Annotated in this window: 225 protein-coding genes, 2 tRNA genes and 1 pseudogene (2 of these 228 only partly in view); 124 read left to right on the top strand and 104 right to left on the bottom strand. The window is 66.3% G+C overall.

Annotated elements, in window-relative coordinates; translation table 11 throughout:
- A protein-coding gene (locus K5L94_RS05595; protein ID WP_008266401.1) for a GntR family transcriptional regulator crosses the window boundary here: on the top strand, window positions 1-176 show its 3' portion. The gene continues 544 nt to the left of window position 1, outside the view; only the last 176 of its 720 coding nucleotides appear in the window; its start codon lies off the left edge, out of view; its stop codon occupies window positions 174-176.
- 110 nt (window positions 177-286) lie between these two features.
- On the opposite strand, the gene K5L94_RS05590 is transcribed toward K5L94_RS05595, so the two are convergent.
- Window positions 287-613 carry a hypothetical protein gene (locus tag K5L94_RS05590; RefSeq protein WP_053449084.1) on the bottom strand — a complete coding sequence of 109 codons (327 nt, stop codon included), beginning with the start codon at window positions 611-613 and terminating at the stop codon, window positions 287-289.
- 151 nt (window positions 614-764) lie between these two features.
- Here K5L94_RS05590 and K5L94_RS05585 point away from each other — a divergent pair, with 151 nt between their 5' ends.
- Window positions 765-1,712 carry a nucleoside hydrolase gene (locus K5L94_RS05585; RefSeq protein ID WP_040009827.1) on the top strand — a complete coding sequence of 316 codons (948 nt, stop codon included), beginning with the start codon at window positions 765-767 and terminating at the stop codon, window positions 1,710-1,712.
- A gap of 4 nt (window positions 1,713-1,716) precedes the next feature.
- Here K5L94_RS05585 and K5L94_RS05580 read toward each other — a convergent pair whose 3' ends face one another.
- From K5L94_RS05580 to K5L94_RS05530, 11 genes are all read right to left on the bottom strand, one after another.
- Complete coding sequence (locus K5L94_RS05580; RefSeq protein ID WP_053449083.1) at window positions 1,717-2,976, bottom strand: MFS transporter; 1,260 nt, start codon at window positions 2,974-2,976, stop codon at window positions 1,717-1,719.
- 55 nt (window positions 2,977-3,031) lie between these two features.
- Window positions 3,032-3,805: a LytR/AlgR family response regulator transcription factor gene (locus tag K5L94_RS05575; protein ID WP_053449082.1), complete on the bottom strand. Its 774-nt coding sequence runs from the start codon at window positions 3,803-3,805 to the stop codon at window positions 3,032-3,034.
- On the bottom strand, window positions 3,802-4,863 hold the full coding sequence (locus tag K5L94_RS05570; RefSeq protein WP_238581858.1) for a sensor histidine kinase: 1,062 nt from the start codon (window positions 4,861-4,863) through the stop codon (window positions 3,802-3,804). The genes K5L94_RS05575 and K5L94_RS05570 overlap by 4 nt, the downstream gene beginning before the upstream one ends.
- A gap of 34 nt (window positions 4,864-4,897) precedes the next feature.
- Window positions 4,898-5,758, bottom strand: a complete 861-nt coding sequence (locus K5L94_RS05565) for a DUF2306 domain-containing protein (protein ID WP_274512161.1) — start codon at window positions 5,756-5,758, stop codon at window positions 4,898-4,900.
- Between the two features lie 134 nt (window positions 5,759-5,892).
- Window positions 5,893-6,915 carry a hypothetical protein gene (locus K5L94_RS05560; RefSeq protein WP_274512160.1) on the bottom strand — a complete coding sequence of 341 codons (1,023 nt, stop codon included), beginning with the start codon at window positions 6,913-6,915 and terminating at the stop codon, window positions 5,893-5,895.
- A gap of 97 nt (window positions 6,916-7,012) precedes the next feature.
- Entirely contained in the window at window positions 7,013-7,423 is a 411-nt protein-coding gene (locus K5L94_RS05555; protein ID WP_274512158.1) for a hypothetical protein, read from the bottom strand.
- Window positions 7,424-7,454: 31 nt separating this feature from the next.
- Window positions 7,455-8,591, bottom strand: coding sequence for a metallophosphoesterase (locus K5L94_RS05550; protein WP_274512157.1), 1,137 nt, complete (start codon window positions 8,589-8,591; stop codon window positions 7,455-7,457).
- 61 nt (window positions 8,592-8,652) lie between these two features.
- Entirely contained in the window at window positions 8,653-10,191 is a 1,539-nt protein-coding gene (locus K5L94_RS05545; protein WP_164085655.1) for a TerC family protein, read from the bottom strand.
- A gap of 43 nt (window positions 10,192-10,234) precedes the next feature.
- A complete protein-coding gene (locus K5L94_RS05540) occupies window positions 10,235-10,459 on the bottom strand; it encodes a helix-turn-helix domain-containing protein (protein ID WP_005408494.1) in 225 nt (74 codons plus the stop codon).
- Window positions 10,460-10,472: 13 nt separating this feature from the next.
- Window positions 10,473-10,940, bottom strand: coding sequence for a DUF2975 domain-containing protein (locus K5L94_RS05535; protein ID WP_053451258.1), 468 nt, complete (start codon window positions 10,938-10,940; stop codon window positions 10,473-10,475).
- A gap of 250 nt (window positions 10,941-11,190) precedes the next feature.
- The gene (locus tag K5L94_RS05530; protein ID WP_164085654.1) at window positions 11,191-12,114 is read right to left on the bottom strand and encodes an alpha/beta hydrolase; all 924 of its coding nucleotides are present in this window, start codon (window positions 12,112-12,114) and stop codon (window positions 11,191-11,193) included.
- Window positions 12,115-12,265: 151 nt separating this feature from the next.
- Between K5L94_RS05530 and K5L94_RS05525 the strand changes: the two genes are divergently transcribed.
- On the top strand, window positions 12,266-13,240 hold the full coding sequence (locus K5L94_RS05525; protein WP_274512156.1) for a LysR family transcriptional regulator: 975 nt from the start codon (window positions 12,266-12,268) through the stop codon (window positions 13,238-13,240).
- A gap of 3 nt (window positions 13,241-13,243) precedes the next feature.
- Here K5L94_RS05525 and K5L94_RS05520 read toward each other — a convergent pair whose 3' ends face one another.
- The 6 genes from K5L94_RS05520 to K5L94_RS05495 form a co-directional block, all read right to left on the bottom strand.
- Window positions 13,244-13,744: a GNAT family N-acetyltransferase gene (locus tag K5L94_RS05520; RefSeq protein WP_274512155.1), complete on the bottom strand. Its 501-nt coding sequence runs from the start codon at window positions 13,742-13,744 to the stop codon at window positions 13,244-13,246.
- Between the two features lie 13 nt (window positions 13,745-13,757).
- Window positions 13,758-14,195 carry a hypothetical protein gene (locus tag K5L94_RS05515; protein WP_049458897.1) on the bottom strand — a complete coding sequence of 146 codons (438 nt, stop codon included), beginning with the start codon at window positions 14,193-14,195 and terminating at the stop codon, window positions 13,758-13,760.
- A 70-nt stretch (window positions 14,196-14,265) separates the two neighbouring features.
- Window positions 14,266-16,008, bottom strand: a complete 1,743-nt coding sequence (locus tag K5L94_RS05510; RefSeq protein ID WP_274512153.1) for a GGDEF domain-containing protein — start codon at window positions 16,006-16,008, stop codon at window positions 14,266-14,268.
- A 160-nt stretch (window positions 16,009-16,168) separates the two neighbouring features.
- Window positions 16,169-17,194, bottom strand: coding sequence for an AI-2E family transporter (locus K5L94_RS05505; RefSeq protein WP_053508333.1), 1,026 nt, complete (start codon window positions 17,192-17,194; stop codon window positions 16,169-16,171).
- An 81-nt stretch (window positions 17,195-17,275) separates the two neighbouring features.
- A complete protein-coding gene (locus K5L94_RS05500; protein WP_274512152.1) occupies window positions 17,276-18,343 on the bottom strand; it encodes a sensor domain-containing diguanylate cyclase in 1,068 nt (355 codons plus the stop codon).
- A gap of 116 nt (window positions 18,344-18,459) precedes the next feature.
- Entirely contained in the window at window positions 18,460-19,494 is a 1,035-nt protein-coding gene (locus tag K5L94_RS05495; RefSeq protein ID WP_053449069.1) for a LacI family DNA-binding transcriptional regulator, read from the bottom strand.
- Window positions 19,495-19,589: 95 nt separating this feature from the next.
- Between K5L94_RS05495 and K5L94_RS05490 the strand changes: the two genes are divergently transcribed.
- Genes K5L94_RS05490 through K5L94_RS05470 form a run of 5 tightly spaced genes read left to right on the top strand, consistent with a single transcriptional unit; the run spans window position 19,590 to window position 24,225 of the window.
- Window positions 19,590-20,642 carry a sugar phosphate isomerase/epimerase family protein gene (locus K5L94_RS05490; RefSeq protein WP_274512151.1) on the top strand — a complete coding sequence of 351 codons (1,053 nt, stop codon included), beginning with the start codon at window positions 19,590-19,592 and terminating at the stop codon, window positions 20,640-20,642.
- A gap of 27 nt (window positions 20,643-20,669) precedes the next feature.
- Window positions 20,670-21,887 (top strand): nucleoside permease, encoded by a 1,218-nt coding sequence (locus K5L94_RS05485; RefSeq protein WP_008265176.1) that lies wholly within the window; start codon window positions 20,670-20,672, stop codon window positions 21,885-21,887.
- Between the two features lie 12 nt (window positions 21,888-21,899).
- Window positions 21,900-23,024: a Gfo/Idh/MocA family protein gene (locus K5L94_RS05480; RefSeq protein ID WP_274512149.1), complete on the top strand. Its 1,125-nt coding sequence runs from the start codon at window positions 21,900-21,902 to the stop codon at window positions 23,022-23,024.
- A gap of 19 nt (window positions 23,025-23,043) precedes the next feature.
- Window positions 23,044-23,910, top strand: a complete 867-nt coding sequence (locus tag K5L94_RS05475; protein WP_274512147.1) for a sugar phosphate isomerase/epimerase family protein — start codon at window positions 23,044-23,046, stop codon at window positions 23,908-23,910.
- 18 nt (window positions 23,911-23,928) lie between these two features.
- Window positions 23,929-24,225: a c-type cytochrome gene (locus K5L94_RS05470; RefSeq protein WP_040008546.1), complete on the top strand. Its 297-nt coding sequence runs from the start codon at window positions 23,929-23,931 to the stop codon at window positions 24,223-24,225.
- Between the two features lie 30 nt (window positions 24,226-24,255).
- Here the strand turns inward: K5L94_RS05470 and K5L94_RS05465 are convergent, their stop codons facing one another.
- From K5L94_RS05465 to K5L94_RS05440, 6 genes are all read right to left on the bottom strand, one after another.
- Window positions 24,256-24,999, bottom strand: coding sequence for a 3-keto-disaccharide hydrolase (locus K5L94_RS05465; RefSeq protein WP_425507583.1), 744 nt, complete (start codon window positions 24,997-24,999; stop codon window positions 24,256-24,258).
- 14 nt (window positions 25,000-25,013) lie between these two features.
- Window positions 25,014-25,589, bottom strand: a complete 576-nt coding sequence (locus tag K5L94_RS05460) for a gluconate 2-dehydrogenase subunit 3 family protein (RefSeq protein WP_053449063.1) — start codon at window positions 25,587-25,589, stop codon at window positions 25,014-25,016.
- Window positions 25,589-27,274: a GMC oxidoreductase gene (locus K5L94_RS05455; RefSeq protein ID WP_274512143.1), complete on the bottom strand. Its 1,686-nt coding sequence runs from the start codon at window positions 27,272-27,274 to the stop codon at window positions 25,589-25,591. Before K5L94_RS05455 ends, K5L94_RS05460 begins: the two co-directional genes overlap by 1 nt.
- Before the next feature lie 27 nt (window positions 27,275-27,301).
- On the bottom strand, window positions 27,302-28,198 hold the full coding sequence (locus K5L94_RS05450; RefSeq protein ID WP_180880546.1) for a hydroxypyruvate isomerase family protein: 897 nt from the start codon (window positions 28,196-28,198) through the stop codon (window positions 27,302-27,304).
- A 200-nt stretch (window positions 28,199-28,398) separates the two neighbouring features.
- The gene (locus K5L94_RS05445; RefSeq protein WP_133934055.1) at window positions 28,399-28,980 is read right to left on the bottom strand and encodes a single-stranded DNA-binding protein; all 582 of its coding nucleotides are present in this window, start codon (window positions 28,978-28,980) and stop codon (window positions 28,399-28,401) included.
- A 170-nt stretch (window positions 28,981-29,150) separates the two neighbouring features.
- Window positions 29,151-29,546, bottom strand: coding sequence for a hypothetical protein (locus tag K5L94_RS05440; protein ID WP_274512141.1), 396 nt, complete (start codon window positions 29,544-29,546; stop codon window positions 29,151-29,153).
- Window positions 29,547-29,685: 139 nt separating this feature from the next.
- Here K5L94_RS05440 and K5L94_RS05435 point away from each other — a divergent pair, with 139 nt between their 5' ends.
- The 3 genes from K5L94_RS05435 (at window position 29,686) to K5L94_RS05425 (ending at window position 35,346) form a co-directional block, all read left to right on the top strand.
- A complete protein-coding gene (locus K5L94_RS05435; RefSeq protein WP_274512140.1) occupies window positions 29,686-30,717 on the top strand; it encodes a LacI family DNA-binding transcriptional regulator in 1,032 nt (343 codons plus the stop codon).
- Window positions 30,718-30,846: 129 nt separating this feature from the next.
- The gene (locus tag K5L94_RS05430; protein ID WP_049458910.1) at window positions 30,847-31,749 is read left to right on the top strand and encodes an ABC transporter ATP-binding protein; all 903 of its coding nucleotides are present in this window, start codon (window positions 30,847-30,849) and stop codon (window positions 31,747-31,749) included.
- A gap of 12 nt (window positions 31,750-31,761) precedes the next feature.
- Complete coding sequence (locus K5L94_RS05425) at window positions 31,762-35,346, top strand: ABC transporter permease/M1 family aminopeptidase (RefSeq protein WP_274512138.1); 3,585 nt, start codon at window positions 31,762-31,764, stop codon at window positions 35,344-35,346.
- Between the two features lie 84 nt (window positions 35,347-35,430).
- Here the strand turns inward: K5L94_RS05425 and K5L94_RS05420 are convergent, their stop codons facing one another.
- From K5L94_RS05420 to K5L94_RS05395, 6 genes are all read right to left on the bottom strand, one after another.
- The gene (locus K5L94_RS05420; protein WP_053449058.1) at window positions 35,431-35,724 is read right to left on the bottom strand and encodes a hypothetical protein; all 294 of its coding nucleotides are present in this window, start codon (window positions 35,722-35,724) and stop codon (window positions 35,431-35,433) included.
- Window positions 35,721-36,185 (bottom strand): GNAT family N-acetyltransferase, encoded by a 465-nt coding sequence (locus K5L94_RS05415; protein WP_053449057.1) that lies wholly within the window; start codon window positions 36,183-36,185, stop codon window positions 35,721-35,723. The genes K5L94_RS05420 and K5L94_RS05415 overlap by 4 nt, the downstream gene beginning before the upstream one ends.
- A gap of 113 nt (window positions 36,186-36,298) precedes the next feature.
- Window positions 36,299-36,685 carry an SseB family protein gene (locus tag K5L94_RS05410; RefSeq protein WP_049458914.1) on the bottom strand — a complete coding sequence of 129 codons (387 nt, stop codon included), beginning with the start codon at window positions 36,683-36,685 and terminating at the stop codon, window positions 36,299-36,301.
- A 139-nt stretch (window positions 36,686-36,824) separates the two neighbouring features.
- A complete protein-coding gene (locus K5L94_RS05405) occupies window positions 36,825-38,540 on the bottom strand; it encodes an alpha-amylase family glycosyl hydrolase (protein ID WP_274512134.1) in 1,716 nt (571 codons plus the stop codon).
- Window positions 38,540-40,027, bottom strand: a complete 1,488-nt coding sequence (locus K5L94_RS05400; protein ID WP_053449055.1) for an MFS transporter — start codon at window positions 40,025-40,027, stop codon at window positions 38,540-38,542. Before K5L94_RS05400 ends, K5L94_RS05405 begins: the two co-directional genes overlap by 1 nt.
- A complete protein-coding gene (locus tag K5L94_RS05395; RefSeq protein ID WP_053449054.1) occupies window positions 40,024-42,216 on the bottom strand; it encodes a glucosidase family protein in 2,193 nt (730 codons plus the stop codon). Before K5L94_RS05395 ends, K5L94_RS05400 begins: the two co-directional genes overlap by 4 nt.
- Before the next feature lie 237 nt (window positions 42,217-42,453).
- Between K5L94_RS05395 and K5L94_RS05390 the strand changes: the two genes are divergently transcribed.
- Both K5L94_RS05390 and K5L94_RS05385 read left to right on the top strand, forming a co-directional pair.
- Complete coding sequence (locus tag K5L94_RS05390; protein WP_274512131.1) at window positions 42,454-44,505, top strand: glycoside hydrolase family 97 protein; 2,052 nt, start codon at window positions 42,454-42,456, stop codon at window positions 44,503-44,505.
- Window positions 44,506-44,756: 251 nt separating this feature from the next.
- Entirely contained in the window at window positions 44,757-47,513 is a 2,757-nt protein-coding gene (locus K5L94_RS05385) for a TonB-dependent receptor (RefSeq protein ID WP_274512130.1), read from the top strand.
- Window positions 47,514-47,778: 265 nt separating this feature from the next.
- Here the strand turns inward: K5L94_RS05385 and K5L94_RS05380 are convergent, their stop codons facing one another.
- Window positions 47,779-49,392, bottom strand: coding sequence for an alpha-glucosidase (locus tag K5L94_RS05380; RefSeq protein ID WP_274512128.1), 1,614 nt, complete (start codon window positions 49,390-49,392; stop codon window positions 47,779-47,781).
- 214 nt (window positions 49,393-49,606) lie between these two features.
- Between K5L94_RS05380 and K5L94_RS05375 the strand changes: the two genes are divergently transcribed.
- Window positions 49,607-50,605, top strand: coding sequence for a polyprenyl synthetase family protein (locus K5L94_RS05375; RefSeq protein WP_274512127.1), 999 nt, complete (start codon window positions 49,607-49,609; stop codon window positions 50,603-50,605).
- A 76-nt stretch (window positions 50,606-50,681) separates the two neighbouring features.
- On the opposite strand, the gene K5L94_RS05370 is transcribed toward K5L94_RS05375, so the two are convergent.
- Window positions 50,682-51,467 carry a dienelactone hydrolase family protein gene (locus tag K5L94_RS05370; protein WP_164085632.1) on the bottom strand — a complete coding sequence of 262 codons (786 nt, stop codon included), beginning with the start codon at window positions 51,465-51,467 and terminating at the stop codon, window positions 50,682-50,684.
- 131 nt (window positions 51,468-51,598) lie between these two features.
- On the opposite strand from K5L94_RS05370, the gene K5L94_RS05365 reads away from it, so the two are divergent.
- A complete protein-coding gene (locus tag K5L94_RS05365; protein WP_274512124.1) occupies window positions 51,599-52,192 on the top strand; it encodes an SMI1/KNR4 family protein in 594 nt (197 codons plus the stop codon).
- Between the two features lie 60 nt (window positions 52,193-52,252).
- On the opposite strand, the gene murD is transcribed toward K5L94_RS05365, so the two are convergent.
- From murD to K5L94_RS05350, 3 genes are all read right to left on the bottom strand, one after another.
- Window positions 52,253-53,662 (bottom strand): UDP-N-acetylmuramoyl-L-alanine--D-glutamate ligase, encoded by a 1,410-nt coding sequence (gene murD, locus K5L94_RS05360; protein WP_274512122.1) that lies wholly within the window; start codon window positions 53,660-53,662, stop codon window positions 52,253-52,255.
- On the bottom strand, window positions 53,643-54,995 hold the full coding sequence (gene murL, locus K5L94_RS05355; RefSeq protein ID WP_274512121.1) for a UDP-N-acetyl-alpha-D-muramoyl-L-alanyl-L-glutamate epimerase: 1,353 nt from the start codon (window positions 54,993-54,995) through the stop codon (window positions 53,643-53,645). The genes murD and murL overlap by 20 nt, the downstream gene beginning before the upstream one ends.
- A gap of 76 nt (window positions 54,996-55,071) precedes the next feature.
- Window positions 55,072-57,666, bottom strand: a complete 2,595-nt coding sequence (locus K5L94_RS05350) for a bifunctional aspartate kinase/diaminopimelate decarboxylase (protein ID WP_274512120.1) — start codon at window positions 57,664-57,666, stop codon at window positions 55,072-55,074.
- Window positions 57,667-57,741: 75 nt separating this feature from the next.
- On the opposite strand from K5L94_RS05350, the gene K5L94_RS05345 reads away from it, so the two are divergent.
- Window positions 57,742-58,617 carry a PhzF family phenazine biosynthesis protein gene (locus K5L94_RS05345; protein WP_053449046.1) on the top strand — a complete coding sequence of 292 codons (876 nt, stop codon included), beginning with the start codon at window positions 57,742-57,744 and terminating at the stop codon, window positions 58,615-58,617.
- A 120-nt stretch (window positions 58,618-58,737) separates the two neighbouring features.
- Window positions 58,738-59,616, top strand: a complete 879-nt coding sequence (locus tag K5L94_RS05340) for a PhzF family phenazine biosynthesis protein (protein ID WP_197607532.1) — start codon at window positions 58,738-58,740, stop codon at window positions 59,614-59,616.
- Between the two features lie 94 nt (window positions 59,617-59,710).
- Here the strand turns inward: K5L94_RS05340 and K5L94_RS05335 are convergent, their stop codons facing one another.
- Window positions 59,711-60,142, bottom strand: coding sequence for an OsmC family protein (locus K5L94_RS05335; protein WP_006423346.1), 432 nt, complete (start codon window positions 60,140-60,142; stop codon window positions 59,711-59,713).
- A 371-nt stretch (window positions 60,143-60,513) separates the two neighbouring features.
- On the opposite strand from K5L94_RS05335, the gene K5L94_RS05330 reads away from it, so the two are divergent.
- The 4 genes from K5L94_RS05330 (at window position 60,514) to K5L94_RS05315 (ending at window position 62,758) form a co-directional block, all read left to right on the top strand.
- Window positions 60,514-60,912 (top strand): HU family DNA-binding protein, encoded by a 399-nt coding sequence (locus tag K5L94_RS05330; protein ID WP_008264591.1) that lies wholly within the window; start codon window positions 60,514-60,516, stop codon window positions 60,910-60,912.
- Between the two features lie 253 nt (window positions 60,913-61,165).
- The gene (locus K5L94_RS05325; protein WP_053449044.1) at window positions 61,166-61,474 is read left to right on the top strand and encodes a DUF3861 family protein; all 309 of its coding nucleotides are present in this window, start codon (window positions 61,166-61,168) and stop codon (window positions 61,472-61,474) included.
- 56 nt (window positions 61,475-61,530) lie between these two features.
- Window positions 61,531-62,079, top strand: coding sequence for a hypothetical protein (locus K5L94_RS05320; RefSeq protein ID WP_274512118.1), 549 nt, complete (start codon window positions 61,531-61,533; stop codon window positions 62,077-62,079).
- 82 nt (window positions 62,080-62,161) lie between these two features.
- On the top strand, window positions 62,162-62,758 hold the full coding sequence (locus K5L94_RS05315) for a YceB family lipoprotein (protein ID WP_274512116.1): 597 nt from the start codon (window positions 62,162-62,164) through the stop codon (window positions 62,756-62,758).
- A gap of 38 nt (window positions 62,759-62,796) precedes the next feature.
- On the opposite strand, the gene K5L94_RS05310 is transcribed toward K5L94_RS05315, so the two are convergent.
- Window positions 62,797-63,339 carry a type 1 glutamine amidotransferase domain-containing protein gene (locus K5L94_RS05310; RefSeq protein ID WP_053449042.1) on the bottom strand — a complete coding sequence of 181 codons (543 nt, stop codon included), beginning with the start codon at window positions 63,337-63,339 and terminating at the stop codon, window positions 62,797-62,799.
- Between the two features lie 175 nt (window positions 63,340-63,514).
- On the bottom strand, window positions 63,515-63,982 hold the full coding sequence (locus tag K5L94_RS05305) for an SET domain-containing protein (protein WP_012479369.1): 468 nt from the start codon (window positions 63,980-63,982) through the stop codon (window positions 63,515-63,517).
- Window positions 63,983-64,192: 210 nt separating this feature from the next.
- On the opposite strand from K5L94_RS05305, the gene K5L94_RS05300 reads away from it, so the two are divergent.
- The 5 genes from K5L94_RS05300 to K5L94_RS05280 all read left to right on the top strand — a co-directional run bounded on the left by K5L94_RS05300 (window position 64,193) and on the right by K5L94_RS05280 (window position 69,493).
- Window positions 64,193-64,648, top strand: a complete 456-nt coding sequence (locus K5L94_RS05300) for an SUF system Fe-S cluster assembly regulator (RefSeq protein WP_008264567.1) — start codon at window positions 64,193-64,195, stop codon at window positions 64,646-64,648.
- Between the two features lie 17 nt (window positions 64,649-64,665).
- Entirely contained in the window at window positions 64,666-66,141 is a 1,476-nt protein-coding gene (gene sufB, locus K5L94_RS05295) for a Fe-S cluster assembly protein SufB (protein ID WP_006423171.1), read from the top strand.
- A 72-nt stretch (window positions 66,142-66,213) separates the two neighbouring features.
- Window positions 66,214-66,978: a Fe-S cluster assembly ATPase SufC gene (sufC, locus tag K5L94_RS05290; protein WP_053449041.1), complete on the top strand. Its 765-nt coding sequence runs from the start codon at window positions 66,214-66,216 to the stop codon at window positions 66,976-66,978.
- The gene (sufD, locus tag K5L94_RS05285; RefSeq protein ID WP_053449040.1) at window positions 66,978-68,240 is read left to right on the top strand and encodes a Fe-S cluster assembly protein SufD; all 1,263 of its coding nucleotides are present in this window, start codon (window positions 66,978-66,980) and stop codon (window positions 68,238-68,240) included. The genes sufC and sufD overlap by 1 nt, the downstream gene beginning before the upstream one ends.
- Window positions 68,237-69,493, top strand: coding sequence for a cysteine desulfurase (locus K5L94_RS05280; RefSeq protein WP_008265245.1), 1,257 nt, complete (start codon window positions 68,237-68,239; stop codon window positions 69,491-69,493). The genes sufD and K5L94_RS05280 overlap by 4 nt, the downstream gene beginning before the upstream one ends.
- A gap of 318 nt (window positions 69,494-69,811) precedes the next feature.
- Here K5L94_RS05280 and K5L94_RS05275 read toward each other — a convergent pair whose 3' ends face one another.
- From K5L94_RS05275 to K5L94_RS05240, 8 genes are all read right to left on the bottom strand, one after another.
- Window positions 69,812-70,087, bottom strand: coding sequence for a hypothetical protein (locus tag K5L94_RS05275; RefSeq protein WP_148564938.1), 276 nt, complete (start codon window positions 70,085-70,087; stop codon window positions 69,812-69,814).
- A gap of 481 nt (window positions 70,088-70,568) precedes the next feature.
- Window positions 70,569-70,808 (bottom strand): hypothetical protein, encoded by a 240-nt coding sequence (locus K5L94_RS05270; protein ID WP_274512112.1) that lies wholly within the window; start codon window positions 70,806-70,808, stop codon window positions 70,569-70,571.
- 100 nt (window positions 70,809-70,908) lie between these two features.
- Window positions 70,909-71,283 carry a hypothetical protein gene (locus K5L94_RS05265; RefSeq protein ID WP_274512111.1) on the bottom strand — a complete coding sequence of 125 codons (375 nt, stop codon included), beginning with the start codon at window positions 71,281-71,283 and terminating at the stop codon, window positions 70,909-70,911.
- A gap of 92 nt (window positions 71,284-71,375) precedes the next feature.
- On the bottom strand, window positions 71,376-71,882 hold the full coding sequence (locus K5L94_RS05260; protein ID WP_274512110.1) for a hypothetical protein: 507 nt from the start codon (window positions 71,880-71,882) through the stop codon (window positions 71,376-71,378).
- A 135-nt stretch (window positions 71,883-72,017) separates the two neighbouring features.
- Window positions 72,018-72,482 carry a hypothetical protein gene (locus K5L94_RS05255; RefSeq protein WP_197605533.1) on the bottom strand — a complete coding sequence of 155 codons (465 nt, stop codon included), beginning with the start codon at window positions 72,480-72,482 and terminating at the stop codon, window positions 72,018-72,020.
- Between the two features lie 66 nt (window positions 72,483-72,548).
- Complete coding sequence (locus tag K5L94_RS05250; RefSeq protein ID WP_274512109.1) at window positions 72,549-73,034, bottom strand: hypothetical protein; 486 nt, start codon at window positions 73,032-73,034, stop codon at window positions 72,549-72,551.
- Window positions 73,000-73,935 (bottom strand): RHS repeat domain-containing protein, encoded by a 936-nt coding sequence (locus K5L94_RS05245; protein ID WP_274512108.1) that lies wholly within the window; start codon window positions 73,933-73,935, stop codon window positions 73,000-73,002. Before K5L94_RS05245 ends, K5L94_RS05250 begins: the two co-directional genes overlap by 35 nt.
- A gap of 3 nt (window positions 73,936-73,938) precedes the next feature.
- Window positions 73,939-79,269, bottom strand: a complete 5,331-nt coding sequence (locus K5L94_RS05240; protein WP_274512107.1) for an RHS repeat domain-containing protein — start codon at window positions 79,267-79,269, stop codon at window positions 73,939-73,941.
- 223 nt (window positions 79,270-79,492) lie between these two features.
- Between K5L94_RS05240 and K5L94_RS05235 the strand changes: the two genes are divergently transcribed.
- The 11 genes from K5L94_RS05235 to K5L94_RS05185 all read left to right on the top strand — a co-directional run bounded on the left by K5L94_RS05235 (window position 79,493) and on the right by K5L94_RS05185 (window position 92,092).
- Window positions 79,493-80,032: a GNAT family N-acetyltransferase gene (locus K5L94_RS05235; protein ID WP_006423155.1), complete on the top strand. Its 540-nt coding sequence runs from the start codon at window positions 79,493-79,495 to the stop codon at window positions 80,030-80,032.
- Entirely contained in the window at window positions 80,029-80,361 is a 333-nt protein-coding gene (locus K5L94_RS05230; RefSeq protein ID WP_053449036.1) for a non-heme iron oxygenase ferredoxin subunit, read from the top strand. Before K5L94_RS05235 ends, K5L94_RS05230 begins: the two co-directional genes overlap by 4 nt.
- Before the next feature lie 679 nt (window positions 80,362-81,040).
- On the top strand, window positions 81,041-83,365 hold the full coding sequence (locus K5L94_RS05225) for a catecholate siderophore receptor Fiu (protein ID WP_053449035.1): 2,325 nt from the start codon (window positions 81,041-81,043) through the stop codon (window positions 83,363-83,365).
- Between the two features lie 51 nt (window positions 83,366-83,416).
- Entirely contained in the window at window positions 83,417-84,094 is a 678-nt protein-coding gene (locus tag K5L94_RS05220; RefSeq protein ID WP_053449034.1) for a Fe2+-dependent dioxygenase, read from the top strand.
- Window positions 84,095-84,259: 165 nt separating this feature from the next.
- The gene (locus K5L94_RS05215; protein ID WP_053449033.1) at window positions 84,260-84,661 is read left to right on the top strand and encodes a hypothetical protein; all 402 of its coding nucleotides are present in this window, start codon (window positions 84,260-84,262) and stop codon (window positions 84,659-84,661) included.
- Window positions 84,662-84,821: 160 nt separating this feature from the next.
- The gene (locus tag K5L94_RS05210) at window positions 84,822-87,242 is read left to right on the top strand and encodes a TonB-dependent receptor domain-containing protein (RefSeq protein WP_053449032.1); all 2,421 of its coding nucleotides are present in this window, start codon (window positions 84,822-84,824) and stop codon (window positions 87,240-87,242) included.
- Window positions 87,243-87,403: 161 nt separating this feature from the next.
- Window positions 87,404-88,042 (top strand): PepSY-associated TM helix domain-containing protein, encoded by a 639-nt coding sequence (locus K5L94_RS05205; protein WP_164085616.1) that lies wholly within the window; start codon window positions 87,404-87,406, stop codon window positions 88,040-88,042.
- A gap of 27 nt (window positions 88,043-88,069) precedes the next feature.
- Window positions 88,070-88,588, top strand: a complete 519-nt coding sequence (locus tag K5L94_RS05200; RefSeq protein WP_006423068.1) for a DUF2271 domain-containing protein — start codon at window positions 88,070-88,072, stop codon at window positions 88,586-88,588.
- A gap of 75 nt (window positions 88,589-88,663) precedes the next feature.
- A complete protein-coding gene (locus K5L94_RS05195; RefSeq protein WP_274512104.1) occupies window positions 88,664-89,467 on the top strand; it encodes a DUF4198 domain-containing protein in 804 nt (267 codons plus the stop codon).
- A 52-nt stretch (window positions 89,468-89,519) separates the two neighbouring features.
- Window positions 89,520-90,491, top strand: coding sequence for an FAD:protein FMN transferase (locus K5L94_RS05190; RefSeq protein WP_274512102.1), 972 nt, complete (start codon window positions 89,520-89,522; stop codon window positions 90,489-90,491).
- Complete coding sequence (locus K5L94_RS05185; protein WP_274512101.1) at window positions 90,488-92,092, top strand: sulfite reductase subunit alpha; 1,605 nt, start codon at window positions 90,488-90,490, stop codon at window positions 92,090-92,092. The genes K5L94_RS05190 and K5L94_RS05185 overlap by 4 nt, the downstream gene beginning before the upstream one ends.
- Before the next feature lie 131 nt (window positions 92,093-92,223).
- Here the strand turns inward: K5L94_RS05185 and K5L94_RS05180 are convergent, their stop codons facing one another.
- The 4 genes from K5L94_RS05180 to K5L94_RS05165 form a co-directional block, all read right to left on the bottom strand.
- Entirely contained in the window at window positions 92,224-92,835 is a 612-nt protein-coding gene (locus K5L94_RS05180) for a HutD/Ves family protein (protein ID WP_274512100.1), read from the bottom strand.
- Between the two features lie 34 nt (window positions 92,836-92,869).
- A complete protein-coding gene (locus tag K5L94_RS05175; RefSeq protein WP_049457007.1) occupies window positions 92,870-93,595 on the bottom strand; it encodes a murein L,D-transpeptidase catalytic domain family protein in 726 nt (241 codons plus the stop codon).
- Window positions 93,596-93,612: 17 nt separating this feature from the next.
- Window positions 93,613-94,698: a L,D-transpeptidase gene (locus tag K5L94_RS05170; protein WP_274512099.1), complete on the bottom strand. Its 1,086-nt coding sequence runs from the start codon at window positions 94,696-94,698 to the stop codon at window positions 93,613-93,615.
- A gap of 351 nt (window positions 94,699-95,049) precedes the next feature.
- On the bottom strand, window positions 95,050-95,376 hold the full coding sequence (locus K5L94_RS05165) for a ComEA family DNA-binding protein (RefSeq protein WP_274512098.1): 327 nt from the start codon (window positions 95,374-95,376) through the stop codon (window positions 95,050-95,052).
- Between the two features lie 199 nt (window positions 95,377-95,575).
- On the opposite strand from K5L94_RS05165, the gene K5L94_RS05160 reads away from it, so the two are divergent.
- From K5L94_RS05160 to murU, 4 genes are all read left to right on the top strand, one after another.
- On the top strand, window positions 95,576-97,069 hold the full coding sequence (locus K5L94_RS05160) for a M20 family metallopeptidase (protein ID WP_274512097.1): 1,494 nt from the start codon (window positions 95,576-95,578) through the stop codon (window positions 97,067-97,069).
- Between the two features lie 68 nt (window positions 97,070-97,137).
- Window positions 97,138-97,407 carry a GlsB/YeaQ/YmgE family stress response membrane protein gene (locus K5L94_RS05155; RefSeq protein ID WP_053449023.1) on the top strand — a complete coding sequence of 90 codons (270 nt, stop codon included), beginning with the start codon at window positions 97,138-97,140 and terminating at the stop codon, window positions 97,405-97,407.
- Between the two features lie 64 nt (window positions 97,408-97,471).
- Window positions 97,472-98,497 (top strand): aminoglycoside phosphotransferase family protein, encoded by a 1,026-nt coding sequence (locus tag K5L94_RS05150; protein WP_053449022.1) that lies wholly within the window; start codon window positions 97,472-97,474, stop codon window positions 98,495-98,497.
- Window positions 98,494-99,204: an N-acetylmuramate alpha-1-phosphate uridylyltransferase MurU gene (gene murU / locus K5L94_RS05145; RefSeq protein ID WP_053449021.1), complete on the top strand. Its 711-nt coding sequence runs from the start codon at window positions 98,494-98,496 to the stop codon at window positions 99,202-99,204. Before K5L94_RS05150 ends, murU begins: the two co-directional genes overlap by 4 nt.
- Window positions 99,205-99,726: 522 nt before the next feature.
- Here murU and hda read toward each other — a convergent pair.
- Genes hda through K5L94_RS05130 form a run of 3 tightly spaced genes read right to left on the bottom strand, consistent with a single transcriptional unit; the run spans window position 99,727 to window position 102,739 of the window.
- Window positions 99,727-100,434 carry a DnaA regulatory inactivator Hda gene (gene hda, locus K5L94_RS05140; protein ID WP_053449020.1) on the bottom strand — a complete coding sequence of 236 codons (708 nt, stop codon included), beginning with the start codon at window positions 100,432-100,434 and terminating at the stop codon, window positions 99,727-99,729.
- Window positions 100,434-101,603 (bottom strand): AI-2E family transporter, encoded by a 1,170-nt coding sequence (locus K5L94_RS05135; protein WP_006423004.1) that lies wholly within the window; start codon window positions 101,601-101,603, stop codon window positions 100,434-100,436. Before K5L94_RS05135 ends, hda begins: the two co-directional genes overlap by 1 nt.
- On the bottom strand, window positions 101,600-102,739 hold the full coding sequence (locus tag K5L94_RS05130) for a DUF2066 domain-containing protein (protein WP_053449019.1): 1,140 nt from the start codon (window positions 102,737-102,739) through the stop codon (window positions 101,600-101,602). Before K5L94_RS05130 ends, K5L94_RS05135 begins: the two co-directional genes overlap by 4 nt.
- Before the next feature lie 99 nt (window positions 102,740-102,838).
- Between K5L94_RS05130 and purM the strand changes: the two genes are divergently transcribed.
- The 6 genes from purM (at window position 102,839) to K5L94_RS05100 (ending at window position 107,085) form a co-directional block, all read left to right on the top strand.
- Window positions 102,839-103,897: a phosphoribosylformylglycinamidine cyclo-ligase gene (gene purM / locus K5L94_RS05125; RefSeq protein ID WP_053449018.1), complete on the top strand. Its 1,059-nt coding sequence runs from the start codon at window positions 102,839-102,841 to the stop codon at window positions 103,895-103,897.
- A 20-nt stretch (window positions 103,898-103,917) separates the two neighbouring features.
- On the top strand, window positions 103,918-104,409 hold the full coding sequence (locus K5L94_RS05120) for a hypothetical protein (protein WP_274512095.1): 492 nt from the start codon (window positions 103,918-103,920) through the stop codon (window positions 104,407-104,409).
- 7 nt (window positions 104,410-104,416) lie between these two features.
- Window positions 104,417-104,854 carry a hypothetical protein gene (locus K5L94_RS05115; protein WP_154582922.1) on the top strand — a complete coding sequence of 146 codons (438 nt, stop codon included), beginning with the start codon at window positions 104,417-104,419 and terminating at the stop codon, window positions 104,852-104,854.
- Window positions 104,851-105,504 (top strand): phosphoribosylglycinamide formyltransferase, encoded by a 654-nt coding sequence (gene purN / locus K5L94_RS05110; RefSeq protein WP_164242737.1) that lies wholly within the window; start codon window positions 104,851-104,853, stop codon window positions 105,502-105,504. The genes K5L94_RS05115 and purN overlap by 4 nt, the downstream gene beginning before the upstream one ends.
- A gap of 67 nt (window positions 105,505-105,571) precedes the next feature.
- Entirely contained in the window at window positions 105,572-106,399 is an 828-nt protein-coding gene (locus K5L94_RS05105) for a DUF3108 domain-containing protein (protein ID WP_053511541.1), read from the top strand.
- A 2-nt stretch (window positions 106,400-106,401) separates the two neighbouring features.
- The gene (locus K5L94_RS05100) at window positions 106,402-107,085 is read left to right on the top strand and encodes a DUF3108 domain-containing protein (protein ID WP_053449013.1); all 684 of its coding nucleotides are present in this window, start codon (window positions 106,402-106,404) and stop codon (window positions 107,083-107,085) included.
- Between the two features lie 122 nt (window positions 107,086-107,207).
- On the opposite strand, the gene K5L94_RS05095 is transcribed toward K5L94_RS05100, so the two are convergent.
- The 3 genes from K5L94_RS05095 to K5L94_RS05085 are packed head-to-tail and all read right to left on the bottom strand — an operon-like array spanning window position 107,208 to window position 109,054.
- The gene (locus tag K5L94_RS05095; RefSeq protein ID WP_164242736.1) at window positions 107,208-107,534 is read right to left on the bottom strand and encodes an EF-hand domain-containing protein; all 327 of its coding nucleotides are present in this window, start codon (window positions 107,532-107,534) and stop codon (window positions 107,208-107,210) included.
- Complete coding sequence (gene murA / locus K5L94_RS05090; protein WP_274512092.1) at window positions 107,531-108,802, bottom strand: UDP-N-acetylglucosamine 1-carboxyvinyltransferase; 1,272 nt, start codon at window positions 108,800-108,802, stop codon at window positions 107,531-107,533. Before murA ends, K5L94_RS05095 begins: the two co-directional genes overlap by 4 nt.
- A 21-nt stretch (window positions 108,803-108,823) precedes the next feature.
- Window positions 108,824-109,054 (bottom strand): BolA family protein, encoded by a 231-nt coding sequence (locus K5L94_RS05085; protein WP_021202589.1) that lies wholly within the window; start codon window positions 109,052-109,054, stop codon window positions 108,824-108,826.
- A 54-nt stretch (window positions 109,055-109,108) separates the two neighbouring features.
- Here K5L94_RS05085 and K5L94_RS05080 point away from each other — a divergent pair, with 54 nt between their 5' ends.
- From K5L94_RS05080 to K5L94_RS05000, 17 genes are all read left to right on the top strand, one after another.
- Window positions 109,109-110,110 (top strand): KpsF/GutQ family sugar-phosphate isomerase, encoded by a 1,002-nt coding sequence (locus K5L94_RS05080; protein ID WP_274512090.1) that lies wholly within the window; start codon window positions 109,109-109,111, stop codon window positions 110,108-110,110.
- A 65-nt stretch (window positions 110,111-110,175) separates the two neighbouring features.
- Window positions 110,176-110,724, top strand: a complete 549-nt coding sequence (locus tag K5L94_RS05075) for a KdsC family phosphatase (protein ID WP_053449009.1) — start codon at window positions 110,176-110,178, stop codon at window positions 110,722-110,724.
- Entirely contained in the window at window positions 110,721-111,296 is a 576-nt protein-coding gene (gene lptC / locus K5L94_RS05070; RefSeq protein WP_274512088.1) for an LPS export ABC transporter periplasmic protein LptC, read from the top strand. The genes K5L94_RS05075 and lptC overlap by 4 nt, the downstream gene beginning before the upstream one ends.
- Window positions 111,297-111,395: 99 nt before the next feature.
- Window positions 111,396-111,923, top strand: coding sequence for a lipopolysaccharide transport periplasmic protein LptA (lptA, locus tag K5L94_RS05065; protein ID WP_008267488.1), 528 nt, complete (start codon window positions 111,396-111,398; stop codon window positions 111,921-111,923).
- The gene (gene lptB, locus K5L94_RS05060; protein ID WP_053449007.1) at window positions 111,923-112,642 is read left to right on the top strand and encodes an LPS export ABC transporter ATP-binding protein; all 720 of its coding nucleotides are present in this window, start codon (window positions 111,923-111,925) and stop codon (window positions 112,640-112,642) included. Before lptA ends, lptB begins: the two co-directional genes overlap by 1 nt.
- A gap of 40 nt (window positions 112,643-112,682) precedes the next feature.
- Window positions 112,683-114,104 (top strand): RNA polymerase factor sigma-54, encoded by a 1,422-nt coding sequence (locus K5L94_RS05055; RefSeq protein ID WP_274512087.1) that lies wholly within the window; start codon window positions 112,683-112,685, stop codon window positions 114,102-114,104.
- A gap of 58 nt (window positions 114,105-114,162) precedes the next feature.
- Window positions 114,163-114,480: a ribosome hibernation-promoting factor, HPF/YfiA family gene (gene hpf / locus K5L94_RS05050; RefSeq protein WP_005415556.1), complete on the top strand. Its 318-nt coding sequence runs from the start codon at window positions 114,163-114,165 to the stop codon at window positions 114,478-114,480.
- Window positions 114,481-114,501: 21 nt separating this feature from the next.
- Window positions 114,502-114,954 (top strand): PTS sugar transporter subunit IIA, encoded by a 453-nt coding sequence (locus K5L94_RS05045; RefSeq protein ID WP_053449005.1) that lies wholly within the window; start codon window positions 114,502-114,504, stop codon window positions 114,952-114,954.
- A complete protein-coding gene (hprK, locus tag K5L94_RS05040) occupies window positions 114,951-115,901 on the top strand; it encodes an HPr(Ser) kinase/phosphatase (protein WP_004147299.1) in 951 nt (316 codons plus the stop codon). Before K5L94_RS05045 ends, hprK begins: the two co-directional genes overlap by 4 nt.
- Before the next feature lie 25 nt (window positions 115,902-115,926).
- Window positions 115,927-116,811 carry an RNase adapter RapZ gene (gene rapZ / locus K5L94_RS05035; RefSeq protein ID WP_053449004.1) on the top strand — a complete coding sequence of 295 codons (885 nt, stop codon included), beginning with the start codon at window positions 115,927-115,929 and terminating at the stop codon, window positions 116,809-116,811.
- Between the two features lie 320 nt (window positions 116,812-117,131).
- The gene (locus K5L94_RS05030) at window positions 117,132-117,524 is read left to right on the top strand and encodes a PTS sugar transporter subunit IIA (protein WP_006422749.1); all 393 of its coding nucleotides are present in this window, start codon (window positions 117,132-117,134) and stop codon (window positions 117,522-117,524) included.
- A complete protein-coding gene (locus K5L94_RS05025; RefSeq protein ID WP_005408385.1) occupies window positions 117,517-117,786 on the top strand; it encodes an HPr family phosphocarrier protein in 270 nt (89 codons plus the stop codon). The genes K5L94_RS05030 and K5L94_RS05025 overlap by 8 nt, the downstream gene beginning before the upstream one ends.
- A 2-nt stretch (window positions 117,787-117,788) precedes the next feature.
- Complete coding sequence (gene ptsP, locus K5L94_RS05020) at window positions 117,789-119,558, top strand: phosphoenolpyruvate--protein phosphotransferase (RefSeq protein ID WP_274512078.1); 1,770 nt, start codon at window positions 117,789-117,791, stop codon at window positions 119,556-119,558.
- A gap of 195 nt (window positions 119,559-119,753) precedes the next feature.
- Complete coding sequence (gene mgtE / locus K5L94_RS05015) at window positions 119,754-121,115, top strand: magnesium transporter (RefSeq protein WP_008266103.1); 1,362 nt, start codon at window positions 119,754-119,756, stop codon at window positions 121,113-121,115.
- Between the two features lie 60 nt (window positions 121,116-121,175).
- Window positions 121,176-121,442, top strand: a complete 267-nt coding sequence (locus K5L94_RS05010; RefSeq protein ID WP_053449002.1) for a hypothetical protein — start codon at window positions 121,176-121,178, stop codon at window positions 121,440-121,442.
- A 69-nt stretch (window positions 121,443-121,511) separates the two neighbouring features.
- Window positions 121,512-122,309 carry a carboxylesterase family protein gene (locus tag K5L94_RS05005; protein WP_274512077.1) on the top strand — a complete coding sequence of 266 codons (798 nt, stop codon included), beginning with the start codon at window positions 121,512-121,514 and terminating at the stop codon, window positions 122,307-122,309.
- Window positions 122,310-122,446: 137 nt separating this feature from the next.
- Window positions 122,447-122,956: an REP-associated tyrosine transposase gene (locus K5L94_RS05000; protein ID WP_180879635.1), complete on the top strand. Its 510-nt coding sequence runs from the start codon at window positions 122,447-122,449 to the stop codon at window positions 122,954-122,956.
- A gap of 33 nt (window positions 122,957-122,989) precedes the next feature.
- On the opposite strand, the gene K5L94_RS04995 is transcribed toward K5L94_RS05000, so the two are convergent.
- The 3 genes from K5L94_RS04995 to K5L94_RS04985 are packed head-to-tail and all read right to left on the bottom strand — an operon-like array spanning window position 122,990 to window position 125,010.
- Window positions 122,990-123,940 (bottom strand): aspartate carbamoyltransferase catalytic subunit, encoded by a 951-nt coding sequence (locus K5L94_RS04995; RefSeq protein ID WP_274512076.1) that lies wholly within the window; start codon window positions 123,938-123,940, stop codon window positions 122,990-122,992.
- Between the two features lie 16 nt (window positions 123,941-123,956).
- Window positions 123,957-124,424, bottom strand: a complete 468-nt coding sequence (gene ruvX, locus K5L94_RS04990) for a Holliday junction resolvase RuvX (protein WP_180879650.1) — start codon at window positions 124,422-124,424, stop codon at window positions 123,957-123,959.
- Window positions 124,425-124,443: 19 nt separating this feature from the next.
- Complete coding sequence (locus K5L94_RS04985; protein ID WP_006422622.1) at window positions 124,444-125,010, bottom strand: YqgE/AlgH family protein; 567 nt, start codon at window positions 125,008-125,010, stop codon at window positions 124,444-124,446.
- 89 nt (window positions 125,011-125,099) lie between these two features.
- Here K5L94_RS04985 and K5L94_RS04980 point away from each other — a divergent pair, with 89 nt between their 5' ends.
- Complete coding sequence (locus tag K5L94_RS04980) at window positions 125,100-125,642, top strand: DNA-3-methyladenine glycosylase I (RefSeq protein ID WP_053449000.1); 543 nt, start codon at window positions 125,100-125,102, stop codon at window positions 125,640-125,642.
- Between the two features lie 73 nt (window positions 125,643-125,715).
- Here K5L94_RS04980 and K5L94_RS04975 read toward each other — a convergent pair whose 3' ends face one another.
- Window positions 125,716-126,423, bottom strand: coding sequence for a YitT family protein (locus tag K5L94_RS04975; protein ID WP_049456208.1), 708 nt, complete (start codon window positions 126,421-126,423; stop codon window positions 125,716-125,718).
- Between the two features lie 111 nt (window positions 126,424-126,534).
- Window positions 126,535-126,747 carry a DUF4287 domain-containing protein gene (locus tag K5L94_RS04970; RefSeq protein WP_053448999.1) on the bottom strand — a complete coding sequence of 71 codons (213 nt, stop codon included), beginning with the start codon at window positions 126,745-126,747 and terminating at the stop codon, window positions 126,535-126,537.
- 325 nt (window positions 126,748-127,072) lie between these two features.
- Between K5L94_RS04970 and K5L94_RS04965 the strand changes: the two genes are divergently transcribed.
- Entirely contained in the window at window positions 127,073-127,972 is a 900-nt protein-coding gene (locus tag K5L94_RS04965) for a LysR family transcriptional regulator (RefSeq protein WP_180879644.1), read from the top strand.
- Between the two features lie 95 nt (window positions 127,973-128,067).
- On the opposite strand, the gene K5L94_RS04960 is transcribed toward K5L94_RS04965, so the two are convergent.
- The 3 genes from K5L94_RS04960 to K5L94_RS04950 form a co-directional block, all read right to left on the bottom strand.
- Window positions 128,068-129,051, bottom strand: a complete 984-nt coding sequence (locus K5L94_RS04960; protein ID WP_274512075.1) for an aldo/keto reductase — start codon at window positions 129,049-129,051, stop codon at window positions 128,068-128,070.
- A gap of 201 nt (window positions 129,052-129,252) precedes the next feature.
- A complete protein-coding gene (locus K5L94_RS04955; RefSeq protein ID WP_049434422.1) occupies window positions 129,253-130,416 on the bottom strand; it encodes a PilT/PilU family type 4a pilus ATPase in 1,164 nt (387 codons plus the stop codon).
- A 78-nt stretch (window positions 130,417-130,494) separates the two neighbouring features.
- On the bottom strand, window positions 130,495-131,532 hold the full coding sequence (locus K5L94_RS04950; RefSeq protein ID WP_006422551.1) for a type IV pilus twitching motility protein PilT: 1,038 nt from the start codon (window positions 131,530-131,532) through the stop codon (window positions 130,495-130,497).
- Between the two features lie 87 nt (window positions 131,533-131,619).
- Between K5L94_RS04950 and K5L94_RS04945 the strand changes: the two genes are divergently transcribed.
- Both K5L94_RS04945 and proC read left to right on the top strand, forming a co-directional pair.
- A complete protein-coding gene (locus tag K5L94_RS04945; protein ID WP_274512074.1) occupies window positions 131,620-132,297 on the top strand; it encodes a YggS family pyridoxal phosphate-dependent enzyme in 678 nt (225 codons plus the stop codon).
- An 18-nt stretch (window positions 132,298-132,315) separates the two neighbouring features.
- Window positions 132,316-133,137: a pyrroline-5-carboxylate reductase gene (gene proC, locus K5L94_RS04940; protein ID WP_274512073.1), complete on the top strand. Its 822-nt coding sequence runs from the start codon at window positions 132,316-132,318 to the stop codon at window positions 133,135-133,137.
- Between the two features lie 39 nt (window positions 133,138-133,176).
- On the opposite strand, the gene K5L94_RS04935 is transcribed toward proC, so the two are convergent.
- Window positions 133,177-134,052: a LysR family transcriptional regulator gene (locus tag K5L94_RS04935; RefSeq protein ID WP_053508572.1), complete on the bottom strand. Its 876-nt coding sequence runs from the start codon at window positions 134,050-134,052 to the stop codon at window positions 133,177-133,179.
- Between the two features lie 100 nt (window positions 134,053-134,152).
- Here K5L94_RS04935 and K5L94_RS04930 point away from each other — a divergent pair, with 100 nt between their 5' ends.
- Window positions 134,153-134,755 carry a short chain dehydrogenase gene (locus K5L94_RS04930; protein ID WP_274512072.1) on the top strand — a complete coding sequence of 201 codons (603 nt, stop codon included), beginning with the start codon at window positions 134,153-134,155 and terminating at the stop codon, window positions 134,753-134,755.
- An 82-nt stretch (window positions 134,756-134,837) separates the two neighbouring features.
- On the opposite strand, the gene soxR is transcribed toward K5L94_RS04930, so the two are convergent.
- Window positions 134,838-135,272 (bottom strand): redox-sensitive transcriptional activator SoxR, encoded by a 435-nt coding sequence (gene soxR / locus K5L94_RS04925; protein WP_008267329.1) that lies wholly within the window; start codon window positions 135,270-135,272, stop codon window positions 134,838-134,840.
- Between the two features lie 29 nt (window positions 135,273-135,301).
- Between soxR and K5L94_RS04920 the strand changes: the two genes are divergently transcribed.
- On the top strand, window positions 135,302-136,723 hold the full coding sequence (locus tag K5L94_RS04920) for an MFS transporter (RefSeq protein WP_274512071.1): 1,422 nt from the start codon (window positions 135,302-135,304) through the stop codon (window positions 136,721-136,723).
- Window positions 136,724-136,810: 87 nt separating this feature from the next.
- Here the strand turns inward: K5L94_RS04920 and K5L94_RS04915 are convergent, their stop codons facing one another.
- Together K5L94_RS04915 and K5L94_RS04910 are read right to left on the bottom strand one after the other, a co-directional pair.
- The gene (locus K5L94_RS04915) at window positions 136,811-138,832 is read right to left on the bottom strand and encodes an esterase/lipase family protein (protein ID WP_274512070.1); all 2,022 of its coding nucleotides are present in this window, start codon (window positions 138,830-138,832) and stop codon (window positions 136,811-136,813) included.
- Complete coding sequence (locus K5L94_RS04910; protein WP_080374872.1) at window positions 138,832-139,806, bottom strand: Lnb N-terminal periplasmic domain-containing protein; 975 nt, start codon at window positions 139,804-139,806, stop codon at window positions 138,832-138,834. The genes K5L94_RS04915 and K5L94_RS04910 overlap by 1 nt, the downstream gene beginning before the upstream one ends.
- Window positions 139,807-139,977: 171 nt before the next feature.
- Here K5L94_RS04910 and K5L94_RS04905 point away from each other — a divergent pair, with 171 nt between their 5' ends.
- Window positions 139,978-140,382, top strand: a complete 405-nt coding sequence (locus K5L94_RS04905) for a GFA family protein (protein WP_053448989.1) — start codon at window positions 139,978-139,980, stop codon at window positions 140,380-140,382.
- A gap of 331 nt (window positions 140,383-140,713) precedes the next feature.
- Window positions 140,714-142,801: a TonB-dependent siderophore receptor gene (locus K5L94_RS04900; RefSeq protein WP_274512069.1), complete on the top strand. Its 2,088-nt coding sequence runs from the start codon at window positions 140,714-140,716 to the stop codon at window positions 142,799-142,801.
- Here K5L94_RS04900 and K5L94_RS04895 read toward each other — a convergent pair.
- A complete protein-coding gene (locus K5L94_RS04895) occupies window positions 142,785-144,302 on the bottom strand; it encodes an MFS transporter (protein ID WP_274512068.1) in 1,518 nt (505 codons plus the stop codon). The genes K5L94_RS04900 and K5L94_RS04895 overlap by 17 nt on opposite strands.
- Before the next feature lie 106 nt (window positions 144,303-144,408).
- Here K5L94_RS04895 and K5L94_RS04890 point away from each other — a divergent pair, with 106 nt between their 5' ends.
- Window positions 144,409-145,308, top strand: a complete 900-nt coding sequence (locus K5L94_RS04890) for a LysR family transcriptional regulator (RefSeq protein WP_053451253.1) — start codon at window positions 144,409-144,411, stop codon at window positions 145,306-145,308.
- A gap of 13 nt (window positions 145,309-145,321) precedes the next feature.
- Here K5L94_RS04890 and K5L94_RS04885 read toward each other — a convergent pair whose 3' ends face one another.
- The 3 genes from K5L94_RS04885 to K5L94_RS04875 form a co-directional block, all read right to left on the bottom strand.
- Window positions 145,322-146,200 carry a LysR family transcriptional regulator gene (locus K5L94_RS04885; protein WP_271260607.1) on the bottom strand — a complete coding sequence of 293 codons (879 nt, stop codon included), beginning with the start codon at window positions 146,198-146,200 and terminating at the stop codon, window positions 145,322-145,324.
- A gap of 38 nt (window positions 146,201-146,238) precedes the next feature.
- Window positions 146,239-147,084: an SDR family NAD(P)-dependent oxidoreductase gene (locus K5L94_RS04880; protein ID WP_274512067.1), complete on the bottom strand. Its 846-nt coding sequence runs from the start codon at window positions 147,082-147,084 to the stop codon at window positions 146,239-146,241.
- Between the two features lie 192 nt (window positions 147,085-147,276).
- A complete protein-coding gene (locus K5L94_RS04875) occupies window positions 147,277-148,140 on the bottom strand; it encodes a DMT family transporter (RefSeq protein WP_053451252.1) in 864 nt (287 codons plus the stop codon).
- A gap of 132 nt (window positions 148,141-148,272) precedes the next feature.
- Here K5L94_RS04875 and K5L94_RS04870 point away from each other — a divergent pair, with 132 nt between their 5' ends.
- Window positions 148,273-149,652 (top strand): aminotransferase-like domain-containing protein, encoded by a 1,380-nt coding sequence (locus K5L94_RS04870; RefSeq protein ID WP_180879662.1) that lies wholly within the window; start codon window positions 148,273-148,275, stop codon window positions 149,650-149,652.
- A 78-nt stretch (window positions 149,653-149,730) separates the two neighbouring features.
- Complete coding sequence (locus K5L94_RS04865; protein ID WP_180879664.1) at window positions 149,731-150,405, top strand: class I SAM-dependent methyltransferase; 675 nt, start codon at window positions 149,731-149,733, stop codon at window positions 150,403-150,405.
- Window positions 150,406-150,420: 15 nt separating this feature from the next.
- Here K5L94_RS04865 and smqnr read toward each other — a convergent pair whose 3' ends face one another.
- Window positions 150,421-151,068 carry a SmQnr family pentapeptide repeat protein gene (gene smqnr, locus K5L94_RS04860; protein ID WP_164086093.1) on the bottom strand — a complete coding sequence of 216 codons (648 nt, stop codon included), beginning with the start codon at window positions 151,066-151,068 and terminating at the stop codon, window positions 150,421-150,423.
- Between the two features lie 126 nt (window positions 151,069-151,194).
- Between smqnr and K5L94_RS04855 the strand changes: the two genes are divergently transcribed.
- Together K5L94_RS04855 and K5L94_RS04850 are read left to right on the top strand one after the other, a co-directional pair.
- Complete coding sequence (locus K5L94_RS04855; protein ID WP_274512066.1) at window positions 151,195-151,971, top strand: DeoR/GlpR family DNA-binding transcription regulator; 777 nt, start codon at window positions 151,195-151,197, stop codon at window positions 151,969-151,971.
- A gap of 11 nt (window positions 151,972-151,982) precedes the next feature.
- Complete coding sequence (locus K5L94_RS04850; protein WP_274512065.1) at window positions 151,983-153,116, top strand: MFS transporter; 1,134 nt, start codon at window positions 151,983-151,985, stop codon at window positions 153,114-153,116.
- Window positions 153,117-153,126: 10 nt separating this feature from the next.
- Here the strand turns inward: K5L94_RS04850 and K5L94_RS04845 are convergent, their stop codons facing one another.
- The 5 genes from K5L94_RS04845 to K5L94_RS04825 form a co-directional block, all read right to left on the bottom strand.
- The gene (locus tag K5L94_RS04845; RefSeq protein ID WP_274512064.1) at window positions 153,127-154,632 is read right to left on the bottom strand and encodes a PepSY domain-containing protein; all 1,506 of its coding nucleotides are present in this window, start codon (window positions 154,630-154,632) and stop codon (window positions 153,127-153,129) included.
- Between the two features lie 11 nt (window positions 154,633-154,643).
- A complete protein-coding gene (locus K5L94_RS04840; RefSeq protein ID WP_274512063.1) occupies window positions 154,644-156,782 on the bottom strand; it encodes a TonB-dependent receptor in 2,139 nt (712 codons plus the stop codon).
- A 128-nt stretch (window positions 156,783-156,910) separates the two neighbouring features.
- Window positions 156,911-157,297, bottom strand: a complete 387-nt coding sequence (locus K5L94_RS04835) for a DUF2946 family protein (RefSeq protein WP_053448977.1) — start codon at window positions 157,295-157,297, stop codon at window positions 156,911-156,913.
- A gap of 212 nt (window positions 157,298-157,509) precedes the next feature.
- Entirely contained in the window at window positions 157,510-157,764 is a 255-nt protein-coding gene (locus K5L94_RS04830) for a hypothetical protein (protein WP_053448976.1), read from the bottom strand.
- Between the two features lie 11 nt (window positions 157,765-157,775).
- A complete protein-coding gene (locus tag K5L94_RS04825; RefSeq protein WP_080374871.1) occupies window positions 157,776-158,000 on the bottom strand; it encodes a hypothetical protein in 225 nt (74 codons plus the stop codon).
- Window positions 158,001-158,480: 480 nt separating this feature from the next.
- Here K5L94_RS04825 and K5L94_RS04820 point away from each other — a divergent pair, with 480 nt between their 5' ends.
- From K5L94_RS04820 to K5L94_RS04710, 23 genes are all read left to right on the top strand, one after another.
- Window positions 158,481-160,817: a VapE domain-containing protein gene (locus K5L94_RS04820; RefSeq protein ID WP_274512062.1), complete on the top strand. Its 2,337-nt coding sequence runs from the start codon at window positions 158,481-158,483 to the stop codon at window positions 160,815-160,817.
- 156 nt (window positions 160,818-160,973) lie between these two features.
- Entirely contained in the window at window positions 160,974-161,201 is a 228-nt protein-coding gene (locus tag K5L94_RS04815; RefSeq protein WP_053448974.1) for a hypothetical protein, read from the top strand.
- A gap of 41 nt (window positions 161,202-161,242) precedes the next feature.
- Window positions 161,243-161,794, top strand: a complete 552-nt coding sequence (locus tag K5L94_RS04810) for a nucleoside/nucleotide kinase family protein (protein ID WP_274512061.1) — start codon at window positions 161,243-161,245, stop codon at window positions 161,792-161,794.
- 151 nt (window positions 161,795-161,945) lie between these two features.
- Window positions 161,946-162,329 carry a hypothetical protein gene (locus K5L94_RS04805; RefSeq protein ID WP_053448972.1) on the top strand — a complete coding sequence of 128 codons (384 nt, stop codon included), beginning with the start codon at window positions 161,946-161,948 and terminating at the stop codon, window positions 162,327-162,329.
- Between the two features lie 353 nt (window positions 162,330-162,682).
- The gene (locus tag K5L94_RS04800; RefSeq protein WP_238581855.1) at window positions 162,683-163,111 is read left to right on the top strand and encodes a Mor transcription activator family protein; all 429 of its coding nucleotides are present in this window, start codon (window positions 162,683-162,685) and stop codon (window positions 163,109-163,111) included.
- Window positions 163,108-163,458 carry a hypothetical protein gene (locus K5L94_RS04795; RefSeq protein WP_164086085.1) on the top strand — a complete coding sequence of 117 codons (351 nt, stop codon included), beginning with the start codon at window positions 163,108-163,110 and terminating at the stop codon, window positions 163,456-163,458. The genes K5L94_RS04800 and K5L94_RS04795 overlap by 4 nt, the downstream gene beginning before the upstream one ends.
- Entirely contained in the window at window positions 163,455-163,940 is a 486-nt protein-coding gene (locus tag K5L94_RS04790) for a glycoside hydrolase family 24 protein (protein ID WP_274512060.1), read from the top strand. The genes K5L94_RS04795 and K5L94_RS04790 overlap by 4 nt, the downstream gene beginning before the upstream one ends.
- Entirely contained in the window at window positions 163,937-164,314 is a 378-nt protein-coding gene (locus tag K5L94_RS04785) for a hypothetical protein (RefSeq protein WP_274512059.1), read from the top strand. Before K5L94_RS04790 ends, K5L94_RS04785 begins: the two co-directional genes overlap by 4 nt.
- Entirely contained in the window at window positions 164,298-164,558 is a 261-nt protein-coding gene (locus tag K5L94_RS04780) for a hypothetical protein (protein WP_053448967.1), read from the top strand. The genes K5L94_RS04785 and K5L94_RS04780 overlap by 17 nt, the downstream gene beginning before the upstream one ends.
- A gap of 117 nt (window positions 164,559-164,675) precedes the next feature.
- Window positions 164,676-165,227 carry a hypothetical protein gene (locus tag K5L94_RS04775; protein ID WP_053448966.1) on the top strand — a complete coding sequence of 184 codons (552 nt, stop codon included), beginning with the start codon at window positions 164,676-164,678 and terminating at the stop codon, window positions 165,225-165,227.
- Window positions 165,224-165,814 (top strand): phage baseplate assembly protein V, encoded by a 591-nt coding sequence (locus K5L94_RS04770; RefSeq protein WP_164086083.1) that lies wholly within the window; start codon window positions 165,224-165,226, stop codon window positions 165,812-165,814. The genes K5L94_RS04775 and K5L94_RS04770 overlap by 4 nt, the downstream gene beginning before the upstream one ends.
- Before the next feature lie 52 nt (window positions 165,815-165,866).
- Window positions 165,867-166,205: a GPW/gp25 family protein gene (locus tag K5L94_RS04765; RefSeq protein ID WP_049444104.1), complete on the top strand. Its 339-nt coding sequence runs from the start codon at window positions 165,867-165,869 to the stop codon at window positions 166,203-166,205.
- A gap of 2 nt (window positions 166,206-166,207) precedes the next feature.
- Complete coding sequence (locus K5L94_RS04760; RefSeq protein WP_164086082.1) at window positions 166,208-167,104, top strand: baseplate assembly protein; 897 nt, start codon at window positions 166,208-166,210, stop codon at window positions 167,102-167,104.
- Window positions 167,097-168,398, top strand: coding sequence for a phage tail protein I (locus K5L94_RS21930; protein WP_337999989.1), 1,302 nt, complete (start codon window positions 167,097-167,099; stop codon window positions 168,396-168,398). The genes K5L94_RS04760 and K5L94_RS21930 overlap by 8 nt, the downstream gene beginning before the upstream one ends.
- Window positions 168,399-168,405: 7 nt before the next feature.
- Window positions 168,406-169,923, top strand: a complete 1,518-nt coding sequence (locus K5L94_RS04750; protein ID WP_274512058.1) for a tail fiber protein — start codon at window positions 168,406-168,408, stop codon at window positions 169,921-169,923.
- 4 nt (window positions 169,924-169,927) lie between these two features.
- Entirely contained in the window at window positions 169,928-170,509 is a 582-nt protein-coding gene (locus K5L94_RS04745; protein WP_164086081.1) for a hypothetical protein, read from the top strand.
- Between the two features lie 107 nt (window positions 170,510-170,616).
- Window positions 170,617-171,816, top strand: coding sequence for a phage tail sheath C-terminal domain-containing protein (locus tag K5L94_RS04740; protein WP_053448961.1), 1,200 nt, complete (start codon window positions 170,617-170,619; stop codon window positions 171,814-171,816).
- Between the two features lie 2 nt (window positions 171,817-171,818).
- Complete coding sequence (locus K5L94_RS04735; RefSeq protein ID WP_004154666.1) at window positions 171,819-172,322, top strand: phage major tail tube protein; 504 nt, start codon at window positions 171,819-171,821, stop codon at window positions 172,320-172,322.
- An 81-nt stretch (window positions 172,323-172,403) separates the two neighbouring features.
- Window positions 172,404-172,694 carry a phage tail assembly protein gene (locus K5L94_RS04730; protein WP_004154663.1) on the top strand — a complete coding sequence of 97 codons (291 nt, stop codon included), beginning with the start codon at window positions 172,404-172,406 and terminating at the stop codon, window positions 172,692-172,694.
- A gap of 120 nt (window positions 172,695-172,814) precedes the next feature.
- Window positions 172,815-175,277 carry a phage tail tape measure protein gene (locus K5L94_RS04725; protein ID WP_180879682.1) on the top strand — a complete coding sequence of 821 codons (2,463 nt, stop codon included), beginning with the start codon at window positions 172,815-172,817 and terminating at the stop codon, window positions 175,275-175,277.
- 2 nt (window positions 175,278-175,279) lie between these two features.
- Window positions 175,280-175,747 carry a phage tail protein gene (locus K5L94_RS04720; RefSeq protein ID WP_164086080.1) on the top strand — a complete coding sequence of 156 codons (468 nt, stop codon included), beginning with the start codon at window positions 175,280-175,282 and terminating at the stop codon, window positions 175,745-175,747.
- A complete protein-coding gene (locus tag K5L94_RS04715; RefSeq protein ID WP_274512057.1) occupies window positions 175,731-175,946 on the top strand; it encodes a tail protein X in 216 nt (71 codons plus the stop codon). Before K5L94_RS04720 ends, K5L94_RS04715 begins: the two co-directional genes overlap by 17 nt.
- The gene (locus K5L94_RS04710; RefSeq protein ID WP_053448958.1) at window positions 175,937-177,010 is read left to right on the top strand and encodes a phage late control D family protein; all 1,074 of its coding nucleotides are present in this window, start codon (window positions 175,937-175,939) and stop codon (window positions 177,008-177,010) included. The genes K5L94_RS04715 and K5L94_RS04710 overlap by 10 nt, the downstream gene beginning before the upstream one ends.
- A gap of 31 nt (window positions 177,011-177,041) precedes the next feature.
- On the opposite strand, the gene K5L94_RS04705 is transcribed toward K5L94_RS04710, so the two are convergent.
- Window positions 177,042-177,422 carry a tautomerase family protein gene (locus K5L94_RS04705; protein ID WP_197605100.1) on the bottom strand — a complete coding sequence of 127 codons (381 nt, stop codon included), beginning with the start codon at window positions 177,420-177,422 and terminating at the stop codon, window positions 177,042-177,044.
- A 274-nt stretch (window positions 177,423-177,696) separates the two neighbouring features.
- Between K5L94_RS04705 and K5L94_RS04700 the strand changes: the two genes are divergently transcribed.
- From K5L94_RS04700 to K5L94_RS04685, 4 genes are all read left to right on the top strand, one after another.
- Window positions 177,697-178,767, top strand: a complete 1,071-nt coding sequence (locus K5L94_RS04700; RefSeq protein WP_274512056.1) for a NucA/NucB deoxyribonuclease domain-containing protein — start codon at window positions 177,697-177,699, stop codon at window positions 178,765-178,767.
- Window positions 178,764-179,399, top strand: a complete 636-nt coding sequence (locus K5L94_RS04695) for an SMI1/KNR4 family protein (protein ID WP_274512055.1) — start codon at window positions 178,764-178,766, stop codon at window positions 179,397-179,399. Before K5L94_RS04700 ends, K5L94_RS04695 begins: the two co-directional genes overlap by 4 nt.
- 465 nt (window positions 179,400-179,864) lie before the next feature.
- Window positions 179,865-180,272, top strand: a complete 408-nt coding sequence (locus tag K5L94_RS04690) for a hypothetical protein (protein WP_164086076.1) — start codon at window positions 179,865-179,867, stop codon at window positions 180,270-180,272.
- Window positions 180,273-180,324: 52 nt separating this feature from the next.
- Window positions 180,325-180,888, top strand: a complete 564-nt coding sequence (locus tag K5L94_RS04685; RefSeq protein WP_274512054.1) for a hypothetical protein — start codon at window positions 180,325-180,327, stop codon at window positions 180,886-180,888.
- Window positions 180,889-180,972: 84 nt separating this feature from the next.
- Here K5L94_RS04685 and K5L94_RS04680 read toward each other — a convergent pair.
- The 14 genes from K5L94_RS04680 to K5L94_RS04615 all read right to left on the bottom strand — a co-directional run bounded on the left by K5L94_RS04680 (window position 180,973) and on the right by K5L94_RS04615 (window position 192,369).
- Window positions 180,973-181,047: transfer RNA gene (locus tag K5L94_RS04680), tRNA-Val, on the bottom strand.
- A 132-nt stretch (window positions 181,048-181,179) separates the two neighbouring features.
- Window positions 181,180-181,533, bottom strand: a complete 354-nt coding sequence (locus K5L94_RS04675) for a PilZ domain-containing protein (protein ID WP_004154652.1) — start codon at window positions 181,531-181,533, stop codon at window positions 181,180-181,182.
- A complete protein-coding gene (locus K5L94_RS04670; RefSeq protein ID WP_274512053.1) occupies window positions 181,530-182,486 on the bottom strand; it encodes a DNA polymerase III subunit delta' in 957 nt (318 codons plus the stop codon). Before K5L94_RS04670 ends, K5L94_RS04675 begins: the two co-directional genes overlap by 4 nt.
- Window positions 182,483-183,148: a dTMP kinase gene (gene tmk, locus K5L94_RS04665; protein ID WP_274512052.1), complete on the bottom strand. Its 666-nt coding sequence runs from the start codon at window positions 183,146-183,148 to the stop codon at window positions 182,483-182,485. The genes K5L94_RS04670 and tmk overlap by 4 nt, the downstream gene beginning before the upstream one ends.
- Entirely contained in the window at window positions 183,145-184,206 is a 1,062-nt protein-coding gene (mltG, locus tag K5L94_RS04660) for an endolytic transglycosylase MltG (protein WP_004154649.1), read from the bottom strand. Before mltG ends, tmk begins: the two co-directional genes overlap by 4 nt.
- Before the next feature lie 165 nt (window positions 184,207-184,371).
- Window positions 184,372-185,736: an aminodeoxychorismate synthase component I gene (locus tag K5L94_RS04655; RefSeq protein WP_274512051.1), complete on the bottom strand. Its 1,365-nt coding sequence runs from the start codon at window positions 185,734-185,736 to the stop codon at window positions 184,372-184,374.
- Between the two features lie 186 nt (window positions 185,737-185,922).
- Window positions 185,923-187,185, bottom strand: coding sequence for a beta-ketoacyl-ACP synthase II (gene fabF, locus K5L94_RS04650; RefSeq protein WP_049457622.1), 1,263 nt, complete (start codon window positions 187,183-187,185; stop codon window positions 185,923-185,925).
- A 143-nt stretch (window positions 187,186-187,328) separates the two neighbouring features.
- Entirely contained in the window at window positions 187,329-187,568 is a 240-nt protein-coding gene (gene acpP / locus K5L94_RS04645; RefSeq protein WP_005408313.1) for an acyl carrier protein, read from the bottom strand.
- A 152-nt stretch (window positions 187,569-187,720) separates the two neighbouring features.
- Window positions 187,721-188,464, bottom strand: a complete 744-nt coding sequence (fabG, locus tag K5L94_RS04640; RefSeq protein ID WP_004146899.1) for a 3-oxoacyl-ACP reductase FabG — start codon at window positions 188,462-188,464, stop codon at window positions 187,721-187,723.
- Between the two features lie 82 nt (window positions 188,465-188,546).
- Complete coding sequence (gene fabD / locus K5L94_RS04635) at window positions 188,547-189,491, bottom strand: ACP S-malonyltransferase (protein WP_008268782.1); 945 nt, start codon at window positions 189,489-189,491, stop codon at window positions 188,547-188,549.
- Window positions 189,492-189,627: 136 nt separating this feature from the next.
- Window positions 189,628-190,410 (bottom strand): BUD32 family EKC/KEOPS complex subunit, encoded by a 783-nt coding sequence (locus K5L94_RS04630; RefSeq protein WP_053448939.1) that lies wholly within the window; start codon window positions 190,408-190,410, stop codon window positions 189,628-189,630.
- A 78-nt stretch (window positions 190,411-190,488) separates the two neighbouring features.
- Window positions 190,489-191,466 carry a beta-ketoacyl-ACP synthase III gene (locus tag K5L94_RS04625; protein WP_053448938.1) on the bottom strand — a complete coding sequence of 326 codons (978 nt, stop codon included), beginning with the start codon at window positions 191,464-191,466 and terminating at the stop codon, window positions 190,489-190,491.
- Between the two features lie 91 nt (window positions 191,467-191,557).
- A complete protein-coding gene (gene rpmF / locus K5L94_RS04620) occupies window positions 191,558-191,752 on the bottom strand; it encodes a 50S ribosomal protein L32 (RefSeq protein ID WP_004154640.1) in 195 nt (64 codons plus the stop codon).
- Between the two features lie 107 nt (window positions 191,753-191,859).
- On the bottom strand, window positions 191,860-192,369 hold the full coding sequence (locus K5L94_RS04615) for a YceD family protein (protein ID WP_049457624.1): 510 nt from the start codon (window positions 192,367-192,369) through the stop codon (window positions 191,860-191,862).
- Window positions 192,370-192,481: 112 nt separating this feature from the next.
- On the opposite strand from K5L94_RS04615, the gene K5L94_RS04610 reads away from it, so the two are divergent.
- The gene (locus tag K5L94_RS04610; RefSeq protein ID WP_053448937.1) at window positions 192,482-193,051 is read left to right on the top strand and encodes a Maf family protein; all 570 of its coding nucleotides are present in this window, start codon (window positions 192,482-192,484) and stop codon (window positions 193,049-193,051) included.
- A 95-nt stretch (window positions 193,052-193,146) separates the two neighbouring features.
- On the opposite strand, the gene K5L94_RS04605 is transcribed toward K5L94_RS04610, so the two are convergent.
- A complete protein-coding gene (locus K5L94_RS04605) occupies window positions 193,147-194,982 on the bottom strand; it encodes a glycosyltransferase family 39 protein (RefSeq protein WP_053448936.1) in 1,836 nt (611 codons plus the stop codon).
- Between the two features lie 42 nt (window positions 194,983-195,024).
- On the opposite strand from K5L94_RS04605, the gene K5L94_RS04600 reads away from it, so the two are divergent.
- From K5L94_RS04600 to K5L94_RS04585, 4 genes are read left to right on the top strand one after another with little or no spacing between them, the layout of a single operon-like run.
- Window positions 195,025-195,978, top strand: a complete 954-nt coding sequence (locus K5L94_RS04600) for an AAA family ATPase (protein ID WP_053448935.1) — start codon at window positions 195,025-195,027, stop codon at window positions 195,976-195,978.
- A 2-nt stretch (window positions 195,979-195,980) separates the two neighbouring features.
- Window positions 195,981-196,925, top strand: coding sequence for a DUF58 domain-containing protein (locus K5L94_RS04595; protein WP_180880860.1), 945 nt, complete (start codon window positions 195,981-195,983; stop codon window positions 196,923-196,925).
- Entirely contained in the window at window positions 196,918-198,867 is a 1,950-nt protein-coding gene (locus K5L94_RS04590) for a transglutaminase TgpA family protein (RefSeq protein ID WP_274512050.1), read from the top strand. Before K5L94_RS04595 ends, K5L94_RS04590 begins: the two co-directional genes overlap by 8 nt.
- Complete coding sequence (locus tag K5L94_RS04585) at window positions 198,864-199,391, top strand: Slp family lipoprotein (protein ID WP_004154632.1); 528 nt, start codon at window positions 198,864-198,866, stop codon at window positions 199,389-199,391. Before K5L94_RS04590 ends, K5L94_RS04585 begins: the two co-directional genes overlap by 4 nt.
- 78 nt (window positions 199,392-199,469) lie before the next feature.
- Here K5L94_RS04585 and K5L94_RS04580 read toward each other — a convergent pair whose 3' ends face one another.
- The 4 genes from K5L94_RS04580 to dnaX form a co-directional block, all read right to left on the bottom strand.
- Window positions 199,470-199,829, bottom strand: coding sequence for a histidine triad nucleotide-binding protein (locus K5L94_RS04580; protein WP_053448932.1), 360 nt, complete (start codon window positions 199,827-199,829; stop codon window positions 199,470-199,472).
- Between the two features lie 67 nt (window positions 199,830-199,896).
- Entirely contained in the window at window positions 199,897-200,496 is a 600-nt protein-coding gene (gene recR, locus K5L94_RS04575; RefSeq protein WP_008267969.1) for a recombination mediator RecR, read from the bottom strand.
- 140 nt (window positions 200,497-200,636) lie between these two features.
- A complete protein-coding gene (locus tag K5L94_RS04570; protein WP_004154630.1) occupies window positions 200,637-200,957 on the bottom strand; it encodes a YbaB/EbfC family nucleoid-associated protein in 321 nt (106 codons plus the stop codon).
- Between the two features lie 6 nt (window positions 200,958-200,963).
- Window positions 200,964-203,015 (bottom strand): DNA polymerase III subunit gamma/tau, encoded by a 2,052-nt coding sequence (gene dnaX, locus K5L94_RS04565; protein WP_274512049.1) that lies wholly within the window; start codon window positions 203,013-203,015, stop codon window positions 200,964-200,966.
- A 144-nt stretch (window positions 203,016-203,159) separates the two neighbouring features.
- Between dnaX and K5L94_RS04560 the strand changes: the two genes are divergently transcribed.
- From K5L94_RS04560 to K5L94_RS04545, 4 genes are all read left to right on the top strand, one after another.
- Window positions 203,160-203,252 (top strand) — tRNA-Ser (locus K5L94_RS04560).
- An 84-nt stretch (window positions 203,253-203,336) separates the two neighbouring features.
- Window positions 203,337-204,812: a DUF6538 domain-containing protein gene (locus tag K5L94_RS04555; protein WP_274512048.1), complete on the top strand. Its 1,476-nt coding sequence runs from the start codon at window positions 203,337-203,339 to the stop codon at window positions 204,810-204,812.
- Window positions 204,813-204,900: 88 nt separating this feature from the next.
- Entirely contained in the window at window positions 204,901-205,188 is a 288-nt protein-coding gene (locus K5L94_RS04550) for an ECs_2282 family putative zinc-binding protein (RefSeq protein ID WP_241896224.1), read from the top strand.
- Complete coding sequence (locus K5L94_RS04545) at window positions 205,188-205,661, top strand: hypothetical protein (protein WP_049462955.1); 474 nt, start codon at window positions 205,188-205,190, stop codon at window positions 205,659-205,661. The genes K5L94_RS04550 and K5L94_RS04545 overlap by 1 nt, the downstream gene beginning before the upstream one ends.
- A 534-nt stretch (window positions 205,662-206,195) precedes the next feature.
- Here the strand turns inward: K5L94_RS04545 and K5L94_RS04540 are convergent.
- Window positions 206,196-207,725 (bottom strand): MobA/MobL family protein, encoded by a 1,530-nt coding sequence (locus K5L94_RS04540; RefSeq protein WP_274512047.1) that lies wholly within the window; start codon window positions 207,723-207,725, stop codon window positions 206,196-206,198.
- Between the two features lie 178 nt (window positions 207,726-207,903).
- Between K5L94_RS04540 and K5L94_RS04535 the strand changes: the two genes are divergently transcribed.
- Window positions 207,904-208,320 (top strand): hypothetical protein, encoded by a 417-nt coding sequence (locus tag K5L94_RS04535; RefSeq protein WP_152236268.1) that lies wholly within the window; start codon window positions 207,904-207,906, stop codon window positions 208,318-208,320.
- Between the two features lie 82 nt (window positions 208,321-208,402).
- On the opposite strand, the gene K5L94_RS04530 is transcribed toward K5L94_RS04535, so the two are convergent.
- Window positions 208,403-208,765, bottom strand: a complete 363-nt coding sequence (locus K5L94_RS04530; protein ID WP_152236269.1) for a type II toxin-antitoxin system RnlB family antitoxin — start codon at window positions 208,763-208,765, stop codon at window positions 208,403-208,405.
- Window positions 208,744-209,826, bottom strand: coding sequence for an RNase LS family HEPN domain-containing protein (locus tag K5L94_RS04525; RefSeq protein ID WP_274512046.1), 1,083 nt, complete (start codon window positions 209,824-209,826; stop codon window positions 208,744-208,746). The genes K5L94_RS04530 and K5L94_RS04525 overlap by 22 nt, the downstream gene beginning before the upstream one ends.
- A 402-nt stretch (window positions 209,827-210,228) precedes the next feature.
- Here K5L94_RS04525 and K5L94_RS04520 point away from each other — a divergent pair, with 402 nt between their 5' ends.
- From K5L94_RS04520 to K5L94_RS04505, 4 genes are all read left to right on the top strand, one after another.
- Window positions 210,229-211,620, top strand: a complete 1,392-nt coding sequence (locus tag K5L94_RS04520; RefSeq protein ID WP_274512045.1) for a site-specific integrase — start codon at window positions 210,229-210,231, stop codon at window positions 211,618-211,620.
- Window positions 211,621-212,057: 437 nt separating this feature from the next.
- Entirely contained in the window at window positions 212,058-213,014 is a 957-nt protein-coding gene (locus K5L94_RS04515) for a hypothetical protein (RefSeq protein WP_274512044.1), read from the top strand.
- A gap of 61 nt (window positions 213,015-213,075) precedes the next feature.
- On the top strand, window positions 213,076-214,860 hold the full coding sequence (locus tag K5L94_RS04510) for an ATP-dependent nuclease (protein WP_274512043.1): 1,785 nt from the start codon (window positions 213,076-213,078) through the stop codon (window positions 214,858-214,860).
- Window positions 214,857-216,122 (top strand): ATP-dependent helicase, encoded by a 1,266-nt coding sequence (locus K5L94_RS04505; RefSeq protein ID WP_274512042.1) that lies wholly within the window; start codon window positions 214,857-214,859, stop codon window positions 216,120-216,122. Before K5L94_RS04510 ends, K5L94_RS04505 begins: the two co-directional genes overlap by 4 nt.
- A 27-nt stretch (window positions 216,123-216,149) precedes the next feature.
- On the opposite strand, the gene K5L94_RS04500 is transcribed toward K5L94_RS04505, so the two are convergent.
- Entirely contained in the window at window positions 216,150-216,413 is a 264-nt protein-coding gene (locus tag K5L94_RS04500; RefSeq protein WP_274512041.1) for a helix-turn-helix domain-containing protein, read from the bottom strand.
- A 187-nt stretch (window positions 216,414-216,600) separates the two neighbouring features.
- Here K5L94_RS04500 and K5L94_RS04495 point away from each other — a divergent pair, with 187 nt between their 5' ends.
- From K5L94_RS04495 to K5L94_RS04480, 4 genes are all read left to right on the top strand, one after another.
- Complete coding sequence (locus K5L94_RS04495) at window positions 216,601-217,371, top strand: hypothetical protein (RefSeq protein ID WP_274512040.1); 771 nt, start codon at window positions 216,601-216,603, stop codon at window positions 217,369-217,371.
- 71 nt (window positions 217,372-217,442) lie between these two features.
- Window positions 217,443-217,757 (top strand): hypothetical protein, encoded by a 315-nt coding sequence (locus tag K5L94_RS04490; RefSeq protein WP_274512039.1) that lies wholly within the window; start codon window positions 217,443-217,445, stop codon window positions 217,755-217,757.
- Window positions 217,754-218,092 (top strand): hypothetical protein, encoded by a 339-nt coding sequence (locus tag K5L94_RS04485; RefSeq protein ID WP_274512038.1) that lies wholly within the window; start codon window positions 217,754-217,756, stop codon window positions 218,090-218,092. Before K5L94_RS04490 ends, K5L94_RS04485 begins: the two co-directional genes overlap by 4 nt.
- 225 nt (window positions 218,093-218,317) lie before the next feature.
- On the top strand, window positions 218,318-218,572 hold the full coding sequence (locus tag K5L94_RS04480; RefSeq protein WP_274512037.1) for a hypothetical protein: 255 nt from the start codon (window positions 218,318-218,320) through the stop codon (window positions 218,570-218,572).
- On the opposite strand, the gene K5L94_RS04475 is transcribed toward K5L94_RS04480, so the two are convergent.
- The gene (locus tag K5L94_RS04475; RefSeq protein ID WP_274512036.1) at window positions 218,569-219,003 is read right to left on the bottom strand and encodes a hypothetical protein; all 435 of its coding nucleotides are present in this window, start codon (window positions 219,001-219,003) and stop codon (window positions 218,569-218,571) included. The genes K5L94_RS04480 and K5L94_RS04475 overlap by 4 nt on opposite strands.
- A gap of 638 nt (window positions 219,004-219,641) precedes the next feature.
- On the opposite strand from K5L94_RS04475, the gene K5L94_RS04470 reads away from it, so the two are divergent.
- Window positions 219,642-220,760 (top strand): DUF3667 domain-containing protein, encoded by a 1,119-nt coding sequence (locus K5L94_RS04470; RefSeq protein WP_274512034.1) that lies wholly within the window; start codon window positions 219,642-219,644, stop codon window positions 220,758-220,760.
- Window positions 220,761-220,842: 82 nt separating this feature from the next.
- On the top strand, window positions 220,843-221,286 hold the full coding sequence (locus K5L94_RS04465; RefSeq protein ID WP_053451250.1) for a GNAT family N-acetyltransferase: 444 nt from the start codon (window positions 220,843-220,845) through the stop codon (window positions 221,284-221,286).
- A gap of 57 nt (window positions 221,287-221,343) precedes the next feature.
- Here K5L94_RS04465 and K5L94_RS04460 read toward each other — a convergent pair.
- Window positions 221,344-224,589: pseudogene (locus tag K5L94_RS04460) on the bottom strand (autotransporter-associated beta strand repeat-containing protein); it runs 7,664 nt beyond the window's last position.

Below are 224,589 nucleotides of genomic sequence, written 5' to 3'. Positions count from 1 at the left end.
AGTCGCTGGCCGAACACCGCGAACTGATGGAGTGCTTCCGCCGCCGCGACGCGCAGGCCGCTGAACGCACCATGGAGCGCCATCTGCTGAGCCAGGGCCAGGCATTGGCTGCCTATGTGGCAGCGGGCGGGCTGCTGAACGTGCCGGCGCCGTTGCCGACCGCAGGCGGCGGCTGAGCGGGCTGTCGTCGCCTTTGTAGAGTCGAGCCATGCTCGACTGCTTTTCGATCAGGCATCGCGGCGTTGGAACGAAGGGCAGTCGAGCATGGCTCGACTCTACAGAGGCCTCAATCGCCGCAGCTGCCGCCGTCACTGCCACCACCATCACCGCTGCAGTCGGAGCTGCTGTGGCCGTGATGGCTGTGGTTGTCACTGGAATGGCCTCCCGAGTAGTCGTAGGCGCCGCCGAGGCCGTTATCGCCCCGGCTGCCGGAGCCATCGGCGGTGGCCACCGCCATGCACAGGATCGCGCCGACCAGCGGCAGCAGCCAGACCAGCAACAGCTGCACCGTACGGCCGCCTGCCGACAGGCCGTCGCGCCGGACAATGAGCACCGTGGCGACCAGATTCAGGCCCAGCACCAGCAGGACCAGCAGAAGGGCGAGGATCAGCATGCGGCGGTTCCGTGCCTGGACTGGCCGCATTATGCCGCCCCGCCCCGGCATTGGCCCTGCCTGTCATGAAGATGGGACAATGTAGGGCGCGCCGGCCTGCCCCGTGGCCGCCGGCGCCCCCCGCACCACACGGAAGAAGAAGAACAACAACATGCTGAAAGTCATTTTCGATACCGACCCGGGCGTCGACGACGCCCTGGCCCTGCTGTACCTGCACAAGCACCCGCAGATCGACCTGATCGGCGTCACCACCACCTTCGGCAACGCCTCGGTTGAATCGACCACGCACAATGCGCTGTACCTGAAGCAGACCTGGGGCTTTGCCGCCCCGGTCGCGCGCGGCGCGGCAGGCCCGCTGCAGCCGGAAGCCACTCCGGAAGCGTGGCCGGTGCACATCCACGGCCACAACGGCCTGGGCAACCACCCGGTGCCGGCGCAACTGGACGTAGCCGCCGACGCGCGCCCGGCCGCGCAGCTGATCATCGACCTGGTCCGCGCCCACCCGGGCGAAGTGACCCTAGTTGCCGTGGGCCGCATGACCAACCTGGCGCTGGCCCTGCAGCAGGCCCCGGACATCGCCGGCCTGGTGCGTGGAGTGGTCCTCATGGGCGGTGCCTTCCACGTCAACGGCAACATCACCCCGGCCGCCGAGGCGAACATCTGGGGCGATGCCGAAGCGGCCGACGTGGTGTTCACCACCGATTGGCCGGTTACCGCGATCGGGCTGGACGTGACCACCCGCGTGGAAATGGACCGTGACGGCCTGGACACGCTGGCCGGGATCGGCGGTGCCGATGCCGAGCTGGTGCGCGCGCTGTCGCAGGACTACGTGGACTTCTACCTGCAGGCCGGGCACAAGGGCATGGTCGTGCACGACTGCTGCGCCTGCATCGCGCTGACCCGCCCGGAACTGTTCCAGTTCGAGCGCGCCAGCGTGCGCGTGGCCACCGACGGCGTCGCCCGCGGCATGACCATTCCCAAGCCGGAAGGCATGGGCTTCGGCCCCAGCGTATGGGATGGCCACGTGCTGCAGTCTGTCGCCATCGGCGTGGATGCGGCCGCCGTACTGGCCGACATCGAGCAGACCCTGAAGGTCTGATCGGCTAACGCCTGGCCCTGCCCGGGACCGTCTCGGGCAGGGTCCACAGCACCGGGAGCACCAGCACCGCCACCAACGCGATCATCGCGCCCGGCGCTGCCGCCCAGCCGCTGCGTTGCACCCACCATTGCGCCAACCACGGTGTCGCACCGCCGAACACGGCCGTAGCCATGGTCACCCCCAGCGCCAGCCCGCTGACCCGGCCTTCGCCGGGGAACTGCTCGGCCGTGGCCGGGGCCGCCACCGCGCTGACGCCACCGGCCACGCAGGCCAGCAGGACCGCCGCCAGCGCGATGCCCCATGCCGTTGCCTCCGCCATCCACGCGAACAGCGACAGCGGCAGCAGCGCCGCCAGCACAGTCAGGCCCAACAGCATCGGCCGTCGCCCGACACGGTCGGACAGTGCGCCGCACAGCGGCGTGATCGCGATCACCGCCACTGCCGCAATCGTCGACAACCACAGCGCGTCGCCTTCATCGTGGCCCTGTGCATGCAGGAAGGCCGGCACATAGGTGATGCCCACGTAGTAGGTGATCGAGCCCAGTGCGGAGATCGCGAAGGTACGCGCCACCGCCCGCGGATGATGGCGCAGCACGTGCCGCAACGGCGTGGCCGGAATACTGCCCTCGCGGCGCTGGCGCTCGAACTCGGGCGACTCGTGCATGCCCGAGCGCGCGACGAGGATCACCAGCGCCAGCGCCGCGCCGACGAAGAACGGAATGCGCCAACCCCAGCTGTCCAGCTGCGCAGGTGCCAGCAGCGCCACCGTCGCTGCCGAGATCGCCACCGCCAGCAGCGCACCCACTTCACTGGCGGCAGAGGCCAGCGAGGTCACCAGGCCGCGTCGCCGTTCCGGCGCGCTTTCCAGCAGATACGCGACCACACCGGTGTATTCACCGCCCACCGAGAACGCCATCACGCAGCGCAGCACCAGCAGCAGCACGCCGGCGGTGGTGCCCGCCGTTGCGGCGGTCGGCAGCAGGGCGGTGGCCAGCATCGCTGCCGCCATCAGCGCCATCGAGGCCAGCAGCATCCAGCGCCGGCCCAGCCGGTCACCCAGGTGGCCAAAGCACAGCGCGCCGAGCGGACGCATCAGGTAGGACACCGCGAAGCCGGCCAGGGTGACCAGCATCGCCTGCTCGCCACCGCCAAAGAACACCCGCGACAGCACCGTGGCGAAGTACAGGTACAGGGTGAAGTCGTACCACTCCACCACCGTGGACAGGCCGGCCACCCACATCGAGCGCTGCCGCGCCACGGTCATTTCATTCATGGGCGGAGGGTGTCATGCGCCGGGTGAAACGCGGGTCAGGACCGGCCTACATGGCGCGGAACGCACCCAGATAGCGGCGGCTGACCGGCAGTACGTCATCACGACCGCGCAGGTACAGCTGGGCGGTCTCGTTGTCACCGCGCACCAGCAGCTTCACCGCGTGCCGGTTGACCACCGCCGAGCGGTGCACCTGCACGAAGCTGTCCGGATCCAGCTGTTGCACCAGCTCCTTCAACGGCAGCGTGATCACCGCCTCGCCGGGACGACCGTCGTCGTCGCGCCAGCCGACCTGGGTGTACTTGCTGTCGGCGCGCAGGAAATCCACCGCGCTGCAGGGAATCACCCGCAGCACGTTGCCAACCTGCGCGTGCAGCCAGCGCAGCGGCGTCGGCGCCGGCAGCGACAGGCGTTCGGCCAGCTGCTGCAGCTGCTTCTGCAGGTCCTGCAGGGGCGGAGGTTGCTGCAGGCGCTGCTGCAGCCGTTGCACCGTATCGTGCAGGCGCTGTGCATCCACCGGCTTCACCAGGTAATCCAGCGCGCCCTGCGCGAATGCCTGCACCGCATACGCGTCGTAGGCGGTGACGAACACCACCTGCGCGCGCCGCGCGATGCGTGCGGCGACGTCGATGCCGGACAGGCCGGGCATGTGGATGTCGAGGAAGCAGACCTGTGGCTGCAGGGTTTCGAAGGCCTGCAGCGCCTCGCGCCCATTACGCGCCTGCGCCACCACCTGCAGCTGCGGCCAAGCCTGCGCCAGCTGTGCGGCCAGCGCCTGCCGCAGCAACGGTTCGTCGTCGGCAATCAGTGCGTTGGCGATCACGCGGGCAGCTCCCGCGCCGGCAACCGCAGGCGCGCGATCGCGCCGCGCTCTGGGCCCGCCTGCAACTGCAGGGACGCGGCATCGCCATACAGCAGCTGCAGCCGCTGGCGCAGTGTCTGCAGGCCGGTGCCCAGGCCCGGCGCCACAGCTGACAGGCCTCGGCCGTCGTCAACCACGCAGACCTCGCAACACGCCCCGTCGCGCCGCACCTGCACCACCACCTCGCCACCGTCTTCGCAGGGGTCGATGCCATGGCGGATCGCGTTCTCCACCAGGGTCAGCACGGACAGGCCCGGGCAACCCAGCGCGCGCACCTGCTCGGCAACATCCAGGCGGAACCGCAGCCGATCCGGCATCCGCATATGCATCAGTTCCAGATAGGCGCTTACCAATGCGATCTCGTCCTCCATCCGTACCACCGGCTGCTGCAGGCGTGGCACGCTGCCGCGCAGGTAGGCCACCAGATGGCGCATCACCACCGATGCCTGCGGTGAACCGCTGTCCACCAGCGCCTGCAGGTTGGCCAGGGTGTTGAACAGGAAATGCGGCGCAACCTGCCGTTGCAGCAGCTGCACGCGAGCTTCCAGCGCCTGCCGCTCCAGCTCGCTGCGTTCCAGCGCGAAGGCCAGGGCCTGGTGCCTTGCCAGTGCGTCCTTGTGCCTCACCAGTGCCGCCAGCGCCACCCACGGTGCAACCAGCAGGCCAACCACGTTGAGGGTCAGGAACCCGGTCCAGCGATCTGCGTCCTGCCAGAATGGCGGTGCGCCCGCGTCGGTGCCCGCAAGATAGATCATCAGGGTTCCCAGCGGAATCACCGCCGCCACCGCGAGGATCTGCACGACCCAGCGTGACAGCCACCGCGGCAGCGATCCGGGCCAGCGCTCCAGCACGGTGAACACCAGCATCGCCGCCAGGCCCAATGCCAGCGCGCGCGGCAGCACCGTCCACCACGGATGCCAGTCGATGACCAGCAGCGCGCCGAGCGCGAGCGAGATGCCTGCGCACCACAGCGTTCGGCGCAGCAGCGAAACCGGCGGTGGCGACAGCACATCGGACATGGCCGGCAGCATAGCGCCTTGCCGTGCACCCACGTCAGCCGGCCGCAAGCGGTGGCCACCACATCAGTGCCGCCGCGGCGAGGCTGCCGGCCAGGGTGGCCACAGCCGCAACCAGCAGGACCACGCCGACCCGCCAGGCATGCGCCGCCCCTGCAGGGCGTTGGGCACGCAGATACAGTTCCAGCACTGCCAGGGGCAGAAGGGTCTGTGCAAACGCCAGCACGGTCAACGCGGGGCCGGTGAAGGTTTCCGGATCGAAACCCGCCGGCCCCTGGTTGAGCAGCAGCCACAGCATCAGGCCGATGCGGAAGAACCACACGCCCCCCACCGCCAGGAACAGGCGCAGCGCCCATGCGCGGTGCTCACCCAGACGTTGCTGGCGTGCGCGCCACCACGTGGCCACCGCGAACCACAGGATCAGCAGGGCATTGAGCGAGGTGCCCAGATGCTGCGAAACATCACCGGCAGCGCCGCCACGGACCCACACCATCGCCAGGCCACCCAGTGCCAGCACTACCGCGGCCAACACGTAGAGCCGGCCGTTCCAGCGGTGCACGGCCGGTGCCCAGCGCCGCAGCGCTGGCCACAGCTGCAACCATCCCCCCAGCACGATGCCCGCTGCCAGCAGCAGGTGCAGCGCCAGCACGGCGTTGAAGGTGGTCGCCCCGGCGACGTAACCGTGCGGCATCACCTCGTTCCAGCGCAGCGGCTGGCCGGCCAGCGTGCTGCGTCCGTAGAAGCCTACGATGTAGGCGGCGAACAGCAGTTGGCCGAGTGCGGCACTGCCCAGCCAGGCCAGGGCACCGATACGCAGCAGGCGCTGGCGGCGCGATGCGGGCACCTGCTCGCTGCGCAGCGCGCGGCGCGTGGTGATGGCAACAGCAGGCAAGGACATGGCAGCGCTTCCTTCAGGGAGTGCGCCATTGTTGGCCGTTGCCACGGGCATGGAGGCAGTGACCGCGATCAGTGACGGCCAGCGCCGACCAGTGACGCCAGGCGGCGATCGCTGGTTTGGCAACCCTGTTCCGGTCAGGGAGATGCGGCTGCCTGCATGTACTGGGTTTCATGCCCGGTGAAGCGTTCACCGTCAAAGCCGAAGCAGAAGCGGCCTTCCTCCAACACGCGATAGACCAGCAACGCGCCATCGAGGCAGAACTGCGGCTGGTCCACGCCCGTCTCCAGAGTCCCGTAGCCGGTAGCCTCTCCGCCCTTCCCCGCTGCTCCGGTGAAGGCGTCGATCGGCAGCGGTGTTGCCTCGCCGGTGCGGGTATCGACCAGCACCACCGTGCGCTGGAAGTACTCAGGGCGATCATCGATCTGCACCAGCAGATAGTGCTGGTTGAAATTGGGCTTCTGGTTCTGCAGCGCATCCTCGATGCGCGCGCGATGCCGCGCATCGCAGAAGTCGACCGGGCTGTAGCGGTAGCTGCAACCTTCGTGGTCGTAGGGCAGGTTCATGCCGGCATAGCGGAGGCCCCCCTCTCTGTCCACGTCGTGCCCCAGTTCCGGGGTGCTGCACAGCAGCCACGAACGCTGCGCATCCTCGGGGTCGGCCATCAGCTTCGGCTCGCGGCCCTCCTCGTAGGCGGCACCGCCTGGAAAATCCTGCCCGAAGCGCTGGCGGACGATCGGGCGCGCCTTCTCCAGCGGCAGGCCGATCTTCGCCCCACGGAACGAAACGAACGTCATCGTCGGCAGGATCACTTCGTCCACCGGCAGCCCCTTCCATTGGCCCTGTACGCAGAACGTGGCGATCTCGTTCTCCGCGTCCTGCCGGCAGGGCGTTGGCGCATTCGCGGCCAACCAGGGGTGGGCCGGGCGATCAGTCTGTTGATCGATGTACCAGCCCTCCAGCGCACACGTCGGCAGGGCATCGAGCAGCGGGGAGAGGTCGGTGCTGGCCACTGGCGCGGCAACCGGCGTGTCTGCCGCGGGTGCCGCGGGTGCCGCGCCGGGCAGCTCCGGCGTGCGCTGGCAACCGGCCAGCAGCAGTGCACCAACCAGCAGTGCGACGTAGCGTGGCCACCCGCGTGAGTGATGTGCTTCCTGCATGGTGCCTTTCCCTGTTTGAGAATCCCGTGCAGATGATCTCTGATCCGGGGCCAGTATGAATGCTGGATGCAAGGCGATCTTGCTGGATGACCTGGAGCTAACGGGAGTGCAGGCGTCCCACCCGGTAAGCGCCATAGGCATCGAGGATTCTCTGCATCCGCGCCTGCTGCTTCACGCCCATCGGCACCCGCTGCACGCGCTTCAACAATGTCTTCCACATGTAGCCGGACCGGAAGAAGTAGGGCCGCACTTCGAGGAAAGTAAGCACTACATCCAGCGTGCCCGGGTCATGCTCGGCCAGCAGTTTCAACGCCTGGTCATAGCCGCCCGGAAAGGCAAGCTGATCGTAGCGCAGTTGATACTCGGCGCAGGCCGCAGCGTGCAGCGCCCGCTGCTCCGGCCCACGCCAACGCGTACCTGCGGTATCGCGGATCACCTGGCGAAGCCGGTTTATCTCATCGGCATTGGCGCGGATCAGGCGTTCCATCGGAGCGCGGGGATGCGCCATGGCTCCTTCCTCCATGAAGGCGTGCGCAGCATCACGGCGCGCGGCGCAAGGTCAGCAGGGTGATTTCGGACGGCACGCCGATGCGCGCAGGGAACCCGGCCCACAGGCCGGCCCCGTTGCTCACGTACAGGGTCATGCCGTCCACCTCGTAGCGGCCGGAGACATAGCCGCCGTTGGCGCGCTTCACCAGCTGGTCCATACCGATGATCTGGCCGCCGTGGGTATGTCCGGACAGCTGCAGCGTGACGCCGCGCGCGGCGGCCTCGCGCGCATTGCGCGGGCGATGGTCGAGCAGGATCACCGGCGCGGACGGATCGGCACCGGCCAGCGCCGCGTCCAGATCGGGCAACGGCAGTCCATAGCGTGCCGCCACCGGGTCGGTGACACCGGCGATGGTCAACGCCGCCTCACCACGACGCACCTGCAGATGGCTGTTCTCCAGCACCTGCATGTGCAGTGCGCGGAACGCCTGCATCCAGTCCTGGTACTGCGCGTAATACTCGTGGTTGCCGGTGATCGCAATGACGCCGTCCGGCGCACGCAGGTCGGCCAGCGGGCGCGCGTCGTCGCGACGGGCCTCGACGCTGCCATCGATCAGGTCGCCGGTGATCACGATCAGGTCCGGCTTCAGCGCATTGCTCTGCTCCACCACCTTGCGCACCCAGTCGCCAGTCAGCAGGCGGCTGGCATGGATGTCGGTCAGCTGCAGTACGCGATAGCCGTCGAAGGCGGCCGGCAGATCCTTGATCGCCACGTCGATCTGCCGCGGCTTGGGCACCGCCATGCCCTGGCTGACGCCATAGCCGCTGACCAGCAGGGCCAGCACAGCGGCCACAGGACGCAGCCTGGGGGCGCGCAATGCCGATACCGCGCGCGGCCGGCGGAGCAGGCGCGACAGCAGCAGTCCTGCGTCCAGCACCAGCATCACCAGCGCAAGCAGCAGCACCGCCGTCGAGCCGGTGGCCAGCGTGGCGATCGCCAGCTTCGGTATCTCCGGCGAGGCCATCGTGCCCCAGAAGGTGGCGACGATGCGCAGCTGCACGGCCACAGCCACCAGCAGCAGCGACAGCACGACCTTCAATGCGGTGGGCAGGCGCAGCGGCCAGAACAGGCGCCAGGCCACGTACAGGCCCATCAACAAACCGATCGTACTCAGCACTGCAACCATCCAGGAAGAAAAGCGGGCCCGCCATGGTGACGGGCCCGCGTGTCATTGGGTAGAGGCAGCATCACGCCCCGGGCAGGCGCTCCACCCGCAGGCGGGCGATGCGGCGCTTCTCCATCGCCAGTACGGTGATGCGCACGTCGGCGATCTCCACCGCGTCGCCGATGTCCGGCAGGCGGCCCAACCGCTCCAGCACCAGCCCGGAGATGGTCATGTAGTCGGCACTGCGCGGCAGCGAGACGCCCGCCAGGCGCTGCAGGTCATCCAGGGTCAGCGCACCGTCGGCCTCCCACTGGCCTTCGCCCTGCGCGACCACACCATAGCGCTCGTCCTGGGTATCCACCAGGTCACCGGCAATCGCGGCCAGCAGGTCGTTGGCCGTCACCAGGCCTTCCACGCTGCCGTACTCGTCCACCGCCACCGCCAGCGGCACCGGGTGCTGGCGGATCAGCTCCAGCGCCTGCAGCGCACTGGCACTGGACAGCACGTACTGCGGCTCGCGCAGGTTGCCTTCCAGCTGCAGCGGCCTGCCCTGCAGCAGGTCGGCCAGCAGGTCGCGGCTCTGCACCACGCCACGCAGGCTGTCCAGATCGCCGTCGCCGACCAGCAGGCGGGTATGCGGCGAGGCCACCAGGCGCGCCACCACATCGTCCTGCCCGCGTGCCACGTCGATCCACTGCACGTCGGCACGCACAGTCATCACGCTCGACACCGGTCGATCGGCCAGCCCCAGCACGCTGCGGATCATCTCGTGCTCGGCCGGCTGCAGCCGCTCTTCGGCATCGGCGTGTGCGTCCTCGCTTTCGTCGTCGTGTCCGTTGGCCGGACGCGCCCCCAGCATCCGCAGCACGGCGTCGGCGGTGCGCTGGCGGAACGGCTGGCGCCGCTCGTTGCGCTCGCGGTTGAAACGCACCCACTGGTTGAACGCTTCGACCAGGATCGAGAAGGCAATGGCCGCGTACAGGTAGCCCTTCGGGATCTTGTAGCCCAGGCCCTCGGCCACCAGGCTGAAGCCGATCATCAGCAGGAAGCCCAGGCACAGCACCACCACCGTGGGATGCTTGTTGACGAAACGGGTCAGCGGCTTGCTGGCCACCAGCATCAGCGCCATCGCGATGGTCACCGCGGCATACATCACGCCGAGGTTGTCGACCATGCCGACCGCGGTGATCACCGAGTCCAGCGAGAACACTGCGTCGAGCACCACGATCTGCGCCACCACCATCGCGAAGCTGGCATAGACCTTCTTTCCATCCTCGTGGTGCTCGCGGCCTTCCAGCCGTTCGTGCAGTTCCATCGTGCCCTTGAACAGCAGGAACAGGCCACCGCCCAGCAGGATCAGGTCACGCCCGGAGAAGCTGTGATCGAACAGCGTAAGCAGCGGCTCGGTCAGCTTCATGATCCAGGCCAGCGCCGCCAGCAGCACCAGCCGCATCAACAGGGCCAGGGTGAGGCCGATCACCCGTGCGCGGTCGCGCTGGTGCGGCGGCAGCTTGTCAGCCAGGATCGCGATGAACACCAGGTTGTCGATGCCGAGAACGATCTCCAGCACGACCAGGGTTGCAAGGCCCATCCATATCGAGGGGTCAGCCAACCATTCCATTTCAGGTCCGTTTCGTCAGTAGGTAAGGGAGAAAAGCAGTCATTCAATCGGCATCCTGCGCCTGCGCCGGGTCATGACCGAGCAGGTCGCCGGGCGTGCACTGCAGCTCGCGGCAGATCGCATCGAGGGTGGAAAAGCGGATGGCGCGTGCCTTGCCGGTCTTCAGGATCGACAGGTTCGCCAGGGTGATGTCGATGCGCCCGGCCAGCTCGGACAGGGTCATGCCCCGTTCCTGCAGCATGCGGTCGAGGGTGATGACGATCGCCATCAGCGCGTGCCCATCAGACCAGACCGTCCAGGTCATCGCGCATCGCCGCGCCTACGGCAAACACGCGTGCCAGCACGAACAGCATCAGCACCGCGACCAGGCCGGTGATCGACATGCCACCGCCGACTTCCATCCAGGTGAAGTCCGGGCCCATCCAGGCCGCGTAGGCACCGATCAGGATCGACAGCAGCTCCATCGCCAGCATCAACCACGCCATGCGCTGCAGGCGCTGTGCATTGGTGTGGGTGAACGGCTGCTCGCGCGCCGCCGAGTCCAGCAGCCGCAGCAGATGACGCAGGAACACCAGGCACAGCACCAGCAGCACGACGATGGCGCCCAGCCCCAGGCAGAAATGCAGGAACAGATCGTTGCCGTGCGCGGCCGCGGCAGCGGCATCATGCACGTTGTCGAGCAGCCAGCGGCGGTCGTGGGCGACGAGGGGAACGGCCAGCAGTGCGGCCAGGATGCCCAGCCAGCACATCGCGCGCACGGCCTGCACGGCGGCCTGGGCCAGGGTGAACAAGCCTCGCGCGGGTCTGGCGCGGGCGGGTCGAGCGGTCAAGCGGCCTCCGGCATTGGGGTGGCATGCCGCCCCGGGATGGATTTATCGATAAACGATATACCACATCCTGCGCGAAAGGCTGAATCGCGGGCGTGGCGCGAACCGCTACCCGGGCGCATAGGGCGTGCAGGTGCCGGCCCGCCGCCGGCACCACCCCAGTGCCATCAGCTCACAGATGCTGGCTGAAGAACGGAATCACCGCCGCCAGTGCCTGCCGGACCGGCTCCGGCTGGTCATACAGGTCGTAGTGCGACCCACCCTCCACCACCTTCAGCTGCTTGTGCTTCGAAGCCGCACGGCCATGGATCTCCAGGCCATCGCGGTAGGCACCAAACGCCCCCGGCTTGTCACCAATCACCACCAGCAGCGGCTGGGTCAGCAGCACTTCGGCCAGATGGAAGGCATCCCAGCCCACCGCTGCACCACGATGCGAGAACAGCGCGCTGACCACGCCGTTGGGCTGCGGCCCGCGCGTGCGGTAGTAGTCCGTGGCCTCCAGCACGTCGATATCGGTGATGCCGGCAGCGCGCCCCTGCTCCACCGACGGTGGCAGGAACAGGTCCACGCGTGCCTCGCCGCCACGCATCTCGGCGGTGCGCTGTGCGGCGATGGCCTCCAGCGAACCAATCGGATCGAAGCCGCCAAAGCCCTCGCGGCTGAGCCGGCCGAAGTTGACGCCGGTGATGCTGGTGACCGCCTTGATGCGGCGCTCGGTCATGGTGGCGTTGATCGCATAGCCACCACCACCACAGATGCCGAGCACACCGATGCGTGCGGCGTCCACGTACGGCAGGGTGACCAGATAGTCGACCACGCGGCGTACATCCTCCACGCGCTGGGTCGGGTCTTCGATCCGTCGCGGTTCACCCCCGCTGGCGCCCTGGAAGCTGGCGTCGTAGGCGATCACCACGTAACCCTCGCGGGCCAGCGCCTCACCGTAGACGTTGCCGGACGTCTGCTCCTTGCAGCTGCCGATCGGGTGCATGCTGATGATCGTGGGGTAGGCCCGGTTGCGGTCGAAGTCCGGCGGAAAGTGCAGGTCGGCAGCGATATGCCAGGCCATGTCCGGGTTCTGGATCTTGACGGTTTCCATGCGGTGGCTCCTCGTTTGCGGCAGGGCGACCGGTGTCGCCGTTGCAAGCACGATAGACCTGGGATTGGGAGCAGAAAAGACGCCAATCTCAACCACAGTAGTAAGCTGTGATTACCAGAATGCGACGGGCGTGGCGCCCGACCGAGCCCCCATGAGTGCCCCCACCGCGATCAACCCGGCCCTGCTGCCGCAGCTGGCCTGGTTTGCCCACATTGCCCACCATCGCAGCTTCACCAAGGCGGCCGAAGAGATGGGGGTCTCGCGCCCCGCGCTGTCGCAGAGCCTGAAGACGCTGGAGAAGCAACTGGGCGTGCGCCTTCTGCACCGGACCACCCGCGAGATGTCGCTGACCGAGGAAGGCCAGCGCCTGTTCGACGCAGTGCAGCCATCGCTGAGCACCATCGACAGCGCAGTACGCGACCTGCGCGCCAGCCATGACGCCCCCTCCGGCCTGCTGCGCATCAACACCGCACGCCTGACCGCCAAGACGCTGATCGAACCACACCTGCCTGAATTCTTCGCGCGCTACCCCGAGCTGCGCGTGGAGCTGGTGATGGACGATGGCCTGTCCAGCATCGTCGCCGAAGGCTGCGACGCCGGCATCCGGCTGGGGGAACGGCTGGCCGAAGGCATGATCGCCGTGCCGGTGACGCCGATGCTGGAAATGGTGGTGGTCGCCTCGCCGGCCTACGTGGCCCGGCATGGCACGCCCAGCACGCCCGCCGAACTGGCCGGGCATGAATGCCTGGGCTACCGCCAGACCGGCAGCGGCACGGTCTATGCCTGGGAGTTCAGCACGCCCGGCCAGCATGGACACGACTTTGAAGTGGAACCGTGCGGACGCTATGTCACCAATGATGACGATGCCATGATCCGCGCCGCGCTGCAGGGACTGGGCGTGATGCAGCACATCGACCTGTCACTGCAGCCGATGCTGGCAGATGGGCGCCTGCTGCGGTTGATGCCGGAATGGTCCGCGCCGTTCCCCGGCTTCTACCTGTACGTGCCATCGCGTGAGCAGATGCCACCCCGCGTGCGCGCGCTGATGGAATTCCTGGTCGAGAAGCGCGAGGGCGTCGCCAAAGCGCTCGGCCGCCCCGTGCAGGCACCGGCCACCGGCGGCTAGGCGTCAGCGCAGGTAACGATAGACCAGGTCATCGGCATCACTGCGCACGGCCTGGGCGTCGAGCACGCCGCCCAGCCGCTGCGCAACGGCCTGCGATGCCAGGTTGTCGGGCGCCATGTAGCTGACCAGCGTCGGCAGCTGTGCCACCACGAAGGCCCAGTCGCGCAGTGCCTCGGCCGCTTCAGTGGCGAAGCCCTGCCCTTCGTGGCCGTCATACAGTAGCCAACCCAGTTCCTTCTCCGGAAACAGCGGGCCATGATTGATGCCGACCTGGCCGATGCAGGCGTGGGTGTCGGTCCGTTCGATCATCAACGCACCGTGGCCGAACAGATGCCAGCTCGCCAGGTCATGGCAGAACTGGCCCCACGCGGCAACCTCATCGAATGGGCCGCCCATGCCACGCGCGCGAGGCGACGCCAGGAACGCCGCATAGATGCCGAAGTCATCCAGCTGTTGCGGACGCAGCCGCAGGCGCGCGGTGTGCAGGGTGGGAATATCGAGCATGCTGCCGGTCGGCTCAGTACACCGCGAGGTGGCCGCAACCGCGTCGCTGCGGTTGCCCTTCCATCGTTACCTGCACGCTGGCCAGGGTGTCGACACCTTCGGCATTGCGGCACGACTCGCGCTTGATCTCGACAACGGCGGGCTGCCTGCCCAGCTCACCATTGAGCACGATCAGCGAACTGGGCGCATCGGCCGGCTGCCCGAGATAGCGCAACGTACCCTTTTGGGTACGGCCATCGGCGCTGAGGCTGGCATCGTGGTTGCCGTTGCCGGTGGACGCGATCTCGATGCTCCACCCTGCCCCGCCACCGGTGAACGCAGGCACCGGGCTCATGCCGGCCGCGATCGAGGGAGGGCGCGGCTCATCGGCCGTGGTCTTCGATGCGGGGCTGGCGCAGCCGGCCAGCAGGCCCGCAAGCAGTGCGGCGAAGGCAAGGGGATGCACGGTCATGGTGGGCTCCTGCAGCGATCGGGCCGCCAGTGTAGGGCGCGCCACGTGCGCCGGCGATGAACATGACCGGTCAACGTGAGGTGCGTCCCCCACCGGCAACCCGCACGCGGTCGCGGCCCTGTGCCTTGGCCTGGTACATCGCCGCATCGGCCGCGCGCAGCAGGGTGCGCCAGCCCAGTGCGTCGGTACCGCCCTCGGCCACGCCGAAGCTGGCGGTCACGCGCAGCGTGCTATCGCCGCCCACCACGATATCCAGCTGCTGCAGCGCCAACCGCAGCGATTCGGCCAGCCGGCGACCGGCATCCAGATCGCCATCGGCCAGCAGCACCAGGAACTCTTCGCCACCGTAGCGGGCGATGCTGTCGCTGCGGCGCAGGTGGCGCTGCAGCAGCTGCGCGACCTGCACCAGCACCTCGTCGCCGGCATCATGCCCATGGCCGTCATTGATCGACTTGAAGCGGTCCACGTCCAGCAGGATCACCACCGCCGCCGCAGCGCCCTCGGCATGGCGCTGCTGCACCCGCTGGTCCAGCGCGCGGCGGTTCAACAGCCCGGTCAGTTCATCGGTACCCGCAAGCTGCCGCAGCTCACTGGTCAGCGCCGAGCGTTCGCGCGAGGTTTCGCGCAGGACCTCGATCGCATCGAACAGGCGCTGCATTTCCGCCAGCGGATGGGTGACGTGCTGCTCCGGCCCCGGCGCGTCGGAGGCGATCTGGATCACCTGCCGCTGCGCCTGCAGCAGGGGCCGCAGGATCTGCACATGGGCAATGCGCAGGGCCACGCCCAGCACCACCAGCGTACCCACGACCGTCGCCACCAGTACCGCCAGGCGCATGGCGGCGCGGTTGCGGGTATGTTCGAAGCGGGCAATGGACACACTCAGGTAGCCATCGCGCAGCGCCTCCAGCGACTTCAACGTCGGCACATAGCGCCGGGTGAACTCGGCGGCGGTCCACGGCGGAGGTACACCGCGACGACCGCCTTCGATCAGCTGCTCGACCATCGGCAGCGATTCACCGAAAAACTGCCGTCGCGCCATGTCCCAGTGCCAGGACAACGCCGGGTCACTGCGGAACACCGCCTCGTGGCTGCCGGCCAGCCGCCACAGCTCCAGCAGGCGGCCCTCGGTCTGCAGCGCCGCGCGCACCTGCTCGTTGCGCCACGCACCCGGCACCGCCACCGGCGCCATCACGTTGGACGCCAAACGCCCGCCGTGCTCGCGCAGGTCGATCAGCACCTGGCCCTGCATCGCCGGAATCGCAGCCTCGCGGTCGGCGCGGACCAGCACGTTGATCTGTGCGGACGTCAGCAGGTGCAGGCGGTCGACCACCGCGAACATGCTGCTGATCGCGCGCTCCACGTCTTCGACCCGGCGTGCGTCCTGCGGCTGCGCCGCCACCCGGTCCACGCTGGCACGTGCCGACTTCAGGCGGCGTTGCGCATCGGCCAGCATCGCATGCGCATCAACCTCGCCCGGATCGGCCTTGAACGCGGTGTCCAGCTGCAGCATGGCGGCGTCGACCCGCCGCCGCACCACGGCCAGCTGCATGGCCAGCCGCGCCTGCTCGGCGCCTTCGTCCGCGCGCGCGCCCAGCAGGCTGTTGGCCGGGCCGCGTTCGGAGGAGACCAGGTTGGCCAGATCAAACGTCTGCCGCAGCTGGCGCAGGCTGACCAGATTGTCCTCGGCGGCGGCATAGCGCATCGTGCCCTGGACCAGGGCGATGACCATCAGCGGCAGGGTGCAGACCACGAACAGTCCCGCCAGGATCCAGACCCAGGTCCGCAACCCGATGGGCGATACCTTGCCGGCCATTCAACTTTCCCCTGACGTGCGGATCACTGTACTGAGCGGCCCCGGCAGTGCCAAGCCAGCACTACGCGGCCCCTGCCCCTGCGTATACCCCAGTCATCGCGAACGTGCCGCCAAGAGGCGGCACCCGGCTCACCGAAACAGATCCGTCACGTCAGCGGGGTCAGATCCAGCGTTGATCCACCAGTTCCCGCTTCACATAGGCGTAGAACACCGGCGCGGCCACCAGCCCCGGCAGGCCGAACGCCGCCTCCATCACCAGCATGGCCAGCAGCAGTTCCCAGGCGCGCGCCTGGATCTCGCCGCCGACGATGCGCGCGTTGAGGAAATATTCCAGCTTGTGGATGACGATCAGGTACAGCAGCGCCGCCACCGCCACGTAGAACGACACCGACAACGCGACGATGGTGATGATGGTGTTGGAGATGATGTTGCCCACCACCGGCAGCAGCCCGGCGACGAAGGTGATCAGCACCAGCGTCTTCGACAACGGCAGGTGCACCCCGAACAAGGGCAGCACACCCAGCAGGAAAATCGCGGTGAACACGGTGTTGAGCAGCGAGATCTTCACCTGCGCGAACACCACCTGGCGGAACGCAGTGGCCAGGCGGCTGGTGCGGCCGATCAGTTCCTGCGCCAGCGGCCCCATTTTCGGCAGCGGCAGTTCGTCATACAGCGCGATCATCGCGCCCAGCACCATGCCGATCAGCACGCGCACGCCCACCTGCACCACCGATGTACCGGCCACGCCCAGCTGGCGCTGGTGCTCGGCGGCCCAGTCGTTCAGCGCTGCGCGCAGCGCCGGCATGTCTTCGGGAATGTAGGGCTGCAACAGCGCCGGCACCTGGTGCCGCGACGAATTGAGGATCTCCATCAGCCGTGCCAGCAGCGCGTCTGGCCCGCCGGTCTCGTTGCGGAAGAACGAGGCCACGCCGATCCCGGCCAGTACCAGCGCGCTGATGATGACCGCCGACAGCACGATCACCGCGATCGCCCGTGCCCGCCCCGGTGGCAACCGGCCTTCCACGGTGGAGGCCAGCAGGTGGGTCAGCTGGAACACCAGCAGGCCCGACAGCAGCGTCACCACCAGCCCCAGCTTCAGCGCCAGCCACATGCCCAGCAGCATCATCAGCCAGGCCGCGATCCTCGGAACGGGGGGCTTGGGCTGCACAACGAGGGCGTCTTGCATGGGGGCACGTCCGGGCGGGGTGGCCCATGGTAGAGGATTGGCCGTGCGATTCCGTGTGCAGGATGAACGGCCGTTACGCCGTCATTGGGCGGCGCCGTGTTCGCCATAGCTGGCGTTGTTCTTGCCCTGCCGCTTGGCGTGGTACAGCGCCCGGTCGGCCTGCGCCAGCCAGTCCTCCACGCTACCGCCGCGCGGCGTGGCGGCAATGCCGATGCTGACGCTGAACTCCACGCCCGGGGTGGCCAGGCGGGCGGCCTCGAGCAGGTGCAGGCGCACCCGCTCGGCCACATGCATCGCATCCACCGGCGCGCAGTCGTGCAGCAGCACGACGAACTCATCGCCACCGAGGCGGGCCGGGGTATCGCCGGGCCGGGCAAACGCGCGCAGGGTCGAAGCGATGTGCCGCAGGACTTCATCACCGGCACGATGGCCATGCGAGTCATTGATGCGCTTGAAATCATCCACGTCCAGCATCAGCAGGCAGGCAAAACCGCCCTGCCGCTGCGCCTTGTCCAGCGCCTGTTGCGCGCGCAGGATCAGGAAGCCGCGGTTGGCCAGCTCGACCAGCGGGTCCATCCGACTCAAGCGCTGCAGCTGCCGGTTCTGCGATTTCACCCGACGCGCCAGCTGCCAGCTGAGGATGCTCAGACCGATGCCGTAGACGAACAGGAACGGCACGCTGAGCACGATCGTGCGTTGCGAGGTTACCGGCTGATAGGGAAACCCGAGGGCCCACCAGGTGATCGCAAAACCCAGCACCAGTGCCAGCGTGGCGCGCATCGCCAGGCGCACGCCGCCGGCAGCGATCTTGTCGGCGACCAGCAGCGCCGCGAACAGTGCACTGGGCACCGCGCTCAACCCCATGAAGGCGATCCAGCCACCGCCGAACAACGAATCGGCCACCATGCAGCGGAACTGGACCACGGCAGGCTGCCGGGACCGGTGGGTCAGCAGCAGCGCGAGCGCTGGCCAGGCCAGTGCATTGAGCAGCAGCAGAACCCAGGCCAGCGCACCGTCATGGCGTTCCAGGATGATCGAGGCGATCGGGATCGCGCCCAGGCCATTGCCCACGAAGCGCATCCAGCCGATGCGCCGCGCCGCGCCGATGCCCTCGACCGCGACCTCGGTCGAGTCAGTCAAGAACGGCATTGCCGACCCCCTTGCGCGATCGCACGTTCCATCTCAGAACTCCACCTCAGCACTCCAGCCTGGCACTCCACCTCGACGCGTGCCGGGCTGCCTGGCGTGAGTCTGACAGCTTCGCGTCAATTCGGGATCAAGGGATCAAGGTCGCGACCTGGCCTGGGCGCCGCCGTCGAGCCGCGCAGCATCAGGCTGAAATCCAGCGTCTGCTGAAGCGGCACATCGGCATGCTCGATGATCGCCAGCAGCAGCTTGACCGCGCGCTCGCCGATCTCGCGCATCGGCTGCCGGATGGTCGTCAACGGCGGCGTGAGGTAACGGGAGGACGCCAGGTCGTCGAACCCCACGATGGACAGGTCATCCGGCACGCGGATACCCCGCTCACGGCAGGCCGCCAGGGCGCCCAGCGCCATCTGGTCGCTGAAGCAGAAGATCGCGGTCGGTGCCGGTGCCACGTCCAGCAACGCCATTGCCGCCGCGTGGCCGGATTCCACGGAAAAGTCGCCTGGCACGATGCGCTGCTGGCGCAGCCGTCCGCGCGCCTTGCCCGCGGCCCGGACGCCCTGCAGCCGCTGCTGGTGCAGGGGGTTGTCGGGCGGCCCACCGACCACGGCGATCTGCTCGTGACCCAGTCCGTAGAGGTGTTCCATCACCGCGCGTGCAGCTGCCGCGTTGTCGATGTGGACGCTGGGAATGCCCAGCGCAGGATCGAACTCGCATCCATTGACCACCGGTGCGGCGGCGCCGCGCTGCTGCACGATCTCGCGCGCCGTCGGCGGCAATCGATGCCCCAGCACGATCATGCCGTCGGCCTCGTTGCGCCGGAGCATCTGCGCATAGCGCTCCTCGCGGTCGGGCTGGTGCTGGGTATCGCCCAGCAGCACCGCGTAGCCAACCGCCTGTGCCGCCTCTTCTGCGCCTTGCAGGATCTGGGCGAAAAATGGATTGGCGATATCCGGCACGGTGACCAGGATCTTGCCGCTGCGCTGGGTCTTGAGTGTCCTGGCCACCGTGTTGGGCACGTAGCCGAGCGCGGCAGCCGCCTGCTCGATGCGCGCGCGCGTGGCGGGCAGCACCTTGTCCGGCCGGGAAAGTGCCCGCGACACCGTACCGGCAGAGACGCCCACGTGCTTGGCGATGTCGTAGATGGTTGCCATGGTTTCAGCTCTTGTTTCCGCTGTGCACTGCACAACGGGTCTGCGGGAGGCCCATGCTAGGGTAATGCAATCGATTGCATCGAGGGCGAATCATCTTGAAGACGCTCAAGGGTCCAGCGCTGTTCCTGGCGCAGTTCATCGGCGACAAAGCTCCTTTTGATCGGCTGGACACGTTGGCCGGATGGGCCGCGGGGCTGGGCTATTCTGGCGTACAAGTACCCACCACGGCGCCCCACCTGTTCGATCTGGCCCAAGCAGCACACAGCCAGGCCTACTGCGATGATGTTGCCGGCATGCTGGCCGAACACGGTGTGCAGATCACCGAACTGTCGACCCATCTGCAGGGACAGCTGGTCGCCGTCCACCCCGCCTATGACAGCCTCTTTGACGGCTTCGCACCGCCTGCGGTGCACGGCAACCCCGCCGCCCGCCAGGCCTGGGCGGTCGATCAGCTGATGCTGGCGGCCAAAGCCAGCCAGCATCTGGGACTGACCGCGCACGCGACCTTTTCCGGTGCGCTGGCCTGGCCGTACTTCTATCCCTGGCCGCAGCGCCCGCCCGGCCTGGTGGACGAAGCCTTCGCCGAACTCGGCCGCCGCTGGCGCCCGATCCTGGATGCGTTCGACGCCTGCGGCGTGGACCTGTGCTTCGAGATCCACCCCGGCGAAGACCTGCACGACGGCGCCACCTTCGAGCGCTTCCTCGACGTGGTGGATCATCACCCGCGGGCGAAGATCCTGTATGACCCCAGCCACCTGCTGCTGCAGCAGATGGACTACCTGGGCTTCATCGACCGCTATCACGACCGCATCGGCATCTTCCACGTCAAGGACGCCGAGTACCGTGCGAGCGCCCGCAGCGGCGTGTATGGCGGCTACCAGGACTGGATCGATCGTCCGGGCCGGTTCCGCTCGCTCGGCGATGGCCAGATCGACTTCAAGGCGATCTTTTCGAAGATGGCGCAGTACGACTTTCCGGGCTGGGCGGTGCTGGAGTGGGAGTGCTGCCTGAAACACCCCGAGGACGGCGCGCGCGAAGGCGCTGCCTTCATCCGCGACCACATCATCCGCGTGACTGAACGCGCCTTCGATGATTTCGCCGACAGCGGCACCCACGCCGCTTCACTGCATCGCATGCTGGGAATCTGAGTCATTACCGCCCCGGGAGGGCAAGCCATGACGCACGCCATGTCGCGCTTGGGCGCGATGATGTTTCTGCAGTTCTTCATCTGGGGAGCGTGGTTCGTCACCCTGGGCACGTACCTGGTGCAGGGCCCGTTGCAGGCCAGCGCGAGCCAGGTCGCGACCGCCTTCCTCAGCCAGTCGATCGGGGCCATCGTCGCGCCCTTCCTGGTCGGGCTGATCGCCGATCGCTACTTCGCGGCGCAGCGCATCCTCGCGGTCCTGCACCTGGCCGGTGCGGTGCTGCTGTGGCTGGCGTCCACCGCGACAGACTTCACCACATTCTCCGCCTGCGTCATGGGCTACATGCTGCTGTTCATGCCGACGCTGGCACTGGCCAACAGCGTGGCGATGCGGCACATGCAATCGCCTGAAAAGCAGTTCCCGCTGGTGCGCGTAGCCGGCAGTATCGGCTGGATCATCGCCGGCGTGCTGATCGGCTGGATGGGCTGGGAGCAGGCACACCGGCTCGAGCTGACCTTCCAGATGGCCGCGCTGGCGTCGCTTCTGCTTGGCCTGTATGCCTTCACCCTGCCACACACGCCGCCGCTGGCCCGGCAGCGCGACGCCGGGCTGGGTCAGATCCTCGGGCTGGATTCACTGCGGCTGCTGAAGTCGCGCTCCTATCTGGTGTTCTTCCTGGCCTCCATCGCCATCTGCATCCCGCTCTCGTTCTACTACAACTTCACCAACCCCTATCTCAACGATCTGGGCGTGCGCGGCGCCGCGGGCCTGCAGTCGCTGGGCCAGGTTTCGGAAGTGCTGCTGATGCTGGCCATGCCGTTCCTGTTCGTGCGGCTGGGGGTCAAGACGATGCTGGCGGTGGGCATGGCAGCGTGGGTCGTGCGCTACGGCATGTTCGCCTTTGGCGATGCCGGCAGTGGCTTCTCGCTGCTGGTGATCGGCATCGTGCTGCATGGCATCTGCTACGACTTCTTCTTCGTCACCGGCCAGATCTACACCGATGCCCATGCCGGCCCCGACGCACGCAGTAGTGCGCAGGGCTTCATCACCCTGGCCACCTATGGCGTGGGCATGCTGATCGGCACCTTCCTGTCCGGCGCGGTGGTGGAGCACTACACCACCGCCGCAGGGCCCGACTGGCAGCAGATCTGGCTGTTCCCGGCCGGCGTCGCACTCATCGTGCTGATCGCCTTCCTGCTGCTGTTCCGCGACCGGCCGGTGGTTGCGGCCGCAGCGTCCACGCCCTGAGGACTGCAGCCGATGCCCAAGCCTGGAATCGCCATCATCGGTACCGGCATGATCGCGGCCGTGCATCGTCGCGCCGCCTTGCTGGCCGGTGCCGACATCCGTGGCGTGGCCGCCTCTTCCGCGCAGCGCGCCGCCGAGGTAGCGCAGGCGTGGGGTGTCCCGCGCGGCTATCGCGATATCGAGGAGGTGGTGGCCGACCCGCAGGTGCAGGTCGTGCACGTCTGCACGCCCAACCACCTGCACCGGCCCATGGCCGAAGCTGCACTGCGGGCCGGCAAGCACGTGGTCTGCGAGAAGCCACTGGCGACCACGCTGGAAGACGCGCAGGCGCTGGCCGCACTGGCCAGCTCGAGCGGCCTGGTCGCCACGGTTCCCTTCGTCTACCGCTACCACCCGGTGGTGCGGGAAGCACGCGCGCGCATCGCCGCAGGCGACATCGGCCCCCTGCACCTCATCCATGGCAGTTACCTGCAGGACTGGCTGCTGGACCCGGCCAGCAACAACTGGCGCGTCGATCCGGCGCTGGGCGGCGCTTCGCGTGTGTTCGCCGACATCGGTTCGCACTGGTGTGACCTGGTGGAATGGGTCAGCGGTGAACGCTTCGCCGAGGTCAGCGCGGCGTTCGACACGGTGATCGCCGAGCGCAGCGCCTCCGGCGCGCAGAGTTTCAGCACCCCGGCAGCCGGCGGTGCGATGCAGGCGGTCGCCAGCGAGGACGTGGCGGCGTCGATGTTCCGCACCGGCAACGGCACGCTGGCATCACTGACCGTCAGCCAGGTCTCTGCCGGACGCCGCAATCGTCTCTGGTTCGAGATCGATGGCGCCCGGGCCAGCGTGGCGTTCAACCAGGAAGATGCCGAGCGGCTGTGGATCGGGTGGCCCGACCAGCGCGAAGAAACCTTCGTGCGTGGGCCGGGAGCCGGCAGTGCCGAACAGCGCCGGTTGTCGGTGTTGCCGGCCGGGCACGCACAGGGTTACGCCCAGTGCTTCGAGGCCTTTGTCGCCGACACCTATCGCGCCATCGACGGCGAGCAGCCCGAGGGGCTGCCTACCTTCGACGATGGCCTGCGCTCGGCGCTGATCGTCGACCGTGTCATCACATCGGCCAGGACACGCGCCTGGACCACCATCGCTTGAAACCCGGGAGGATCTCTTGATGAAAGCCCCTGTCCGTAGAACCGCAGGCCTCGTCCTGCTGCTGCTCGCTGCCCTGCCCGCCTTCGCGGGCGAAGTGGCAGGCACGCAGAAGCCGATCGCGGTGCAGATGTACACCCTGCGCAACGCCGGCTCGCTCGAGCAGCAGTTGAAGATCGTCCACGACGCGGGCGTGCATGCGGTGGAAACGGTCGGCACGCAGAACACCAGCGCGGCGGACCTCAAGCAGCTGCTGGACCGCTATTCGATCAGGGCCATTTCGTCGCACGTGCCATTGGCCGAGCTGCGCAACAACCTGGACGGCGTAGTGACCTTCAACCGCGCGATCGGCAACAGCACGCTGGTGGTGCCCTACCTGGACCAGAAGGACCGGCCGGCCGATGCCGCAGGCTGGACCGCACTGGGCCAGGAACTGGGCCGCATCGCCAAACAGGTGCGGGCCAAGGGCATGTACCTGGCCTACCACAACCACGACTTCGAGCTGGTCGACTTCAACGGCAGGACGGGACTGGAACTGCTGTTCGCCGCCGCCGGTCCCGACCTGCAGACCGAGCTGGACCTGGCCTGGGTCGCGCGTGCAGGCCTGGACCCTGCGGTGATGCTGGGCAGGTTCCGCGGGCATGTCTTCGCGGTTCACGCCAAGGACAATGCCCCCAAGGGCCAGGCCGAAGACGAGGGCGGATTCGCCGCGGTCGGCCAGGGCGTGCTGGACTGGAACGCGATCCTGCCGGCCGCAGCGGCCGCTGGCGTGCACTGGTACATCGTCGAACATGACCAACCGCGCGATCCGGCCAAGGTCATCCAGACCGGCGCGGACTATCTGCGTGAACACCTGACCGTCAATGCGCCCGCCCGTGCGCAGCCCTGACGCATGAAGGAGCCCCACATGAAAATGATCCTGGCAATGGCCGTGGCCCTGGGCGGCCTGGGCTCCGCAACGGCCGCCTGGTGCAAGGACGACCCGGCTGCAGGTGCAAAGCTCTACACCGCGAACTGCGTGGCCTGCCACGGCGCCGATCGTGCGGGCATGCCGGGCGCTTTCCCGGCGCTCACCGACATCGGCAAGCGCATGGCACCGGCGCAGATCAAGGAAAAGATCAGCAAGGGCGGTGGGCTGATGCCGCCCTTCTCCCAGCTCTCGCAGCAGGAAATCAACGACATCGCCAGCTACCTGGCGAAGTAAGCGGCCGGCGACCACGCCGGCCGTGTGCCACTACAGCTCGCGCACCCAGATGTTGCGGTAGCTGACCTTCGAATCGTGCTCCTGCAGGTAGAGCGGTGCGCACGTGTGTGGCGCATAGGAAGGTGCGCCGATGTACTCGGTCTTTCCCGCCAGCACGGTGTCGTCCTGCACCAGCACGCCGTTGTGCAGCACCGTGATGCGCGCGGGCGACACCAGCCCACCGCCCGCCGAGAAGCGCGGTGCCTTCCAGAGGATGTCGTAGGCCTGCCACTGGCCCGGCACGCGCGAGGCGTTCACCAGCGGCATGGCCTGCTTGTAGATCGAGCCCGCCTGGCCGTTGGCATAGGTCGGGTTGTTGTAGCTGTCCAGCACCTGCAGCTCATACAGCTCCTGCAGGAAGATGCCGCTGTTGCCGCGGTTCTGTCCATCGAAGCCCTTCGTGTCGATGGGGGTGCGCCACTCGACATGCAGCTGCACGTCGCAGAAGCGTTGCTTTGTGCGAATGCCCTTGCTGCCGGGCACGACAGTCATGGCGCCATCGGCAACTTTCCAGGGCACTTGCCCACCCTGCTCCGATTCCCAGGCCGAGACATCCTTGCCATCGAACAATACGATGGCATCAGACGGTGCCTTGCCTGGCAGTGTGGTCACGGTTGCAGGCACCGGCGTCCACACCTCGGTCTTCTTCGGATCGCGCGCAGGGTCGGCGCCCTCCTGTGCGAACGCGGAACCGGCGGCCAGTACACCGGCCGCGATCAGCAGCGGCTTGATCATCATGCAGCGCTCCATCAGCTGGTCCCCCATGCAGGCGTGCCGGCAACATAGGCCAGGTCGCCATCGTAGCGACCCGGTACCGCAACGTAGTGCAGCACTTCAGTCGCGCCCACCTTCGAAGTGAAGAAGCCGAAGATGGCCAGCTGCTTGAGCATCGTGAAGTAATGCGGCATCGCCTCGCCCTCTTCCGGAGTGCCCGTCTCGGTCACCTCGGCCGTGCGTGCCTTTGCTTCTGCATCCAGCGTGCGCAGCAGCGTGTTACGGGCGTCTGGCGTGAGCGATGCGAAGCGGCCACCGGAGCGCGCGTCGATGTCGGAGAGGCCGGCGCGGAACGTCGCCTGCTGCCGGGCGGTGTAGCAGTCGGCAACGAAGGTCGCCATGAACGGACCCGCACCGGCATCCTTCGCTCCCGGTGTTTTCGTCCGTGGCAGGATCGTCTCGGCGATCTCGTCCAGCAAGGCGATATCGGCGTCGGAGAAGGCAGGCATCGCCCCGGCAGCCGGTGCCTTGCCCTGTACCAGCGCCGGCAGACCGACCATGGCCGCACCCGTGGCAGCAACGATCATCTTCAACAGTTCGCGACGATCCATCAGAGGTTCCCCGCTTTCAGTTCACGCACGGCATGGTCGGCGGCGCGGGCGGTCAGCGCCATGTAGGTCAGCGACGGATTCACGCAGGCGCTGGAGGTCATGCAGGCACCGTCGGTGACATAGACGTTGGGTGCATCCCACACCTGGTTGTGCTGGTTCAATACCGAGCTCTTCCGATCACGGCCCATGCGCGCGGTTCCCATTTCATGGATGCCCTTGCCCGGCGCGTAGTCGTTGTCGTGCATCTTCACGTCCTTGACCCCGGCCGCCTCCAGCATCTCGGCGGCATCGGCGGCCATGTCCTTGCGCATCGCCAGTTCATTGGCGCGCATGGCAACGTCCATCGCCAGCACCGGCAGTCCCCACTTGTCCTTGCGCTCGCGGTCCAGGCGGATCGTATTGTCGTGGTGCGGCAGCATTTCACCGAACCCGGTCATGCCGATGCGCCAGTCACCGGGCACGGTCAGCGCGTCCTTCAGGTCGGCACCGATGTTCAGCTCGGCGATCTCGCGCGACCAGCCTGTGCGGCTGGCACCGCCCTGGTAGCCGAACCCGCGCAGGTAACCGCGCTTGTCGGCGGCGACGTTACGGAACCGCGGAATATAGAAACCGCAGGGTCGACGGCCGAAGTAGTACTTGTCTTCGTAGCCCTCGACGCGGCCGGAAGCACCCGCTCCGAAATGATGGTCCATCACGTTATGCCCCAGCTCGCCGGACGAGGAACCCAGGCCGCCCTCCCAGACATCGGTGGCCGAGTTCATCAGCAGCCAGGTCGAATTGAAGGAGGAGGCGTTGAGGAAGATCAGCTTGGCGGTGTACTGGTAGGTCTGGCCGGTCTCGGCATCGATGACCTCCACGCCGCGCGCACGCTTGCGATCCTTGTCATAGAGCACTTCCTTGACGATCGAGAACGGCCGCAGCGTCAGGTTGCCGGTCTTCATCGCCGCCGGCAGCGTCGCCGCCTGGGTCGAGAAATAGGCGCCGAACGGACAACCCAGGATGCACTTGTTGCGGTACTGGCAGTTGACGCGACCCTGCTCGGGCATCGGCTGGGTGATGTTGGCGGTGCGCGAGTGGATCATGTGGCGGGTGCCGCCGAAGGCTTTCTTGATCCGTGCGGCCACGTCCTTCTCGACGATGTTCAACGGGATCGGCGGCAGGAATTCGCCGTCCGGCAACACGTCCAGGCCTTCGCGCGTGCCGGCGATGCCGGCGAACTTCTCCACATGGTCGTACCACGGCGCGATGTCGGCGTAGCGGATCGGCCAGTCGGTGGCGATGCCGTCCTTCAGGTTCGCCTCGAAATCCAGATCGGAGAAGCGATAGCTCTGCCGCCCCCACAGCAATGAACGGCCACCGACGTGATAGCCACGAAACCAGTCGAAGCGCTGGGTCTCGATGTAGGGCGAGTCCTGTTCGTTGGCCCACATCCCTTCCAGGTTTTCGGCCAGGCCGTAGTCGCGCATCAGCACAGGAAAGTCGGCCTTCATCGCCTGGGTGGGCCGGTTGCGATGCGGGAAGTCCCACGCTTCCTTCATCGCGTTCACATAGTCCTTGACGTGCTCGATGTTGCGGCCACGTTCCAGCATCAGGACCTTCAGTCCCTTCTCGGTCAGCTCCTTCGCCGCCCAACCGCCACTGATTCCCGAGCCAACAACGATGGCGTCGTAGTGATTATCTGCCATGGGTTTCTCACCTGGGTGGATATCGTTTCAGACGTCGCAGAGGCGGATCGCCTCGCGCAGAGAGTTGATGGGGTCTGGCGCCGCAGGCATGAATTCCTGCGCCAGATAGCCCTCAAAACCGGTATCGCGGATCGCGCGACAGATGGCCGGATACTGGAGTTCCTGCTGGTCTCCGATCTCATTCCGGCCGGGCACGCCTGCGGTGTGGTAATGCTTGAACCAGGCGTGATGCCTGCCGATGGTGGCGATGATGTCGCCCTCCATGATCTGCATGTGGTAGATGTCGTACAGCAGGCCGAAGTTGTCCGAGCCCAGCCGCTGGCACAGCTCTACGCCCCAGGCGGAGTGGTCGCACAGGTAGTCGTGATGATCGACCCTGGAATTCAGCAGCTCCATCACCAGCACCACGCCGCGCTTCTCGGCATGGCCGAGGATGCGCTTGAGGCCGGCCTCGGCATTGGCCATGCCGTCCTGCGGGTCCATGCCGTTGCGATTTCCGGAGAAGCAGATGAGATTGCGATAGCCCGCATCGGCGACCAGATCGATGTGCCGCGTGTAGCGCTCCACCAGTTGATCGTGGAACTGGCGGCCGGCAAAGCCCTGGGTCAGGCCCAGCTCTGCGCCGTTGCACATCGAGCTGTACACGTCATGGGCCTTCAGCGTCGGCCAGTCCTCCGGGCCGACCAGGTCGATGGCGGCGAAGCCGATGTCCTTCACCGTGCTGCAGAGCTGGGCCACCGACAACTGCGGGAAGGTCCAGCGCGCGACGGAGTGCTTCAGCTGGCCCTTGAGCGGTGCATCGGCGGCGAACGCAGGGAGCACGCCTGCCGCTCCCAGGCCGATGCCGCCGGCAACCGCAAGGCGCAACGCATCGCGCCGCGTGAGCCCCGTCGCCGGGGCCGGTCTGATCGAATGGATGGACATCCACCTTCCGGCCTCCCAACCGGTATCAAACGCAACGATTCACAGCAATGCAATCGATTGCACCATAGGGGAGGGAATTGCCGGTTTGCAAGTTGCGCTGCAAGAAATTCAATGCTGCGGGAGCACGACCGCAAGTACAGGTGAAAAAAGAAAAGCCCCGCATGGCGGGGCTTTCTTTTCTGCAACAGGCGAGCGCCCGATCAGAACGGAATATCGTCGTCAGCGAAGTCGTCCATCGGCGGCGCCTGCTGCGGCTGCGGGCGCTGGTTGCCACCCTGGTTGCCGTAGCCGCCGCCCTGGTTGCCGCCCTGGTTGCCATAGCCACCGCCCTGGCCGCCACGCTGGCCACCGCCACCGCCGCCGCCGTACTCCTGGCGCGGCGCCTGCTGGCGCTGCGGGCGATCACCGCCGTAGTTGCCACCGCCACCGCCGCCACCGCCGCCTTCACCACGGCCGCCCAGCATCTGCATTTCATCGGCGATGATATCGGTGGAGTACTTCTCCACGCCGTCCTGGCCGGTGTACTTGTCGTAGCGCAGGCTGCCTTCGACGTAGACCGAGCTGCCCTTGCGCAGGTACTCGCCGGCGATCTCGCCGAGCTTGCCGAAGAACACCACGCGGTGCCATTCGGTGCGCTCCTGCTGGTTGCCATCCTTGTCCTTGCGGACGCTGGTGGTGGCCAGGCTGATGCGGGTGATCGCCATGCCGCCCTGGGTGTACTTCACGTCCGGGTCGTTGCCGAGATTGCCGACCAGGATGACTTTGTTGATGCCGCGCGCCATAGATGGATTCTTCCGTTGTCCGGGGCTGGACCAGTGATAGCACACTCGACGGGGTGCCGATACGCTGGACCTCCCACGGTTGCGAATGGGGGATATCGGAACGAGGCATCTTACCATTCCCTTCGCCCCCGGCCCGTCGGGAATCCGGCCGATACGGGTCGGAACCGGCCTCAACGAAGCAGGGGGCGATCCAGCAGCAGGCCGGTGACCCGCGTAACCTCCCCCACCGCCACCACCTTGGGCCCTTCATGGCAGTGGAAGCGCACGCCCGGCCCGATACGCTCCCGGTGCAGCCCCACCCTCAGCACCTCATTGACCACGGTCAGGCCGGCCAACAGGGACTCTCCCACCGGCAGCGGCAGCTCGGTCGCCCAGCTGTCGCCCTCAGCGTGCCGGAAGTCGGGCCAGATCATGAACAGCTCGGGTGTCCCGACGTCATCGGCGTAGGCGAAGTCCCAGCGGATACCGTTCCGGGCCGGGCTGCGACGCCCACCCTCCTCTGGCGCAAGGATGCGGATCCGCGCCTCGAAATCGTCGGGGACACCCGGGTACAGGCGAAAGGTCACCGCTTGGCTCCATCAGGCTATGGTGTTGACCGTCGCACGACCGCGACCGCGGCCACAAGCAGTGACGGCCAGGACGGCCAGCAGCCACCGCATGGCATCATGCCCAGGCACCTTCCACCCTGCCCCCTCCCGCGTGCCCATGACCATCAAAGGCAAAGCCACCTCCCTGGACATCGCCCACCTGGCCGGGGTCTCCCAGCCCACCGTGTCGCGGGCCCTGCGTGGCAGCCCGATGGTCAACGCCGAGACCCGCGAGCGCATCCTGCGCATCGCCCGCGAGCTGAACTACAAGGTCGACAAGAACGCCTCCAGCCTGCGCCTGCGCAATGCCGGCACCCTGGCCCTGCTGTTCTTCGAGGACCCGACCAACGACGATTCGCTGATCAACCCGTTCTTCCACTCGATGCTGGGCTCGATCACCCGCGCCTGCGCCCTGCACGGGCAGGACCTGCTGGTCTCGTTCCAGCAGCTCTCCACCGACTGGCAGGCCGATTACGAAGACAGCAACAAGGCCGACGGCATCATCCTGCTGGGCTACGGCGACTACCACGAATCGCGCGACCGCCTGCAGCGGCTGGTCGAACAGGGTACGCACTTCGTGCGCTGGGGCGCCGCCCTGCCCGGCCAGCCCGGCGTGTCGATCGGCAGCGACAACTTCCAGGGCGGGCACGACATCACCACCCACCTGCTGCAGCAGGGCTGCCGCCGGATCGCCTTCCTCGGCCATGCCTCCAGCCATTACCCCGAATTCCAGGAGCGCTACCGCGGCCATGTGGCGGCGCTGCAGGAGCGCGGCCTGAGCGCCGAGCCAGCGCTGCAGCACGATGCCATCACCACCGAGGCTTCCGGCCAGCACGCCTGCCAGGCGCTGCTGGCGCGCGGCGAACCGATCGATGCGATCTGCGCGGCCAGCGACCTGATCGCCATTGGTGCGATGCGGGCCCTGCGCGAGGCCGGGCTGCGTGTGCCGCAGGACGTGGCGGTCACCGGCTTCGACGACATTCCGCTGGCGGCTTCGGTGTCGCCGGCGCTGACCACCGTGCAGCAGGACACCAAGCAAGCCGGCCAGCTGCTGGTGGAGCGCCTGCTGGCGCTGATCGGCCGGCAGCCGGTGGACAGCCAGAGCATCCCGGTGAAGCTGGTGGTGCGCGATTCGTCACAGCGCGGGTAGGCAGCGAAGGGCCACTGGCCCTGCTAACGCGCGACAGCCATATTCTCCCCCCATGACCAACGGCGGATGCGCACGGACGCGGATGCGCGGATAACGCGCAGACATCGCCCAGGGAAAGGTGTACGTCGCATGCTGAAGATCGATTCGCTGTCCAAGACGTACGCCAACGGCGTGCACGCACTCAACAACGTCAGCCTGGACATCCCGCGCGGCATGTTCGGCCTGCTCGGCCCGAACGGCGCGGGCAAGTCCTCGCTGATGCGCACACTGTCCACCCTGCAGGAGGCCGACAGTGGCACGGCCACGCTCAGCATCCCCGGCGAAGCGCCAATCGACGTGCTGCGCGACAAGGACGCCGTGCGCCGCCGGCTGGGCTACCTGCCGCAGGATTTTGGCGTGTATCCAAAGGTCAGCGCGCTGGACCTGCTGGAGCATTTCGCCGTACTCAAGGGGCTGACCCAGCGTGCGCAGCGCCGCGAAGTGGTCGATGGGCTGCTGCAGCAGGTGAACCTGTGGGATGCGCGCAAGCGCAAGCTCGGCACGTTCTCCGGCGGCATGCGCCAGCGCTTCGGCATTGCCCAGGCGCTGCTGGGCGACCCACGGCTGGTGATCGTCGATGAACCCACCGCCGGCCTCGACCCGGAGGAGCGCAACCGATTCCTCAACCTGCTGGCGGCGATCGGCGAGAACGTGGCGGTGATCCTGTCCACCCACATCGTCGAGGACGTGACTGACCTGTGCCCGACGATGGCGATCATGAACAAGGGCCAGGTGCTGTTGACCGGGCGCCCGGCCGAAGCGATCGACGCGCTGCAGCACCAGGTCTGGCGCAAGCAGGTCGATCCTTCGGAACTGGCCGACCATGAGGCGCGCTACGTGGTGCTGTCCACGCGACTGGTGGGTGGCCGCCCGGTGATCCACGTGCACAGCGCCAACGACCCCGGCGACGGCTTCGCGGCGGTGGCGCCCGACCTCGAGGACGTGTACTTCCAGCGCCTGCGCCTGCAGGCCCGTGCCCGCGCGGCGGCCTGAGCGGAGCGCGCCATGATCCTCAACTTCTTCCGGTTCGAGCTGCGCGAGCAGCTGCGTTCTCCGCTGCTGTGGCTGCTGGCCGGGCTGTTCGCCCTGCTCGCCTTCGCCGCCGCCTCCAGCGATGCCGTACAGATAGGGGGTGGCACCGGCAACGTGCACAGCAATGCGCCGACGGTGATCGCGCAGATGCTGGGCATCTTCACCCTGCTCGGCATGCTGGTCACCGCCCTGTTCGTCAGCAACGCGCTGCTGCGTGACTTCGAACTCGGCACCGCCGAACTGATCTTCGCCAGCCCGGTGAAGCGTCGCGACTACCTGGCCGGCCGCATCGCGGCAGCCCTGGCTGCGGGGTTGCTGGTCTACGTCGTGATCGCGTTCGGCCTGTGGCTGGCACCGTTCATGCCCTGGGTCGACCCCGAGCGCATGGGGCCGATCAGCTGGCGGGGCTATGCCTGGACCTTCGCGGTCATCGTCATTCCCAACCTGCTGTTCACCACCGCACTGCTGTCACTGCTGGCGGCGCTGACCCGCTCGATCCTGTGGGTGTACATCGGCCTGGTCGCCTACCTGGTGCTGTACGGCGCCAGCGCGGCCCTGCTGCGAGACATCGACAATACGTGGATCGCGGTGCTGAGCGAGCCGTTGGGCATGCGCGCGCTGGGCCGCACCATCCGCTACTGGTCCACCGCTGAACGCAACAGCGGCATTCCGGAACTGGCTGGCTACCTGCTGGCCAACCGCGCGCTGTGGCTGGGCGTGGCCGCGCTGCTGTTTGCCGCCACGTTTGCCCTGTTCCGCACCGAGCGTAGCGGCAGCGGCCGCCGTCGATGGGGCCGCAAGCCCATCCTGCCCGCTGCGGATGCCGTTGCGGTCCGTCCCGCCCGCGCGGACCTGCCACGCGTGGTTCCGGCGTTCACCGCAACCACGGCCTGGCAGCAGTTCCTGCGCCAGGTGCGTTTCGACACGGGCGGCGTGCTGCGCAGCGTGCCGTTCATCGTGCTGCTGGTGCTGGGCCTGGCCAACTTCCTGCCCAGCGCGCTGTTCCGGCAGACCCTGTACGGCACCTCGATCTGGCCGGTCACCTCGCAGATGATCATGGGCCTGCAGGGTGCCTTCAGCTGGCTGCTGGTGATCATCGTGCTGTTCTTCGCCGGCGAACTTGTCTGGAAGGAACGCAGTACGCGCATCAACGAAGTGACCGATGCCATGCCGGTGCCGAACTGGGTACCGCTGCTGGCCAAGTTCACTGCGCTGCTGGCGGTGATCATCTGCTTCCAGGCAGCCGGCGCACTGGCCGCGATGGGCGTGCAGCTGGCCAAGGGCTACACCCATCTGGAGCCACTGCTGTACCTGCGCAGCCTGGCGCTGGATTCGGTGGTCTACATCCTGATGGGAGGCCTGGCGCTGGTGCTCCAGGTACTGACCAACAACAAGTTCGTCGGCTACGCGCTGCTGATCGTGGTGATGATCGGCCAGGGCGTGCTGGGCATGCTCGACTACACGCAGAACATCTACAACTTCGGCAGCTGGCCGATCGCCCCCTATTCGGACATGAATGGCTACGGCCACTTCCTGACCGGCCAGCTGGCGTTCCAGGGCTACTGGGCACTGTTCCTGCTGACCCTGATGTGCCTGGCCTCTGCGTTCTGGGTGCGCGGCGTCAGCCAGGGCCTGCGCCAGCGCCTGGCCCTGGCTGGTCGTCGCCTGCGCGGGCCCACCGGCGCCCTTGCCGGGCTGGCGGCGCTGGCCTTCATCGGCGTGGGCGGCTGGCTGTACTGGAGCACCAACATCCGCAACGAATTCATATCGCCCGACCAGCAGCTGGATCTGCAGGCGCGCTATGAGCGTGAACTGTCGAAGTACCGGAACCTGCCGCAGCCGCGCATCGTGGCGGTGGATAACCGCGTGGACCTGTTCCCGGAATCGCAGTCGATGGTGATCGATGCGAACTGGACGGTGCGCAACACGCATGCCGTGCCGATCCAGGACGTGCATGTCTCGATGGGCGATGACAAGCAGCTGGTCGCGGTTGACCTGGGTGGGCAGACCTTGTCGATGCACGACGCCGATCTTGGCTACCGCATCTACCGTCTGGCCACGCCACTGCAACCGGGTGAAAGCCGCAACGTCCACTTCCGGGTGGTGCAGAAACCCAACGGCATCACTGCCGGCCAGGCGCCGAGCAACATCGTCGACAACGGAACTTTCTTCAACAGCCGCGTACTGCCCTCGTTCGGTTACAACGAAGGGGCCGAGATCAGCGATCGCAACGAGCGCCGCAAGCGCGACCTCGGCGAACCGCGGCGCATGCCCAGGCTGGAAGACCAAGCCGCACGTGCCAATACCTATATCTCCAATGATGCCGACTGGCTCGACTTCCGCACCACGGTCTGCACCGCGCCGGACCAGATCGCGCTGGCGCCGGGCTACCTGAAGCATGAGACCACGGTGAACGGCCGGCGCTGCTTCAGCTATGCCATGGACCGGCCGATGCTGAACTTCTACGCCTACCTGTCGGCACGCTGGGAGGTGCGCAAGGCAACGTACAAGGACATCCCGGTGGAGGTCTACTTCGACCCGGCGCACGGCTACAACGTGGACCGGATGATCGAAGCGGTGCAGAAATCGCTGGCCTACTACGAGGCCAACTTCACGCCCTACCAGCACCGCCAGGTGCGCATCATCGAGTTCCCGGGCTATGCCCGCTTCGCGCAGTCGTTCGCCAACACCATTCCCTACTCCGAGGCCATCGGCTTCATCGCCGACCTGCGTGATCCGGACAAGGTGGACTACGTGTTCTACGTCACCGCGCACGAGATCGCCCACCAGTGGTGGGCGCACCAGGTGATCGGTGCCAACGTGCAGGGCGCAACGGTCCTTTCCGAATCGCTGTCGCAGTACTCGGCGCTGATGGTGATGGAGCAGGAGTACGGCCGCCAGCACATGCGCCAGTTCCTCAAGCGCGAACTGGATGGCTACCTGTCCGGGCGCGGTGGCGAAGCCATCGAAGAGCAGCCGCTGGAGCGCGTGGAGAACCAGCAGTACATCCACTACCAGAAGGGTTCGCTGGTGTTCTACCGGCTGCGCGAGGAAATCGGCGAGCAGGCCCTGAACCGCGCGTTGAAGCGTTTCCTGCAGGACAAGGGGTTCCAGCAGCCGCCCTACACCACCTCGCGCGAACTGCTGGGCTACATCCGTGCCGAGACCCCGGCCGACCGCCAGCAGCTGGTCACCGACCTGTTCGAGAAAATCAGTTTCTACGACAACCGGGTGATGGCCGCCAGTGCGCGCAAGCGCGATGACGGTCGCTACGACGTGACCCTGGACCTGCACGCGGCCAAGCAGTACGCCGACGGCAGGGGCAAGGAAAGCGACGGCACGATGGATGACTGGGTCGAGATCGGCGTGTTCGCCAACGGGCCTTCGGGCAAGGAACGCGACCAGAAAGTGCTGTACCTGCAGCGCCACCACATCACCGGCGCCGCGCCGAAAATCACCGTGACCGTGGACGGGAAGCCGGATGAGGCGGGCTTCGACCCGTACAACAAGCTGATCGACCGGGTGAGCAGTGACAACCGGCGCAAGGTGACGATGTGAGGTGATCGAGCGCCGGCCCCCGTGCCGGCGCTCCGCGTGGAACCTTTAGTGCCGAGGCATGCTGTCGACGAGAGCCGCGAAGGTTCAGCGCACCGGGGGCTTCGGCCCCAACACCGCCAGCAGCACGAAGACCACGATCGAGGCAACGGTGCCGAGCGCCGCCGGCAAGCCGAACGCCCAGGCCGAGCGCCCCTGCTGGCGCGCCCATTGCGCCAGATGCCAGGCCGCGCCCAGGTTGATCAGCCAGGCAATGACGAACACCGGCCATAGCACCATGCCCACCGCGCGCAGCACGGGCATGGACACCAGCGCAGCGACGATGGCCGTGACCAGGAAGATCAGCGCAGAGCGGGAATGGCCCGGTGCGAGCGTGTTCATGCGGAAATCCTGCGCACCATCACCAGTACGCGATGGCTGCGGTTGTCGGCTTCCTGCAGCGGCTTCCAGCCCAGCCGGGCGTAAAGGCCGCCATCCAGCGCTTCGGTCTGCAGGTACAGGTCGGTAACCCCCATCCGCGCCGCCCGCGCCGCCGCCTGTTCCACCAGCGCGCCAGCCAGCCCACGCCCGCGATGACTATCGGCCACGAACACGCTGCCCAGCCAGTGCTCGTACTGCGGGAAGGCCTGCATCTCGCGGCGTTTGAGCTGCACTGCGCCGACCAACTGGCCGCCATCGAAGGCGGCTATCAGATGCGGGAAGCCGTCGGCATCCTGCACTGGGTTGAGCCGTTGCAGTTCCTGTTCCAGAGACAGGCCGGCGTCGCGGCCCCATTGCGCGTGATACCACTGCGCCAACTGCTGCCGTTCCGGTGCCCCGGCGGGTAATACCCTGAATTCCATGGCCATGCCTTGATGGGGAAGCGTTCTGTAGTGTCGAGCCATGCTCGACTCATCCGGCATTTTGCGAAAGGCAGTCAAGCATGGCTCGACTCTACAGAATGCGCGGCGGCGGTTCAGCCCTGCGCGAAATCCTTCAGGATCTCGCCGACGCCGCTGGGCGAAATTTCGAAGCCCAGCGGGGTGCCCGGGTTGATCACCACGCCGTAGCCACCCGGCACGCGGCGCAGCACGTCCAGCATGAGCCAGCGGATCTGGTGCGGGGCCTGTTGGCTGTAGATGCCGACCCGCGACGGATCGGTGAACACGGCGACGTGCAGGGTGCCCTGCTTGTCGAACAGCAGCGGGTCGAAGCCGCTGCCGTCGGGGGTGACCAGGCTGCCGGTCAACAGCACCACCTCGGAGGCGACGAAGGCCTCCATGAAAGCGCGGATCGGCACCGCCCCGTCCATCGCCGCCTTCAGCAGGGTTTCGATCGGGGTCTGCGGGGCGAGGTCGGTCATGGCGGTACGGCAGGCTGCGGGAGGGGGCTATTGTAGAGTCGAGCTTGCTCGACTGCTCGAGAAGCGTGCCAACCAAGGTTGGCACCCACCAGAGCGGTAGGCAGGCGCCAGGAATCCGGGGGGCGGCCAGCGGCCGGCACTACCGCCCCAGCCGCTGGTCCCGTGCCCGCTGGTCGGCCATCGCCTTGTCCAGCTCGACCTGCAGCGCCGGCTGCTGTACGGCAGCCTCCAGCACATAGACCTTCACCCCGTGCGCCGGCACTTCCGCCGTCAGCGCCTCCTTCACCTTCAGCTCGCCGCCGTCCAGCGCATCGCGCCAGCGACCGGCCTGAACGAAGCGCGCCACGCTGAAGGCCTTGGCCCGGTCGCCCTTGTTCAGCAGCACCAGCGCAGTCTGTGCCACATCGCCGTGCTGCAGCACCCGGAAGAACACCGCCTCGTCGCCTTGCAGGCGCTCGTTGACCTGCAGGCCGCGCTGCAGCGCCGGGGTGGCCTCACGCAGCCGGGCGATGCGCTGCAGCGGCGCGAAGATCGGGCTCTGCGGCGCAGCGTCCACACGCGGCTGGCCGAAGTAGGCACGGTTGCCGGCATGCTCGGCGCGGCCGCGCATGAATCCGGTTTCCGAACCGTAATAGACCACGGGGATGCCGCGCGCGGTGAACAGCCAGTTGTGCGCATCGATGAAGCCGGTGTCGCTGGCCTGCAGGCGTGGCATGTCATGGTTGTCGTAGAAGCTCATCAGCTCGTACGGGTTGGCGTACGGCCCACCGCTCAGGTGCAGCGGCTCGGCCAGGGTCTCAAAGCCCTTTCCTGCGGTGCCGAAGGTCTGTTCCAGGGCACCGCGCAGCGGGAAGTCCAGCACGCTCACATTGGCGTTGGCCGGCCAGGTGTGCTCGGCAATGCGCGCGGCATCGTAATCGAACGCTTCGCCGAACATGAACATGCCAGGATGCTCGGCGCGGATGCGCTTGACGAAGGCATGCCACCACGGATGCGGCAGCCAGCCGATGGTGTCGATGCGCAGCGCGTCCACGCCCTGCGCGGTCCACTGCAGGTAGGCGCCGACCAGGTAGTCCATCACCGCCGGGTTGTCCTGGTTGAAGTCGGACAGCTCGGCGAGATTGCCATCGAAGATCGAACCGTCCTTGCTGTCGACCGGGCCGATGCTGTTGTAGAACGCATGCAGCGGATTGTGCTTCGGGTCCAGCTTCTGCGGCGGCAGGTTCTGGTGGTCGGCGATCAGCTTTCCGTCCTTGTCGAAGATCTGGCCGAACTGCGGCTGCCGCGTCGGCATGGTCCAGGCCGGCGAGCCATGGTTGCCGACGATGTCCAGCACCACCTTCAGGCCGGCGCCGTGCAGGCCCTTGGTCAGCCCGGCGAAATCCAGGTCCTTGCTGGGGAGGTGCTCATCAAGTTTGTAGAAGTTGATGCCCCAGTAGCCGTGGTAGCCGGTCTTGCCACGGTCGGTCAGCGTGCTGGTGCAGCTGATCGGCTTGCTGCCGGTGAAGGCTTCATCGGGGTTGTCGACGATCGGCGTGATCCACACCGCGCCGAAGCCAAGATTGCGGATGTACTGCGCATTGTCGAGCACGCCGCGGAAATCACCGCCGAGATAGCCGATGTTGCCGTCCACCTTGTCCGGGCACGGCACCGGGATATCGAAGGTACGATGCTTGCCGCCCTGGTCGCGATGATCGTTGGACGGGTCGCCGTTGACGAAACGGTCGGTGACCACGAAGTACACCGCATCGCTGGCGAACGGCTCGGTGGTACCCACGTAATCCGGGCGCGGCGCAGCCGCCGCATGGCCGGCCAGCAGCACCAGGGAAACAGCAACAGACAGCGCACCACGCATCACACCACCTCCGGACGGGACGGGACCCGCAGCACGCACAGGCCGGCGACGAACAGGCTGCAGCCACCCAGCACCAGCACATGCATTGGCTGGCCACCCAGCCAGGTACGCAGGGCAAAGCCGAGCGCACTGGCCGCGACCAGCTGCGGGATCACGATGAAGAAATTGAAGATGCCCATGTACACGCCCATCTTCGACGCGGGCACACTGTCGGACAGCAACGCATAGGGCAGCGACAGGATCGATGCCCAGGCGAAGCCGACGCCGACCATCGACAGCAGCAGCCAGTGTGGATCGCGGATGAACATCAGCGAGACCAGCCCGGCACCGCCCAGCCACAGATTGACCAGGTGGCTCCAGCGCAGGCCGATCATCCGCACCATCGGCGGGATCAGTACCGCAGCCAGCGCGGCGAAACCGTTGTAGGCACCAAACAGCACGCCCACCCAGTTGGCGCCTTCGTTGTAGGCCACCGACTGCGGATCGGTCGAACCGAAGTGGGTACCGGCCACCGCGGCGGTGGTGTAGATCCACATCGCAAACAACGCGAACCACGAGAAGAACTGCACCCACGCCAGCCGACGCATGGTCACCGGCATCGCGCGCAGGTCGCCGACGATGGCCGCCAGCATGTGCGTGCCCGGCAACGCGCGCACCAGTGCCAGCAGCAGCCCGTAGCCGGCACACAGGCCGGCCAGCACGTACAGCATCTTGTCGCCCTGGCGCCAGGCGATCAGCAGCGCCAGCAGCACGCCTGTTCCCAGCCACAAGGCCATCTGGCCCCACGGTGCGGGCCCGGTGACTGCAGTGCTGGCATGGTGCGCCGGTGGCTCGGCATCCTCGAAGCCGGTCAGTTCCGCCGGCGAATACTCGCGGGTGCTGACCACCGTCCAGGTGATCGCCGCCAGCAGCACCACTGCGCCGAAGTAGAACGCATAGCGCACCGTATCCGGCACTTCACCAGCGACGGCCGTATTGGCCACGCCGAAGTGGGCCAGGATGAACGGCAGGAAGCTGGCGACAATGGCTCCGACGCCGATGAAGAAACTCTGCATCGCGTAACCCGCCGGCCGCTGCCGCGGTGCCAGCTGGTCACCGACGAAGGCGCGGAACGGCTCCATCGATACGTTGATCGAAGCATCCAGCACCCACAGTGTGCCGGCGGCGATCCACAGCGTGGGCGAGTTCGGCATCACCAGCAGGGCCAGCGTGGTCAGCACCGCACCGATCATGAAGAACGGACGGCGGCGGCCCCAGCGCGTCCAGGTGCGGTCGGACAGGTAGCCAACCACCGGCTGCACCAGCAGGCCGGTCAGCGGCGCTGCGATCCACAGCCCGGGTACCGCGTCCATGTCCGCGCCCAGGGTCTCGAAGATGCGGCTGGCATTGGCGTTCTGCAGGGCGAACCCGAACTGGATGCCGAGGAAGCCGAAACACATGTTCCAGATCTGCCAGAACGACAACTGTGGCTTGGCAGGACGGTTCATTGTGCGTCCTCTTCCGTTGCCACCTGGGCGACCTTCAGCGCCTGCACCTGGGCCTGGTTGAGCACGCCCTCGCGGCCGCCCTTGCCCCCGGTGTAGTGCGCGAAGTGCTGCAGCGCGCTCATGTTGAAGCCCTCTTCAAGCGTGACCATGCACTGCCCCCTGGGTACCGTGAACGTAGCCGAGGTCGAATCCTGTACGGCCACGCTGTGCGGCATCGTGACCGTCTGTTTCTGCATAGGCTGGCCCGGGCAGTGCAGCACCAGCTGCTTCACCGCCGCGGTGACGCCGGTGTTGATCGGCCCGTTCAGATTGCTGTACTGCAGGCGCAGGCGCACCCGCCCGGCGTTGGCCGAAGTGAACTGCCAGCGCTGCTCGCCCTGCAACAGCTGCTGCGGACCGACGCAGACCGTCGGGCCGTGCAGTGATTCCAACGCACCCTCGCGCCGGGTCAGGCTGAGGCAATGTTGCAGGCCATCGTCGCTGACGCGCACCTGGCCATTGCTGGCGGCGACCTGCTTGCCGTCCATCCACAGCCGCTGATCGGCCGCCACCGGCACGATCCAGCCGGCGCCGGCGCGCGTGGCCTGCGGTGCAGGCGGCGTGGCCGGCGCACGGGCATTGGCGTCGGCGGTCATGCCGCGGCCTCCCGCCGCGGCCGGTGCGGCCACCAGCTGCACCGTGGTCGTGTTGCCGTGGGTCTGCGTGCTGCTGGCTACCAGCAGGCCATCGCCCAGCGACGCCGGGCGCTCCAGCACGTAGCGCTTGGCGCCGGCTTCCAGGCTGATGCGACGCTGTGCGCCGAACAACTCCGGCACCAGTACCGCCGGCAGCTTGGGTTGCATGCGGCCATCGTCCTGCACGCCGAACACGCCCTCGATCACCATCGACAGATACCCGGCCACCGACCACAGCTGGCGCTCGGAGTTGACCACCGGGCCACTGAGCTTGCCTTCATCGACATGCACGGCCTGGCTGACCAGCTCGTAGTTCTCCATGTTGGAACCGGCCAGCGCCGCGCCCTGCATCAGCGATCGGATCTCGGCGGCAATGCGCGGTGCATCGTCCAGCTGGCGCGCGGCACGCAGCGAGTAGGCGCTGACGAATGGCCAGATCGCGCGGTTGTGATAGATCGGCTGCTGCGCTTCCTGCGGCCAGACCACCGGGCTGCCGGCCGGCCCCATCGGGTACGTCGCCAGCGCGCGCCGCGCGCGCTCGGCCGGCAACACCTCGGCGAGGATGCCGAGCGACAGGCCCAGCAGATCGACCTTGGCGTACGGCACCGGGTGCGCGGCTTCGCCGATGTAGCTCATGTACTGGCCGATATCCTCGCGCCAGAAGCGCGCATCGATCTGCTTCGCCAACGCATCGGCCCACCCCTTGTAGTCCGCCGCGCGGGCATCGCCGTGCTGGCCAGCCAGGCGCTCGGCCAGGCGCAGCGCCTGGTAGTGCAGCACGTTGGTGGACAGTGCATACGAATCACCGATGAAGCGCACGTCCTCGCGCGTCCACTCCGGATAGGTCTGCTCGCGCCAATCGAGGAACGAGGTCTCGCCACGGTACAGGCCCATCTGCGCGTCGAACACCATCGCGCGGTCCTGCGCCAGCGTGCCCTGCAGCGCCTGCCAGACCTGGTCGGCAAACGCGGGATCGTCCAGCAGATGACGTGCAGCCAGGAACCACACCACGCGGTCGCTGCTGATCGGCCAGCTGCCGCCGGACCCGGTGTCCTGCGCGACGAACAGGCCGGGCGTATGCCCATCGCGCGCGGCCGACAGCTTGAATTGCAGTGATTGCCGGGTGCGCTTCGGGTCCAGCCGTGCCAGTGCCAGGTCGGCGGCGAAGCTGACATCGCGCGTCCACACATAGGGCCAGCGCGCGCCGGTCTGGAAGCATTCGCACGGTACCGGTCGGCCCTCGTCGAATGCGGGATCGCGGATCGCATCCACGCGATCCTGGTCCATCTCCTGTTGGGCCAGCGCGAACAGCGCATCGAACATCACGCTGCCGGTCTGGCTACGCATCGGCATCGGCGCGATATGCACTTCACCCTTCGGCGCATGCAGCACGAAGCTGCCGCCGGCAGCGGCTTCGGCGCGCGCCCGGCGGCCGTCCAATTGCAGGTCGGCCGCCTGCGCGGTCGAACCCAGCGCTGCCCCCAGGGCAGCGGTCAGGCAAATGATCTTCAGCATCGAAGCGGCGGACCGGCTTGCGCCCGTCGGCCTCCCTCCCTCTCTGCACGCGTTGTAGGTCCGCACCATCGTTGCCGACGGGCGGGCACGGCTCCTCCCTCAAGGTGCCTTGGCCCCATGGTAGACGCGGGGCTGTCGGCTGCGTCCGGCTGCATACGTATTCATGGCGTCGTGCGGTAGCGCACCTGTCGCACTGGCTTATGGTCCGGGTCTGCCAACGGCGCCTTGGGAGGGGAAATGCCGATGTCACCCACTGCTGTACGGCCCGTGCTCGCGCTCGTGTTCGGCCTGGCGTTGCTGGCAATGGCCGCGTTGGCGCAGGCCGCGCCGCAGGCCGTCAGTGTCGAATCGCCGGGCAAGGTGCTCAAGGCCAGCCTGGTACTGGACGGCGGCACCGCCCGCTACCGCGTCGAGCGTTTCGGCGAGACCGTGGTGGAGGATTCGAAGCTCGGCTTCGCCCTGCGCGACGGCCGCCTGGACCGTGATTTCACCGTACTCGGCCAGCAGCGGCGCAGCGTCGATGACAGCTGGGAACAACCCTGGGGCGAACGCCGGGTCACCCGCAACCACTTCAACGAGCTGACCGTGCAGCTGGCCGAGACCAGCGGCAGCAAGCGCCGGCTGGATGTGGTGTTCCGCGTCTACGACGATGGCCTGGGCTTCCGCTACGTGTTCCCCGAGCAGCCGAGCCTGCGCGAGGCGATCATCGATGACGAGCTGACCGAGTTCGCCATTGCGCCGGAATCGACCGCCTGGTGGATTCCGGCCGGCGAACCGATCCACTACGAATACCTGTACCAGCGCACGCCGCTGAATCAGGTGCCGCTGGTGCATACGCCGATGACCCTGCGCAGCCGCGACGGCCTGCACGTGGCGATCCATGAGGCGGCGCTGGTCGACTACGCCGGTATGTGGCTGCGCCGCACCGAGGGCCAGCGCCTGCGCGCGCAGCTTTCGCCCTCGGCCGAGGGTTGGAAGGTGCGCCGCGCCCTGCCCTTTGCCACGCCGTGGCGCACGCTGCAGATCGCCGACCGTGCCGGTGGGCTGGTCGAATCGGACCTGATCCTCAACCTCAATGAACCCAATGCGCTGGGCGACGTCAGCTGGGTGAAACCGGCCAAGTACCTGGGCGTGTGGTGGTCGATGCACCTGGACAACGAGAGCTGGGCGAGCGGCCCGAAGCACGCGGCCACCACCGCGAAAACGAAGAAGGTGATCGACTTCGCCGCCGCGCACGGTTTCCGTGGGGTGCTGGTGGAAGGCTGGAATCCCGGCTGGGATGGCATGTGGGTGGGCAACGGCTACGACTTCGACTTCACCCGTGCCACGCCGGACTTCGATATCGAGGCGCTCTCGGCCTATGGCCTGAAGAAGGGGGTGCACCTGATCGGGCACCACGAAACCGGCTGTGCCATCGAACACTACGAAGACCAGCTGGATGCCGCATTGGACCTGTACGCACGGCTGGGCGTGGACCAGTTCAAGACCGGCTATGTCTGCGATGACGGCCAGGTTGACCGTCGCAATCCGAGCGGCGGCCCGCTGTGGCGCGAGTGGCACGACGGGCAGTTCATGGCCCGCCACCACCTGAAGGTGGTGCAGGAGGCCGCGCGCCGGCGCCTGTCGGTGAACCCGCATGAGCCGATCAAGGACACCGGCCTGCGCCGCACCTACCCGAACTGGATCTCGCGCGAAGGCGCACGCGGCATGGAGTACAACGCCTGGGGCCAACCTCCGAATCCACCCGAGCATGAGGTCAACCTGGTGTTCACCCGCATGCTGGCCGGGCCGATGGACTACACCCCCGGCATCCTCAGCCTGAAGGGCCGCCACGGCCAGGCCATTCCCAGCACGCTGGCGCGGCAGCTGGCGCTGTACGTGGTGCTGTACAGCCCGATCCAGATGGCCGCCGACCTGCCCGAGCACTACCTGCAGCACCGCGAGGCGTTCCGCTTCATCGAAGACGTGGCGGTGGACTGGGAGCAGAGCCGCGTGCTTGATGGCGAAGTGGGCGACTACGTGACGATCGTGCGCCGCGACCGCAACAGCCGCGACTGGTTCCTCGGCAGCATCACCGACGAGCACGGCCGCGTGCTGCCGGTGTCGCTGGGATTCCTTGAGCCGGGCGTACGCTACCGCGCCGAGATCTACCGCGATGGCGAGGGCGCCGACTTCCGCGCCAATCCGTTCGCGTTCGTGCGCGAATCCCGCGAGGTGACCAGCGCCGATGCCCTGACGCTGGTGCTGGCACCGGGGGGTGGGCAGGCCATCCGCTTCACTCCGCTTTGAATGCCCCGGTAGTGCCGGCCGCTGGCCGGCAACCCGGTGATCGTGATTGCCGGCCAGCGGCCGGCACTGCCGCAAGTGCTGCCTGAAAGCGATTACACCCCTGCAAACGCCATTGAATACGTATGCAGGGTGATTCCCGCGAAGAACGCGCTGCCTACCATAGCGGCGACGACAGCGGCCACCGCGTCGCACGTCCACGGTCACTCCGGGACGTTCACGAATCGATCTGCAACATTGCCTGGGAGGGGAAAATGTTGAACCACAAGCGCAGTGCGCTGAGTCTCGCGCTGGCCGTTGTGCTGGCGCCGACGCTGGCGTCGGCACAGTCCACGCAGAGCACCACCACGCCGGTCGGCACCGCCGCCACCAACCTGGATACGGTGCAGGTCACCGGCATCCGCCGCGGCATCGAGAGCGCGATCGCGGTCAAGCAGGACGCCACCTCGGTGGTCGAAGCGATCTCCGCCGAAGACATCGGCAAGCTGCCCGACGTCAGCATCGCCGAATCCATTTCGCGCCTGCCCGGCCTGGCCGCCCAGCGCGTGGCCGGCCGTGCGCAGGTGATCAGCGTGCGCGGCCTGTCACCGGACTTCGCCACCACCCTGCTCAACGGCCGTGAAGTGGTCAGCACCGGCGACAACCGCGGCGTCGAGTTCGACCAGTACCCGTCCGAACTGGTCAACGGCGTGACCGTGTACAAGACCCCGGATGCCGCGCTGGTCGGCCAGGGCCTGTCGGGCACCATCGACATGCAGACCGCACGCCCGCTCAGCTTCGGCGAACGCGTGATCGCAGTCAGTGGCCGCTACCAGAAGAGTTCGCTGGGCCGCGCCGCCAACGTCGACCCGTATGGCAACCGCTTCAGCGCCAGCTACATCGACCAGTTCCTGGACAAGACCCTGGGCATCGCCATCGGCTACGCGCACAGCGACATGCCGATCCAGGAAAACCAGGTCGGCCTGTACGAGCCGTGGACCACCCAATTCACCAATGATGGCAAGCGCCCCGGCGTTACCGCAGGCACCTACTTCTCCGATGGCATCAAGGCGCTGCGCCGCACCGGCAACAACAAGCGTGACGGCGTGATGGCCACGATCCAGTTCCGGCCGAACAACAGCTGGACCAGCACCTTCGATGCGTTCCACACCGAAGCCGAGCAGATTGACACCGCCAACCAGTTCGAGCTCAACCTGAGCAACTACAACGGCAACTACCTGCCTGGCCTGCTGATCAGCAACCCGCAGATCAACGCGAATGGCTCGTTCACCGGCGGCACCGCCAGCGGCGTGTACCCACTGGTACGTGGCATGTACAACAAGCGCAAGGACAAGATCGATGCGTTCGGCTGGAACAACGAGTTCAACTTCAGCGGCGTCAAGCTGGTCGCCGACCTGAACTACTCCAAGGCCACGCGCGATGAGCTGAACCTGGAAAACAACCTGCAGCTGACCCCGATGCCGCAGCTGGATACGGTTGGTGTATCGATCCGCCAGAACGGTTTCTCGCAGATCAGCCCGGGCCTGAACTACTCCAACCCGGATGCGTTGTTCCTGACCAACACCATCTACGGTTCCGGCTACGGCAAGGTTCCGAAGGTAGAAGACCGCCTGAAGGGAGGCAAGCTGGCCGCGACGATTGCGCTGCCCGATGCCATCGCCTCATGGGCCCCGGATATCGACATCGGCGTGAACTACGCCGACCGCCGCAAGGTGAAGACGCAGTCCGAAGGCAACATCCTGCTCGGTGCACAGGGCGATGCCAACATCGCCTCGGACCTGCAGTATCGCCCGGTCAATCTCGGCTTCGCCGGCATCGGCTACATCCCATCATGGAATGTGCCGGCTGCGGTGGGGCGCTACATGACCTTCAATCCGGTCGACAATCTGGACTACCTGATTCCCAAGTCGTGGACGGTACAGGAAAAGATCACCACCGCCTGGGCGCGCCTGAACATCAACACCGACATCGGCGAAGTGGGCGTGCGCGGCAACATCGGCGTGCAGATGCAGCACACCGACCAGAGCTCGGACTCGCGCTACTGGGACAACTCGCAGCCGGCGGGCAGCAACATCCAGCCCTACTCCGCAGGCCGCAAGTACAACGACTGGCTGCCGAGCTTGAACCTGGCCTTCATGTTCCCGCACCAGCAGACACTGCGCTTCGCCGCCGCCAAGCAGGTCGCGCGCCCGCGCGTGGACCAGATGCGTGCCGGCCTGGAATTCGGTGTGGATACCAGCAACGGCCGCCCCGGTGGCAGCGGCGGTAATCCGCTGCTGGACCCGTGGCGTGCCACCGCACTGGACCTGTCCTACGAGAAGTACTTCGGCGAGAAGGCCTACGTGGCTGCGGCCATTTTCTACAAGGACCTGAAGAGCTACGTCTACACCCAGTCGGTGGACAACTACGACTTCAGTGGGCTGCTTGGCAACTACGTACCACCGCCGGGCATGATCGCGCCGGTACAGACCGTCGGCACGTTCTCGACCCCGCAGAATGGCAAGGGCGGCACGTTGAAGGGCCTCGAACTGACCGCGTCGTTCCCGCTGGACATGCTGACCGACAACCTGCGCGGCTTCGGCGTGCAGGCCAGCGCGACCTTCAACAAGAGCGACATCACCATTCTGGATCCGGAGAGCGCATCCAGCGTGGGTTCCGATCCGATCAGCCTGCCGGGCCTGTCCAAGCGTGTCTACAACTTCACCGCCTACTACGAGCGCAGTGGCTTTGAAGCACGCGTGAGCCAGCGCCGCCGTTCGGACTTCATCGGTGAAATCGGCAACTTCAACGGCAACCGCACCCTGCGCTACGTGGTGGGCGAGAACGTGACCGATGCGCAGGTGAGCTATACCTTCAGCGACAGCAGCGCCCTGCGTGGCCTGACCCTGCTGCTGCAGGGCAGCAACCTGACCAACGAGCCGTACCGCACCTATGCCGGCAGCAAGGACCGCCCGCTGGAGTACATCGAGTGGGGCCGCACCTACATGCTCGGCGTGAACTACAAGTTCTGACCTGGCCAAGGTAGTGCCGGCCGCTGGCCGGCAACACAAGGGGAGCAGGACCGCAAACCCGCTGTGCAGGCAGCGGGTTTTCTTTTATATGAGTGCCGGCAGTTGGTCGGCAAGGCCTATCCACGCATGGCGTGGATCTACCCAGCGACGCCCCCATCGGTAGCTCCACGCCATGCGTGGATGCCCTTCACCGCAATCCCACCCACAAAAAAGGGACGGGGCGCTTCGGCCCCGTCCCCGCAAGTACCGCCACCGGAGAAAACGGTCAGCTGCGTCGGGCGCAATACACCGCACGCGGCGGCAGCTGGAGTTCATTGCCCTGCACCGTGCCCGCATCCGGACCCGGCACCGCCACCTGCTGCCAGTTGCCCGGCGGCAGCGGATGGCTCACCGCCTCGGCCGACAGGTTGAAGGCCAGCAGGAGGGTTTCATCTGCAAGCATACGCTCGAACAGCAGCACTGGCTCGGCACTTTCGATGAATCGGATGCTGCCGTGCAGGAGCGCCGGCTGGCCACGCCGCCAGGCCAGGAAGGCCCGGAACGCGGCCAGCACCGAGTGCGGGTCGCGCTCCTGCACCGCCACCGACGCGGCGCGGTGCTCGGCCGGGATCGGCAGCCAGGGCTGGCCCGAGGTGAAACCGGCCAGCGGCGCGTCGGTCCAGGGCAACGGGGTGCGGCAGCCATCACGCCCCTTGAAGTTGGGCCAGAAGGTGATGCCGTAGGGGTCCTGCAGGGCCTCGAACGGCACCTCGGCCTCGGCCAGGCCCAGCTCCTCGCCCTGGTACAGGCAGACCGAGCCACGCAGCGAGCACAGCATCGCCACCAGCATCCGCGCCAGGCGCGGGTCGGCCGGATGGCCGCCCCAGCGGCTGACCGCCCGTTCCACGTCGTGATTCGAAACCGCCCAGCACGGCCAGCCTTCGGTCATCGCCGCTTCCAGGCGCGAGACCGTGTCGCGGATGTAGGCCGCGCTGTAGTCGTCCACCAGCAGCTCGAAGCTGTAACCCATGTGCAGGCGGCCGTCGCGGGTGTACTCGGCGGTGGTCGCCAGCGAGTCCTCCGAAGAGATCTCGCCCAGGCTGACCGCGCCCGGGTACGCGTCCAGCAGCGCGCGCAGGCGCTCCAGCAACGGCAGGTTCTCCGGCTGGGTGTTGTTGAAGTAGTGGTACTGATAGGCGTACGGGTTGTCCGGGCTGAAGCCGCGGCCCACCCGCTTGTCGGCAGGCTTGGGCGGGTTGTCGCGCAGCTGCGCGTCGTGGAAGCAGAAGTTGATGGCGTCCAGGCGGAAGCCGTCCACGCCGCGGTCGAGCCAGAACCGCACGTTGTCCAGGGTGGCCTGCTGCACGTCCGGGTTGTGGAAGTTCAGGTCCGGCTGGTCGACCAGGAAGTTGTGCAGGTAGTACTGCTCGCGGCGCGGCTCCCACTGCCAGGCGCCGCCACCGAACAGCGACAGCCAGTTGTTGGGCGGGGTGCCGTCCTCGCGCGGGTCGGCCCACACGTACCAGTCGGCCTTGGGATTGGTGCGGTCCTGGCGGCTCTCGCGGAACCAGGCATGCTCGAGCGAGGTGTGGCTGAGCACCTGGTCGATCATCACCTTCAAGCCCAGGCCATGGGCCTTGGCCAGCAGGCGATCGAAGTCGTCCAGGCGGCCGAACAGCGGATCGACGTCGCGGTAGTCGGCGATGTCATAGCCGAAATCGGCCATCGGCGACTTGAAGAACGGCGAGATCCAGATCGCGTCCACGCCCAGCGTGGCGATGTGGTCCAGGCGCTCGATGATGCCTGGCAGGTCGCCGACCCCATCGCCGTTGGCATCGAGGTAGCTGCGCGGGTAGATCTGGTAGATGACGGCTCCGCGCCACCATGGATAGTGCGACATCGACAGCCCCCCTCCGGGCATGCGTGACCCGCCGGAAGCGGGCCGAAATCCTGTTCCGGCAAGCTTAGCGGTGGCCTCCACGGCATGGCGCAACCTGCATACGTATTCACGCAGGCAGCCGGCCGGGCCGGCCCAGGCCTGCCGTCCGCCCCGGTTTGCGCCCGAATTCACAGCCAGCGCCTATAATCGGCGGTGAGCCTGAAAGCCTGATCGCATGACCATCACCGAAGACACCCGTCCCGCCCTGGGCCTGCCCCAGATCCAGTCGCTTGCCGCGGCCGACATGGCCGCCGTCGACGCCCTGATCCGGCGCCGCCTGTCCTCGGACGTCGTGCTGATCAACCAGATCGCCGACCACATCATTTCCGCCGGTGGCAAACGCCTGCGCCCGATGCTGGTGATGCTGGCCGGCCACGCTGTCGGCCACGCTGGCCCGGACCACCACCAGCTGGCGGCGATCATCGAGTTCATCCACACCTCCACCCTGCTGCATGACGACGTGGTGGACGAATCCAACCTGCGCCGTGGCCGCAGCACCGCCAACGCACTGTGGGGCAACGCGCCGAGCGTGCTGGTCGGCGACTTCCTGTACTCGCGCAGCTTCCAGCTGATGGTTGAACTGGAGCGCATGCCGGTGATGCAGATCCTGGCCGATGCCACCAACCGCATTGCCGAGGGTGAAGTGCTGCAGCTGCTGCACGTGCACAACCCAGATACCGACGAAGCCGCCTACCTGCGCGTGATCGAGCGCAAGACCGCGGTGCTGTTCGCTGCCGGCACCCGCCTGGGTGCGCTGGCCAGCGGTGTGGACGAAGCGACCCAGCAGGCCCTGTTCGACTATGGCATGCACCTGGGCTACGCCTTCCAGATCGCCGACGACGTGCTGGACTACTCGGCCAACGCCGACGAACTGGGCAAGAACCTCGGTGATGACCTGGCCGAAGGCAAGGCGACGCTGCCGCTGATCCACGCCATGGCCCACTCCGATGACGCCACCCGCGAGCGCCTGCGCGCGATCGTGCAGGACGGCGATGCCTCGGCGATGCCGGAAGTGCTGGCCGCGATCCGTGCTACCGGTGGCCTTGAGTACAGCCGCCGCCGTGCCGAGGAATACGCCGAAGCCGCCGAGCGCGCGCTCGATGGCCTGGCCGACAACGATGCGGTTGCCGCGCTGCGTGGCCTCGCACGCTACGCGGTGCAGCGCTCGCATTGATGCAGGCGTGCCGACCAACGGTCGGCACCTAGCGCCGCTGTGGGTGGGTGCCGACCGTTGGTCGGCACGCCTTTCTTTACAGGAAACGTTCCTCGAAGAACTCATCCAGCGCCTTCCACGCCCGCTTTGCCGCCCGTTCGTTGTATTGGCAGCCCGGCGGGCTGTTGGCATCGCGCTCGGCGAAGCAGTGCACCGCGCCGCTGTAGTTGGTGAATTCCCAGTCGACCTTGGCGGCGTTCATTTCCTTCTGGAAACCGGCGATGTCCTCGGCGGTCACGCTGGTGTCGTCGGCGCCGTTGAGCACCAGCACCGACGGGTGGCTGCCACCGGCCTGTGCCGGCAGTGGCGAACCCAATCCGCCGTGCAGGCTGACCACGCCGGCCAGCGGCGCACCGGCACGGGCCAGCTCCAGCACCGTGGTGCCCCCGAAGCAGAAGCCCACCGCACCGATCCGGCTGGCATCCAGCGGCACCTTGCCGGCCTGTGCCTTGAGCACGTTCACCGCCTCCAACGCGCGTGCGCGCAGCAGGGGCCGGTCGTTGCGCAGCTTGGTCGCCACCGGGCCGGCCTCGGCATCGGTCTTCGGCCGCACGCCCTTGCCGTAGACATCGGCCACCAGCACCACATAGTCATCGCCGGCCAGCTGCTTGGCCTTCTCGACCGCCGATTCGTTCACGCCTTTCCAGTTCGGCACCATCACCAGGCCCGGGCGCTTGTCGTGCTCGCCATCGTCATAGACCAGCACACCACTGAAGGTCGTACCCTGGTGCTTCCATTCCACCGGCTGCGTCTTCATCGCCGCCCACGCCGGCATCGCCGCCAGCCCCAGCATCACCGCCACACCGCATCGCCAACGATTCATGCGCCTGCTCCGCAAAAAAGGGGACGGAGGGGATTAAGCCGTATTCACCCCTCCCACGTCGCATTCTGCATTGGCGACGTGACGCAGGTGTGGTTGGATACGACTTAATCCCCTCCGTCCCTTTTTTCTGCATGAACCTTGCTGATCGCTTTCTGTCCGGACTGATCCCACGCCTGGCTGCCGATGACGCCCCCCAGTGGGCCCATGTCCGGGGCGCCAGCGCCGACGACCTGCAGCGCCTGCGCGCGCAATGGCCACAGGTGCCGGACAGCCTGGTGGTACTGCTGTCGCGCGTGGATGGCACCCACTTCCGCGACTACCCCGGTGGCGAGGTCTGTGTACTGATGCTCGGCTCGGACGTGGAAGACGGCGGCTATCCGTACTACCTGCGCTCAGTCGCACAGATCTTCGAAGACCAGCAGCAGTGGGACGACAGCATCCGCTCGATCTACGAGGAATGGCTGGATGACGAGCCGGAAATCCTCGGCGATGGCATCGATGCCGACCTGCCGATGAGTCGCCGCCTGTGCTTCTCGCACTGCATGAACAACGGCGGCACCTCGATGCTGTACCTGGATTTCGATCCCGCGCCGGGTGGCTGCGTGGGCCAGGTGGTGCGCTACCTGCACGACCCGGACAGCTACGCGGTGATCGCGCCCAGCTTCGATGCGTACCTGCAACAGCTGATCGACGGCGACTACGCGTTCATCGAAGACGAACAGTAGATCCACGCCATGCGTGGATGAATTTCTGCGGAGGTTGCCGGCCAGCGGCCGGCACTACCTTCAAGCGATGCCCAGGCCCGGAATCGCGCTGATGGTGTCCGGATCGAAGCCGGCCAGTTCGGCGAAATGGCGGCCACGCGCCACATAATCGCGGTAGGCGCCGAAGCTCGGTGCGCCCGGCGACAGCAACACCACGCCGCCCTGCTCGCCCAGCGCCGTGCGTGCCAGCGCCATCGCCTCCGGCAGATCAGCGGCCGCGTGCAGGCCGAAGCGACCGGTATGGGCCAGCGGTTGCAGCATCGCGTGGATGCGCGGGCCGTTGCTGCCCATGGTCACGATTTCCACCGGCGGCACGTCATGCGCCATGTGCTGCATGAAATCGGTCCAGTCCAGGCCACGGTCGTGTCCGCCCACCAGCAGCGCGATGCGCTGGCCGGCAAAGCATTCCAGCGCCGCCAGGCTGGCATGCGGCGTGGTGCTGATCGAATCGTTGACGTAGGTCAGGCCATCGGCCGCACCGATGCGCTGCAGGCGGTTCGGCAGCGGGCGGAAATCCTGCACCGCCGGTGCCAGCGCCACGGCGTCGAGACCCAGCGCTTCCAGCGCGGCCAGCACCGCGCACAGGTTGCCGCGGTTGTGGCGGCCCGGCAGTGGCGTGTTGCGGGTATCAAACACGGCCTGCTCGCCCCGGTGCACGACATCGCCGCGCATGTGCCAGCCCTGCGGCTGGTTGAACCAGACCACCTCGCTGTCGGGCAGCGACAGCGCGGCCAGGTGCGGATCGGCGGCATTGAGCACGGCGATGCGCGGCGCGGCTTCGGTGACCAGCCGCAGCTTGTCTTCGATGTAACGCTGCTCGCTGCCGTGCCAGTCCAGATGCTCCGGGAACAGATTCAGCACCACCGCCACCTGCGGATGGGCGCCACTGCGCGCCACTTCGCCGGTCTGGTAGCTGGACAGCTCGACGGCCCAGTACTCGGGCGCCGGCTGCGGGTCCAGCACTTCCAGCAGCGGCAGGCCGATGTTGCCGACCAGGCCGGTGCGATGCCCCGCCGCGCGCAGCAGGTGCGCGACCAGCGCGGTGGTGGTGCTCTTGCCCTTGGTGCCGGTCACGCACACGGTGTCGTGCACGATGCCGTCGTCGGCCGCGTGTTCGGCAAACCACAGCGCGGTGCCGCCGATGAAAGACGTGCCCTGCTCCGCCGCCGCCAGCGCAATCGGCTGGTAAGGGCTGATGCCGGGCGACTTGATCACCACATCGAACGCCGCCAGCGCTTCGGCCGAAGGCTCACCACGCACGTCCAGCGCGCCCTGCGTTTCCGTCCGCGCGGCCTCGGCTTCAGCAGCCGGACAGAACAGGCTCAGCGGCAGCGACGGCAGCCGCTCGCGCAGCACCGCGAAAGCCGCACGGCCCTCACGGCCCCAGCCCCACAGCGCAACGCGCTTTCCCTCAAGCTTCGAAATCTTCACGCACCCGTTCCCACAGCGCAGCCGGGACACGATGCTCGCCCTGCAGCTGCAGCAGCGGCGCCAGTGCCAGTTCGGCGGCGTCCAGCTGCGGCTGGATCTCGTTGCAGAAGCGCTTCACCAGCACGTCTTCCTTCCATTCCGGGCGCTGCGCCAGCGTCGCCATCGCCGCACGCGATTCGCGGCCTTCGCCCACGCACTCGAACGGCTTGTGGTCCTGGAATTCCAGCAGCGCGTCGAAGCCACCGGCCTGCTCGGCATCATCCAGCAGGTTGCGGCCGAAGATGCGCACCAGGCGTGTCTTGGGCATGAAGGGGGCCAGCGCCAGGAACACGAAGTGGCACTTCGGGCAGACGCCGCACCAGCGGTTCACCGGGCGCTCGCCGAGGATGTGGAAGTTGCGGTTGCAGCTGGAGAAGTGCGCGTCGTAGAAATCGGTCTTGGCGAACTGGCGGGCCACCGCCAGCTCCGACATCGGCCGCAGCAGCGAGTAGTAGTGCAGGTCCGCAGCGACGTGCTTCTGCACGTGGCTGCCGAACGCCTGCTCGAACGCCCAGCCCTTGGACCACTGGTGGTTCACTTCGCCGGTGCCCGGAATCTGGCTGCCGTAGCTGGCCGAACGCTCGTTGGAGAACACCACCTGGTCCACGCCCTGCAGCAGCGCGGCCAGCACCATGATCGCCGAGTTCACCGCGGTGACCGGGATATGGCCGTTCCAGGCGCCCTGGCGGTTGAGTTCGAACAGTTCCGGCGCCAGCGCGCGGCCCAGATTGAGGGTCGGCAGGCCGGTGCGCTCGGCGCAGGCGCGGATCAGCTGCGAACCACCGATCCAGGTCACCGTCTCGTCCACGCCGGCACGGCGCAGCGCTTCGATGCTCACCAGCGAATCCTTGCCGCCGCCGATGGCCACCAGCGCATGCGGCTGCAGGCCCAGCACCGGCGCCTGCACCGCTTCGCCCTGCACCGGCAGGCGGAAGCGCCCGCGCAGGTTCAGGCCGTTGCGGTAGGCGAACTCGCCCAGGCCGTTGAGGTAGACCGTCTCCACCAGCGCTGCGGTATCGGCATCGATGGCATAGCTGTCGATGCTGACCGTTTCCGGCACGCCCGCCTTGTAGTAGCTGACACCGGCAATCAGGTGCAGCAGCTGCAGTGCGCGCTGCACCGCGGCGGCACGCGCGTCGTCCAGTACGAACGGGGCGCCGGGCACGGTAATGGTTTCCACCATCTCCGGGCCGTCATCGAAGGCGTAAACCAGCTTGGCCACGCCGGTATCCGCGGCGAATTCGCAGCGGACGAAGCGGAAGCGGGAAACCTGGTGTTTGTCGAAAGCAGTCATGGTGTTTCCGGTCAGGCACGGACCCGCGCGCGGGCGCGGGGCGTGTCGGTGGGCGGGTGCAGGGCGCGGGTGGTGATCACTCGATCACGTCTTCGCGCGGCATCGCCCGCTGGTTGTAGGTGTTGGACATCACATAGCCATAGGCACCGGCGTCGGCGATCAGCATCACATCGTCCGGCGCAGTGGACACCGGCAGCTTGCGGCGCTTGCCGAACACATCGCTGGATTCGCAGATCGGGCCGACCACATCGAACGCCGCCTCGGCATAGCCGCCCTGGCGGCTGAGGTTCTCGATGTCATGCCAGGCGTCATACAGCGCCGGGCGCATCAGGGTGTTCATGCCGGCATCCAGGCCGACGCGGCGCACGCCGTCCTTTTCCACCACCTGGGTGGCATGGGTCAGCAGTACGCCCGATTCGGCCACCAGGTAGCGGCCCGGCTCGATCGCCAGGCGGAACGCCGGGTGCAGCGCCTTCACTTCGGCCAGGCCCTCGGCCCAGGCATCCAGGTCGAACGGCTCGTCTTCGTCGCTGTACGGAATCGGCAGGCCGCCACCGATGTCGATGGTCTGCACGCTGCCGATGCGGCGGGCGAAACCGGCCAGCTCATCGCACATCAGGCGCCAGTGCTGCGCGGTTTCCACGCCGCTGCCCAGGTGCGCGTGCAGGCCGACCACGCGGGTACCCAGGTCGGTGGCGGTGCGCACGAACTCATCCACGCGCGCCATCGGCAGGCCGAACTTGGAATCCTTGCCGCCGGTACGGACCTTGGCATGGTGGCCTTCACCACGGCCGAGATCGACGCGCAGCCACAGCTCGCGGTTGCGGAACAGGTCCGGCCAGCGCTGCAGTGCTTCAACGTTGTCGACGGTGACGGTCACGCCCAGCGCAAACGCCGCTTCGTACTCGCTGCGCGGGCAGAAGCTGGGGGTGAACAGCACGCGCTTGGGCGACAGCTCCGGCAGGTGCTGGAACACATGCTTCAACTCGCCGTGCGAGACACATTCCAGGCCGAAGCCTTCCGCCTCCAGCAGCTGCAGGATGGTCGGGTGGCTGTTGGCCTTGATCGCGTAGTAGCGCTGGTCGATCGGCTTGATCGCGGCCAGCGCGCGGGCGCGGGCGCGCACCGTCGGCAGGTGGTAGACGTAGCGCGGCGTACCGGCATCGGCCAGCTGCAGCAGGTGCGCACGCTGGCCGCGCCACCACGGCGTGCCACGCGGGCGCACGGTGCCGGCGATCTCGCGCCAGCGCGGGCCGAACACTTCGGTCTCTTCCACCGGCATCGCGCCGCTGTCGATCAGCTCGGCATGCAGGATCGGCAGCAGGCCATCGGCATCGGCTTCGTCGATGACGAAGGTCAGGTTCAGGTCGTTGGACGACTGCGAGATCATGTGAACGCGCTCGCGGCCGAACGTGGCCCACACGTCCGACAGCTTGTGCAGCAGCGAACGCATGCCACGGCCGACCAGGGTGATGGCCGCGCACGGCACGATCACCTTCACCTTGCAGATCTGCGACAGGTCGGCCGACAGCGCGGCCAGCACATCGGTGTTGACCAGGTTCTCGGACGGGTCCAGCGATACGGTGACGTTGGTCTCGGCCGAACCGATCAGGTCCACCGACAGGCCATGCTTCTTGAACAGGCCGAACACATCGGCCAGGAAGCCGACCTGCTGCCACATGCCGATGCCTTCCATCGACACCAGCACGATGCCGTTGCGGCGGCTGATCGCCTTCACGCCCGGCACCGGAGCCGCACTGCCATCGATGCTGGTACCCGGCAGCTGCGGGCGCTCGGTATCGAGGATGGCCATCGGCACGCCGGCGTCACGGCACGGCTTGATCGAGCGCGGGTGCAGCACCTTGGCGCCGGTGGTGGCGATTTCCTGTGCTTCGTAATAGTCCAGGCGGGTCAGCAGGCGCGCGTCCGGCACATCCTTGGGGTTGGCGCTGAACATGCCCGGCACGTCGGTCCAGATTTCCACGCGGCTGGCGCCGAGCAACGCGCCGAAGTACGCCGCCGAGGTGTCCGAGCCACCGCGACCGAGAATGGCGGTACCGCCGTCGGCATGCCGCGAGATGAAGCCCTGGGTGATCAGCAGGCGGGTCGGCTGCGCGCGGAAGCGCTGCATCCAGTCTGCGTCCGCGCGCCACTGGCAGTTCACCGACAGCCGCTGCGACCAGTCGCTCTGGTTCGGCTGCGGCGGCATCGCGTCCAGCCACTGGCGGGCATCCATCCAGCCCATGTCCAGGCCCGAGGCGTGCAGATAGGCCGCGCCCAGCGTGGAGGACAGCAGCTCGCCCTGGCCCAGCACGTCGGCCTGCCAGTCCAGCGGGCGGGTGGCCGCACGCGGATCATCCAGCAGGCCCTGCAGCGCGGCCAGGCGCTCGGCCAGCACCTCGCGGCCCAGGCCCAGCTCGACCAGGAAGCCCTCGTGGCGCTCGACCAGTGCCGCCACGCGGTCGCGGCTGTCCGGCGCACCGTCGGCGATCGCGGTCAGTTCGTTGGTGACCCCGGACAGCGCCGAGACCACCACCAGCACGCGCGAACCGGTTTCTTCCGCACGTTTTTTCGCCAGCTTCCCGATCGTGTCCCAGCGGTGGCGACGCGACACCGAGGTGCCGCCGAACTTCAGTACGATCCAACGATCGACAAGGGGGGAAGCTGACATGGATAGGCTATGTGTAATGTGGGGGAGCCGCCCGAGGGGGCGGAACCTTCGATTCTAAGCCCAATGGACCCGCCGATGGCCGCCTTCCGCTACCTGCAGCTCGATGTCTTCGCCCCCCACCCCGGCAGCGGCAATCCGCTGGGCGTGGTGCTGGGCGCCGATGGGCTCTCCAGCGCCCGCATGCAGGCCCTTGCCGCCTGGCTGAACCTGTCCGAGACGGTGTTCTTCCTGCCGCCCAGCGCCCCCGGCGCCGACTACCACATCCGCATCTTCACCCCGAACAGCGAACTGCCATTCGCCGGCCACCCCAGCGTGGGCGCGGCCTGGGCTGCAGTCACCTGCGGCCTGGCAACGCCGCGCGACGGCGGCGCGCTGGTCCAGCAATGCGCGGCCGGCCTGCTGCCGGTGCGGGTGAGTGGCGCGGCCGCGGCGCCGACCATCGAACTGGCCAGCCCGCCGGCACAGCGCCTGCCGACCGACCCGGGCCAGGTGCCCGGGCCGCTGTTGGCGCTGGCAGCCGCCGGGCATGCGCCCGAACTGTGGGACAACGGCCCGCGCTGGTGGCTGCTGCCGCTGCGCGACGCCGCCGCCGTGCGCGGACTGGCCCCGGACATGGCCGCCCTGCGCGACTGGACCAATGCCACTGGCGCAACCGGCGTCGCGGTATTCGCCGACGAAGCCGCAACGGACCATGCCCGCGTCGTGCGCGCGTTCTGCCCCGGCGATGCGGTGAACGTGCCCGAGGACCCGGTCACCGGCAGCGCCAATGCGCTGATCGGTGCTTGGTTGCGCGAGCGCGTCGTGCTGCCCGGCGGCAGCGGCGCCTATGTCGCCAGCCAGGGCCGCGAAGTCGGCCGCGACGGCCGCGTCCATGTCCGCGTGGATGCCGACAGCACGGTGTGGATCGGCGGCCAGGTGCAGCCGGTGATCGACGGCCAGATCAGCTGGTAACGCCGAAAGAGGGGACGGAGGGAATCAAGTCGTTTGTGGCACAAGCGACTTGATTCCCTCCGTCCCCTTTTTCGTGTGCCGCGCTACCCTATGCCGCCTGTTTACTGGAGTTCCTGCCTGATGTCCGCACGACGTTTCCTGCAGCTGGATGTGTTCTCCCCGCGTGCCGGCGCCGGCAATCCGTTGGCCGTGGTGCTCGATGCCGAAGGCCTCGACGATGCCAGCATGCAGGCCATCGCACGCTGGACTCGCCTGCCCGAGACCACCTTCGTGTTTCCGGCGCAGGCGGCAGGCACCAGCTACCGGCTGCGCATGTTCAGCCCGCAGAAGGAAGTGCCGTTCGCCGGCCATCCCAGCGTCGGTACCGCGCATGCGGTGCTGCAGGCAGGCCTGGCAGCGCCGGTCGACGGCGTGCTGGTGCAGGACGGCATCGCGGGCGCCCTGCCCCTGCGCGTCAGCGGCGAAGGCGCGCAGCAGCGCATCGCCATCCGTACCCCGCGGGCACAGCTGGCCGAGACCACCGTGGCCAGCGATCCCCGCCTGCAGGCCGCGCTGAAGGGCTGGCCGCTGGGCACGCTGCCGCCGGCCCGCATGCAGGGCGGGCGCAGCTGGTGGGTGGTGCAGGTGGCCGATGAAGCCGCGTTGCGCGCCCTGCATCCGGAGTGGGATGCGGTGGCCGCGCTGGCCGAATCCACCGACAGCATGGGCGTGTTCGCTTATGCGTTCAGCGATGGCAACGAGGGATTCGATCTGGCCGTGCGCGCCTTCGTCGGCAACGGCCGTCGCTTCGAGGACGCGGCCTCGGGTGCCGCCAACGCGGTGCTGGCGGCATGGCTGGACCTGCGCGATGCACTTCCGCATGGCCGCGCACCGTTCGAAGTCAGCCAGGGCCGCGAAGTCGGCCACGATGCGCGCCTGACCCTGCGGGTCGATGAAGACGGCGAGGTCTGGTCGGGGGGCCAGGTGCAGACGGTGATTGCCGGCACCATTGATTGGTAGAGCCGGCCGCTGGCCGGCTGTTACCTGGACCTTGACATCATGCGGTTGCCGGCCAGCGGCCGGCACTACCGCAACCCTCCCGGCCCGCGAATTCTCAGCCCAGCTCGGCTTCCAGGCTGATCGGCACTGCGCTCAGCGCCTTGGACACCGGGCAGTTCTGCTTGGCGTCATCGGCGATGGCACGGAACTGTGCGGCGTCGATGCCCGGCACCACTGCCTTCACCTTCAGCCGGATCTGCGACAGCTGCGGGCCGCCTTCCAGCGACAGGTCGACCTTGGCTTCGGTGTCCAGCGAGGTCGGGGTGAAGCCCGCTTCGCCCAGCTTGGCCGACAGCGCCATGGTGAAACAGCCGGCATGCGCGGCGGCGATCAGTTCTTCCGGATTGGTCCCTTTCTCGTCGCCAAAACGGCTGTTGAAGCCGTAGCGGGTCTTGTCCAGCAGCCCACTCTGCGGCGTGCTCAACAGTCCCTTGCCCGACTTCAGATCGCCTTCCCAGTGCGCGGTGGCGTGTCGCGAGATTCCCATATGCTGCTCCTGCGTGGCGGTGATGAACGGCCACCCTCGCATGGACCGCGTTATCCCTGCGTCGCTCCGCCGCATGCCAATCGTCCGCCGGAAACCGGGCAACTGGACACTTCCTCACCAGCCCGACCTGCATTTTCCCCTTGTTTTCAGTGGTTTCGCACACCCCCCCGGTGATCGGGAAGCGCCCACCCGGCACGCCAGGACGGCCCCATTCCCCGCCACCGGCCATGTACTGAATCGGCCTGGATATGAAAAAACATGCACTTTCCGCGCTTCGGGCTATTGGCGGCGCCCGAGAGTTGCCCTACATTGCGCTTGCCGACGGGGTTCGGCGCCGACCAAACAACCAACCGTTCACGGAACAGGAAACCATGGCAAAGACCGCTAAGAAGGCTGCCCCGAAGAAGGCAGTGAAGAAAGTCGCTACGAAGGCAGCCGCCAAGCCGGCCGCTCCGAAGCCGATCAAGGAAGTGCTGACCAAGTCCGGCCTGGTTGCACACATCGCTGAAGCCTCCGGCGTCGTCGCCAAGGACGTCCGCGCTGTGCTGGCCTCGCTGGAAAGCGCCGTCGCCTCCTCGGTGCACAAGAAGGGCGCAGGCTCCTTCACCCTGCCGGGCCTGCTGAAGATCACCACCGTCAACGTGGCAGCCAAGCCGAAGCGCAAGGGCATCAACCCGTTCACCAAGGAAGAGCAGTGGTTCGCTGCCAAGCCGGCCACCACCAAGCTGAAGGTGCGTCCTCTGAAGAAGCTGAAGGACGCCGCGCTGTAAGCGCGCGCCCCAACGCGGACTCCGACGGGACGGCTCTGGCCGTCCCGTTTTTTTTGCCCGCGCCCGCGCCCGCAACACAGCGTTGCCGGATCCCGGGAAATACGCGTCCAGGCCCGCCACCATTGACCGGGCGCGGTCGGGTCCAGGCCCGGAACGTACCGGGTGGAACACTGCGTGCAGCGCCGGCCGTCGCCGTCGGCCGCGGGCTTGCCTATCGTGGGCCCATCCTCCACTGCTACGGCGAGCACCCCTCATGGCCAGCCCCTCCACCCGCTACCGGATCTCGGTGACCCCCATCGAAAAGGACGGGTTGCAGTGCACCGGGCGCTGCACCATCGAACTGGAACACCGCGCCAGCCGCGACCTGATGCGCCTGCTGGAAGCTGCACCGCGTACGGCCGGCATCAGCGGCGACGAGCGCGCCACCCTGGTGATCGCCAGCCAGCTGCTGCGCGACATCGTGCAGCGTCACGCCGCGACCGACGGCCACGCGCTGGCAGCCATCGCCGCACAGGTGCTGCCGGCACTGGACGCGCTGGACCAGCTGCCTTCCTCACGCTGACCGCCGCGCACTCGATACACTGGCGCTCTCACGGTTGCCTCGGGGAGGAGGCAGGCATGCGCTGTATCCTGTTGTTGATTGCGCCCCTGGCGCTGCTGGGCTGTTCGCGGCCGGCAGCCGCACCGGATGCGGCACCTGCCGCGATACCGGCCAGCACCGATCAGCCGTCGAACGCGTCGCCAACCGCAGTGCCCGGCGGCGACCCACCGGCTGCGCAATCGCCTTCGGTCGACCCGCTGTTCGCTGCGGTGGCCCCCGATGCCGAGCCGCCCTCGGTGATGCTCAACCGCTACGTGCGCGCACTTCTCAATCGCGATCGCCGCGCCAGTGATGCGGCATGGACCTTCCCACCCGGCGATGCCCGGCATGCCGACGACGCCGCGCTGCGCCAGCTGCAGGATGTACGCACGCTTCACCTGCGCAGCAGCACGCCGATTGCCCGCAGCCCGGCACAGCCCGCTCAGCTGCTGGAGGTGCCGGTGCAGGTGCGTGCGGTCACCGCCAACGGCACCTTCCATTTCAGCGGCTGGTACCGCGTGCAGCCCAGCAGCGACGGTCGCGCCTGGCAGATCCAGTCGGCGCACCTGCAGCCAACGCTGGACTGAACCGTTGCAGCCGCATGCACGCACGATTCAGCCGGCGCGGCTACTCTTTCTCCCATCCATTCCAGAGCCACCGGTCACTGCCATGCGCCTGCGTTCCCTGATGACCCGCCTCGCCGCCTCCACCGTGCTGATCGCTGCCGCGATCGGTGCGCAGGCCGCCCCCTCCATTTCTGGCCGCGAACTGTCGGTGGGTGCCAACGACGTGCAGCAGTACCTCGACGGCAGCTTCCCGCGCACCCAGGACGCGCTGGGCGGCCTGATCGCCCTGACCATGAGCCACCCGCAACTGAGCCTGCCGGCCGGCGAACGCTTGAACCTGGGCATGGACGTGGCACTGGCCACCGCCGGCGGCAACCCGGCCAAGCTGGGCACGGTGAAGCTCAGCAGCGGCCTGCGCTATGACGCACAGACCCAGGGCTTCCACCTGCAGCAGCCGAGCGTGGATGACTTCACCCCGGCCAACCAGGGTGGCCGTCTCGATTCGCGCACCCGTGGTCTGCTCAATGCCTGGCTGAGCGACTACGCCCAGCGCGAGCCCATCTACAAGCTGGACCCGGCCATGGCCGGCGTGCTGGGCGCGCTGCAGGTGCAGTCGGCACAGGTGAAGAACGGCAAGCTGGTGGTCACCTTCAACCAGAACCTGGGCAACCTGGTGCCGGCCGGCATCCTCGGCAAATAAGGGTAGTGCCGGCCGCTGGCCGGCACCCTCGTCAATCATCACGCCACCAGCGCTTTCACTACCGCCTCGCTGAAAGCCGGAATGTCATCCGGCTTGCGGCTGGTGATCACATTGCCATCCACCACGACCTCGGCGTTGCGCCACTTGGCGCCGGCATTGGCGAGGTCCTGCTGCAGGGATGGCCACGACGTCAGCTCGCGTCCATCGGCCAGGCCGCTGTTGATCAACAGCCACGGACCATGGCAGATGGCGGCAACGGGCTTGCCGGCCTCGGCGACGCTGCGGATGAAACCCAGCGCCGCCTCGTCGGTGCGCAGCGTGTCCGGATTGATGACGCCACCGGGCAGCACCACGGCATCAAAGCGGCCGGCATCGGCCTCGTCCAGCGGCAGGTCTACCGCCACCACGCCACCCCAGTCCTTGTCTTTCCAGCCCTTGATGGTCGCCTCCTTCGCAGGCGATACCACGCTGACGCGTGCGCCTTCCGCCTCCAGGAGGCGCTTGGGTTCGGTCAGTTCGGACTGTTCGAAGCCGTGCGTGGCAAGGATGGCAATCTGCTTGCCGCTGAGACGCTGAGCCATGTCGGATGCTCCATCGAAAGGAGCGGACAGCGTGCGTGAGGAGCCATTGAACGGCGGTGACCCGACCGTGCACGGCAGGTGGAGAGGCCCCCTGTAGAGTCGAGCCACGCTCGACTCCACCGGGCCGCGGGCAACGGCAGAAGCAGTCGAGCATGGCTCGACTCTACAGACCCGGTCAGCGCTTGGGCTGCAGCATGGTGCCGGTGCACTTGGGCGAACCGCAGCGGCACTCCCAGATCTTCTTCAGCTTCGCGGTGTGGCGCTCGGCCAGGGTGATCCCGTAGTTGTAGGTCAGCTCTTCGCCGGCCTTGATATCGCGCAGGGCCTCGATGAATACCTTGTCGCCACGGCTGTCGCCGTCCTCGTCCTCCTCGATCACCGCCTCGCAGTTCGGGTCGCAGCTGTGGTTGATCCAGCGTGCGTCGTTGCCCTTGTAGTTGGCATCGATCACCCAGTCATCGTTGAGGGTGAACAGGAAGGTATGGCCGCTTTCGACGTCGCCGCTGTCATCGGCATCAACGTCGCCGTGGCTGCGCAGCAGGCCCTTGTACTGGATCACGCGCTCGCCCTGCTTGATCGGGGCCACGGCGAACACGCCGTTGCCATGGATGGCGGACTTGCGGGCTTGGATCTTCTTCGGCATCGGCACGGGCTGTTTGCAGCGAATGGAACGGGGATTCTCGCCCATTCCGGGTGATTGCGAAAATCACCCCATTGGCGCAGCATTGCGCCCTGGCAACGGCCCCGGTGTCTCCCTCCCGGCCTGGCCCCAGCGCCGGCTGAATGCCCGGCTTGGATGGCGGCGAATAAAAGCGTACAATTTCAGTCCGCTTTAAGAACCACTCGCATCCCCATGTTGCGCGTCACCAAACTCACCGATTACGCCACCGTCGTGCTGACCGTGCTTGCCGCCCGTCCGGGCGAGGTGCTCAGTGCCACCGAGCTGGCCGAATTCACCGGTCTGGAGCCGCCCACCGTCAGCAAGGTGCTCAAGCCGCTGGCCCAGGCCGGCCTGGTCGAGGGCCTGCGCGGTGTCCGCGGTGGCTACCGCCTGACCCGCCCGGCCCTCGAGATCTCGCTGTTCGAAGTGGTGGAGGCAATGGAAGGGCCGCTGGCCCTGACCGAATGCAGCCACGACCACCACCAGTGCGGCATGGCGCCCAAATGCGGTGCACGCAGCAGCTGGCGGCTGATCAACGACGTGGTCTCCGAGGCCCTGCGCGACGTCACCCTTGCGCAGATCCTGCCCCCCCTCCCCCTTGCCGATGACGAACAGCGCCGCACCATCGCTGTCGACGTCGTCTCCTGATCCGTAGGCAGCCCCCCATGGCCACCGAAACCATCGAAAACGTCGCCCACGACGACACCCCCAACCGCGAGATCCACGAGCAGCTCGGCCGCAAGTATTCGGCCGGATTCATCACCGAGATCGAGTCGGACTCCCTGCCGCCGGGCCTGGACGAGGACACCATCCGTGCCCTGTCGGCCAAGAAGGAAGAGCCGGAGTGGATGACGCAGTGGCGCCTGGACGCCTACCGCCACTTCCTGACCATGCCGATGCCGGACTGGGCCAAGCTGGAGATCGCGCCGATCGACCTGCAGGCGCTCAGCTACTACTCCGCGCCGAAGGGCCCGAAGTACGCCTCGCTGGATGACGTGCCCAAGGAACTGCTCGACACCTACGACAAGCTGGGCGTGCCGCTGCACGAGCGCGCCAAGCTGGCCGGCGTGGCGGTGGACGCGGTGTTCGACTCGGTGTCCGTCGGGACCACCTTCCGCAAGGAACTGGCCGAGAAGGGCATCATCTTCTGCTCGATGTCCGAGGCCATCAAGGAGCACCCGGAACTGGTGCGCCAGTACCTGGGCACCGTGGTGCCGGTGGGCGACAACTACTTCGCCGCGCTCAACTCGGCGGTGTTCTCCGATGGCAGCTTCGTGTTCATTCCCAAGGGCGTGCGCTGCCCGATGGAACTGAGCACCTACTTCCGCATCAACGCCGGCCACACCGGCCAGTTCGAGCGCACCTTGATCGTGTGCGAAGACAAGGCCTACGTGTCCTACCTGGAAGGCTGCACCGCGCCGATGCGCGATGAGAACCAGCTGCACGCCGCCGTGGTCGAGCTGGTGGCGCTGGAAGACGCGGAGATCAAGTACTCCACCGTGCAGAACTGGTACCCGGGCGACGAGAACGGCGTCGGCGGCATCTACAACTTCGTCACCAAGCGTGCCGAATGCCGTGGCGCGCGCAGCAAGGTCACCTGGACCCAGGTCGAGACCGGCTCGGCGATCACCTGGAAGTACCCGTCCTGCGTGCTGCTGGGCGACGACTCGGTGGGCGAGTTCCACTCGGTGGCCCTGACCCACCACCGCCAGCAGGCCGACACCGGCACCAAGATGATCCACGTCGGCAAGCGCACCAAGAGCAAGATCGTCAGCAAGGGCATCAGCGCCGGCCGCGGCCAGAACACCTACCGCGGCCTGGTCAAGGTCGACCGCAACGCCGATGGCGCGCGCAACTACACCCAGTGCGATTCGCTGCTGATCGGCAAGCAGTGCGGCGCCCATACCTTCCCCTACATCGAGGTGAAGAACCCGGGCGCCACCGTCGAGCACGAGGCCACCACCTCCAAGATCTCCGACGACCAGCTGTTCTACTGCCGCGCCCGTGGCATCAGCCAGGAAGACGCGGTGTCGATGATCGTCGACGGCTTCTGCAAGCAGGTGTTCCGCGAGCTGCCGATGGAATTCGCAGTGGAAGCCAAGAAGCTGCTGGAAGTCTCGCTGGAAGGCTCGGTGGGCTGACCGCCCGCCCCGCTCCTCGCAAACGCATTCTCTTTACCGGCGGGCTGCGGCCCGCCCCACGGAAACCCCACCATGCTGAAGATCGAAAACCTCCACGCCCGCATCGGCGACAAGGAAATCCTCAAGGGCCTCTCGCTGGAAGTGAAGCCCGGCCAGGTGCACGCCATCATGGGCCCCAATGGCGCCGGCAAGTCCACCCTGGGCAATGTCCTGGCCGGCCGCGACGGCTACGAAGTGACCGAAGGCAGCGTGCAGTTTGAAGGCACCGACCTGCTGGATCAGGATCCGGAAGCGCGCGCCGCTGCCGGCCTGTTCCTGGCGTTCCAGTACCCGGTGGAAATCCCGGGCGTGAACAACACCTACTTCCTGCGCGCCGCGCTGAACGCCCAGCGCAAGGCGCGCGGCGAAGAGGAACTCGATTCGATGCAGTTCCTCAAGCTGGTGCGGCAGAAGCTGGCCGTGCTGCACCTGAAGGACGAACTGCTGCACCGTGGCGTCAACGAAGGCTTCTCCGGTGGCGAGAAGAAGCGCAACGAGATCTTCCAGCTGGCCGTGCTGGAGCCGAAGCTGGCGATCCTCGACGAAACCGATTCGGGCCTGGACATCGACGCGCTGAAGAGCGTGGCCGACGGCGTCAACGCGCTGCGCGCCGCCGACCGCTCGTTCCTGGTCATCACCCACTACCAGCGCCTGCTGGACTACATCAAGCCGGACGTGGTGCACGTGCTGGCCGATGGCCGCATCGTCAAGAGCGGTGGCCCGGAACTGGCCCTGGAACTGGAAGCGCACGGCTACGATTTCCTCAAGGATCGCGTGGTGCGCGAGGCGGCGGTCTGATGAGCGCGCTGCTCGACTCGATGGCCCAGGCCTTCTGCGGCAGCGATGCGCGCCGCGAAGTGCTGGACGCGGCCCTGCGCGACGGCCTGCCGGCCGCCCGCAACGAAGCCTGGAAGTACACCTCGCTGCGCCAGCTGGAACGCCGTGCGTTCGCTGCGGCGCCGCTGCAGGGCCCGGCGCTGGACGCCTCGCTGTTGGAGGACATCCCGGCGCCGCGCCTGGTGTTCGTCAACGGTCGCCTCGATGCCGCGCTGAGCGACGTGCAGGCGCTGCCGGCCGGCGTGCAGCTGCAGCCGCTGTCGGCCGCGCTGGCCGACGGCGAGGATGCGGTGCGTTTCCTCGGCCGCCGCTACGAGCGCAGCGAAGAGATCTTCGCCCGCCTCAACGCCGCCCTGGCCGATGAAGGCGTGGTGCTGCGTGTGGACGAAGGCGTGCAGGTGGACGTGCCGCTGCAGCTGGTGTTCGCCAGCGTGGCCGGCGATACCGACCTGGCCTGGCACCACCGCCACCTGATCGAACTGCGCACCGGCGCCAGCCTGGGCGTGGTCGAGCATCGCTTCAGCGTGGGTGATTCGGCCCACCTCGACAACACCGTGCTGCACGCCCACGTCGCCCGCGATGCCGTGCTCAAGCACGCCCGCGTGCAGGCCGGCAGCGCGCGCCAGACCAGCTTCCTGCGCACCGACGCGGTGCTGGCCCGCGATGCGCAGTACCACCGCGTCGATCTGGAACTGGGTGCCGCGCTCAGCCGCCATGAACTGAACGTGCGCCTGGAAGGCGACAACGCCCAGCTGACCGCCAACGGCGTGCTGCTCGGCAACGGCCGCCGCCACGTCGAGACCCGCCTGGGCATCGACCACATCGCGCGCGATACTGCCTGCGAACTGCTGTGGCGCGGCGTTGCCGCCAACCGCAGCCGCGTGGTGTTCCACGGTGGCATCCAGATCCGCGAAGGCGCCGACGGCACCGACGCGAACCTGTCCAACAAGAACCTGCTGCTGTCGGCCGACGCCGAGATCGACACCCAGCCGACGCTGGTGATCGACGCCGATGAAGTGAAGGCCGCGCATGGCGCGACCGTCGGCCAGCTCGATGCCAACGCGCTGTTCTACCTGCGCTCGCGCGGGCTGCCGCAGGCCCAGGCGCAGGCGCTGCTGAGCGCCGCGTTCTGCCATGAACCGCTGAAGATCCTGCCGGAAGCACTGCGCGAGCAGCTGGCACGCCGCCTGGACAAGGCGCTGGTCGAGGCGGGTGTGGCATGAACCTGTCCACGCCGCGCCCGATCGAAGAACGCACCGGCGCCCCCGACTGGGACCGCGTCCGCCTCGACTTCCCGCTGTTGATGCGCGAAGTGCATGGCAAGCCGCTGGTCTATTTCGACAACGCCAACACCGGACAGAAGCCGGTGCAGGTGATCGGCGCGGTGGACGAGTTCTACCGCCGCTACAACGCCAACGTCAGCCGCGCGGTGCATGCACTGGGCAGCGAAGCCACCGACGCCTACGAAGGTGCGCGCAACAAGCTGGCGCGCTTCCTCAACGTGCGCCCCAGCGATCTGGTGCTGTGCAGCGGCACCACCTTCGCCATCAACCTGGTGGCCTACTCGTGGGCGCTGCCGCGGCTGAAGGCCGGTGACGTGATCCTGGTGTCGCGCATGGAGCACCACGCCAACATCGTGCCGTGGCAGCTGGTCGCCCAGCGTACCGGCGCGACCATCCGCGTGGCCGAGATCACCCCCGACGGCGCACTGGACCTGGATGCGCTGCGCGCAGCGATGACCCCCGAGGTCAAGCTGCTGGCGGTCACCCACGTCTCCAACGTGCTGGGCACGGTCAATCCGGTGCGCGAGATCTGCCGCGAAGCGCGCAAGCGCGGCATCATCACCGTGGTCGATGGCTCGCAGGCCGTGCCGCACCGCAAGGTGGACGTGGCCGCGATCGGTTGTGACTTCTACGCCATCACCGGCCACAAGATGTGTGGCCCGACCGGCACCGGCGCACTGTGGGCGCGCCGCGAGCACCTGGACGCGATGCCGCCGTTCCTCGGTGGCGGCGAAATGATCAAGGAAGTCAGCTTCGACGGCACCGTGTTCAACGATGCCCCGCACAAGTTCGAAGCCGGCACTCCGAACATCGCCGGCTTCATCGGCCTGGGCGTGGCCGCCGACTACCTGCAGCAGCTGGGCCAGGAGAACGTGGAAGCACGCGAAGCCGAACTGCTGGCGCACTTCACCGAAGAGCTGCGCCGCGTCGACGGCCTGCGCATCATCGGCGAAGCGCCGGAGAAGGCCGCCGTGGTTTCGTTCCTGATCGACGGCGCGCATGCCCACGATCTGGCCACCCTGCTGGATCTGGAAGGCGTGGCCGTGCGCTCCGGCCAACACTGCGCGCACCCGCTGCTGCAGTACTTCGGCGTTGCCGCTACCTGCCGGGCCTCGCTGGCGTTCTACAACACGCACGCCGAGATCGAGCGGTTCATGACTGCGCTGACCAAGGTGCGGAAGTTGCTGGGCTGAGATTCCTGGCGAAGCTCGGGATAGATGCAAACGCCGCAGGAAACTGCGGCGTTTTTTGTTGCGCCTTGGACGCAGGCAAGCAGAGGCGTGACTGAGAAACGCTGAAGTGATGCCAGGAACTGGCAATTTCCCGGCAATGCCGATCCATCCATCATCAATGGCCTTGAGGCACCGCCTTCTACACGCCAGAAAGCCTGGGTACCCCGCAGGCAATCAAGAACAAGTACATCATCACGACGCCCCTCAGCCTCACCGTTCATCCCACTGGAGCGCCCACGCCTTGAAGCTACAAAAAAATGAAGACATCAACTAATTATCTCAACTCACGCCCCCACCCCACTCCTCCACAATCTTTTCGACTGCCAATATCTGATCTTGCGCATAGGATCCATCCCGGAAACGGATATCAGCATCATCAAGATAATGCCATATCAAATGCGGGACATCTATTCCACAAACGCTTGACTGAAGGGTTCGCTTAAGCGCCTCGGCCCTCGTATACCAAGCAGAGACTTGTTCCGCAGAAGCAGGTTCGGATTCCAGCAACATCCGCAGGCAGGCAGCAGCGGACTTCACTTCATCAGCAGCACTCACCGGGGCACCTGTTTCCTTATCCACCGAGGATCAAACAATACAAGATCAGCAGCCTCACCGCGGCCTGCAGATTCAAGATTATTGTGCAGAATCGGAGTTCTCCCATTATTGACACCATGAAGGTGAAGTCGCTCCACCCATCTGCCATTCCGCGAGCGATCGGACGCGAGGCGGCCGCCAGCTTGAGCGTGCTGGCATTGACGACGATTGCTGCGCCATAAATCGTCCCGGCCTCCGGTACGCTCCCAGTTGAGCCCGTTGCGAGAACTTCTGTCCCGCAATGTTTCCAGTGGGTACCAGGCGGCCACATCACGGGATAAATGCAAACGCCACAGGGAATTGCGGCGTCTTTCTGTTGGTGGAGCTATGCGAACACTCAGCCTGCGAAAGCCCTGCTAACAGCCACGGACCCACGCATCGAGCACAGGGTTCCTCGCATGCGCGCACCCGACATCATCGACACCCCTGGCGATATTTCCCATCACCCAACAAGCATCGAGATGCCGCAGGCCACCAAGAACACGTAGGTCGCGACAACACCCCTCAGCACCCACCGCTCACCCCGCGTGATCATCAGACCTTTGCCGGAAAGCGCAAGCACTCCAATCCCGCGCAGGCACCGAAACCACCAGTCAACCCTGATGATGCCGACCGCCTCAAGCACTTCCGGCCGCTTCCGCTCCATCTTCAGCAGCATCCGGTGCGCCGCAAATCCATTCATCCACATGCCTCCCAGAATGACGGAAGAGCAGACAGGATAGCTCTCAATAATTCCCGTCACCTAGTCCCTCCCAGAAGGAAAATTTGAACTTCATTCAACCTCAATTACCGCCCCATACCGAATCGCAAAGCCCCACGGCGAGCAGGATCATGAAAGAAATCATGCCCAGATGCAGGAACCGACTCGCAAGCCGGTGCGAATCGCAGACATCCTTGCTCAAGAGCACTCCATCCAAGCGCCCTTCCCTTACCGCACGCAGTTGCCTGTATGTCGTGTCGAATGATGCCAGACTTCTTCCGGACAACTCAGGGTGATCGCGCCGCAAACGCATCTTGAATTCAGTGCAGAAATAGAAGTGTGCCGGATAGAAGATCAGAATCCCAACGATTGAAAACAAGAAGAGCCAGTTTATAACCCTATGGTTGCCCATGCTGCGCCGCTGCACGACGACCGCAAAAGTCACCTGCAGAGGCATGTAATGACCTATCGGCACCCGCCTCGGACACCAGCAGAATCAATACTGTCTTCACAAACTGCTTCATCGGAGGCGAGCTTGATACCTGGAACTCACTTCAGATCTTCGAGATCAACATACACTTCTCCGAAAGTAGCTTTTGGAATCGGACCAGGGACCCTCAAAGATTGAACATCAAGTGGGGGATGCATTTCGCCGAGAAGAAGATCATCCGTCGACCCGTCCGTCTTCCTAAGCCTGAACGCCCCAGTCACTGATACCCACGAGTAGGCATAGCGATCAAACACGTCACTCTGGAGATCTATTGGCCCCCTGATACGAACTTCGGTCTCATCAGTCACTCCAGCCTCGAACAGCTCCTTGCTGGAGCTCAATACAAAGTGCCCCCGACTAACTCCGAGATAGCCCTCCATGCGTATCGATTTCCCATCGAATAGCCGAGGAGTGGCAGCCAGCGCCCGGAAGCTGACTCGACAAACTGGATTCTGGCCGATCCCACAGCCCTTTGCGGGCGCTGTCTGCCCTCCTTCCTGAAGACCGCAACCGACCGCGGAAATCGTCAAGAAGAAAGCCACACAAAGCTGATAATTCAGTTTCATTTTCCTCCAGCACGAAGCTCTCGCTGTTGGCGGATGGCAACGCGGCATCCGCAGTTGCCGCCACTGCGCGCCGCAGTAGCGTAGGGGCCGACATTGCAGTCGAACCGCGTTACCCATCCGCCACCACTGCTGCTTTCAATCAGGAAAACCCACCCCGCAGGGCGGAATTCCGATCCGCTCATGGCGCAATCTCTGAAGATCCATCTCCATCAATGCGCGCGTGGACTCCGGGGGATCAAGACGCAAGCCCTGCTCAAGGATCTGCATCGCACGTTTGCAATCTCCCCCTCCCTGTTCCATAGACAGAAACAGTGCCAATCGCTGCATTGCACTGACATCCATTCTCGCGGCGCCCTCCTCAAGCCAGTAGCGATACCGCTCCATATCGCCACGTGTCGAATAGTGCCATTCGAGCTTTAGGCGGGCCTCTACTCCCCCTTTTTCAGCCATCGACATCTGACGTTTCAAATCTTCTTCGGAAAGGACCAAGCTTCGCGCGTCTTCATGCTTCTCATTTCGGGAGAACCGCTCACCCGGAGGCTCCCCGTTACCGCAGCCAACAAGCAGCAAAGACAAAGCAAAAATTCTCGCCTCACTCATTGCCATGCTCCGCCGGCAATTCTAAATGCAGCATCCATCCACTCAGGAGATTCAGCTACGGACGCATCACTTGGAAAGGTTAACCGCAGCAACATCGTAAACCTTGGCGTTAGCAATGACGGCCGAGCAACTCTTGCGAGACGCGTCCAGCATAACTTTTCCAGAAACGGTCGCAAAATAGACGCCATGCCTCCTTTTAACTAGCCCCCAGTCTATGGTTTCCTTCTCAGTCCACACGATGATGCAACTATACATATCGGTGCGATTTGGAAGATCGGGCCCAGGATAGAAAACAACACCTCTATCGTTCTCATAAAGCATAAACCCGCTGGTCTCTACCTCCACCGAATCCAACTTCTCGGGGTCAACAATGATCCTGGCAATAGGTACGCCGCATAGCTTCTTGAGCTCTCTGGAAACGATCTCGTTGCAGTGATTCTTTACAATTGAATCCCCTGAAGCCGAAGCCCCTCCACTTGACAAAGACCAACCCACCAGCACTAGAAAGGCAGCCGACCTAAAGTATCTTCTCAAAATGTCCTGCATAGACACGCTCCGCTCCTGAGGCTTCACCTGCGGCTCGCCAGGCCTTTTGATTAAACCAAACAATCCGCCCATCCGGCCTGGCAACATAGCTATCCACTCTTTTTCCAAAGGATCTCGCGATGTCGTGGTCATCCGTCATCCCAACATAATTGAATTTTCCTGAAGCGGCATATGCACCATTTCCGCTGTGTAGATTGTTCTCCGGATGAGTGTGCAGCATTGCCCTCAACTTGTAGGCACCGCTGTAAGGAACTATGGACGCGGAGCCACTTGAAGAGCCAGCACCCCAGTCCATGACCCTGAAATCTCGCGGATTCCTCTCCTCCATGTTCGCGAAGACCTCCCTGCCAGAAGCCTCCTGAAGCGGTATGGCTTTGTCCGAAAAATATCTTGCCGCACCTTCCGGACTTGAATGTGGCAATGCCTTTGATACCTTCTCCAGACTTGTCAACTCTGCTTTGAGGCGAGTGTCGTTCATGCATATCTTCGTTCCCAGCTTGGCGGCACAGCGACCATCTGGATCGACAAATCTATAAGGATTGCTTCTTGCATACCCATAGCGAGCACCACCGCCGTCAAGCGAACTGACAGGATCGACTGACAGAAATGATCCACCCTCCGGATCATAGTACCGCTGCTGCATATAACTCAGACCCGTCTCCGAGTCCGTCACATGCCCGGTATACCCCGGCCCATCCGCCAACGACCGGTTGACCACCGCTCCATACGGCTCGTACACCGTGCGCTCGATCACCTGGCCATTGGCATCGGTGATCGCCACCGGTGATCCCAGTGCATCGGTGTGGATGTACTCGACAACCTCCTGGGCGGCCGCCGGCGCCACACAAGCCGCCAGCACCACCAGCGCGAGTACCGCTCGATTCAACAGCAAAGAGAGTCCGTTCATGGCTTAGTCCCAGCTCAGTACACCGCGGGTGACCGGCCGTTCGGCCGACCACGGGGAACACCCACCTGCATTGCAGGCACGCACGCGATACTCATGCGCGCAGTACGTCCCGCCGCTGTCATTCACGTAGGTTGAGGGGCCCGTGTACAGACGCTGGCCACCACCGCCGCTCTCAAGCTGATACTCCGTTGCGTCTGCCACCGGACTCCATCCTGCGGAGCACTGCACCTGATAGGGCGGCCTGCGTGTCGTCAGCCACTCCGCCAGGTAAAGGCTCGTCGCCCCCGGCGGCAGCACCACCGCCACCGTCACGACTCCCGAATACGGGCTGCACCCGACGAAATTGCAGGCCCTCACCCGATACGCATAGCTTCCCTTGCCACGGCTGGCGCCAAAGCTGTTCGCAGCGCCGTTGTGCACCACCGTCCAGCCACCACCGTTGGCACTCTCTTCCAGCACGAAGCTCTCGCTGTTGGCGGGCACCGACCAGCTCAGGCTGTACTGCGGCACGTTGACCAGGCCCGGCGCACTGATCACCGGCTCGATGGCCGGCGGCCCGATCACCGCCACCGATGCCGTGCCCGACCACGGACCGCAGCCGGCGCCATTGCAGGCGGCAACGCGGTAGCCGTAGTTGCCGACACCGCGTGCCGCAGTGGCGTAGGAGCCGGCATCACCGTCGAACAGCGTCACCCATCCGCCACCATTGCTGCTTTCCTGCAGCGTGTAGCGTGTGGCGCCGGCCACGCCGTTCCAACCAACGCCGATGCTGCCCGGTGCGGAACGTGCCGGTGCCGAAATTCCCGGCGCGCCCGCGGGCGGATACACCACGGTCACCGTCGCACTGGCGCTGTAGGCGGTGCATCCCACCGGATTGCAGGCGCGGACACGATAGCCGTAGCTGCCCGCGCCCTTGCCGCTGAAGTCCCTGGATTGACCCGCGGCATTGTGCACCTGGGTCCAGGCGCCACCATTGGCGCTCTCCTCCAGCTCATAACGCTCGGCACCGGACGCCACGGACCAGCTCACGCCGTAACTTCCATTGAAGGCCGTCGCCGGCACGTTCAGGGCCGGCACCGTGGACGGCGCCAGCGCTACCGCAACCGAAGCGACGTTGCTCCACTCACCGCACACCGCGCGGCAACCGCGCACGCGGAACTGGTAGGCACCTGTCGCCAGGCCGGTGCTGGTGAACGATTGCGCCGCGCCGTCGAAGACGGTGCTCCAGGCACCGGCCAGCGCACGCTGCAGTTCATAGCGGTTTGCCCCGCCGGCCGGGCTCCAGGTCAGGTTCACGCTGCCTTCGGTGATGTAGCCGGGCGCGCTCAGCGCAGGCGCCGCGGGGGCTGCTGCGCCGTGCACCTGGGCCACCAGGCTGCCGGACAGGTACAGGTAGTCGGTCTGCTTTCCGGTGCGCTCATTGCGCTGGAAACGCAGCACGCCGCCGTTGTCGTAGAACGAGTAGATCGCCCCCTTCCCACTGGCGCTGGCCTTCACCCGGCGACCATGGGCGTCGTACTCGTAGCTCTCCGCCGCGCCCGCATCCCGCAGGCGATTGCCATAGTCGAACGAGAATGCCTGACCGTTGCGGACCGACAGGTTGCCCTGCACGTCGTAACCCAGGCCCGTCACGGTCGCCCCCGTCCCGGTTTCGATCACGTTGACCAGGCGATTGCTCGGATCGAAGTAGTGCGTACGGTCGCGACTGCCGACCCTGGCACGGCGCAGGTTGTCGAGTGCGTCGTACTCGTACAGTGCATTGCCAAAGCCCGGCGCGGTCACCGTACGCAACCGGTCCAGGCCGTCATAGGTCATGTCACGGTTGCCGGGTGCGCCCGGCAGGCCGTCGGAGATGGCCATCACATTGCCACCGGCATCGTAATCGTAGCTGTCATCGAGCACCGCGGCCGCAGCGGTCGCGTCGCGGCTGCGCTCCGGCAGGCCACGGGCATTCTGGGTCAGGGTATGCGCGATGCCGTTGCCGTAAACGAATCGCGCCAGCGCACCATTGGCAAAATAGCTGGCGCTGTTTGCGTAGCCGCCGACAGCTGTAGCCCGCCCCAGCGCATCCGGGGCATAGCTGACGACGCGCCCGCCCGGGTAAGTGTTGCTGGCCAGCGTGCCGTTGGCATCGTAGCCGTACGCCAGACTCAGGTTGCCCAGATCCGGATGCTGCAGCGTCTCGCTGCTGAGCAGGCGCCGGCGATTGTATTGATAGCGGTTGACGACCATCGGCCGGGCCGGGTCGTTCTGCGTACTGATTTCCGCGGGCAAGGCATCCGGCGTGTAGGACCAGCGCTGATTTCCGCGCCCATCCGGGAACGTCAGGGTCGACAGTCGATTGGCAGCATCGTAGCTGCGCGCTACTACACGGCCGCTGGCAAAGGCCTCACTGCGATTGCAGTCGGCGGCGCTGTTCAGGCCGGTCCCGGCTGCGGACCACAGCACGTTGCCGGCCGCATCATAGTCCTGCACCGTCGCGCCGGTTTCCGGTTCGATGGTCTTGCACAGCTGCTGGTAACCGTCATAGACGTAGCGGCGGGTCAACGCCTGGCTGCCATCGGCCGTGCGCCGGGTGATCGCCAACGGCTTGCCCAGCGTGTCACGCTGGATCTCGGTCACCACGCCTTCTGGATGCTGCAATGTCAGTGGCATCTCGTAGCTGGGCTGATCGTAGGCGAGATGCCGCGTGGTGGTGGCCTGCCCGCGCGGGTTGGTCACCTTCACCGACACGTTGCCCACATACTCGGTGCGCGTTACCAGATCGCCCAGTTCCGACGATTGGCTGACCACCACCGGCCGGCCCAACGCGTCGTACTGCGTCGTGGTGCCCGTCATTGCTGCATTGATGTCGGTGAGCTGTCGCGTGGGGTACGACGCAAACACCGTCTTGCCACTGCTGTCGTAGCGGGTCACCACCGCGCTGTCGAGCGCGTTATTGGCATTCTCGGTAACCAGTACCGGACGGAACATGGCGTCCAGATAGGTGTCGGTACGGCGTCCGCCCTGGGTACGGGAGTGCTTCCACGCACCGGCCGGCACACCCAGCTGGGCACCGCCCAGCCGCTGCAGGTCCATGGTCACACCGTTCCAGTTCACTTCATCGCCACCCGGGAACTGCTGGCTGCGCAGCCGCCCCATGCTGTCGTAGCTGAAGCTGGTGGTTGCTCCGACTTCATCGGTCAGTGAAGCGATCCAACCATTGTCATCGACGGCAACGGTACGCACTGCGCCATTGGGCGCCTCGGGTGTGGCTGGCATGCGCAGCTGCTGCGGGATGCCGCGCTTCCATCCAGACAGGTGACTGGTATTGCCACGGCCGTCGGCCACCGATGCCACCGTACCGTCAGCGGCATAGGTCACCTGCTGCGCCAGGCGGCCGAATGCATAGGCGCGCAGCGGCAGCGCATTGGCCGGGTCGAACTCGGTGCGCGACTCCTCGATGCCGTTGAGCAGGCTGCGTGCCACCTGGCCATTCACCCACAAGGCGGCATTGTCGTAATAGCCGGTCGTCCGGGTTCGGCTCTGGCCGGCAGAATTTCCTTCGTCCACCGTGACCTCGCGGACGAAGGCATCAAAGGCCTGTACGGTGCGGATGAACTGCACGCCATCCTGGTTCACGACCGTACTCTGCACCGGCCGATTCAGATGTTCACCAAGTTCGGTCGCCCCGTACTTGAGATTCCGCCCCGCCGCACGCGGAAACGGTGCATTGGCAAGCTGCGCGTCCGGGTAATAGTTGTTGCGCTCCGTACGGACCACAGTGCCGCCAGCGCTGGTACTGGTCGACAGCAGCAGACCGTCGTTGTAGCCGACTTCCTTGCCGAATTCGTATGTCCGGATGACCCCATCGGGCAGGGTTTCAATCGTTATCTTCGGTTCCGCCTGCCCGACCGGGATCGCTGGCCAGCCGGCCTGGTCAACCCGCCTGTCGTACGCCCACCCCAGGTTGGTGTACTGATAGCTCCATTGCGCCGTGGGCATCCCCGGACCGCTTATCCGCTTTGCCACCAGCGACATCGCGTCGCGGTAGATGGGCGTGAGGTTCCACCCATCGGCCAGCAGCTGGTCGTCGCCGGACGTCTGGCAATTGAATGGCACGTTCTTGCGCCCATGCCGGAAGGGTCGGAACACGAAGGTTCCGACGGCCCCAGAGGGATGGGTGATGGACGCCGCCACTTCGGTCTGCACGATCTTGTTCGTCTTCGCGCACAACGCCGGGACTTCCATGTAGGCCCAGACGTCCTGCCCGGTGTACTCCTGGTACTTCTTCGTCACATTGACCGGAGGCAGGTCATAGCTCCAGGCAGTGCCATCGGGCAGCGTGACCGATTGCAGCGTTCCCGCCGGCGTATAGCCGTAAGTCCAGGTACGGCCCGCCGCCAGGGCCGTTGCGATGCGCCCCTGCGAGTCATAGGTCAGGCTGATGCTGCGCCCGTCGCTGGCGATGATGCGATCCAGGCGCCCGCCGCTCCACTCATAGCGGACCCAGTTGCCGAATCGGTCGACGACCTGCGACGGATAGAGGAAGACCTTCTTCCGCTGCAGCGTCGAATGGGTGATGGTGTCGTAGGGCTGCATGACAGCCGGGTCGTTGTGGCGCGCCACCATCCAGTCGAAGTAGTACTTGGTTCCGTCCGGCGCATGCCCCAGGAAGCCTTCGCCCGGCTGGCCGCTCTTGAGGGAACTGAGGCAGGAGAAGAACCATCCGCCCTTGGTATTCCACGGGGCGGGCATGCCGAGTTGTGGGATGGGCTGGCGCGCATCTCCGCTGCCGGCAAGAACCGTTTCACCGCCGCCGCCAGGCAGTGACAACCGCACTCCTTCCCAATAGGTATGGGGTGCGAACACGGTCGTCTGGGTATGCTTGTAGTTCCATACATCCAGTGCCGGAGGTGCGGAGACGGTCGAGCAACGCGCGCTCGGTGTCCAATGACCTCCCACCGCCGTTTCCGGCTGATCTCCGTAGGTGCCCGAAAGCGACGGAATGTCCAGCGTCCAGTTTCCGTACTCGTTGTCGTTTGCGCTGCCGCCGATATCTCCATAGCTGCGGCCCAGCGACACCGCCAGGCCACCGTTGCCGGGAATGGAGATATCGGTGGCACTGAAACTGACAGAGCCGTCATAGAGGTTGACCTTCTCGCCGAAGATGTCTCCCTTCAGCGGCTCGACCAGATCGCCGTATTTCAGCCGCTTGTCGTATTCCTGGCGCCAGGTGGGAACGATCTGGGCAGAGGCCAGTGCCGGCGCCAGCGACAGGGCCGTCACCATCAGCAGCAGCGAAGACCTGATCGGGCCGGCATGGCGCGAGCGGAGCGTGATGCGGAACCGCATGGGGATCCTCCTTGGATCGTCCGTCCTTGAAAGCGCGCACAGACAGCAGGACCTGTCCCCTGGCCAGCGCGATCTACACCCATTTATGAATCAAACATGAAGATCGCGTCAAGACGACATTCACGACAGGATCGGCAAACAGCCTGGGGACTGTCCCCGCTCCGGTTCGCGCCCGGCCCCAGGGCGTGCACCGCTGCTGCCGTGCCCCATCTAGAATGCCCGCATGACCACCCTGACCTACCGTGCCGCCACGCCGGCCGACATCCCCGCCCTGATCGCCCTCGTCACTTCGGCCTACCGGGGTGACGCCAGCCGTGCCGGCTGGACCACCGAAGCCGACCTGCTGGACGGCGCCCGCATCGACGCCGAAGGCATCCAGGCCGACCTCGACCGCCCCCGCTCGACCATCCTGCTGGCCGAACGCGAGGGCCGGCTGGTGGCCTGCGCCCACGTCGCCGATGTCGACGGCAAGGGCTACTTCGGCATGTTCTCGGTCGACCCGGCCCAGCAGGGCGGCGGCGTCGGCAAGCAGCTGATGGATGCGGCCGAAGCGCACGCCGCGCGCGAATGGAACGTGCCGGTGATGCAGATGACCGTGATCGACGTGCGCGACGAGCTGATCGCCTTCTACGAGCGCCGCGGCTACCAGCGCACCGGCATCAAGAAGCCGTTCCCGTATGGCGACGAACGCTTCGGCATCCCCAAGCGCGACGACCTGCGCTTCGAGATCCTGGAGAAGCCGCTGGCCGGAGCCACCGCGTGAGCGAGGCCTGGACCTTCGTCTGTGCCGGCGCCGAACTGCTGCCGGGTGAAATGAAGAGCGTGTTCGACGAAGTGACCGGCACCCCGATCGTGGTGTTCAACCTCGACGGCGAGCTGTATGCATTGGAAGACCAGTGCACGCATGAAGAGTTCGAGCTGTCCTCGGGCGAGTTCAACACCACCGAGGGCAGCGTGGAGTGCGTGCTGCACGGCGCGCGCTTCGACGTGCGTGATGGCCGCGCCCTGTGCGCCCCGGCCTACACCCCGGTGCCCAAGTTCCCGGTGAAGCGCGAACACGACGCCATCTGGACCCGCGACGACCGCGACTGAGTCCGCCACACCCCGGGGCAGCCAACCCACGGGGCGGGGCTACCGGAAGCGGCTGAGCGCCCGTTCAGGGCCTTGCAGGGCCATCCTGACAGCCCGCCTCAGCGCGCACATGCGAATCATTATCGTTGATGTTATTCTACGTAACATCTTCGTAACGACTCCGCCTCCGCGCCATGGCTTCGCCCGCGCCCGCCGCCGCGCTGTGCCAGCTCGCCCGCCAAGGGTGGCCGCTGCTCGTGGCCGCGCTGCTGACGCTGGTGCTGGGTTGGTCGGCACTGCACGAAGGGCGTGGTACGTCAACCGCCGCCATGCCCACGGTACACGCCCAGGGTGCCGCGCCCGCGTCTCCGCCACATGCACTGCCGCACGAACAGGCGATGCACCGCGCTGAGTCCGAACCTGATGGCAGTCGCAGCGACAAGCCAGCGGTGCTGCGACGGCTCTGCCTGCAATACCCACGGCGCGCCCCTGCGGACGCTCCGGCGACGGTGACACCGGCTCCTGCGGTGCACGCGCCGGACCGACGCCAGCCCCCCTCACAGGCACCGCCCCTGCTGCTGGCCTGACGCTCTGCTGCGCGCTGCGCAGTCGTTTCCGCACGTTCCCCCTTTCGCTCCATGCCCTGCTGCCGCGCCGCCTGCGTCGGCCGCCCCTTCCTGTTCCCTCTCTGCAGACGCCCATGAAACCGATCAAGAGCCGCAAGCACGCTTCTCCGCTTCGTACCCTGCCGTTGGCCACCGCCAGTCTTGCCGCCGGCCTCGGCCTGGCGGCCCTTCCCGCGCTGGCCCACGCCGAGGCCGGCGACAACGCGCGCACCCTGGACAAGATCGATGTGCACGCCACCCGCGGCTACAAGGCCGACAAGGTGGCCTCGCCGAAGTTCACCCAGCGTCTGCAGGACACCCCGCAGACCATCCAGGTGATCACCAGCGACCTGTTCAACCAGCAGGGCGCCACCACGCTGACCGAAGCGCTGCGCAACAGCCCCGGCGTGGGCACCTTCTATGCTGGTGAGAACGGCAACACCACCACCGGCGACGCGCTGTTCATGCGTGGCTTTGACACCTCCAACAGTCTGTATGTGGACGGTGTGCGCGACCTGGGCTCGATCTCGCGCGATGTGTTCAACATCGAACAGGTGGAGGTGACCAAGGGCCCGGCAGGTACCGACAACGGCCGCTCGGCACCGACCGGTGCCATCAACCTAGTCAGCAAGCAGGCCAACCTGCAGGACGCTACCTCGGCCAGCGTTTCGCTGGGCAGCGACCAGCAACGCCGTACCACCGCCGACTGGAACCAGTCGCTGGGTGCGACCAGCGCGCTGCGCATCAACGGCATGTGGCAGGACAGCGGCCAGCCCGGTCGCGACCACGTGCAGAACAAGCGCTGGGGCATCGCGCCGTCGCTGGCCTTCGGCCTGGGCACCGCCACCCGCTACTACCTCAACCTGCTCTATGTGAAGCAGGACAACGTGCCCGACGGCGGCGTGCCGACCCTGGGCCTGCCTGGCTGGACCCCGCAGCCGACGCTGGAAGCGCTGGCCGGCCGTCCGGTAGACCCGGAAAACTTCTACGGCACCCATGCCGACCACGATGATGTGACCGCGCAGATGGCCACGTTCCGCTTCGAGCACGACTTCAACGACAGCGTGCGCCTGACCAATACCGCACGCTGGGGCCGCACCGAACAGGACTATCTGCTCACCGCCTTCATGGGCACCGGTGTGCGTGGTGCGAATGGGCGTCCGACCGGCAACATCACTTACATCAACCCGGCAGACCTTGCAACCTACACCATTGCGCGCAGCCTGCCGACCTTCAAGGATCAGCGCAACACCATCCTCACCGATCAGTTGAACCTTCGCGCGGACTTCTCCACCGGCGCGGTAGGCCATGCACTGAGTGCCGGCCTGGAATTCACCCGCGAAGAACTGGACAGCTACGGCCAGGCCGCCACCGGTGGCAGCAGCTGGCCGGCTGCCAACCTGTACGACCCCAACTGGAACGTCACTGGCCTGAACTGGGCGCACAACGGCGCCGATGCCCACGGCAAGACCACCACCTCGGCGATCTACCTGTTCGACACGCTGTCCTTCGGCGAGAGCTTCCTGCTGACCGCAGGCGTGCGTGCCGATCATTACAAGACCGAGTACGCCAGCGCCTCGGTCTGTGGCGGCCGCGGCGGCCCAGTGTGTGGCAGCAACCCCACCGGCACCGTGCTGCGCAACCCGACGCTGGACGCGTCCGATACCCTGCTGAACTGGAAGCTGGGCGCGCTGTACAAGGTGGGTGAAACGGTCAGCGTGTACGCCAACTACGCGCTTTCCCAGCAACCGCCAGGCGGTGCCAACTTCCAGCTGAGCAGCTCGGCCAGCAGCGCCGACAACCCCAAGCTGGACCCGCAGAAGGCCAAGACCTTCGAGGTGGGCAGCAAGTGGGCCTTCATGGAGGATGCGCTGGCGGTGAACCTGGCGCTGTTCCAGACCGATGTGGAAAACGAAATCAATACCACCGTGCTGGACGACGCCGGCAACCCCACCCAGACCGGCAGCAAACGGGTGAAGGGTGTTGAGCTGTCTGCCGTGGGCCGCGTGTCCGAGAACTGGTCGATCAGCGCAGGCTACAGCCACTTGAACACCGATGTGAAGGATGGTGCCAAGGTGGCCGCCGATGGCACCAACAACCTGGTCTATACCCCGGACGATACCTTCACCGGCTGGACCAGCTACGTGCTGCCGCATGGCATTACCCTGGGCGGCGGCGTGCGCTATGCCGCCGGCATGCACCGCGGTACCGACGGCGCCGTCGGCACGCCGGCATTCACCAAGTCCTACACGGTGTACGACGCCATGGTCTCGTGGGCGGTGAACGATCACGTGTCGCTGCGCTTGAACGGCTACAACCTGTTCGACAAGCAGTACGTGGCCAGCATCAACAAGAGCGGCTACCGTTACACCCCGGGCGCACCGCGCACTTTCCTGCTCAGCGCGGACATCCGCTTCTGATGGCAAGACGCGGGGGAGCCCGTCTCCCCCGCGCATCACAGAGGAACCACCATGCTGCTGCACATACCCAACGTGCTCGCCCCGGAAGAGGTGGCACAGATGCGCCAGCGGCTGGATCCGGCCGATTGGGCCGACGGTCGCGAGACCGTCGGCGCGCAGGGTGCGCAGGTCAAGCACAACCAGCAACTGCCCGATGCCTCGCCGCTGAAGGCAGAACTCGGGCAGCGCATACTCGCCGCACTGGGTCGCAGCCCGTTGTTCTTCGCTGCCGCTCTGCCGCTGAAGGTCCTGCCACCCCGCTTCAACCGCTACAGCGGCGGTGGCACCTATGGCTTCCACGTCGATGGCGCGGTGATGAACCTGGCCAACGGCGAGCAGCTGCGTTCGGACATCTCCTGCACCTTGTTCCTGTCCGCGCCCGAAGAGTACGAGGGCGGCGAGCTGGTCATCAGCGATACCTACGGCGAGCACGAGGTGAAGCTGCCGGCCGGCGACCTGATCGTGTACCCGTCCAGCAGCCTGCACAAGGTCAATCCGGTCACCCGTGGCGCGCGCGTGGCCTCGTTCTTCTGGGTGCAGAGCATGGTCCGCGACGACGTGCAGCGCCGCCTGCTGTGGGAAATGGACGGCTCGATCGAACGCCTGCGGCAGACCGGCGGCGACGCCGAGGCGGTGCTGCAGCTGACCGGCGTGTACCACAACCTGCTGCGCCGCTGGAGCGAAGTCTGAGGCGGACACGGCCGGGCCTGCGACATCTTGGCAATCATTCTCATTTGCAACCGCTAACCGCTCTCATTACAATCTCGCCCCGTTGATGCCGGCCCCTGCCGGCAGACGTCCGGGGATTCCTGCTTGCTGCGCCCGCTTCGCCCTCGCCCACTCATCCATCGCAAGATGGGCACCGCCATGCGCGGCCAGCGTCCTGCGCTGGCCAGCCTGTTGGCGTGGGTGGCGATGCTGGCGTTGCTGCTGGGCACGCTGCCGCTGCTGCCGCATTCGCCGGCGCCGATGACCGTGCAGGTGCCGCTGGAAGAGCGCGGCGGCGAAGGCCCGCTGCAGGAAGAAGCACCCGCCAAGCTGCGCCGCTGTGCCGCTGCCCCGGTAAAAGCGGCCGAGAAGTCACCTCCGCCGTTGCTGCTGGCCAGCCAGTGGCTGCGCACTGAACTCGAACTCGTTCCCGCCACGCCGGCCATGCCCGGCGTGCGCCCGGACTGGCCACTGGCCGCTCCGGATACGCCCTGGGCCGATGCGCCCGGGCGCCGCCAGCAACGCGGCCAGGCGCCGCCGCTCGCCTGATCCACGGCCTGGGGTGACCGCGTGCGCGGTCACCTGCGCGCGCCGCTGCCTGCTTCATTCCCGTCTGCTCCATCCCTGCTGCCCCTGACCGGGCCTTCCGTGCCTGCCGCGCCCTTCGCGCATGGCAATGCACCACCCTGCATCCTTCGAGGTAACTGCCATGGCCCAGCGCCATCGTGTCCGTTCGTCCCTGTCCCGCCCCCTGCTGACCAGCGCCGTGCTGGTGGCCCTTTCCGCCCCCGCCTTCGCCCACGGTGACGCCGCCGGTGCACCGCAGACGCTGGACAAGGTGGTGGTCACCGCGTCCGGCTTCGAACAGAAAGTGATCGATGCACCGGCCAGCATCAGCGTGGTCAGCCGCGAGGAACTGAGCAAGCGTCCCTACACCAACCTGGTCGATGCATTGCGCGACGTCGAAGGCATCGACGTCGGCCTGGAAGCGACCGACAAGAACGGCCGCGCCACCATCTCGATGCGCGGCCTGCCCTCCGAGTACACCCTGGTGCTGATCGATGGCCGCCGCCAGAGCAACGTCGGCCAGCTGTACCCGAACAACTTCGGCGGTGGCCAGTTCGCCTACCTGCCGCCGCTGGATGCCATCGAGCGCATCGAAGTGGTACGCGGCCCGATGTCCACGCTGTACGGCTCGGATGCGATGGGCGGCGTCATCAACATCATCACCCGCCGCAACCAGGACAGCTGGCATGGCGCGCTCACCCAGGGCTTCACCGTGCAGCAGGACGACCAGTTCGGCGATGCACGCACCACCGACCTGTACCTCAGCGGCCCGCTGCTGAAGGATCGCCTCAGCCTGGCGGTGCGCGGCAGCTACTACGACGCCAAGGCATCGAACCCGGAATGGGAGGCGCTGACCCTGCCCGATGGCACGCTGTGGGAGCGCAGCATCGGCTTCGGTGGCGGTGGCAAGTCGGTGGCCAACACCAACTGGAACACCGGCGTGCGCCTGGATTTCCGCGTCAACGATGACCACGAGCTGTGGCTGGACTACGACGTGTCGCGGCAGAAGTACGACAACAGCGAAGGCCAGACCGGCACGCTGGACAGCCTGGCCAGCCTGTGGCGCGTCGGCAACGCGGTCATTCCCAACCCGAACGGCAGCGGCACGGTCACCCGCCGCGTGGTGCAGCCGCGCGTGGGCTACACCGCCTACCAGCGCTACGAGCGCGACCAGCTGTCGCTGACCCACCAGGGCCGTTACAGCTTCGGCACCTGGCAGACCTCGCTGACCCACAGCAAGAGCAGCAACCTGGGCCGCTCGCTGCCGCTGACCCTGGACGAACGCGCCAACCTGCAGACGCTGTGGAATGACGTCTGCCGTCGCACCGGCGCCGCCAACAACTGCGCGGCCGGGCGTGGCAATGCACTGGCCGCCCTCAACCCGAGCGAAATGGCACGCCTGCAGGCGTTCCTGCCGCGTCCGCTGCGCACCATGGAACTGGAAGGCTACGTGCTCGACACCATGCTCGACCTCGACTTCGGCGCGCACAAGCTGACCGTCGGCGGCCAGTACAACGACACCGACATGATCGACGGCGTGTTCGGCATGGACGGTGCCGGCTACCGTAGCAACACGAAGCAGAAGCACCGCATGTGGGCGCTGTTCGCCGAGGACAACTGGGCACTGACCGACACCCTGACCGCCACCTTCGGCCTGCGCTACGACGACCACAACGTGTTCGGCAGCCATGTCAGCCCGCGCGGCTACCTGGTGTGGAATGCCAGCGATGCGTGGACCTTCAAGGGTGGCGTCAGCACCGGCTACAAGACCCCGCGTCCGGACCAGCTGTTCCCGGGCATCACCGGTTTTGGTGGCCAGGGCGTGCTGCCGCTGGTCGGCTCGCCCAACCTGAAGCCGGAGACCAGCACCAACTACGAGCTGGCCGCGTACTACGAAGGCCAGCGCTGGGGCTTCAACGTCACCGGCTTCATCAACAAGTTCGAGGACAAGATCGCCAGCGGCGGCACCTTCCCGAACTGCGAAGTGGCGCCGGCCGGCAGCGGCTACTGCGTGGACATCGGCCCGGGCTGGGCGGCGCTGGGCTACAGCACCTTCACCCAGAGCGTGAACATCGACAAGGCCGAGACCCGTGGCGCCGAGCTCGCCGCGCACGTCGACCTGCTCGACACCCTGCAGCTGCGTGGCAACTACACCTGGACCAAGAGCGAGCAGACCAGCGGTCCCGACAAGGGACGCCCGATCGCAGGCACCACGCCGGCAAAGCACATGGCCAACGCCAGCCTCAACTGGCAGATCAACGAGGCCATCAGCCTGTCGTTGATCGGCGAGGGCCGCTACGACCGCTACCGCGACACCCTGCTCGACGCCAATGGCGTCAGCCAAACCCGTTACTACGAGGACTACACCATCTTCCACCTCGGTGGCAGCTGGCAGGCCACGCCGTGGCTGACGGTGAACGCACGGGTCAACAACCTGTTCGACAAGAACTTCGTCTCGCAGTCGTGCCTGCTGATCAGCCCGAGCGAGTTCAACTGCGTGGACGACTACGCGACCAAGGACCAGCGCCGCAGTTACTGGATCTCGCTCAACGCGAAGTTCTGACCGCCGCGCACCGGTAGTGCCGGCCGCTGGCCGGCATCGCCTTGGCCCGGTGGGTGCCGACCTCGGTCGGCACCGCTCCCAGGGATACAGAACGACACGCAATTGCGAGCTATTCTCATCAATGATGTAATGAGCAGTCCCCATCCGCCCCGAACCGTGCCGTGAGCCGTCCTGCTTCTTCCACCGTGCAGCAGCAACAGAGCCGTGGCTTCTGGCTGCGTACGCTGCACCAGTGGCACTGGATCAGCTCGGCGGTGTGCCTGATCGGCATGCTGTTGTTCGCGGTGACCGGCCTGACCCTCAACCATGCGGCGAAGATCGAGGCCAAGCCCGAGGTGCAGAACCAGCACCTGGAACTGCCGGCCGAGCTGCTGGGCCAGCTGGGCACGCGCGAGGACGGCAACGCGCCGATCCCGCGCCCGGCCCGGCAATGGCTGGACACCCAGCTGGGCATCGCCATTGGCGGGCGCCCGGCCGAGTGGTCGGCCGAGGAGATCTACCTGTCGCTGCCGCGCCCCGGTGGCGACGCCTGGCTGAGCATCGATCGCGAAACCGGCGCGGTGGAGTACGAATCAACCTCGCGCGGCGTGGTCTCCTACCTCAACGACCTGCACAAGGGCCGCAACGCGGGCCCGGCATGGGGCTGGTTCCTGGACCTGTTCGCCGTGGCCTGCCTGGTGTTCTGCATCACCGGCCTGTTCCTGCTGCACCTGCATGCGCGGCAGCGGCGCATGACCTGGCCGCTGGTCGGCCTCGGCCTGATGATTCCGCTGCTGATCGCCCTGCTGCTGATCCACTGACTTTTCCCTCGTTCCCGGAGCCGCTCCATGCGCGTCACCCTGACCATCGCCCTCAGCGGCCTGCTGGCCACCTCGCCGGCCTACGCCGCCACCCTCGACATCAACGTCGAAGTGCCCAAGCTCAACGTGGCCGAGTATCACCGCCCGTATGTGGCGGTGTGGCTGGAAGGCGCCGACCAGAAGGTCGCGGCCAACCTGTCGGTCTGGTACCAGCAGACCAGCAACAGCGAAGGCCATGGCACCAAGTGGCTGCCCGACCTGCGCCAGTGGTGGCGCAAGAGCGGCCGCACCCTGCAGGTGCCGGTGGACGGTGTGACCGGCCCGACCCGCCCGGCCGGCAAGCACGCGCTGTCGTTCACCGACAAGCAGCCGGCGCTGAAGCAGCTGGCACCGGGCAACTACACCCTGGTGGTCGAAGCGGTGCGTGAAGTCGGCGGCCGTGAACTGCTGAAGATCCCCTTCACCTGGCCGGCCACCGCCGCGCAGAACGGCAAGGCGCAGGGCGCCACCGAACTGGGCCAGGTCACCCTCGCCGTCAAACCCTGAAAAAGGGACGGAGGGGATTAAGTCGTAATCCCCTCGCCCTTGTCGCACCACCCCGCATCCACTGGAGTCTTCCGCATGAAGCGCACGCTCGTCCTCGCCGCCGCCCTGGCCGCTGCCCTTCCCTTCTCCGCCCTGGCCCACAAGGCCTGGCTGCTGCCCTCGCAGACCGTGATCGCCGGCAATGCGCCGTGGATCACCGTCGACGGTGCGGTCTCCAACGACCTGTTCTACTTCAACCACGTGCCGCTGCGCCTGGAATCGCTGGTGATCACCGCCCCGGATGGCAGCACCGTGCAGCCGCAGAACGCGTCCACCGGCAAGTACCGCAGCGTGTTCGACCTCGAACTGAAGCAGCCGGGCACCTATCGCATCGCCTCGGTCAATGACGGCCTGTTCGCCACCTACGAGCAGAACGGCGAGCGCAAGCGCTGGCGCGGCAGCGTCGCCACCTTCGGCGAACTGCCGAAGGACGCAAAGAAGCTGGAAGTGAGCCAGTCGGTCGGCCGCGTTGAGACCTTCGTCACCAACGGTGCGCCGAATGACACCGCACTGAAGCCAACCAACCGCGGCATCGAGCTGGTTGCCGTCGGCCACCCGAACGACCTGTTCGCCGGTGAGGAAGCCACCTTCCGCGTGCTGGTCGATGGCAAGCCGACCGCTGGCCTGGAGTTCGAGATCGTGCGTGGCGCCACCCGCTACCGCAATGCGCAGGACGAGCTGAAGCTGACCAGCGACGCCAAGGGCGAGATCAAGGTGACCTGGCCGGAAGCCGGCATGTACTGGCTGGAAACCGCCACCGAAGACAAGAAAACCTCGGTAAAGCAGGCCGCCAAGCGCCGCCTGAGCTACGTCGCCACGCTGGAAGTGCTGCCGCAGTAATGATGCAGATCGCGATGCCGGGCCAGCCCCGGCATCGCGCCTGCGCACCACCATGACCGATACCCCGCTCGATATCGCCCGCCTCGGTGGCACCACCATGGGCACCACCTGGAGTGTGTCGCTGGTCGCGTCGCGCCAGCGCGACCTGCACCCGCTGCATGCTGGCATCCAGGCGCGGCTGGACGAGGTGGTCGCGCAGATGAGCACCTGGGAATCCGGTTCAGACCTCAGCCGCTACAACCGCGCCGAGGCCGGCCAGTGGTGCACGCTGCCGGGCGAGACGCGCCAGGTGCTGGCCTGCGCACAGGCCATCGCGGCTGCCAGTGACGGCGCCTTCGACCCCACCCTTGGCCCGTTGGTTGCACTGTGGGGTTTCGGTGCGCATGCCCGTGAACGCCGACAACCCGATGCCGCCACCCTGCAGGCCACGCGCGACCGCTGTGGTTGGCAGCGCCTGCAGTGGCAGGACGACGCACTGCTGCAGCCGGGCGGGCTGGAACTGGATCTCTCTGCGATCGCCAAAGGCTTCGGCGTCGATCACGTTGCCGCCTGGTTGCGCGCACAAGGCATCGCTGCGGCACTGATCGAAGTCGGCGGCGAGCTGGCCGGCTATGGCCGCAAGCCCGACGGCCAGCCATGGCGCGTGCTGGTGGAATCGGCGCCGGAAGAAGATGCGCACACCGGGACCCCGCCACGCGTACTCGCGCTGGACGGGCTTGCGGTGGCCACTTCGGGTGATCGCTGGCACCAGTACCAGGCCGATGGCCAGGCCTACAGCCACAGCCTCGACCCGCGTACCGGCATGCCGGTGCACCAAGTTGCAGCGGCGGTGACCGTGGTCGCCGACGACGCGATGCATGCCGATGCCTGGGCCACAGCACTGACCGTGCTCGGCCGCGAGCGCGGCATGGCACTGGCCGAACGCGAGGGGCTGGCCGTGCGCTACCTGCAACGCACAGCAGACGGCCCGCGCGAATTCCTCAGCAGCGCCTTCCAGCGCCTGCTCGACGAGCAGGATGCATGAGCGCACGGCCGTCGCGCGCGTGGCTCGGCAACGCCCTCGTCCTGCTCATGCTGGCGCTGATCGGTTGGGCGTTGCTGCGACTGCACCTGGGCGAGGCCTGGTGGCAGGGTGCGCCGCCGATACGGCAAACACAGATCGCGCTGATCGCCACGGCGCTGTACGCACTGGCCTGCGCTGCGTTGTGGTGGCGTGGCCGCCCGCGCGACGACGCCCCATCGGGCGATACCGCGCCGATCCTGCTGGTCTGGGCCAGCCAGACCGGATTCGCCCGCGAACTGGCCGAACGCAGTGCCGACGCCCTGCGCGGTGCCGGCGTGCCGGTGCGTGTGCGCGGGCTGCACGAAGTAGACGCCTCACTGCTCACGGGGAGCCCGCGTGCATTGTTCATTGCCAGCACCACAGGAGAAGGCGACCCGCCCGATCACGCGCTGCAGTTCCTGCGCGGTGTGATGGCCTCGCCGCCGTCGCTGCAGCACCTGCAGTACGGCGTGCTCGCACTGGGCGATCGCAGCTATGGGCACTTCTGTGGATTCGGCCATCAACTGGACCAGTGGCTGCGCCAGCACGGTGCGCATCCGCTGTTCGATGCGATCGAAGTCGACAACGCCGATCCGGCCGCGCTGCGTCATTGGCAGCAGTTGCTGGGGCAGCTCGGCGGCGGCGCCAGTGAACTGCCCGACTGGAGCCCGGCCGAGTACCAGCCGTGGACGCTGCTGCAGCGCCAGCACCTGAACCCGGGCAGCCCCGGTGGCCCGGTGTACTGGCTGCGCCTGCAGCCACCCGCTGGCGCCGCTGTGCAGTGGCAGGCCGGCGACATCGCCGAGATCGGTCCGCAGCACGCTCGCCACAGCGCGCGCGCGTGGCTGGATGCACAAGGCTTCAATGCGGACACCGTGCTGGACGACGGCCAGGCATTGCTTGCCCGCGTCGAACGCTCGCACCTGCCGTCACTGGTCCCTGCCGGGGATCTGCCTGCGTTGCTGGCGACCCTGCAGCCGCTGCCACATCGCGAGTACTCGATCGCCTCGGTCATGGCCGATGGCGCGGTGGAACTATTGCTGCGTCGCCAGCTGCGCGTCGATGGCACACCCGGCATCGGCAGCGGCTGGCTGTGCGACCACGCGGCCATCGGCGAACCGGTGCAGCTGCGTCTGCGCCGCAACGACAATTTCCATGGCGTCGCCGCAGATGTGCCGCTGCTGCTGATCGGCAACGGCACCGGCATCGCCGGCCTGCGCGCACATCTGCACGAACGCGCGCGCAGCGGTGCACATCGCACCTGGCTGCTGTTCGGCGAGCGCACCGCCGCGCACGACTTCCACTTCAGGGAAGAGCTGCGGGCGATGCAGGCCGACGGTACGCTGGCGCGGCTGGATACGGTGTTCAGCCGTGACGGCGGCACGCATCGCTACGTGCAGGATCGGTTGCTGGCCGAAGCGGCAACACTGCGGCAGTGGATCAACGAAGGCGCGACGATCCTGGTCTGCGGCAGCCTGCAGGGCATGGCCCCAGCCGTGGATGCGGTGATCGAGCAGGTGCTTGGTGCCGAGGGCAAGGAAGCGCTGTTGCTGGCCGGTCGTTACCGGCGCGACGTGTATTGAGGCCGCCGCCTCCTGGTGGGTGCGAACCGCCTTCTGGTAGATGCGAACCGTCTTCTGGTGGGTGCGAACCTTGGTTCGCACGGTGACGCGGTATCGGCGGCCGCGTCCACGCATGGCGTGGCTCTACCCGGTCATTCCATCATCGCCGGACTCACCCGTATCGCCAGCAGTTCGCCACCGCCCTGCAACGCATGCCGCTGCCGCTCACCGGCCGACAACCACGCCGTATCTCCGGCCTGCAACGGCGGCAAGCCGCTGTCGGCGCCGAACGTTGCATGACCGGCCAGCAGGTGCAGCGCCCAGGCCACGCCCGGTTCGCAGAAGAAGAACATCGACCCCACAAGCGGCCGGTGCAACAGCTCGGCCTGCAGCAGATCGCGCTTCCACATCAGGTTGAAGTCATGGGTGGTGCCATCGACCAGTTCGCCATGCAGCGCTTCCTCACCAGCAAACCGCACGCGACCGTGCGGTGGCAGCACTTCGGCCACGCGGCCATCCTCGAAGCGAAGACGCACACCATTGCCCTGCAGCAACACCAGCTCGCGCTCCACGCCGGGGAAAGCTGAGAACGCGGCATCCTGCTCGATCTCGGCCACCGACAGGCGCAGCGCCCAGTCATCGCCTTGTGCCGGCAGGCGCAGGATCTCGCGGGTCCAGCCAAGTCCATTCCGCCAGCGTTCGCGGCGATAGTCCAGGCTGGAAATGACCTGGCTCGGGGTGTGCAGCAAGGAGTCGATATTCATCGGCGCATTGCATCACGCCGCGCGCCGTCGTGCATCACCGCGTGGCGAGCGTGCCCTGGCCACCACACTCGCCACCCAGCAGCTGCGAATGCTTCAGCCAGTCCTGGTCGGGGTAGTAGGCGAACACCATCGTGCCGCCACGCAACGCATCGATCAGCGGCCTGGCCACCGACAGGCGCACGGCCGGGCAGCCGAGGCTGCGGCCAAGCCGCCCCTGCAGCTGCGCGGTGGCCGGGTTCACGTAGGGCGCACCGTGGATGACGATCGCGCGTTCGCGCGCACGGTCGTTGAAGCCCGGCTCCAACCCGGCCAGGCGCAGCGAATAGCCGTTGCCGCCCATGTAGGTCTCCTGCGCGGTGAACGCGCCGAGGCTGGACATGAAACTGCCGTCGCGGTTGGAGAAATGCTCGGTGCGGTTGTCGCCGCTGTTGCGTCCGTGCGCCACCCATTCCTCGAACAGCAGGCGCTGGTGGGCCAGGTCGAACACCCACAGCCGCGGCTCGGTGGACGGCCGCGAGTAGTCGATCACGCTGAGGCGATCACCATTGATGCCCAGCTCGGGCCGCTGCAACGCACAGCGCATGGCGTGCGCCGCCAGCTGCAACACGTGGCGGTCGGCCTTGGGCGCACTGCGCGACAGCAAGGCGGCCAGATCATCGGCACTGGTGGCAAGGGCGGGCGTCTGTGCCAGCGCCGGGGCGCTGGCGGAGGTCGCCAGCAGGCCGAACGCGGCCAGCCGGCACAGGCGGGATGCAGTCATGTGCACAACGGGGAGGCTCAATTACCCTTCAGGGTGGACCCTGGCGGCTCGGATTCCAAGACCGGCTGCATTCCGGATTCAGCCGGGCTTGGGCGGACCGCCGGCAGCGAGGTAACCAGCAGGGTCGTGCCCGGCACCAGCACCTGGTACAGCTGGCGGGCGAAATCGGCCGGCAGCGCCATCGGCAGCGAGGGCGTGGCCAGCAGGTCCGGGGTGGCCTGGGCACGGTCCTGGCCCAGCAGCGGGTAGGCCGTCCACTGGTGCAGGCGCTGGTTCACATCCAGCGGGCTGGGGGTATCGCTGTAGCCCTGCCCCATCACGAACAGGGTGGTGCCCTGGAACGCCGGCAGGGCGTCGGCCTTCAGCGGCGACTCGCCGATCATCACGCCATCGCGCAATACGTACAGGCGCTGGTCGTGCAGGCTGACCAGGATGCCGACCTGGCCGGCCGGGGCCGCGCTGTCGTTCCACCAGGCCTGTGCGGCACTGCCGCCCTCGGTTTCCGGCAGCGCCTGCCCGCGCGCATTCACCGGTGCCAGCACCGAGGGATAGGCCAGGGTCATCGGCGAGCTCTTGGCATCGGCCACCACCACGGTATCGCCGCGCTGGGTTTCGCTGAACAGCTTCTGCGCAAAGGCCTGCGGCAGGCGCACGCAGCCGTGCGAGGCCGGGTGGCCAGGCAGGCTGCCGCCATGCAGGGCGATGCCATCCCAGGTCAGCCGCTGCATGTACGGCATCGGCGCGCTGTTGTAGAGGTTGGACCTGTGGTCCTTGTCTTTCTGCAGGATGGTGAACACACCGGTCGGCGTCTCGTGCCCGGCCTTGCCCGAACTGATCGTGGTCAGGCCGATGGCGATGCCGTTGCGGTACACGTAGGCCCGCTGCTCATCCAGGCTGACCACCAGCACGATCGGGCCGGTTGGCGAGATTTCCGGATGCCACAGGAACTCGCCCGGCTTGAGGTCGGTCGGCCCGCGCACGTCTGCGGTGCGGGCGGCAGCAGCGGTCGGTTTGGCCGCCGGCGTCGGCGCAGCGGCGTAGGCCAGCAGCGGCAGGGCCAGCGCAAGGGCGAGCATCAGGGTCGTGGGGCGGCGCGGAAGCATCCAGCGGTGTCCTTTCCATGCGGAGCGGCCACCGTACACCATCGGCCCGTGGTGGCCGCGGCAAAACCGGGCGCCGGAAATGAAACTGCCCGGCGACACAGCCATGTGTCGTACCGGGCAATCGTTACGTCCTTGTCGGCCTGCTGCCGCCCCCTCGCATCCTGCGCTGTGGGGGTAGCGTTGCATCCTGCACGCGGCCGCGTCTGTCCTATTTGTATCTCAGCCCCTTCCACAGGTCTGTGATGCCACCATCCTGGTGATTGGTGCCGCGTCCTGCGGCGGTCGGTGGTCACGGCCATCCTGTCCGTGTCCGGTGAACCAGCCTCCTGCCGGTTCCGACGATTCCTGCTGTCAGCGCCTCGGTACGGTCCGCACCGGTACCGATCCAGGTACCGGATCCGCTGGCAACAACCTGTTGCCTACGGTGATCCGCTGCCGATTCCGTTCGACGATTGCTTTCCCTATCCCCTTCACCTGCGCCAGGTCCTCGACGCGGTGAAACGGGCCGTGTCTGCGCCGGTGCTCGACGATCGCCTCGGCCTTGGTGGCTCCGACCATCGTCAATCCCTGCTGCAGCGCCTGTGCATCGGCGCGGTTGATATCGATCAGTTCGGCGGCATGTGCCCCCGCGACCCCCATCATCAGCACCAGTGCCCTCAACACGACAAACCAAGGCACGACGTGTATCTCCTTGTGGTTCTGGCTGCCCCGACCGGCATTCCCGTCGGTCGAAACAGTGTCCGTCACCACATGTGCACAGCCTATCGGTTTCCCGCATTTCCGTAAGCCAGCCAAATACCCGACGTGATGTAGGAAAAACCCTACCCCCAGCACAGGCGTAGAATGCGTGGATCAGCCCATGCAACCGGAGTTTCAGATGGACAGCGCCAAGCTCGGCCAATTCGTCAATGACAAGTGGGACAGCGAGATCGTCCCGCAATTGGTCGACTACATCCGCATTCCCAACAAGTCGCCGATGTTCGACGCCAATTGGGTGCAGAACGGCTACATGGAACAGGCGGTCACCCTGATGGAGAACTGGGCCAAGGCCCAGCAGCTGCCCGGCCTGAAGGTTGAAGTGGTTCGCCTGGAAGGCCGTACCCCGCTGATCTTCCTGGAAATTCCGGCCACCGGCGCCGAAACCGGCGACGACACCATTCTGCTCTACGGCCATCTGGACAAGCAGCCGGAAATGACCGGCTGGGACGACGACCTCGGCCCGTGGACCCCGGTCCTGCGCGGCGACAAGCTGTACGGCCGTGGCGGCGCCGACGACGGCTACGCCATCTTCGGCTCGCTGGCCGCGGTGCTGGCGCTGCAGGCCCAGGGCCTGCCGCACGCCCGCTGCGTGGTGCTTATTGAAGCCTGTGAAGAGTCCGGCAGCTACGACCTGCCGGCCTACGTCGACCACCTGGCCGACCGCATCGGCAAGCCGTCGCTGGTGGTCTGCCTGGATTCGGGCTGTGCCAACTACGACCAGCTGTGGTGCACCACTTCGCTGCGCGGCCTGACCGGCGGCAACTTCACCGTGAAGGTGCTCAACGAGGGCGTGCATTCCGGCGATGCCTCCGGCGTGATCCCGTCCAGCTTCCGCCTGCTGCGCCAGATCCTGTCGCGCATCGAGGATCAGGACACCGGCCGCATCCTGATCGACGGCATGAACGTGGACATCCCGGCCGAGCGGTTGCAGCAGGCCAAGCGCGCCGCCGAAGTGGTCGATACCGAGATCTTCGAGAAGTTCCCGATGGTCGACGGCCTGCGCCCGATGAACGAAGACCTGACCGAGCTGGTGCTCAACCGCACCTGGCGCCCGGCGCTGTCGGTCACCGGCGTGGGCGGCATGCCGCCGCTGGAATCGGCCGGCAACGTGCTGCGCCCGCAGACCTCGGTGAAGCTGTCGCTGCGCCTGCCGCCGACCGCCGATGGCAAGACCTGCGGCGAACTGCTGAAGGAAGCCCTGCTGCGCGATCCGCCGAACGGCGCCCACGTCACCCTGGACCTGGAGAAGGCCTCCACCGGCTGGAACGCTCCGGCCATGGCACCGTGGCTGACCCAGGCCATCGACGATGCCAGCCAGGCCTTCTTCGGCAAGCCGGCGATGTACATGGGCGAAGGCGGCTCGATCCCGTTCATGGGAATGCTGGGCGAGAAGTTCCCGGGCGCCCAGTTCATGATCACCGGCGTGCTCGGCCCGCACTCCAACGCGCATGGCCCGAACGAGTTCCTGCACATTCCGATGGGCAAGAAGGTCACCGCCTGCGTGTCCAAGGTGATCAGCGAGCACTACGCCGCCAGCCTGCGCGGCGAGACCAGCGGTTCGCCGGTGGCCGCTGACAGCGGCACCCGCCACGGCGACCACGGCTGCTGCTGATCCGGCACCCGTGACGGACGCAGCCTGGCCTTGCTAGGCTGCGTCCACCCCTAGCGGAACGCATGCACATGAATGGTCTGTTCGGCAGCAGCAGCTGGCTCTACATCATCCTGGTCGGCTTCTTCGTCGGCCTGCTTGGGCGCTTCTTCATGCCCGGCAACAACCGCATGGGCTGCCTGCTGACCATCGTGCTGGGCATTCTCGGTGCGCTGCTGGCCGGCTGGTTCGGCCAGTACATGGGCTGGTACGCCCCCGGTGAACCGGCCGGTTTCCTCGGTGCCGTGCTCGGCGCGATCGTCGTGCTGGCGATCCTGCGCCTGTTCAGCGGTCGTCGCTGACGCTGATTCCCCCTTCCCTTCTGTTCCCGACGTTGGCGCGCCAGGCGCGCCCGGATATGCCTGCATGACCGAACCCGCCTCCGATCCCCAGCGCAGCTCGCAGCGCCTGCAGTGGGCCCGTATCCAGCTGGATGATGCCAACGCCGTGGTCGAACGTGCCTCGGTCGATGCCGGTATGCGCAGCTATTGGCGCACCACCAGCGCGCGCGGCAGCCACATCGTGATGGATGCGCCGCCGGGGCTGGAAGATCCGCGGCCGTGGCTGCGCATGCGCGGCCTGCTGCACGAGCACGGCCTGCGCGTGCCTGCACTGCTGGCGCAGGACCTGGACGCCGGTTTCCTGCTGCTGGAAGACCTTGGCGGCCCGACCCTGGCGAAGATCCTCGACGAGCGCAATGCCGATGAGTGGTTCGGCCGCTCCATCGAACAGCTGCTGCGCCTGCAGGCGATCCCGGTGCCGGCCGACTTCGGCCAGTTCGGCGAAGCGCTGCTGCAGCGTGATGCCGGCCTGTTCGACGAATGGTTCCTGCAGCGTCACCTGCAGCTGGAGCTGGACTGCGGCGAGATCGAAGGCCTGCAGCTGGTGCACCGCCGGCTGATGGACAACGCGCTCGGCCAGGCCCAGCTGATGACCCACCGTGACTACATGCCACGCAACCTGATGCCGGTCGACAACGGCCCGGCCGTACTGGATTTCCAGGACCTGGTGCGCGGCCCGATCGCCTACGACGCGGTGAGCCTGTTCAAGGATGCGTTCCTGAGCTGGCCGCTGCAGCGCGTGGACGAATGGCTGGCGCAGTACCACGAGCGCGCACGTACTGCCGGCCTGCCGGTGCCCGACCGCGCCACCTTCCTGCGCGATGCCGACTGGATGGGCATCCAGCGCCACGTGAAGATCCTCGGCCTGTTCTGCCGCCTGCGCTATCGCGACAACAAGGGCCACTACCTGGACGACGCGCCGCGCTTCATCGGTTACCTGGATGAAGTGCTGCCACGCTACCGCGAGCTGGCGCCGCTGCAGCAGCTGCTGGAAGACCGCATCAAGCCGGCGCTGGCCGAGCTGGCCGCACCGATGCGCGTGGCCCGATGAAGGCGCTGATCTTTGCCGCAGGCCTCGGCGAGCGCATGCGCCCGCTGACCCTGCATACGCCCAAACCACTGCTGGACGTGGCCGGCAAGCCGCTGATCGTCTGGCATCTTGAACGCCTGGCCGCGCTCGGCGTGCGCGAGGTGGTGGTCAACACCGCATGGCTGGCCGAGCAGTTCCCGGCAGCGCTGGGCGATGGCAGCCAGTGGGGCCTGCACCTGCATTTCATGTACGAAGGACAGACCCCGCTGGAAACCGGCGGCGGCATCCTCAACGCACTGCCGGTATTGGGTGATGCGCCGTTCCTGGTGGTGAACGGCGATATCTGGACCGATTTCGATTTCGCCACGCTGCCCCGCGAGCCGCAGGGCCAGGCGCATCTGGTGCTGGTCGACAATCCTGTGCAGCACCCGCACGGTGACTATCGGCTGGACGCGCAGGGCGTGTTGCATCACGACCGCGAAGGCCCGTGCCTGACCTATGCCGGTATCGGTGTATACCGCCCTTCGATCGTGGCCGATTGGCGCGCGGTGATCGGGGATGCCCCGGGCAGCGAGCGGCGGCCGCCGAAGTTCTCGGTGGTGCCGCTGCAGAAGCATTTCATGGCACAGGGGTTGATGACCGGGCAGCACCATCGTGGGCGCTGGACCGATGTCGGGACGGTGGATCGGCTGCGCGCGCTGGATGTTGAGTTGGCAGCGAACGGCTGAGCCCCTCGTGGCTGGTCGCGTAGAGCGGATCGCGTGCTTGGCCGGGCGGGTGGGCCATGCAGGGGACGCTGCAAGTACGTCCCTGTAAGCTCGATGGCGCCATCCATGGCGCCAACGCCCCTGCATGGCCCACCCGCCCGGCCCCTGACAGTTTCCGTGGGCGTCCAGCCACGGAAAAGAAAAAGAAAAGCAAAAGCGGGTCGCATCGCTGCGCTCGCTCGCATGTGTCGACCAAGGTCGACACCCACCACAAGCAAGACACGCGTCGACCAAGGTCGACACCCACCAACAGCAGTGCAGTACGCAGTCCCGGCAGATCGCGGGAATCTGTCGAAGGCGGGGCGCTGTGGGCTTGCGGGGTGTGAGCCGCATGGATGCGGCGACCAAGCCCCCATGGATGGGTTTACGGCGGCCCCGCAAGCCCACAGCGCCCCGCCTCCCCTCAGGAAGCCAGCTTTTGACGTTGACGTTGACGTTGCTTCGGCGGGTGCAGGGCGCAGCCCTGCAAAGCAAACCCCAACCTCAGTAGCGCGGCCGGCCTTCTTCCAGCACCTGGCGCAGGAACGGCACGGTGATCCGCCGCTTCGCCGCCAGCGACTCGCGGTCCAGCCAATCCAGCAGCGTGATCAACCCACCCAGCTCGCGCCCAGTGTGCGACAGCAGCCACTCGATGGCCGCTTCATCAATCGCCAGGCCCCGGCGCAGCGCGCGCTCGCGCAGCACCGCCGCGCGGCCTTCCTCATCCAGTGGCTGCAGCAGCACGCGCACGCACTGGCCCAGCCGCGAACGCAGGTCCGGCAGCAGCAGGCCCAGTTCGCCCGGTGCCTTCTGCGCCGTGTACAGCACGGTCACACCGGCAGCGCGCGCGCGGTTGTGGAAATCGAACAGCGCGATCTCGTCCTCGCGGTTGCCGGCCACTTCGTCCAGACCGTCCAGCGCCACCAGCTCGCGCGACTCCAGCCCATCCAGCGCCGCGCGCACACGGCCCACAGCGCTGGCCAGCGGCACGTAGGTCGGCAGGCGGCCGGCCTGCTCGGCACTGGAACACATCGCCAGCGCCTGATGGGTCTTGCCCGTACCCGCCGCGCCTTCCAGGTAGACCCAATCGTGGCTGGCGCCGACCGCGATCGCACGCAGCTGCGCCAGCGCGCCATCCGGCGCGCCGATGAAGGTCTCCAGGCGCTGGTCCCGCGGGTAATGCAGGGCCAGCGGCAGTTGCGGCACACCCATCACTTCAGGTCGGGGCCCTTGTCATCCGGAAGAATGATATGAGGCTGGTCGACCACGCCATCAAGCACGATCGCCGGCTTCTCACCCACGTACAGCTCGCTCTGGCGGTAGCGCTGGTGGGCATAACGCAGCAGCACGTTGGTCACCGCCGCCACCGGCAGCGCCAGCAGCATGCCGAGGAAGCCGAACAGCTGGCCGCCGGCCATCACCGCGAAGATCACCGCCACCGGGTGCAGGCCGATCTTGTCGCCAACGATGCGCGGGGTCAGCACGTAGCTTTCCAGCAGCTGGCCGACGGTGAACACCACGCCGACCAGGATCAGCAGCTTCAGGTCGAAGCCCTGTGCCTGCACCAGCGCGGCCACCACCGCCATCAGGATGCCGGTAGTCGCGCCCAGGTACGGGATGAAGCTGATCAGCCCGGCAATCAGGCCGATCAGCAGGCCCAGCTTGAGCCCGACCAGCGACAGGCCACCGGCGTAGATGACGCCCAGCGCCAGCATCACCAGGAACTGGCCGCGGATGAACGCGCCCAGCACCTCGTTGGACTCACGCGCCAGCGCGCTGATGGTGCCGATGTGGTTGCGCGGGATCACCGACGCCACCCGTTCGACCAGCTTGTCCCAGTCGCGCAGGAAGTAGAACGCCAGGATCGGCAGCAGCAGGATGTTGACCACCCAGGTCACCATCGCGAAACCCGAGCGCGAGACGTAGCCCATGAAGGTGGTGGCGAAGCCGCCGGCCTGCTGCCAGTGGCTGCGCACCCATTCGATCAGTCGGTCCGGATCCAGCCACTGCATCACTTCCAGGCCGGTCTTCTGCTCGAACCAGGGAATCCCCTTCTCCATCAGCCACGCCTGCGCCTGCGGCGCGACCGCGATCAGGGTGGTGATCTGGCGCTCGATCATCGGCACCAGCACCAGCAGCAACGCCACGATCACCAGCACCATCGCCGCGAACACCAGCACCACGCCGGTCATGCGCGAGCGGCCGGTGGCCTCGATGCGGTCGACCAGCGGGTCGCCCAGCCAGGCCAGCGCCAGCGCCAGCACGAACGGGGTCAGGATCGGCGCCAGCAGCCACACCACCCAGCCGACCAGGCCGGCGAACAGGATGTACTTCAGGCGGCGCAGGAACTGCGCGATTTCCGCTTCAGGGGTCAGGGTCATCGCAGGCGGTACTCGTTGCTGACCGGCGCGGCGACCGGAGTACCGGTGGTGTCATCGATCGGGGTCGGCAGGGCCGGCAGCGGCGCGCTCGGCACCAGCACGCCGTTGTCGCCCAGCATGCGGTTGAAGCCGGCCAGGCCGGTGGTCATCTCCAGGCTCAGCTCCAGCTGGCTTGCCGAGGCGTGCAGCGGGGTGACGTTGCGCACCACCGGCACGTCGCGCAGGCCGGCGGCCAGGCGCAGGTAGTCGTCGGCGCTGTTGATGCCGGTCACCACCACGCGATAGGTCCCGGCCTGGCCGGTGGCCACGCCCGCCTTGGCGTAACGCTTGACCAGCGCATCGGCGGCACCGTCGGCGCCGGCGGCCATCGCGCGCATGGCGTTGGCGTCCTTGCTGGTCCACTTGTTCAGTTCACGGCCGTTGTCGACGAACACCCAGTCCGCCTGCCAGCCGCCATTGGCGCGGTACAGCTTGCCGATCAGCTGCATCGGCGGCGAATAGCGCGAGGAGGCGCGGGCCACGGCGGCACTGTCCTGGCGCCAGATGGCCCCGGCCAGCGCCTGCTCGGCGGCGCCGCCGCTGGGCAGGCCCAGCTTGTAGCCACGCTCGATGGCGCGGTTCAGCAGCGGGCGGGCGGCATTGGCCTGCTGCACGCTGACCAGGCGCGGGCCGCTGCCGTCATCGACCGCCAGCCACAGCACCGGCTTCGGCCGCGGCTGCGGCCACAGCGGCAGGCCCAGCGCCGACACCAGTGAATCCACGTCATCCTCGCGGAAGCGCGCCACCAGCAGGGTACGGAAGCTGGGGGCGCCGCTGGCGCTCACGCTCTGGTCCTGCTTGTAGTCGTAGCTGGCCACGTAGTCCTTGGCATTGCGCAGTGCCTGCACCACGCCGGGGCGGGACATCACACTGCGATCGCCGGACAACTTGCCCAGAACCACGCTCAGCGCGCGGGCCAGGGCGCCGTTGCGATCGGCTTCGGCCTGGCTGTTGACGGGCACTTCTGCCTCGTACGCGCCAGTGGCGGTGGCGACATCACCCTCGGTGCGCAGGCCGCTCTGGGCCATCGTGGCCACCGGCAGGCTCAGTGCAATGAGCAGGGTCAGAATCAGGCTGCGGCGCATCAGGACATCCATTGGCTCGACGTATCCGGGGGAATTGTTGCCCGAATACGGACTTTGCGCCAATGCGGCCTGTTAAAATCGCCCGTTCAACCCCTGCCAGCGCCGACGCCCGTGACCAACACCCCGTCTTCCGCCCCCTCCCCCCTCACCTACCGTGACGCGGGTGTCGACATCGACGCCGGCAACGAGCTGGTCGAGCGGATCAAGCCCCTGGTCAAGCGCAGCTTCCGCCCGGAAGTGATGGGCGGCCTGGGTGGCTTCGGCGCCCTGTTCGACCTGTCCAACAAGTACCGCGAGCCGGTGCTGGTGTCCGGCACCGACGGCGTGGGCACCAAGCTGAAGCTGGCCCACCAGCTGAACCGCCACGATACGATCGGCATCGATCTGGTCGCCATGTGCGTGAACGACGTGCTGGTGCAGGGCGCCGAGCCGCTGTTCTTCCTGGACTACTTCGCCACCGGCAAGCTGGACATCGACACCGCCGCGGCGGTCGTGGGTGGCATCGCCAACGGCTGCACCGAGGCCGGCTGCGCACTGATCGGCGGCGAGACCGCTGAAATGCCCGACATGTACGCCCCGGGCGAGTACGACCTGGCCGGCTTCACCGTCGCCGCGGTCGAGAAGAGCGAACTGAAGGATGGTGCCAGCGTCGCCGCCGGTGACGTGCTGATCGGCATCGCTTCGTCCGGCCCGCACTCCAACGGCTATTCGCTGGTGCGCCGCATCTACGACCGCGCCGGCCAGCCGGCCGATCTGGAGCTGGAAGGCGGCGTGAAGCTGGTCGATGCGCTGATGGCGCCGACCCGCCTGTACGTGAAGCCGATCCTGTCGCTGCTGAAGTCGCACGGCGACGCCATCCACGGCATGGCCCACATCACCGGTGGCGGCCTGACCGAGAACATCATCCGCGTGGTGCCCGAAGGCCTCGGCCTGGACATCCAGGCGTCGTCCTGGACCCTGCCGCCGGTGTTCCAGTGGCTGCAGAAGGAAGGCGCAGTGGCCGACAGCGAGATGTGGCGCACCTTCAACTGCGGCATCGGCTTCGTGCTGATCGTTGCACCGGACCAGCTCGCTGCCGTGTCCGACGCGGTCAAGGCGCAGGGCCTGGAGCACTGGACCATCGGCCAGGTGGTCAGCGCCGAAGGCGCCGAGCGCGTCCACATCGGCTGATCGCACGCCCAGGAGCCCGCATGGACGCAACGCCCCCCGTGTCCCCCGCCCCGCTGCCGCCGCCTCTGGCGACGGTGCCGGTGTTCAGCGCGCAGGATGCCGACCACCTGCGCATGCTGTCCATCGCGCACTACGTGGTTGGCGGCCTGATCGCGCTGTTCTCGCTGATCTTCATCCTCCACATCGCGCTGGGCATCAGCGCACTGACCGGCCACCTGCCGATGAACTCCGGTGGCCAGCCCACGTCGCCGGCCGAGCAGCGCCTGTTCGGCTGGATGTTCACCATCATCGGCTGCGTCATCGTGTTCGGTGGCGTGACGCTCGGCGCGTTCGTCGCCTATGCCGGGCGCTGCCTGGCCGGCCGCCGCCGCTACCTGCTGTGCCTGATCGTGGCCGGCCTGGCCTGCCTGTTCGCGCCGCTTGGCACGGTGCTGGGGGTGTTCAGCCTGATCATCCTGCTGCGTCCGCAGGTGAAGGCGGCCTTCGAAGCCAACGTTCCTTCCCGCAGCTGAGATTTCCATGGCTTCCGTCCCGCCCCCGTTGAACGTGCCGCCTGGCTGGACCGCGCTCCAGATCGGCGGTCACCTGCACACGCTCAGGATCCTGTTCTGCGTCTACGGCGGCATCCAGCTGGCGCTGTCCGTTGTCCTGCTGATGGCCGCACTGGGTGGCTACATCAGCGAAAGCCGGACCCCCACGGTGGGCATGTCGCCTGTGCTGCTGGCGGCGATCCTCGCTGTCGCGGCGCTGGCCATCGGTGCACTGGGCATACTCAGCCTGACCGCTGCGAACCGGCTGGGGCAGCGCTGCCAGCGCACGTTGTGCCTGGTGGCGGCCGGTGCCGCCTGCCTGGGCGGCGCGCTGGGCATCGCGCTGGGCGTATACGCCCTGATCGTGCTGCTGCGTGCGGATGTCGCCGCCAGCTTCAGCGAACCAGGCGGCGCGGTGGTCGCATGACCGCTCGCATTGCGGTACTGGCCTCCGGCCGTGGCAGCAATCTGCAGGCCATCCTCGACGCGATCGGCGACGGCCGCCTGCCGGCCGACGTGGTCGGCGTGTTCTCCGACCGTCCAGGTGCCGCAGCGCTGCAGCGGGTGGCACCGGGCCTGCGCTGGGCACACGCGCCGAAGGAGTTCAGCGACCGCGCCGCCTATGAGCAGGCGCTCGGCGATGCCGTGCAGGCATCGGCGCCGGACTGGATCGTCTGTGCCGGCTACATGCGCATCCTGGGGGCTGCCTTCGTGCAGCGCTTCGAGGGCCGCCTGGTCAACATCCACCCCTCGCTGCTGCCGCTGCACAAGGGCCTGGACACCCATGCGCGGGCCTTGGAAGCCGGCGATGCCGAGCACGGCGCCAGCGTTCACCTGGTGGTACCGGAACTGGATGCCGGGGCGGTGCTGGCGCAGGTACGGGTGCCGGTGGGGCCCGGCGACGATGCGCAGGCGCTGGCCGAGCGCGTGCTGGCGGTGGAGCACCCGTTGCTGATCGCCACCCTGCAGCTGCTGTGCGCCGGCCGCCTGACTGAACGGGAAGGACAGCCCCAGCTGGATGGTCACCCCCTGTTTAGCCCGTTGGCCCTAGATTCCGCCGGGAACCTGAACCGGTAACGCCCGTGCACACGCCCCGCTGACTGCGGGGCTGGCATCCTGCCCCTCCCTGCGGTCCCTGTCCTTCATGAAGACCACGACCCTGCTGTCCACTTCGCTGCTGCTGTCGCTGGCTGTATTGCCCGCTGCGGGCTGGGGCCAGGCGCAAGCGCCTGCCGCCTCGCCTTCCCCGGCGCCGGTGCCTGCCGTGCAGCCGCCTGCCGAGCCGGCGGCGCCGGTGTTGCCTGCGCTGGCGTGGGAACCACCGCCGTTGCAGCCGTTCACCGCGACCTACCAGGCGTTCTACAAGAGCAAGGAGGCCGGCGACGCCAGCATGCAGGTCACCCACACCGGCGGCAGCCAGTGGCGGGTCGACATGCAGGTGGTCGGCCGCCGCGGCTTTGCCAGCGTGCTCGGCCTGAACATCGAGCAGAGCACGGTGTTCGAGGAACGCGGCGGTGTTTACGCGCCACTGAGCCAGAGCACGGTGCGCAAGGGCCTGTTCCTTGGCAAGAAGGCCGTGGGCACCTACAACTGGCAGGCCGGTACCGCGCAGTGGACCGGTGACGTGAAAAAGGAACGTGCGCAGCCGATCCCGCTGCAGCCCGGCGACCAGAGCGCGCTGCTGATCAACCTGGCGATCATGCGCGATGCGCGCCCGGGTGCCACCATGCACTACCGCTACGTGGACATGGGCAAGGTCCGCCAGCATGACTACCAGGCCGCGCAGCAGACCGAGAACGTCGAAGTCGGCGACCTGTCCTACAACGCGCTGCGGGTCTACCGGACCAACGGCGGCAACAATGAAACCATCCTCTGGATCGCCAACGGTGTCCCCACCCCGGTGCGCATCCTGCAACGCGAAGACGGCGAAGACCGCGTCGACCTCCGCCTGATCGAATACCAAGGAGTCTGAGCATGAGCACCCTGACCCGCCCCCTCACCTGGATCGCCGCGGCCGCCCTGTCGATGGCCAGCCTGCCGGCCATGGCCCTGCAGCCGTTCAAGGCCGATTACCTGGCCAGCTACATGGGCATGCAGGCCAATGGCAGCATGACCCTGAGCAGCGAGGGAGCCAACAAGTGGCGCTACACGCTGCAGGTGAAGAACCAGCTGGCCGACCTGAGCCAGAGCACCGTGTTCGAAGAAGTGCGCGGCCAGCTGCGCCCGCTCAGCAGCCAGGATCGTTCGGCGCTGCTGGTGAAGAAGCGCAACGTGCAGGCCAACTACAACTGGAACAGCAACCAGGCCACCTGGACCGGCGACATCAAGCCGGACCGCGCAGGCCCGATCGCGCTGAAGGCCGGTGACATGGATGCACTGCTGATCAACCTGGCGATCGCCCGCGACCTGGCCGCCGGCAAGCCGCTGACCTATCGCATGGTTGACGAAGGGCGCATCAAGAACATGACCTACCGCGTGATCGGCAAGGAGTCGATCACCGTGGGTGGCAAGAGCTACGAGGCCACCAAGGTCTCGCGCGCCGACGGCAACAAGGAACTGATCGCGTGGATCGTGCCTGAGTTCCCGGTGCCGGCGCGCATGCTGCAGCGTGAGAACGACCGCGACGCGCTGGACCTGACCATCAAGGCGATGAACTGACGCGCGAACCGGTAGTGCCGGCCGCTGGCCGGCATTCTCGCGATGCTCCACGAGGTTCATGGGGCTGCCGGCCAGCGGCCGGCACTACCGAAAGGAAAACGCCCGCTTTCGCGGGCGTTTTCTTATTTCTTCGCTTCGGCCGGCTTCGCTTCCGCTGGCGTGAACTCGGTGCGGCAGTCCACGCGGATCTGCTCGCCCGTGCTGCGCCAGACGAAGGTGCGGCAATGGCGGTTGCCATCCTGGCTGTCGTTCACCGCAACCGCGTAGAACGACTCGATGATCTCGTCACGCGAGACGGTGCCATCGCCGTTCCAGTCCATGTCCTTCTGCTCGATGCCCTGGGTGATGGCGATGTTGGCGTACCAGGCGTAGCCCAGCCACGCCAGCACGATCAGCACCAGCGCCAGCAGCGCCTTGCGACGCGGGCTGAACTTGCCGCGCAGGATCATGGCACGCGCCGGATGGTGGCACCGAGCGAAGACAGCTTCTCTTCGATGTTCTCGTAGCCACGATCAAGGTGGTAGATGCGGTCGATGGTGGTGTCACCGTCGGCCATCAGGCCTGCCAGGATCAACGACGCCGACGCGCGCAGGTCGGTGGCCATCACCGGCGCACCGCTCAGGCGTTCGTGGCCACGGGCAATGGCCGTGTGGCCTTCGACCTGGATGTCCGCGCCCAGCCGCAGCAGTTCGTTGACGTGCATGAAACGGTTCTCGAAGATCGTTTCATTGATCACGCCCACGCCGTCGGCCACGCAGTTGAGCGCCATGAACTGCGCCTGCATGTCGGTCGGGAACGCCGGGTACGGCGCGGTGGTCAGGTTGACCGCCTTCGGCCGCTTGCCCTGCATGTCCAGGGTGATGCTGTCATCGGTGGTCTCGATCTTCGCACCGGCCTCGACCAGCTTGGACAGCACCGCGTCCATGGTGTTCGGGCGCGCACGATTCACGGTGACCTTGCCACCGGTCATCGCCGCGGCCACCAGGAAGGTACCGGTCTCGATGCGGTCGGGCAGCACTTCGTGGCGGCCACCGGACAGGCGCTCGACGCCTTCGATGACCAGGCGCGCGGTGCCCAGGCCTTCGATCTTCGCGCCCAGCGCGATCAGGCAGTGCGCCAGATCGGTCACTTCCGGTTCCATCGCGCAGTTGTCGAGGATGGTGGTGCCTTCGGCCAGCACCGCGCCCATCAGCACGTTCTCGGTGCCGGTGACGCTGACCATGTCGAAGGTGAAATGACCGCCCTTCAGGCGCTTGGCCGAGGCCTTGATGAAGCCGTTCTCGACCACGATCTCGGCACCCAGCGCCTGCAGGCCCTTGATGTGCTGGTCGACCGGGCGCGAACCGATCGCGCAGCCGCCCGGCAGCGACACTTCGGCCGCGCCGAAGCGGGCCAGCAGCGGGCCCAGCACCAGGATCGAGGCGCGCATGGTCTTGACCAGCTCGTACGGCGCCACATGCTGGTTCACAGGACGCGGATCGACCACGATCGCGCTGCCGCGCGACAGCGTGCCCTGGTCGATGGTGACCTTGGCGCCCAGTTCACCCAGCAGTTTCACCGTGGTGACCACGTCGTGCAGGTGCGGCACATTGGTGATCTCCACCGGCTCATCGGCCAGCAGGGTCGCGCAGAGAATGGGGAGGACGGCGTTCTTGGCGCCGGAGATGCTTACTTCACCGTGCAGCGCAGCGCCGCCGGTCACAACGATCTTGGCCATGTATTCGGGATCTTCTGCGGTTCAGCCGGCTTCGGCCGGGGTCACGGTTTTCAGCGCCAGTGCGTGGATCGCACCGCCCATCAAGTCGCCCAGGGTGGCATAGACCATCCGGTGGCGGGCCAGCGGCATCTTGCCGGCAAAGGCCTCGCAGACCACGGTCGCTTCGAAATGCACGCCATCGTCGCCACGCACGTCGGCGCGGGCGCCGGGCAGGCCGGTTTCGATCAGATTGCGGATGGTGTCGGCGTCCAACGGGCTTTCCTAATAAAATGATCGCTCATTCTACTTCCGCTGCGTGGCGTCCGCATGGCCGAGCCCCTCCTGCCCTCCCGTTCCGTCGACCCGGCCAGCCTGGTCGCCAGCGGCCGCCGTGTCTTCGACATCGAGCAGCAGGCCCTGAATGCGGTCGCTGCCCGCCTCGGCGAAGCGTTCCAGCAGGCCTGCCAGGCCATCCTGTCCAGCCACGGGCGGGTGGTTGCCACCGGCATGGGCAAGTCCGGCCACATCGCCCGCAAGATCGCCGCCACCCTGGCCTCCACCGGCACCCCGGCGTTCTACGTGCACCCGGGCGAGGCCGGCCATGGCGATCTGGGCATGATCACCGAGGACGACGTGGTGCTGGCGCTGTCCTATTCGGGCGAGTCGGACGAAGTCCTGATGCTGCTGCCGGTGCTCAAGCGCCAGGGCAACCTGCTGATTTCCATGACCGGACGCCCGCAGTCCAGCCTGGCCGCCGCCGCCGACATTCACCTGGATGTCAGCGTGCCGGCCGAAGCCTGCCCGCTGGACCTGGCCCCGACCTCCAGCACCACCGCGTCGCTGGCAATGGGCGATGCGCTGGCCGTGGCCCTGCTCGATGCGCGCGGCTTCACCGCCGATGACTTCGCCCGTTCACACCCGGCCGGCAGCCTCGGCCGCCGCCTGCTGCTGCACATCACCGATGTCATGCACACCGGCGACGACCTGCCCACGGTCGGTGCCGGCGCCAGCCTCAGCGAAGCGCTGATGGAAATGAGCCGTAAACGGCTGGGCATGACCGCCGTGGTCGATGCCGACGGCGTCCTGATCGGCCTGTTCACCGACGGCGACCTGCGCCGCGCGCTGGACAGCGCGCTGGACGTGCGTACCGCGAAGATCGCCGATGTGATGACCCGCAACCCACGTACCATCGGCGCCGACCAGCTGGCCGTCGAGGCCGCGCGGTTGATGGAGACCCACAAGATCACCGGCCTGATCGTGGTCGATGGCCAGGGCCGCGCGGTCGGTGCCCTGAACATTCATGACCTGTTGCGGGCGCGGGTGGTTTAACCGACAGTCCGTAGACCCCATTCAGTCTGTATCGTCCATCCGCCCACACCGAGCCTGCCGCCCTGATGCCCTGGTCCCCGCTGCCCGCCTTTCCCGCCCACCTGCATGCCGCCGCGGCCCGTATCCGCCTGGCGTGCTTCGACGTGGACGGCACCCTCACCGACGGTCGGCTGTACTACGACAAGGACGGCAATGAGAGCAAGGCGTACTTCGTGCAGGATGGCCTGGGCCTGAAACTGCTGCAGCAGCACGGCATCCATCCCGTGCTGATCACCGCGCGCAACAGCCAGTCCGCGCTCCGGCGTGGCGCCGATCTCGGCATCGACACCCAGATCGCCGTGGGTGACAAGCTGGCCAGCGTGCAGGCGCTGTGCGCGCAGCACGGCATCGGCCTGGAACAGGTGGCCTTCATGGGTGACGACCTGCCGGACCTGGCGCCACTGGGTGCGGTGGGCCTGGCCGTGGCCCCTGCCAACGCGCACCCGTGGATCGCCGAGCGCGTGCACTGGCAGACCCGCACCGAGGGCGGGCGTGGCGCTGCACGTGAACTGTGCGACGTCCTGCTGGCCGCCCAGGGCCACGTGGACGCCGTCCTGGCGAGGTTCAGCGCATGAACCGGCCGACCCTGAACTGGCGCACCGTGCTCGGCATCGGCCTGCTGCTGGCCGCGCTGCTCAGCAGCTGGGCCGCGCTGCGCAACCGGGACAAGGGACCGGCCAACGGCGGCAACGAGATTGGCGTGGACTACATCCTGCACGACTTCACGATCGTGGCCCTCGACGAGCAGGGCAAGGAATCGACCACCCTGCGCGCACCGCTGCTGGAGCGTCAGCGCGGTGACCAGACCATCAGCATCGCGACTCCGCTGTTCGAAATGCCCGACAAGGACGGCAAGCACTGGACGCTGCGGTCGGAGACCGGCTGGCTCAGCGCCAAGGGCGACGAAATGAAGCTGCGTGGCAACGTCGCAGGCGACAGTCCCGCCGGCCCGGGCGTGCCGCCCACCACCTTCCGCACCGACCACCTGGACGTGTTTCCGAAGGAAAGCCGTGCCCGCACCGATGCGCTGGTGACCATGACCCGGCCCGGGATGGAACAGTCCGGTGTCGGCTTCGAGGTGGATTCGAAGAACAACACGTATCATTTCCTCAGCCAGTCCAAGGGCCGCTACACGCCCCGGCACTGATCCCGCCGCCAGCCTGCGACGTCCCCGGACAGGCGCAAGGCCGGCAGCCCCTCCCCGCCCCCGGTTTCCGGGAGCCCTCCACCGGTAGAACGGACCCCGATGAAGATTCCCTTTGCAGCCGTACTCGCGCTCGCACTTGTTGTGCCCAGCGCCGCCTTCGCCAAGTCCACCGACCGCAACGAGAACATGGACATCGAGTCCGGCGCCCAGTCCGGCGTGCTCACCGGCGATGGCAAGACCGTGCTCTCGCAGGGCGTGACCATCACCCAGGGAACCCTGGACATCCGCTCGTCCGAAGCCGAGATCTACCTGAAGGATGGCGAGGCCGTGCGTGCCGTGTTCACCGGCAAGCAGGCCACCATGAAGCAGCAGCTCGACGATGGCACCTGGATGGACGCGGTGGCCGATCGCATCGACTACGACATCAAGACCGAGATCATCACCCTGACCGGCAACTACAAGGTCACCAGCGCGCGCGGCACCAACGCCGGCCAGCGCATGGTCTACAACACCCGCAGCGGTGAGATGAACTCCGGTGGCGACGGCAGCCGCGTGCGCACCGTCATTCCGCCGAAGAACAAGAACCCGGCCGCACAGCCGGCCAAGCCTGCCGGGAGCAAGAAGTAATGCTTGTCGCCAAGGGCCTGCGCAAACGCTACAAGCAGCGTGAAGTCGTCAAGGACTTCGGGCTGACCCTCGATGCCGGTGAAGTGGTCGGCCTGCTGGGCCCCAACGGTGCCGGCAAGACCACCTGCTTCTACATGATCGTCGGCCTGGTCGCGGCCGATGCGGGCAGCATCGTGCTCGACGGCCGCGACATCACCGGCGACCCGATGTACACCCGCGCCAAGCAGGGCGTGGGCTATCTGCCGCAGGAACCCTCGGTGTTCCGCAAGCTGACCGTGGCCGACAACATCCGCCTGGTGCTGGAACTGCGCGAGGACCTGGATTCGGCCGGCCGCGAACGCGAACTGAGCAGCCTGCTCGACGAACTGCAGCTGGGCCACGTTGCCGACCAGCTCGGCGCCAGCCTGTCCGGTGGCGAACGCCGTCGGTGCGAGATCGCCCGGGCACTGGCCGCGCAGCCGCGCCTGATCCTGCTCGACGAGCCGTTCGCCGGCGTCGATCCGATTTCGGTCGGCGAGATCCAGCGCATCGTCACCCATCTCAAGCAGCGTGGCATCGGCGTGCTGATCACCGATCACAACGTGCGCGAGACCTTGGGAATCTGCGACCGCGCGTATATCCTCGCCGAGGGTGCCGTACTGGCCCAGGGCTCGCCGGAGGCGATCCTGGACAACGCCGACGTACGCCGCGTCTACCTTGGGGATTCGTTCAAGCTGTGACGGCGGGCACCCGGGCACTTTCCATCCTTTCGGCACAGGTATGAAGACTCGGCTGCAGACATCGTTGGGACAGCAGCTGGTGCTCACGCCCCAGCTGCAGCAGGCGATCAAGCTGCTGCAGATGTCCACCACCGAGCTGGAGCTGGAAATCGCCCAGGCCGTGGAAAGCAATCCGCTGCTGGACTGGGCCGACAGCAACGACGGCCCTGCCGCCAACGAGGCCAGTGACGGCAACGACAGCGAAGCCCCCAGCGAACGCGCCGACGATGGCGACGACTGGGCGCCTGCCGAACTGGACTGGAGCGTCGCCGGCAGCGGTGGCAGCTTCGACGATGACGACGACACCGGCAGCGCCGCCGAGCGCGTGGCCGAAACCGAAACGCTGGCCGATCACCTGCTGTGGCAGCTGCACCTGTCGCATCTTTCGGCGCGCGACCGCAGCATCGGCGCCACGCTGATCGATGCGCTCGACGAAGACGGCTACCTGCGCGAGTCGCTGGCCACCATCGCTGAGACCCTGCTGCCGGCGACCCATGCCGACGAGGATGAGATCCTCGCGGTGCTGCATCGCATCCAGCGTTTCGATCCGGTCGGCGTGGCCGCGCGCTCGCTCGGTGAATGCCTGCAGCTGCAACTGGACGTGTTGCCCGCCGACACGCCAGGGCTGGCGTTGGCGCGACAGATTGCCGCAGGCCCACTGGAACGGTTGCCTCGCAGCGGCGTTGCCGGGCTCGCCCATGAACTGAAGCAAGCGCCGGCCGACGTCGAGACCGCAGTCAACCTGCTACGTTCGCTGGATCCGCGTCCAGGCACGCAGATTGCGCCGCTTTCGCAGGACACCTACGTGGTGCCCGACGTGGTGGTGTGGCGGCAGAACGGCGTCTGGCGTGCGGCGCTGGCCGGCCACGCCGGGCCGAAGGTGGTGATCCACCGCGGCTACGAACAGCTCATCCGCCGCTGTGGCGAGGCCGATGCCGGCTATCTGCGCGCGCAGCTGCAGGAAGCACGCTGGCTGTTGAAGGGGCTGCAGCAGCGCGGCGAAACCCTGCTGCGGGTGGTGCGCAGCCTGATCCTGCAGCAGGCCGGATTCCTCGAATTCGGCGAACAGGCGCTGCGCCCGCTGACACTGCGCGAGATCGCCACCGAACTCGGCCTGCACGAATCCACGGTATCGCGCGCGATCGCGCGCAAGCATGTGCGCACGCCGCGCGGCACCCTGCCGCTACGCGCCTTCTTCGCGTCGGGCATCGATACCGAGGGCGGCGGCGAGGCGTCCAGCACGGCCATCCAGGCCATGATCCGGCGACTCATCGACGACGAGAACCCGCGCAAGCCGCTTTCTGACGCCAAGCTGGCTGACCTGCTCAAATCGTCGGGAATTCCAGTAGCGCGACGCACCGTGGCGAAGTATCGTGAAGCCATGAACATTTCCGCCTCGCACGAAAGGGTCAGAATCGCTTGACGCGCCGCCGCGCCCGGCGGAGAGGTTCATTGGCACATCCGAACACAGGAGAAACCCGATGCGCATCGAAACGTTTGGCAAAGATGTCGAAGTCACCCCGGCCCTGCAGTCCTATGTAGAGGAGAAGCTGGCCCGGATCGGAAAACACTTCGACCAGCACTGCGAAGCGCGGGTGACCCTCAAGCTGCAGAAGACCGAGCATCACGTCGACGCCAGCCTCAACATCCCGGGGCAGACCCTGCACGCCGAGGCCGGCGGCCAGACCATGTATGCCGCGATCGACCTGCTTGCGGACAAGCTTGACCGCCTTGTGATCAAGCACAAGGAGAAAAAACAGCAGCACGCGCCGCTGCCGGTGGGCGACAATGGTGGCTGATCGCCACTGTTCCCCGCAGACATGCCCCTGACTGACCTCCTGGCGGCCGTGCAGACCCAGCTCTGCACGGCCACCGACCGCGACAGCGTCCTGCAGGCCGCCGCCGGGTTGCTGGCCTGCCGCCAGGCCAATGCCGAACAGATCTACCTGAACCTGTGCCAGCGCGAAGCGCTGGGCAGTACCGCGATCGGCCACGGCATCGCCATTCCCCACGGCCGCGCGCCGACCCTGGACCGCCCCCGTGGCGCCCTGCTGCGGCTGGCTACCCCGGTCGACTTCGGTGGCGACGAGCCGGTGGACCTGGTGTTTGCGATGGCCGTCCCCGCCCACTACACCCACCAGCACCTGATGCTGCTGTCCGAGCTGGCCGAGTTGTTCTCCGCGCCCGGCATCCGCCAGGCGCTGCGCGCGGCCGGCGATGCCCGGGCCCTGCGCCAGGCCCTTGAGCTGACGCCACCTGCGAGCGCCGCATGAATACCAGCATCACCGCCCGTGAACTGTTCGAACAGCAGCGCGAGCGGCTGGGGCTACGCTGGGCCGCCGGCAAGTCCGGCGAGAAGCGTGAACTGGAGGCCGGCAATACGGTCTCGCGGCGGCCCTCGCTGGCCGGCTACCTCAATGCGATCTACCCCAACAAGGTGCAGATTCTCGGGACCGAGGAGCTGTCCTGGCTGGACGCGCTGGAACCGCGCCAGCGCTGGGAGACCATCGAGAAGATCATGCAGTCGCACCCGCTGGCGCTGGTGCTGACCCGCAACCAGCCCTGCCCGGAAGACCTGCGCGCGGCCGCGGACGAGTCCGGTACGCCGCTGTGGCTGTCCCCCAAGCGCGGCCACGAACTGCTCAACCACCTGTCCTACCATCTGGCGCGCACGCTGGCACCACGCGTGATCCTGCATGGCGTGTTCATGGAGATCTACTCCATCGGCGTGCTGATCACCGGTGAAGCCGGGTCGGGCAAGAGCGAACTGGCGCTGGAGCTGCTCAGCCGCGGCCATCGCCTGGTGGCCGACGATGCACCCGAATTCACCCAGATCGCCCCCGACGTGCTCGACGGTACCTGCCCCGAACTGCTGCAGGACCTGCTGGAAGTGCGTGGGCTGGGCGTGCTGAACGTGCGCGAGATGTTCGGCGACACGGCTGTAAAGAAGAACAAGTACCTTCGGCTGATCGTCCATCTGACCAAACCGATGACCGAACCCACGCCACATGGCTACGAGCGCCTGACCGGCGATTCGGGTACCCGCCATGTGCTGGACCTGGACGTCCCGCTGATCACCCTGCCGGTGATGCCTGGCCGCAACCTGGCCGTGCTGACCGAGGCGGCCACCCGCCTGCATATCCTGCGCACCAAGGGCATCGATCCGGCGGCGATGTTCATCGCCCGCCACAGCAATCTGCTGGAACGGCGAACGCCCTGACCCCTGCCTTTCGAAGAGCCCGTCCATGAGCACCGCCGCCCCCACCGCCCCGACCCTGATCATCGTCAGCGGCCTGTCCGGCTCGGGTAAATCCGTGGCCCTGAAGACCTTCGAGGACCAGGACTACTACTGCTCGGACAACCTGCCGATCAACCTGCTTCCGGATTTCGTGCGCAGCCTGCTGGCCAACCACGATGGCAGCGCGCCGCGCCGGCTGGCGGTGGGCATCGACGTGCGCGGCCAGGCCGATCTTGGCCAGCTGGGCGACTGGCGGCAGCTGGCCACCGACGCCGGCGTGGAAGTGAAGGTACTGTTCTTCGAGGCCAGCGATGAAACGGTGCTCAAGCGCTATGCCGACACCCGTCGCCGGCATCCGTTGAGCCAGTTGGGCCTGTCACTGCCCGAGGCGATCGCGCGCGAACGTGTGCTGACCGCCCCGCTGCGCCGTGAGGCCGATGCGGTGATCGACACCAGCGCGCTCAACGTGCACCAGCTGCGGCGACGGATCATCACCGAGTTCACCCTGGACCACGCCACCCGGCTGTCGCTGCTGTTCGAATCGTTCGCCTACAAGCGCGGCGTGCCGGCCGAGGCGGACTTCGTGTTCGACGCGCGCGTGCTGCCCAACCCGCACTGGGACCCGGAACTGCGCGCGCTGAGCGGCCGCGAGCCGGGCGTGCGCGACTACCTGGAAGCGCAGCCCGACGTGCAGCGCTACCTGGCCCAGCTGATGGACTTTCTCGATACCTGGCTGCCCAAACTGGGCGACGGCACCCGCAGCTACGTGACCGTGGCGTTCGGCTGTACCGGCGGCAAGCACCGCTCGGTGTTCCTGGCCGAGCGCATGGCCCGCCACGCGCGCGAGATGGGCTGGGAAGACGTGGCGACCTACCACCGCGAACAGGATTGAGGGGGCGGCCGGGCTGCACCCGGCACCCGCGGTAGTGCCGGCCGCTGGCCGGCAACCTCAACAGCCGAAGCAACATCAAAAGCCAGCTCCCTGTGACATGGCAGGCTGGGTACCACTGCTGTTGGTGGGTGTCGACCTTGGTCGACACGATGGATCCAGGCCATGCGTGGATGAACCTCTGTCAGGCATCGGAAAGACGGACAGGGTCGGATCGCTTTTTCGGCGAAACGGGGATGCCACCCGGGCAACGCTGAATACGGGACACAGTGCCCCTCTCCTGCTGCTATCGCCGATTCACCTTGACCTGTTAACGTGCAGTAATGACCTGTGGCATTCTCCTCGTAACACATCCCGGGGTCGGGACCGCCCTGCTTGAGGTGGCGACCCGGCTCCTGCGGCAATTGCCGCTGAAGACCGAAGCTTTCGAAGTACCGTTCGACGCAGACCTGGACGCCCTGCTCCCGCTCGCCTCGGCCGCCCTGCGGCGGGTCGACGGTGGGGAAGGCGTGCTGATCCTGACCGACCTGTACGGCGCCAGCCCCGCCAACCTTGCCGGGCAGCTGGCCCGGCTGGGGACCCCGGTTCGCCGGGTGTCGGCGCTGAGCCTGCCGATGTTGCTGCGGGTGATGAATTATCCGGAACAGGGACTGGATCAACTGCCCGCCACAGCCGCGGCGGGTACCCGTAATGGAGCGATAGTCGACGATGCTTGAACGAGAACTCACCGTCAGCAACCGCCTGGGCCTGCATGCCCGGGCCACCGCCAAGCTGGTGCAGACCCTGGCGCCGTTCCGCTGCAACGTGACCATGGCCGCCAAGGGCCGTGAGATCAACGCCAAAAGCATCATGGGCGTGATGCTGCTGGCTGCCGGCCAGGGCACTCCGGTCACCGTGCGCATCAACGGCGAGGACGAAGCCGCCGCGATGGAGGCGGTGGTCGGCCTGTTCGAACGCCGTTTCGACGAGGACAGCTGAGCGTGCCACGCGCACGCGCCGGCCAGCTCCCCTCCGGCCAGCGGCCGGTGCAGCTGCTGGCCGGCCATGGCGCAGCGCGCGGCACGGCCATGGGCCGCGCCCGCGTGCGCCTGCCGCATGCCCTGGAGGTGGCCGAACAGCGTGTCGCCGCCCACCAGGTCGAGGCCGAGCTCGCGCGCCTGCACCATGCGGTGGATGCGGCGCGCACGGAAATGCACGAGCTGCGCCAGCGCCTGCATGGGGCACTGAACCAGGAAGTGGGCGAGTTCCTCGACCTGCACGCGCTGCTGCTGGACGACCCCGAGCTGCTGTATGGCCTGGACGAACTGATCCGCAGCGGCCCGTACAGCGCCGGCTATGCGCTGCGCCTGCAGCGCGACCGCCTGGCCAGGGTCTTCGATGGCATGGACGATGCCTACCTGAAGAGCCGCATGGACGACCTGGACCATGTGATCGGCCGTATCCACGCCTTCCTGCAACCCGAGCGCCCGCCGGTGATGAAGGGCCTGGCCGGCGAGATCCTGGTCTGCGACAACATCGCCCCGTCCGAGCTGGCGCAGCTGCAGGCACAGGGCGTGGTCGGCATCGTCACCGCCGCCGGCAGCGCGCTGTCGCACAGCGCGATCCTGGCACGCAGCCTGCACCTGCCGCTGATCGTCAACGTACCGCAGCTGCTCAGCCGCATCGCCGATGGCGACGTGCTGATCATCGACGGCGCCGACGGCAGCATCACGGTCAACCCGCAGGCCGACAACCTGCGTGACTACCGCGCACGGCTGAAAGAGCATGCGCGCGAACAGCGCGAGCTGGGCCGCCTGCGCAGCAAGCCCAGCCGGACCCGCGACCAGGTCGACATCGCCCTGCTGGCCAACGCCGAATCGCTGGAGGACGTGACCCAGGCGCATGCGCTGGGCGCGCAGGGGCTGGGCCTGTACCGCACCGAATTCCTGTTCCTGCAGCGCAACGAGCTGCCGGACGAGGAAGAACAGTTCCAGACCTACCGCGATGCCGCGCTGGGCATGAGCGGGCGTCCGGTCACCATCCGCACGCTCGACCTGGGCGCGGACAAGGCCGATCGCACCGGCCTTACCTTGAGCAACGAAGAGAATCCGGCACTGGGCCTGCGCGGCGTGCGCCTGTCGCTGGCGCGGCCGAAGGTGGCCGACACCCAGCTGCGCGCGATCCTGCGCGCCTCGGCCTACGGCAAGCTGCGCGTGCTGGTTCCGATGGTCAGTACCCGCGAGGAGCTGCTGGCGGTGCGCCGGCGCATGCTCAAGCTGACCGAACAGCTGCGCGGCGAGGGCCACATGGTGTCCGACCATGTGCCGCTGGGCGCGATGATCGAAGTCCCCGCGGCCGCACTGGCGCTGGAGAGCTTCATCGATCTGGTCGATTTCCTGTCGATCGGTACCAACGACCTGGTGCAGTACCTGCTCGCCGCCGACCGCAACAACGAGGCGCTGGGCGAGCTCTACTCGCCGTTGCATCCGGCCGTGCTGCGGCTGCTGCAGATGGTGATCGACACCGGCGCGCGCCATCGCATCCCGGTGGCGGTCTGCGGCGAGATGGCCGGCGATGCCCGGATGACGCCACTGCTGCTGGCGCTGGGCCTGAGCGAGTTCAGCCTGCATCCCGGTACGTTGCTGGAGGTGCGCCGGGCGATCCGCGAGGCCGACCTGGGCGCCTTGCGCGCCCGCGCGACGAAGCTGCTGGCCGCGCGCGACCGCCGCGGCATCGAGCGCTGGCTGGCACTGGTGGCGGACACGCCCTGACCACCCAGGGTAGTGCCGGCCGCTGGCCGGCAACCTCATGAACTTCGATGAGGACGATTGCCGGCCAGCGGCCGGCACTACCCTCACCCCAGCGGCTATGCGTTGAAACATCCCCTTGCGATAATGACGCGCTGAACACCCCTGTTGCCGCATCCTTGCCGGGATCGCGGCTTTTCTTATCCCGCGGGAGCTGCGATGGCTGAAGCTGTACGCCACGACAAGACTGCGCGCCAACTGCGGATGCTGTCCGATGCACTGGACAGCGGCCGGCTGGGGCCGGTGCGTCGGCTGGTCAACACCCTGGCCCCGGCCGAGATCGGCAACCTGCTCGAATCGCTGCCGCCTGGCAAGCGCGAGGTGGTGTGGGGACTGGTCGATCCGGAAGATGACGGCGAGGTGCTGGTCCACGTCGGCGAGGACGTGCGCGAAAGCCTGCTCGCGGACATGGACCCGGACGAGATCATCGCCGCGGTCGAAGACCTGGACATCGACGACCTGGCCGACCTGGTCGAAGACCTGCCGGACACGGTCATCGACGAAGTCCTCAAGTCGATGGACCGCGAGAACCGCGAGCGCCTGGAACAGGTGCTGTCCTACCCCGAGGACAGCGCCGGCCGCCTGATGAATCCGGACGTGGTGACCGTGCGCGCCGACGTCAACGTCGATGTGGTGCTGCGCTACCTGCGCCTGCGCGGCGAACTGCCCGACCACACCGACCACCTGTTCGTGGTCAGCCGGCGGCACCAGTACCTCGGGCGGGTCTCGCTGGCCGCGCTGGTGACCCACGAGGACACCACCCCGATCAACCGCCTGATCGACGACGAGCAGCCGGCCATCGACGTCGGCGAGAGCGACCAGGAAGTGGCACGGCAGTTCTCCGACCATGACTGGATCTCCGCGCCAGTGGTGGACGACAACAACATCCTGATCGGCCGCATCACCATCGATGACGTGGTCGACATCATCCGCGGCCAGGCCGAGCACCAGGCGCTGGGCGCCGCCGGCCTGGACGAGGACGAGGATCTGTTCAGCCCGGTCTGGCGCGCCATGCGCCGGCGCCTGATGTGGCTGTCGGTGAACCTGTGCACCGCCTTCCTGGCTTCCAGCGTGGTCGGCCACTTCGAAGGCACCATCGACAAGCTGGTGGCGTTGGCGGTGCTGATGCCGATCGTGGCCGGCCTGGGTGGCAATGCCGGCACCCAGGTGCTGGCGCTGATGGTGCGCGGCCTGGCGCTGGGCCAGGTGGGCGCGTCCAATGCGCGCACGCTGCTGTGGAAGGAAGTGCGGGTCGCCCTGTTGAACGGCGTGATGCTGGGTTCGGTGCTGGGGCTGATCGTGCTGGCCTGGTTCCACTCGCCCGGCCTGTCGGCAGTGATCGCGATCGCGCTGACCTGCAACCTGCTGTTCGCCGCGCTGGCCGGCGTGCTGGTGCCACTGACCCTTAAACGCTTCGGCTTCGACCCGGCGCTGGCCAGCGGCATCTTCCTGACCGCAGTGACCGACTCGATGGGCTTCTTCACCTTCCTCGGCCTGGCCACCCTGGTGCTGCTGCACTGAACCCTGCTGGGTCGGATCCCCGCCACGCGGGGCTCTGACCCGATCCCAACTGGAACACCGATGGCAACGACGATCGAAAACTACTTCCAGCCCGGCTGGCGCGACCAGCAGCACACCTGCCCGGCCTGCGAATGGAAGGGCAGTTCGCGCGGCATGGAGATGGAACTGGACGAGGACGCAACCGAGTACGACTGCCCGGTCTGCGAGAACCCGTTGCTGGTGGTGCTGCACCCGGACATGGCGCAGGTGCAGGCCGCCGCCGCCGAAGGCAATGCCGAAGCACAGGAACAGCTGGACATCATCGCCAGTTTCCCGCGCCCGCAGTGACGCGGCGCATGATGCCGCGTTGACGGCGGCGGACTACGATGGGGCGTTCCCGCCGCCCCAGGAATTCCCATGGTCCGTTCCATGTCGCGCTGGCTGCCGCTGCTGGCCCTTCTGATGATGACCGGATGTGCCTCGCTGCCGGACAGCGCGCGTGGTCGCTTCGAGGCCCGCGCGGTCAAAGTGGACGGCGAGACCGCCTACTATCAGGTGTTCATTCCGGCCGGGCTGAAGGCCCCGGCGTCCGCCAGTGTTCCGGTCATCCTGTTCCTGCATGGCTCGGGCGAGCGCGGCAGTGACGGCATCAGGCAGACCCACGCGGGGCTGGGCCCTTATCTCCGCGAGCATCCCGATTTCCCCGCCCTGGTTGTCTTCCCGCAGGCGGCAAAGCACTCGGAATGGAGCGGCCACAACAACCGCATGGCCCTGGCCGCACTGGACGCAACGATCGCCGAGTTTGGCGCCGACCCTGCGCGCCAGTACCTGACCGGCATGTCGATGGGCGGCTACGGCAGCTGGAACATCGCCCTGGACGACCCACGCCGCTTTGCCGCGATCGTGCCGGTATGCGGCGCCGTGCTGGCACCGCGCGCGAAGCGACCGACCCTGTTCGTCGAGCAGGTCGCGCATGAGTCCGATCCTTACGCGGTGATCGCCCAGCGCCTGCAGCACGCACCGATCTGGATCTTCCACGGCGCACTGGATGATGTGGTGCCACCGGACGACGACCGCAGGCTGCACAGTGCCTTCCAGAGCGCCAACGCGCGCGACGTGCGCTACACCGAGTACCCGGAAGGCAACCACAACGCCTGGGACGCCACCTACGCCGATCCGGCGATGTGGGCCTGGCTATTCGCGCAGAAGCGCTGAACCACCGGCATGGGTGGGTGCCAACCTTGGTTGGCACTCCCTGCTCTGGTAGTTGCCAACCTTGGTTGGCACTGACTTACCCGAAACCAGACCATTCCCCGATGTTCACGGCAAGCAGGCACGCCCATGCTTGCTCCATGCAGAACACCAGACTCCTGATCGGCCGCCGCTCCAGCGTCGGCCTCAGCTACATCCTCACCACGGTCGTAACCGACCGCGCCCCGCTGTTCGCCAACGACGGTGCCGCCGTTCTCGCAGTACGGGAGTTCCAACGACTTGATCAGGAAGGCTTCACCCGCTCAATTGCCTACGTGGTCATGCCCGACCACATCCACTGGCTGGTCGAGCTGCGCGCAGGCACGCTGGAAACTGTCATGAAGCGCTTCAAGTCACGCACGGCGCAGCAGGCAAACCGGCTGTTGGGGAGGGTCGGGCGCTTTTGGCAGGCCTGTTATCACGATCACGCGATCCGCTCGGATGAATCGCTGTACCGGCATGCGCTGTATCTGATGGGGAACCCGATCAGGGCCGGGCTGACGACACAGCTGGGGCAGTATCCGCATGCATGGTGCGAATGGGAGCTTGGCGACACATGTGATTGCGTAGATGAACGTGCCAACCAAGGTTGGCACCTACCAAGGCAATGAGTGCCAACCGACGGTTGGCACCCACCAGAGCGGTCAGCCCAGCAGGGTTTCCAGCACGGCCATGCGCACGGCGACGCCGTTGGCGACCTGGCGCAGTACCCACGACTGCGGGCCGTCGGCCACCTCGTCGGTCACTTCCACGCCGCGGTTGATCGGGCCCGGGTGCAGCACGGCAGCATCCTTGCCGGCGCGCGCCAGGCGTTCGTTGGTCAGCCCGTACTCGGCGTGGTACTGCTCCAGCGACGGCACCAGGCCTTCTTCCATGCGCTCGCGCTGCAGGCGCAGCATCATCAGCGCGTCGACACTTTCCAGCATGGCGTCGAAATCATCGCCGACCACGCAGCCCTTCAGGGTCTCGTCGTCCGGCAGCAGCGACTGCGGGCCGCATACGCGGATCTCGCCCACGCCCAGGGTACGCAGCGCATGCAGGTCGGTGCGGGCCACGCGCGAGTGCTTCACGTCGCCGACAATCACTACCTTCAGCTTCGAGAAGTCCGGGCCCTTGGCCTGGCGCAGGGTCAGCATGTCCAGCAGGCCCTGGGTCGGGTGCGAGCTGCGGCCGTCGCCGGCATTGATCAGTGCGGTGCCCTCGCCCGCCGCTTCAGCCAGTGCGGCGACGGCGCCATCATCGGGGTGGCGCACGACGAAGCCGCGCACGCCCATCGCTTCCAGGTTGCGCAGCGTGTCGCAGGCGGTTTCGCCCTTGCGCGTGGACGAGGTCGAGGCATCGAAGTTCAGCACGTCGGCGCCCAGGCGCTGCGCGGCCAGCTGGAACGAGCTGCGGGTGCGGGTGGACGGTTCGAAGAACAGCGTGCATACCGCCGAACCGGCCAGCACGTGCCGCTTGTTGCCGACGCGGCCGACCGCGGCGTCGCGGATCTGCCCGGCGCGGTCGAGCAGCTGCAGCAGGGTTTCGCGCGGCAGCCCCTCAAGGGTCAACAGGTGGCGCAGGCGTCCGGAGGCATCGATTTGCTGGGCGGTCATGGCGGGAGTCGTGCAGTCAGGGAATGGGGGTGGCGTCGTCGGGAGACGACAGCCAGCGATCGATGATCACCGCCGCGGCCACGGCGTCGAGGGCGGCCGCATCGCGGCGGCGCTTGCGCCCTTCGGCGCGCTCGACGGCGAAGCGGCGGGCGGCCTCGACCGAGCTCGAGCGCTCGTCGATCATCACCACCGGCAGCTTGAAGCGTTCCCGCAGCTGGCGGGCAAAGCCCTGCGCGCGCTTGCGGTTGGGCTGGTCCTGGCCGTCCAGGGTCAGCGGGTCGCCAACGACCAGGCCATCGGGCTTCCATTCCTTGAGCAGGCGTTCGATCGCCGCCCAGTCCGGCCCATTGCCGTGCACATCGACCACGGCCACTGCGCGTGCATGGGCGGCGAAGGCACTGCCGATGGCCACGCCGATACGCCGCGAACCGACATCGAAACCCAGAACCGTGCCGTCGCGGCGGATGGCCGGGGCAGCAGACACCGGTGCAGGGGCCGCCGGATCAGACATGGCCGCTGTAGTCGGTCAGCCGGAACAGATCCACGCCGATGCGCGAGGCCGCGCCTTGCCAGCGCTGCTCCAGCGGCAGCTGGAATACCAGCTCGGCATCGGCCGGCACGGTCAGCCAGCTGTTCTCGGCCAGCTCGCTTTCCAGCTGCCCTGCGCCCCAGCCGGCGCAGCCGAGGGTGACCACGGCGTTGGCCGGGCCTTCGCCGCGCGCCATCGCTTCAAGGATGTCGCGTGAGGTGGTCAGGTACAGGCCCTCGCCCACGGTCAGGCTGGAATCCCACGCCCGTGCGTCATCGTGGATGACGAAGCCGCGTTCGGGGTGCACCGGGCCGCCATTGAGCACCATGCGCGCCTGCAGGTCACCATCGCCGGTGGTGATGTCCATCTGGGCGAGCACCTCGCCCAGGGTGTATTCGGACGGCTGGTTGACCAGCACGCCCATCGCGCCGTTCTCGTCGTGCTGGCAGATCAGCGCGACGCTGCGGGCGAAGGTCGCGTCGAGCAGCGACGGCAGCGCGACGAGCAGGTGATCGGCAAGGGAGGTCGGCGTTACTGGCATGGCGCCATTCTAGCGGCTGGGCGCGCCGGGCGCCTCCACCCGGCGGTCACGGCGCGCATAATGGCCAGCCCGTACCGCAGGAATTCAACGTGTCCGGCTACTGCCTCATCGCACCGGGCCATCCGGTGCACGATTACTACCACGCCAACGAGTACGGCTTCCCGCAGCGCGACGAACGCGAGCTGTTCGAACGACTGGTGCTGGAAATCAACCAGGCCGGCCTGAGCTGGGAGACCATCCTGAAGAAGCGCGAAGGCTTCCGCGCGGCCTATGACGGCTTCGACGTGGACCGCGTGGCGGCCTATGCCGAGCAGGACATCGAACGGCTGCTGTCGGATGCGGGCATCATCCGCAACCGGCTGAAGGTGCTGGCGGCGATCCACAACGCGCAGGTGATCCAGCAGCTGCGGGCCAGCCATGGCAGCTTCGCCGCCTGGCTCGATGCCCACCACCCGCTCAGCAAGGCTGACTGGGTGAAGCTGTTCAAGAAGACCTTCCGCTTCACCGGCGGCGAGATCACCGGCGAATTCCTGATGAGCCTGGGCTACCTGCCCGGTGCGCACGCCGCGGACTGCCCGGTGCATGCGCGGCTGCTGAAACTGTCGCCACCGTGGTTGCAGGCCTCCCGGTAGTGCCGGCCGCTGGCCGGCAGCCTCGCCAGGCCACAGGTGTTGCCGGCCAGCGGCCGGCACTACCGTCGAATCGTCACACGCCCATGTAACGGCCGGGGCGGTGGTTGAACATCAGCACCAGGCTGAGCACCACCGCGCCGATGGCCGAATACAGCACCTTCGACGGCGACAGCACGAAGAACGCGGCCACCATCAGGCAGGCGTCGTAGGACATCTGCACCTTGCCCGCGCTCCAGCCGCGGGTGCGCTGCAGGTACACCGCCAGGATGCCGATGCCACCGAGGCTGGCACGGTGGCGGATGAAGAACAGGATGCCCAGGCCGGACAGCGCGCCACCGACGATGGCCGAGTACAGCGGGTGGATATGCGAGAAATCGATCCAGCGCGGCAGCAGGTCGGTCAGCACGCCGCAGGCGGTGACCGCGGCAAAGGTCTTCAGGGTGAATTCCCAGCCCATGCGGCGCAGCGCCACCCAGTAGAAGGGCAGATTGACCAGTACGAACACCACGCCGAAGTTCCAGTCCAGCGCGTAGTGCAGCAGGAAGGCCATGCCGGCCATGCCGCCGATCATCAGCCCACTCTTGGCGAAGATGGCCAGGCCCAGCGAGGCCACCATCGTGGCCAGCACCATGCCCTGCACGTCCTCGGCGATCGAGTGGCGCAGTGCTTTTTCGTCGGCGGTGGTGCCGGCACTGTCGGGCGGCGGGGTCAGCGGACCGGCGGTGACCAGGTGGCCGTCAGCGTCGTCGCACGGCGCGGGGCCATGGGATTCAAGGGACATGCGGGTGGGGGAACAACGGGTGGGGAGCGGTATTAGACACGATCTGCATGACAGTTGCAGATGAAATCGTTCAGCTGAAGACCCTCCACCCTGCCCCCGACCCGCGGCTGATCAGCCCTTGCCGGCCAGATGGTGCGCCACCAGCGCGTTGGCATGGCCATGGCCCAGCCCGTGCTCGCTCTTCAGGAAGCTGACCAGTTCCATGTGCTTCAGGCCCTTCTTGCCCGCCAGCAGCCCGAACCAGTGCGCCACCGGCTGGCCGTAGGTCTTCTCGATGGAGGGGAAATACGAGGCCGGGCCTTTCGGCGTGGTGTCAGTGCTCATGTGCTGCTCCCGTTGAAAGTCATTCATTCGACGAACCACAGACGTGGAAATCGACATCCCCACACATCCGACCCCGTGTCGACCAACGGTCGGCACCTACCATCAGCAGCAGGTTCCAACAGCTCGCGGGAAACTGTCGAAGGCGGGGTGGCTCAGGTTGCGGGGGCGTGAGCGCCATGGATGGCGCGACCGAGGCTACATGGACGTACTTGCGCCGTCCCCCGCAACCTGAGCCACCCCGCCTCCCGCAGGAAGCCCGATTTTGAAGTTGACGTTGCCGTTGTTTCGGCAGGTGCCGGGCGCAGCCCGGCCGTATCATCCCCTCATGTCCCGTGAAAACCTCAACGACCTGCAGGCCTTCGTCCACGTCGCCCGCGCGGGCAGCTTCACCAAGGCCGCCGCCCAGCTCGGCGTCTCCCAGTCCGCGCTCAGTCATGCCATGCGCGGCCTGGAACAGCGCCTGGGTGTGCGCCTGCTGACCCGCACCACCCGCAGCGTGTCCACCACCGAGGCCGGCGCCCGCCTGCTGGAAACGCTCGCCCCGCGCCTGGCCGAGATCGAGGACGGGCTGGCCGCACTGGCCGAGTACCGCGAACGCCCGGCCGGCACCATCCGCATCAATGCCACCGGCCATGCCGCCGAGTACATCGCCTGGCCGCGGCTGGCACCGTTGCTGCAGCAGTATCCGGAGCTGAAGGTGGAACTGGCCGCCGACTACGGGCTGGCCGACATCGTTGCCGAGCGCTACGACATCGGCATCCGCCTGGGTGAGCGCCTGGCCCGCGACATGGTCGCGGTGCCGATCAGCCCGCCGCTGCGCATGCGCGTGGTCGGTGCGCCCGCCTACTTCCGCCAGCACGTGGTACCACGGCATCCGCACGACCTGGCCGGGCACAACTGCGTGACCCTGCGCCTGCCCACGCATGGCGGGCTGATGCCGTGGGACTTCGGCCAGGACGGCACCGAGCTGAGCGTGCGCGTTGGCGGGCAATGGACCTTCAACACCATGGGCATGACCCGCGCCGCCGCGCTGGCCGGCAGCGGCCTGGCCTGGCTGCCGGAAGACCAGGTGCAGCCGATGCTGGACGATGGTCGCCTGCAATCCGTGCTGGACGACTGGTGCCCGCATTTCGATGGCTACTACGCGTATTACCCGTCGCGCCGCCACGTCACCGTGGCGATGCGCACGGTGCTTGATGCATTGCGCGGGCCGATGGGGTATTGAGGAGTGCGGACCAACGGTCCGCACCCACCACCAACGGTCCGCACCCACCACCAACGGTCCGCACCCACCTTCAACGGCCCGCACCCACCGGGTGATCAGCCCTTGGCCTGGGCGGCGCGCTGCGCGTTGTAGCGCTCGCCGACGATCAACACTTCGTCCAGCGCCTGTGCGATGCGCTGCAGCTCCTCCGGCGCCAGCTGCAGTGCGGCCGCCCCCAGGTTCTCGTCCAGGCGGTGAACCTTGGTGGTGCCCGGAATCGGCACGATCCACGGCGCCTGCGCCAGCAGCCAGGCCAGCGCCACCTGCGCCGGTGTGGCGCCCCGTGCCGCGGCAATCGTGCTGATGCGATCGACCAGCGCCTGGTTGGCCCGGCGTGCTTCCACCTCGAAACGCGGCACGGTGTTGCGGAAGTCGTTGGCATCGAAAGTGGTCTCGGCGTTGATCGCGCCGGTCAGGAAGCCACGGCCCAGCGGGCTGAATGGCACGAAGCCAATGCCCAGTTCCTGCAGGGTAGGCAGCAGTTCGCGCTCCGGTTCACGCCACCACAGCGAGTACTCGCTCTGCACGGCAGTGACCGGCTGCACCGCATGCGCGCGGCGCACGGTGGCGGCACTGGCCTCGGACAGGCCGAAGTGGCCGACCTTGCCTTCGGCGATCAGGTCACGCACGGTGCCCGCCACATCCTCGATCGGCACGTTCGGATCGACGCGGTGCTGGTAGAACAGATCGATATGGTCGGTACGCAGGCGCTTGAGGCTGGCCTCGGCCACCGCACGGATGTTCTCCGGGCGGCTGTCCAGGCCGGTATCGACACGCGCATCCTTGAAGCCGAACTTGGTGGCGATCACCAGCCTGTCGCGGTACGGCGCCAACGCCTCCCCGAGCAGATCTTCATTGGTGTACGGGCCGTACACCTCGGCGGTGTCGAAGAAGGTCACGCCACGTTCAACGGCGGCGTGCAGCAGGGCGATGCCCTGGCTGCGCTCGACCGGCTGGCCATAGCCATGGCTCAGGCCCATGCAACCCAGGCCCAGGGCGGAAACCTTCAGGCCGCTGCGGCCGAGTTCACGTGTCTGCATCGTCGTGCTCCATAGGGGGAGCGCTGACGATACGCCTGCACGGGCGCAGGATTGAACCGACGGGATGGCAGTCGGTCATGACTGGAATTCATCAATCGCCAGCGCGCCCGGTAGAGTCGAGCTTGCTCGACTGCGCTCGTAGAGTCGAGCTTGCTCGACTGTTCCTGTAGTCGAGCAAGCTCGACTCTACAGATCGTTGGGTCACCGGATCTCGGAGATCTCCACGCCATCCAGCCCCTGCGACAGGGTGCGCGCGTCGCCGCCCTGGCTGAGCTTGATGCGCAGGCGCACTTCGTTCTGCGAATCGGCGTAGCGCAGTGCGTCCTCGTAGCTGATCTCGCCGGCCTGGTACAGCTCGAACAGGCTCTGGTCGAAGGTCTTCATGCCCAGCTGGACCGAATCCTTCATCACTTCCTTCAGCTTGTGGATCTCGCCGTCGCGGATGTAGTCCTGCACCAGCGGCGTGCCCAGCAGGATCTCCATCGCCACCTTGCGCGAGCGGCCATCGGGCGAAGGAATCAGCTGCTGCGCGACCACGCCCTTGAGGTTCAGCGACAGGTCCATCAGCAACTGGTTGCGGCGGTCTTCCGGGAAGAAGTTGACGATGCGGTCCATCGCCTGGTTGGCGTTGTTGGCATGCAGGGTGCACAGCACCAGGTGGCCGGTTTCGGCAAACGCGATGGCGTGGTCCATGCCTTCGCGGGTACGCACCTCGCCGATCATGATCACGTCCGGCGCCTGGCGCAGGGTGTTCTTCAGCGCCGCTTCCCAGCTGTCGGTATCGATGCCGACCTCGCGCTGGGTGATGATGCAGCCCTCGTGCTTGTGCACGAACTCGATCGGGTCTTCGATGGTGATGATGTGGCCGGTCGAGTTCTGGTTGCGGTAACCGATCATCGCTGCCAGCGAGGTCGATTTACCGGTACCGGTGGCACCGACGAACAGGATGATGCCGCGCTTGGTCATCGCCAGCGTCTTGATGATCGGCGGCAGGCTCAGCTCTTCCACGGTCGGAATGCGCGTCTCGATGCGGCGCAGCACCATGCCGACCTGGTTGCGCTGGTAGAAGCAGCTGACACGGAAGCGACCGACACCGGACAGGCCGATGGCGAAGTTGCACTCGTGGGTCTTCTCGAATTCCTCGCGCTGCGCCGGGGTCATCACGTTGAGCACCAGGTCGCGGCTCTGCTGCGGCGTGAGCGGGGTCTGGGTGATCGGCGAGATCTTGCCGTTGACCTTCATCGCCGGCGGCATGCCGGCGGTGATGAATAGGTCCGAGGCGCGCTGGTGCGCCATCAGCTTGAGGAACGAAGTGAAATCGATGGTGGTCGCGGTGGTGTTCACGGCGGGCTCCCAATGGGGCATGTACCAGGAAACGGTCGGTGGAGGAAACGGCACGGAACGGCGGCGCAGTGGCGCACGCCGCCCCGTTGCTGCCCCGCCTTACTCGAACAGGCGCTTGTCCTTGGCGTAGTCGCGGGCCTGGTTGCGGGTGATCAGGCTGCGCTTGACCAGGTCCTGCAGGTGCTGGTCCAGGGTCATCATGCCGTACTGCTGGCCGGTCTGGATGGCCGAGTACATCTGCGCGACCTTGTCCTCGCGGATCAGGTTGCGGATGGCCGGGGTGCCGACCATGATTTCCCAGGCTGCGGTACGACCGCCGCCCACCTTCTTCAGCAGTGCCTGCGAGATCACCGCACGCAGCGACTCGGACAGCATCGAGCGCACCATCGGCTTTTCGCCGGCCGGGAACACGTCGATGATGCGGTCGATGGTCTTGGCCGCCGAACTGGTATGCAGGGTGCCGAACACCAGGTGGCCGGTTTCCGCCGCGGTCAGCGCCAGGCGGATGGTTTCCAGGTCGCGCAGTTCGCCCACCAGGATGATGTCCGGGTCCTCACGCAGCGCCGAGCGCAGTGCTTCGTTGAAGCCATGCGTATCGCGGTGTACTTCGCGCTGGTTGATCAGGCACTTCTGCGAGGTGTGCACGAATTCGATCGGATCCTCGACGGTGAGGATGTGGCCGTATTCGTTCTTGTTGATGTAGTCGATCATCGCCGCCAGCGTGGTCGACTTGCCCGAACCGGTCGGGCCGGTCACCAGGATCAGGCCCTGCGGCTGCTGGATCACCTCGCGGAACAGCGGCGGGCAGGCCAGGTCTTCCAGGGTCAGCACTTCGGACGGAATGGTACGGAACACCGCACCGGCGCCGCGGTTCTGGTTGAACGCATTCACACGGAAGCGCGCCAGCGACGGAATCTCGAAGGAGAAGTCCACTTCGAGGAATTCCTCGTAATCGCGGCGCTGCTTGTCGGACATGATGTCGTACACCAGCGCGTGGACCTGCTTGTGGTCCAGGGCTGGAATGTTGATCCGGCGCACGTCGCCGTCCACGCGGATCATCGGCGGCAGGCCTGCGGACAAATGCAGGTCGGACGCTTTGTTCTTTACGGAAAACGCCAACAGCTCGGCGATATCCATGAGCGGCTACTCCCCAATAACGGCTTCGACTGGAAGGATCTTTCCCCGGGCGGCAGTATAGCCTCCTGATTCAACGGAACGCGTTACGTGGCCACTCCCCTGCCCCAGATCCTGAGCAACCTGCATGCGGCCGCCGAGGCCGCTGGCAGGCCCGACCCACGCCTGCTGGCGGTGTCCAAGACCCAGCCGGCCGAGGCCGTGGCTGCGCTGGCCGCGCAGGGCCAGCATGCCTTCGGCGAGAACTACGTGCAGGAAGCGCTGGCCAAGATGCAGGCACTGCAGCACCTGGCACTGGAATGGCACCTGATCGGCCACCTGCAGTCGAACAAGGCCGATGCCGTGGCCAGCCACTTCGACTGGGTGCAGAGCGTGGACCGGCGCAAGCTGGTGACCGCGCTGGCACGCCATCGGCCTGCAGCGCGCGGGCCGCTGAACGTGCTGATCCAGGTCAACATCGACGACGAATCCAGCAAGCACGGCTGTGCGCCGGAAGAGGTCGATGCGCTGGCCACCGCGATTGCCGCCGAACCCGGGCTGCGCCTGCGCGGCCTGATGGCGATTCCCGCACCGTGGCCCGAAGCGGAGCGCCGTCGGGATGCATTCGTGCGTATGCGCACACTTTTCCAGTCGCTGGCGGCCCAGCACGCGCAGGTCGACACCCTGTCGATGGGCATGAGCGGCGATTACGCCGACGCCATCGCCGAGGGCGCCACCCTGGTGCGCATCGGTACCGCCCTGTTCGGCGCGCGTCCGCGCCCGGCCTGACTTTCCAAGGAGACTTCCATGGCAGCTGATTCCATCACCTTCATCGGCGGCGGCAACATGGCCCGCAGCCTGATTGCCGGCCTGATCCGCCAGGGCGTGCCCGCCGCGCACATCCACGTGGCCGAACCGGTGGCCGCACTGCGCCAGGCGCTGGCCGCCGACTTCGGCGTGCAGGTGCATGACAACGCCGCCGATGCCGCCGCGCAGGGCCGCACCTGGCTGCTGGCGGTGAAGCCGCAGGTGCTGCGCGATGTCTGCCAGTCGCTGCAGGCACTGGCACAGGCACAGCGCCCGCTGGTGGTGTCGATCGCTGCAGGCATCACCAGCGCGCAGCTGGAGCGCTGGCTGGGCGGCGATCTGGCAGTCGTGCGTGCGATGCCCAACACGCCGGCCCTGCTCGGTGCCGGCGTGACCGGCCTGTACGCGACGCCGTCGGTGGATGCGCAGCAGCACGCGCGCGCGGAACAGGTACTGGCCAGTGCCGGGCGCACGGTGTGGATCGACAGCGAAACGCTGATGGATTCGGTCACCGCCGTTTCAGGCAGCGGGCCGGCCTATGTGTTCCTGCTGGCCGAAGCGATGGAGGCGGCCGGCATCGCGCAAGGCCTGCCGGCCGATGCCGCGCGTGCGCTGGTGGTACAGACCCTGCTGGGGGCATCGCGCATGCTGGATGAAGCCGGCGAAAGCCCGGCCGAACTGCGCCGCCGCGTGACATCGCCGAACGGCACCACCCAGGCGGCGATCGAGAGCTTCCAGGCTGGGGGGTTCGAGGCGCTGGTGGACAAGGCGCTGCGCGCCGCGCAGGTGCGCGGGCAGGAATTGTCTGCGGCGAATGATTGATCCCGATGTGTGCCGACCAACGGTCGGCACCCACCGTCATCATTGCCCCATTGTGGCCATGACGAAATCGACGAAACACTGCAACCGTGGGCGCGGCCTGCGGTCAGGCAGGTAGATCAGGTGCATCGGCCGCGGTTCGGGCAGGTAGTCGCGCAGCAGCGGCTTCAATCGCCCGGCCGCGATTTCACCCGCCAGCAGTGCCGTCGGCTGCAGCACCAGCCCCGCACCGGCCACGGCGGCTTCGCGCAGTGCAACGCCATCGTTGCAGGTCAACCGCGCTTCCCAGTCCACCTGTTCGCCGTTGGCCAGCTGCCAGCCATGGCCGCCACGCCAGGCCAGGTGGCTCAGGCAGTCATGCCCTTGCAGATCCGCCGGCGTGCGTGGCGTGCCACGCCGGCGCAGGTACGACGGCGCGGCGCACAGGCTCATTGCATACGGCGGCAACGGCCGTGCCACCACCTCCTGCGACGGTAGCGGCCCGACCCGGATCGCCACATCGAATCCATCCTCGATCAGGTCCACGCGGCGGTTGCTCAGGTCCAGCTCGATGTTCAACTGTGGCTGCGCACGCAGCAGGGCAGCCAGCCGTGGCGCCAGCACGCAGCTGCCCCAGGTGCTCGGCGCGCTGACCCGCAGCAGGCCACGCGGCTGCACCTGCAGGCCCGCCACATCGGCTTCGGCCTGCTGCACCTGTTCCAGCACCTGCCGGCACCCGGCCAGGTAGGCGCTGCCGGCTTCGGTCAGGCGCTGGCGGCGGGTGTTCCGTTGCAGCAGCGCAGTGCCCAGGTGCGCCTCCAGCTGCTGGATGTACTTGCCGACCATCACCGCCGACACCTGCAATTGTTCAGCGGCGCCGGCAAAGCTGCCGCGCTCGGCCACGGCGACGAAGGCCTGCATGCAGCGAAGCGTATCCATTACTAACCTCAGGTTAGGAATCTGCGAAGCATACGCCACTTACCTAACCATGCCATGAGCGCGCAGACTTCACTCATTCCCCCTCTCGCAAGGAACGGCCATGAAGATCCTCCTCGTCGGTGCCAGCGGCACCCTCGGCCAGGCGGTCGCCCGCCAGCTCGGCCAGCAGCACCAGATCCTCGCCGCCGGCCGCCACAGCGGCGAACTGCGGGTCGACCTGACCGACGACGCCAGCGTCGCCGAACTGTTCGCCCGCACCGGCGCGGTCGATGCGGTGATCTCCACCGCCGGCAAGCTGTACTTCGGCCCGCTGCAGGAGATGACACCCGAGCAGTTCAACATCGGCCTGCAGGACAAGCTGCTGGGCCAGGTGCGGCTCGCCCTGGCCGCGCAGCACCATCTGAACGCCGGTGGTTCGATCACCCTGACCAGCGGCATCGTCAGCGCACAGCCGATCCGCGACGGTGCCAACGCCACCTCGGTGAACGCCGCGCTGGAAGGCTTCGTGCGCGCGGCCGCGCTGGAGCTGCTGCCGCGCGGCCTGCGCATCAACGTGGTCAGCCCGAACGTACTGATTGAATCGATGGCGGCCTACGGCCCCTACTTCCCCGGCTTCGAAGCGGTGAGCGCACAGCGCGCGGCACTGGCCTTCCGGCGCGCGGTCGAAGGCATCCAGAGCGGCGAGACCCTCACCGTCTGGTAAAGAAAAAGGGGACGGAGGGGATTAAGTCGTTTCCCGCACATAAGGGGCAATAGCGACTTAATCCCCTCCGTCCCCTTTTTCTTCATTCCCAGCGCATCGGGCCGTCGCCGCGTTCGCCGAGGATGTCTTCCGGGTTGGCCAGGCGGCAGCGCTTCAGCGACAGGCAGCCGCAGCCGATGCAGCCGGTCAGTTCATCGCGCAGCAGCTGCAGCATGTGGATGCGCGCTTCCAGTTCGGTGCGCCAGCGCGCGGACAGCTTGGCCCAGTCGGCCTTGGTCGGCGCACGGCCCTCGGGCAGGCTCTCGAAGGCACGGCCCACCGCTTCCAGTGGCATGCCCACGCGCTGTGCCACGCGGATCACCGCCAGCCGGCGCAGCACGTCACGGCTGTAGCGGCGCTGGTTGCCCGAGGTGCGCAGGCTGCTGATCAGCCCCTTGCGCTCGTAGAAGTGCAGCGCGGAAACCGCTACGCCACTGCGCTGGGAGACTTCACCAACGCTCAGTTCCTGGGACGCCATCACTTGACCTAAACTGCAGTTGAGGTGTCATGCTGCTATCTTCGCCGCCGGTTGACAAGCGCGGCCCGCAGCCCATCTGTATGACTACCATGCTCTCCCCTGCCGATACCCCTGTGCCGGCCGATACTTCGATCCTGTCCGCCCGCTACCGCGCCACCACCATCGGCATGGTCGCGCTGGTCGCGCTGCACGCCTTCGAGGCGCTGGCCGTGGCTGCCGCGATGCCCACCGTGGCCGAAGCGCTCGATGGCCTGCGCCTGTATGCGCTGGCGTTTGGCGGCACCCTGGCCACCAGTGTGATCGGCATGACCCTGGCCGGGCGCTGGGCCGATCGCCACGGACCGGCGCGACCGCTGTGGTACGGCCTGGCCTGCTTCGTACTGGGCCTGCTGCTGGCCGGTTTCGCGATGCGCATGGGCATGCTGGTTGCCGGGCGCCTGCTGCAGGGGCTGGGTGCAGGCGCGATCTCGGTTTCGCTGTATGTGATGGTCGGCCGCAGCTACCCCGAGCACCTGCGGCCGAAGGTGTTTGCGGCCTTCTCCGCAGGCTGGGTGGTGCCGTCGATGATCGGCCCGGCGTTGAGCGGCCTGATCGTGCAGCATCTGGGCTGGCGCTGGGTGTTCCTGGCGGTGCCGCTGCTGGCGGTTCCTGCCGCCCTGCTGCTGCGCCCGGCACTGGCGCGCATGCAGTCCACCGCAGTCGGCGACCGCGACGATGGACGTGGCAACGTGGTGCGTTGGGCCAGCGGGGCCTCGCTGGCTGCGCTGCTGTTGTATTTCGGCGGCCAGCAGCAGGGCCTGCCGGCGCTGCTCTGCATCGGCGCGGCGATGCTGGCGCTGCTGCTCTGCGTGCACCGCCTGCTTCCGACCGGAACGCTGGTGCTGCGCCGTGGCCTGCCCAGTGTGATCGCGCTGCGTGGCATCGCCGCTGCGGCCTTCTTCGCCTGCGAGGCCTATCTGCCGCTGCTGCTGCAACGCGAGCGCGGGCTCTCGCCCAGCTGGGCCGGCGCGGTGCTCAGCCTCGGCGCGCTGGGCTGGTTCGCCGGCTCATGGCTGCAGGGCCACCAGCAGCGCGGCTGGTCACGCCAGCAGCTGCTGCGCGTGGGCACGGCGATGATGACGGTCGGCATCGTCGCCACCCTGGCGGTGCTGTTCAACCCCGTGCCACTGCCGGTGGCGCTGGTCGGCTGGGCCCTGACCGGCTTCGGGATGGGCATGATCTACGCCAGCCTGTCGGTGCTGACGCTTTCGCTGTCGGCGCCGCATGAGCAGGGCGCCAACACCTCGGCCCTGCAACTGAGCGAGGCGTTGTCGGTGACCACCGCGCTGGCGGTGACCGGTGCGCTGTTCGCCCTGTTCGTGGAAACCGCGCCGCACACCGGCTATGTCCTGTGCCTGGCGATCACCTGCGGGCTGGCGGTGCTGGCGACGGTGATCGCACGGCGGGTGTAGGCCACCGGGATTCGGGTAGTGCCGGCCGCTGGCCGGCAACCTCCACGCACGCAGGAATGCTGTGATGATGCCGGCCAGCGGCCGGCACTACCTGGTAGCGGCGCCCATGTCATCGATATCCCGGTGCAGGATGCGCCGCACTTCCAGCACCGCCTGCGGGGTCTCCTGCACGCTGTGGCCGGAGATGATCACCTTCTCCGACAGCGCGCCCGGCAGGTGTGCGCTCCAGTACGGCACCAGCCCGTCATCGGACTTCTCCACCGGCAGTTCCGGTTTGCGCTGGGCGATGATCGAGTGGTATTTCAGGCCGGCCTCGATCGGCAGCTGCGCGGCCGCCTTCACGAATGGATCGCTGGCCTTGAGGTTGTCGATGCTGTTGGGAATCTTCGGCTTGGCGGTGCCGTCGACCTGCTGCTCGGCCTGTGCCAGTGCCATGAACACATCCTCGAACTTGCCGAGAATGGTCAGCGGCAGGCGCACCAGCCGGCCGATCAGGCGCCCGACCTTGTTGCCGGCGATATCGGTGCCCTGGTGCGGCGCGGCGATGAAAATCGCGCGCTCCACGTTCGGCTGCGCCTTGAAGTGCAGCAGCGGCCCCAGCTTGGCCTGCACGCGCTTCAGGCGCTCGCCCTTCAGGTCGTAGTTGGCCAGCAGGTCATTCCACAGCACATCGCCGGAATCACTGACCAGCAGGCGGGCCAGCACGCCGCCCATGCTGTGCCCGATGTAGACCATGTCCTTCGATGCCCGCGTGCTGCCATCGGGGTCGAAGTGCTTCAGCGTGTCATTGAACGCATTGGCGATCTCATAGCGGTTCAGCGCGATCGGCGCATTGGTCGGGTAGTAGACCTGCCACACCTGGAACTGCTGGCGCAGCTCGGGGTCGCCCATGATCTCGTTGGCCAGGTTCACCCAGGCCTCCGGGCTGCTGGCCAGGCCGTGCAGCATGAAGATGATGCGACGGTTCGGGTCCCACGGCTGCATCAGGTAGATGTGCGGCTCACCGATGCCCTCGCTCATGCCGAACAGGGTGCGCAGCGACTGCCGGGCGAAGCCGCTCTGCGCCAGCCACAGGCCGTACGCTGCGGTGAAATTGCCGGCCAACGGCACCTGCTCGCCGTGCAGGGTGATGCGCTCGGTGGCTTCCGGCGAGTAGGCATCCAGCTCGACCCGGCGCGTGCGCATCACGTCGTCCAGGCTGCTGCCCTCGAAGCGCAGCAGCGCGGTGACGTTGATCGAGGACATCTCGCTGAACTCGGGCACCGAATCGTCATGCCGATGGCGGCGGCCACGGCGCGCGTCATCCTCATCATCCGCAGCGGTTTCAGCCTTCGGGCCGTCCGGCGCGATCACCGGCGCGACCAGCTTCGGCGGGTCCATCACCATCACCAGTTCGGCACCGAAGCCATCGCGGCGATAGGTGCTGCGCAGGCCGACGAAGCTGACCGTTCCGGCCGGCACCAGCTGCGCGGGAATGCTCTTCAGGCCCAGCTGCTGGTAGTTGGAGGCCAGCGACCAGCTGCCGACCGAGATCGGCTTCGTATAGTCCTCACCCGCCAGCGCAGACGCACGCGCGCGCACGAACAGCACCACCGCCGCCTTCTCGGCGGCGTAGTTGTAGTAGTCGCGCACCTGCGTCTGCCGGTCCTCGAAGGCGCGGTCAGACGGCGAACGGCCGCTGTAGAACAGGTAGGCATAGGCGTAACGGGCCGCTTCCAGCCAGGCATCCAGCGCGGCATCGCTCATCGGCGGATCGCCGGCGGCGGTCTTCTTCGGCGTCAACGCCAGTGCGGCCTTCACCCACAGTTCGGACAGCGCCGACAGCCGCTGTTCGACGTTGAGATCATCGGTCATCAGCAGCGTACTGCGGCAAACCAGGAAGTCCTTTTCGCACTGCGATTCGTCCAGGCCTGCCGCACTGAGCGTCTCGCGCGCGGCCGGGCTGAGCTTGCCGGTGTTGAGCACGTCGGCGCGCTTGTTGACCAGCGAATCACTGGACGTGACCTGCTTGACGGTAACCATCGCGCAGCCGCTGCTGCCCAGCAGCAGGATGGCGGCGAACAACACCGGCAGCAGGCGCTGCCAGCGGGCCAGGGGACGTTGGGTCATTACTGCGGATCCTGCTCGGTGCCGGGCACGCCCTGGCGGATTACGGTGGAGAAATGCACCCCGTCACCCAGGTCCAGCGCACGCTGGGTGATGCGGCCCTTGTCGTGCAGTTCGGCGTACGGCACGCCCGGGGTGAGCGCGCCGACCTCCTGCGCGTACTCGGCCAGGTAGCCCGACAGCAGCAGGCGATAGTCCAGCGGCAGCCGCGGTGCGATGTGGCGGGCCAGGTCGAAGACGATGGTGGTGCAGTTGCTGGTCAGCGTGTTGTAGAAGCCCGGCTTCGCATCCAGTTCGCGCGCCTGCTCGATGTAGGCGGCGAACAGTTCCTTCAGCTGCGTGCGGTCCATGCCGTGCAGGCGGTACAGGTAGACATCCTCGCCCCGCGCATTGGTGCGGGTGCGGATGATGTCGGTCTCCTCGGAGGCCACCAGGGTCATCTCGAACTTGCGGAAGAAGCCGCCCAGCGCCGAGAACGATTCACCCCGTTCCTTGCGGATCTCCAGCGAGAACACCACGTGGCGGCCATCGTCGAAGCCGAACGAGATCAGCGTGTGGGCGATTGCCGGGCCCATCCAGTACGACAGCACCAGATCGGCCGAGCGCAGCTGGTCCAGGTCGTACTCGCGGCGCACCCAGCGCGGGTCATAGTCGGTTTCGCTGCGCCAGGTGAAATCACGGACGTTGTCCAGCACCACATGACGCCCATCGAACGACACCACGTGCAGGCGCTGGGCCACGTCATCGGCCCACACGCGGTCCTGGCGCGGCGCCAGCAGCAGCCACCACAGCGCGGCCAGCGCCAGTGCTGCGCCGAACGTCAGGCCCAGCCGGCGGTTGCCTCGGCCGCGTGCGACCCGCCACGATGCCCACAGCGCAACCAGCAGCCACAGCACGGCCACCGTCGTGGCCAGCGCACCCGGCCCCGGCAGCTGGTAGGCCAGCAGCCCGGTCACCCACAGCGCCGCCAGCGCCATGGCACTTCCTGTCATCCAACGTCCTGCGGTGTTCACTGGGATCCTGTGGCGGTATTCAAGCCGCATAGTTAGCCACAAGCCGCATCAGCGTGGCATCTACGGCCCGTTCAGCCAGGCCGGCGCACCGTCGGCGGCGGCGCCCGAAGCCAGGTTCACCACACAGGAGCAACAATGGGCATTACATCCGTGGCCGGCGTTCCGGTCCAACCCCGGCACCGCGCAACCTGCCACTGCGGCACGGTCGAACTGCTGCTGGACCTGCCGGACGGCATCGTCGACCCACGCCGCTGCGACTGCTCGATGTGCCGGCGCCGTGGCGCCATCGCCGCCAGCGTGACCCGTGCGGGACTGCAGGTGGTGCGCGGGCAGAACCACCTGCGGCTGTACCAGTTCAACACCCATGTGGCCGAGCATTACTTCTGCGGTGTGTGCGGCATCTACACCCACCACCGGCGTCGCTCCAATCCCGAGCAGTACGGCTACAACGTGGCCTGCCTGGAGGGCATCGACCCGTTCGCGCTGGGCGTGATCCCGGTCAACGATGGCGTCAACCACCCGGCCGACCGCAGCGCCTAGTGCCGCGTGCGTCGCAACGGTGCCGCCACTTTCTGCCAGGGCGCCATGCCACTGCGACCGGCGCGTGCGGGGCGTTTCAGCCAAGGGCGGCGAGGCGCTGCCTGCGGCTCGGCAGCGACCGGGGGAGGAAGGGGCCTGCGGCCAGGCCAGAGATGATCGAGCAGCCACATGGCGGGTCTCCGTGGGGGACGGGGACAACCGAGACTAGGCGCTGGCCGGCATAGGGGGCGTGAGGCGGCGAAGTCTCGATGATGACAAGCCATTGAGAATCATTTGCAACAACAGGATGCAATCCCGATAATCCGCGGCGATCTTCCGTGGACCGACCGCCATGCCCGCCCGCCGCACCCTGCTCTCGCTTGCCCTCGCCCTGCCCGGCAGCCTCGTCGCACACGCCGCACTGGCCGACGACGCGCCGACTCCCCGCACCCTGGACCGCGTCAGCGTGGTGGCCGAGCGTGCCAGCACCGCGACCAAGACCGACACCGCCCTGACCCAGACGCCACAGGCGATCAGCGTGGTCACCCAGCAGCTGTTCACCGATCGCGGCGCGCACAACCTGCAGGAAGTGCTGCGCTACAGCGCCGGCGTCACCGCCGACGCGTGGGGCCTGGACACCCGCAACGATGCCACCTCGGTACGCGGGCTGGATCCGGTGCAGTACCAGGATGGCCTCCGCCGCAGTTACGGGTTCAGTCCGTTGGCGCGGCCGGAAATCTATGGCCTGGAGCGTGTGGAAGTGCTGCGCGGTCCTTCGTCGGTGCTGTACGGCGCAGGCGCCACCGGCGGCATCATCAATGCGATGAGCAAGCGCCCGACGTTCGGCAATGTGGCGGGCGAGGTAGGCGTGCAGCTTGGCAGCTTCGACCGCAGGCAGCTTCAGGGCGACATCGGCGGTGCGTTGAACGAGGCCGGCACGGTGGCCGGGCGCTTCGTCGGCCTAGTGCGTGAGTCGAACATGCAGACCGATACGCTCAAGGACGACCGTGTCTACCTTGCGCCTTCGATCAGCTGGCGCGGCGAACGCAGCACCTTCAGCCTGCTGGCCAGCTACCAGCACGACAGGACCGGCTCCAGCCAGCAGTTCCTGCCGCTGGCGGCGACGCTGCTGGCGCCCCCCGGACGCCGCCTCGATCCCTCCACGTTCATCGGTGACCCTGACTTCGACCGCATCGACTCGCGTGTCTACAGCCTCACCGCGCTGTTCGACCACCGCTTCAACGACGTGCTCAGCCTGCGCTCGGCCATGCGCTACATCGATGGCAAAACGACGCTGCAGCAGATGTACGTGGACAGCTACAGCAACCCGGCCGATCCCTTCATTGATGCCGGACGTCGCGTGGTCAACCGCACCGCCTACGGCACCCGCCCCGACGTGCAGATCTTCAGTGCCGACAACGCCCTGCAGTTCGACTTCGCCACGGGTGCCTTCCAGCACCTGCTGCTGGCCGGCGTCGACTACAGCCAGTACCGGGAGCAGCTGCAGCGCCTGGATGCGACCGGCACGCCGATCGACATCTACGCCCCGGTATCGGTGGCACCGACAGTGCGTGGCTGGGAGCGCCAGCCAGACCAGACCTCCACCCAGCTCGGCCTCTACCTGCAGGATCAGATCCGCTGGGCCGACCGTGTTTCACTGGTGCTGGGCGCACGACGCGACCATGCACGCTCGAAGACCGACGGCCAGCCCAGCCAGACCGACAACGCCACCACCTATCGCGCCGGCCTGATCGGCGAACTGGGCGCCGGGGTATCGCCCTACCTGAGCTACAGCGAATCGTTCCTGCCGGTTGCCGGCCAGGACCTGTTCGGCCAGGCCTTCAAGCCGATGCGCGGCCGCCAGACCGAGGCCGGCATCAAGTGGCAACCCGCGCGCAACCTGCTGCTGACGATGGCCGCGTACCGCATCACCGAAACCAACCGGCAGACCAACGACCCGGACAACGTGCTGAACGTGGTGCAGACCGGGCAGATCCGCTCCAAGGGCGTCGAGCTGGAGGGCCAGTTCCAGTTCGCCAACGAGCTGACGATCACCGCCGCCGTTGCGCGCAACGAGGCCGAAGTCAGCCGCAGCAACTTCGCATTGGAAGTGGGCCAGCGCCTCAACGACACCCCGCAGGACCTGGCCTCGGCCTGGGTCTCGAAGGGCTTCCCGCTGGAGGACGGCGCACGCCTGCGCCTGGGCCTGGGCGTGCGCCATGTCGGCAATACCGTGTCGCTGGGCAATGGCGGGCGCATCATCACCCCCAGCTACACGCTGGCCGATGCCCTGGTGGAAGTGCAGGTGACCGACTGGACGATGGCGTTGAACATCACCAATCTCACCGACAAGCGCTACTACGCACCGTGCCGCACCTTCGGTGACTGCTTCGCCGGCTACCCGCGGGTGGTCACCGGCACCATCACCTATCGGTTCTGATCACGGCCAACGCTGGCCGCCGCAGCAGTACGTGCAGCAGCACGGCACAGGCGGCGGTCAGCAACGCCAGCACCCGCAGCAGTATCGCCAGCGCTTCGGCACTGGCCTGCTGCAGGTGTGCGCCGCGCATCGCCGGAAGCAGCGCCTGCGCCTGTGCATGCGCACCGGTGGCCAGATAGGCCCCGGCCCTGGCCAGCGACGCGGGCGACGCGCCCTGCAGCCGCTGGCCGATCAGCAGCGCAAGCAAGGCGGTCACTGCGGCCAACGCAATGCCTTCGCCGGCCACCCGCACCGTTCCGAAGATGCCGGCGGCCATGCCTGCACGCTGCACCGGCACCACGCTGACCGACAGACCATCCATCAGGCCCCACGGCAACGCGGTTCCGGCACCGATCAGCATCAGCAACGGCACCCACTGCGAGGGCGACGGGTGCGACGCGTGGCGCGACAGCAGGTACAGGCCGGTGGCACAGACCAGCAGGCCGAGCGTGCACAACCGCGCACTTCCGATGCGCTCGGCCCAGCGCGCGGCCAGCATCGGCAGTACCAGCATCGGTACGGACAGGGCCAGCATCTGCAATCCGACCGCGGCCGCGCTTTGCCCATGCACGCCCAGCAACTGCAGCGGCAGTACCACCAGCAGCACCACGTAGCCGAAGCAGGTGGCCACCGGCAGCAGCTGGACACCGAGGAACGCCGGCTGCGAGAACAGTGAGAGGTCCAGCAGGGGTGAGCGATGCACCCGTTCGATGCAGACGAACACCCCGCCCAGCAGCAGCGTCGCCAGCAGCGCCAAGTGCACGCGCAGGGCATGCAGCCCGAATTCGCCCAGCCACAGCAGAGCCAGGGTCAGCGCCGCCAGCATCAGGCTGAAGCCGAGCATGCCGCCGAGGTCCAGGTGTCCGCGCTCGCCGTGGCTTTCAGGCAACACGCGCGCGCCCAGCACGAAGGCCGCCAACGCCAGCACGCCACCCGCCGCGAACACGCTGCGCCACCCCAGTGCCTGCAGCAGAAGGCCGGCAAGCAGCGGCCCCAGTGCCAACCCTGCACCGAATGTCGTGCCCAGCAGGGCAAAGACGCGGGTGCGCGCCGGTCCCTGCCAGGCCTGCGCCAATGCGGCGGTGCCGGACGCCAGCGCTGCTGCAGCGGCAACGCCCTGCAGCCCGCGCGCCAGGTCCAGCCACAACAGCGTGGGTGCCAGGCAGACGACGGCGGTGGCGGCGCTGAAGCCTGCCGTACCCAGCAGGAACAGCCGCCGCCGGCCAAAGCGGTCGGCCAGGCCGCCGGCGGCGAGCAACAGGCTGCCGAAGGTGAGCATGAACGCATTGGTCACCCAGGCCAGCGCAGTGGGTGAGGCCGCCGCGGAACGGGCCAGCACCGGCACCGCGACCGCGCCGGCCGAGAAGGACAACGGCAACGCCAGCGCGGCCAGGCAGACGGCAAGCAGCGTCCAGCGCTGCTGCGCACGGACAGGCAAGGGGAGCATCGAAACCGGGGCCATGCGGGCCTCCATCCATCAGGGGTATTGATGATGGACAGGCCGTTATTGATGAAAAACTGGCTCGATGGACGTTGATTGCGGCCTGGTGTTCCGCAATCATGCCGGCATGGATTCCATCTCTGCCCTGCTCGCCTTCGTCCGCACTGCGGAGGCGGGCAGCATCGTCGGTGCCGCCCGCGTCCTCGGCCTGTCCGCGTCGGCGGTGGGCAAGCGCATCGCCCGCCTCGAGCAGGACCTGGGTACGCGCCTGTTCCATCGCACCACCCGCCGCGTACACCTCACCGATGAGGGCGATCTGCTCCTGCAACGCTGCCGGCGTGCCCTGGACGAGCTTTCCGAAGCACAGGCGGACCTGGCGCAGCGACAGCACGCGCCCAGTGGGCTGCTGCGCATCGGGCTGCCGACCATCGGCTATCGCTTCCTGCTGCCGGTGCTGCCCGGGTTCCAGCAGCGCTATCCGCAGGTGCAGCTGGAACTGGATTTCAATGACCGCATCGTCGATGTGGTCAGCGAAGGCCTCGACGCAGTGATACGCAGCGGTGCGCTGGCCGATTCCAGCCTGACCGCGCGGCGGCTGGGCGGGTTTCGTTTCATCCTCTGTGCGGCCCCCGGCTATCTGCACGCGCACGGCACGCCCGGTGATGTGAGCGAGCTGCGCATGCATGCCGCACTGCGCTTCCGTTACCCGACCACCGGAAAGCTGCATCCGTGGCAACTGCCGGGCGTCGAAGGCGATGCCGGAGCGGGCCTGCCGACGGCGATGACCTGCAACAACATGGAAGCCGTGCTGGCCGCTGCGATTGGTTGCATGGGCCTGGCCTGGATGCCTGACTTCCTCGCCGCTGACGCGCTGGCCGACGGCCGCCTGCAACGGGTGCTGCCTGCACTGCCCACGCACCAGGGGCAGTTCTCGCTGCTATGGCCGGGTGGACGCCACCCCAGCGCGCGCCTGCGGGTATTCATCGACTACGCCGTGGCGCATCTGTTCCAGGGCGAACACGCCTAGGCGGCCGGCAGGATCAGCTCGCGTTCGCGGCGTCCAGGAAATTGCACAGCACCGGTGACGGTTGCTCCGGGCGCACGCACAGCTGCAGGGCAAAGCGCGCGGCTTCACCGCCCACCTTCCGGTAGACGATCTCTTCCGGACGAAAACTGCTCATGCTGGCCGGCACGATCGCCACGCCCGCATCCACCGCCACCAGCGACAGCACTGCATGCATGCCCTGCGCCTCCTGCACCACGCGTGGAGTGAATCCCGCCGCGGTGCACAGGCCCAGCACCTGTGCGTGGAAGCCGATGCCCTCACCCGCCGGCCACGACACGAAGGGTTCATCGGCCAGCATCGCCACGCTCACTTCGGGCAATGCGGCCAATGCATGCGCACGCGGCAGCGCAATCGCCAGATGGTCGTGGTCGAAGTCGTGCAACTGTAGTTCGGCGGCAGGAATCGGTGGAATCAACACCCCCACGTCGATGCGCTGCTCTCTCAGCCACAGCTGCTGCTGGCGTGAGGTCGCCTCCTGCAGATGCAGCCGCACCTGTGGATACTGCTGGCGGAAACGGCGGATCAAACCAGGCAACCGACCGTACAACGCGCTGCCGACATAGCCCACCTGCAGGCTGCCACGCTGCCCTGCGGCGGCTTCACGGGTGCGCTGCAGCGCCTGTTCGGCCTGCTGCAGCGTCGCGCGCGCTTCCACCAGCAAGGTCTGCCCGGCGACGGTCAGGCCCAGGGTACGGTTGCCGCGCACGATCAGTTCACTTCCGAGCTCGTCTTCCAGCCGTCGTATCGCCGCCGTCAGCGGCGGCTGCGACATGTGCAGGCGGGCGGCCGCGCGGTGGAAGTGCAGTTCTTCGGCCACGGCCACGAACTGGCGAAGCAGGCGCAGGTCGATCATCTCGATGCAGGCGGTGGGAACCCGGCTAGGGTACGCCCTCAGCTGCGCACGTCCACACTGGCGCGGGCGATGGCCGGCCACTGCAGGGCCACCGACTCGATGCTGTCGGCGCTGACCGCGCGCAGATCGCGCGGATATGCAACGTGTTCCGCTTCCTGCAGGCGCAATGCATGGAACTGGCCATTGCTTGCACGCAGTACCCACCCGCCGTCCTGGCAGCGCGTCGATGCCAGAAAGGCCACGCCGTGCGCGACTGCCTCCGGATGCAGCTCGTCCGGCTCGCCGTCGATGCCCCACATCCGCGTCTTGGCCACCGGCGAAACCGCATTGACCACGATGCCGTGCCCGGCACCTTCCAGTGCCAGCACATTGACCAGGCCGAGCGCGGCCAGCTTGCCCATCGCATAGGCGGAAAGACCGCGCTGTGCGTACTGCGGATACAGCGCGCGATCGGAGGTGGTGATGACGATGCGGCCACCACCCGCCGCGCGCATTGCCGGCCACATTGCCTGTGCCAACCACAGGGGCGTCTTCGCGGCCAGGCACAGCATCCGCTCCATCGCATCGTCTTCGACCGCTTCCAGCGCCTGGTACTCCACCCAGCCAGCGTTGTGGATCAGGAAGTCGATGTGGCCATGCTGCTGCAGCAGATCCTGCACCAGCGCGTGGCAACCGGCACGATGATCGATGGGATCACTGACGGCCTGCACCGATAGCCCACGCGCCCGCAACGCGTCGGCACTGTGCTGGATGCGCAGCGGATCGGTGCCACGACCATTGGTGCCGGCACCGACGTCGTGCATCACCACGTGCGCACCACGCTCGGCCAGCAGGCGACTGTAGGCCAGGCCCAGTCCACCGGCGGCACCGGTCACCAGCCCCACTTGGCCTTCAAAGGAAATTCGCGAAACAGGTTGCATCCGCACAGCTTCAACCACGGGCGGGGGCACCGGCCAATACCGTTGACCACACCCCACGATATGCCCGCGCTATCACCAGAAAAGGGGACGGAGGGGATTAAGTCGCTTCCGGCACACAAGGGGCAATAGCGACTTAATCCCCTCCGTCCCCTTTTTCTAGCGGCTGAAGCGGCGCGCGCCGGCCACGCAGACCACCGCGCCCAGCGTTACCAGCACCATGCCGGCGCTGACCGATTCGTGCAGCAACAGCGCCGCCAACGCCAGGCCGAAGAACGGCTGCAGCAGCTGCAGCTGGCCGACCGCGGCGATACCGCCCTGGGCCAGCCCGCGGTACCAGAACAGGAAGCCGACCAGCATGCTGAACACCGCCACGTAGCCCAGTGCCCACCACGCAGGCGCGCCCACCGCGGCGAACGAGGCCGGGCGCATCACCACGCTCAGCGGCAGCATCACCGGCAACGCCAGCAGCAGTGCCCAGCTGATCACCTGCCAGCCGCCGAGATGGCGGGCCAGCCGGCCGCCTTCGGCATAGCCGAGCCCGCAGGCAAGGATCGCGGCCAGCATCAGCAGGTCGGCCTGCAGCGAGGCCTCGATGCCATTGCGCATCGCGTAGCCGACCACGCAGGCGCTGCCCAGCAGCGAGAACAACCAGAAGGCGGGGCGCGGCCGCTCGCCGCCGCGCAGCACCCCGAACAGTGCGGTACTCAGTGGCAGCAGGCCGACGAACACGATGGTGTGCGCCGATGACGCATGGCGCAGCGCCAGCGCGGTCAGCAGCGGGAAGCCGACCACCACACCGAGGCTGACCACCACCAGCCCCGGCAGGTCACTGCGCCGCGGCCAGGGCTGGCGCAACAGCAGCAACAGGCCAAGGCCAAGCACTGCGGCGATGGTGGCGCGTGCGGCGGTGACGAACCCGGCGTCCAGTTCAAGCACCGCCAGGCGGGTGGCCGGCAACGAGCCGGCGAAGATCACCACACCGATGAAGCCATTGATCCAACCGCTCGCTGACCGTTCCACGCCTGTATTCCTGTCATGCCAGGCATCGCCCGGCGGAACCTGCATGGGAACATCCATCGCCGGGTCACCCCAGCTACAATCCAGTACAGTCGCAAGTAACTGTACTGCCCACACTTCCACTACAGTCCCTCCATGTCGCGTCCGCTCACCCGCATCGAATCAGTCATCCAGACCGTCCGCACCCGCATCAGCGCGCGCGTGGATGGCCCCGGTTCCCGGCTGCCGTCGGTGCGGGCGCAGGCGGCAGCGATGGGCGTATCGGTCTCCACCGTGGTCGAGGCTTACGAGCGCCTGGCGGCCGAAGGCGTGATCAGCGCGCGCGCGGGCTCTGGCTTCTACGTCAGTGGCCCGGCCGCACCGCTGGCGCTGGCCGCGATGGAGCCGCGGCTGGATCGCGTGGTGGACCCACTGTGGGTATCGAGGCAATCGCTGGAAACGCCCGCGGGCCACCTCAAGCCGGGCTGCGGCTGGATGCCCAGCGACTGGCTGTACCAGGACGGCATGCGTCGTGGCCTGCGCCGGCTGGCACGTGTCGATGCATCGCAGCTGGTCGACTACGCCGGCCCGCTCGGTCTGCCCGCATTGCGCCAGTTGCTGCAGCGGCGCGCTGCCGCACTGGGCATCGACGCGCCGATGGAACAGATCCTGCTGACCGAATCGGGCACGCACGCGGTCGACCTGATCTGCCGCTTCCTGCTCAAGCCCGGCGACTGCGTGCTGGTGGATGACCCCAGCTACTTCAACTACCACGCGCTGCTGAAGGCACATCAGGTGCAGGCCGTAGGCGTGCCGTACACCCACACCGGGCCGGACCTTGATGCGTTTGCGCAGGCGCTGCAGGCACATTCGCCGCGGCTGTACATCACCAATTCGGGCCTGCACAACCCGACCGGCGCCGTGCTTTCCGCCAGCACCGCTCACCGCCTGCTGGGCCTGGCCGAGCACAGCGAACTGGTCATCGTCGAGGACGACATCTTCGCCGACTTCGAGCTGCATCCCGCCCCCCGGCTTGCCGCGCTGGATGGTCTGTCGCGGGTGATCCACGTCGGCAGTTTTTCCAAGACGCTGTCGGCGGCCTCACGCTGCGGCTATATCGCGGCGCGCCACGACTGGATCGACGCGCTGACCGACCTGAAGCTGGCAACCAGCTTCGGCGGCGGCCATCTGGCGATGCAGCTGATGCACATCGCGCTGACCGACAGTGGTTATCGTCGCCACATGCAGTCAGTACGTTCGCGCCTGGCCGATGCACGCCGGCATGCGCTGCGGAAACTGCACGCGCTGGGCATCACCCCGTGGCTGCAGCCCGAAGCCGGCCTGTTCCTGTGGTGCCAGCTGCCCGATGGCCGCGACGCCGCGGCCCTGGCGCGGCACTGCCTGCGCCAGGGCATCGTGCTGGCACCGGGCAACGCCTTCAGCCAATCGCAGCGCGCGGCCGACTATCTGCGCTTCAATGTCTCGCAATGCCAGGACCCGCGCATCTGGCAGGTGTTGGCGCAGGCCTTGCGCTGAGCGCGATGCCGGTGCCCTGCGGCACTGGCACTTGCGTGCCACGGTACAGTGGTAGTTCCCCGTTGCAGGAGTGCGCGCATGTCGTCGTTTTCCGATCCGCAGGCCGTGGCCCGCTATGCCGAAGGCCCGTTGCGCCAGGTGCCAGGCTACCTCGCCCTGCAGCAGATGAGTCGCCTGCTGCTGGCCGAACGGGTCCCCGTGCAGGGGCGCGTGCTGGTGCTGGGCGCCGGTGGCGGCCTGGAGCTGAAAGCCTTTGCCGAGGCACAACCGGGCTGGCAGCTGCTGGGCGTGGACCCGGCCGCACCGATGCTGGCCCTGGCCGAGCAGACGCTGGGCCCGTTGAACGCACGCGTTGAGCTGCTGGAAGGCTACATTGACGATGCCCCGGACGTGCGCTTCGACGGCGCCAGCTGCCTGCTGACCCTGCACTTCCTCGACGCCACGCAACGCCTGCATACGCTGCGCGAACTGCACAAGCGACTGCGCACGGGTGCACCCCTGGTGGTCGCCCATCACAGCGTGCCGCAGGATCCGGCCGGCAAGCTGCTCTGGCTGCAGCGCTACGCGGCGTTTGCCGAAGCCTCTGGCGTTGCGCGCGTGGATGCACAGCGCGCGATCGAAGCCATTGCCGAGCGGCTGCCGCTGCTGCCGCCCGAACAGGAGGTCGCGCTGCTGCAGGAAGCCGGCTTCGACGACGTGGAGCTGTTCTATGCGGGCTTCAGCTTCAAGGGCTGGGTGGCGTACGCGACGTGATGCATCCGGACCGGATCACGGCACCACGGTGATGCCGATGCGCTGCATCAACAGCGCCACCTGCTGCACGTCCAATGTCGCGCCGCGCAGGTTGGTGCTGCGCACGTCAAGCTCACCCAACTCGGAATTGGTCAGGTCGCAATCGGTGAAATTGGCGCTGTTCCAGTCGATGCCCTCGAACTGGCCACCGGACAGGTCCGAGCCGGCGAAACTGGCGCCGCTCACATTGGCGCCGTCCCAGCGGTTCTCCCACAGTTCGCACTTCTCCAGCGTCACCCGCGAGAAGTTCGCGTAGCGCAGGTTCGACTTCTTGATGAAGCCGCTGCAGAACCCGCTGCGCGTGGTGATCTGGTTCATGAAGCTGGCATTGCTGAAATCCGCGCCCTGCGCGCGGCATTCGCTGATCTCCAGGCCCAGCGCCTTGATGAAGTTGAAGTGGCACATGCTGATGTCGCAGCCACGGAAGCTGGCTTCCTTCAGCGTGGCGCCGTTGAAGCGGCAACCGCTGCGGCTGTCGGCGTCGTAGAAACTACAGTTGATGAACTCGGTCGCGGTCAGGTCCGCGCCGGAAAAATCGCATTGCTGGAACTGCTGGTCGACCACTTTCTGGCCGGTGTACTGGTCGGCGCCGATGCGCAGCTTGTGGTGAACGGTGGGGGACATCAGGGATTCCATGCCAGGGAGCGCGGCCATGATGCCGGGCAAGCGCCGTATTCCCAACCCCGCCAGCGCCGCGGAACGCAATGCCTGATGTTGCACGTTAATACACAGTAATGCATGATTCCCGGCATGAGCTCCGATCCCAGCCCCCTTCCCGCCCAGCGTCCCCAGCAGATCCTTGAGGAACTGCGCCAGCAGGGCCGTGTGGTGGCCGCCGACCTGGCGCGCCGCTATGCCGTCTCTGAAGATTCGATCCGCCGCGACCTGCGCGAACTGGCCGCCCAGGGCCTGTGTCAGCGTGTCTACGGGGGGGCGGTGCTGCCGCCGCCGAAGGAACGCCCGCTGCGTGAGCGATTGACCCATGACCGGGGCGACAAGGCCGAACTGGCCGCTCGCGTTTGCGCCCTGCTGCAACCGGGCCAAGTGATACTGCTTGATGCCGGGTCGACGAACCTGGCCATCGCCCAGCAGCTGCCCGCCGCACTCGGGCTGACGGTGATCACCAATGCTCCGCAGATTGCTACGGCCGCCAGCTATCACGAAGGCATCGCCGTGCAGCTGATCGGCGGCCGCCTGGCCAGCGGTGGCGGCGCGGTCGGTGCCGAAGCGCTGGCCCAGGTGCAGCGCCTGCGGGCCGATGTGTACCTGCCGGGTCCGTGCGCGGTGGACGGCGACACCGGCGTGTGGGCGATGGATTCGGAAGAAGCCACGCTGAAGCGCGCGATGGTGGCGTGCAGCAGCCGCGTCATCGTCGCTGCCACCACTGAAAAGCTCGGCGCGCGCGGCAACTGGCAGATCGCCAGCCTGGACGAGATCGACGATCTGGTGCTGACCACGTCGGCGCCTCCCGCACTGGCCGCCCGCTTCCGTGCCGCCGGCATCACAGTGCATCCCACCCTGCCCTGACCGAACCGCTCATGCCTATTGCCAACCGCGCGCGTGCCGAACAGCACGCGACCCGCGCTGCATTCTTCATTCCCGGCTTCGCTACCGCGTTATGGGCCACGCTGGTGCCGTTCGCCAAGTCACGCACGGACATCAACGATGCCACGCTGGGCCTGGTGCTGCTCTGCCTGGGTGCCGGTTCGCTGCTGGCGATGCCGCTGTCCGGCGTGCTCGCCGCGCGCCTGGGCTGCCGTCGGGTGATGGTGGCCAGCACGTTGCTGATCTGCCTCAGCGTGCCAGGGCTGGTGTTGGCCGACACGGCCTGGCTGCTGGGACTGGTGTTGTTCGTGTTTGGTGCCGCGGTGGGGGCGATGGACTGCACGATGAACGTGCAGGCGGTGATCGTCGAGCGCCAAGCCCGGCGCGTGATGATGTCCGGCTTCCATGCCTTCTTCAGCATCGGCGGTTTCCTTGGTGCGGCCGCCATGACCGTACTGCTTTCGGTACGGCTGCCACCGTTGGCGTCGGTGCTGATCGGCGTAGGCGCCATGCTGCTGGTGATGCTGTTGTCGGCGTCGTACTGGCACCGCGAGCGCATGCCGCATGACACGCCGATGCTGGCGATGCCGCACGGCGTGGTGCTGTTCATCGGCGTTCTGGCGTTCATCGCCTTCCTTGGCGAAGGCGCGATGCTGGACTGGAGCGCGGTGTTCCTCAGCGACGTACGTCGTGTCGACGCCAGCCTTGCCGGCATCGGCTATGTGACCTTCACCCTGACCATGACCGTCGCGCGCCTGTTCGGCGATGCACTGGTGGCACGCGTCGGTCGCCAGCGCGCGATCGTGTTCGGCGCCCTGCTCGCCGCCAGCGGCGTGCTGGTGCTGACCCTGGTCACGCCCTGGCAGGCATCCCTGCTCGGCTATGTGCTTGTGGGCCTGGGTTGCGCCAACATCGCACCGGCCCTGTTCTCGCTGGCCGGCCACCAGACCCGCATGCCGGGTGCACTGGCGATTACAGCGGTGTCCACGCTTGGCTTCGCCGGCATCCTTGCGGGCCCGGCACTGATCGGCTTCGCCGCCAATCACTTCGGCCTGATCGCCGCGTTCATCGGCGTGGCGACGGCCCTGTTGCTGGTGGCGATGTCCACCCGCTGGCTGCGGGTGTGATCGTGCCGCATCAGCGCCGCCGACGCCGCACCTTCATCCGCACGCGCCGATAGCCGATCACGGTAGCGGTCGCGCACAGCGCGGTGCCTGCCGTGCTCAGCAGCAGCAACACCCCCAGCCGGGTGACGTCCTGCCGCAGCATCGCCGGCAGGTCCCAGCTGTGCAGGAAGTAGAACAGCCAGCGCCCCACCCGCTCGCGGTGCCCCATCGTCAACAGCGGGTCACCGCTGCCCAGGTCGAGGTAGACACGCGTCGCCTCGGCATCATCGAAGTCGGCAACCGCCACCGGAAAGCGGCGCACGGCTGCACCGTTCATGGCCTCAGGCGTGCGCGGATAGAAGTAGGCGTCAGGCGACTGCAGGACGCGGAAGTCCTGCAGCGGCGCATCCGACATCAGGGCTACCTGCTGCCGCAGGCGCGCAACAGGCAACTGGCGCGCGACCTGTAGCCGCCCGTCCACATTGGACACGATGCGGGTATCGCCCTGCCCGTCCAGCAACAGCGCGAACAGCTCGCCACCGATGCGACGCCACTGGATTTCCACCGGCCGGAACCGCGCGTCGCCGGCCACCGCCAGCAACGCCGACGGTTCGGTCAGCGCCCCATCCACCGCCACCCTGTCTCCGCGGTAACGGTCGGCATTGATCGCATTGCGGGTGCCGCTGAACACGCCCAGCGGATTCATCGACATCAAGCCGCTGAAGATCCAGGTGAACACGAAGGCAGCAGCGACCAACCCGATCAGGTGGTGCCAGCGCATCCAGGGTTCGACATACGGCGTCTTCGCGCCGGAGCGGTAGTGCCCGCGGAAACGCCAGCGCCACAGGCCAACCACGATGCCGCTGATCGCCGCCACGGTGCACAGCGCGGACAGCACGATCACCACCCACGTCCATACAGGATCCACCGATTGCATGCGCAGGAAATACAGCCAGTGCAGCCACGCGCCCACATAGTTCCAGCGCTGCTGCGCATGCGGTGCATCCAGCACCACCTCGCCCGTGTGCGAGGACACGTAGAGGTCCCCAGGTTGGGTACCGCCCACCTCCACCCGGTACAGCGGCCGATGCGCATCCAGCGCGCGCGAGTGCGTCCAGCGATCCTCATCCACACGCATTGCGCCGACGAACGCCTGCCCGCCGGCGAACTGCGCCGCCGACGCTTCAGCTTGCTGTGCCGACACTGGCAGCAGCGCCTGGCCTGTCTGCGCCGACCACGCACCGACGTTGCTGCCGCTGCGCACCACATAGGTGGGTTCGCAACGCAGCGTGGTCAGCGCCACGGCTTCCGGCTCGGCCTGGACAGCACCTGGCAGCGCCGACAGCCCTCGCCAATCGACGGCATCACCCAGCACCGGCAGCGCCGCCAGGCGCTCACCGGGGGTCAATTTCGGGTAGCCGATGAACAGCATCACCATGCCGCTGACGAACCACAGCAACATCAACAGGCATCCTCCGATGCCCAGCCAGCGATGCACCAGGTAGGTCCAGCGCTTGGCGGTGGAACGCAGCGACATGGCCCTTGCCCTCAGAAGCGATGATCGACAGTGAATTCGACGCGCCGGTCCGCACCCAACAACCACTGTGTACTGGTGTAGTACGCGGTGGCGTAGTACGCCTTGTCGAACACATTGAACATGCGTGCAGTCAGCCGCGTCCGCGGCGCGGCCTGCCAGGTCAGTGCCAGGTCGGTGGTGCTGTAGCCCGGCAGTTCCAGCGTGTTGGCGTTGTCGGCGTAGCGCTTGCCGACGTAGCGCGCGCCACCGGCCAGGGTCCAGTCGGGCAGGAGCTGCCAGCTCAACCACACATTGGCCAGGCGTTCGGCCACATTCGGCGGCACATTGCCGTCGCGAGAGACCAGCACCGGCGGCGTCCCCGCGGTTTCCAGGAAGTCCTCGAACTCGGCCTTCAGCACCGTCGCGTTGGCATCGAGCGACCACTGCGGCGCGAAGTTCCAGTTCAACGAAGCCTCGATGCCACGCGAAGTCTGCGCGCCGATCTGCACGCGGCGGTCAGGCTGCAGCGGGTCGCGGCTGAGCAGACCGGTCTTGCGGATGCGGTAGGCGGCCAGCGTCCACTCGCCACCGTCGAAGGCCTGCTTCATGCCCACCTCGAACTGCCGGCCCTTGGCCAGGTCGAACGCCCCGTTGGCCGGGCTGATCATCAGCAGGCCGCTGACCGGGTCCGCTGCCTGCGAATACTGCGCGTACAGGCTCAGCGTCGGGCGCAGCGCAAACACCGTGCCCGCGCGCCACCCGGTGCTGCTGTAGGTCTTCGAGAACGCACGCTGGCCGCTTATCAGATCGGTGCGATCAATGTCGGCACGATCGTGGCGCAGCCCACCCAGCACCGACCAGCGCTCACCCAGTGCCAGCCGGTCTTCCACGAACAGCGCATACTGCTCGGCGCGGTTGCGGTAGCGCGGCAGGTTCGGCGCATCGCTGACGAACGTGCCGGGCACCGGATGGAACGGATCGACCGGACCCGAACTGCCGGCATAGGTGTTGTTGGTGTGCTTGAAGTGCGCACGGTTGGCATCCAGTCCCACCGCGAAACTGTTCGCCAGGCCGCCCACCTCACCCTGCACGCGCAGCGTCGAGGTCAACCCGGTCTGGTCCTGGTTGTGGGTAATCCGGGTGTTGCCGGACCGATCAACCAGGCCGGTGCGTGGGTTGTAGACATAGGCCTCGGCGTTGCGCCAGTCGCGCTGGCTGTCGATCTGGTAGACGCGGGTGCGCCACTCCACGTTCGCGGTGGGCGTCCACAGCGCGTCGAGCTGGGTCCAGCGGTCACGGAAGCGGATCTGGCTGTCTTCCACGTTGTAGTTGCGGTGGCGCAGCGCGTCCAGCTGGCGACCGTCAACCAGCGGCGTGCCGAAGTAGCGCATCGGCCTCTGCTGGCCCTGGGCGTGGGTGAGGGTCAGCTGCAGGTCGTCGCGCGGCTGCCACAGCAGCGCACCGGAGAAGGTGGCGTCACTGTTGCGCCCGCGGTCGACCCACCCCGCGCTGTAATTGCCACTCACGTCCAGCCGGTACGCCAGCGCCGGAGTCAGCGCGCCGCCGCTGCCGAATCCGAGGCGTGCGGTGTCCTCGCTGCCGACGGTCACGCTGACTTCGTTCTCGATGGCGCCGCGGGAGGGCTTCTTCGGCACGATGTTGATGACCCCGCCGATCGCGCCGTCGCCATGGATCACCGAGGCCGGCCCACGCAGCACTTCGATGCGCTCGATCGACCAGGTATCGAACGGGAAGGTGATGCCCACGCCCCCGTACTGGCGCAGCCCGTCATACAACCGCATCACCGACGCCCCATCGGTGAAACCACGGCTGGACAGCGCACTCAGCCCGTTGCCGGGATGCGGCATGGCGCTGATCGCACCTGCACGGCTGATCGCATCATTGAGGTTGGTATCACCGCGCTGCTCCAGCTGGTCGCGGCTGATGACGGTGAGCGCGGCCGGCGTCTGCAGCACGCTCAGGCCCAGCGCGGAACCGGCGCTGGCGGAGGAGGACAGCTCGCCGCTGCGGGCATCCACCACGCGCACGGTATCCAGCGTGGTGGGAGGCGCCGTATCGGCGGCAAGGGCAGGCGCCGCCTGCAGAAGCCAGGCACACAGCGCAGGCAGCAGCGCCCGGCGCAGGCACGCGGAGTTGGGGTTGGTTTTCATTGGGTCACGGCATGCAAGGCCACCCCGCATTGCAGGGCAGCAATCAGAAAGGGATAGGCACGCGCGTGCGGGCACCGGCCGTGGCCGGCAGCCTCATGGCAGGAAGATCACTGCAGCGCGCGTGCGGCTCAGGCGGCCCTGAGGACCGGTGGCCCACGCGCTCCCAGGGTGCCGCTGATCCGTTGCGGCAGGGCCTGCACCGCCCCGCGCAACGCACGGCAGACCGGCGTCATCGGTGCCAGCAGCAGCAACGCTGCCACCAGCAGGGTGATCATCCGTGCGGCGATCAGGCAGTAATCGCAGTCCACGCCCATCTCATGATCGGCATGGGGGTCGGCAGCAGGCTTCGGTGCCGCTTCGCCGTGCGGCATCGCCATCGCATGATGGTCGTGGTGGCCGTCCATCGCATGCTGTGCGTGCAGGCTGTGGTCCATCGCCAACACCGTTGCGCTGGCCGCAACGTGGCCATGCGCCAGCCAGCGGCTCACCAGCGGGGCGAGCAGCACCAGCAGCATGGCAAGCCATGCCAGGGCCTGGAACCGGCGGTGGAGAACAGAACGGCGCACGCGGCCATTCTACGGGGCCTCGCCCAACCTTGGACCACGTTCAGGGTTGCTGCACAGGCGGTGCGACGTTATGACGCAGCCCCCCGTCGTGCAGCGCGCTGCGTCCTCCGGTGGGGACGGAAGGCGACCACACCGGCCCCTTCCGCCCCCACGCGGCAACGCTAGAACCGGGCGGGCTGCCGCACCGCGCGTTCCAGGAACATCACGCCCGCCTGCAGGCTGTTGCGGGCGTTCTCCAACCAGCGCTCCGGATCGGCGACCGCGAATCGCTCCTGCGCATCCACGTCACCCGAATCGGCCAGATCGGCCAACTGCAGATGGATGTGGTTCTCCACCAGGCTCACCAGCACGGCGAGCTCGGCCGACACTGCGGCGATGCGTTCGGTGAAGCCAGCGTCGTTGCTGTTCAGAGACATGTCCCCTGTTCCTATGCGTTGCGGTGTTGATGGATGGCTTCGTAGCGCTCGGCACAGGCAGGCCCACAGAACAGCCTGGCCGGATCGTTGTCGAAGTCTTCGCTGCAGTCCGGGTTGTGGCATTCCCCAATGGGCGTGAGAGGGGCAACAGTGCGGGCCCGCGTTGCGTGCTGGGCCAATGCGTGTTGCAGATGGCGCGCTTCCAGTTCCTGCGCTTCGTCGATGGTGTCCGTCATGCAGGCTGTATTTTATCGGGGGGTAGTCGCACCGATTGAGAACGCATCAACGGCGTTGGATGAGTCGCTCCCGGCATTGGTTCGGCGTTTGTGGTTGCAGTGGATTTCAGGCATGCAGGCTCCTTGTGCATGGGCGCCCGGAAGGGCGGAAGGCGAGTCGGAAGGCCGTATCTGACGGCAACGGCATCATCGGAAAAACGGTTCTCGCCAACTGCGACACGCCGCCGCAGAAGCGACAATCTGCGAAAGTCATCGCAGATCCTCATGACACCCGGCCGCACTGTCGGGATCAGGGATGCAAGGTGTCGTAAGGTGTTGCAAAAGAGAGGTCATTCCGACACCATGGCCGCATCACCGCCTCCCCTCTGCGGCTGACCCTGCCGCGTCGGCCGGTCGCCACGTGCACTGCGCCCGGCATGAATCACGCTGCGCATCGACAGGCTGCGGTGAACCGGACCACGCTTCAAGGGGCTTCGCCGAATGCACACATCGCACCCAGCGCAGGACGTCGTTCCTGCGTTCCTGCAGGTCATGCACGCACACGGCATCGTGCCGGACGCACGCGGCCGCGAGGCACTCAATGCCGACGGCACACTGGTGCGCTTCCATGTGCAGGGTGATCGCCCCGGCACACGCAATGGGTGGGCCGTATTGTTCGGCGACCAGGTGCCGGCAGGCGAGTTCGGCAGCTGGCGCACCGGCACCCGTCATGCCTGGTGCGCGAAGTCACCCGGCACGCTCAGCGCCGCCGAACAGCGCGCCATCCGCCACCGCCAGGAGGCGGCCCGTGCCGAACGCGAGCAGCAGCAGCGCGAGCGCGAGGAGGCCGCCGCCAAGGCCGCCAATGTCCTGTGGAACCGCGCCGTACCGGCGGACGGCAGCCATCCCTATCTGGTGCGCAAGGGCATCCCTGCGCATGGCCTGCGCGTGGCGCCGTGGCCGGTACGCAACAGCGACGGCCTGGTCTTCCGCCACATCGACAACACGCTGCTGGTGCCGGTGATGAACGCTGCCGGTCGGATCGTTTCGCTGCAGGCGATCTTTCCGCGCATGGAACCCGCACTGGGACGCGACAAGGACTTCCTGTCCGGTGGCCGCAAACAGGGGTGTTTCCATGTCATCGGCAAACCGCTCGCTGCACAGCCGATCGCCATCGCCGAGGGCTATGCCACCGCCGCCTCCATCCATCAGGCCACCGGTTGGTGCGTGGTGGTCGCCTGGGATGCCGGCAACCTCGCCGCAGTCGCCCGCGCCTGGCGCGGCGCCGTGCCCGATGGTGTGTTCGTGCTCTGCGCGGACAACGATCAATGGACCCGGCAACCCGTGGACAATCCTGGCGTCACCCAGGCAACGCGCGCCGCTGCGGAGATCGATGCACGCGTGGCATGGCCCGAGTTCTCCGCAGTGCACGGTGACAGTGACCGCCCCACCGACTTCAACGACCTGCATCTGCGCGAAGGGCTGGAGACGGTCCGCGCCCAGCTCCTGCCACCGCCAGCCGCCGTGGTGGAAGATGACACGGCCGGCGACGTCGCACTTTCGGCAGCCAGCGCGAGCTATCAGGTGCCTGGCAACCTGTCCGCATTCGATGCCTTCACGCCCTTTCCCGATACCAGCACGCGCGGCCGCCCATTGCCCACAGCGCGCAATCTGGCCGAACTGTGCCGGCGCACCGGCGTGACCGTGCGCTACAACGTCATCCGCAAGGACCTGGAGATCCTGGTGCCGGGCCTGCAGAGCACGGTGGACAATGCCAAGGAAGTGGCTGCCGGTGAAGTGATGGACTGCATGCACCGCGCTGGCATGACCACCGCCAGCTTCGAAACCAACCTGTGCCAGGTGGCCGAAGCCAACCCCTACAATCCGGTCGCCAGCTGGATCACCTCACGCCCGTGGGATGGCCAGTCCCGCCTGCAGGCCTTCTTCGATACGGTGCAGGAAGCGCAGCCCACCCGCATGGCCGACGGGCGCATCCTGAAGGAAGTACTGATGCGACGCTGGCTGGTCTCCGGCGTGGCGGCGGCCTTTGAACCGGATGGCGTGGTGGCGCGGGGTGTGCTGACGTTCGTCTCGAAGCAGAATCTGGGCAAGACACGCTGGGCCCGGCAGCTGGCACCGCCGGAACTGCAGCTGATCGCCGACGGCGTGGTGCTCGATCCGGCCAACAAGGACAGCGTCAAGCAGGTCATCTCCAAGTGGATCGTCGAACTGGGTGAAGTGGATGCCACCTTCCGCCGCACCGATATCGCCGCGCTGAAATCGTTCATCTCGCGCAGCCATGATGAGATCCGCCGTCCATACGCGCGCAACGAGTCGCGCTACGCGCGCCGGACCATCCTGTTTGCCAGTGTCAATGACGAGCGCTTCCTGCGCGACGCGACCGGCAACACGCGCTGGTGGACCGTGCATGCCGTGGCACTGGGCGAACCGGCGCGCATCGACATGCAGCAGGTGTGGTCCGAGGCCCATGCGCTGTACCGCAACGGCGAGACCTGGCACCTGTCCGGTGAGGAGCTGGATGCGTTGAATGCCACCAACAGCGAGCACGAACCGATCTCGCCGATTGCCGAACTGATCGACCGCCGCTTCGATTGGTCGCTGCCGACCGAGCACTGGAACGCACACTACCGCGCCACCGAGATCGTCATTGCCGCAGGCATCGACAAGCCGAACCGCCGCGATGTCAACGAGGCGGCCGCCTATGTGGTCAAGCGCCATGGCGTACGCACCCGCGTGGTCGGCAAGGAGCGGGCCAAGGTCTGGCTGATGCCGCCGCGCAGGCTCAACCTCGGCGAGCAGGCGGCAGGCCCGTTCTAGAGCCACGTTCCCCCCGGGTGCACGAGAAGGGCATTGGCGGGGACCACCACCGGCGGCACGATCCGAGATACAAGTAGATGCAAGGTGTTGACTAAGGCGGCCCGTGAAGGCAAGATGCCTATCTCGGCCACGCCACCTTCCAGGAGCGCTTCCGTCATGCCTCGTCCCCAACTGCATGCCTTCGAAGGCGAACAGCTGACCGTGCGGCAGATCCACCAGCGGGTACCGGTGCTGTCCGAACGGACCATCCGCGACCACCTTGCCGCTGGCCGTCGTACCCGCACCGCCATGCTCTGCTTTGACCCTGTCGCGGCCGCCGCCCGCGGGGGACGCATCACCCAGCGCCTGCTGCGCGCGCGCGGTGCTGGCGGTCGCGATTCCTGACCCATCGCCGGCTGCCACCTTCTTCCAGGAGTAGATTCCGCATGATTCCCGCCTCCCTCGACAGTGGCCATCGCATGATCGCCGACACCCTGGCCGCATTCCGTGCCGGCCCCGCCCTGGGCCGCACGCCGCTGCGGCCTGCCCCGCAGGCGGTGGGCCCGCTCTACATCGGCATCGCCGGCGCCAAGCATGCGGGCAAGGACGCCCTGGCCAATGGACTGGCCTCTGCACTGGCGCTGCCCTGCGACAGCTTTGCGGCACCGCTGCGGGCGCTGGCTGAGCTCATCCCTCAGCAGTTGATGCAGAGCGCCGGCACCGGATCGGGGCGTGATTGCAACCTCCCCGAGCTGCGGGTGCGCTCGTTGTTCGCACGCCTGCCTGCAGGCGGACTGGTGCCGGATGTGCGCTTGGCCGATGAAGCCCGCGCGATCCGCCGCCGTGGCGGTGTCGTGATCCGCGTCAGCCGTCCGGGCCATGCCAGCGAACAGGCCTTGCCGGACCATCTGGTCGACATCGAAGTAAACAATGACGGCACCCCGGCCGATCTGGTGCGCAGGACGCTGGACCAGCTGCTGTCGCGCGGCGTGATCTGAACGCGGCACGGGGCCGTGTGATCTCTCTTCCCACTCATCCGAGCGCAGGTCGTGGCCCATCATCGGCGAAAATGATGTAAGGTCGCCTCATCACCGACGACACCTGTCGTCACCCTGCATCCCCCACCAATTTTCGCAGAGAGGAAACCCCATGGAGGTCGAACAGTTCGCGTCGACGCGCCTCAAGGCCATCGAATTGTTCAAGTCCCAGCCCAAGGGTGGCAAGGACATCGTGAGCCTGGATGCGATCTTCATCTCGCTGTGCTCGCAGGCCTGCGCCCAGGCGGGCGATGGCAGCACGACGCAGGCCCGTACCGTGGCCCGCCCCGGCAGGCAGCAGCCGCCCGCACCGTGGTTCACCGAAACCCTGGCCGCCCTGAAGGGCAAGGGTGAATCGATCACGGTGGCGCGCTTCCTGATGTTCGCCAACCGCTTTCCGGTCAAGCGCATGGACCAGGTCAACGCGGCGCGCTGGTTGCGCGACGCCGGCTACATCCCACGCAAGACCGGCGGCAACCTGGTGTTCGACCTTTGACCCAGCCCCACCTGCAGTCCTGAAGCCCCGGCATCGTCCGGGGCTTTTTCGTTTCCGGGCCTGCGCCCGTGTATGAGGACGAGCTGCGGGGGGCCATCCTCACCCCATCCCCACCGCGTTCCCTTGACCTGCCTCTGTTTCCCCGGGGTGAGGACAGCGAGTACAGGATTACGGAAAACAACCGCAGCAATGGCCGCCCGGCAGCAACCGTTGCAGGCATCCGCAGCCTACTCCTCACCTGTGCTCAGGCTCATTGAATGCCTTCAGCACATCGCACCGAAAGTAGATGAAAGGTGTTGACCGAGAGGACGGGATAGCAACAGTGGAGATCAATGCCACTGACGACACCCCTCATGAACGCCCTGCCCGACAGCATCCAGACCCTCGCCGAGGTCATCGGCGAATCCGCGGCCCTCACGCTGGTGCGTGCGTGGCCGCCGACCACCTCCAGCACCACCGGCCGCCACCGCGTCATCGTCTACGTTCCATCCACCCTGCCCGACCAGCATCGCCTGATCGACATCCTCGGCCGCGACGTCGCCCAGCGGCTGGTCGCGCACTTCGGTGGCGAGCTGCTGTTCCTGGCGTCCTGCTTCGCCGCCGGGGCGCATCAGCGCCGCGAACAGATCGCACATGCCGTCGCCAGCGGCATGCCACGCGACCACGTCGCGCGTGAATTCGGCGTCTCGCAGACCACCATCAAGCGCGCCCTGCGTGGCGCCCGCTCCACGCCACCGCCGGCGGTGCACCCGGCCCTGCTGAAGGGATACGCACGCGCATGAACGAGAGCGATCTGCTGGCCGGCCTGCCGGACTGGGCCAAGTACCTGGGCGGTACCTCCGGCGTATTGATCGCGGTGTCGCTGTGGCTGCGCCAATGGCTGTCGTCGGCCAAGGTCGACCGTACCGCCGATGAGGCCACCAGCAACACCCTGCGCACCCTGCAGGAACAACTCGCGGCCGAGCGCACCCGTGCCGATGGGCTGATGCACGAACGCGAGGCGATGGCGCAGGAGATCGGGCAACTGCGTGGCGAGGTCAACGCCCTGCGCGCGCAGATCGCCCAGCAGAGCGTGCAGATAGACGCGCTGCTGGCGCTGGTGCGCAAGCAGCCGGGAGCCGCTGCATGACCGCCGCCGCCGCCAGCGCCCTCGGCGGTACCAACGTGGCCGCGTTCCTCGACATGCTGGCCGTGTCCGAAGGTACCGACATTGCCAGCCAGCGCTCGCGTGACCGCGGCTACGACGTGATCGTGGGGGGCCAGCTGTTCAACGACTACCGCGACCATCCCCGCGTCCTGGTGTCGCTGCCGCGCTATGGCATCAAATCCAGCGCCGCCGGCCGTTACCAGTTCCTGCGCAGTACCTGGGACGACCTGCGCGCACGCCTGGGCCTGCCCGACTTCGGCCCGGTCTCGCAGGATCGCGCCGCGGTCGCCCTGCTCAAGCAATGCGGTGCCTACGAGCTGGTCCGGCTGGGACGATTCGACGCCGCCGTCAGCGCGGCACGGCGCATCTGGGCATCGCTGCCGGGCGCCGGGTATGGGCAGAAGGAATACGCGCTGGAGACGCTGCGTGCGGCCTATCGCGCCGCAGGAGGAACCCTGGCATGACCCCACTCGCGCTGAGGCTGCGCGTCGGCCTGCTGCTGCTCGTCGGCAGCCATGCCGGCTGCGCCTGGTTGGGGTGGACCCTGCGGGACCGCAGCGCGGACCTGGCCGTTGCCAGCGCCCAGGCCGCGCAGCAGGCATCCCGCGCTGATACGGCGCTGGCCGCACATCAGCAGGACCTCGCCAATGCCCGGGCCGGCGCCCGGGCCGAATCACAGCGCATGGCCACGCAGGCCGAGCGCACCCAGCAGTTCAACGCCCTGCAACGGGACATCGACACCCATGCCAAGACTCCTGGCCGCGATCGCGGCGACGCTGATGCTGAGTTCGTGCGCATCTGGCGCGAAGCCAACGCCAGCCATGCCCTGCCACGTTGACCTCAGCATCGCACCGGCACAGTTGCAGACACCCCCTGAGCTGCCGGACCTGCAGGGCGCCGACGACGATGCGCTGCTGCGCAACCACGTCGCCGTCGCGCGCCGATACCACGAACTCGCCGACCAGCTGCGGGCGCTGTTGTGCAGCCTTGGCAACCAGCGCGGTTTCACCATCAACGGTGCGTTGCCGGTCGCGCCTGCCAGCTGCGGCACTGCAGCCGGCGCCAGCAGGACCCTGCCCTGACCCCGCCGCTCGCGGTCACGCCTGCAATGCCGCCCACCTCCGGTGATGGCAACACTGGCTGCAGACCGCATGGGCCGCTCCGGCCCTGCCCTCCTTCCATTCACTGCATGAGCTGACATGGCGACCGATTCCCCACCTCCGACGCTCGACGCGCTGCACAGCGCCATCGAAACCGCGATACGCGCGCACTTCCCGGGCCTTGCCACCGTTGCGTTCTATCGGGAATCCAGCACGGACAACATGCCCATGCCGGCCTGCCTGCTGGCCATGACCCGTTGTGATCGCAACAAGGAAAACAGCGACGGAAGCGGCCTGCTGCACGCCCTGCTGCGCTTCGAGGCACGCATTGTCGTAGCGGCCAATGCCGATGCAGCGCTGCAGGTACGCAATGCCGCCGTCGCCCTGGCAACCTGGCTGCACCAGCTCGGCCGCTTCCCCGGGGCCGCCAGCGGCGCCATCGATGTGATCGCCGCGTTGCCCGAAGACGTTGCGACGGCACAGCCTGGTCTCCGCAGCTGGGTGGTCGAGTGGTCGCTGCCGATCGCCCTGGGCAGCAACGCGTGGGAGGACACCGGCGGCGTGGTGCCGCAGGCCTTCTACAGCTTCGCGCCCGAGATCGGCCGCGCCCATGAGCCACGCTACCAGCCACTGCCGGAGCACGCGCCATGAGCGCCGAGCACGCACGGCTCATCGGCAACCTGTTGATGATCGGCGTCGTGCGCGAGCTCGACGAAGGCGCAGCGCGCGTACGCGTCGATGCCGACGGCATGCTCACCGACTGGATTCCCTGGCTGGAACGACGGGCCGGGCCGGGCGCGCGCAGCTGGTGTGCTCCCGAACCGGGCGAGCAGGTGGTGCTGGCCTGTCCCTATGGCGACCCGGGCCAGGCGCTGGTGCTGGGCAGCCTGTACCAGGACCGCTTTGCCGCACCAGCCGACTCGCGCTTGCGGCAGCGTACCCAGTACGCCGACGGCAGCATCGTCGAGTACGACCAGGAAACCACCACGCTCAGCGTCAACGTCGGCAGCGGCAAGGTCATCGTGACCTGTGCAAGCGCGCAGGTGATCGCCAGTGAATCGGTGCTGCTCGATACACCGTCGATCAAGGCCACCGGCGACCTGGACGTGACAGGTGCGATCACCGCCGGCAAGGACATCAGCACCCCGGCGGAGATCAAGGCCGGCGCCATCGGCCTGAAGGCACACAAGCACACCGCGCAGGGCCCCACCGCCCCGACCACGCCGGCCCAGGCCTGACCGGCCACGCCTGCAATGCCCTCAAAACCTGCACTCCACGACGATAGAGACCATGCGAGGAATCGACGCCAACACCGGCAAATCCCTGGATGGGCTGGCCCATCTGCACCAGTCCGTGCGTGACATTCTCACCACGCCCCTTGGCTCCCGTGTACTGCGCCGCGAGTACGGCTCACGCGTGTTCGAACTGATCGATGCGCCCACCAATCGCTCGCTGCGCATGGACCTGATTGCCGCCACCGTCGACGCCCTGGCGCGATGGGAACCGCGGCTCCACGTCGAGAACATCGACGTCTCCCTCCCCGCCCCCGGCGTGATGATCCTGGCAGTCACCGGGATCCACCTGCCGGACGGCGAGGCCATCACCATCGAAGGAATCGAGGTTCGCTAACCGTGGCATCCGGCTCGTTCACCAGTGTCAATCTCTCCCAGCTGCCTGCTCCGGCGGTCATCGAAGTGCTCGATTTCGAAGCCATGTTCGATGAATCGCTGACCGCGCTGCAGGCCCTGGATCCCACCTTCGACGCGCTGTTGCCGTCGGACCCGGCCTTCAAGATCCTCGAGGTCTGCACCTACCTGCGCCTGCTCGACCGCCAGCGCGTCAACGACGCCGCGCGTGGCGTGATGCTGGCCTACGCGGTCGGCAGTGACCTGGACCATCTCGCTGCGATCTTCGGCATCGCCCGCCAGGTGCTGGACCCGGGCAAGCCGCAGGAGGGCATTCCACCGCGCTACGAAGGTGATGAGGATTTCCGTCGCCGCATCCAGCTGGGCCCGGAAGGCTTCAGCGTGGCCGGGCCGGAGGGCGCCTACATCTTCCACGCCCTTAGCGCCGACGCCCGCGTGCTCGACGCCAGCGCGACCAGCTCCTCACCCGGTGTGGTGGTGGTTTCGGTGCTGTCGCGCGAAGCCAATGGTGCCGCTTCCCAGGGCCTGCTTGATGCAGTGGAAGCAAAGCTCAGCGCGGCCGACGTGCGCCCGCTGACCGACCACGTGCTGGTGCGGTCGGCAGAGATCGTCAACTACGCGATCAACGCCACGCTCTACACCTTCGCCGGCCCGGACTCGCAGGTGGTACTGGGCGAGGCCCGCACGCGCCTGGACCGCTACATCGCCGAGTCGCATCGCCTGGGCCGCGACGTGACCCGCTCGGGCCTGTTCGCCGCGTTGCATGCCGAGGGTGTGCAGCGCGTGGAGATCGCCAGCCCATTGGCTGATGTAGTGGTAGACCGCACCCAGGCCACTCACTGCAGCACGGTGATCCTGACCCATGGCGGCAACGATGAGTGATCCCACCACGCGCCTGATCAACGCACGCCTGCGCGGTGCGGTCGATGGGCAGAACCTTCAGTTCCGTCATCCGGGTGGCGCCCTGGCTTCCCTGCAGTCGGTGTACCGCACCGACTGGCAGGGGCGCCTGAAGTTGTCGGACACGCCAAGACGCAACCTGCAGCGCTTATCGGCAACCTTCAACGTGCCCCGCTGGACGGGCTACTACGTCAAGCCTGCCAATCTGTCTGCCGGGTCATTCGCGCCTGATGGCAGCCCCAATGCCTTCTCCTTCCCTGCCTCCGATGCGATCGGCGGGCCAGGGCAGCGCTTCACCGGCCTGGTGGACGAAGATGGAAGCGCGTTTCCCGATGGCGCCGTCCGCACCATCAGCGTCTGGCTGCGCGCAACCGAGCCGTGCGTCATCGGCTTCGGCATGCGCACGACCGGCCCAGGCAGGACCCAGCTGCAGGTGGGTACCGAGTGGAGGCGTTACAGCTACACCTACACCGCCACTGCGGATGACCCACCACGCGGCATGAGCATCGTGCTGGATCGGCTGGCAGCCGGGAACTCTGGCCTGAAGCCGGACAGCCGCATCCACGTATGGGGCACACAGGCCGAAGCAGGCCCTGTGGCGACGAGCTACATCCATGCCGTCGCGCAACCCATGACAAGGATCGACTACAGCATGGCCGGCAACGTAGTCACCTTGAACTACCTGCCTCCCCCCGGCGCGATCATCGATGGCGATGCGCTGGTCAGCGTACCTACTGCCGCACATCTGTTGCCCCCCAACTCCACCCGTAGCGAGCAGGCCCTGGCGCGCGCAGCGGTCACACGCCCGCTGCCGGTGGACATCACCGCACTGTGGGATGCCGACCGCTGCCCGGCCGCGCTGTTGCCCTGGCTGGCCTGGGCACTGTCAGTCGACGAATGGAAGGCCTACTGGCCCGACAAGGTGAAGCGTGCACGCGTGCGCGCGGCAATCGCGATCCAGCGCCGCAAGGGCACGTGGGGCAGCGTGCGCGACGTTGTCGCCGCGTTCGGTGGCTCGATCCTGATCCGCGAATGGTGGGAGATGCAGCCGCAAGGCGCACCTCACACCTTCGAAGCGGTGATGACCATCGCCAACCAGGGCGGCGAGACCGCAACCGCCAAGTTCGTCGACGACGTGATCGGCGAGATCACCCGCACCAAGCCGGTGCGATCGCATTTCACGTTCACCCAGGGCATGCAGGCCAGCGCCGAGATCGGTGCGCTTGCAGGAGCCCGTGGCACCACCTTCCGCCGCATCCAACTGATCGGAGAGTAAACCCCGCATGCGCTTGAAAATCACCGACGCCGGCTTCGCCAAGCTGGTCAATCCCCCCAATACCGGCACCAGTGCCGTACTGATCACCGAGATCGGCCTGACCTCCACGGCGTTCACGCCATCGGCGGGGCTGACTGCACTGCCCGGCGAAATCAAGCGTGTCCTGACGTTCGGTGGCAAGGCCGTTGGCGATAACACACTGCACGTCACGATCCGTGACGACAGCGCCAGTGCCTACAGCCTGCGAGGCTTCGGCCTGTACCTGGGCGACGGCACGCTGTTCGCCACCTTTGGCCAGGCCGATCCGATCATGGAGAAGACTGCGGCCTCGATGCTGTTGCTCTCCACCGATACCCGCTTCAGCGAAGTCGATACCGGGCTGATCGAGTTCGGCAATGCCGAGTTCATCTACCCACCGGCGACCGCCGAGGTGCAGGGCGTGGTGGAGCTGGCCACCTCCACCGAGGCCGAGGAAGGTGCCGACACGCAACGTGCGGTCACCCCGCGCGGGCTGCGTGCGTTCATCGACAAGCGGTTGGGCGCCAGCGCACCCACGCAGTTGGTGCGGACGCTGCTGTCGATCGCCACCGAAGCCGCGTTCCGCTCCGCATTGGGGCTGAAATCGGCTGCGCTGAAGGATGAAGGCGCCGACAAGGGCCTGGATGCCGACCTGCTTGACGGCCGACACGGCACGCACTATCTGGATTGGCGCAACATGACCGGCGTGCCGTCCAGCGTGCACGTACCCGGCCAGGTGATCCTGTTCGCCGGTGCCACCGCGCCCAACGGCATGCTGCTGTGCAATGGCGCCGCTGTTCCGCGTGCCAGCTACCCGGCCCTGTTCGCTGCCATCGGCACCCGCTACGGCGCCGGCGATGGCGCAACCACCTTCAACCTGCCGGCAATGCAGGAAGGCACGGTCGTCACCCACACGCTGAATCCCGAAGCGGTCGGCAGCTTCACCCAGGGCGAGGTGATCCGCCATGCCCATAGCGCGAGCACGGCAACGGCAGGCAACCATAGCCACGCCATTTCCGTAGGTGCAGGCGGCGCTCACTCGCATGGCGCCAGCGCCAGCGCGGTCGGTGACCACGCGCACGGTGCGTGGACCGACTCGCAGGGCCATCACGCGCATACCGGCGGTACATCCTGGATCGGCGACCACCAGCATCTCACCGCGTTCGCCGAATCGGGTACCACCTATCCGTGGGGCGCCGACTACAACAATCACGTCGGCTCGCGCGGCAACCTGGACTACGACAACCCCTGGCCCAACACCAGCCCGGCCGGTGGACACGCACACAGCTTTACCACCGACGGCGCAGGCGGCCATGGCCACAACATCGGCATGAACGGCGCCGGCGGCCACTCGCACACCATCTCCATCGCCCAGGTTGGCGACCACGGCCACACCGCCTCGGCCGCTGACGCCGGTGCCCACACCCACGCCATCGTGGTGGAGACCTCCGGTGGCGAACGCAACCTGCCAGCCGGGCTGCGGATGATCTATTGCATCGCTTACTGAGGACATGAACGTGCCCATCGAACCGCGCTTCGCGCACTCCTACGACCCCGACACCCGCGCCTACATGGGCAAGGTCCGTCTGCAGCCCTCCCCCGACGGCCGCTGGAACCTGCCCGACTACACCGTCGACCTGGCCCCCCGCCAGCCCGCCGGCGAGTACCAGACGCTGCGCCTGGCCGATGATGGCACGCGCTGGGAAGCGGTCGCCGACTTCCGCAACTGCATGCTGTGGGACACCCGCACAGCAATGGCGGTGCCCAATCGCCTCACGCTCGGCGAGCCCCTGCCCAAGGACGTGACGCTCTCCGAACCGTTCCGGCTGGACGGCACCACACCGCAGTACAACGCGTGGAACGCTGGGCGCCGCGAATGGACGCTGCTGCCGGACTACAGCGCACGACCGTTGTGGAACAAGAGCGATGCCAGCTTCGCGACTCCACTGCCGCGTGGCGTCGGGTTGCCGCCCACGGTGACCGATCTGGCACCACCGGCCGATCGCAGCTACCCGATCATCTATGACGACGCCAGCGCGGCCTGGTTGATCGTGGCCGATCCCGCAACACCCACCCCGCAACCGCAGGCGTGACATCAGGCCACGGCTGCAATTAATCCAGCCGCGGCCAGATACGAACATGTACCCATGCGGCGCAGCTCGCGACCGCAGCACCCACCCAACCAAGGAAAAAACAACGCATGGCCGAATTTCTGCATGGCGTGCAGGTCGTCAACATCGATGGTGGTTCCCGCTCGATCGCTGTTGCTTCGACCAGTGTCATCGGCATCGTGGGCACCGCGCCCCGCGCCGACAAGACCGCCTTCCCGTACAACACCCCGGTCCTGGTGACCTCGCGTTCGCAGGCTGCCAAGCTGCTCGCCAACGCCGCTACCGAAGTCGATGACGGCACCCTCCCGGGCCAGCTCGACGCCATCTTCGACCAGTCCAACGCGGTCGTCGTCGTCATCCGCGTGGAAAAGGGCGCGACCGAGAATGACACCCTGGCCAACGTGCTGGGCGGCGTGAATGCTCAGACCGGTGCCTACACCGGCGTGCATGCGCTGCTGGCGTCCAAGTCGGTGGTGGGCATCAAGCCGCGCATCCTGGCGGTACCGGGCTTCACCCACACCCATGAAAAGCGCGACACCGAGCTGCTGGCCAACCCGGTCGTGGCCGAGCTGCTCGGCATCGCCGACAAGCTGCGCGCGGTGATCATCAAGGACGGCCCGAACAGCAACGATGAGGCCGCCAAGAGCACCACCGCCCTGACCGGTTCCAAGCGCGTCTACGTGGTCGACCCGGCGCTGCTGGTGCAGTCCGGTGATGCCATCGTCACCCGCTACGCCTCCGGTGCCGTGGCCGGCGCCATCGCCCGCAGCGACAACGAACGCGGCTGGTGGGCATCGCCGTCGAACCTGGAACTCAACGGCGTGGTTGGTACCGCGCGTGCCATCGACTTCGGCCTGTCCGACGCGACCAGCCGCGCCAACCTGCTGAACCAGTCCAACGTGGCGACCATCATCCGCGAAGGTGGCTTCCGCCTGTGGGGCAACCGCACCGCCAGCAGCGACCAGAAGTGGCAGTTCCTGTGCGTGGTGCGCACCGCCGACATCATCGCCGACAGCCTCGAGGCCGCCCATCTGTGGGCTGTCGACCGCGGCATCAGCAAGACCTACGTCGATGACGTGCGCGAGGGCGTCAATGCCTTCCTGCGCGGCTTGAAGACCCAGGGCGCGATCCTCGGCGGCAACTGCTGGATCGACCCCGATCTGAACGCAGCGGACAGCGTGGCCCAGGGCCGTTTCTACTGGGACTTCGACTTCACCCCGACCTACCCGGGTGAACAGCTGACCTTCCGCATGCACATGAACAACAACTACGTCTCGGAGATCTTCTAAGCATGGCGCGCAACGTCCGCAAGAACTTCAACTTCTACGTCGATGGCAAGGGCTATGCCGGCAACGTGGAATCCTTCACCGCTCCGAAGCTGACGCTGAAGACCGAGGATTTCCAGGCGGGTGGCATGTTCGCCCCGACCGAAATCACCCTGGGCCACGAGAAGCTTGAAGCCGAGGCCGTCCTCATCGCCGATGATCCGGACATCATGGGCAAGTTCCATGTTGTGGAGAGCAAGGAGTATTCCTTCACCGCACGCGAGGCACTCGAATCCAGCGACGGCAGCATCACCGCCGTGGTCCACAACATGCGCGGCAAGGTCAAGGCCATCGATCGTGGCGAGTCCAAGTCCGGCGAGAAGGGCACGGTGAAAATCTCGCTCGCGCTGAACTACTACAAGCTCACCCACGGACCGCTGGTCGTCCAGGAGCTGGACGTGGTCAACATGATCGCCAAGCAGAACGGCGTGGACATGCTGGCCGGCCTGCGCAGCGCCCTGGGCATCTGACCCCGCACGCATCTCCACAGCACCGGGGGCGCCTCGCGCCCCCGCCTTCATCGCGCTCCCTCGATTTCCAGGAACACATCCATGTCCAGCAAGACCAAGACCGCCAACGACCACGTCATCGAACGCGATGGCTATGCCGAAGTCACCCTCACCCGCCCGCGCCAGGTCAATGGCGTGGAGACCGCCGTGCTGCGCATGCGCGAACCCACCGTGGAAGACATGGAGCGGTTCCAGGATGACAAGGGCAGCGATGCACAGCGTGAGGTCCGGATGATCGCCAACCTGTGCGAGATCCCGCCGGACGACCTGCGCAAGCTGCCGCTGCGCGACTACGCCCGCCTGCAGTCGGGGGTCGCGCTTTTTACCACCTGACCCTGCCGCAGATCAGGCAGGGAGTGCTCGCCCTGGCCGGCCATACCGGCTGGGGCCTGCGCGAAATCATGACGCTGCGGGTGTCGAAGTTCATCTGGTGGATACAAGGATTGCCGGTACATGGCGAGTAACGTTCAAACGACAACGATCACGATCGGTGGCTCGATCTCGGGCTCGCTGAAGTCCGCACTGTCCTCCACCGAGGATGGACTGAAGAAGATCGGCAGCGAACTGGACAGGCTGGAGCGCAAGCAGCGCTCCATGAGCAAGGCGAACCCCTCGCTGGTGAAGCTCAAGCAGAACGTTGCCGGGCTGCGCCAGGAGTATGCCAGGCTCTCCAGCGAGGGCGATCGCCTGCGCAAGGTGCAGACCGGCCTGGAGCGCGTCGAGAAGGCGAGCACCGCCAATCTGCGTAGCCGCAAGAAGCTGGGAACCTCCTTCAAGGAGTCACGCACCCTGCTCGGCAGCGCAGTGACCCAGCTGGCCAAGCCGGTCGAGAACGCCTCCAGCTTCGCCCGCCAGAACCAGCAGATCGGCAGCGCAGCGGGCCTGGACAACGGCCAGGTCAAGGCGCTGGGCAGGACAATCCTGGCCGAGACCGGCAACACCAACCAGAAGGCGAATGACCTGCAGCGCGCCATCCGGCTGCTGGTCGACGCCGGCATGGATGCACAGTCGGCGCAGACCAGCCTGCGCGCCATCGGCCGCACCGCCACCGTCACCGGCACCGGGATCGACGACGTCTCCAGCGCCGCCGTTGGCCTGCAGCAGTCATTCGACATCGACCCTGCCAACATGCAGTCGGCGCTGGATGTCCTGGTCGTCAGCAGCCGCCAGGGCGGGCTGGGGCTGAAGGACATGGCCAAGGTAATGCCGGTGCTGGGAACGTCGTTCCAGGCGCTGAAGCTGCAGGGCAACGCCGCAGCGGCCACCATGGGCGCGGCACTGGAAGCCACGCGCAGGTCCGCGGGCGGCGCTGACCAGGCAGCCACCCAGATGAAGGGCTTCATGACATCGATCATGTCGCCCGAGCTCCAGGCCAAGGCCAAGAAGGGATTCGGCCTCGACCTGCGCAAGGTCATCAGCGACGCGCAGAGCAGCGGTGGCAACCCGTTCGACGCTGCGATGCAGGCCATCATCCAGGCCACGGCCGGCGATCAGCAGAAGATCGGCAAGCTGTTCGGCGATGCACAGGCGAAGAACTTCGTCGGCCCGATGATCCAGAACTGGGACCAGTACACCCGGATCCGCGACAAGGCGCTCAATGGCTCTGCCGGAACCACCGATGCGGCTTACGCCAATGCCATGCAGACCGACCCGGAGAAGATCCAGGGCGCGAAGATCGCCGTGGACAACCTGTCCAAGGCCTTTGGTGCGGCGTTGCTGCCCGCGGTCGGCGACGCCGCGGTGAAACTGACCGAACTGCTGAACGGCGTAACCACCTTCGTGACCGAGAATCCGAAGCTGATCGCCAATACCACCAAGGTGGTGGTGGGCATGCTCGCCATGCGCAGCGCGGTACTCGGTGCCCGTTACGCCTGGACGTTCGTGAAGGGTCCGATCCTGGCCGTGCAGAAGGTCTTCCAGCTGTTCCGTGCCGGCAACCTGCTGGCCCAGCTGGGGCGCTTCGGCCCGATGGCCATGCGTATCGCCTCGGTGTTCCGCGTCGTCGCCACCGCAGTGGGGGCCATTGGTGGCGGACCTATCGCGGTAGCTGTGGCCGCGCTCACTGCCGGTGCCCTGCTTGTCCGCAAGTACTGGGAGCCGATCAAGGCCTTCCTCGGCGGTGTATGGGAAGGTCTCAGCAGTGCGGGCACCTCCGCGATGGGAGAACTGGTGAATGCCGTTGCGCCGCTGCGTCCAGCGTGGGAAGCGGTCAGCGCCCTGCTGGGGCAGGCCTGGGACTGGCTGTCGCGGATGCTGGCCCCGGCGCAGTACACCGGAAACGAACTCTCCCGCGTGGGCGAGATCGGCAAGCTGGTGGGCGAAGCACTCATGCTCAACTTCCGCGCCGTCATCCATGTCGCTGGCTTCGTCGCCGAGGTCTTCAGGATGATCGGTGAGGTCATCGGCACCGTGGCCGGATTCATCGTCGTCACCTTCGGCGGTGCCTGGGACTGGGTTGCAGCAAAGGTCAGCAGCGTGATCGACACGATGATGACCAAGATGGCCCCCTTCATGAAGGTGGTCGGCACCATCATGGACAAGGTCGGTGGCATGCTGGGCACCGCCAAGGACAAGATCGCGTTCGGTGTGAACACCGCGGCCGATGCCTACGGCGCGATACGCGCAAACGGCGGCATACAGCTGCCTCCAGTGATGCTCGCGCCCGCCAGCATGCACAGCGCCAGCGTGCAACCACGCATGCCGAATGCCTTTGGTACACCGGCCGGGCGTGCCGCACCGGAGATGCCTTCGCCCACACCGCGCAGCGCCACCACGGTGCAGCAGCAGCAGACCAACAACATCACCATCCACCAGCAGCCAGGCGAATCCAGCGAAGCGGTGGCGCGCCGCACGGCCGACGAGCTGCAGCGTCGCAGCGCGGTGACCGCCCGTGGTGGCCTGGCAGACAGGAACTGAGCATGAAACGCGAATTCGTAACCGGCGCAGTGGACAAGCTGCTGTCGCAGTTCAAAGCCAACGACTCCGGCAACGCCCCGGTCCTGCTGATGCTGGGCGGCTTCAAGTTCAGCCTCAACACCGCGGTCTTCCGGGAGATCCAGCAGTCCAACGAGTATCGCTGGCAGGCGCAGGACCGCGTCGGCCAGATGGCGGCCCTGCAGTACACCGGACCGGGCTCGGCCAGCATGACCCTGCCTGGAGTCATCTACTACCAGTTCCGCGGAGCCGGCAATGAGCTCGCACAACTGCGCAGGCTGGCCGCGCAGGGCACGCCTCATCGACTGCTGACCGGCAAGGGCGGCAACCTGGGCCTGTGGGTCATCGAGAAGATCGATGCCACCGCCAGCGAGTTCACCGCCGACAGCGCGATCCTGAAACAGGAATTCACCCTTTCACTGCGGAAGCACAGCAATGGCACCAACGTATAGCACCCGCGACGGCGACGTCGTAGACCGTATCGCGTATGCGCACTATGGCGAGCAGTCACCGGCCATCCTGCGCGCGGTACTCGACGCCAACCCGGGCCTGGCCGCGCGCGGCGCAGTGCTGCCTGCCGGCGTGGCGATCACCCTGCCGGAGGTGCAGCGCCCGGCCAGCGAGCGCAAGGGAGTCGCCCTGTGGGATTGAACATCGCACCGGCCTTCCGCGTGGTGGCCAACAGCCAGGACATCACCGACAAGATCATGGCGCGCTTCAAGTCGCTGCGCATCACCGACGAGACCGGCAACACGTCCGACACGCTGGAACTGCAGCTGGCCGACCATGATCCGTCCGACCCAATCCAGCTGCCACCGGTGGGCGCGGAACTGGAGGCCTTCATCGGCTATGACGGCCAAGTGCGGCGCGTGGGCCTGTACATCTGCGACGAGGTGGAGATCTCCGGCTTTCCCGGCAGCATGACGCTGCGCGCCCGGGCGGCACCGTTCGAAACCAGCAAGGGGGGCAAGAGCGACCTGCAGACGCAGAAGACACGCACCTGGAAGAAGGGCACCACGATCGGCGACATGGTGCGGCGCATGGCCGGCGAACATGGGCTGAACGCAGCGGTGAGCGCATCGCTGGCGTCCATCGTGCTGCCGCTGACGGTGCAGTCGCAGGAGTCGGACATGAACCTGCTGCTGCGCCTGGCCAAACAGCACGATGCCATCGCCAAGCCCGGAGGCGGGCGCCTGGTGTTCGTGAAGCGGGGCGAATCCACCAGCGCCAGCGGCGAGCGCATTCCCGATGTCACCCTTACCCCGGCTGACGGCAGCGACTATCGGGTAACCCTTGCCGCACGCGAAGATGCAGGCACCACCATTGCCTACTACCGCGATGTGCGCGGTGCCAAGCGCCAGGAAGTGAAAGTGGGCAGCGGTGAACCGATCATGCGCCTGCGCATGGCCTATGCCGACCGGGAGAGCGCAGAGGCGGCCGCACGCGCCAAGCATCGCGAGCAGGCACGGCAGACGCGGACGCTCAGCTACACCCTGCCCGGCCGCGAGACACTGATGGCCGAAGCCACCGTGGTGATGCAGGGGTTCCGCGAGGGCGTGGATGGCCAGTGGCTGGTCAAGCGCGCCGAGCACAGCATCGGCAGCGAAGGCTACGTCACCCGCATCGAATGCGAACAACCCAACAGTGCCGACGCGGTGAAGGCGGCCAGCAGTGCCGCGGCCACCGAAGGCGAGCAGGTAGCCAGCGAAGTGTAGATCCACGCCATGCGTGGATGCTTTTTGCACATCAACTCACGTACTGCGCCACGCCATTACCAAACGACCAGTTCTCCTTCTTCACTTCCACCAGGTTGATGAACACATCCTCGCGGCGGATGCCCACCGCCGCGTGCAGGCCCTCGGCGATGCCCGCATACAGCGCCTTCTTCTGCTCCAGCGTGCGCCCTTCGTTCCAGGTGATCTGGATGCAGATGAAGTCGTCGGTGCGGTCCACGCCCAGGTAGCCCGGGTCGTAAACGAGCGTGCCGGCGTCGTGCTGCTGGAATATCTGGAAGCGATCGTTTTCCGGCACGCCCACCGCGCGCATGGCCTGGTAGATGGCTTCACCCACGCGTTGCAGGTAGTCGGCGGATTTACCTTTGCGAAGATCGATGCGGGCGAGCGGCATGGCGGGGCTCCAGGAACGCGGCAAAGTGTCCCTGCCGATGGGAGCACGCTGCAGGGCACTCGGCAAGGGCTGCGCGGCTGTCGCGTTAAGCCAGGGGTGAGCAGGCCAATGTGACTGGCCACCCGCGCGCCAGTGATCGGCGCCACATCCAGGCCGTGCCAGGCATCACGCCCCGACCCACGGCCGGGGTATTCCTACCCTCCTCCTGTGGGCAGGCGCATCAAGGGTCGCCGGCACCTTCTGCCGGTGACCTGTCCAACCCAAGGAGAACCGGATGAAACTGACGCCACTGGCCCTGGCCGCGACGCTGTGCGCGTTCACCGCACACGCGCAGCAGGACGATGACTGCCCCAGCGACGCGCAAATGATCGCCACCATGTCCTTCACCGAGCTTGATCGGTACGAAGCGGACATGCGCAATGAAGAGCCCTCGTTCGAGGAGCTCTGCAAGGATGCCACCGACAAGGACGAGGAGGAGGCGGCAGGGTCGCGGCGGCACTACTGTGTCAAGCGCACCGCGCGCTACGTGTCCTACAACACCGACATCGGCGCAGAGGAATATTCGGATGTCACGATGTACGACTACGTCTACCTTCCACGCACAGGCACCACGTGGACGCATCGTGTGCGCGTGGTGATCCAGGATGTGCTGGGCGAGGCATCCAAGGGGCTGACCATGGCCCCCTTCCTGTACTGCGGCAGCTGTACCGAAAAGCAGCAGTTCCAGATGATCGGGCTCGGAGGACAGGGTACGTATGACTTCGCCGTGTCGCTGGGCATGGACACCGAAGACGGGCGCACCAGCCAGAACACCCAGCTGATTCTGAATCGCTTCAACGTAGAGCAGACGCCGATCGAGATGTCGGCGCCGGAACTGCGGTGCGAGAGGCTGGCGAACAGCACTCCAGCCTGCCGGCATGCAGGCTATCCCGGTGTTGCAGAACTCAGCCTTTCCGATCCGGATGTGGACGAATCCGCTGCCCACATTCTTGCAGCGCAGGCCGCGCTGCCCGGCAACATCGGGCGCTGGGATCCAGATCCCGCGCTCCGGGGGAAGGCGATGACACGCATGCGAAGCGAGGCAGCACGACTGGCCAATCAACGCGCGAGCAAGGCGCTTTGCAAGCAGAGATTTCCTGGACAACCAGATGCAGGAAAGGACTGCGACGAGTACCCCTTCGCATCCACCTATCAGGGCGCGAGCCTCGTGTCGGAGGATCAGATGTCCGTCCGATATCTGGATTCATCGGACAACCGTCGTGTTGGTGGAAAGCTCGGGCAATTTTACTGCGGAACTGACCGCATCATCGATGGCGAGGAGTTCTGGCTGAGGATCGTCCCATGAACGCACCGACGGATCGTCCCGATATGCCTGTCAGCGCAGATGAGTGGCACGATCTTCTCGTCCAGTTCAATCGACAACAACTCTCCACATTGGAAGAAAGGCTTGCCGCGCCCGAAATTGAGATGGGCCTGCTGCCCTTCGCCGAGCAGTACCCAGAGAGCCCGCTCGCAGAGGTTGCTCGACACGCGCTCACCGGGACCATCGACTGGTGCGGCGTACCGGGTGCCAGCGAGCAGGCCATCGTCGATGCGGAAGAGCGCTTGGGCGTCAGGCTCCCCAGAAGCTATCGGGAATTCTTGAAGGTCAGCAATGGCTTCCTGATGCCTGGACGCTTCATCGACATCCTGCTGCCCGTCGAGTTGATCCGTCCGTTCGGGCAGGACAACGAAGAGATCGTGCAGATCCGCCGGGAGCTGGTTGTGGACCCGGTGGAGGAGGCGTTCCAGTACCACCTGGACCGTGCCATACAGGTAAGCGGCACGCCGCAGATGGGCGATGACTTCATCCTGCTCGACACCCATCGCTCCACAGCACCGAATGAATGCGATGCGCATATCTACAGCCGTGTCGATATTGATTGGTACGCCTCGTTTGCACACCTGATGGCGGAGAGAGCAACGTTCAATCTGTGAGCCGACTGCACCCTCCTTCGGGAGGGTGAACCATCGCGCGTTGACGCTTTTGCCTCTTCCTGACCAGCAAGTCTCGTCGCGTATGCAGCTCGACACTGCCCGGCTTGTCCCAGCGCACACTCAGTGGCGGCACTGGCGCACAGAACTGGAAATGCCTGTGTCGTCGCCGCTTCAATGCAACTTTCCTTACTGACGTGCCCGCCAAGCCAGTTCAATGATGGCCTCGCCGAGGCAAAGTGCCTTGGTCGGGATTGGCGTCTCGAATAAACGAATGAACTTCCATCGCTGCGATTCACGCCGCAGCAGAGAGAATGCACCGACTGCCTTCAATGGCGGCCGGTGCGTGGGGATCGACAGATCCGCCAGGCCTTCTTCTCGATGGAAGTTCGTTTGCCTTGGTACGCCAACCCGCACCGTCCGCCACCTTCACTCCGAAGGTGGCCTTACGCCAGTGAGGGTTTCGCCATGACCAAACGAGCCGCATCGCTTCCGCGCCTGTACGCATTGATTGCCGACATCGCCAACCAGGTTCCCGACGACATCGCACGCGAGATCGAGTGCGCGTTGGACGAACAGAACCTGCCCGTGCAGTCACCCACGTTTTTCGCCTGCCTCAACGCCATCAGCAACGCCGAGGGCGAGGATGGGCAGCCGTGCAGCAGCCTCACCCTTGCCGCGAGCCATCACGCTTCGCTGCGCCGCTCGATGGCAGGGCTCACCGCAGTGCTCGATCTGCTGCAGGCCGCCGACCGCGCGCGTAGCGAGGCCGGCCCGGATGAGCAGTTGGGCGCCTTCCACACCGACGGGTTGATCGTGGCCGCGCGGCAACTGGTGCGCGAAGCCAACCATTGCCTGGAAGGCGGAACCGCCTGAGCGCTCGGTCGCGACGTAGCTACAATCGCGCAGGGAATCGCAGGAGACCGCAATGGACGCCGAACACCTGGAGTACTTCAAGGCCGCCCTGGAAGGCCGCGCAACGGTCGGCTGGAACGTCTGGTTTGCCGCCAACCAGCAGGCGCTCGCCCAGCAAGTGAGCCGCGCTGCCCTGCTGCGTCTCAAGTTCAATCATCTGCATGAAGCCGAGCGCCTGCTGGCCGAAGCCGGCATCGTGCCGGCCAGCACGGCAGGCAAGCGCTACGAGATGTACTGCGCGCAGTTGTCAGCAGACGTGGTGGACGAGAACGGCCGTCCGTTGCCTGCGGTGTGGCGTGCAGCGCACGGCGGTGCCATTGGCCTGCTTGCCGATGGCGAACACGAAGCGGGCCGGGCAAAGCTGCTTGCGGAGTTCAGCCGCGCGCGCAAGCGCGGGCTGCAGCAGGCGCATGAATGGTTGAGCGATGTGTGCTTCGAAGGCGAGATGGAGCTGAGCGGCGGCAATGCCGTAGTGGGCCGCAGCCTGCTGGCGGTGGTGGTGCAGGCCGGCAGCGGCCACGACCTGTTGGATGGCGTGGCGATGATGGCCCGCGAACGGCTGGAGGATCCGGGCTGAGACGGAGCCCGCTTCGGCGGGCGCCACGGAACCCCAGGCAACAAAAAAGCCCCCATTGCTGGAGGCCTTTTTCGTTCTGCAACATGGTGGGCGGTACAGGGATCGAACCTGTGACCCTTGCCGTGTGAAGGCAATGCTCTACCGCTGAGCTAACCGCCCGGTGTGTTGCTGAGCCGCTCATTATAGGGGCTTTTCAGAGGCCGTCAACCATTTTTCACATTCGTGTTCACGGGCGTTTTCCGGGGCCGCAGTCGAGCATGGCTCGACTCTACAGAACCGCCCAGCGGCGCCTCACATCGTATGGGTCGGCTTGTCCGAGCTGGTCAGGCCGGCCAGCATCGTCTCGATCTTGTGGCGCACGCCCTCGCCTTCAGCGCCATCGGCCAGCTGCACGCCGATGCCGGCGGTGCGGTTGCCCTGCGCGCCGGCCGGGGTCACCCAGATCACCTTGCCGGCCACCGGCAGGCGCTCGCTGGAATCGGGCAGGGTCAACAGCAGGAACACCTCGTCGCCCAGGAAGTAGCGTTTGGGCGTGGGCACGAAGATGCCGCCGTTCTTCACGAACGGCATGTACGCGCTGTACAGCGCGGCTTTGTCCTTCACGGCCAGGGACAGGATGCCCTGGCGGGCGTTGCTGGCACTCATCGATTTCCCCTTGCGGCAGGCCGCTCGTTCACCTTGTTCCAGGCCAGCAGCAACTCGACCACCGCAAGGTCTGCACGCACCGTGGTGCGCAGCAGGTCGCGGGTGCGGTTGGCCGCATCGAACCAGGCTGCAAGCTTGTGCAATCGCTCCGGCGTGGTCAAGGCATCGGTGCTGGCCTGGGCCAGTGCCAGGTCGGCAGCGAAGCGCAGGCGCAGCGCCGCGTTGTCATCACCGCACCACTTCTGCGCCAGCTCCACCGCGCCGGTCTTGCCGGCGACCAGCTGCTCCAGCTCGCGGCCCACTTCGCGGCGCAGGCTCAGGCCATCTTCGCGCAGCCAGTTGTCGGCCTGGCCGGGATGGCCGCGCGCGGCATCCAGCGCTTCGCGCGCCGAGGCTTCGCTGTGGCCCTGCTGCTGCAGCCAGGCCAGTGCTTCGTCGCGGGGCGGCAGCTTGAACTCCAGGCGCTGGCAGCGGCTGCGCACGGTCTGCGGCAGGCGTGCCGGGTCGCTGCTGATCAGCCACAGGTAGCGCCCGGGCTGCGGCTCTTCCAGCGTCTTCAGCAGCGCATTGGCCGCCGAGCGGTTGATCGCATCGGCCGGGTCGACGATCACCACCTGCGCCACGCCGTACTGCGGGGTCAGCGCCAGCTTGTTGGTGATCTCGCGTACCTGCTCGATGACGATCTCGGTACGCAGCTTGTCGCCGCTCTTGTTCGGAATGAAGCTGACCAGCTGCAGGTCCGGATGCGTGCCGGCGGCGATCAGCTGGCGCGTGCGCGTGGCATGTGCAGCGTCGCCACGTGCCAGCACATGGTCGGCCAGCGCCAGCGCCACCTCATGCTTGCCCAGACCGGCCGGGCCGCAGATCAGCAGGCCGTGGCCGAGGCGATCGGCATCGAGCGCGGCCACGGTCTGCTCGAACGCGCGCTGCTGCCATGGCGAGAACGTGCTCATGCGCCCTCCCCGTCCTGCAGCCAGCGCTCGACACGCGCAACCACATCAGCGGCGACGCGTTCCTGCACCTGGCCGGCATCGATCAGCGCGAAACGCTGAGGGTCCTGCTGCGCGCGGCTGCGGAACACGGCGCGCACGCGCTGGAAGAAATCGTCCTGCTCGCTCTCGATGCGGTCCGGCCACAGGTCGCGGCCGTTGGCGCGCGCACGGCCTACCGCCACATCCACGTCCAGCAGCAGGGTCAGGCCGGGCAACAGGCCGACCGCGCGTCGTTCCAGATCGGCAATCCACTGCGGATCCAGGCCACGGCCACCGCCCTGGTAGGCGTAGCTGGAATCGGTGAAGCGATCGCTCAGCACGTAGGCGCCGCGCTGCAGCGCCGGCTGGATCACCTGCCGCACATGCTGGGCGCGCGCGGCGAACACCAGCAGCAACTCGGCTTCGGCGCTGAGCGGTTCGGCGGCAATCTCGGCATCGGGCTTCAGCACCAGGCCGCGGATGCGCTCGGCCAGCGGTGTACCGCCCGGCTCGCGGCTCAGCACCACTTCGTGGCCATGGCTGCGCAGGCAGTCACGGATGGCATTGATGGCGGTGGTCTTGCCCGCACCCTCGCCGCCCTCCAGGCTGACGAAACGCGGGTGGCGAAGCAGCGCGGGACTCATTGCGCCGGGGTCTCCTGGGTACGTTGCCGGCGCAGCTGCTGCAGGTAGCGAGCTACTGCGGCGTTGTGCTGGTCCAGGCTGGACGAGAACACGTGCGCGCCACTGCCGTCGCCGACGGCGACGAAGTACAGCGCGTCGCCCGACAGCGGCTGCGCGGCCGCCATCAGCGCATCGCGGCTGGGCATGGCGATCGGGGTCGGGGTCAGGCCGGCACGGGTATAGGTGTTGTAGGGCGTATCGGTGGTCAGGTCGCGGCGGCGGATGTTGCCGTCATACGCGGCACCGATGCCATAGATCACGGTCGGGTCGGTCTGCAGGCGCATGCCGATCTTCAGGCGGCGCATGAACACACCGGCAATCTGCGGGCGCTCGCTGGCCAGCGCGGTTTCCTTCTCGATGATCGAGGCCATCGTCAGCAATTCATACGGCGTGTTGATCGGCAGGTCCGGCGCGCGGCTTTCCCACGCCTCGTCCAGCGCCTTTTCCATCGCGGCATGGGCACGCTTGAGTACGTCCAGATCGCTGTCGCCACGCTGGTAGACGTAGGTCTCCGGCAGGAAGCGGCCTTCCGGATGCTGGCCACCGAAACCGAGACGCTGCATCAGGGCCGCGTCATCAAGCGTGTCGGTGGTGTGCAGCAGCGGCTCGGCGCGCTTCAGCGCGGCACGCAGCTGGCGGATGTTCCAGCCCTCGACGATCGTGACGCGGTGCTGCAGTACCTTGCCGGCGCGCATGCGCAGCAGCAGTTCGCGTGGGGTCAGGTCGGCGCTGAGCGCGTACTCGCCCACCTTCAACTTGCCGGCGGCATCGAGCTGGCGCGCCAGCAGCTGCCACTGCGCATCCTGGCCTTCGTCCACGCCGGCCTCGCGCAGCTTGCGCAGCACGCTGTTCATGCCATCACCGCTGGCGATGACCACGCTCTCGGCGGTCGGGGTGATCCGCGCGTCGGCGAACTGGGTCTGCTGGTAGAAGAACCACGCGCCCGCACCGGCCACGACGGCGGCCAGCACCACCACCAGCGTTACCACGAACAGACACCCGCGCTTGGCTCCCGCCATGGACTACCTCTGAACTCGATTCCGTCGTGCAGGATACCGTGCCGGTGGATTGGGGTCATGACCGGGGGTGGCAGACATCCCGGTAGTGCCGGCCGCTGGCCGGCAACCTCATGCACCCATGATCCGCGCGATTGCCGGCCAGCGGCCGGCACTACCGGAGTGCGCCTAGCCCTGCTGGCCCAGCGCACGCAGCAGGCCGCGCGCCTTGGCCCGGGTCTCGTCCAGCTCCTTGTCCGGGTCCGAATCGACCACGATGCCGGCGCCGGTACGGAAGCTGACCTCATCGCCCTCCACTTCGGCGGTGCGGATCAGGATGTTCAGGTCCAGGTCGCCATCGCGGTTCAGCCAACCGAACGCCCCGGTGTAGGCGCCGCGCGGCACCTGCTCCAGCTCGCTGATGATCTGCATGCAGCGCACCTTCGGGCAGCCGGTGATGGTGCCGCCCGGGAAGGTCGCGGCGATCACCTCGCCGGGGGTGGCCTCCGGGCGCAGATGGCCACTGACGTTGCTGACGATGTGGTGCACGTGGGCGTAGCTCTCCACGGTCATCAGCTCATCGACCACCACGGTACCGGGCAGGCAGATGCGGCCCAGGTCGTTGCGCTCCAGGTCGATCAGCATCACGTGCTCGGCACGCTCCTTCGGGTGACCCACCAGCTCCTGGATGCGTGCGGCATCGTCATCGCCCTCAAACCGCGGACGGGTACCGGCAATCGGCCGGGTCTGCGCGTGGCCGGCGTGCACCGACACCAGCCGCTCCGGCGAGGAACTGACCACGTGGCGGCCATGCGCGCTGAACAGGCCGGCGAATGGTGCCGGGTTGGCGCGGCGCAGCTGCGCATACAGCGCCTGCGGACTGACCGGCGCGGCGAACCGGGCGCTCCAGCGCCGCGACAGGTTCACCTGGAACACGTCGCCGGCACGCAGGTAGTCGATCACCCGGCGCACGCCGTCGGTGAAGCGCTGCGGCGCGTCCTCGTCCACCGTCTGCGGCGGCTGCCAGCCCTGCCCGGCCTCGGGCAGCGCGGCCGAGGCCTGTGCCACCAGTGCATCCAGCAGCGCCTGCTGGCCCGCTTCGGCGATCACGAAGCTGGCATCGTTGTGGTGGTCGTGCAGCACCGCCGCCGGGCAGCGCAGCGCCAGCGCGGTCGGGCGGCCGTCGTCGCGCGCGCGCGCTGGCAGCACCGGTTCGATCTGGCTGGCCACTTCGTAGTCCAGCATCAGCGCCCAGCCGCCACGGAACGGCAGGCTGTGGCTGCCGTCATGCGGCAGGCGTTCGGCCTGCCAGGCGCGGTCCAGCACCTGCAGGAAGCTGCCCGCGCGTACGGCGTCGTGCTGGTCACGCACCTGTCCATCGGCATCCAAGCGCAGGACATCGCCCTGTGCGGCCAGCAGCAGGCTCCAGCGGCCCTGGGCGGTACCCGAGGCAGTGGATTCCATCAGCAGCGGGAAGCGCGCCGGATCGTGCTGCTGCAGGGCGAGCAGATCGATCGGGTGCGGCAGCGGGTGGATCAGCGGTGCGTGGGTCATGGCGGCCAGTTCAGGGATTCAGATGCACGGAAGCCGCCTTGCGGCGGCCTCCTGCTGCGTAGAGTCGAGCTTGCTCGACTGGGTTGCAGGTCCAGTCGAGCAAGCTCGACTCTACATGACGGCGGAGTCGAGCAAGCTCGACTCTACCAAGGCGGTGCCGGGCAATTGCCCGCCGCCACGCACCGGTCAGATGCGCTTGAAGATCAGCGTGCCGTTGGTGCCGCCGAAGCCGAAGCCATTGGACATCACCACGTCGACCTTGGCCTGGCGTGCTTCGTTCGGCACGTAGTCCAGGTCGCAGCCTTCGCCCGGCTGCTGCAGGTTGATGGTCGGCGGAATGACATTGTCCTGCAGCGCCATCACCGAGAAGATCGCTTCCACGCCACCGGCGGCGCCGAGCAGGTGGCCGGTCATCGACTTGGTGGAGCTGACCATCATCTTGTAGGCGTGGTCGCCGAAGGCGGTCTTCATCGCCATGGTCTCGCCCAGGTCGCCCAGCGGCGTGGAGGTGCCGTGTGCGTTGAGGTAGCCCACCTGTTCCGGGGTCACGCCGGCGTCCTTCATCGCCATCACCATGCAACGCGCGGCGCCTTCACCGTTCTCGCTCGGCGCGGTCATGTGGTACGCGTCGGAGCTGGCACCGAAACCGGCCAGTTCGCAGTAGATCTTCGCGCCACGTGCCTTGGCGTGCTCGTACTCTTCCAGGATCAGGATGCCGGCACCGTCGCCCAGCACGAAGCCGTCACGGTCCTTGTCCCACGGGCGCGAGGCCTGTTCCGGGGCGTCGTTGCGGGTGCTCATGGCCTTCATCGCACAGAAGCCGCCCACGGCGGTCGGCGAGGAGCCACGCTCGGCACCGCCCACCACCATCACGTCGGCATCGCCGTACTGGATCATGCGCATCGCGGTACCGATCGAATGGTTCGAGGTCGCGCAGGCCGACACCGCCGAGAACGACGGGCCCTTCAGGCCGGTGATGATGCTCAGCTGGCCCGGCAGCATGTTGATGATGGTCTTGGGCACGTAGAAGGGCGAGATCTTCTTGCCCTCGTGGAACTCGATGGTCTGCTCTTCGATGCCGAGCAGGCCGCCGATGCCGGCGCCGACGATGGCGCCCATGCGATCGGCATTGGCCTCGGTGATCTCCAGGCCCGAGTCATGCAGGGCCATGAACGAGGCGCCGAGGCCGTAATGGATGAACGGGTCCATCTTCTTGGCATCCTTGCCACTGACCCGGAACTTGCCGAACAGCTCGTTGTCGGCAGTGATGTCAAATCCCTTGACCTCACCTGCAATCTTGGTGGTGAACCGGTCCAGATAGGCATCAGCAACGTTGGTCAGCGGACCGATGCCCGAACGACCGTGGGTGATGCCTTCCCAGCTGCTGGCCAGATCATTGCCCAACGGCGAGACGATACCCAGGCCGGTTACGACGACGCGACGCTTCATTGCTGTTTCTCCTGACCCGGATGGTTTCTACGGGTAACTCGGTTTGCTTCGATGTGATGCCCAAACACACGGGGCCGCAACAGCGGCCCCATGGGGTGCGGTGCGCGGCGAGGATCAACCCGCGCGCGCACTGCCGTCTGACATCAGGCCTTGACGTGGGCCTTGACGTAGTCGATGGCGGCCTGCACGGTGCTGATCTTCTCGGCTTCTTCGTCCGGGATCTCGCACTCGAATTCTTCTTCCAGGGCCATCACCAGCTCGACGGTGTCCAGCGAGTCAGCGCCCAGGTCATCGACGAACGATGCGCTGTTGGTGACTTCTTCTTCCTTGACGCCAAGCTGTTCGACGACGATTTTCTTGACGCGTTCTTCGATGGTGCTCATGGGATCTCGCTCCAGATGGAGTTGTGGTTCAAAAGTGGTCGCCATCAAAGGCGATGGCCGTGGGATAGTGTAGTGGAAACCGGCGCGGCCTTGCATCGCAGCAAAAAACCCGGCAGATCAACCACTTGCGGCGCAATCCCTGCGCCCCTTGCTTACGGCATGTACATGCCACCGTTCACATGGAGGGTTTCACCGGTGATGTAACCGGCAGCCGGGCCGGCCAGGAAGGCCACCGCATGGGCGATGTCTTCCGGCGAACCCAGGCGTTCGAGGGCGATGTCGTTGATCAGCGCGGTACGCGCTTCTTCCGGCAACGCCTTGGTCATGTCGGTGTCGATGAAGCCGGGAGCGACCACATTGACGGTGACACCGCGCGAACCGATTTCCTTGGCCAGCGACTTGCTGAAGCCGATGATGCCGGCCTTGGCGGCCGCGTAGTTGGCCTGGCCGGCATTGCCGGTGACGCCCACCACCGATGCGATGTTGATGATGCGGCCCTTGCGCGCCTTCATCATGCCGCGCATGACTGCCTTGCTGGTGCGGAACACGCTGGTCAGGTTGGTGTCGATGATCGACGCCCAGTCCTCGTCCTTCATGCGCATCAGCAGGTTGTCGCGGGTGATGCCGGCGTTGTTGACCAGGATCGAGATCGGGCCGAATTCCTTGGCGATGCCGTCCAGCACGCTGTCCAGCGCAGCCGCGTCGGTCACGTTCAGCGCGCGGCCGTGGCCACCGTGGGCGGCCAGGCGCTCGCCGATCGCCGCAGCGCCGGATTCGGTGGTGGCGGTGCCGATGACGGTGGCGCCCTGGGCGGCCAGCAGATCGGCAATGGCGGCACCAATGCCACGGCTGGCGCCGGTGACCAGTGCGATTTCACCCTGCAGGGGCTTGCTCATGATGTTTTCCTCAGACGGGGGCGGCCGCCGTACCCGCGCCGCGTGCAGCGGCCACCGGTACGATCGGCAGGAACAGGAGGGGTCAGGCCGACCATGCCTCGCGGGCGGCTTCGAAGTCGCCCGGAGTGGCCAGTGAACGGCCGTCGATGGCCTTGTCGATGCGCTTGACCAGGCCGGTCAGCACCTTGCCCGGGCCGCACTCGGCGATCTGGGTGATGCCACGCGCGGCCAGCGCCTGCACGCAGCCGGTCCACTGCACCGGCTGGTACAGCTGCTGAACCAGCGCGGTGCGGATGGCGTCGACGCCGTCATGCACCTTGGCATCGACGTTCTGCACCACCGGCAGCTGCGGTGCCTGCCAGGACAGGCCGGCCATCACTTCGGCCAGGCGGTTGGCGGCTTCGCGCATCAGCGGGGTGTGCGAGGGCACGCTGACCGCCAGCTTGACCGCCTTGCGCACGCCCTTCTCGGCCAGCAGTGCCAGCGCGCGGTCGACGGCATCAGCGTCGCCGCCGATCACGATCTGGCCCGGCGAATTGAAGTTGGCCGGCACCACCACCTGGCTGCCCGCGGCTTCGGCGCAGACATCCAGCACCAGCTGGTCTTCGGCGCCCAGCACGGCGGCCATGGCGCCGACACCGGCCGGCGCGGCTTCCTGCATCAGCTGGCCGCGCAGGCGCACCAGGTGCGCACCGTCATGCAGGCTCAGTGCGCCGGCAGCGACCAGCGCGGTGTATTCGCCCAGGCTATGGCCGGCCAGCACCGACGGGCGCGGACCGCCCACGGCGTTCCAGGCGCGCCACACGCCGATGCTTGCGGCCAGCAGGGCCGGCTGGGTGTATTCGGTACGGTTGAGCATTTCCTCCGGGCCACCCTGGGACAGCGCCCACAGGTCGACGCCGGCACCATCGGATGCCTCGGTGAAGGCTTCACGCACCTGCGGGTGCAGTTCGGCCAGCTCGGCCACCATGCCCACAGACTGCGAGCCCTGGCCGGGGAAGACAAAAGCGAGGGTGGATACGGTCACGCGGTCATCCGCTTGTTGCAATCGAAGCGGGCCATGATAAGGGCGAATCCGCTGTGTCGTCTGTACGTGCGCGTATGCAGGCGTATGGAGCCGCCCGGCCAGCGAGCCGCCGGGCATGGCCCGGCGGACGCATCACTCAGCAGAACAGCTGCAGCACGTCCAGGTCGCCGTCGGCGAGGAAATCCACGCACAGGCCCACCAGCATCAGCACGCCGGCGGTACTGGCACCATGGGCGATGAAGATCGAATGGGCCAGCGCGCGCGCGGAACGGCCCAGCTTCATGCACACCCGGGCCAGGCCGTGCAGGCGGCCACTGACCGCATGCACATGCTCGCGCACCGGCGCCTGGGCATCGCACATCGCCTCGGCCATCATCGCCTGCAGGTGCTCGGGGCGCTCAGCGTAGTACTTGGCCACGCCGTAACCGAACATCAGCCAGTCGCGGGCCTGCGCTTCGGCCAGGTCCATCACTTCCAGCGGATCTTCCTCGAAGTCGATGAAACCCACCTTCTGGCCGTCCCAGGTGAGGTTGCGTGGCAGCGGCTGGCCGAAATAGGCACCGCGCGCATGCGCCTCGGCGATGGCCTGCATCGCCGCCATCACCAGCCGGTCGCGGCCGGCCTCATCGGCCTCGCGCAGGCAGGTATTGAACGAACTTCCGTTGTCGCCGATCACCAGCGCCGCATGGCCGGTTCCCAGCACGTCAGGCACGTTCACGCCCTGCGCGTGCAGTTCTGCCAGGCGACGGGCTTCGGTTTCGCGTGCGGCATCACCGCCGCGGTGCGGTGGCGGGCGCAGGGCATCGAGATGGAAACGGCGGGCAACAAAATTGAGCAGGCCCAGGGCCAGTGCGCGGCTTCCCTTGCCGTACTGCTTCAGCCAGGCGCGCTGCCCTTCGATGACGATGGGCTCAACCATGGGCAGGTACTCCTCTAAACGCGTTACGGCCCCAGAGGGGCCGTAACGACAAGCTTCACGTTGTCGTAACTTGCACTATCAATAGCGCAGCAGGGCCGAACCCCACGTGAAGCCGCCGCCGAAGGCTTCCAGCAGCAACAGCTGGCCGCGCTCGACCTTGCCCGAACGCACCGCCGCATCCAGCGCCAACGGCACCGAGCCGGACGAGGTGTTGCCGTGCTTGTCGACGGTGACCACGACCTGGTCCATCGACATGTCCAGGCGCTTGGCCGTGGCTTCGATGATGCGCAGGTTGGCCTGGTGCGGAATCAGCCAATCCAGGTCGGACTTGTCCAGGCCGTTGGCGGCCAGGGTTTCGTCCACGACCGAGTCCAGCGCCTTGACGGCGTACTTGAACACGTCGTTGCCCTTCATGTTGATGGTGCCACCACCGTTGGCGCCGTCCTTGAAGCCGGTCGAGACGCCGACCGGGTTCCACAGCAGCTCCTTCTTGCTGCCATCGGCATGCAGGTGGGTGCTGAGGATGCCGGTTTCTTCGTCGGCCTTCAGCACGACAGCGCCGGCGCCATCGCCGAACAGCACGCAGGTGGTGCGATCGTTCCAGTCGACCATGCGGGTCAGCGTTTCGGTGCCGATCACCAGCACGTGCTTGCAGTCGCCGGAACGGATGAATTTGTCGGCCACGCCCAACGCGAACACAAAGCCAGAACAGGCCGCATTGACGTCAAAGGCAGGGCACCCTGCAACACCGAGCTTGGCCTGGATCAGGCACGCGGTGGAGGGGAAGATGAGGTCAGGCGTGGTCGTGCCGACCACGATCATGTCGAGCTGCGAAGCGTCGATACCGGCCGCTTCAAGTGCGCGCAACGCGGCCTGGTAGCCGAGGTCGCTGGTGGTTTCGCCTTCGGCCGCGATGTGCCGCTCACGAATTCCGGTGCGCGACTGGATCCACTCATCCGAGGTTTCGACCATTTTTTCCAGGTCGGCGTTGGTCAGGACTTTTTCCGGCAAATAGCTACCGGTGCCCGCGATCCTCGAATAGATCCGCTTGCTCATCATGTTTCCTGTTGCGCGGGCCGCCGATCACCGGCACGCCCGGGAAAGAAGGCAAAGGCCGCTGCCCGCAGGCAGCGGCCTTCCCGGCACATCAATCTTCTTCGACGGCCGAGGTCTTGGTCTGGATGACCTTCTTTCCGCGGTAGAAACCGTCAGCAGTGATGTGGTGACGCAGGTGCACTTCGCCGGTGGTCGGGTCGGTCGACAGCTGCTTGGCGCTCAGGGCGTCATGGGCACGACGCATGCCGCGGCGGGACGGGGTGACACGGGATTTCTGGACAGCCATGGGATTGCTCCAAACTCGGTTCGTTTTGCTTCGTCGTATCGTCGCGCAGGACGCCAGCGCCCAGCACACTTTCGCTTTCGCCGCAGCCGCCGACGACAATCCGGCTGCTATTGTTTCTTCAGTGCTGCCAACGCCGCAAACGGGTTGGCCTGCTTTGTTTCTTCTTCGCTCGGCGCCCAGTCCTTGTCGACTGCTTCGCCATCGGGCGACAGCGGTACAACCGGCACTGCCAGCACCAACTCGTCCTCGACCAGGTCCAGCGGACGCAGCTGGCCGTCTTCCGGCACCAGCAGCGCCTCGTACTCCTCCGGCAGGGACGATTCCTCGTCCTCGTCGCGGATCAGGCCAAGCCTCTGGGTCATCTTCACCGGCAACAGGAAACGCTGCATGCTGCGCTGACAGGTCAGCGGCAACGCGGTATCGATGGTCAGTTCCACATAGGATACCCGCAAGACGTCGTCGCGACCGAACTCAAGCGAGTAGGCACACTCGCCGTCGGTATCTGCGACCAACCCCTGCAGGCGGGTCAATTCAGCCAGGGACACCTGACCGTCGAAGCGCCTTCGCGCTACAACCATCCGCCAGGCATCCAGCGTTTCGGGCACGTTCGCGGACATAAGCCGCTGAATACTAAGGATCGGGAGGGCCGGTGTCAAATGCCTGCCATACGGGCCTTGCCGCTGGCAGCGCGGGCGGCCAGACTGCCCCGCCCTGCCCCGGTATTGTCGCATGCCACTGGTCCTGGCCTCCACGTCCCGCTACCGCCGCGAGCTGTTGCAACGGCTGGGCCTGCCGTTCGACTGCGCGCGCCCAGAGGTGGATGAAAGCCCGTTGAACGGCGAAGCGCCGCTGGCCCTGGCCATGCGCCTGGCCGCCGCCAAATCCGCCGAGGTCGCGGCCCGCCATCCGGGCGCCTGGGTGATCGGTTCGGACCAGGTGGCCGACCTGAACGGGCAACCACTGGGCAAGCCGGGCACGGTCGAGGCGGCCTGCGCGCAGCTGGCGGCGATGTCCGGGCAGACGGTGCGCTTCCATACCGCGATCTGTCTCAGCCGCGCCGGAGAATCTTTCACGGCCATCGACCTGACCGAAGTGCGCTTCCGCGCGCTGGAACAGGATGAGATCGCCCGTTACGTGGCTACCGAACAGCCGCTGGACTGCGCCGGCAGCTTCAAATGTGAAGGTCTGGGTATCAGCCTGTTCGAGGCGATCGACAACCGCGACCCGACCGCGCTGGTCGGCCTGCCGTTGATCGCACTGTGCGGGTTGCTGCGCAAAGCAGGTTTCGCAGTGCCGTGACCTGTAGAGTCGAGCCATGCTCGACTGCTTCTGCTGTAGATGGCAGGAGGCCAGGTAAGAGCAGTCGAGCATGGCTCGACTCTACAAAAGCAGGTTCAACGAACCTCGAACGGCTGCTCCTGCCATTCCTCCACGCTGCCATCGTGGCCGTGCAGGCGCAGGCCCATCCAGTGCCGGCCCGGTGCCAGCGTGCTCGTGTCCAGGGTGGCATCAAAGCCCACGGCCGGATGCTGCGGATCGGTACTGTCCGGCCAGGTCTGGCGAACATCGAAGACACGGCCATAGCGAGCGCTTCCGATCGAGCGTCCATCGACCAGCACCTCGACACCTGCCAGGCCGACGCCATCCTTGAAGGCCCACCCGCGGATGGCGAGGGTGCCGGACACTTTCTCGCCATTGGCAGGCGCATCCAGCCACGCCATCGCCGGGGTCACGCATGCGCCCGAGGCACGCTGCGGCGGCAACCGGAACAGCAGGAAGCGCTGGAATCCATGATCGCTGCTGACCACGCGCGGTGCAGGCAAGGGCCCCACCTGTTCGCAGATGGCGTGATAGCGCGCCAGCAGGTCGCGGTAGCGCTGATCGCTGGGCGACAGCACCAGCAGCATCGGCGCCGAGCGTGTACCCGCGTGCAGCAGGTCCCACTGTGCAAGCTGCGCGGTCCGCCCATGCTTGTCGTTGAGCGGGTGCGGCAGCACTTCAATGTCACCGTCGCCCAGCTGGAAGCCCAGTTCGGCCCCTACCTTGAAGTTGCCGGCCAGCACGCGCGTACCCGCCGGCATCTGCTGCAGTTCTTCGCGCACGGCTGCGGCCAGCGGCTGCCAGCCTGCGAAATTGCGCGGGTAGTACTTGCTGCCTGCCAGCTGCTCGCGCAGCGATGGCGTGGAGGCCATCAGGTAATAGCCAAAGGCCAGCACCATGCCCGCGCCCGCCAGCCACCAGCCGGTGCGGCGCAGCCAGCGTGGCCAGCTGTTGAGCACCACCGGCACCGCCACCAGCAACGCCAGGTAGCCCGGCAGCGGCCAATGGAAACTGATGCGCTCGACGTCGGTGAAGAAGCCGAGCAGGAAAATGCCCAGCGTGGATACACCGCCCACCAGGCCGAAGTAGCGCCATTGCACGCGCGTACCGCCGCCGCTGCGGGTACCGGCCAGCGCCACCTTCCACATCGCCATGCACAGGATCGGGGTGACCAGCATCGGCTGGATCACCAGGAACCACAGCCCGTTCCACTCGAACGTCCAGGGATGCCGCTCGACCACCTGGAACTTCAGGCCGGCATCGTGATTGTCGGCATTCCATGCCAGCAACGGCAGCCAGGCCAGTACACCCACCGCCAACGCAACCCATACGCGCGGATCGGCCAGCATGCGCCGGCCCTGTGGCAGCGCCAGCAATGCAATGAAGCCAACACCGATGACGCCGATGAAACGGTAGTGGCTGAGGGCGCCGATCATCAGGCCCAGCGCCAGCTTCATCGCCGATGATGCATCCACGTTGTGCAGCAGGCGCGCACCGGCATGCAGGCAGATCACCGCCGCCAGCGCCATCGGCACATCCGGCACCGCCAGCAGGCCCAGCGTCGCCGACAGCGGCATCAACAGCGTGAGGCTGCCCGCCTGCCAGCCCGCCACGTTGCCGAACCAGCGCGTGGCCGTGCGCACCACCAGCAATGGCAGCAGCGCACCGATGGCCAGGAACGGCAGTCGCAATGCCAGCACGTGATGGCCGCCGATCTCCACGCCCAGCCGTGCCAGCCATGCAGTCAGCCCGGGCAGATCGGAATAGGCCGCAGCCAGATGCTGCCCTTCCTGCCAATAGAACGCCTCGTCGACGAACAATGGCAGGCGCGCAGCCACCACCAGCTTGGCCGCTGTGACCAGCGTCCACAACCAGAGAAAAATTGCCCGTGCGCGCTGTTCGCCTTGCATTGCTCTATGGATAATCAAGTGAAATTCAGAACTGAGACGATCATGCCAGCTTCGTCCCCCAATCCCAGCATGCTAACCGATCAATTGCGTCAGGCCCTGCGGGAGGCACAGGATCAGGTCAACGCACTGGTGCTGGGCAAGGTGCCGGAAGTCAGGCTGGCGTTTGTCGCCCTGCTTTCCGGCGGGCATCTGCTGATCGAAGATCTGCCCGGGCTCGGCAAGACCACATTGGCGCATGCACTGGCCAGCAGCCTCGGCCTCACCTTCCAGCGCGTGCAGTTCACCTCCGACCTGCTGCCGGCCGATGTACTGGGCGTGTCGGTGTACGAGGCCGGCAGCCGCCAGTTCCAGTTCCATGCCGGCCCCGTGTTCACCCACGTGCTGCTGGCCGACGAGATCAACCGCGCGCCCCCGCGCACGCAGAGTGCGCTGCTGGAAGCCATGGCCGAACAGCAGGTCACCCTGGACGGACAGACCCATCCGCTGCCCGATCCGTTCTTCGTGATCGCCACGCAGAACCCGGTGGACCTGTCAGGCACCTTCCCGCTGCCCGATTCGCAGCTGGATCGATTCCTGCTGCGCCTGGCGATGGGTTACCCCAACGCCCAGGCGGAGCGCGAGCTGCTGCGTGGAACCGATCGTCGTGACCTGATCGCGCGCGCGGTACCGAAGCTGGATGACACGCAGGTCCGCGCGCTGCGTGAAGCGGTCGGCCACATTCATGCCAGCGACGCGCTGGTCGACTATGTGCAGGCGTTGCTGACCCGCAGCCGCCAGCACGCGGGCGTACGGGTGGGCCTGTCACCGCGCGCCGGCCTGGCGCTGCTGCGCGCGGCCAGGGCGCATGCGCTGCTGCTGGGCCGCAGCCATGTGGTCCCCGAGGATGTGCAGACGCTGTTCGTGGCCGTGGCCGGGCATCGGCTGGTGGCCGAGGCCGAGTCCAGCTCAGGACCGGCGCTGGCGCGGGCGATCCTGCAGACCGTCGCGGTGGACTGAGGGTGACCACGCGCTGGGCCCGACTACGGCTGCTGGCACGTCCGCGCCGGCCCGAAACGCTGCCGCAGCAGCTCGACCGCCATCGCATCTATGTGCTGCCCACGCGTTTCGGGCTGTTCGTCGCCACCCTGCTGGTCGCGATGCTGCTGGGGGCGTTGAACTACAACAACAACCCGGCACTGCTGCTGGCACTGCTGCTGGCCGCAGCGGCGATTGCCAGTGCCATCGCCGCGCACCTGCAGCTTTCCGGTGTACAGGTCGATGCGATCTCGGCAGAACCGGTTGCGGCCGGGCAACCGCTGCGCCTGCGCGTGGACCTGTCGCTGCGTGATCCGCGTGCGCGGCATGGGCTGCACCTGCAACTGGGTGACAGCGAAGCCTGGACCTCACTGCCGCCACAGGGGCGTGGCGAGGTCGAACTGGAAGTCCCCAGTGAGCGCCGCGGATGGCTGGAGCTGCCGCGCATCCGCCTGTCCACCACCCAGCCGCTGGGGCTGGTGCGCGCGTGGTCGTGGGTGTGGCCGGAACAGCCGCTGCTGGTCTATCCGTTGGCCGAGGCGCTGGCCCCGGCCTTGCCGGAGAGCGGCAACGATCCACTGCACACGCGTGCCCATGCCAGTGGCGAAGAACTGCACCAGCTGCGCCCCTATCGTGCAGGCGATGCGCCGCGCAGCATTTCATGGAAGCACTCCGCGCGCCGCGACAGCCTGCTGGTGCGCGAGTATGAAAAGCCGATCGGCATCGAAGTGATCCTCGACTGGCGCACGCTGGCGCCGCTGGGGCACGAAGCCCGCATCGCGCGATTGGCACGCTGGGTGGATGTGGCCGAGCGCGAGGGCCGGCGCTACACCCTGCTGCTGCCGGCGCATCCTGCGATCGGCCCTGGCCAGGGGGCCGGCCATCACCACCTGTGCCTGCGTGCACTGGCGTTGTTGCCGCATGGCTGAGACCCCTGCCCTGATCGATCGCACTGCCCGCAGCTGGACCCTGGCCAGCGCGGCGCTGGCGCTGTTGCCGTTGCTGCTGCAGCTGCCGCCACTGTTGGCCGGCGTCATCGCAGCCACAGCGGTGGTGACTGCATTCCTGTCATGGCGGAAGGTGCTGCCGATGCCGGTACGCCTGCTGCTGGTGCTCGGCATGCTCGCCGCCATCGTCTGGCAGATGGGCATCGTGCGCCCCGGGCGCGATACCGGTTGTGCCCTGCTGGCCGCGATGCTGGCGATCAAGTCCAGCGAACTGCGCAGCCTTCGCGATGCCCGCAGCCTGCTCGGCTTCGCGCTGTTCTCGCCGTTTGCGGCGTTCCTGCTCGACCAGGGACCGCTGACAACCGTGCTGGCGGCGTTGGCAGGCATCAGCGCGCTGCTGGCCCTGCAACGCCTGGCCCAGGATGAAGGCCATGCAGGCCGAGTGCCGTTGTACGGGCAGTTGCGCGGCGTGGGTCGCCTGCTGGCGATCGGGCTGCCGCTGGCCCTGGCCTGCTTCTGGCTGTTCCCGCGCCTGGCGACGCCACTGTGGGGGGTACCCGAGCGCGCCGTCGGCACCCCGGGGCTGTCCGACAGCATGGAACCGGGCCAGTGGCTGGACCTGATGGCCGACGACACGCCCGCACTGCGCGTGCAGTTCTTCGGTGCCGTACCCGAAGCGGCGCAGCGCTACTGGCGTGGGCCGGTGCTGACCGCATTCGATGGACGACGCTGGATGCGCGACCCTGCCAGCGCGCGGCGGACGCCCGCAGTGGTGGAGGCCGGCACGCAGCGCTGGGACTACCAGATCGATTACGAGCCGACCGACCGTCGCCAGCTGGTCGCGCTGGATCTGCCGGGCCAGGCGCCCGCAGGCAGCACCCTGGATGCGGACATGAGCCTGAGCAGCGACCGAGCGCTGGCCTCGCTCAGCCGCTGGCGGCTGCAATCGGCGCCACCACGGCGCTTCGACAGCACCCTGTCGCCGTATCTGCGGCGCGCGGCGCTGCAGTTGCCCGATGGCTTCAATCCACGCACCGCCACCCTGGCACGCCAATGGCGGCATGACGCAGGCAACGATGACGCGGCCATCGTCCGCCGCGCGCTGCAATGGATCACCACCGATTTCTCCTACACGCTGGAAACGCCGCAGGCCGGGCGCGACCCGGTCGACGAGTTCCTGTTCGGCTACAAGGCCGGCTTCTGCGAGCACTTCAGTTCCGCCTTCGTGGTGCTGATGCGCAATGCCGGCATTCCGGCACGGGTGGTCACCGGATTCGCCGGCGGCACCCGCAATCGCCTTGGCGATTACTGGATCGTGCGACGGATGGATGCCCATGCGTGGGCCGAGGTGTGGCTGCCGCAGCGCGGCTGGGTACGGATCGATCCCACCGCTGCAGTGGCGCCCGAACGCATCCTCGATACCCTCGACGACCGCCTGCAGGCTGGCACCGGCAACCCGATGCAGCAGCGCCTGCTGGAACTTGGGCAGATGGGCGACTGGCTGCGCCGCGGCTGGAACGATCTGGTGCTGTCCTTCGACGCACGCCGCCAGCAGCAGCTGCTCAAGCCGTTCGGGCTGGACGAGCTTGGCCCTGGTCAGCTGGCCGCTGGCTTCGTGATCGCCGCGTTGCTGGCCTTGGCCTGGATGGCCTGGCTGCTGGCCCGCGGCGAACGCGAACGTGATCCGCTGCTGCGCGCCTGGCACCGCTTGGGCCGGCGCTATGCGCGCCTCGGCCTGGCCCGGGAGCCGCATGAAACCGCACGGGACTGGGCGCATCGGGTACACGCCCAGCGGCCCGCTCCTGCTCTCCTCGCACTCAGCCAGCGTTTCGCCGACGCGCGTTACGCTGGAACTTGCACCGACCTCGCTTCATTATTGCGGGACCTGCGCAGGCATCGCCCGACTTCCGGAGCCTCCCCATGAACACCAAGTTCTTCCTCACCGCCGTGGCCACGCTGGCCCTGTCGGCCTGCGCCACGGCTCCCAAGCCGCTGCAGGGACAGTTCAGCCTGGTCTCCCCCCGCGACTCGGTCGCCACCCAGCAGGTCGGCACGCCGGTCCGTTGGGGCGGTCGCATCATCGAAACCAAGCCTGGCCAGGGCGAGACCTGCTTCCAGATGATCTCGCGCCCGCTCAATGCCAGTGGCCGCCCGAACACCACCTCGTCCGACGCCAGCGACGGCCGCTTCATCGCCTGCCGCGCCGGTTTCTACGACCCGGCCGTGTTTGAAGCCGGCCGCGACGTGACCTTCATCGGCAAGATCGATGGCTACCAGAACACCCGCATCGGCGACTACGACTATCGCCTGCCGAAGCTGTCGGCCGACGTGATCTACCTGTGGCCGGAACAGCGCCAGGTCGATGTGGTGCCCTACCCCTATGGTCCGTGGGGCCCGGGTCCGTATGGCCCGTACTGGGGCGGCTACGGCCGTTGGGGCTGGTGGTAATCGCCAGCCGGCATGCATGACGGAAAAGGCCGCCCTCGGGCGGCCTTTTTTCATCCACGCAGGGCGTGGACGGGGGATTCAGCGCCCCGGCGAACCGAAATGGCCCAGCGGTCCACCGGCAAGCAGATGCATGTGGATGTGGAACACGGTCTGCCCGGCATGCTCGCGGCAGTTCATCACGACGCGGTAGCCGTCCTGTGCAAAACCCTCGCGGCGCGCGTACTCGGCCGCGGCCAGTGCCAGCTTGCCGATCAGGTGCGCCTGCGACGGCTGCAGGTCGTCCAGGGTCGGGATGACCTCGTTCTTCGGAATGAACAGCACATGCACCGGCGCCTGCGGCGCGATGTCCTTGAAGCCCAGCACCTCGTCATCCTCGTAGACGATGGTGGCCGGGATCTCGCGACGGATGATCTTGCTGAAGAGGGTTTCGGTGCTCATGGTCGGCCTCGGCGGGGATGTCGTCCGCATTGTAGGCCGGCCGCGCCGGGCCATGCCCAGCGCCTGCTCAATCGCGGAATTCGCTGCGCGTTCCGAACGCGTGCGACAGCGTGCCGCGGTCAACGTATTCAAGCTCGCCGCCGAGCGGCAGGCCCTGTGCCAGGCGGCTGGGCTGCACCTTGCGCGCGCGTGCCAGCTGCGCCAGGTAGTGCGCGGTGGCCTCTCCCTCGACGGTCGCGCTGGTGGCGATGATCAACTCCTGCACCTCGCCTTCGGCCAGGCGGTTCTCCAGCTGCTCCAGCCCCAGTTCGCGCGGGCCGATGCCATCGAGCGGCGACAACCGGCCCTGCAGCACGAAGTAGACGCCACGGAACCCCGTTGCGTTCTCGATGGCCAGGCGGTCGGCCGGCGATTCGACCACGCACAGCTGGCTGCGTTCGCGGCTGCTGTTGGCACAGGTCGGGCACAGCTCGGTTTCGCTGAAGTCGCGGCACTGCGCGCAGTGGCCGATGCGCTCCACCGCCAGCGCCAGGGTCTCGGCCAGGCGCTGGCCACCTTCGCGCTCGCGTTCGAGCAGATGGTAGGCCATGCGCTGCGCGGTCTTCTGGCCCACGCCAGGCAGCACCCGCAGTGCGTCGATCAATTGTTCAAGCAGGGGTGCGGACACGGCGACAGGCTTTGTAGAGTCGAGCAAGCTCGACGGCTATGTGTAGAGTCGAGCTTGCTCGACTGAAGCGCCCGGTGGCGTCGAGCAAGCTCGACTCTACGCGGTCGATGGCACCCGATAACCGGGTGCCATATCACGCATCAGAACGGCAGCTTCATGCCCGGCGGCAGCTGCATGCCCGCGGTGGCCGAACCCATCTTCGACTTCGACTCGGCATCGATCTTGTTCGAGGCGTCGTTGAAGGCGGCCGCGATCAGGTCTTCCAGCATTTCCGGGTCGCTGGCCAGCGACGGGTCGATGCGCACCTTGCGGCACTCCTTGGCGCCGGTCAGGGTCACGCTGACCATGCCGCCACCGGCGCTGCCGGTCACTTCGATCTTGGCGATTTCTTCCTGGGCCTTCTGCAGGTTCTCCTGCATCTTCTGGGCCTGCTGCATCAGTTGGGCGATGTTTCCGCGCATGGTGTCTTACTCGTCAAAAGTACGGATGGAATCGGAAACAACCCGCGCACCGTGCTGTTGGATCAGCACCTGCACTTCCGGGTCGTCCATGAAAACGGCCTCTGCCACCTGCTGCCGCTCGCCACGCTGGCGGTCGGCCCGCTGGTGCAGGGTCTCGGCCGGAACGTGTTCGGTTTCCACGGTCTCGACCACGATCTTCGGCGCCTGGCCAAGGGCCTTCTGCAACATCTCGCTCAGGGCAGCCAGCGCGCGCTCGGAGCGCAGGTATTCAAATCCGGGCGAAAGGCCCAGTTTCAAGGTCCCGTGCTGGCAGCTGATGAAGGCGGCGTTGGCGGCCAGCTGTCGCGAAGGGCCGCTGAGGCCGCTGTTGGCGACCAGATCCAGCCAGTCCTCGGCGCTGCCCAGTTCGCTGACACCTTCCAGCGGCGCGGCGTCGCGCACCATCGCCGGCTCGGCCGGGGCGATGGCGATGCCTTCGGTGCGGAATGGACGCTCCCGCTCGGCAGGTTCCGCTTCAGCAGGTACTGCCATCGGGCTCGGCGGTTCCTGCCAGGGCGCCACCATGGCCGCGTCCGGGCCGGCCATCTCGACCGCCAGCGCCTCGTCGCGGGCCTCGGCCTCATCGGTGGCCCACGGCGGCAGGTCGTCGCTCGCCGCTGGCTCAGCCGGCGGCATCTGCGCTTCCACGTCGGCCTTCATCGGCGGCGGCTGCACGGGCTCTTGCACCGGCACTGGTTCGGGTTCCGGCGTCGGGTCCGGCTCCGGTTGCGGGGCCGGCTCAGGTTCGGGATCGGGTTCGCGCGGTGCGGCCTGCATTGGGGCAGCCACCTGTGCCGTCGCGGCCGGGCCTGCCGAAGCGGCGGCAGCGGCCGGCGTCGCATCGTGGGTCCCGGCGCCGCTGCCACCACCGGCAACGTTGCCTCCTGCTGCACCGTCCACCGACTTCGGTACCGGCGGTACCGCGGCGGCCGGGCGGAACGCCAGCATGCGCAGGACCGCCATCTCGAAGCCGGCACGCGGGCTCGGCGCCAGCGGCAGGTCACGACGACCGTTCAAGGCCATCTGGTACCAGAGCTGCACCACTTCAGGGCGCAGGCGCTCGGCAAAGGCGGTGGCATCCAGGCCTTCGGCAACGGCCGCACCCGGCACCAGCTGCTGCACCTGGATACGGTGCAGGCCTTCGGCCAGCGCTTCCAGCACGCCACTCCAGTCCGGCGAGAACTCGGCCAGCGCGGCCACCACCTGCAACAGGCGCGGGCCATCGCCCTCGGCCAGCGCATCCAGCATCGCCGCCACCTGCGTGCGGTCGACCGTGCCCAGCATGGTGCGCACCACGTCCTCGCGCAGCGCGCCGCCGGCATAGGCGATCGCCTGGTCCAGCAGCGACAGGCCGTCACGCAGGCTGCCGTCAGCGGCCTTGGCCAGCTGCACGATCGCGCTGTCGTCGGCCTCGATGTCTTCCGCCGCCAGGATGCGGGTCATCTGGCCCTGGATCTGATCCTCGTCCAGGCGCTTGAGATTGAACTGCAGGCAGCGGCTGAGCACGGTCACCGGCAGCTTCTGCGGGTCGGTGGTGGCCAGCAGGAACTTGACGTGTTCCGGCGGCTCTTCCAGCGTCTTCAGTAGCGCGTTGAACGCCGCCTTGGACAGCATGTGCACTTCGTCGATCAGGTAGACCTTGAACTTGCCGCGCGACGGCATGTACTGCGCGTTCTCGATCACCTCGCGCACGTCGTCCACGCCGGTGTTGGACGCGGCGTCGATCTCCAGCAGGTCGATGTAACGGCCGGCGTCGATGTCCAGGCAGGCCGCGCACTGGCCACACGGGTCGGCGCTGGTGCCCTGCTCGCAGTTCAGCGACTTGGCGAAGATGCGCGCGATGGTGGTCTTGCCCACGCCACGCGTACCGGTGAACAGGAACGCATGGTGGACCCGGCCACTGTCCAGCGCATTGCTGAGCGCACGGACCACGTGTTCCTGGCCCACCAGCTCGGCAAAACGCTTCGGACGCCACTTGCGGGCAAGGACGAGATAGGACATCAGGCCACCGTCTTCCATCGGATGCTCCATTGTGCCATGCCTGTCCAGCCCCCTCGCCCCCGGCACGCCCCTCGCAGGTTCCTGACCAGGGTGCTTGTGAAGTGCCGCACGGCCCGCTAGAATCTGCGCCCCTGCTGAGGCGTTTGCCGATGGCAGGGATCCGGAGAGGTGTCCGAGTGGTTGAAGGAGCACGCCTGGAAAGTGTGTAAGCGTCTAAACCGCGCTTCGGGGGTTCGAATCCCCCTCTCTCCGCCAGATTACGCAAACCCCTGTTTACGCAGGGGTTTTTGCTTTTCTGGGGTGACCTTCAGCGGGACACAAATCGGGACACATCTCTCGATGCGCATCCCACACCACCTCGTCCGCGCGCCCTCAGGGCTCTGGTTTTTCCGGCAACGAGTCCCCACCGATCTCCAGGCCATCGTTGGCCGACGCATTTTCAAGCGCACCCTGCGCACGTCCGAGCTGGCCGTGGCCCAGTTGCGCGCCCTGCAACTGGCGGCGCGCTATGCTCAAGCCTTCGACGTGTTGAGGGAGCAACGCATGGGAATCAAGGAAGAGGACATCGACGCGCTGCTCAGGCGCTTGACCGACGGCGACCCGCTACAGCAGTTGATCTTGAATCGGACCAAGGCGGCCGATGGCACGGTGACTGAGCACTGGCAAATCGATACGCCGGACGATGTCAGGCTCTATCAGCAGTTGATGGAGCTCTCTGCCTCTCAGCCCAGTGAGCTGAGCGAGTTGATCCGAGAGGGTGTGCCGCCCATGCCCGTGGCCCGTCGGGTAACCAAGCCCGCTGTGGAGACCATCACCTTGGGCAAGGCCCGCGACGCTTGGCTGGCCAGCATCCAGCCCGGCTGCCTCCCCAAAACGTTCACCATTAAAAAGACCGCCATCGAGGCACTGGTGTCCTTCCTGGGGGAAAAGGCCAAACTCCACTCGGTCACCCGGTCCGACTTGGCCCGCTGGTATCAGTTCATGCGAGATGGCGGCGCAGCCACCCCCACCCTGACCAATAAACAGTCCTATATCGGGGGCAAGGGCGGGTTTTTCGAGTGGGCCATGGCCTCCGGCCACTATCCCAAGGGCGACAACCCGGCTTCCGGCCACATCACCTATTCGACCCGGGAAAAGCGCGCTCGGAAGAAGTTTGGCTTCAAGGCCTACGATGCCCACCAAGTCCAAGCGCTGTTCGCACCGGCAGCGTTCCAAGACCTGGCCCTGTCCGCCCGTTGGGCCGCGTTGCTGGGCCTCTACACGGGTGCCCGAGCCTCGGAGGTCGGTCAGCTTTTGGTCGAGGATGTCTTGACGGTGGACGGACTGCCCTGCATTCGCATTTCTGACGAGGGGGAGCACCAGAAGGTCAAGACCGAGGTCAGCCTGCGCACCATCCCCGTGCATCCCGACCTCATTGAGCTGGGCTTCTTGGACTGGGTGGGCACCCTTCGAGCCCAGAAGGCACCGCGCCTCTTCCCCGCTGCCAAGGCAAATGCGAAGAACGGGGCAGGCAACTGGATCACCAAGGCGTTCGGCCGACACCTGGAACAGGTCGGGGCAAACTGGCCGGAAGCCAAGCGTGGCTTCCACTCACTTCGGAAGACACTGATTCAAGAGCTCCAGGGGGCTGGCGTGGTGTCCGAGCTCCGGGCCCAACTGGTGGGCCATGAGCTGGACGACGAGCACCATTCGACCTACAGCAGGACCTTCACGGTCCGGGAAAAGCTGGAAGGCCTTAAAGGCGTCTCGCCGGGGTTAGCCGTCCTTTCCTATGGACTCAATCTGTCAGCCCTCACAGGGCTGCTTAAACAATGAACAAGCCCGGGCTTGCGAATGCTGGACAGCATGGTAAATAGGAAAAGACGGGAAACCCGAGACTACCAAGACCGACAGGGGGCATACGATGTCGTTCAACACCGAAAAATACTCTCGCTCCATTACGTTGACCTGCCCCACATGTGCCGGCACGCAGTTTGAATACGAAGAAGAGGAGACTTCCGGCGAAGCACCGATGAAGTGCGCAGGCTGCGAACGAGTGTTGACCCGCGATGAACTGAAAGAGGCCAACGCAGAGAACATTGAGGAGCATCTCAATGAGGTCAAAAAGCAGGTTACGCAGGACCTACAAAAGCATCTGCACGACACTCTGAAGAATGCATTTCGGGGCAACAAAAACTTCAGGATTAAATGATGCCTATTAGCTTTGACACGGGCGATGTGATTGCGGCGGCGGCGCTGGCGTTGTCCGCCGTCGCGACCGTGATGACTCTTTTGTTCAACAGGCGTCAGAAAAAGTTGAACGAAACTCAAGAAGAGCTCAACCGGCTTCTCATGGCTAAAGAGTCTGTGGAGGCGACCAACGCAAAGAAGGCCGACCTGGGGGCCTCGTTCAACAAGCTGGGCAGCAACAAATATCGCCTCAAGGTGTTCAACAAGGGCAAGGCCGTTGCCCGAAATGTGCGCCTGGAACCTCTGGAGGGCACGGATTGCCTCATGCAGTCGGACATAGACTCCAAGTTCCCACTGGAGCAGATGGAGCCGCATCAGTCGGTTGATCTCATCGCGGCGGTGCATTACGAGACACAAAGCAAGCAGCCCGTCCGACTGATTTGGTCCGATGACCACAAAGACCACAATGAGAAGGTGGTCTACCCCACGATCTAGCTAGTGTCGGCGTTGGCCCGATGGAATCTAAGCTCGAGAGCCCCCCTCTGCCTAGGCATTGGAAGGCAACTTCCAGATCTGTGAACCAAAGCAGGTTCCGTCCCTTGCCAATCTTGGATGAAGTGCTTCGATGTGAATACCTTCACAATGAGAGCTTCAGAGATCCAATGCCCGCCAACGTAGAACTTCGCATCGCCAGCCGTATTCTTCCGGCACTCATGGCGCAGAGCGGAACCAGAGATGTCGCCGAACGCGAAGCCGACATCCAACATGCCTTGGATGTGGCAGCCGCGCTGATGCGCCGGTTCGCCGCATCCCCTGCTGGCCAAGCGCAACAAGCCTATGTGCCCAGCACAGGAGCGCGACCTGCCCCGAGGGCTGCAACCGTGAGCCGTGATCAGGTGCCGCCCACCTTCGTTTCGCAAGAGGAATGGCGCAAGGCACGCGGCTTGGCCCCTGCCCCCTCTCCTCGCAAGCCGTCTGGACCCACAATCCACTAAAAGACAAAGCCCCGCATTCGCGGGGCTCTTTCGTTCAATGGAGGGATGGCGATCGTGGCTTCAAAACTGGCACTGGGGAGTCCGCGGCAACTGAGGGAGCCACTTGGCGCTCAAGAAAGAACTGCGGCGGTGACGGCATCGCCTCCAACTCCTCCGCCTTGCGAAGGATGTCCGCATCCACCTCTGCCAGCGCCTCAGCCGACCCGCGCAACCGCGCCTTCTCTAGCTCCGTTGTCCGCTGCTCAAGGGCCGCCAGACGGCGCTCACGCCGCTGCGTCCATTCGGGCCGAGAGTAGCCATTGGTCCCGATGGGATAGTCCGTGTTGAAGCGCTCCCACTCGTGCTGGGCGATGTGGCACAGACGTTCCGCCCTACCCAGCGACACGAATCGCAAGGCACGTCCTAGGATTGCCGCTCGCAGTGCCCGGACTTGGAGAACCGCCTTGGTGATCCACTGCCGCAAGGGGACCGTCTCTCCAGCCCGCGCGAGTTCGGCTTGAACCCATTCGAGACCAGCACGGATGCGCTGGGTCGACAGGTCTGCCCTGGCGCGCGCGATGTCCTGCAGGTCGCGCAAGGCATCACTCACACGCTCGGCGAGACTGACCGCGCGCTGGCCTTCGGTTGCTTCGTGCTGGGGGCCCAAGACCTGAGGCAGCCGCATCCCGGAGACGCCTCGAATCGCCAATCCAGGAGCCAAGCCCTGTATGGAGGGCGGCCGGCCACCTGGGCCATGACCGACTGACGGACGCATGGGAACGGCCCTGCCCTCGTGCCCCGCCTGCATAGTGAGATGGTCCAGATGTTCGACGTTGCCGGCCTCAATGGCGTCGTTCTCCGCTACCAGCCGGCTGCCCATGCCCTTTCGGGACAGCGCAGTTGCTGCCTTACCAAGGTGTTTCGTGGGTTCTCTCGATAGGGCCGCAGCTTGCAGTTCGTTCCCTCGGTCCGACGCCGCCCGAGCCTGTTCCGCCAGACTCCGATGATCGATCGTGACCGTCAGGCCAGCCGCTTCAAGGTGTGCGTTGGTCGTTTCCGCGACCATTTCTCGAACCCATTGAACCTGCACTTTTCCCGACACTCCCCCATCGAGCTCACGCGTTTTCTCGCCAAACCCATCAGGTCCGATGCGTCTGGTGCTTGCCAGCAAGTGGACATGGTGATTAAGCCCATCGGGGGTCCCAGGGGAGTGAATGCTGGCTTGGATGGCGAACTGGTAGCGATCCACCAACGCCTCGGCAATGGAAAAGGCCAGATGGGCCCGCTGGTCGTCGGAGAGTTCGTGCGGCAACGATAGTTCGAACTCCCGGGCTACCGTAGCGTCTTTGCGGCGCTCGGCGGCTTCGGCCACGGCCCAAAGCTCGCCGGGCACCAGCGCCCAATCGGGTGCATCTGGGGGAGCGAGGCAGAAAGTCTCAACGACGCCGCTCCTACGGCGGTAGTCGTGCTGTTGCCCGGTCGCGAAATCGGACAGCAGTAGACCGCCCCGGTAGGCGGCTGCAGCGACGGCGGACTGGCCTTTGCCTCGGCTGAAGGTTTTGACTGATGTGTGGAAGATGGCCATAAAGACTCCTGTGAAAACAGGTTCTTTATGGACCAGCTTTTGCCGTTGGCAAGCCTCGCAGAGGCTTGGGGTCCCAGGGGCGAAGCCCTTGGCGCACGCATCCGTCAGGATGCCTAAGTGCGCTCTTGCCTTTCATCCTCCATACTGTCCACCAATCTAAGAAATCGGAAAGCTAAGGATGAGCGACAAACCGACTGATGACAAAGAAGCAGAAGATGACAAAAAAGCGGCAGCCATTGAAGTGATTACGCGCGCCGCTGAAGCAGGCGACCCGTTCGACTCAAAGGATCCTGATCGCAAAATGGAACCGGATCTTCGATCACTCCCATCCATACGTTCCATTCAAGATGCCGCAAATGAACTTGGGGAACCAGATCCAACCAGCGGAATCCAACAAGGAAAAAATGGGGATTACAACATCACCACAGATAGCGCAAGGGAAACCGGCAAGGCGTGTCGAGAAATACTTACTCGCCGCGAAAACAAGAATACAAGGCGCAAGATAGGATCTGCCTTAGCCGGGATGTCACAAACGCCGAAGATTTCCCCGAAGAAGAAGATGTTCGTTACAAACCTCCCAGGGATCTCCGACTAACGAGCTTAAGGACTGCGACTCCAACTCAACGCCAACTGACTAGGCTGGCGCTGCCGGGCTCCCTAGACGTTCAAAAGCCTTTTTATAGGGCCACGCCGCGCTTGGCGGCGAACTGCATCGCAGGGGTCAGCATGGAGAGGTCGAACTCATCCATGTGACCTTTAAGGTATTGCGCCGTTGCTTCGCGGACACACGGATCCGGCTGCACTGCCTTGAATCGAGCGCGGCTATCGAAGGCGTAGCCATCAAAGTCGGCTTCGTAAAAACGGCAGTGGCGAGAGCCGTTCGACGCCAGAAGATCGAATACGACATTGCCAAACACTTGGCGTCGCCGCAGCTCTTCAGCCACGTCTTCCAAGTTCTCCTGCGGCAAGCTCTGCCCTGTCGCCATGACGACGACCGAGAAGGCTTCCGATGAAGAACTTATGACGACAAACTTTCGCATACCTTGCCTTTTGAACGGCTGATTCGTTGATGGCCACTCTCTACAAGCGAAAACACCTCATCCACAATGGCGACTGCCTCTTCACGCGTCTTTAGCATTCGCGTGGTGTCCACGTTGCCGTCCATGTGGAAGAGACGGTGCCGAAGGTTATGCCACAGCTGGTAACCTTCGACAAGAGTTTGCTGAACTTCTAGTGAGCAGGTCGCCTGATAGGTAGACAGGACTCTCGGCGTGGGTGCTTCCAAATCAAAATAATCACCTAGCTTTTCCCTAACATTTAGCGCGATACCGCCCTCTTCGCCCAGAAGCTGGAAGCAGTAGCCCTCAAGTCCTCGCAACGCGGGGTAGGCGACCGCAGAATAATCTTCCAGGTCAATGCCCACCTGCGTGAGCGCCAGCGAGGATGAAAACTGGATACGGACGGCGTCACGAAGGTAATCGTGAACGATAGGAATCTTAACCTCGAGGTTCTGCTTGATCTGCTCGACCGACAAAGGGACAGAGTAAATGTCCTTTTGGTGAGCAAGGATCTTGTCCACAGGAAGCATGGTTTGCACTGCATCCAATGCCCACCCGGCGACCTTTCCATGCACGCCTTGCATGTGGAACGTGCCATTCTTGTAGTGCTTGAAAGTCAGTCGCTCGCCATTTGTGCCAACCACACGAATCAGCCTGTAGTTGGCTGTCGTCTCGTCGCCGTTGATTTCCACGCCCTGCTCAAGCAGGTAATCCAAAACAAAGGCAACCTTCTCATCCTCGAAACGAGGGAGACTCGCATTGAGAGGGGAAGGAGAACCATACCCGCACCGATCCTTGATGGCATCCCCAAGAACCTCAAAGGTCGCCGCATCAAACCCCGACGAGTTGCCGATGGTGAACTTTCCGCCGTTATTGGCGAAGATCTGGACCAAGAAACGCTTCCCATTTAGCTCTCCGCTATGGTGAGTCAGTCGCCCTTCCTTCACGACGCGCTCGGCCAAATCAGTCGCGCCAGCATCCACCAGAGCGGATTGCACTTTCGCGCAATCGAGAAAAATGTCCTTGAACCGCTTCTCCGCCACTGCCGACCCCTGATCGTCCTTAACACTAAATGATAACAGATCTGTGAGGCATGGATAGGAACACAAGCCGCCGTCCGGCGTTGACCTGGATGATCCGACATGAACTAGCTAACAAAACAGAATCGTCATTTATATTTCATTCATGTTCAAAAAATGAACTGTTAGCTTACTTCAGTTAAACAGTACGGTAATGACTCCGAAAATCGGCCATCCCGATGGACGCAAGCCATTGATTTTAATGTAGATGACAGCGCATCTTGGGGCGGTACGATTGGCTGAGCCAACATGCAAAACGGCACTTCTCAGGCGATGCCTAAGGCCGTGAACAAAACCCCGATTTTTCGTTGACGATTTTTAGGCCCGCAGTATCTGTACTTCCATCCTTCAGATGGAAGCAACGCAGTGACCTCCCCCACCTCGAAACACCTCAACTCCTACCTCGCAGACCCGACGGGCACCCTCAAACTGACCAACGTGCGCATCGGCCGCGTCCGCATCGGCGAAATGATCGTGACTGGCCGAGAAGCCGCCATCCATGCTCAAGAGATCATCAACGACGCCTGCGAGCGGACCCGTCGAGCGCTCCTTGGAAAGAATGGCACGCGCCACCCTGAGCCTCTCCCCGTCGCCGCCCCCGCTCGATTGCTGTCTATCGAGATCCGGGACTACCTGGCGGACCGCGAGCGTATGGGCCTGACACGCAACACCATCGAGGCCACAGCGCGATCACTGAAGATGCTCCTGATGGCCTGCGGGGATATTCCGGTGTCCCGGGTCGACCACGTGCATATCTACCGACTCTGGGAGCTGATGCGCTGGGCTCCACCACTTCTCCAGTCGGACCCTCAGTATCGGAACTACACGTATGAGCAGGCGGTGGCCCAGGGGAAGGCGCTCCGTGTCCAACCGCCCGCACCGGCCACCGTAGAGAAGCACCGAAGGTTTCTCGTCACCTTCTTTGGCCGACTGGACAAAGCAAAAGCCATTGTGGGCTCCCCCATGCACTTTTTCCCAGAGGCGAAGAAGGACCTGGTCATTGACCCCGACAAGGCCGAGCGCTTGTTTGACGAAGAAGATCTGCGTCGCATCTTTGCCCCCAACACGTTCATCCCCTGGGCCATGAAAGCGCCCCACCGGTGGTGGGTGCCGATGATTGGACTCCACACGGGAGCGCGTATCAATGAAGTCGCTCAGCTGAAGCTCGCAGACATTGTCCAGGAGAGCGGCGTTTGGTGCATCAAGATTCAGAAGACGGTAGACGCGGACCTGAGCCACAGAGACAGGAACCGGAGCCGCCAAAGCCTAAAAGGCAAAGCAGCTGTCCGAACGCTCCCCATTCCCCAACCGCTGCTCGATGCCGGGTTCCTGGCTTTCGTCGAGGACATCCGCGCTTGTGGCCATCCTCGCCTCTTCCCCCACTTGTCTGCCGGCGTGCGACGCGACAATGGCGATACCAACGCCCGTTACAGCCAAGGCGTCCTCAACCAGTTCAGCAGATACATGAAGGATCTCGGATTTCCTAAAGGCGTCGGGTTCCACGCCTTCCGACACACCCTTGCCACGGAGCTGCATCACATGGGGGTGGCCGATGAGGACATTGCCCTGGTCACCGGCCACTCCATCAGCAAGCGGGTCCCTGTACTGCACGAGGCCTATTTCCACAAGAAGCCCGCGCAGGCACGAACGAAGCAGATCGCAGTCCTGGAGAAGTATCGCCCTGATGTGGTGCTTCCGGTCTACCAAGCGGGGCAGTTTCGGGCGACCTTGGCTGACCGTAGCAAATTTTACCCATAAGCCTCTTGGCGAAGATGAGGCGTCCCAGGCGAGTCTGGGACCCCTCACAGCTTTAACCGTTGTGGTGGCACCTTCAGCGCCAGTGCGGGGAGACATCCACGTCTCGCACCCTAGCAGGGCTTCACCCGAAGCATGTAAATCTATGCATCCATTCGTCGCGCAGGGGAGCTGACGAGGCATGAGTGTTCTGAACGTTTTTCCGTCCCCAGACGGCCTACTGGTGGCGGTCCACACACCCGGCCGACAACGCACTCACAAGCCCCATTTGTCCCGGGCCACGCCAGCAATCGAATGCAAGCGTCGCACGATTCCAATAAAGTTGGCCTGGGCCGAGCTTCCCGCCCATTACCCTGCCGATTCATCCGAAGAAGCAGTTTAAGCCTACCCTTCCGAGCCCTATACGTTCTATCCTTGAATAAACCAAGCGGGGATGGGTCATGCCGGAGCATCCGATATACCGTAACGCGCTCAACGCAATACAGGTAGGCGTTGAGGATTTCAACGAAGGATCCCCACCCCGCCTATCTTCAGCCGTCCGAAATCTTACCGCAGGCATTCTGCTCCTGTGTAAAGAGAAGCTTCGCCGACTGTCGCCCGAAGACGAGATCTTGATTTGGAAGCAAATCACCCCGTCGCTGGATGACGATGGGAAGGTCATCTTTGAGGGGTCCGGGAAGACGACAGTTGATGTCTCTGAGATCATTTCCCGCTTTAAGTCGCTCGGCATCGAGGTGGACGCCAGCCTCTTGCAGCGGATCACAGGAGTCAGGAACCGGGTCGAGCACCACCACGTTGATGACGTGGGTCAGATCCGAGGCGCTTTCGCTGATGGTCTTATTTTTCTCTCTCAGTTCATGCCGAAGCATCTAGAGGTCGACCCTCAGGACGAGATAGACGAAGACTCCTGGGCTCTCCTCGTAGCGGAGAAGGAAATTGAAGATCGCCTCAGGGCGGAGTGCAGGGCGTCTTACGCTCAACTCGATGGGCCTACCTCGCTGACGGATGCTATTGAACGCGAGGGCTGCCCGGAGTGCAGCTCACATTTGGTCAGGCAAACTCAAGCCAAAAATACCAATCCATTTGAGGCCCAGTGGGCGTGTCGAGCTTGCGGTCATACCAGCTCAAATCAGGAGTGGCTTGGTCGCATACTCCCTAACTTCTTTGCTGGCGCAAGCTTCCTTGCTGCAAAGGATGGCGGGCATGACCCCTTGGATACCTGTCCCGAGTGCAGCGAGGAGGCCTATGTTTACGAGGACGAGATGTGCCTCGCCTGCGGCTTTGAGCTGGGGCACAGCGAGTGCGCCGTCTGTTCAGAACCACTTGGCCTAGAAGAGTATGGGGAAACAATCTGCTCTTATCACCGCTATGTGGCAGACAAAGAACGAGACCGTTGAATAGCAGTAAGGCAGCTTTAGTTCGTGAGGAAATCCGCGCCCCATAACATGCAGGGAAATCATGAGAGTTGCAGATCTTTCCATCCACAACTTCCGTGGCGTAAGTGAAGGCCACTTGCGCTTCAGCAAACACGTGGTGCTGGTTGGAGGCAATAACACTGGTAAGACCACTGTTATCGAGGCGCTCACGCTGCTCCTTGGAAGAGATCGTCTGATACGAGACCTTACAGAGCACGACTTCTTCGGATCAGACCCGCAGCCAGATGACCGCATCAAACTGATTGCGACGATCACGGGCTTTGGCGGCAACGATCCCAATCAACACCCCGAATGGTTCAGAGATGGACGTGCTGTCCCGAAGTGGCTGGACGAGGCGACCGGCACGGTTCATCCCTTACCAACAGAGACCGCCAAACATCTCTGCTGCCAGATTGCAGTCCAAGCCTATTTTGATCAGCTGTCACTCACAGTGGAAGTCGTGCGCTACTTCCACGATCACGATGGCGCGATCGACCCGTTCGATGAAGACTCGCCCGTTGCGGTGCCTAACCGTCTCATACAGCAGTTTGGGTTCTTCCTTGTTAGAGCAAGTCGGACGTGGGACCGAGTGCTGTCGTGGGGCAGCGAACTCTTTCGCAGGACCCTGCATGCCGCAGCCGCTCAGCCAGCGGGCGCTATCCTTGCCCAGCGGGACCAGCTGCGATTACCTGAAACCGCCATTGAGGACGACAAGCAGATTGCTCCCCTCATCAACAGCGTCAACGACGAGGTTGCCCGGTGCATAGCGGGCTCTCCCAAGCTGAAGCTTCGTGTCACCTCCACGGACAGTCGTTCCGTGTTGGATGCCGTGGCACCCCATTACGCTGTGCCGAACGGGCCCAGCGTGCCCGCCGCCCGCCAAGGAAACGGATTGATTTCGTTGCAGGGGCTGTTCCTCCTCCTTGAGCTTGGAAGACTGCGTGCTAAAGGGGGCGAAGGCTTCACCATGGCCCTGGAAGAACCAGAGCTTCATCTACCCCCGGCAACGCAGCAGCAGATTGTGCTGAGAGTCCAGGCACTGTCCTCACAAACATTTGTTACAACTCACTCTCCAACCATTGCGGCAATGGCTGACCCCACCTCAGTTTTGCTACTCAGAAACACTGGCGGGATTTTGACCGCCAAGCCTTTCCTGGAGAAAAATCTTGATGGTCAAGCAGCTAACTGGGAGCGCAAGTTCTACCAGCACAACCGGACTGAGGTCATTGACGCCCTCATGCACTCGTTTGTGCTGGTCCCCGAGGGCCGCTCAGATCACCTGTTGCTGCAGACACTCCTCAAGCCACTGATGCTTAGGCAAGGCTGGGCAGGCGAGCATGCCCACTCATTCGGATTGGAAGTCGGGTTAGTTCCGACCGAAGATGCCAAGGTTGTTGAGATTTGGACAGACCTTCAGCGGGTGCATCCACGCGTTTGCTGCCTTGTGGATGGCGACGGTGAAGGCTTCCGATACTCCGGGGAACTCGCTCGGGCCGGGGCTAGTCCTAGCTCTATCATCAGATGGCCCGACGGTCAGATGCTTGAGGATATCTTGTCCTGGGTTTTCTCTGCAGACCCCGTTTCGATTGCGGTCATCGCAAGGGATATCCCAGCGTTGGCTGATGCAGATGTGGCCATGGTCGTCGCCTATGCAAAAACGAAAAAGTGCGACTTGGTGCTCTACGAAGCTATTGCGGAGGCCGTTGTTGACAATGAGGCATGCAGAGGGCGAGCGTCGGAGCTATTCGAAGGCTTGGCATTGGCCTGCGCCGACCTGGAGAGCGCCCGCTTTAGCAGGGCCGAGAACGCTTGGGTCTTCCAGCCATGACTGTTGCCGTCTTTTCCGGCGGGGCGGGCAGTGGAAAGACATACCAGCTGATGCAGAAGCTTGCACAGGTTATTGCCGAGAAACCTTTGGAGGACGGGCGCAAAGTTCTAGCGCTGACCTTCATGCACGGCGCTCGGCGGCGCTTAGATGACCGACTTGCCAGGGTTCCCGGCATGGATCGCCGCTACGAATGCGCCACTTTGGACAGCTTCGCCGCCCGGATTGTTCGACGCTGGCAGTCTCTGGCCATCCAAGAGCGCTACGGCGAGCCGCTTGAATCCGAATACGAAGAGACGTGTCGGGTGGCAGCAGCTCTTCTTAACCACCGCCACGTTGTGCTTTGGGTGAAGGCGTCATATCCGGTCTTGATCATCGACGAGGCTCAGGATCTCTCTGCAAACCGCCTTGACGTTGTCCGCCACCTTGCAACGGAGCTGACAACGCTCATTGCTGCCGATGAGTTCCAGTGCCTGGACGCTGCCCTTCGACCGAATCCGGCGTGGGGCTGGCTTCAACTCCAAGAAGACCACGTAAAGCTGGAGCGGACGATGCGCACAAACGTGGGCTCATTGCTCGACGCAGCCGCGGCACTCAGGTCTGGCTTGGATCTCCCCTGCGGCCCCGGGTTCTCGTTCAAAGCGACGGCCAACGCCGCACTGGCATCTACCTTTTTGAGCAATCAAATCGGCTGGAAGGTCAAGGGTAAATCCTTGGCGGTCATATCCCCCGTAGTAAAGGCGTTCGCAGAAGATACTTTGATGGCGTCGGCCGTTAAGGCCACCAAGCATGGCAATGGACCCTATCGAATCGACTGGGAGCAGGCTGAGGATAAGGTCGTGGAAGCACTCTTGGCCCGGATAGTTGCTCCCGCTGTTGCTACGCCTGCCGAGGCCCTAGAGGCGGTGAGAGCAACTGGCGATCACGTCCTTTATGGTGAGTTTTCCCGCTGGGTAGACCGCTTGATTCGAACCAGACGTGAAGTAGCTATCTCTCGAGAGATGCTCGCAGCCACCGTCAAGCAGATTTGCGCAAACCGCGCCAGATTCCAGCGCTCTTCAGACCTCGGCTACAAGGCGATGTCCGTGCATAGAGCAAAAAACAGGGAGTTTGACCACGTTGTGGTTCTTTGGCCTGCGGCAACGTCCGGAGACAATGAACAGAAGCGGCGACTGCTCTACAACGCAGTGACGCGGGCAAAAGTGGAGTGCTTGGTCCTTGTTCAGGCGAAGAAGCACCTCGATGAGCCGCCCTTCAAGCAGTAGCTAAGCGGCGTCATGTCCCGTCTACAGTTAGGCAGAGGCTGACAGTTCGCGCAGCCGCTTCAACGCTTCCTTCTGCTTGGACAGTGGCAGCTTTGAGACAAGCAGAATCACCTCGGCCAATGTGTCGGAGGTGGCGTGGAAATATGCCACGGGCAGACCCAAGGCCTCTGCCAACGCCTCCATGGTCTCTTCGTCTGGCATCCGATCCCCGCGTTCGTATCGCGAAATGCGCGGAGCAGCCGAGTTTTCGTCCTCCAGGCCCAGCACCGCCCCAAGCTCAGCCTGAGTCATCCCCTTTGCCTGGCGGGCTTCGCGCAAACGGCGACCAAGGGTTCTGACAGGGGCGATCGGGGCAGGCACTGGGGCAAAGATCGAACGATTGCTGACTGAGCCCGCAGTCTGACGGTTCCAAGTTTGCGTTGCATTTGCCAATATGGCAAATGTCGCCAGCCCGGCGACCCTACAGGGGCTTTATTACATGAAGCACGCACGACACGGAGCCGTCGCGCTCCTCGCCATCGCAGTCATGAGCACTCCTGCCAGCGCTCAGACCCATGCTGAGCAGGATGAGGTCCCTAACAAGCCGGGCTTCTTTCGCCAGCTGGGCACCAGCCTGAAGGACGCGGGGCAGCAAATGATCGGAGTTAAACCAGCCCAGACGGGCACGAACGCCGGCGCCAGCTCCGGTGCCATCTACACGCCGGTCAGCGGACCCGGAAAGATCAAAGGCCTCTTCAAAGCAGACAACCACCAGCAGGCCCAGCTCGGCAGGCTGGAATGGCCCAGGATGGCATTGACGTTCCTGGAGTGGGGGGCGTCGCTGCCCTGCTGGACCGTCGAGGCCCGCATCTGGACAAGCCCCTCCGCGTCGACCACAGAGGTCTTCCAGACCTGCGCCAATGCAGCCCTGACGGAGACCGACGACCTGGGCGACACGGCCGAGCTCAACACCGCCGCCCTGTGGAAAGGCAGAGATGCCCTCACTGGTGTTCGGGTGCCGGCAGGCAGGCCCCACACAGGCTCAAACCGGTCAACCGGCCCCAACCCTCCCAGCCAGCCGTTCGTCCTCAACGTGAGCCGCCCAGGGGTGTCCGACCGGGCCGTCGACGTAGCCCTTCGCGTGGCCTGGGTCAGCGGCTTCATCCAAACATCGGATCTGCACCCGGGAGCCAGCGGCCTGCTGACGCCATTCAAAGATTCGAGGATGTGGCTCGCAGGCTTCAAGTCAGAAGGCAACCGCGACAAGTAATCCACCCCCATCGCCACCTACCTGGGCGGCAGATGCCTGCCGCCGAAACTAGACCAATCAAGGAACGAACGATGAAAGCAACATGGCCCACCCTGGCCGGCTTGGCCATTGCACTGACCCTCTCTGCTTGCGGTGGCCAGCCGTCTACTAACGATGCCGAAAGGGCACTCGCCACCCTTCTGGAGGAAAGCGGGGCTGGACGGGTTGGCGACATCCGTGACTTCGAACTGACCGGATGCGTCGAGGCCCAAGACATGGAGGGCTACCGCTGTGACACCAAGGGGAAAGTTTCCATCGATATCGGCGGCCGCCAGGTGCCCATCCCGGTCAGCAAAAATCTTCGATATGCGAAGGAGTCCGGGAGCTGGAAGGCCTACGCCAAATGAGCGTCCCTCCCCCGCTGCTTGACCAGTCGCCCCCTGCCCGCCGCAAGTTGATGACCCCCAGGGAGCGGTTCTTCTGGTGGTACTCCTTGACCCTGCTCTTCCTGGGACCTTTTGGGTTCATTGTCGGGCCGCTTATGGCCCGGCGAGGAACACGGAAGGTAGGACGCCTCTACCCTGCCGAGGCTCGAGTGGCTCAGGCCAGGGGTAAGGGCTTCGCCTGGTGGCAGTGGTGGACCATGACCGTCCTGACCCTGATGGGCGCACTGGGGGCCTTCGCTGTCCTGAGCGGGCTGCCGATGTTTCTCTTCGTCATGTATGCCAAGTTGATTGAGTAGCACCGCGTAACGCAGATGTCAGATATCCAGCCATCTGCATACGACCTGACAACGGCCCCAAATCCCAACCTTCCTTCAACTGAAAAGCCAAGGTCCTGCGCTCGGAGTGGACCTTGGCTTTTTTATGCCCTATTTCGGAACAACTGGGACGAGGGCGTCGCGTCTCCGCTTGACACCCTCTCGCGCTTTGATAGAAACCTACAACATTTCGAAAGAATCTCGCATATGAATATTGAAGATTTTTGGAACAGCGCATTTCTCGCAGCCCTAAGCAGACTCCCAGCAGCCCTAGCCAAAGAAGAGGCCGATGTTGCCACAGAACTCTGCATTCAACATTGGCAAACCAACCATCACCGCTCTGCACCACAGTATAGGACGCGCTGGAAGGATCAAAACATCGCCAATGTTCCCGGCCGTCTTAAGCCGTCCGTGAAACTGGTCAAAGGGGAGCCAGAAGCCAAGAATCGCAAGATCAACTAAAAGGGCTTAGGACTACGCCTCGCCGGCGCAGGTTTAGGGGTCAGAGGAAGGACATCTTCCAATCGAACCCTCATTTCGCTGACGCCGCCGACTTCAAAGCGGATATACCCTACTGTCTTAGCGTCTAGTCGACCGGCCACATACTTCACGAGCTTTCTAACCGAAGTTCCAATGCTCGGGTCATAGAAGCAACTCACTGGATCGAATGCTTCAAATTCAGACTCGAGCCACGCTTCGGCGACATCAGTGACGACAGCAGAATCGTCGTTGATGTCGAACGCTTCTGAGATTTCATCCAAACAGTCTTGGAAATCGCCCAATACTGCTTCAACATCCAAGCGATCGTCGTTGGTCACTGCAATCGCACCAACAGGCTTATCATCTTCATCGAAGACCCCCAAAACGATCGCTTTCGGTTTCTCATCTGCCATATCAACTCCTTGAAGTAAGGCGTTTGACGGAATCAGCTCCGCCAGATGCGCAGCTTTGCTCGACTAGATCAGACACCACATCCACGCCTTCGGCTTTACCTTTGGATGCTTCTTACCCCTCTCGAGAGTAATGCCTAAGGTGCATCGCCTACAACCAATCCCTCAACGTAGAACGGTCGTGCCCTAGCCCGCCATGACGACAAGCCGGAATCTGATTAGTCCGGTTACAATCATGGGACACAACACAGGACACATGTCCGGTTTGCGATCTGCTGCAGGGTCAAGGGGTTAGGTTGGAGTTGATCCGATCCCCCTCTCTCCGCCAGATAACTGAAAAGGGCTGCCCGAAAGGGCAGCCTTTTTCAGTTATCTGGCGCGGGATGCGAAGTGCGCTGCGCGCGCTTCGCCCCAAACGTTGCTGCGCAACCTTTGGGCCCCTCCCTTTGCCGGCCTCTCCCCGCCCCTGTCGGGGCAGCCCCTCAACAGAGGGGCTTGTTCCTCCAGACCGATCCGTAGATCCACGCCATGCGTGGATGCTCTTGGTCGCCTTTCACACTCCCGCGGCCCCTCAAACAAAACTGAACGAAACCTGAAAATTCGCTATCGTAGGCGCCTTCACCCAATGCCGCCCATCGCCCATGAGCTCGACCGACACCGCTCACGCCGCCTGCGAGAACTGCGACACCGCCCTGCATGGCCATTACTGCCATCGCTGCGGGCAATCGGCGCACAACCCGCTCAAGCATGTCGGCCACGCCATCGAGGAAGTGTTCGAATCCTTCTGGCATCTGGATGGGCGCATCTTCCGCACGCTGCGCGACCTCTGGGTGCCCGGTCGCATCGCGCTGAACTACCTCAAGGGCCGCAGGGTGGGATACGTACAACCACTGCGGCTGTTCGTCATCCTCACGTTGTTCACCTTCTTCGTCGGCAAGCTGTTCGTACACGTCGACGATTTCGGTGTGGGCGGCGGACGCGACTCGGTGTACGCCAAGGCCACCACCTCGGAACAGGTCGAAGCCGCACGCGCACGACAGCTGGCGTTGATCGACCAACAGCAGGCCAGCTCCCCCGCCACCGGCAACGCCGGCTTCGCCATGGCGAAAGCTGCAGTCAATGCTGCCGCCGCACAGCGCAAGGCAGAGCTCGAGGGCACCCGCTCCGTCGCCCCTGAAACCACCACGGGCGGATACGGCACCTTCTTCGATCACACCGTCAACGGCAAACCCTGGGATGCGGACAGCAATCCCATCGTCCTCGATGGTTGGCCGCAGTTCGCCAACCGATGGCTCAACAAGCGCCTGCAGAACGGCAACACCAACATCAAGCGCATGGGCGGCAAGGCTGATCTCTACATGCAGGCGATCCTCACCGCACTGCCGGGCGCCCTGTTCTTCCTGATGCCGGTGTTCGCACTGGTGCTGCGCATCGCCTACCTCCGTCGACCGATGGGCTATCTCGAGCACCTGGTGGTCGCCCTCTACAGCCACTGCTGGCTGATGATGGTGCTGCTGGCAACGTTCCTCGTCGCCGGCATCGGCAATGCCTTCGCATCACCCACGATCGCCACACTCAGCCAATGGCTGTATGCCCTGCTGTGGCTGGCGGTTCCGGTGTACCTGCTGTGGATGCAGCAGCGCGTGTATGGCGGCAACAAGGCGTTCATCGTACTGCGCTACCTCGCCATCGGCGGCGTGTACCTGTTCCTGGTGACCTTCGTGGTGATGTACGCGGTACTGGCGGGCATTTCGGCCTGAGGGGAGACACGCATGGCGTGTCACCCCTGAATCCGCGCGTGGCGTGGATCTTCTGATACTGCTGATCGTCTATCGTGGGCGCATGAAACTCCGCCTCTACCGCCCCACGGATGCCAGCGCCTGCCTGTCGATCTTCGACAGCAACGTGCCCACGTTCTTCGCCGCCGAAGAGCGCAGCGATTTCGAACGCTTCCTGCTCGTGCAGGCGGTGGACTTTGCCTTCCAGGTCATCGAGCGCGACAGCAGCGTCATCGCCTGCGGCGGCATCACACGCCGTGGCGATGGCAGCGCCGGCTTCTGCTGGGGCATGGTCGAGCGAGCGCTGCACCGGCAGGGCATCGGCCGCGAACTGACGCTGGCACGCCTGCGCCAGGCCGAAGCGGACTCGTCGATCACGCACATCACGCTCAGCACCAGCCAGCATACGCAAGGATTCTATGCCGGCCTCGGCTTCTACGTGACACGGGTGGTGCCCGATGGCCACGGCGCCGGGATCGACGCCGTGGAGATGGAGCGGAGGGTATAGCCCTCCGCCCCGCCCCGGATCCACGGCGTGCGTGGATCCATTGCCGGCCTACTCCCCTCAGAAGCCCACGCGCAGGTTGATCTGCCCGCCGACATCGCGGCGGCCATCACCGTGCTGGCCCTGCACGAACATCGACAGCTGGCTGTTGCGGCCCAACCCGACCGCCACGCCGACCTGGCTGACCAGCGCATTGCGCGCCATCACCGCGCTGTAGACGTCGAAGGCATCGCCACCCACCGCGAAGCGGTTGCGGCTGGCCACGTCGGTGTCACCGGAGGCGTGCTGCCACCCCAGGCCGACGGTCAGCTGTGCCGGGAAACGCTCGCCGCTGCCCACGTCCCAGCGGCCCCGCACGCCCACCGTGCTGACATTGAGCGTGTCCTTGCCGCCTTCCAGCACCAGCGCAGCGCTGCCGCCCTGCTCCGTCGCACGATCGCTGTCGACCCAGTGCTTGGTGAACTGCACGTACGGCTGCAGTTGGGTCCTGCCGTGGGTCCAAGTCCAGCTGCCCTCCACCTGGGCGATGGTCACATCCGAATCCTGGCGGCTGTGCAGGGTCTGGCCCAGCAACGGCACCTCACGGGTGGTGCGCGTGCGGTAATCGCCGCGCGACACGCTGCCGCCCACCGCGAAGCCGTTGTTCCACTCGCCCTGTGCATACAGGCCGAAGGTGGTACCGCGCAGGCGGGCACGCGAGTTGCGATCGTACAGGCGTGTATCCAACCGCTCGCTACCCGCGGCCGCGCCCAGCACCACGTGCTCATCCAGCTGCCAGTCCACGCCGGCCATCACCGCATTGCGGTTGGAACGGATCTCGTCGCCGTTGCCATCGCCATCCTGCTTGAAGACCTTGCCGCTGCCGGCCAGCCACGCCGAAGCGCGCTCGCCACGCACGGTGGGCAACTCGCTGCCCAGGCGCTGGCGGATGCCCTCTTCCAGGTAGTTGTCATACAGCAGCACTGCACGGCTGGCTGCATGCACTTCGCCGGACAGCTGGTCGAACGCGCTGCGCGCAGTGCCGGCGTCGTACATCAACAGCGTGTTGTACAGGCCCAGCGCCGGACCGCTCTGCGGCAGGCTGTCCAGCGCCGCAGCGGTGTTGTACTGGTTGCGCGTCTTCGCCACGGTGGTGAACGCTGCAGTCTGCGCCACATCGATCTTCAGGTTCGCAGTGTTCGCGGTGTAGACCGGGGTGATGGTCAGGAAGGCCGACGGCGTGGTCGCCGCGGCGAACTGGCCGCTGACGCCGCCGCCCGCATTGACCACCGTGTACTGCTGGCCCTGCTGGTAGCTGGTGCTCGGCGAAATGGTATTCACCTGCACGGTGCTGCCGCCCACATTGGCGCTGCCTCCCACCTGCACCGTGTCGCTGCCGGTGGCGCCCAGATCGATGCCCAGCGTACTGCCCGGCGACAGGGTCAGGTTGCCACCGATGGTGATGGTACCGACGCCATTGCCGGTGCCACTGCCGTTGCCCGGGCCATTGCCCGGCGACAGCACGCCGCCGCTGGATACGGTCACGCCACCACCGGTACCGCCGATGGTGCCGGTGCCGGACAAGCCGGTGCCGCTGCCGATGGTCCACTGGCCACCGATGGTGCCGGTGACATTGAGGCCACCGCCGGTGACCTGGCCGGTGCCGCTGAAGCCGCCGCCGTTGCCACCAAGGTTCAGGCCACCCGGGCCGGCCTGCACGATGCTGCCACCGCCACTGATGCTGCCGCCCAGTGTCGTGGTGCCCCCCGTGTTGATGACCAGGCCGCCGTTGTTGGTGATGTTGCCGGTGATCGAACCACTGGCGCCGCCATTGCCAACCTGCACGGTGCCACCGGCATTGATGGTGGTGCCACCGGTATAGGTGTTGTTGCCGGTGAGAGTGACGGTGCCGCTGCCGGCCTGGGTCAGGCCGCCGCTGCCACTGATGGTGCCGCCGACGGTGGTGTTGCCGCCGACGTTGAGCACCAGGCTGCCATTGTTGGTGACGTTGCCGGTGATCGCGCCGCTGGCGCCCCCATTGCCGACCTGCAGCGTGCCGCCCGCGTTGATGGTGGTCCCGCCGGTATAGCTGTTGTTGCCGGTCAGGGTCACCGTGCCGCTGCCGGCCTGGGTCAGGCCGCCGCTGCCGCTGATTGCACCGCCGACGGTGGTGTTTCCACCCACGTTGAATACCAGGCTGCCGTTGTTGGTGACGCTGCCGCCGATCGCGCCGGTAGCGCCACCATTGCCCACCTGCAGCGTGCCACCGGCGTTGATGGTGGTCGGGCCGGTATAGGTGTTGTTGCCGGTCAGGGTCAGCGTGCCGCTGCCCGCCTGGGTCAGGCCACCGCTGCCGGTGATGGTTCCGCCCAGCGTGGTGTTGCCGGCCACGCCGGACACCAGCGAGCCGTTGTTGGTGATGTCACCGACGATGGAACCCGTTGCTCCGCCGTTACCCAGCTGCAGCGTGCCACCGGTATTGATGGTGGTGCCGCCGGTGTAGGTATTGGTACCGGTCAGTACCAGCGTGCCGCTGCCCGCCTGGGTCAGGCCACCGCTGCCGCTGATAGTGCCGCCCAGCAGGGTGTTGCCGGCAACGTTGGAGATCAGTGCGCCATTGTTGGTGATATCACCGGTGATCGCACCGCTGGCACCGCCGTTGCCGACCTGCAGCGTACCGCCCGCATTGATGGTGGTGCCGCCGCTGTAGGTGTTGTTGCCGACCAGGGTCAGCACGCCACTGCCGGCCTGGGTCAGGCCGCCACTGCCACTGATCGCGCCGCCGACGGTGGTGTTGCCCGCCACGTCGAACACCAGGCTGCCGTTGTTGGCGACGTTGCCGGTGATCGCACCGGTCGCACCGCCGTTGCCCACCTGCAGCGTGCCACCGGTATTGATGGTGGTACCGCCGGTGTAGGTGTTGTTGCCGGTCAGGGTCAGCGTGCCGCTGCCAGCCTGGGTCAGGCCGCCACTGCCACTGATGGTGCCGCCCAGCGTGGTGTTGCCGGCGACGTTGGACACCAGTGCGCCGTTGTTGCTGATGTCACCGACGATCGCGCCGGTCGCACCGCCATTGCCGACCTGCAGCGTGCCGCCTGCATTGATGGTGGTGCCGCCGGTGTAGGTGTTGTTGCCGGTCAGCACCAGCGTGCCGCTGCCGGCCTGGGTCAGGCCGCCGCTGCCGCTGACCACGCCACCCACGGTTGCGGTGGTGCCGAGGTTGTAGACCAGGCTGCCATTGTTGGTGATGTCACCCAGTACCGACCCGGTGGTGCCGCCATTGCCGATCTGCAGCGCGCTGCCACCATTGATGGTGGTGCCACCGGT

The organism is Stenotrophomonas forensis (genome assembly GCF_028752115.1).
GTDB lineage: Bacteria > Pseudomonadota > Gammaproteobacteria > Xanthomonadales > Xanthomonadaceae > Stenotrophomonas > Stenotrophomonas forensis.
This window is presented reverse-complemented; position numbering and strand designations above follow the sequence as displayed.

Bases quoted from the DNA above. Each gene is read 5' to 3' on its own strand.
- K5L94_RS04900 (WP_274512069.1), top strand. From the start codon at position 140,714: ATGCCCGCCCGCCGCACCCTGCTCTCGCTTGCCCTCGCCCTGCCCGGC.
- K5L94_RS05005 (WP_274512077.1), top strand. From the start codon at position 121,512: ATGGTCCGTTCCATGTCGCGCTGGCTGCCGCTGCTGGCCCTTCTGATG.
- K5L94_RS05010 (WP_053449002.1), top strand. From the start codon at position 121,176: ATGGCAACGACGATCGAAAACTACTTCCAGCCCGGCTGGCGCGACCAG.
- K5L94_RS04475 (WP_274512036.1), bottom strand. From the start codon at position 219,003: ATGGCAGATGAGAAACCGAAAGCGATCGTTTTGGGGGTCTTCGATGAA.
- K5L94_RS05415 (WP_053449057.1), bottom strand. From the start codon at position 36,185: ATGGAATTCAGGGTATTACCCGCCGGGGCACCGGAACGGCAGCAGTTG.
- mltG (WP_004154649.1), bottom strand. From the start codon at position 184,206: ATGGCGGGAGCCAAGCGCGGGTGTCTGTTCGTGGTAACGCTGGTGGTG.
- murL (WP_274512121.1), bottom strand. From the start codon at position 54,995: ATGACTGCTTTCGACAAACACCAGGTTTCCCGCTTCCGCTTCGTCCGC.
- K5L94_RS05200 (WP_006423068.1), top strand. From the start codon at position 88,070: ATGCGCGTCACCCTGACCATCGCCCTCAGCGGCCTGCTGGCCACCTCG.
- K5L94_RS05410 (WP_049458914.1), bottom strand. From the start codon at position 36,685: ATGACCGACCTCGCCCCGCAGACCCCGATCGAAACCCTGCTGAAGGCG.
- K5L94_RS04590 (WP_274512050.1), top strand. From the start codon at position 196,918: ATGGCTGAGACCCCTGCCCTGATCGATCGCACTGCCCGCAGCTGGACC.
- K5L94_RS04735 (WP_004154666.1), top strand. From the start codon at position 171,819: ATGGCGCGCAACGTCCGCAAGAACTTCAACTTCTACGTCGATGGCAAG.
- smqnr (WP_164086093.1), bottom strand. From the start codon at position 151,068: ATGTCCCCCACCGTTCACCACAAGCTGCGCATCGGCGCCGACCAGTAC.
- K5L94_RS04480 (WP_274512037.1), top strand. From the start codon at position 218,318: ATGAATATTGAAGATTTTTGGAACAGCGCATTTCTCGCAGCCCTAAGC.
- tmk (WP_274512052.1), bottom strand. From the start codon at position 183,148: ATGAGTCCCGCGCTGCTTCGCCACCCGCGTTTCGTCAGCCTGGAGGGC.
- K5L94_RS05075 (WP_053449009.1), top strand. From the start codon at position 110,176: ATGCCCTGGTCCCCGCTGCCCGCCTTTCCCGCCCACCTGCATGCCGCC.
- purN (WP_164242737.1), top strand. From the start codon at position 104,851: ATGACCGCTCGCATTGCGGTACTGGCCTCCGGCCGTGGCAGCAATCTG.
- K5L94_RS04935 (WP_053508572.1), bottom strand. From the start codon at position 134,052: ATGGATACGCTTCGCTGCATGCAGGCCTTCGTCGCCGTGGCCGAGCGC.
- K5L94_RS05185 (WP_274512101.1), top strand. From the start codon at position 90,488: ATGAGCGCACGGCCGTCGCGCGCGTGGCTCGGCAACGCCCTCGTCCTG.
- K5L94_RS04515 (WP_274512044.1), top strand. From the start codon at position 212,058: ATGCCGGAGCATCCGATATACCGTAACGCGCTCAACGCAATACAGGTA.
- K5L94_RS05465 (WP_425507583.1), bottom strand. From the start codon at position 24,999: ATGATCAAGCCGCTGCTGATCGCGGCCGGTGTACTGGCCGCCGGTTCC.
- K5L94_RS05375 (WP_274512127.1), top strand. From the start codon at position 49,607: ATGACCATCACCGAAGACACCCGTCCCGCCCTGGGCCTGCCCCAGATC.
- K5L94_RS04530 (WP_152236269.1), bottom strand. From the start codon at position 208,765: ATGCGAAAGTTTGTCGTCATAAGTTCTTCATCGGAAGCCTTCTCGGTC.
- K5L94_RS05300 (WP_008264567.1), top strand. From the start codon at position 64,193: ATGTTGCGCGTCACCAAACTCACCGATTACGCCACCGTCGTGCTGACC.
- K5L94_RS04720 (WP_164086080.1), top strand. From the start codon at position 175,280: ATGAAACGCGAATTCGTAACCGGCGCAGTGGACAAGCTGCTGTCGCAG.
- K5L94_RS04840 (WP_274512063.1), bottom strand. From the start codon at position 156,782: ATGAAAACCAACCCCAACTCCGCGTGCCTGCGCCGGGCGCTGCTGCCT.
- K5L94_RS04670 (WP_274512053.1), bottom strand. From the start codon at position 182,486: ATGAGCACGTTCTCGCCATGGCAGCAGCGCGCGTTCGAGCAGACCGTG.
- K5L94_RS04540 (WP_274512047.1), bottom strand. From the start codon at position 207,725: ATGGCCATCTTCCACACATCAGTCAAAACCTTCAGCCGAGGCAAAGGC.
- soxR (WP_008267329.1), bottom strand. From the start codon at position 135,272: ATGGCGTCCCAGGAACTGAGCGTTGGTGAAGTCTCCCAGCGCAGTGGC.
- K5L94_RS04790 (WP_274512060.1), top strand. From the start codon at position 163,455: ATGACCGCCGCCGCCGCCAGCGCCCTCGGCGGTACCAACGTGGCCGCG.
- K5L94_RS05245 (WP_274512108.1), bottom strand. From the start codon at position 73,935: ATGAACGGACTCTCTTTGCTGTTGAATCGAGCGGTACTCGCGCTGGTG.
- K5L94_RS04805 (WP_053448972.1), top strand. From the start codon at position 161,946: ATGGAGGTCGAACAGTTCGCGTCGACGCGCCTCAAGGCCATCGAATTG.
- K5L94_RS05265 (WP_274512111.1), bottom strand. From the start codon at position 71,283: ATGCCTCTGCAGGTGACTTTTGCGGTCGTCGTGCAGCGGCGCAGCATG.
- K5L94_RS04555 (WP_274512048.1), top strand. From the start codon at position 203,337: ATGCGCATCCCACACCACCTCGTCCGCGCGCCCTCAGGGCTCTGGTTT.
- K5L94_RS04490 (WP_274512039.1), top strand. From the start codon at position 217,443: ATGAAAGCAACATGGCCCACCCTGGCCGGCTTGGCCATTGCACTGACC.
- K5L94_RS05135 (WP_006423004.1), bottom strand. From the start codon at position 101,603: ATGACCCTGACCCCTGAAGCGGAAATCGCGCAGTTCCTGCGCCGCCTG.
- K5L94_RS04775 (WP_053448966.1), top strand. From the start codon at position 164,676: ATGGCGACCGATTCCCCACCTCCGACGCTCGACGCGCTGCACAGCGCC.
- K5L94_RS05220 (WP_053449034.1), top strand. From the start codon at position 83,417: ATGCTGCTGCACATACCCAACGTGCTCGCCCCGGAAGAGGTGGCACAG.
- K5L94_RS05000 (WP_180879635.1), top strand. From the start codon at position 122,447: ATGCAGAACACCAGACTCCTGATCGGCCGCCGCTCCAGCGTCGGCCTC.
- K5L94_RS04580 (WP_053448932.1), bottom strand. From the start codon at position 199,829: ATGAGCACCGAAACCCTCTTCAGCAAGATCATCCGTCGCGAGATCCCG.
- K5L94_RS04830 (WP_053448976.1), bottom strand. From the start codon at position 157,764: ATGTCTCTGAACAGCAACGACGCTGGCTTCACCGAACGCATCGCCGCA.
- K5L94_RS05325 (WP_053449044.1), top strand. From the start codon at position 61,166: ATGGCCAGCCCCTCCACCCGCTACCGGATCTCGGTGACCCCCATCGAA.
- K5L94_RS04870 (WP_180879662.1), top strand. From the start codon at position 148,273: ATGTCGCGTCCGCTCACCCGCATCGAATCAGTCATCCAGACCGTCCGC.
- K5L94_RS05225 (WP_053449035.1), top strand. From the start codon at position 81,041: ATGAAACCGATCAAGAGCCGCAAGCACGCTTCTCCGCTTCGTACCCTG.
- hda (WP_053449020.1), bottom strand. From the start codon at position 100,434: ATGGGTGTGCCGCAACTGCCGCTGGCCCTGCATTACCCGCGGGACCAG.
- K5L94_RS05535 (WP_053451258.1), bottom strand. From the start codon at position 10,940: ATGTGCTGGCTGGGCATCCTGGCCGCACTGCTGGCCGTTCCCCTCGTC.
- K5L94_RS04795 (WP_164086085.1), top strand. From the start codon at position 163,108: ATGAACGAGAGCGATCTGCTGGCCGGCCTGCCGGACTGGGCCAAGTAC.
- K5L94_RS05100 (WP_053449013.1), top strand. From the start codon at position 106,402: ATGAGCACCCTGACCCGCCCCCTCACCTGGATCGCCGCGGCCGCCCTG.
- K5L94_RS05365 (WP_274512124.1), top strand. From the start codon at position 51,599: ATGAACCTTGCTGATCGCTTTCTGTCCGGACTGATCCCACGCCTGGCT.
- lptC (WP_274512088.1), top strand. From the start codon at position 110,721: ATGAACCGGCCGACCCTGAACTGGCGCACCGTGCTCGGCATCGGCCTG.
- K5L94_RS04780 (WP_053448967.1), top strand. From the start codon at position 164,298: ATGCCCTGCCACGTTGACCTCAGCATCGCACCGGCACAGTTGCAGACA.
- K5L94_RS05235 (WP_006423155.1), top strand. From the start codon at position 79,493: ATGACCACCCTGACCTACCGTGCCGCCACGCCGGCCGACATCCCCGCC.
- K5L94_RS05280 (WP_008265245.1), top strand. From the start codon at position 68,237: ATGAACCTGTCCACGCCGCGCCCGATCGAAGAACGCACCGGCGCCCCC.
- lptA (WP_008267488.1), top strand. From the start codon at position 111,396: ATGAAGATTCCCTTTGCAGCCGTACTCGCGCTCGCACTTGTTGTGCCC.
- K5L94_RS04615 (WP_049457624.1), bottom strand. From the start codon at position 192,369: ATGTCCGCGAACGTGCCCGAAACGCTGGATGCCTGGCGGATGGTTGTA.
- K5L94_RS05555 (WP_274512158.1), bottom strand. From the start codon at position 7,423: ATGGCGCATCCCCGCGCTCCGATGGAACGCCTGATCCGCGCCAATGCC.
- K5L94_RS05455 (WP_274512143.1), bottom strand. From the start codon at position 27,274: ATGGCAGATAATCACTACGACGCCATCGTTGTTGGCTCGGGAATCAGT.
- K5L94_RS05170 (WP_274512099.1), bottom strand. From the start codon at position 94,698: ATGCTTCCGCGCCGCCCCACGACCCTGATGCTCGCCCTTGCGCTGGCC.
- K5L94_RS04600 (WP_053448935.1), top strand. From the start codon at position 195,025: ATGCCAGCTTCGTCCCCCAATCCCAGCATGCTAACCGATCAATTGCGT.
- K5L94_RS05550 (WP_274512157.1), bottom strand. From the start codon at position 8,591: ATGGTTGCAGTGCTGAGTACGATCGGTTTGTTGATGGGCCTGTACGTG.
- K5L94_RS05480 (WP_274512149.1), top strand. From the start codon at position 21,900: ATGCCCAAGCCTGGAATCGCCATCATCGGTACCGGCATGATCGCGGCC.
- K5L94_RS05180 (WP_274512100.1), bottom strand. From the start codon at position 92,835: ATGAATATCGACTCCTTGCTGCACACCCCGAGCCAGGTCATTTCCAGC.
- hpf (WP_005415556.1), top strand. From the start codon at position 114,163: ATGCGCATCGAAACGTTTGGCAAAGATGTCGAAGTCACCCCGGCCCTG.
- K5L94_RS05115 (WP_154582922.1), top strand. From the start codon at position 104,417: ATGGCTTCCGTCCCGCCCCCGTTGAACGTGCCGCCTGGCTGGACCGCG.
- K5L94_RS04495 (WP_274512040.1), top strand. From the start codon at position 216,601: ATGAAGCACGCACGACACGGAGCCGTCGCGCTCCTCGCCATCGCAGTC.
- K5L94_RS05450 (WP_180880546.1), bottom strand. From the start codon at position 28,198: ATGTCCATCCATTCGATCAGACCGGCCCCGGCGACGGGGCTCACGCGG.
- K5L94_RS05310 (WP_053449042.1), bottom strand. From the start codon at position 63,339: ATGGCTCAGCGTCTCAGCGGCAAGCAGATTGCCATCCTTGCCACGCAC.
- K5L94_RS05520 (WP_274512155.1), bottom strand. From the start codon at position 13,744: ATGCTCGATATTCCCACCCTGCACACCGCGCGCCTGCGGCTGCGTCCG.
- hprK (WP_004147299.1), top strand. From the start codon at position 114,951: ATGAATACCAGCATCACCGCCCGTGAACTGTTCGAACAGCAGCGCGAG.
- lptB (WP_053449007.1), top strand. From the start codon at position 111,923: ATGCTTGTCGCCAAGGGCCTGCGCAAACGCTACAAGCAGCGTGAAGTC.
- K5L94_RS05330 (WP_008264591.1), top strand. From the start codon at position 60,514: ATGGCAAAGACCGCTAAGAAGGCTGCCCCGAAGAAGGCAGTGAAGAAA.
- K5L94_RS05130 (WP_053449019.1), bottom strand. From the start codon at position 102,739: ATGGATGTCCTGATGCGCCGCAGCCTGATTCTGACCCTGCTCATTGCA.
- sufC (WP_053449041.1), top strand. From the start codon at position 66,214: ATGCTGAAGATCGAAAACCTCCACGCCCGCATCGGCGACAAGGAAATC.
- K5L94_RS05340 (WP_197607532.1), top strand. From the start codon at position 58,738: ATGTCCGCACGACGTTTCCTGCAGCTGGATGTGTTCTCCCCGCGTGCC.
- sufD (WP_053449040.1), top strand. From the start codon at position 66,978: ATGAGCGCGCTGCTCGACTCGATGGCCCAGGCCTTCTGCGGCAGCGAT.
- K5L94_RS04930 (WP_274512072.1), top strand. From the start codon at position 134,153: ATGAAGATCCTCCTCGTCGGTGCCAGCGGCACCCTCGGCCAGGCGGTC.
- rapZ (WP_053449004.1), top strand. From the start codon at position 115,927: ATGAGCACCGCCGCCCCCACCGCCCCGACCCTGATCATCGTCAGCGGC.
- K5L94_RS04995 (WP_274512076.1), bottom strand. From the start codon at position 123,940: ATGACCGCCCAGCAAATCGATGCCTCCGGACGCCTGCGCCACCTGTTG.
- K5L94_RS04825 (WP_080374871.1), bottom strand. From the start codon at position 158,000: ATGACGGACACCATCGACGAAGCGCAGGAACTGGAAGCGCGCCATCTG.
- K5L94_RS04960 (WP_274512075.1), bottom strand. From the start codon at position 129,051: ATGCAGACACGTGAACTCGGCCGCAGCGGCCTGAAGGTTTCCGCCCTG.
- K5L94_RS05260 (WP_274512110.1), bottom strand. From the start codon at position 71,882: ATGAAACTGAATTATCAGCTTTGTGTGGCTTTCTTCTTGACGATTTCC.
- K5L94_RS04725 (WP_180879682.1), top strand. From the start codon at position 172,815: ATGGCGAGTAACGTTCAAACGACAACGATCACGATCGGTGGCTCGATC.
- K5L94_RS04625 (WP_053448938.1), bottom strand. From the start codon at position 191,466: ATGAGCAAGCGGATCTATTCGAGGATCGCGGGCACCGGTAGCTATTTG.
- K5L94_RS05215 (WP_053449033.1), top strand. From the start codon at position 84,260: ATGGGCACCGCCATGCGCGGCCAGCGTCCTGCGCTGGCCAGCCTGTTG.
- K5L94_RS05560 (WP_274512160.1), bottom strand. From the start codon at position 6,915: ATGCAGGAAGCACATCACTCACGCGGGTGGCCACGCTACGTCGCACTG.
- K5L94_RS04585 (WP_004154632.1), top strand. From the start codon at position 198,864: ATGAACACCAAGTTCTTCCTCACCGCCGTGGCCACGCTGGCCCTGTCG.
- K5L94_RS04810 (WP_274512061.1), top strand. From the start codon at position 161,243: ATGATTCCCGCCTCCCTCGACAGTGGCCATCGCATGATCGCCGACACC.
- K5L94_RS04740 (WP_053448961.1), top strand. From the start codon at position 170,617: ATGGCCGAATTTCTGCATGGCGTGCAGGTCGTCAACATCGATGGTGGT.
- K5L94_RS05210 (WP_053449032.1), top strand. From the start codon at position 84,822: ATGGCCCAGCGCCATCGTGTCCGTTCGTCCCTGTCCCGCCCCCTGCTG.
- K5L94_RS04915 (WP_274512070.1), bottom strand. From the start codon at position 138,832: ATGACCCAACGTCCCCTGGCCCGCTGGCAGCGCCTGCTGCCGGTGTTG.
- K5L94_RS05390 (WP_274512131.1), top strand. From the start codon at position 42,454: ATGCCGATGTCACCCACTGCTGTACGGCCCGTGCTCGCGCTCGTGTTC.
- K5L94_RS04535 (WP_152236268.1), top strand. From the start codon at position 207,904: ATGAGCGACAAACCGACTGATGACAAAGAAGCAGAAGATGACAAAAAA.
- K5L94_RS05420 (WP_053449058.1), bottom strand. From the start codon at position 35,724: ATGAACACGCTCGCACCGGGCCATTCCCGCTCTGCGCTGATCTTCCTG.
- mgtE (WP_008266103.1), top strand. From the start codon at position 119,754: ATGGCTGAAGCTGTACGCCACGACAAGACTGCGCGCCAACTGCGGATG.
- K5L94_RS05195 (WP_274512104.1), top strand. From the start codon at position 88,664: ATGAAGCGCACGCTCGTCCTCGCCGCCGCCCTGGCCGCTGCCCTTCCC.
- K5L94_RS05350 (WP_274512120.1), bottom strand. From the start codon at position 57,666: ATGTCAGCTTCCCCCCTTGTCGATCGTTGGATCGTACTGAAGTTCGGC.
- K5L94_RS04985 (WP_006422622.1), bottom strand. From the start codon at position 125,010: ATGCCAGTAACGCCGACCTCCCTTGCCGATCACCTGCTCGTCGCGCTG.
- K5L94_RS04690 (WP_164086076.1), top strand. From the start codon at position 179,865: ATGACCAAACGAGCCGCATCGCTTCCGCGCCTGTACGCATTGATTGCC.
- K5L94_RS05515 (WP_049458897.1), bottom strand. From the start codon at position 14,195: ATGACCGTGCATCCCCTTGCCTTCGCCGCACTGCTTGCGGGCCTGCTG.
- K5L94_RS04785 (WP_274512059.1), top strand. From the start codon at position 163,937: ATGACCCCACTCGCGCTGAGGCTGCGCGTCGGCCTGCTGCTGCTCGTC.
- K5L94_RS05305 (WP_012479369.1), bottom strand. From the start codon at position 63,982: ATGCCGAAGAAGATCCAAGCCCGCAAGTCCGCCATCCATGGCAACGGC.
- K5L94_RS04510 (WP_274512043.1), top strand. From the start codon at position 213,076: ATGAGAGTTGCAGATCTTTCCATCCACAACTTCCGTGGCGTAAGTGAA.
- K5L94_RS04730 (WP_004154663.1), top strand. From the start codon at position 172,404: ATGTCCAGCAAGACCAAGACCGCCAACGACCACGTCATCGAACGCGAT.
- K5L94_RS05045 (WP_053449005.1), top strand. From the start codon at position 114,502: ATGCCCCTGACTGACCTCCTGGCGGCCGTGCAGACCCAGCTCTGCACG.
- K5L94_RS05585 (WP_040009827.1), top strand. From the start codon at position 765: ATGCTGAAAGTCATTTTCGATACCGACCCGGGCGTCGACGACGCCCTG.
- K5L94_RS04895 (WP_274512068.1), bottom strand. From the start codon at position 144,302: ATGGCCCCGGTTTCGATGCTCCCCTTGCCTGTCCGTGCGCAGCAGCGC.
- K5L94_RS05080 (WP_274512090.1), top strand. From the start codon at position 109,109: ATGGCCGAGCCCCTCCTGCCCTCCCGTTCCGTCGACCCGGCCAGCCTG.
- fabG (WP_004146899.1), bottom strand. From the start codon at position 188,464: ATGAGCAAGCCCCTGCAGGGTGAAATCGCACTGGTCACCGGCGCCAGC.
- K5L94_RS05055 (WP_274512087.1), top strand. From the start codon at position 112,683: ATGAAGACTCGGCTGCAGACATCGTTGGGACAGCAGCTGGTGCTCACG.
- K5L94_RS04630 (WP_053448939.1), bottom strand. From the start codon at position 190,410: ATGGTTGAGCCCATCGTCATCGAAGGGCAGCGCGCCTGGCTGAAGCAG.
- K5L94_RS21930 (WP_337999989.1), top strand. From the start codon at position 167,097: ATGAGTGATCCCACCACGCGCCTGATCAACGCACGCCTGCGCGGTGCG.
- K5L94_RS05030 (WP_006422749.1), top strand. From the start codon at position 117,132: ATGACCTGTGGCATTCTCCTCGTAACACATCCCGGGGTCGGGACCGCC.
- K5L94_RS05255 (WP_197605533.1), bottom strand. From the start codon at position 72,482: ATGAGTGAGGCGAGAATTTTTGCTTTGTCTTTGCTGCTTGTTGGCTGC.
- K5L94_RS05530 (WP_164085654.1), bottom strand. From the start codon at position 12,114: ATGGAAACCGTCAAGATCCAGAACCCGGACATGGCCTGGCATATCGCT.
- K5L94_RS05505 (WP_053508333.1), bottom strand. From the start codon at position 17,194: ATGCAAGACGCCCTCGTTGTGCAGCCCAAGCCCCCCGTTCCGAGGATC.
- murU (WP_053449021.1), top strand. From the start codon at position 98,494: ATGAAGGCGCTGATCTTTGCCGCAGGCCTCGGCGAGCGCATGCGCCCG.
- K5L94_RS04850 (WP_274512065.1), top strand. From the start codon at position 151,983: ATGCCTATTGCCAACCGCGCGCGTGCCGAACAGCACGCGACCCGCGCT.
- K5L94_RS04800 (WP_238581855.1), top strand. From the start codon at position 162,683: ATGAACGCCCTGCCCGACAGCATCCAGACCCTCGCCGAGGTCATCGGC.
- K5L94_RS04470 (WP_274512034.1), top strand. From the start codon at position 219,642: ATGAGCTCGACCGACACCGCTCACGCCGCCTGCGAGAACTGCGACACC.
- K5L94_RS04745 (WP_164086081.1), top strand. From the start codon at position 169,928: ATGAACGTGCCCATCGAACCGCGCTTCGCGCACTCCTACGACCCCGAC.
- K5L94_RS04465 (WP_053451250.1), top strand. From the start codon at position 220,843: ATGAAACTCCGCCTCTACCGCCCCACGGATGCCAGCGCCTGCCTGTCG.
- K5L94_RS04715 (WP_274512057.1), top strand. From the start codon at position 175,731: ATGGCACCAACGTATAGCACCCGCGACGGCGACGTCGTAGACCGTATC.
- K5L94_RS04955 (WP_049434422.1), bottom strand. From the start codon at position 130,416: ATGCCCCATTGGGAGCCCGCCGTGAACACCACCGCGACCACCATCGAT.
- K5L94_RS04890 (WP_053451253.1), top strand. From the start codon at position 144,409: ATGGATTCCATCTCTGCCCTGCTCGCCTTCGTCCGCACTGCGGAGGCG.
- fabF (WP_049457622.1), bottom strand. From the start codon at position 187,185: ATGAAGCGTCGCGTCGTCGTAACCGGCCTGGGTATCGTCTCGCCGTTG.
- K5L94_RS04845 (WP_274512064.1), bottom strand. From the start codon at position 154,632: ATGTCGCTGCGTTCCACCGCCAAGCGCTGGACCTACCTGGTGCATCGC.
- K5L94_RS04695 (WP_274512055.1), top strand. From the start codon at position 178,764: ATGAACGCACCGACGGATCGTCCCGATATGCCTGTCAGCGCAGATGAG.
- K5L94_RS04770 (WP_164086083.1), top strand. From the start codon at position 165,224: ATGAGCGCCGAGCACGCACGGCTCATCGGCAACCTGTTGATGATCGGC.
- K5L94_RS05405 (WP_274512134.1), bottom strand. From the start codon at position 38,540: ATGCGTGGTGCGCTGTCTGTTGCTGTTTCCCTGGTGCTGCTGGCCGGC.
- K5L94_RS04910 (WP_080374872.1), bottom strand. From the start codon at position 139,806: ATGGCGCTGGCGGCGCTGTGGGTGACCGGGCTGCTGGCCTACCAGCTG.
- K5L94_RS04750 (WP_274512058.1), top strand. From the start codon at position 168,406: ATGCGCTTGAAAATCACCGACGCCGGCTTCGCCAAGCTGGTCAATCCC.
- K5L94_RS04675 (WP_004154652.1), bottom strand. From the start codon at position 181,533: ATGAGTGCCAGCAACGCCCGCCAGGGCATCCTGTCCCTGGCCGTGAAG.
- K5L94_RS05315 (WP_274512116.1), top strand. From the start codon at position 62,162: ATGCGCCTGCGTTCCCTGATGACCCGCCTCGCCGCCTCCACCGTGCTG.
- K5L94_RS04865 (WP_180879664.1), top strand. From the start codon at position 149,731: ATGTCGTCGTTTTCCGATCCGCAGGCCGTGGCCCGCTATGCCGAAGGC.
- K5L94_RS05590 (WP_053449084.1), bottom strand. From the start codon at position 613: ATGCTGATCCTCGCCCTTCTGCTGGTCCTGCTGGTGCTGGGCCTGAAT.
- dnaX (WP_274512049.1), bottom strand. From the start codon at position 203,015: ATGGAAGACGGTGGCCTGATGTCCTATCTCGTCCTTGCCCGCAAGTGG.
- K5L94_RS04605 (WP_053448936.1), bottom strand. From the start codon at position 194,982: ATGCAAGGCGAACAGCGCGCACGGGCAATTTTTCTCTGGTTGTGGACG.
- K5L94_RS05495 (WP_053449069.1), bottom strand. From the start codon at position 19,494: ATGGCAACCATCTACGACATCGCCAAGCACGTGGGCGTCTCTGCCGGT.
- murA (WP_274512092.1), bottom strand. From the start codon at position 108,802: ATGGCCAAGATCGTTGTGACCGGCGGCGCTGCGCTGCACGGTGAAGTA.
- K5L94_RS05150 (WP_053449022.1), top strand. From the start codon at position 97,472: ATGACCGAACCCGCCTCCGATCCCCAGCGCAGCTCGCAGCGCCTGCAG.
- K5L94_RS04610 (WP_053448937.1), top strand. From the start codon at position 192,482: ATGCCACTGGTCCTGGCCTCCACGTCCCGCTACCGCCGCGAGCTGTTG.
- K5L94_RS04905 (WP_053448989.1), top strand. From the start codon at position 139,978: ATGGGCATTACATCCGTGGCCGGCGTTCCGGTCCAACCCCGGCACCGC.
- K5L94_RS05510 (WP_274512153.1), bottom strand. From the start codon at position 16,008: ATGGCCGGCAAGGTATCGCCCATCGGGTTGCGGACCTGGGTCTGGATC.
- K5L94_RS04950 (WP_006422551.1), bottom strand. From the start codon at position 131,532: ATGGATATCGCCGAGCTGTTGGCGTTTTCCGTAAAGAACAAAGCGTCC.
- K5L94_RS04835 (WP_053448977.1), bottom strand. From the start codon at position 157,297: ATGCTGCTGGTGCTGCTCGCCCCGCTGGTGAGCCGCTGGCTGGCGCAT.
- K5L94_RS05320 (WP_274512118.1), top strand. From the start codon at position 61,531: ATGCGCTGTATCCTGTTGTTGATTGCGCCCCTGGCGCTGCTGGGCTGT.
- K5L94_RS05565 (WP_274512161.1), bottom strand. From the start codon at position 5,758: ATGTCCTTGCCTGCTGTTGCCATCACCACGCGCCGCGCGCTGCGCAGC.
- K5L94_RS05425 (WP_274512138.1), top strand. From the start codon at position 31,762: ATGATCCTCAACTTCTTCCGGTTCGAGCTGCGCGAGCAGCTGCGTTCT.
- K5L94_RS05370 (WP_164085632.1), bottom strand. From the start codon at position 51,467: ATGAATCGTTGGCGATGCGGTGTGGCGGTGATGCTGGGGCTGGCGGCG.
- acpP (WP_005408313.1), bottom strand. From the start codon at position 187,568: ATGAGCACCATCGAAGAACGCGTCAAGAAAATCGTCGTCGAACAGCTT.
- K5L94_RS04700 (WP_274512056.1), top strand. From the start codon at position 177,697: ATGAAACTGACGCCACTGGCCCTGGCCGCGACGCTGTGCGCGTTCACC.
- K5L94_RS04570 (WP_004154630.1), bottom strand. From the start codon at position 200,957: ATGCGCGGAAACATCGCCCAACTGATGCAGCAGGCCCAGAAGATGCAG.
- K5L94_RS04485 (WP_274512038.1), top strand. From the start codon at position 217,754: ATGAGCGTCCCTCCCCCGCTGCTTGACCAGTCGCCCCCTGCCCGCCGC.
- K5L94_RS04500 (WP_274512041.1), bottom strand. From the start codon at position 216,413: ATGACTCAGGCTGAGCTTGGGGCGGTGCTGGGCCTGGAGGACGAAAAC.
- K5L94_RS05120 (WP_274512095.1), top strand. From the start codon at position 103,918: ATGGACGCAACGCCCCCCGTGTCCCCCGCCCCGCTGCCGCCGCCTCTG.
- K5L94_RS05570 (WP_238581858.1), bottom strand. From the start codon at position 4,863: ATGTCCGATGTGCTGTCGCCACCGCCGGTTTCGCTGCTGCGCCGAACG.
- K5L94_RS04765 (WP_049444104.1), top strand. From the start codon at position 165,867: ATGCGAGGAATCGACGCCAACACCGGCAAATCCCTGGATGGGCTGGCC.
- K5L94_RS04885 (WP_271260607.1), bottom strand. From the start codon at position 146,200: ATGATCGACCTGCGCCTGCTTCGCCAGTTCGTGGCCGTGGCCGAAGAA.
- K5L94_RS05430 (WP_049458910.1), top strand. From the start codon at position 30,847: ATGCTGAAGATCGATTCGCTGTCCAAGACGTACGCCAACGGCGTGCAC.
- K5L94_RS05540 (WP_005408494.1), bottom strand. From the start codon at position 10,459: ATGGCGATCGTCATCACCCTCGACCGCATGCTGCAGGAACGGGGCATG.
- K5L94_RS04855 (WP_274512066.1), top strand. From the start codon at position 151,195: ATGAGCTCCGATCCCAGCCCCCTTCCCGCCCAGCGTCCCCAGCAGATC.
- K5L94_RS05435 (WP_274512140.1), top strand. From the start codon at position 29,686: ATGACCATCAAAGGCAAAGCCACCTCCCTGGACATCGCCCACCTGGCC.
- K5L94_RS05270 (WP_274512112.1), bottom strand. From the start codon at position 70,808: ATGAATGGATTTGCGGCGCACCGGATGCTGCTGAAGATGGAGCGGAAG.
- K5L94_RS05395 (WP_053449054.1), bottom strand. From the start codon at position 42,216: ATGCTGAAGATCATTTGCCTGACCGCTGCCCTGGGGGCAGCGCTGGGT.
- K5L94_RS04975 (WP_049456208.1), bottom strand. From the start codon at position 126,423: ATGTCCCTTGAATCCCATGGCCCCGCGCCGTGCGACGACGCTGACGGC.
- K5L94_RS04970 (WP_053448999.1), bottom strand. From the start codon at position 126,747: ATGAGCACTGACACCACGCCGAAAGGCCCGGCCTCGTATTTCCCCTCC.
- sufB (WP_006423171.1), top strand. From the start codon at position 64,666: ATGGCCACCGAAACCATCGAAAACGTCGCCCACGACGACACCCCCAAC.
- K5L94_RS04545 (WP_049462955.1), top strand. From the start codon at position 205,188: ATGCCTATTAGCTTTGACACGGGCGATGTGATTGCGGCGGCGGCGCTG.
- K5L94_RS05545 (WP_164085655.1), bottom strand. From the start codon at position 10,191: ATGGAATGGTTGGCTGACCCCTCGATATGGATGGGCCTTGCAACCCTG.
- K5L94_RS05500 (WP_274512152.1), bottom strand. From the start codon at position 18,343: ATGCCGTTCTTGACTGACTCGACCGAGGTCGCGGTCGAGGGCATCGGC.
- K5L94_RS05025 (WP_005408385.1), top strand. From the start codon at position 117,517: ATGCTTGAACGAGAACTCACCGTCAGCAACCGCCTGGGCCTGCATGCC.
- K5L94_RS04655 (WP_274512051.1), bottom strand. From the start codon at position 185,736: ATGACCCACGCACCGCTGATCCACCCGCTGCCGCACCCGATCGATCTG.
- K5L94_RS04685 (WP_274512054.1), top strand. From the start codon at position 180,325: ATGGACGCCGAACACCTGGAGTACTTCAAGGCCGCCCTGGAAGGCCGC.
- K5L94_RS05095 (WP_164242736.1), bottom strand. From the start codon at position 107,534: ATGATCCTGCGCGGCAAGTTCAGCCCGCGTCGCAAGGCGCTGCTGGCG.
- K5L94_RS04705 (WP_197605100.1), bottom strand. From the start codon at position 177,422: ATGCCGCTCGCCCGCATCGATCTTCGCAAAGGTAAATCCGCCGACTAC.
- K5L94_RS05160 (WP_274512097.1), top strand. From the start codon at position 95,576: ATGGACAGCGCCAAGCTCGGCCAATTCGTCAATGACAAGTGGGACAGC.
- K5L94_RS05190 (WP_274512102.1), top strand. From the start codon at position 89,520: ATGACCGATACCCCGCTCGATATCGCCCGCCTCGGTGGCACCACCATG.
- K5L94_RS05475 (WP_274512147.1), top strand. From the start codon at position 23,044: ATGAAAGCCCCTGTCCGTAGAACCGCAGGCCTCGTCCTGCTGCTGCTC.
- K5L94_RS05175 (WP_049457007.1), bottom strand. From the start codon at position 93,595: ATGACTGCATCCCGCCTGTGCCGGCTGGCCGCGTTCGGCCTGCTGGCG.
- K5L94_RS04920 (WP_274512071.1), top strand. From the start codon at position 135,302: ATGCTGCTATCTTCGCCGCCGGTTGACAAGCGCGGCCCGCAGCCCATC.
- K5L94_RS05580 (WP_053449083.1), bottom strand. From the start codon at position 2,976: ATGACCGTGGCGCGGCAGCGCTCGATGTGGGTGGCCGGCCTGTCCACG.
- K5L94_RS05525 (WP_274512156.1), top strand. From the start codon at position 12,266: ATGAGTGCCCCCACCGCGATCAACCCGGCCCTGCTGCCGCAGCTGGCC.
- K5L94_RS05400 (WP_053449055.1), bottom strand. From the start codon at position 40,027: ATGAACCGTCCTGCCAAGCCACAGTTGTCGTTCTGGCAGATCTGGAAC.
- K5L94_RS05105 (WP_053511541.1), top strand. From the start codon at position 105,572: ATGAAGACCACGACCCTGCTGTCCACTTCGCTGCTGCTGTCGCTGGCT.
- K5L94_RS04820 (WP_274512062.1), top strand. From the start codon at position 158,481: ATGCACACATCGCACCCAGCGCAGGACGTCGTTCCTGCGTTCCTGCAG.
- K5L94_RS05345 (WP_053449046.1), top strand. From the start codon at position 57,742: ATGGCCGCCTTCCGCTACCTGCAGCTCGATGTCTTCGCCCCCCACCCC.
- K5L94_RS05445 (WP_133934055.1), bottom strand. From the start codon at position 28,980: ATGGCGCGCGGCATCAACAAAGTCATCCTGGTCGGCAATCTCGGCAAC.
- proC (WP_274512073.1), top strand. From the start codon at position 132,316: ATGGCAGCTGATTCCATCACCTTCATCGGCGGCGGCAACATGGCCCGC.
- K5L94_RS04550 (WP_241896224.1), top strand. From the start codon at position 204,901: ATGTCGTTCAACACCGAAAAATACTCTCGCTCCATTACGTTGACCTGC.
- K5L94_RS05460 (WP_053449063.1), bottom strand. From the start codon at position 25,589: ATGGATCGTCGCGAACTGTTGAAGATGATCGTTGCTGCCACGGGTGCG.
- K5L94_RS05240 (WP_274512107.1), bottom strand. From the start codon at position 79,269: ATGCGGTTCCGCATCACGCTCCGCTCGCGCCATGCCGGCCCGATCAGG.
- rpmF (WP_004154640.1), bottom strand. From the start codon at position 191,752: ATGGCTGTCCAGAAATCCCGTGTCACCCCGTCCCGCCGCGGCATGCGT.
- K5L94_RS05155 (WP_053449023.1), top strand. From the start codon at position 97,138: ATGAATGGTCTGTTCGGCAGCAGCAGCTGGCTCTACATCATCCTGGTC.
- K5L94_RS05485 (WP_008265176.1), top strand. From the start codon at position 20,670: ATGACGCACGCCATGTCGCGCTTGGGCGCGATGATGTTTCTGCAGTTC.
- K5L94_RS05470 (WP_040008546.1), top strand. From the start codon at position 23,929: ATGAAAATGATCCTGGCAATGGCCGTGGCCCTGGGCGGCCTGGGCTCC.
- K5L94_RS04505 (WP_274512042.1), top strand. From the start codon at position 214,857: ATGACTGTTGCCGTCTTTTCCGGCGGGGCGGGCAGTGGAAAGACATAC.
- K5L94_RS05335 (WP_006423346.1), bottom strand. From the start codon at position 60,142: ATGGGAATCTCGCGACACGCCACCGCGCACTGGGAAGGCGATCTGAAG.
- K5L94_RS04815 (WP_053448974.1), top strand. From the start codon at position 160,974: ATGCCTCGTCCCCAACTGCATGCCTTCGAAGGCGAACAGCTGACCGTG.
- K5L94_RS05385 (WP_274512130.1), top strand. From the start codon at position 44,757: ATGTTGAACCACAAGCGCAGTGCGCTGAGTCTCGCGCTGGCCGTTGTG.
- K5L94_RS05380 (WP_274512128.1), bottom strand. From the start codon at position 49,392: ATGTCGCACTATCCATGGTGGCGCGGAGCCGTCATCTACCAGATCTAC.
- K5L94_RS04965 (WP_180879644.1), top strand. From the start codon at position 127,073: ATGTCCCGTGAAAACCTCAACGACCTGCAGGCCTTCGTCCACGTCGCC.